This is a genomic window from Vagococcus changpingensis (assembly GCF_058211775.1).
The window spans coordinates 299,452-530,137 of sequence record NZ_JBYVZB010000001.1 but is presented as its reverse complement, the minus strand read 5'-3'; the positions used below and the strand labels follow the sequence as shown (position 1 = coordinate 530,137).

The 230,686-nt window shown below is 34.5% G+C and carries 210 protein-coding genes, 9 pseudogenes and 1 riboswitch; of the genes and pseudogenes, 145 read left to right on the top strand and 74 right to left on the bottom strand.

All coding sequences use genetic code 11. The annotated features are described in order from the left end of the window. The first annotated feature begins 94 nt into the window (after window positions 1-94). From mnmA to AC37UB_RS02610, 4 genes are all read left to right on the top strand, one after another. Window positions 95-1,222, top strand: coding sequence for a tRNA 2-thiouridine(34) synthase MnmA (gene mnmA / locus AC37UB_RS02625; RefSeq protein ID WP_242093558.1), 1,128 nt, complete (start codon window positions 95-97; stop codon window positions 1,220-1,222). 55 nt (window positions 1,223-1,277) lie between these two features. Further along, window positions 1,278-1,450, top strand: a riboswitch (M-box (ykoK) riboswitch). Between the two features lie 383 nt (window positions 1,451-1,833). Beyond that, a complete protein-coding gene (gene mgtA, locus AC37UB_RS02620; protein ID WP_490685375.1) occupies window positions 1,834-4,476 on the top strand; it encodes a magnesium-translocating P-type ATPase in 2,643 nt (880 codons plus the stop codon). 137 nt (window positions 4,477-4,613) lie between these two features. Then, window positions 4,614-5,000, top strand: a complete 387-nt coding sequence (locus AC37UB_RS02615; protein WP_117972854.1) for a DUF1033 family protein — start codon at window positions 4,614-4,616, stop codon at window positions 4,998-5,000. Then, on the top strand, window positions 4,921-6,996 hold the full coding sequence (locus AC37UB_RS02610) for a DNA topoisomerase 3 (protein ID WP_241699075.1): 2,076 nt from the start codon (window positions 4,921-4,923) through the stop codon (window positions 6,994-6,996). The genes AC37UB_RS02615 and AC37UB_RS02610 overlap by 80 nt, the downstream gene beginning before the upstream one ends. 49 nt (window positions 6,997-7,045) lie before the next feature. Here the strand turns inward: AC37UB_RS02610 and AC37UB_RS02605 are convergent, their stop codons facing one another. The 3 genes from AC37UB_RS02605 to AC37UB_RS02595 form a co-directional block, all read right to left on the bottom strand. Beyond that, window positions 7,046-7,783 (bottom strand): amino acid ABC transporter ATP-binding protein, encoded by a 738-nt coding sequence (locus AC37UB_RS02605; RefSeq protein WP_117972852.1) that lies wholly within the window; start codon window positions 7,781-7,783, stop codon window positions 7,046-7,048. Further along, on the bottom strand, window positions 7,784-9,229 hold the full coding sequence (locus tag AC37UB_RS02600; RefSeq protein ID WP_241699074.1) for an amino acid ABC transporter substrate-binding protein/permease: 1,446 nt from the start codon (window positions 9,227-9,229) through the stop codon (window positions 7,784-7,786). It abuts the gene before it with no gap. A 292-nt stretch (window positions 9,230-9,521) separates the two neighbouring features. Next, window positions 9,522-9,890, bottom strand: coding sequence for a YccF domain-containing protein (locus tag AC37UB_RS02595; RefSeq protein WP_117972850.1), 369 nt, complete (start codon window positions 9,888-9,890; stop codon window positions 9,522-9,524). A 135-nt stretch (window positions 9,891-10,025) separates the two neighbouring features. Here AC37UB_RS02595 and AC37UB_RS02590 point away from each other — a divergent pair, with 135 nt between their 5' ends. The 3 genes from AC37UB_RS02590 (at window position 10,026) to AC37UB_RS02580 (ending at window position 11,740) form a co-directional block, all read left to right on the top strand. After that, window positions 10,026-10,718: a putative ABC transporter permease gene (locus AC37UB_RS02590; RefSeq protein WP_117973187.1), complete on the top strand. Its 693-nt coding sequence runs from the start codon at window positions 10,026-10,028 to the stop codon at window positions 10,716-10,718. Between the two features lie 79 nt (window positions 10,719-10,797). Then, window positions 10,798-11,262 carry a YehS family protein gene (locus AC37UB_RS02585; protein WP_242093556.1) on the top strand — a complete coding sequence of 155 codons (465 nt, stop codon included), beginning with the start codon at window positions 10,798-10,800 and terminating at the stop codon, window positions 11,260-11,262. 22 nt (window positions 11,263-11,284) lie between these two features. After that, on the top strand, window positions 11,285-11,740 hold the full coding sequence (locus tag AC37UB_RS02580) for a YaiI/YqxD family protein (protein ID WP_241699073.1): 456 nt from the start codon (window positions 11,285-11,287) through the stop codon (window positions 11,738-11,740). Between the two features lie 22 nt (window positions 11,741-11,762). Here the strand turns inward: AC37UB_RS02580 and AC37UB_RS02575 are convergent, their stop codons facing one another. Beyond that, the gene (locus AC37UB_RS02575) at window positions 11,763-12,476 is read right to left on the bottom strand and encodes a GntR family transcriptional regulator (RefSeq protein WP_241699072.1); all 714 of its coding nucleotides are present in this window, start codon (window positions 12,474-12,476) and stop codon (window positions 11,763-11,765) included. A 143-nt stretch (window positions 12,477-12,619) separates the two neighbouring features. On the opposite strand from AC37UB_RS02575, the gene AC37UB_RS02570 reads away from it, so the two are divergent. The 12 genes from AC37UB_RS02570 (at window position 12,620) to AC37UB_RS02515 (ending at window position 26,923) form a co-directional block, all read left to right on the top strand. Beyond that, window positions 12,620-14,488, top strand: a complete 1,869-nt coding sequence (locus AC37UB_RS02570; RefSeq protein WP_490685297.1) for a beta-glucoside-specific PTS transporter subunit IIABC — start codon at window positions 12,620-12,622, stop codon at window positions 14,486-14,488. Between the two features lie 11 nt (window positions 14,489-14,499). Continuing rightward, window positions 14,500-15,930 (top strand): 6-phospho-beta-glucosidase BglA, encoded by a 1,431-nt coding sequence (gene bglA, locus AC37UB_RS02565; RefSeq protein WP_241699070.1) that lies wholly within the window; start codon window positions 14,500-14,502, stop codon window positions 15,928-15,930. 118 nt (window positions 15,931-16,048) lie between these two features. Further along, the gene (locus tag AC37UB_RS02560) at window positions 16,049-16,339 is read left to right on the top strand and encodes a SemiSWEET family transporter (RefSeq protein WP_117972846.1); all 291 of its coding nucleotides are present in this window, start codon (window positions 16,049-16,051) and stop codon (window positions 16,337-16,339) included. A 119-nt stretch (window positions 16,340-16,458) separates the two neighbouring features. Further along, the gene (locus AC37UB_RS02555) at window positions 16,459-17,103 is read left to right on the top strand and encodes a trimeric intracellular cation channel family protein (RefSeq protein ID WP_117972845.1); all 645 of its coding nucleotides are present in this window, start codon (window positions 16,459-16,461) and stop codon (window positions 17,101-17,103) included. Between the two features lie 140 nt (window positions 17,104-17,243). Then, a complete protein-coding gene (locus AC37UB_RS02550) occupies window positions 17,244-18,785 on the top strand; it encodes an ABC-F family ATP-binding cassette domain-containing protein (protein ID WP_241699069.1) in 1,542 nt (513 codons plus the stop codon). A 283-nt stretch (window positions 18,786-19,068) separates the two neighbouring features. After that, window positions 19,069-19,893, top strand: coding sequence for a phosphate acyltransferase (locus AC37UB_RS02545; RefSeq protein WP_490685296.1), 825 nt, complete (start codon window positions 19,069-19,071; stop codon window positions 19,891-19,893). Window positions 19,894-19,908: 15 nt separating this feature from the next. After that, entirely contained in the window at window positions 19,909-20,979 is a 1,071-nt protein-coding gene (gene buk / locus AC37UB_RS02540; protein WP_490685295.1) for a butyrate kinase, read from the top strand. A gap of 21 nt (window positions 20,980-21,000) precedes the next feature. Further along, window positions 21,001-22,413, top strand: a complete 1,413-nt coding sequence (gene lpdA, locus AC37UB_RS02535; RefSeq protein WP_490685294.1) for a dihydrolipoyl dehydrogenase — start codon at window positions 21,001-21,003, stop codon at window positions 22,411-22,413. An 18-nt stretch (window positions 22,414-22,431) separates the two neighbouring features. Beyond that, window positions 22,432-23,418 carry a thiamine pyrophosphate-dependent dehydrogenase E1 component subunit alpha gene (locus AC37UB_RS02530; protein ID WP_117972841.1) on the top strand — a complete coding sequence of 329 codons (987 nt, stop codon included), beginning with the start codon at window positions 22,432-22,434 and terminating at the stop codon, window positions 23,416-23,418. A 29-nt stretch (window positions 23,419-23,447) separates the two neighbouring features. Beyond that, window positions 23,448-24,434: an alpha-ketoacid dehydrogenase subunit beta gene (locus tag AC37UB_RS02525; RefSeq protein ID WP_117973184.1), complete on the top strand. Its 987-nt coding sequence runs from the start codon at window positions 23,448-23,450 to the stop codon at window positions 24,432-24,434. Between the two features lie 21 nt (window positions 24,435-24,455). Then, on the top strand, window positions 24,456-25,736 hold the full coding sequence (locus AC37UB_RS02520) for a dihydrolipoamide acetyltransferase family protein (RefSeq protein WP_117972840.1): 1,281 nt from the start codon (window positions 24,456-24,458) through the stop codon (window positions 25,734-25,736). Between the two features lie 137 nt (window positions 25,737-25,873). Further along, a complete protein-coding gene (locus tag AC37UB_RS02515) occupies window positions 25,874-26,923 on the top strand; it encodes a PTS sugar transporter subunit IIC (protein ID WP_117972839.1) in 1,050 nt (349 codons plus the stop codon). Here the strand turns inward: AC37UB_RS02515 and AC37UB_RS02510 are convergent. Further along, entirely contained in the window at window positions 26,920-27,810 is an 891-nt protein-coding gene (locus AC37UB_RS02510; RefSeq protein WP_117972838.1) for a LysR family transcriptional regulator, read from the bottom strand. The genes AC37UB_RS02515 and AC37UB_RS02510 overlap by 4 nt on opposite strands. Before the next feature lie 157 nt (window positions 27,811-27,967). Between AC37UB_RS02510 and AC37UB_RS02505 the strand changes: the two genes are divergently transcribed. Beyond that, complete coding sequence (locus AC37UB_RS02505; RefSeq protein ID WP_241699067.1) at window positions 27,968-28,909, top strand: 2-dehydropantoate 2-reductase; 942 nt, start codon at window positions 27,968-27,970, stop codon at window positions 28,907-28,909. A 168-nt stretch (window positions 28,910-29,077) separates the two neighbouring features. Continuing rightward, window positions 29,078-31,912, top strand: a complete 2,835-nt coding sequence (locus tag AC37UB_RS02500; protein WP_490685293.1) for an endo-beta-N-acetylglucosaminidase — start codon at window positions 29,078-29,080, stop codon at window positions 31,910-31,912. Window positions 31,913-31,950: 38 nt separating this feature from the next. Here AC37UB_RS02500 and AC37UB_RS02495 read toward each other — a convergent pair whose 3' ends face one another. Beyond that, window positions 31,951-32,511 (bottom strand): GNAT family N-acetyltransferase, encoded by a 561-nt coding sequence (locus tag AC37UB_RS02495; protein WP_241699065.1) that lies wholly within the window; start codon window positions 32,509-32,511, stop codon window positions 31,951-31,953. A 320-nt stretch (window positions 32,512-32,831) separates the two neighbouring features. Here AC37UB_RS02495 and AC37UB_RS02490 point away from each other — a divergent pair, with 320 nt between their 5' ends. The 3 genes from AC37UB_RS02490 to AC37UB_RS02480 all read left to right on the top strand — a co-directional run bounded on the left by AC37UB_RS02490 (window position 32,832) and on the right by AC37UB_RS02480 (window position 36,730). Next, complete coding sequence (locus tag AC37UB_RS02490; protein WP_117972835.1) at window positions 32,832-35,159, top strand: WxL domain-containing protein; 2,328 nt, start codon at window positions 32,832-32,834, stop codon at window positions 35,157-35,159. Window positions 35,160-35,234: 75 nt separating this feature from the next. Beyond that, window positions 35,235-36,290: a WxLIP family cell surface protein gene (locus AC37UB_RS02485; RefSeq protein ID WP_241699063.1), complete on the top strand. Its 1,056-nt coding sequence runs from the start codon at window positions 35,235-35,237 to the stop codon at window positions 36,288-36,290. A gap of 77 nt (window positions 36,291-36,367) precedes the next feature. Further along, window positions 36,368-36,730, top strand: coding sequence for a TIGR02328 family protein (locus AC37UB_RS02480; RefSeq protein WP_241699062.1), 363 nt, complete (start codon window positions 36,368-36,370; stop codon window positions 36,728-36,730). Between the two features lie 40 nt (window positions 36,731-36,770). Here AC37UB_RS02480 and AC37UB_RS02475 read toward each other — a convergent pair whose 3' ends face one another. Then, window positions 36,771-37,922 (bottom strand): FtsW/RodA/SpoVE family cell cycle protein, encoded by a 1,152-nt coding sequence (locus tag AC37UB_RS02475; RefSeq protein WP_117972832.1) that lies wholly within the window; start codon window positions 37,920-37,922, stop codon window positions 36,771-36,773. Window positions 37,923-38,170: 248 nt separating this feature from the next. On the opposite strand from AC37UB_RS02475, the gene trxB reads away from it, so the two are divergent. After that, window positions 38,171-39,088 carry a thioredoxin-disulfide reductase gene (gene trxB, locus AC37UB_RS02470; protein WP_117972831.1) on the top strand — a complete coding sequence of 306 codons (918 nt, stop codon included), beginning with the start codon at window positions 38,171-38,173 and terminating at the stop codon, window positions 39,086-39,088. A gap of 237 nt (window positions 39,089-39,325) precedes the next feature. Then, window positions 39,326-40,327 carry a catabolite control protein A gene (ccpA, locus tag AC37UB_RS02465; RefSeq protein ID WP_117972830.1) on the top strand — a complete coding sequence of 334 codons (1,002 nt, stop codon included), beginning with the start codon at window positions 39,326-39,328 and terminating at the stop codon, window positions 40,325-40,327. Between the two features lie 35 nt (window positions 40,328-40,362). Here ccpA and trhA read toward each other — a convergent pair whose 3' ends face one another. Further along, on the bottom strand, window positions 40,363-41,007 hold the full coding sequence (trhA, locus tag AC37UB_RS02460) for a PAQR family membrane homeostasis protein TrhA (RefSeq protein ID WP_117972829.1): 645 nt from the start codon (window positions 41,005-41,007) through the stop codon (window positions 40,363-40,365). A 117-nt stretch (window positions 41,008-41,124) separates the two neighbouring features. On the opposite strand from trhA, the gene AC37UB_RS02455 reads away from it, so the two are divergent. The 16 genes from AC37UB_RS02455 to AC37UB_RS02380 all read left to right on the top strand — a co-directional run bounded on the left by AC37UB_RS02455 (window position 41,125) and on the right by AC37UB_RS02380 (window position 56,702). Further along, a complete protein-coding gene (locus AC37UB_RS02455) occupies window positions 41,125-41,967 on the top strand; it encodes a DegV family protein (protein WP_117972828.1) in 843 nt (280 codons plus the stop codon). A gap of 54 nt (window positions 41,968-42,021) precedes the next feature. Continuing rightward, a complete protein-coding gene (locus AC37UB_RS02450; protein ID WP_242093547.1) occupies window positions 42,022-42,891 on the top strand; it encodes an SGNH/GDSL hydrolase family protein in 870 nt (289 codons plus the stop codon). 12 nt (window positions 42,892-42,903) lie between these two features. Beyond that, the gene (locus AC37UB_RS02445; RefSeq protein WP_242093545.1) at window positions 42,904-43,539 is read left to right on the top strand and encodes a YpmS family protein; all 636 of its coding nucleotides are present in this window, start codon (window positions 42,904-42,906) and stop codon (window positions 43,537-43,539) included. 13 nt (window positions 43,540-43,552) lie between these two features. Further along, entirely contained in the window at window positions 43,553-43,768 is a 216-nt protein-coding gene (locus AC37UB_RS02440) for a YozE family protein (RefSeq protein ID WP_241699059.1), read from the top strand. An 18-nt stretch (window positions 43,769-43,786) separates the two neighbouring features. Continuing rightward, on the top strand, window positions 43,787-45,220 hold the full coding sequence (locus AC37UB_RS02435; RefSeq protein WP_490685292.1) for a S41 family peptidase: 1,434 nt from the start codon (window positions 43,787-43,789) through the stop codon (window positions 45,218-45,220). Window positions 45,221-45,320: 100 nt separating this feature from the next. Next, complete coding sequence (gene lepB, locus AC37UB_RS02430; RefSeq protein WP_242093540.1) at window positions 45,321-45,866, top strand: signal peptidase I; 546 nt, start codon at window positions 45,321-45,323, stop codon at window positions 45,864-45,866. A gap of 12 nt (window positions 45,867-45,878) precedes the next feature. Continuing rightward, window positions 45,879-46,730 carry a ribosome biogenesis GTPase YlqF gene (ylqF, locus tag AC37UB_RS02425; protein WP_490685291.1) on the top strand — a complete coding sequence of 284 codons (852 nt, stop codon included), beginning with the start codon at window positions 45,879-45,881 and terminating at the stop codon, window positions 46,728-46,730. Then, window positions 46,723-47,490 (top strand): ribonuclease HII, encoded by a 768-nt coding sequence (rnhB, locus tag AC37UB_RS02420; protein ID WP_490685290.1) that lies wholly within the window; start codon window positions 46,723-46,725, stop codon window positions 47,488-47,490. Before ylqF ends, rnhB begins: the two co-directional genes overlap by 8 nt. Before the next feature lie 51 nt (window positions 47,491-47,541). Next, window positions 47,542-48,399, top strand: coding sequence for a DNA-processing protein DprA (gene dprA / locus AC37UB_RS02415; RefSeq protein WP_242093535.1), 858 nt, complete (start codon window positions 47,542-47,544; stop codon window positions 48,397-48,399). A gap of 100 nt (window positions 48,400-48,499) precedes the next feature. Continuing rightward, window positions 48,500-50,581 carry a type I DNA topoisomerase gene (gene topA, locus AC37UB_RS02410; protein ID WP_117972820.1) on the top strand — a complete coding sequence of 694 codons (2,082 nt, stop codon included), beginning with the start codon at window positions 48,500-48,502 and terminating at the stop codon, window positions 50,579-50,581. 95 nt (window positions 50,582-50,676) lie between these two features. Further along, window positions 50,677-51,993 (top strand): methylenetetrahydrofolate--tRNA-(uracil(54)-C(5))-methyltransferase (FADH(2)-oxidizing) TrmFO, encoded by a 1,317-nt coding sequence (gene trmFO / locus AC37UB_RS02405; RefSeq protein ID WP_490685289.1) that lies wholly within the window; start codon window positions 50,677-50,679, stop codon window positions 51,991-51,993. Window positions 51,994-52,144: 151 nt separating this feature from the next. Next, on the top strand, window positions 52,145-53,023 hold the full coding sequence (gene xerC, locus AC37UB_RS02400; RefSeq protein ID WP_490685288.1) for a tyrosine recombinase XerC: 879 nt from the start codon (window positions 52,145-52,147) through the stop codon (window positions 53,021-53,023). A gap of 21 nt (window positions 53,024-53,044) precedes the next feature. Continuing rightward, entirely contained in the window at window positions 53,045-53,593 is a 549-nt protein-coding gene (hslV, locus tag AC37UB_RS02395; RefSeq protein ID WP_257699946.1) for an ATP-dependent protease subunit HslV, read from the top strand. A gap of 12 nt (window positions 53,594-53,605) precedes the next feature. After that, a complete protein-coding gene (gene hslU / locus AC37UB_RS02390; protein ID WP_490685287.1) occupies window positions 53,606-55,003 on the top strand; it encodes an ATP-dependent protease ATPase subunit HslU in 1,398 nt (465 codons plus the stop codon). A 21-nt stretch (window positions 55,004-55,024) separates the two neighbouring features. Further along, window positions 55,025-55,819 carry a GTP-sensing pleiotropic transcriptional regulator CodY gene (gene codY / locus AC37UB_RS02385; protein ID WP_117972815.1) on the top strand — a complete coding sequence of 265 codons (795 nt, stop codon included), beginning with the start codon at window positions 55,025-55,027 and terminating at the stop codon, window positions 55,817-55,819. A gap of 10 nt (window positions 55,820-55,829) precedes the next feature. After that, complete coding sequence (locus tag AC37UB_RS02380) at window positions 55,830-56,702, top strand: aldose 1-epimerase family protein (RefSeq protein ID WP_117972814.1); 873 nt, start codon at window positions 55,830-55,832, stop codon at window positions 56,700-56,702. Window positions 56,703-57,630: 928 nt separating this feature from the next. Here the strand turns inward: AC37UB_RS02380 and AC37UB_RS02375 are convergent. After that, window positions 57,631-58,464, bottom strand: coding sequence for a pyruvate, water dikinase regulatory protein (locus tag AC37UB_RS02375; RefSeq protein WP_241699051.1), 834 nt, complete (start codon window positions 58,462-58,464; stop codon window positions 57,631-57,633). Between the two features lie 125 nt (window positions 58,465-58,589). Here AC37UB_RS02375 and AC37UB_RS02370 point away from each other — a divergent pair, with 125 nt between their 5' ends. From AC37UB_RS02370 to glyS, 11 genes are all read left to right on the top strand, one after another. Next, the gene (locus tag AC37UB_RS02370; protein WP_117973181.1) at window positions 58,590-58,985 is read left to right on the top strand and encodes a Fur family transcriptional regulator; all 396 of its coding nucleotides are present in this window, start codon (window positions 58,590-58,592) and stop codon (window positions 58,983-58,985) included. Window positions 58,986-59,101: 116 nt separating this feature from the next. Next, on the top strand, window positions 59,102-59,278 hold the full coding sequence (rpsU, locus tag AC37UB_RS02365) for a 30S ribosomal protein S21 (RefSeq protein ID WP_071456767.1): 177 nt from the start codon (window positions 59,102-59,104) through the stop codon (window positions 59,276-59,278). Window positions 59,279-59,301: 23 nt separating this feature from the next. Beyond that, window positions 59,302-59,745, top strand: coding sequence for a GatB/YqeY domain-containing protein (locus AC37UB_RS02360; protein ID WP_490685286.1), 444 nt, complete (start codon window positions 59,302-59,304; stop codon window positions 59,743-59,745). A 196-nt stretch (window positions 59,746-59,941) separates the two neighbouring features. Further along, complete coding sequence (locus tag AC37UB_RS02355) at window positions 59,942-60,895, top strand: PhoH family protein (protein WP_490685285.1); 954 nt, start codon at window positions 59,942-59,944, stop codon at window positions 60,893-60,895. Window positions 60,896-60,923: 28 nt separating this feature from the next. After that, on the top strand, window positions 60,924-63,095 hold the full coding sequence (locus tag AC37UB_RS02350) for an HD family phosphohydrolase (protein ID WP_117972811.1): 2,172 nt from the start codon (window positions 60,924-60,926) through the stop codon (window positions 63,093-63,095). A gap of 2 nt (window positions 63,096-63,097) precedes the next feature. Beyond that, window positions 63,098-63,574: an rRNA maturation RNase YbeY gene (gene ybeY / locus AC37UB_RS02345; RefSeq protein WP_079344672.1), complete on the top strand. Its 477-nt coding sequence runs from the start codon at window positions 63,098-63,100 to the stop codon at window positions 63,572-63,574. Then, complete coding sequence (locus tag AC37UB_RS02340; RefSeq protein WP_242094600.1) at window positions 63,558-63,956, top strand: diacylglycerol kinase family protein; 399 nt, start codon at window positions 63,558-63,560, stop codon at window positions 63,954-63,956. The genes ybeY and AC37UB_RS02340 overlap by 17 nt, the downstream gene beginning before the upstream one ends. Window positions 63,957-63,971: 15 nt before the next feature. Further along, window positions 63,972-64,877: a GTPase Era gene (gene era, locus AC37UB_RS02335; protein ID WP_117972809.1), complete on the top strand. Its 906-nt coding sequence runs from the start codon at window positions 63,972-63,974 to the stop codon at window positions 64,875-64,877. A gap of 45 nt (window positions 64,878-64,922) precedes the next feature. Continuing rightward, window positions 64,923-65,726 carry a DNA repair protein RecO gene (recO, locus tag AC37UB_RS02330; RefSeq protein WP_490685284.1) on the top strand — a complete coding sequence of 268 codons (804 nt, stop codon included), beginning with the start codon at window positions 64,923-64,925 and terminating at the stop codon, window positions 65,724-65,726. A 243-nt stretch (window positions 65,727-65,969) separates the two neighbouring features. Then, window positions 65,970-66,875, top strand: coding sequence for a glycine--tRNA ligase subunit alpha (glyQ, locus tag AC37UB_RS02325; RefSeq protein ID WP_071456933.1), 906 nt, complete (start codon window positions 65,970-65,972; stop codon window positions 66,873-66,875). Further along, window positions 66,868-68,943: a glycine--tRNA ligase subunit beta gene (gene glyS / locus AC37UB_RS02320; protein WP_490685283.1), complete on the top strand. Its 2,076-nt coding sequence runs from the start codon at window positions 66,868-66,870 to the stop codon at window positions 68,941-68,943. The genes glyQ and glyS overlap by 8 nt, the downstream gene beginning before the upstream one ends. Window positions 68,944-68,989: 46 nt before the next feature. On the opposite strand, the gene AC37UB_RS02315 is transcribed toward glyS, so the two are convergent. Further along, window positions 68,990-71,305, bottom strand: coding sequence for a transglycosylase domain-containing protein (locus AC37UB_RS02315; protein ID WP_490685374.1), 2,316 nt, complete (start codon window positions 71,303-71,305; stop codon window positions 68,990-68,992). A 214-nt stretch (window positions 71,306-71,519) separates the two neighbouring features. Between AC37UB_RS02315 and tyrS the strand changes: the two genes are divergently transcribed. From tyrS to AC37UB_RS02270, 9 genes are all read left to right on the top strand, one after another. Next, window positions 71,520-72,782 carry a tyrosine--tRNA ligase gene (tyrS, locus tag AC37UB_RS02310; RefSeq protein ID WP_117972806.1) on the top strand — a complete coding sequence of 421 codons (1,263 nt, stop codon included), beginning with the start codon at window positions 71,520-71,522 and terminating at the stop codon, window positions 72,780-72,782. 323 nt (window positions 72,783-73,105) lie between these two features. Then, a complete protein-coding gene (locus tag AC37UB_RS02305) occupies window positions 73,106-73,837 on the top strand; it encodes an amino acid ABC transporter ATP-binding protein (protein WP_117972805.1) in 732 nt (243 codons plus the stop codon). A gap of 11 nt (window positions 73,838-73,848) precedes the next feature. Further along, window positions 73,849-74,643, top strand: coding sequence for a transporter substrate-binding domain-containing protein (locus AC37UB_RS02300; RefSeq protein WP_490685282.1), 795 nt, complete (start codon window positions 73,849-73,851; stop codon window positions 74,641-74,643). A gap of 20 nt (window positions 74,644-74,663) precedes the next feature. Beyond that, window positions 74,664-75,308, top strand: a complete 645-nt coding sequence (locus AC37UB_RS02295; RefSeq protein WP_071456928.1) for an amino acid ABC transporter permease — start codon at window positions 74,664-74,666, stop codon at window positions 75,306-75,308. A gap of 16 nt (window positions 75,309-75,324) precedes the next feature. Then, window positions 75,325-75,978 (top strand): amino acid ABC transporter permease, encoded by a 654-nt coding sequence (locus tag AC37UB_RS02290; protein ID WP_079344656.1) that lies wholly within the window; start codon window positions 75,325-75,327, stop codon window positions 75,976-75,978. Window positions 75,979-76,082: 104 nt separating this feature from the next. Beyond that, complete coding sequence (locus tag AC37UB_RS02285; protein ID WP_117972803.1) at window positions 76,083-76,982, top strand: deoxyribonuclease IV; 900 nt, start codon at window positions 76,083-76,085, stop codon at window positions 76,980-76,982. 90 nt (window positions 76,983-77,072) lie between these two features. Next, window positions 77,073-77,303 carry a YneF family protein gene (locus tag AC37UB_RS02280; protein ID WP_071456925.1) on the top strand — a complete coding sequence of 77 codons (231 nt, stop codon included), beginning with the start codon at window positions 77,073-77,075 and terminating at the stop codon, window positions 77,301-77,303. 85 nt (window positions 77,304-77,388) lie between these two features. Continuing rightward, window positions 77,389-79,140, top strand: coding sequence for an ABC transporter ATP-binding protein (locus tag AC37UB_RS02275; protein ID WP_242093519.1), 1,752 nt, complete (start codon window positions 77,389-77,391; stop codon window positions 79,138-79,140). Next, window positions 79,140-80,921, top strand: a complete 1,782-nt coding sequence (locus AC37UB_RS02270) for an ABC transporter ATP-binding protein (protein ID WP_242093517.1) — start codon at window positions 79,140-79,142, stop codon at window positions 80,919-80,921. Before AC37UB_RS02275 ends, AC37UB_RS02270 begins: the two co-directional genes overlap by 1 nt. An 83-nt stretch (window positions 80,922-81,004) precedes the next feature. Here the strand turns inward: AC37UB_RS02270 and AC37UB_RS02265 are convergent, their stop codons facing one another. Continuing rightward, window positions 81,005-81,331, bottom strand: coding sequence for an inorganic pyrophosphatase (locus AC37UB_RS02265; RefSeq protein WP_199500893.1), 327 nt, complete (start codon window positions 81,329-81,331; stop codon window positions 81,005-81,007). A 133-nt stretch (window positions 81,332-81,464) separates the two neighbouring features. On the opposite strand from AC37UB_RS02265, the gene pcrA reads away from it, so the two are divergent. From pcrA to glmS, 46 genes and pseudogenes are all read left to right on the top strand, one after another. Continuing rightward, a complete protein-coding gene (pcrA, locus tag AC37UB_RS02260; protein ID WP_490685281.1) occupies window positions 81,465-83,708 on the top strand; it encodes a DNA helicase PcrA in 2,244 nt (747 codons plus the stop codon). A 6-nt stretch (window positions 83,709-83,714) separates the two neighbouring features. Continuing rightward, window positions 83,715-85,745: an NAD-dependent DNA ligase LigA gene (ligA, locus tag AC37UB_RS02255; RefSeq protein ID WP_490685280.1), complete on the top strand. Its 2,031-nt coding sequence runs from the start codon at window positions 83,715-83,717 to the stop codon at window positions 85,743-85,745. A gap of 13 nt (window positions 85,746-85,758) precedes the next feature. Continuing rightward, window positions 85,759-86,064 (top strand): Asp-tRNA(Asn)/Glu-tRNA(Gln) amidotransferase subunit GatC, encoded by a 306-nt coding sequence (gene gatC, locus AC37UB_RS02250; RefSeq protein WP_241699043.1) that lies wholly within the window; start codon window positions 85,759-85,761, stop codon window positions 86,062-86,064. After that, window positions 86,064-87,533: an Asp-tRNA(Asn)/Glu-tRNA(Gln) amidotransferase subunit GatA gene (gene gatA, locus AC37UB_RS02245; RefSeq protein ID WP_241699042.1), complete on the top strand. Its 1,470-nt coding sequence runs from the start codon at window positions 86,064-86,066 to the stop codon at window positions 87,531-87,533. The genes gatC and gatA overlap by 1 nt, the downstream gene beginning before the upstream one ends. Beyond that, window positions 87,533-88,963, top strand: a complete 1,431-nt coding sequence (gene gatB, locus AC37UB_RS02240; protein WP_117972795.1) for an Asp-tRNA(Asn)/Glu-tRNA(Gln) amidotransferase subunit GatB — start codon at window positions 87,533-87,535, stop codon at window positions 88,961-88,963. Before gatA ends, gatB begins: the two co-directional genes overlap by 1 nt. Before the next feature lie 33 nt (window positions 88,964-88,996). Continuing rightward, window positions 88,997-90,022 (top strand): diacylglycerol kinase, encoded by a 1,026-nt coding sequence (locus AC37UB_RS02235; protein WP_117972794.1) that lies wholly within the window; start codon window positions 88,997-88,999, stop codon window positions 90,020-90,022. A 33-nt stretch (window positions 90,023-90,055) separates the two neighbouring features. Then, on the top strand, window positions 90,056-91,441 hold the full coding sequence (gene rlmD / locus AC37UB_RS02230) for a 23S rRNA (uracil(1939)-C(5))-methyltransferase RlmD (RefSeq protein WP_490685279.1): 1,386 nt from the start codon (window positions 90,056-90,058) through the stop codon (window positions 91,439-91,441). 321 nt (window positions 91,442-91,762) lie between these two features. Next, window positions 91,763-91,954 (top strand): helix-turn-helix domain-containing protein, encoded by a 192-nt coding sequence (locus tag AC37UB_RS02225; protein ID WP_489533478.1) that lies wholly within the window; start codon window positions 91,763-91,765, stop codon window positions 91,952-91,954. Beyond that, the gene (locus AC37UB_RS02220; RefSeq protein WP_490685278.1) at window positions 91,947-93,449 is read left to right on the top strand and encodes an Eco57I restriction-modification methylase domain-containing protein; all 1,503 of its coding nucleotides are present in this window, start codon (window positions 91,947-91,949) and stop codon (window positions 93,447-93,449) included. The genes AC37UB_RS02225 and AC37UB_RS02220 overlap by 8 nt, the downstream gene beginning before the upstream one ends. Beyond that, entirely contained in the window at window positions 93,439-94,524 is a 1,086-nt protein-coding gene (locus tag AC37UB_RS02215) for a DNA cytosine methyltransferase (RefSeq protein ID WP_490685277.1), read from the top strand. Before AC37UB_RS02220 ends, AC37UB_RS02215 begins: the two co-directional genes overlap by 11 nt. Before the next feature lie 11 nt (window positions 94,525-94,535). Beyond that, window positions 94,536-97,088, top strand: a complete 2,553-nt coding sequence (locus AC37UB_RS02210; RefSeq protein WP_490685276.1) for a BpuSI family type II restriction endonuclease — start codon at window positions 94,536-94,538, stop codon at window positions 97,086-97,088. Window positions 97,089-97,168: 80 nt separating this feature from the next. Further along, window positions 97,169-98,626, top strand: a complete 1,458-nt coding sequence (locus AC37UB_RS02205; protein WP_490685275.1) for a HamA C-terminal domain-containing protein — start codon at window positions 97,169-97,171, stop codon at window positions 98,624-98,626. 4 nt (window positions 98,627-98,630) lie between these two features. Further along, complete coding sequence (locus tag AC37UB_RS02200; protein WP_490685274.1) at window positions 98,631-101,246, top strand: DEAD/DEAH box helicase; 2,616 nt, start codon at window positions 98,631-98,633, stop codon at window positions 101,244-101,246. A 183-nt stretch (window positions 101,247-101,429) separates the two neighbouring features. Beyond that, window positions 101,430-101,570 carry a hypothetical protein gene (locus AC37UB_RS02195; RefSeq protein ID WP_490685273.1) on the top strand — a complete coding sequence of 47 codons (141 nt, stop codon included), beginning with the start codon at window positions 101,430-101,432 and terminating at the stop codon, window positions 101,568-101,570. A gap of 301 nt (window positions 101,571-101,871) precedes the next feature. Further along, window positions 101,872-102,414, top strand: coding sequence for an RNA polymerase sigma factor (locus tag AC37UB_RS02190; RefSeq protein ID WP_490685272.1), 543 nt, complete (start codon window positions 101,872-101,874; stop codon window positions 102,412-102,414). A 64-nt stretch (window positions 102,415-102,478) separates the two neighbouring features. Then, a complete protein-coding gene (locus AC37UB_RS02185) occupies window positions 102,479-103,258 on the top strand; it encodes a phage antirepressor KilAC domain-containing protein (RefSeq protein WP_490685271.1) in 780 nt (259 codons plus the stop codon). A 1-nt stretch (window position 103,259) separates the two neighbouring features. Beyond that, a complete protein-coding gene (locus AC37UB_RS02180; RefSeq protein ID WP_490685270.1) occupies window positions 103,260-103,694 on the top strand; it encodes a DUF7768 domain-containing protein in 435 nt (144 codons plus the stop codon). After that, window positions 103,691-106,048 carry a virulence-associated E family protein gene (locus tag AC37UB_RS02175; RefSeq protein WP_490685269.1) on the top strand — a complete coding sequence of 786 codons (2,358 nt, stop codon included), beginning with the start codon at window positions 103,691-103,693 and terminating at the stop codon, window positions 106,046-106,048. Before AC37UB_RS02180 ends, AC37UB_RS02175 begins: the two co-directional genes overlap by 4 nt. Window positions 106,049-106,272: 224 nt before the next feature. After that, window positions 106,273-106,554: a VRR-NUC domain-containing protein gene (locus AC37UB_RS02170; RefSeq protein WP_490685268.1), complete on the top strand. Its 282-nt coding sequence runs from the start codon at window positions 106,273-106,275 to the stop codon at window positions 106,552-106,554. Continuing rightward, window positions 106,535-107,887 (top strand): SNF2-related protein, encoded by a 1,353-nt coding sequence (locus AC37UB_RS02165; RefSeq protein WP_392888948.1) that lies wholly within the window; start codon window positions 106,535-106,537, stop codon window positions 107,885-107,887. Before AC37UB_RS02170 ends, AC37UB_RS02165 begins: the two co-directional genes overlap by 20 nt. Next, window positions 107,884-108,105 (top strand): hypothetical protein, encoded by a 222-nt coding sequence (locus AC37UB_RS02160; RefSeq protein ID WP_490685267.1) that lies wholly within the window; start codon window positions 107,884-107,886, stop codon window positions 108,103-108,105. The genes AC37UB_RS02165 and AC37UB_RS02160 overlap by 4 nt, the downstream gene beginning before the upstream one ends. After that, a complete protein-coding gene (locus AC37UB_RS02155) occupies window positions 108,105-108,557 on the top strand; it encodes a DUF1492 domain-containing protein (protein WP_275142454.1) in 453 nt (150 codons plus the stop codon). The genes AC37UB_RS02160 and AC37UB_RS02155 overlap by 1 nt, the downstream gene beginning before the upstream one ends. A gap of 94 nt (window positions 108,558-108,651) precedes the next feature. Continuing rightward, window positions 108,652-109,035: an HNH endonuclease gene (locus AC37UB_RS02150; RefSeq protein WP_330583662.1), complete on the top strand. Its 384-nt coding sequence runs from the start codon at window positions 108,652-108,654 to the stop codon at window positions 109,033-109,035. A 118-nt stretch (window positions 109,036-109,153) separates the two neighbouring features. Continuing rightward, window positions 109,154-109,693 (top strand): P27 family phage terminase small subunit, encoded by a 540-nt coding sequence (locus AC37UB_RS02145; RefSeq protein WP_490685266.1) that lies wholly within the window; start codon window positions 109,154-109,156, stop codon window positions 109,691-109,693. A gap of 3 nt (window positions 109,694-109,696) precedes the next feature. Next, window positions 109,697-110,860, top strand: coding sequence for a methionine adenosyltransferase (metK, locus tag AC37UB_RS02140; RefSeq protein WP_490685265.1), 1,164 nt, complete (start codon window positions 109,697-109,699; stop codon window positions 110,858-110,860). Beyond that, window positions 110,850-110,972: pseudogene (locus tag AC37UB_RS02135) on the top strand (DNA modification methylase); the annotation flags it as partial. The gene metK and the pseudogene AC37UB_RS02135, both read left to right, overlap by 11 nt. Next, window positions 110,971-111,339 (top strand): 1,4-beta-N-acetylmuramidase, encoded by a 369-nt coding sequence (locus tag AC37UB_RS02130; protein WP_490685264.1) that lies wholly within the window; start codon window positions 110,971-110,973, stop codon window positions 111,337-111,339. The pseudogene AC37UB_RS02135 and the gene AC37UB_RS02130, both read left to right, overlap by 2 nt. Window positions 111,340-111,478: 139 nt before the next feature. Then, on the top strand, window positions 111,479-111,697 hold the full coding sequence (locus AC37UB_RS02125; RefSeq protein WP_061106172.1) for a hypothetical protein: 219 nt from the start codon (window positions 111,479-111,481) through the stop codon (window positions 111,695-111,697). Then, complete coding sequence (locus AC37UB_RS02120) at window positions 111,672-111,989, top strand: rRNA biogenesis protein rrp5 (protein WP_490685263.1); 318 nt, start codon at window positions 111,672-111,674, stop codon at window positions 111,987-111,989. Before AC37UB_RS02125 ends, AC37UB_RS02120 begins: the two co-directional genes overlap by 26 nt. Beyond that, complete coding sequence (locus tag AC37UB_RS02115; RefSeq protein WP_490685262.1) at window positions 111,982-113,118, top strand: DUF2800 domain-containing protein; 1,137 nt, start codon at window positions 111,982-111,984, stop codon at window positions 113,116-113,118. Before AC37UB_RS02120 ends, AC37UB_RS02115 begins: the two co-directional genes overlap by 8 nt. 5 nt (window positions 113,119-113,123) lie before the next feature. Next, on the top strand, window positions 113,124-113,675 hold the full coding sequence (locus AC37UB_RS02110; RefSeq protein ID WP_101355256.1) for a DUF2815 family protein: 552 nt from the start codon (window positions 113,124-113,126) through the stop codon (window positions 113,673-113,675). A 73-nt stretch (window positions 113,676-113,748) separates the two neighbouring features. Beyond that, window positions 113,749-115,689: a DNA polymerase gene (locus AC37UB_RS02105; protein ID WP_490685261.1), complete on the top strand. Its 1,941-nt coding sequence runs from the start codon at window positions 113,749-113,751 to the stop codon at window positions 115,687-115,689. Between the two features lie 55 nt (window positions 115,690-115,744). Further along, a complete protein-coding gene (locus AC37UB_RS02100) occupies window positions 115,745-115,960 on the top strand; it encodes an SHOCT domain-containing protein (RefSeq protein WP_046391880.1) in 216 nt (71 codons plus the stop codon). 61 nt (window positions 115,961-116,021) lie between these two features. Further along, window positions 116,022-117,584, top strand: a complete 1,563-nt coding sequence (locus AC37UB_RS02095; protein WP_046391879.1) for a recombinase family protein — start codon at window positions 116,022-116,024, stop codon at window positions 117,582-117,584. Next, window positions 117,585-118,001, top strand: coding sequence for a recombinase (locus AC37UB_RS02090; protein WP_046391878.1), 417 nt, complete (start codon window positions 117,585-117,587; stop codon window positions 117,999-118,001). Between the two features lie 19 nt (window positions 118,002-118,020). After that, on the top strand, window positions 118,021-119,565 hold the full coding sequence (locus AC37UB_RS02085) for a recombinase family protein (RefSeq protein ID WP_046391942.1): 1,545 nt from the start codon (window positions 118,021-118,023) through the stop codon (window positions 119,563-119,565). Between the two features lie 142 nt (window positions 119,566-119,707). After that, a complete protein-coding gene (locus tag AC37UB_RS02080; protein ID WP_002303393.1) occupies window positions 119,708-119,932 on the top strand; it encodes a helix-turn-helix domain-containing protein in 225 nt (74 codons plus the stop codon). 14 nt (window positions 119,933-119,946) lie between these two features. Beyond that, window positions 119,947-120,786 carry a nucleotidyltransferase domain-containing protein gene (locus AC37UB_RS02075; protein WP_420021747.1) on the top strand — a complete coding sequence of 280 codons (840 nt, stop codon included), beginning with the start codon at window positions 119,947-119,949 and terminating at the stop codon, window positions 120,784-120,786. After that, window positions 120,783-121,421 (top strand): Vat family streptogramin A O-acetyltransferase, encoded by a 639-nt coding sequence (locus AC37UB_RS02070; protein ID WP_420021746.1) that lies wholly within the window; start codon window positions 120,783-120,785, stop codon window positions 121,419-121,421. Before AC37UB_RS02075 ends, AC37UB_RS02070 begins: the two co-directional genes overlap by 4 nt. Before the next feature lie 166 nt (window positions 121,422-121,587). Further along, window positions 121,588-122,082, top strand: coding sequence for a nucleotidyltransferase domain-containing protein (locus AC37UB_RS02065; RefSeq protein WP_285215429.1), 495 nt, complete (start codon window positions 121,588-121,590; stop codon window positions 122,080-122,082). A gap of 208 nt (window positions 122,083-122,290) precedes the next feature. After that, window positions 122,291-123,187, top strand: coding sequence for an AraC family transcriptional regulator (locus AC37UB_RS02060; RefSeq protein ID WP_490685260.1), 897 nt, complete (start codon window positions 122,291-122,293; stop codon window positions 123,185-123,187). Window positions 123,188-123,620: 433 nt separating this feature from the next. Next, window positions 123,621-125,057 (top strand): NCS2 family permease, encoded by a 1,437-nt coding sequence (locus tag AC37UB_RS02055; RefSeq protein WP_241699040.1) that lies wholly within the window; start codon window positions 123,621-123,623, stop codon window positions 125,055-125,057. A gap of 215 nt (window positions 125,058-125,272) precedes the next feature. Then, window positions 125,273-126,172: a diadenylate cyclase CdaA gene (gene cdaA, locus AC37UB_RS02050; protein ID WP_241699039.1), complete on the top strand. Its 900-nt coding sequence runs from the start codon at window positions 125,273-125,275 to the stop codon at window positions 126,170-126,172. Beyond that, on the top strand, window positions 126,162-127,145 hold the full coding sequence (locus tag AC37UB_RS02045) for a CdaR family protein (protein ID WP_241699038.1): 984 nt from the start codon (window positions 126,162-126,164) through the stop codon (window positions 127,143-127,145). The genes cdaA and AC37UB_RS02045 overlap by 11 nt, the downstream gene beginning before the upstream one ends. A 41-nt stretch (window positions 127,146-127,186) precedes the next feature. Further along, window positions 127,187-128,542: a phosphoglucosamine mutase gene (glmM, locus tag AC37UB_RS02040; protein ID WP_241699037.1), complete on the top strand. Its 1,356-nt coding sequence runs from the start codon at window positions 127,187-127,189 to the stop codon at window positions 128,540-128,542. Between the two features lie 342 nt (window positions 128,543-128,884). After that, window positions 128,885-130,693, top strand: a complete 1,809-nt coding sequence (gene glmS, locus AC37UB_RS02035; RefSeq protein WP_241699036.1) for a glutamine--fructose-6-phosphate transaminase (isomerizing) — start codon at window positions 128,885-128,887, stop codon at window positions 130,691-130,693. A gap of 397 nt (window positions 130,694-131,090) precedes the next feature. Here glmS and AC37UB_RS02030 read toward each other — a convergent pair whose 3' ends face one another. Next, window positions 131,091-133,190: a Na+/H+ antiporter gene (locus AC37UB_RS02030; protein ID WP_490685259.1), complete on the bottom strand. Its 2,100-nt coding sequence runs from the start codon at window positions 133,188-133,190 to the stop codon at window positions 131,091-131,093. Window positions 133,191-133,375: 185 nt separating this feature from the next. Between AC37UB_RS02030 and AC37UB_RS02025 the strand changes: the two genes are divergently transcribed. Together AC37UB_RS02025 and AC37UB_RS02020 are read left to right on the top strand one after the other, a co-directional pair. Continuing rightward, window positions 133,376-134,128, top strand: a complete 753-nt coding sequence (locus AC37UB_RS02025) for an ABC transporter ATP-binding protein (protein WP_241699219.1) — start codon at window positions 133,376-133,378, stop codon at window positions 134,126-134,128. Further along, on the top strand, window positions 134,118-135,992 hold the full coding sequence (locus tag AC37UB_RS02020) for an ABC transporter permease (RefSeq protein WP_490685258.1): 1,875 nt from the start codon (window positions 134,118-134,120) through the stop codon (window positions 135,990-135,992). The genes AC37UB_RS02025 and AC37UB_RS02020 overlap by 11 nt, the downstream gene beginning before the upstream one ends. 249 nt (window positions 135,993-136,241) lie before the next feature. Here AC37UB_RS02020 and AC37UB_RS02015 read toward each other — a convergent pair. The 3 genes and pseudogenes from AC37UB_RS02015 to AC37UB_RS02005 form a co-directional block, all read right to left on the bottom strand. After that, window positions 136,242-136,784, bottom strand: a pseudogene (locus AC37UB_RS02015) (tyrosine-type recombinase/integrase). Window positions 136,785-137,198: 414 nt separating this feature from the next. Next, complete coding sequence (locus AC37UB_RS02010; protein ID WP_490685257.1) at window positions 137,199-137,495, bottom strand: DUF4298 domain-containing protein; 297 nt, start codon at window positions 137,493-137,495, stop codon at window positions 137,199-137,201. Window positions 137,496-137,795: 300 nt separating this feature from the next. After that, window positions 137,796-138,056 (bottom strand): DUF3102 domain-containing protein, encoded by a 261-nt coding sequence (locus AC37UB_RS02005; protein WP_490685373.1) that lies wholly within the window; start codon window positions 138,054-138,056, stop codon window positions 137,796-137,798. 286 nt (window positions 138,057-138,342) lie between these two features. Between AC37UB_RS02005 and AC37UB_RS02000 the strand changes: the two genes are divergently transcribed. From AC37UB_RS02000 to AC37UB_RS01990, 3 genes and pseudogenes are all read left to right on the top strand, one after another. Beyond that, window positions 138,343-138,933, top strand: a complete 591-nt coding sequence (locus AC37UB_RS02000; RefSeq protein ID WP_490685256.1) for a TetR/AcrR family transcriptional regulator — start codon at window positions 138,343-138,345, stop codon at window positions 138,931-138,933. 264 nt (window positions 138,934-139,197) lie between these two features. Further along, window positions 139,198-139,821 (top strand): annotated as a pseudogene (locus AC37UB_RS01995) (cysteine hydrolase family protein). A 137-nt stretch (window positions 139,822-139,958) separates the two neighbouring features. Then, window positions 139,959-141,307 (top strand): annotated as a pseudogene (locus AC37UB_RS01990) (FAD-dependent oxidoreductase). 579 nt (window positions 141,308-141,886) lie between these two features. On the opposite strand, the pseudogene AC37UB_RS01985 reads toward AC37UB_RS01990, so the two are convergent. The 4 genes and pseudogenes from AC37UB_RS01985 to proC all read right to left on the bottom strand — a co-directional run bounded on the left by AC37UB_RS01985 (window position 141,887) and on the right by proC (window position 144,122). After that, window positions 141,887-142,298, bottom strand: a pseudogene (locus AC37UB_RS01985) (helix-turn-helix domain-containing protein). 98 nt (window positions 142,299-142,396) lie between these two features. Further along, a pseudogene (locus AC37UB_RS01980) lies at window positions 142,397-143,071 on the bottom strand (transposase); the annotation flags it as partial. Window positions 143,072-143,074: 3 nt separating this feature from the next. After that, window positions 143,075-143,212, bottom strand: a pseudogene (locus AC37UB_RS01975) (transposase); the annotation flags it as partial. Between the two features lie 124 nt (window positions 143,213-143,336). After that, window positions 143,337-144,122, bottom strand: coding sequence for a pyrroline-5-carboxylate reductase (gene proC, locus AC37UB_RS01970; protein ID WP_490685255.1), 786 nt, complete (start codon window positions 144,120-144,122; stop codon window positions 143,337-143,339). Between the two features lie 132 nt (window positions 144,123-144,254). Between proC and AC37UB_RS01965 the strand changes: the two genes are divergently transcribed. The 3 genes from AC37UB_RS01965 to thrS all read left to right on the top strand — a co-directional run bounded on the left by AC37UB_RS01965 (window position 144,255) and on the right by thrS (window position 148,883). Further along, window positions 144,255-145,007, top strand: a complete 753-nt coding sequence (locus tag AC37UB_RS01965; RefSeq protein WP_117972368.1) for an ABC transporter ATP-binding protein — start codon at window positions 144,255-144,257, stop codon at window positions 145,005-145,007. Next, window positions 144,988-146,628: a hypothetical protein gene (locus AC37UB_RS01960; RefSeq protein ID WP_147340773.1), complete on the top strand. Its 1,641-nt coding sequence runs from the start codon at window positions 144,988-144,990 to the stop codon at window positions 146,626-146,628. The genes AC37UB_RS01965 and AC37UB_RS01960 overlap by 20 nt, the downstream gene beginning before the upstream one ends. A 320-nt stretch (window positions 146,629-146,948) precedes the next feature. Beyond that, window positions 146,949-148,883: a threonine--tRNA ligase gene (thrS, locus tag AC37UB_RS01955; RefSeq protein WP_490685254.1), complete on the top strand. Its 1,935-nt coding sequence runs from the start codon at window positions 146,949-146,951 to the stop codon at window positions 148,881-148,883. A gap of 40 nt (window positions 148,884-148,923) precedes the next feature. Here thrS and AC37UB_RS01950 read toward each other — a convergent pair whose 3' ends face one another. Further along, window positions 148,924-150,057 carry a trans-sulfuration enzyme family protein gene (locus AC37UB_RS01950; protein WP_242093501.1) on the bottom strand — a complete coding sequence of 378 codons (1,134 nt, stop codon included), beginning with the start codon at window positions 150,055-150,057 and terminating at the stop codon, window positions 148,924-148,926. Window positions 150,058-150,694: 637 nt separating this feature from the next. Between AC37UB_RS01950 and AC37UB_RS01945 the strand changes: the two genes are divergently transcribed. From AC37UB_RS01945 to AC37UB_RS01875, 15 genes are all read left to right on the top strand, one after another. Then, window positions 150,695-152,113 (top strand): cation:dicarboxylate symporter family transporter, encoded by a 1,419-nt coding sequence (locus tag AC37UB_RS01945; protein WP_241699029.1) that lies wholly within the window; start codon window positions 150,695-150,697, stop codon window positions 152,111-152,113. A 115-nt stretch (window positions 152,114-152,228) separates the two neighbouring features. Then, window positions 152,229-153,134 (top strand): RluA family pseudouridine synthase, encoded by a 906-nt coding sequence (locus tag AC37UB_RS01940; protein WP_241699028.1) that lies wholly within the window; start codon window positions 152,229-152,231, stop codon window positions 153,132-153,134. 199 nt (window positions 153,135-153,333) lie between these two features. Further along, complete coding sequence (pyrR, locus tag AC37UB_RS01935) at window positions 153,334-153,873, top strand: bifunctional pyr operon transcriptional regulator/uracil phosphoribosyltransferase PyrR (protein ID WP_071456897.1); 540 nt, start codon at window positions 153,334-153,336, stop codon at window positions 153,871-153,873. A 137-nt stretch (window positions 153,874-154,010) separates the two neighbouring features. Then, a complete protein-coding gene (locus AC37UB_RS01930; RefSeq protein WP_241699027.1) occupies window positions 154,011-155,303 on the top strand; it encodes a solute carrier family 23 protein in 1,293 nt (430 codons plus the stop codon). A 15-nt stretch (window positions 155,304-155,318) separates the two neighbouring features. Further along, complete coding sequence (locus AC37UB_RS01925; RefSeq protein WP_118249605.1) at window positions 155,319-156,245, top strand: aspartate carbamoyltransferase catalytic subunit; 927 nt, start codon at window positions 155,319-155,321, stop codon at window positions 156,243-156,245. A 10-nt stretch (window positions 156,246-156,255) separates the two neighbouring features. Next, on the top strand, window positions 156,256-157,539 hold the full coding sequence (pyrC, locus tag AC37UB_RS01920) for a dihydroorotase (RefSeq protein ID WP_490685253.1): 1,284 nt from the start codon (window positions 156,256-156,258) through the stop codon (window positions 157,537-157,539). A gap of 4 nt (window positions 157,540-157,543) precedes the next feature. After that, window positions 157,544-158,626 carry a carbamoyl phosphate synthase small subunit gene (locus AC37UB_RS01915; protein ID WP_490685252.1) on the top strand — a complete coding sequence of 361 codons (1,083 nt, stop codon included), beginning with the start codon at window positions 157,544-157,546 and terminating at the stop codon, window positions 158,624-158,626. Further along, window positions 158,619-161,798, top strand: a complete 3,180-nt coding sequence (gene carB / locus AC37UB_RS01910; protein ID WP_490685251.1) for a carbamoyl-phosphate synthase large subunit — start codon at window positions 158,619-158,621, stop codon at window positions 161,796-161,798. Before AC37UB_RS01915 ends, carB begins: the two co-directional genes overlap by 8 nt. 15 nt (window positions 161,799-161,813) lie before the next feature. Next, complete coding sequence (locus AC37UB_RS01905) at window positions 161,814-162,593, top strand: dihydroorotate dehydrogenase electron transfer subunit (RefSeq protein WP_490685250.1); 780 nt, start codon at window positions 161,814-161,816, stop codon at window positions 162,591-162,593. Continuing rightward, window positions 162,590-163,510 carry a dihydroorotate dehydrogenase gene (locus AC37UB_RS01900; RefSeq protein WP_242093485.1) on the top strand — a complete coding sequence of 307 codons (921 nt, stop codon included), beginning with the start codon at window positions 162,590-162,592 and terminating at the stop codon, window positions 163,508-163,510. The genes AC37UB_RS01905 and AC37UB_RS01900 overlap by 4 nt, the downstream gene beginning before the upstream one ends. After that, a complete protein-coding gene (pyrF, locus tag AC37UB_RS01895; protein ID WP_490685249.1) occupies window positions 163,507-164,232 on the top strand; it encodes an orotidine-5'-phosphate decarboxylase in 726 nt (241 codons plus the stop codon). The genes AC37UB_RS01900 and pyrF overlap by 4 nt, the downstream gene beginning before the upstream one ends. Further along, window positions 164,229-164,849: an orotate phosphoribosyltransferase gene (gene pyrE, locus AC37UB_RS01890; protein WP_117972354.1), complete on the top strand. Its 621-nt coding sequence runs from the start codon at window positions 164,229-164,231 to the stop codon at window positions 164,847-164,849. The genes pyrF and pyrE overlap by 4 nt, the downstream gene beginning before the upstream one ends. A gap of 106 nt (window positions 164,850-164,955) precedes the next feature. Next, a complete protein-coding gene (locus AC37UB_RS01885; RefSeq protein ID WP_117972353.1) occupies window positions 164,956-165,363 on the top strand; it encodes a phosphate-starvation-inducible PsiE family protein in 408 nt (135 codons plus the stop codon). A 23-nt stretch (window positions 165,364-165,386) separates the two neighbouring features. Continuing rightward, on the top strand, window positions 165,387-166,013 hold the full coding sequence (locus AC37UB_RS01880; RefSeq protein ID WP_490685248.1) for a YfbR-like 5'-deoxynucleotidase: 627 nt from the start codon (window positions 165,387-165,389) through the stop codon (window positions 166,011-166,013). 112 nt (window positions 166,014-166,125) lie between these two features. Then, window positions 166,126-166,413: a helix-turn-helix domain-containing protein gene (locus AC37UB_RS01875; protein WP_490685247.1), complete on the top strand. Its 288-nt coding sequence runs from the start codon at window positions 166,126-166,128 to the stop codon at window positions 166,411-166,413. Window positions 166,414-166,444: 31 nt separating this feature from the next. Here AC37UB_RS01875 and AC37UB_RS01870 read toward each other — a convergent pair whose 3' ends face one another. The 3 genes from AC37UB_RS01870 to AC37UB_RS01860 form a co-directional block, all read right to left on the bottom strand. After that, entirely contained in the window at window positions 166,445-167,647 is a 1,203-nt protein-coding gene (locus AC37UB_RS01870; RefSeq protein ID WP_490685246.1) for a sialidase family protein, read from the bottom strand. 7 nt (window positions 167,648-167,654) lie between these two features. Continuing rightward, window positions 167,655-169,355 (bottom strand): Rqc2 family fibronectin-binding protein, encoded by a 1,701-nt coding sequence (locus AC37UB_RS01865; protein WP_490685245.1) that lies wholly within the window; start codon window positions 169,353-169,355, stop codon window positions 167,655-167,657. A 68-nt stretch (window positions 169,356-169,423) separates the two neighbouring features. Further along, entirely contained in the window at window positions 169,424-170,974 is a 1,551-nt protein-coding gene (locus AC37UB_RS01860; protein WP_490685244.1) for a cell division site-positioning protein MapZ family protein, read from the bottom strand. A 174-nt stretch (window positions 170,975-171,148) separates the two neighbouring features. On the opposite strand from AC37UB_RS01860, the gene AC37UB_RS01855 reads away from it, so the two are divergent. From AC37UB_RS01855 to AC37UB_RS01835, 5 genes and pseudogenes are all read left to right on the top strand, one after another. Further along, complete coding sequence (locus AC37UB_RS01855; RefSeq protein ID WP_117972347.1) at window positions 171,149-171,814, top strand: hypothetical protein; 666 nt, start codon at window positions 171,149-171,151, stop codon at window positions 171,812-171,814. A 323-nt stretch (window positions 171,815-172,137) separates the two neighbouring features. Beyond that, window positions 172,138-173,127, top strand: coding sequence for a tryptophan ABC transporter substrate-binding protein (gene trpX / locus AC37UB_RS01850; RefSeq protein ID WP_490685243.1), 990 nt, complete (start codon window positions 172,138-172,140; stop codon window positions 173,125-173,127). Then, complete coding sequence (locus AC37UB_RS01845; protein ID WP_117972345.1) at window positions 173,124-174,005, top strand: ABC transporter permease; 882 nt, start codon at window positions 173,124-173,126, stop codon at window positions 174,003-174,005. Before trpX ends, AC37UB_RS01845 begins: the two co-directional genes overlap by 4 nt. Further along, window positions 173,998-174,747, top strand: coding sequence for an ABC transporter ATP-binding protein (locus AC37UB_RS01840; RefSeq protein ID WP_241699015.1), 750 nt, complete (start codon window positions 173,998-174,000; stop codon window positions 174,745-174,747). Before AC37UB_RS01845 ends, AC37UB_RS01840 begins: the two co-directional genes overlap by 8 nt. Before the next feature lie 101 nt (window positions 174,748-174,848). Then, window positions 174,849-175,067: pseudogene (locus tag AC37UB_RS01835) on the top strand (exonuclease domain-containing protein); the annotation flags it as partial. A gap of 25 nt (window positions 175,068-175,092) precedes the next feature. On the opposite strand, the gene AC37UB_RS01830 reads toward AC37UB_RS01835, so the two are convergent. Next, window positions 175,093-175,530: a hypothetical protein gene (locus AC37UB_RS01830; protein WP_117972343.1), complete on the bottom strand. Its 438-nt coding sequence runs from the start codon at window positions 175,528-175,530 to the stop codon at window positions 175,093-175,095. 196 nt (window positions 175,531-175,726) lie between these two features. On the opposite strand from AC37UB_RS01830, the gene AC37UB_RS01825 reads away from it, so the two are divergent. After that, entirely contained in the window at window positions 175,727-177,241 is a 1,515-nt protein-coding gene (locus tag AC37UB_RS01825; protein ID WP_490685242.1) for a UDP-N-acetylmuramoyl-L-alanyl-D-glutamate--L-lysine ligase, read from the top strand. A gap of 203 nt (window positions 177,242-177,444) precedes the next feature. Then, window positions 177,445-179,034: a bifunctional aspartate transaminase/aspartate 4-decarboxylase gene (locus AC37UB_RS01820; protein ID WP_490685241.1), complete on the top strand. Its 1,590-nt coding sequence runs from the start codon at window positions 177,445-177,447 to the stop codon at window positions 179,032-179,034. Window positions 179,035-179,066: 32 nt separating this feature from the next. Here the strand turns inward: AC37UB_RS01820 and AC37UB_RS01815 are convergent, their stop codons facing one another. The 17 genes and pseudogenes from AC37UB_RS01815 to AC37UB_RS01735 form a co-directional block, all read right to left on the bottom strand. After that, window positions 179,067-180,242, bottom strand: coding sequence for a DUF998 domain-containing protein (locus AC37UB_RS01815; protein ID WP_117972340.1), 1,176 nt, complete (start codon window positions 180,240-180,242; stop codon window positions 179,067-179,069). Window positions 180,243-180,361: 119 nt separating this feature from the next. After that, window positions 180,362-181,441, bottom strand: a complete 1,080-nt coding sequence (gene xerS / locus AC37UB_RS01810; RefSeq protein WP_117972339.1) for a tyrosine recombinase XerS — start codon at window positions 181,439-181,441, stop codon at window positions 180,362-180,364. 885 nt (window positions 181,442-182,326) lie between these two features. Next, window positions 182,327-182,686: an NAD(P)H-dependent oxidoreductase gene (locus AC37UB_RS01805; protein WP_241699012.1), complete on the bottom strand. Its 360-nt coding sequence runs from the start codon at window positions 182,684-182,686 to the stop codon at window positions 182,327-182,329. A 525-nt stretch (window positions 182,687-183,211) separates the two neighbouring features. Continuing rightward, window positions 183,212-183,457: a GlsB/YeaQ/YmgE family stress response membrane protein gene (locus AC37UB_RS01800; RefSeq protein WP_071456869.1), complete on the bottom strand. Its 246-nt coding sequence runs from the start codon at window positions 183,455-183,457 to the stop codon at window positions 183,212-183,214. 28 nt (window positions 183,458-183,485) lie between these two features. Then, entirely contained in the window at window positions 183,486-184,016 is a 531-nt protein-coding gene (locus AC37UB_RS01795) for an Asp23/Gls24 family envelope stress response protein (RefSeq protein WP_117972337.1), read from the bottom strand. Between the two features lie 34 nt (window positions 184,017-184,050). Continuing rightward, window positions 184,051-184,227, bottom strand: a complete 177-nt coding sequence (locus tag AC37UB_RS01790) for a DUF2273 domain-containing protein (RefSeq protein ID WP_071456867.1) — start codon at window positions 184,225-184,227, stop codon at window positions 184,051-184,053. Window positions 184,228-184,240: 13 nt separating this feature from the next. Next, complete coding sequence (gene amaP, locus AC37UB_RS01785; RefSeq protein ID WP_117972336.1) at window positions 184,241-184,801, bottom strand: alkaline shock response membrane anchor protein AmaP; 561 nt, start codon at window positions 184,799-184,801, stop codon at window positions 184,241-184,243. A 293-nt stretch (window positions 184,802-185,094) separates the two neighbouring features. Then, window positions 185,095-185,677 (bottom strand): annotated as a pseudogene (locus tag AC37UB_RS01780) (ABC transporter ATP-binding protein); the annotation flags it as partial. 5 nt (window positions 185,678-185,682) lie between these two features. Next, on the bottom strand, window positions 185,683-186,510 hold the full coding sequence (gene pheA, locus AC37UB_RS01775; RefSeq protein WP_490685240.1) for a prephenate dehydratase: 828 nt from the start codon (window positions 186,508-186,510) through the stop codon (window positions 185,683-185,685). Continuing rightward, the gene (locus AC37UB_RS01770) at window positions 186,511-187,014 is read right to left on the bottom strand and encodes a shikimate kinase (protein ID WP_490685239.1); all 504 of its coding nucleotides are present in this window, start codon (window positions 187,012-187,014) and stop codon (window positions 186,511-186,513) included. A gap of 1 nt (window position 187,015) precedes the next feature. Next, window positions 187,016-188,299 (bottom strand): 3-phosphoshikimate 1-carboxyvinyltransferase, encoded by a 1,284-nt coding sequence (aroA, locus tag AC37UB_RS01765; RefSeq protein ID WP_490685238.1) that lies wholly within the window; start codon window positions 188,297-188,299, stop codon window positions 187,016-187,018. Window positions 188,300-188,313: 14 nt separating this feature from the next. Then, window positions 188,314-189,405 (bottom strand): prephenate dehydrogenase, encoded by a 1,092-nt coding sequence (locus AC37UB_RS01760; protein WP_490685237.1) that lies wholly within the window; start codon window positions 189,403-189,405, stop codon window positions 188,314-188,316. A 17-nt stretch (window positions 189,406-189,422) separates the two neighbouring features. Next, on the bottom strand, window positions 189,423-190,589 hold the full coding sequence (gene aroC / locus AC37UB_RS01755) for a chorismate synthase (RefSeq protein WP_490685236.1): 1,167 nt from the start codon (window positions 190,587-190,589) through the stop codon (window positions 189,423-189,425). Next, window positions 190,589-191,656: a 3-dehydroquinate synthase gene (gene aroB / locus AC37UB_RS01750; RefSeq protein WP_490685235.1), complete on the bottom strand. Its 1,068-nt coding sequence runs from the start codon at window positions 191,654-191,656 to the stop codon at window positions 190,589-190,591. Before aroB ends, aroC begins: the two co-directional genes overlap by 1 nt. A gap of 18 nt (window positions 191,657-191,674) precedes the next feature. Further along, entirely contained in the window at window positions 191,675-192,694 is a 1,020-nt protein-coding gene (gene aroF / locus AC37UB_RS01745; protein WP_490685234.1) for a 3-deoxy-7-phosphoheptulonate synthase, read from the bottom strand. Between the two features lie 17 nt (window positions 192,695-192,711). After that, window positions 192,712-193,578, bottom strand: coding sequence for a shikimate dehydrogenase (locus tag AC37UB_RS01740; RefSeq protein ID WP_490685233.1), 867 nt, complete (start codon window positions 193,576-193,578; stop codon window positions 192,712-192,714). A 397-nt stretch (window positions 193,579-193,975) separates the two neighbouring features. Beyond that, window positions 193,976-194,500, bottom strand: coding sequence for a GNAT family N-acetyltransferase (locus AC37UB_RS01735; RefSeq protein WP_158559356.1), 525 nt, complete (start codon window positions 194,498-194,500; stop codon window positions 193,976-193,978). A gap of 250 nt (window positions 194,501-194,750) precedes the next feature. Here AC37UB_RS01735 and AC37UB_RS01730 point away from each other — a divergent pair, with 250 nt between their 5' ends. Beyond that, complete coding sequence (locus AC37UB_RS01730) at window positions 194,751-195,305, top strand: tyrosine-type recombinase/integrase (protein WP_117972326.1); 555 nt, start codon at window positions 194,751-194,753, stop codon at window positions 195,303-195,305. A 196-nt stretch (window positions 195,306-195,501) separates the two neighbouring features. Here AC37UB_RS01730 and AC37UB_RS01725 read toward each other — a convergent pair whose 3' ends face one another. From AC37UB_RS01725 to AC37UB_RS01700, 6 genes are all read right to left on the bottom strand, one after another. After that, window positions 195,502-195,654, bottom strand: coding sequence for a VOC family protein (locus tag AC37UB_RS01725; RefSeq protein WP_370448223.1), 153 nt, complete (start codon window positions 195,652-195,654; stop codon window positions 195,502-195,504). A 77-nt stretch (window positions 195,655-195,731) separates the two neighbouring features. Further along, window positions 195,732-196,718 carry a choloylglycine hydrolase family protein gene (locus AC37UB_RS01720; RefSeq protein WP_071456854.1) on the bottom strand — a complete coding sequence of 329 codons (987 nt, stop codon included), beginning with the start codon at window positions 196,716-196,718 and terminating at the stop codon, window positions 195,732-195,734. Window positions 196,719-197,141: 423 nt separating this feature from the next. Continuing rightward, on the bottom strand, window positions 197,142-197,294 hold the full coding sequence (locus AC37UB_RS01715) for a hypothetical protein (RefSeq protein WP_157093635.1): 153 nt from the start codon (window positions 197,292-197,294) through the stop codon (window positions 197,142-197,144). A gap of 164 nt (window positions 197,295-197,458) precedes the next feature. After that, window positions 197,459-199,567 (bottom strand): heavy metal translocating P-type ATPase, encoded by a 2,109-nt coding sequence (locus AC37UB_RS01710; protein ID WP_371821049.1) that lies wholly within the window; start codon window positions 199,565-199,567, stop codon window positions 197,459-197,461. Window positions 199,568-199,865: 298 nt separating this feature from the next. Continuing rightward, window positions 199,866-200,285: a hypothetical protein gene (locus AC37UB_RS01705; protein ID WP_242094572.1), complete on the bottom strand. Its 420-nt coding sequence runs from the start codon at window positions 200,283-200,285 to the stop codon at window positions 199,866-199,868. Window positions 200,286-200,453: 168 nt separating this feature from the next. Next, entirely contained in the window at window positions 200,454-200,663 is a 210-nt protein-coding gene (locus AC37UB_RS01700) for an NAD-binding protein (protein ID WP_371821055.1), read from the bottom strand. On the opposite strand from AC37UB_RS01700, the gene AC37UB_RS01695 reads away from it, so the two are divergent. The 3 genes from AC37UB_RS01695 to AC37UB_RS01685 all read left to right on the top strand — a co-directional run bounded on the left by AC37UB_RS01695 (window position 200,599) and on the right by AC37UB_RS01685 (window position 202,322). Beyond that, window positions 200,599-200,793 carry a hypothetical protein gene (locus tag AC37UB_RS01695; RefSeq protein ID WP_242094570.1) on the top strand — a complete coding sequence of 65 codons (195 nt, stop codon included), beginning with the start codon at window positions 200,599-200,601 and terminating at the stop codon, window positions 200,791-200,793. The two genes, AC37UB_RS01700 and AC37UB_RS01695, sit on opposite strands and share 65 nt — an antisense overlap. Before the next feature lie 141 nt (window positions 200,794-200,934). Then, complete coding sequence (locus AC37UB_RS01690; protein ID WP_241699005.1) at window positions 200,935-201,456, top strand: hypothetical protein; 522 nt, start codon at window positions 200,935-200,937, stop codon at window positions 201,454-201,456. Between the two features lie 401 nt (window positions 201,457-201,857). Then, window positions 201,858-202,322: a hypothetical protein gene (locus AC37UB_RS01685; RefSeq protein WP_242094568.1), complete on the top strand. Its 465-nt coding sequence runs from the start codon at window positions 201,858-201,860 to the stop codon at window positions 202,320-202,322. Window positions 202,323-202,531: 209 nt separating this feature from the next. Here AC37UB_RS01685 and lepA read toward each other — a convergent pair whose 3' ends face one another. Beyond that, window positions 202,532-204,370 (bottom strand): translation elongation factor 4, encoded by a 1,839-nt coding sequence (gene lepA, locus AC37UB_RS01680; RefSeq protein WP_117972320.1) that lies wholly within the window; start codon window positions 204,368-204,370, stop codon window positions 202,532-202,534. A 121-nt stretch (window positions 204,371-204,491) separates the two neighbouring features. Here lepA and AC37UB_RS01675 point away from each other — a divergent pair, with 121 nt between their 5' ends. Continuing rightward, window positions 204,492-205,715, top strand: a complete 1,224-nt coding sequence (locus AC37UB_RS01675) for a GNAT family N-acetyltransferase (protein ID WP_490685232.1) — start codon at window positions 204,492-204,494, stop codon at window positions 205,713-205,715. 63 nt (window positions 205,716-205,778) lie between these two features. On the opposite strand, the gene AC37UB_RS01670 is transcribed toward AC37UB_RS01675, so the two are convergent. The 12 genes from AC37UB_RS01670 to AC37UB_RS01615 all read right to left on the bottom strand — a co-directional run bounded on the left by AC37UB_RS01670 (window position 205,779) and on the right by AC37UB_RS01615 (window position 214,772). After that, on the bottom strand, window positions 205,779-206,174 hold the full coding sequence (locus tag AC37UB_RS01670) for a DUF805 domain-containing protein (protein ID WP_490685231.1): 396 nt from the start codon (window positions 206,172-206,174) through the stop codon (window positions 205,779-205,781). A 57-nt stretch (window positions 206,175-206,231) separates the two neighbouring features. Then, window positions 206,232-207,356, bottom strand: coding sequence for a GTPase (locus tag AC37UB_RS01665; RefSeq protein ID WP_490685230.1), 1,125 nt, complete (start codon window positions 207,354-207,356; stop codon window positions 206,232-206,234). Between the two features lie 45 nt (window positions 207,357-207,401). Next, window positions 207,402-207,632 carry a hypothetical protein gene (locus tag AC37UB_RS01660; protein WP_490685229.1) on the bottom strand — a complete coding sequence of 77 codons (231 nt, stop codon included), beginning with the start codon at window positions 207,630-207,632 and terminating at the stop codon, window positions 207,402-207,404. Between the two features lie 84 nt (window positions 207,633-207,716). Beyond that, window positions 207,717-207,845, bottom strand: a complete 129-nt coding sequence (locus AC37UB_RS01655; RefSeq protein WP_490685228.1) for a hypothetical protein — start codon at window positions 207,843-207,845, stop codon at window positions 207,717-207,719. A gap of 567 nt (window positions 207,846-208,412) precedes the next feature. Beyond that, entirely contained in the window at window positions 208,413-208,739 is a 327-nt protein-coding gene (locus tag AC37UB_RS01650) for a type II toxin-antitoxin system PemK/MazF family toxin (RefSeq protein ID WP_490685227.1), read from the bottom strand. After that, entirely contained in the window at window positions 208,740-208,973 is a 234-nt protein-coding gene (locus tag AC37UB_RS01645) for an AbrB/MazE/SpoVT family DNA-binding domain-containing protein (protein ID WP_241698993.1), read from the bottom strand. Between the two features lie 149 nt (window positions 208,974-209,122). Continuing rightward, entirely contained in the window at window positions 209,123-210,667 is a 1,545-nt protein-coding gene (locus tag AC37UB_RS01640; RefSeq protein ID WP_490685226.1) for a bifunctional metallophosphatase/5'-nucleotidase, read from the bottom strand. Next, on the bottom strand, window positions 210,660-211,469 hold the full coding sequence (phnE, locus tag AC37UB_RS01635; protein WP_117972310.1) for a phosphonate ABC transporter, permease protein PhnE: 810 nt from the start codon (window positions 211,467-211,469) through the stop codon (window positions 210,660-210,662). Before phnE (AC37UB_RS01635) ends, AC37UB_RS01640 begins: the two co-directional genes overlap by 8 nt. Window positions 211,470-211,484: 15 nt before the next feature. Further along, complete coding sequence (gene phnE / locus AC37UB_RS01630) at window positions 211,485-212,285, bottom strand: phosphonate ABC transporter, permease protein PhnE (RefSeq protein WP_117972309.1); 801 nt, start codon at window positions 212,283-212,285, stop codon at window positions 211,485-211,487. A gap of 2 nt (window positions 212,286-212,287) precedes the next feature. After that, window positions 212,288-213,037 (bottom strand): phosphonate ABC transporter ATP-binding protein, encoded by a 750-nt coding sequence (gene phnC / locus AC37UB_RS01625; protein ID WP_117972308.1) that lies wholly within the window; start codon window positions 213,035-213,037, stop codon window positions 212,288-212,290. Window positions 213,038-213,113: 76 nt separating this feature from the next. Beyond that, window positions 213,114-214,169 carry a phosphate/phosphite/phosphonate ABC transporter substrate-binding protein gene (locus AC37UB_RS01620; protein ID WP_118249643.1) on the bottom strand — a complete coding sequence of 352 codons (1,056 nt, stop codon included), beginning with the start codon at window positions 214,167-214,169 and terminating at the stop codon, window positions 213,114-213,116. A 186-nt stretch (window positions 214,170-214,355) separates the two neighbouring features. Next, the gene (locus tag AC37UB_RS01615) at window positions 214,356-214,772 is read right to left on the bottom strand and encodes a CoA-binding protein (RefSeq protein ID WP_490685225.1); all 417 of its coding nucleotides are present in this window, start codon (window positions 214,770-214,772) and stop codon (window positions 214,356-214,358) included. 131 nt (window positions 214,773-214,903) lie between these two features. Between AC37UB_RS01615 and plsY the strand changes: the two genes are divergently transcribed. Continuing rightward, window positions 214,904-215,536 (top strand): glycerol-3-phosphate 1-O-acyltransferase PlsY, encoded by a 633-nt coding sequence (gene plsY, locus AC37UB_RS01610; RefSeq protein WP_490685224.1) that lies wholly within the window; start codon window positions 214,904-214,906, stop codon window positions 215,534-215,536. Between the two features lie 46 nt (window positions 215,537-215,582). Here plsY and rpmF read toward each other — a convergent pair whose 3' ends face one another. The 5 genes from rpmF to nrdR all read right to left on the bottom strand — a co-directional run bounded on the left by rpmF (window position 215,583) and on the right by nrdR (window position 219,287). Next, window positions 215,583-215,762, bottom strand: coding sequence for a 50S ribosomal protein L32 (gene rpmF, locus AC37UB_RS01605; RefSeq protein ID WP_071456833.1), 180 nt, complete (start codon window positions 215,760-215,762; stop codon window positions 215,583-215,585). 58 nt (window positions 215,763-215,820) lie between these two features. Then, on the bottom strand, window positions 215,821-216,378 hold the full coding sequence (locus tag AC37UB_RS01600) for a YceD family protein (protein WP_117972304.1): 558 nt from the start codon (window positions 216,376-216,378) through the stop codon (window positions 215,821-215,823). Between the two features lie 86 nt (window positions 216,379-216,464). Then, on the bottom strand, window positions 216,465-217,397 hold the full coding sequence (dnaI, locus tag AC37UB_RS01595) for a primosomal protein DnaI (protein ID WP_117972303.1): 933 nt from the start codon (window positions 217,395-217,397) through the stop codon (window positions 216,465-216,467). Beyond that, the gene (locus AC37UB_RS01590) at window positions 217,394-218,800 is read right to left on the bottom strand and encodes a replication initiation and membrane attachment family protein (RefSeq protein ID WP_117972302.1); all 1,407 of its coding nucleotides are present in this window, start codon (window positions 218,798-218,800) and stop codon (window positions 217,394-217,396) included. The genes dnaI and AC37UB_RS01590 overlap by 4 nt, the downstream gene beginning before the upstream one ends. 22 nt (window positions 218,801-218,822) lie before the next feature. After that, on the bottom strand, window positions 218,823-219,287 hold the full coding sequence (gene nrdR / locus AC37UB_RS01585) for a transcriptional regulator NrdR (RefSeq protein WP_117972301.1): 465 nt from the start codon (window positions 219,285-219,287) through the stop codon (window positions 218,823-218,825). 307 nt (window positions 219,288-219,594) lie between these two features. On the opposite strand from nrdR, the gene AC37UB_RS01580 reads away from it, so the two are divergent. After that, a complete protein-coding gene (locus tag AC37UB_RS01580; protein ID WP_117972300.1) occupies window positions 219,595-221,211 on the top strand; it encodes an MFS transporter in 1,617 nt (538 codons plus the stop codon). Between the two features lie 40 nt (window positions 221,212-221,251). Here the strand turns inward: AC37UB_RS01580 and coaE are convergent, their stop codons facing one another. The 9 genes from coaE to AC37UB_RS01535 all read right to left on the bottom strand — a co-directional run bounded on the left by coaE (window position 221,252) and on the right by AC37UB_RS01535 (window position 230,631). Continuing rightward, window positions 221,252-221,845 carry a dephospho-CoA kinase gene (gene coaE / locus AC37UB_RS01575; RefSeq protein ID WP_490685223.1) on the bottom strand — a complete coding sequence of 198 codons (594 nt, stop codon included), beginning with the start codon at window positions 221,843-221,845 and terminating at the stop codon, window positions 221,252-221,254. 13 nt (window positions 221,846-221,858) lie between these two features. Beyond that, window positions 221,859-222,689, bottom strand: a complete 831-nt coding sequence (mutM, locus tag AC37UB_RS01570) for a DNA-formamidopyrimidine glycosylase (RefSeq protein WP_117972298.1) — start codon at window positions 222,687-222,689, stop codon at window positions 221,859-221,861. An 18-nt stretch (window positions 222,690-222,707) separates the two neighbouring features. Then, a complete protein-coding gene (gene polA, locus AC37UB_RS01565) occupies window positions 222,708-225,359 on the bottom strand; it encodes a DNA polymerase I (protein ID WP_117972297.1) in 2,652 nt (883 codons plus the stop codon). A gap of 262 nt (window positions 225,360-225,621) precedes the next feature. After that, on the bottom strand, window positions 225,622-226,698 hold the full coding sequence (locus tag AC37UB_RS01560) for a DUF5808 domain-containing protein (RefSeq protein ID WP_117972296.1): 1,077 nt from the start codon (window positions 226,696-226,698) through the stop codon (window positions 225,622-225,624). Next, window positions 226,682-227,071 (bottom strand): GntR family transcriptional regulator, encoded by a 390-nt coding sequence (locus AC37UB_RS01555; RefSeq protein WP_257700228.1) that lies wholly within the window; start codon window positions 227,069-227,071, stop codon window positions 226,682-226,684. The genes AC37UB_RS01560 and AC37UB_RS01555 overlap by 17 nt, the downstream gene beginning before the upstream one ends. Window positions 227,072-227,187: 116 nt before the next feature. Further along, entirely contained in the window at window positions 227,188-227,877 is a 690-nt protein-coding gene (locus AC37UB_RS01550) for a Bax inhibitor-1/YccA family protein (protein ID WP_490685222.1), read from the bottom strand. Continuing rightward, window positions 227,852-228,331 (bottom strand): MaoC family dehydratase, encoded by a 480-nt coding sequence (locus AC37UB_RS01545; RefSeq protein WP_490685372.1) that lies wholly within the window; start codon window positions 228,329-228,331, stop codon window positions 227,852-227,854. Before AC37UB_RS01545 ends, AC37UB_RS01550 begins: the two co-directional genes overlap by 26 nt. 48 nt (window positions 228,332-228,379) lie before the next feature. Next, window positions 228,380-229,717 (bottom strand): UDP-N-acetylmuramate--L-alanine ligase, encoded by a 1,338-nt coding sequence (murC, locus tag AC37UB_RS01540; protein ID WP_490685221.1) that lies wholly within the window; start codon window positions 229,715-229,717, stop codon window positions 228,380-228,382. 116 nt (window positions 229,718-229,833) lie between these two features. Continuing rightward, on the bottom strand, window positions 229,834-230,631 hold the full coding sequence (locus tag AC37UB_RS01535) for a hypothetical protein (protein ID WP_490685220.1): 798 nt from the start codon (window positions 230,629-230,631) through the stop codon (window positions 229,834-229,836). Between the last annotated feature and the right edge of the window lie 55 nt (window positions 230,632-230,686).

The window sequence follows — 230,686 nt, the reverse complement described above, 5'->3', positions numbered from 1 at the left end:
AAGCAAAAACGCTATAATGTAATAACTGAAAAAATACGACCTTCAAATCGTAGTAGATTTTCAGAATCTATAAAAAGAAATGATGGTGATGAGTTTGACAGATAACAGTCAAATTAAAGTAGTAGTCGGTATGAGCGGTGGCGTGGATTCATCTGTAACTGCCCTAATACTAAAAGAACAAGGCTATGATGTAGTTGGAGTCTTTATGAAAAACTGGGACGATACGGATGAAAATGGTATCTGTACCGCAACAGAGGATTATAAAGATGTGGCGAAAGTAGCGAATCAAATAGGTATCCCGTATTATTCTGTGAATTTTGAAAAAGAATATTGGGACCGTGTATTTGAATACTTTTTAGCTGAATATAAACGTGGAAGAACACCAAATCCTGATGTCATGTGTAACAAAGAAATTAAATTTAAAGCCTTTCTAGATTATGCCATGCAACTTGGTGCTGATTACGTGGCGACAGGTCATTATGCCCAAGTGGTTCGCGATGAAGACGGAACATCTCACATGTTACGTGGGGTAGACCAAAATAAAGATCAAACGTACTTTTTAAGTCAACTTTCTCAAGAACAATTATCTAAAACAATGTTTCCACTTGGACATATGGAGAAAAAAGAAGTTCGTGAGATTGCCGAAAAAGCTGGACTGGCAACTGCTAAAAAGAAGGATTCAACAGGTGTTTGTTTTATTGGTGAAAAGAATTTTAAAGAATTTCTTGGAAAATATTTACCAGCGCAACCTGGAAAAATGATCACGTTAGATGGTGATATTAAAGGCGATCATGCTGGTTTAATGTATTATACCATTGGTCAAAGACAAGGATTAGGAATCGGTGGTGGTCAAGGTGAATCAAGCGAACCGTGGTTTGTTGTGGGAAAAGACTTATCAACAAATACCTTATATGTAGGACAAGGATTTCATCATGAAAACTTGTATTCAACACACCTGGAAGCAAGTGACGTTCATTTCACTATTGATACACCAAAACCAACAGAGTTTACCTGTACAGCTAAATTTAGATATAGACAACAAGATATTGGTGTCCGTGTGGTATTATCAGAGGATCAAACACAAGCAACTGTTTATTTTGATGAACCAGTGAGAGCAATTACCCCAGGGCAAGCCGTTGTTTTTTATGACGGCATGGAATGTTTAGGTGGCGGATTAATCGATGCGGCATTTTATGAAGATAAACAACGTCAGTACATTTAATTAAAAAAGGTGTTGACAGAATGTTTTTAATACGATATAGTTCTGTGTGTAAGAAAAATAGATTAGTTAGGTGAGGCTCCTATACAAACATAGGCTACTGCCCAAAAATGTCGAGAGACGCCAATGGGTATAACAGAGATGATCGATATAAGGTTTTCTTTAACGTAGCTAAAGTTCTTGGTAACTTTTACGTTGTATAGTGCTAAAACTCAACGATTGGATCTCACAAATTTATTTAATGTGTCTTTACGCCTTTCGTCGAGTTTTTGGACGGAAGGTTTTTTTGCGTTTTCTAATCAATCAAAGGAGGGATAATTGTTTTTTAAAACTATTATTCTTATAAAAATAGCAAACAAAGGAGATGGAAACACATGGAAGATAGTAGTCACGGTCGAAGTTATAAGGGTCATGAAGAGTGGGAAATAAAAAAAGTTTATTATTGTCTATCTGTTTCTACCTCAGAGAGATAAGTTGATAGCTTGTAACCACTTCTCAAAAGGACCCAATAATAAGGAGGAATACACATGATACATACAAATTTGAGTGGCATACTCTTTTTTATGGTCGGGTGTTTCTTATGGACACAACAAGTGGGAAAGAAGGTTACAACAATGGAAAAAAAAGAAGTAGCAAACTACAAATTTTTTGCACAAACTAGTATTGATAAATTATTTTCAACATTTAAAACAAGCCTTAGTGGAATAAATAATAACGAAGCAGAAGTATTAAGGGGTGAGTATGGTGAAAATGTTATTTCACATAAAAAGAAAACACCATTTATTGTAGAAGTATTAAAAGCATATTTTACACCGTTTACGACAGTACTATTAGCTTTAGCTATTATTTCGTTTATTACAGATTATGTGATTGTTCCAGCTGATGACAAAGATTTAACTGGCGTATTGATTATTGTAGCAATGGTGTTGTTAAGTGGCACAATGACACTTATTCAATCAGTCAAATCAAATAATGCGGCTGAGAAATTAAGTAATATGGTAAAAGTCACAGCGACAGTTCTTAGAAAAGGTGAGGAAGTTGAGTTACCTATTGAAGAAATTGTGTGTGGCGACATTATTAAATTATCAGCAGGAGATATGTTACCAGCAGACGTTAGATTGATTCGTACAAAAGACTTGTTCGTCTCACAAGCTGCTATGACTGGTGAAAGTTATCCTGTTGAAAAAAAAGACACATTTACTATGAGAAACAAAGACACAGAAACAGATTATGAAAATATTGCATTTATGGGAAGTAATGTTGTGAGTGGTAGTGCCATTGGATTAGTCATAGCAGTTGGAAATGGCACATTATTTGGTCAAATCGCGAAAGATGTGTCCGAAAAACACACGATTACTAGTTTTGATGTGGGGATTTCAAAAACATCTTGGTTATTAATTCGTTTCATGTTGGTCATGGCACCAACTGTATTCCTGATTAACGGTTTAACAAAAGGTGACTGGTTAGAAGCATTTCTATTTGGTTTATCAGTAGCAGTAGGATTAACACCTGAAATGCTACCAATGATTGTGACAACGAACCTTGTAAAAGGTGCGTCAACAATGGCGAAAAAAGGCACTATCATTAAAAATTTAAACTCTATTCAAAACTTTGGTGCAATTGATGTATTGTGTACGGATAAAACAGGAACCTTGACACAAGACAAGATCATTTTAGAGTATCATTTAGATGTTGATGGAAAAGAAGACGACAGAGTATTAAGACATGCATTCTTTAACAGTTATTATCAAACAGGTTTAAAAAACTTAATGGATAAAGCCATTATAGAATCAGCTGAAGAAGAGTTAAATATGAATGTCAATGCGTATAAAAAAGTTGATGAAATTCCATTTGATTTCCAACGTCGTCGTATGAGTGTGGTAATTGAAGATGCGTTTGGAAAAACTCAAATGATTACAAAAGGTGCCGTTGAAGAAATGCTTGACGTATCAAGCTATGTTGACTACCGCGGCAGTGTGGTTCCCTTAACAGAAGACATTAAATCAACTATTTTAAAAACAGTGGATGAACTAAATGAAGATGGATTACGTGTGATTGCGGTTGCTCAAAAAACAAATCCAAGTGTGGTGGGTGAGTTTTCTGTTAAGGACGAAAGCGACATGGTATTAATTGGCTATTTAGCATTCCTCGATCCACCAAAAGAAACAACGAAAGACGCTTTAAAAGCATTAAAAGAGCATGGTGTTGGTGTTAAAGTATTAACAGGGGACAATGCTTTAGTCACTAAATCTGTGTGTAAACAAGTCGGATTAGAAGATGAAGAGTTAATTACAGGGTCTGAAATTTCTCGTATGAATGATGTTGAATTAAAAGTTATTGCAGAAAAATACAATATTTTTGTTAAATTAACACCGTCTCAAAAAACACGCTTAGTAAAAGTATTACGAGATGCAGGTCACACTGTTGGCTTCATGGGTGATGGTATTAATGATGCACCTGCTATGAAAGAAGCTGATGTGGGTATTTCAGTAGATACAGCGGTTGATATTGCTAAAGAAAGTGCGGATGTTATTCTATTAGAAAAAGACTTAATGGTGTTAGAACGAGGTATTTTAGCAGGACGTACAACGTTTGGTAACATTATGAAATATGTCAAAATGACAGCAAGCTCAAACTTCGGAAATATGTTCTCAGTTGTTGTGGCAAGTATCTTCTTACCGTTTTTACCAATGTTGCCAATTCAATTGTTATTCTTGAATTTAATTTACGATATTTCTTGTATGTCAATTCCATGGGATAATATGGATGCAGATTATTTAGAAGAACCCAAAAAATGGGATGCAAGCCGTATTGGGTCATTTATGAAGTGGCTTGGACCTACAAGTTCAGTGTTTGATATTACAACGTATGCTTTAATGTATTTTGTCATTTGTCCAGCAGTGGTTGGTGGGTCATATCACACATTAGGAGCTGAACAACAAGCATTGTTTATTGCTGTATTCCATGCCGGTTGGTTTGTTGAATCATTATGGTCTCAAACATTAGTTATTCATACATTAAGAACACCAAAATTACCATTTATTCAAAGTAGAGCATCATTTATTTTAACAACGATTACGTCTATTGGTATTGCAATTGGTTCATTCTTACCATTTACAGCGTTTGGTCAAGATTTAGGATTAATGCCATTACCAGGGCAATACTGGATTTATTTAGCGCTGACTATCGTTGCTTATCTAATGCTTGTAATGATTGTTAAAAAAATCTATGTAAACCGTTTTGGTGAGTTATTATAATAGAAATTTAAAAAGAAACGAGTGATAACTTGTTTCTTTTTTTTTAACACGATAAAATAGATAAGTCGTAAGATTTGTCAATTTGGATATTTTCACATAGTCTATAAGTAAAGTGTAAAAGAAGGGTGGACAGGTAGATGTATCAAGTTATTCAGACTTATAGTGAAGATGAACCTTGGTGGTTTTTTGAAGAATGGGAAAAAAATATAAAATCAGAAGAGGCTTTTGATAAATTTCATGATGCGGAAAAAGCATTTATGAAACAATATGATCAATTAAAACAAGACTACGAAGAAGTAAAATGCAAAGATCCTTATTTAGTCGCTTTTTGGAACGATGAAGAATACGTATATTGTGAAGACTGTGATGAAGATTTACAAGCATACAGAGGATTAATGCTGGTAAGTGAGTACAAAAAATTAGATTTAGGAGATAATGACTCAGATGAAGCAACTGGTAATAGCAGAAAAACCAAGTGTTGCCAGAGATTTAGCCAAAGTGCTAGGGGCAACCAAGAAAACTAAAAATTATATCGAGGGAGATAGATATATCGTAACTTGGGCTTTAGGTCATTTACTTGGCTTAAAAATGCCTGAAGATTATAACAAAGACTGGGCAGAGTGGAACATGAATACCTTACCAATGATTCCTGAACGAGTAGGGATAAAACCACTACCTAAAACACGTCCGCAATTAAAAGCTATTAGTCAATTAGCTAATCGCAAAGATGTATCTGAAGCCATTATCGCAACTGATGCAGGACGAGAAGGAGAGCTAGTTGCACGCTGGATTTTACAATATGTCAAGTTCAAAAAGCCAGTGAAACGTTTATGGATTTCTTCCCAAACAGATAAAGCCATTAAACAAGGATTTAAACAATTAAGACCGAGTAAGGAGTATGACAATTTATACTACTCAGCTGTGGCTCGTGCCGAGGCTGATTGGTTGGTTGGGTTAAATGTGACACGAGCGTTAACTGTAAAATACAAAGATAGTTTATCAGCAGGACGTGTTCAAACACCGACTCTTGCGATGGTTAGACAACAAGAAGAAGTCATTGAGAAATTTAGACCGGAAACCTATTTTACGCTAGATGCTGAATATGATGGTGTGGTAGGACATTTGCAATTAAAAAATCCTAGACAGTATAAAGAGAGACAAGCATTAGAAGATTTAGTCGCATCATTTGATGGAAAATCGTTAATGGTTGAAGAGATTCAAGTGAATGAAAAAACAGAGTATGCACCACTTCCTTATGATTTAACAGAAATTCAGCGTGAAGCAAATCAACGTTACCAATATTCTGCTAAAAAAACGTTATCGATTATTCAACGACTTTATGAAACTCATAAAGTGGTTACTTATCCAAGAACAGATTCAAAACATTTAACGACTGATATGAAATCAACGATGAAAGAACGTTTGATTGCAGTGACACAAATGTCACCAGAACTAGTAAAACGTTTGGTTAAAGATGGAGCAGTAGTAAAACAGCAAAACGTATTCCAAAATGCAAAAGTGACCGATCATCATGGTTTGATTCCAACTGAACAATCAGCTCGACTTGAAAAATTAGATAATGATGAAATGAAAATCTATCGCATGATTGTGGACCGTTTCTTAGGCTTATTTTTACCGCCATATAAAGTATCAATTGAAACGATTACAGCTAAAGTAGACCAATCAATCTTTGTTTTTAAACAACAACGTGTTCTTGAAACGGGGTGGAAACAAGTTGAACAAACAACCAAACAATCGGTTGTCTTTAAAAAAGGAACGGCAATCAAAGCTGTTTATAAGATTAATAAACAACTGACAACTCCACCAAACCCATTATCAGAGGGAACGTTGCTTGGAAAGATGGAAAAACATAATTTAGGAACACCTGCAACACGTGCCGAAATTATTGAAAAATTAATTAGTTCAGATTTAATTGAACGCCAAACTCATCGCTTAGTCGTCACAGCAAAAGGAAAACAATTATTACAGTTGGTTAATCCATCCCTTGTAACGCCAGAGTTAACACAAAAATGGGAACTATCTTTAGAAAAAATAGCGAATGGCCAATTAAAACATCAATCTTTTATTAAAGACATTGAAAAAGAAACCACTCGTTTAGTTAAAGAAATTAAAATGAGTGAAGAAAAGTATGTCGATCATTCATTAACCAATAAAACTTGTCCTGATTGTGGTAGCCAATTAAAAGAAAAGAATACAAGAGATGGCAAAATCTATGTATGTAGCAGTGAGACTTGTCGTTACAAACGACGTAAAGATCCAAAAGTATCCAATAAGCGTTGCCCGCAATGTAAAAAGAAAATGATGATATTAGAAAATAAAAATGGTTCATATTTCAAGTGCGGTGGCTGTCAATACACAGAAAAAATGCAAAGTGGCTCAAAAGGTAAGAAAAAAATCTCGAAACATGAAGAGCGAAAATTGATTAAAAAATATAATCAAGCAGAAGAGATGGAAAGCCCACTTGCGGCAGCTTTAAAAGCAGCAATGAAAGAAGACTAATAAAAAAGGAATGACACAAGGTTTATCACCTTACTGTCATTCCTTTTTATTATATGTTTAATACTTTATTTAAGAAGTCTTTTGTACGGTCATGTTGAGGATTTTCAAAGACTTGTTCAGGTGAACCATCCTCTAAGAAATTACCCCCATCAATAAACATCACACGATTTGCCACTTCTTTAGCAAATCCCATCTCATGAGTGACAATTACCATTGTCATACCTTGCTCAGCTAAATCTTTCATAACATTTAGCACATCTCCTACCATTTCAGGGTCAAGTGCTGAGGTTGGCTCATCAAAGAGCATAATATCTGGATTCATGGCTAATGCTCTGGCAATGGCGACACGCTGTTTTTGTCCTCCTGATAAAGAGTCTGGGTAGCTATCTTTTTTATCAGCTAAGCCAACTGATTCAAGTAAACTAATTGCTTTTTCATTTGCTTCAGCTTTAGATAATTTACCTAGGTCAACAGGAGCTAATGTTATATTTTCTAAAATAGTTAAATGAGGAAAAAGATTAAAGTGTTGGAAAACCATCCCAATATGTTGACGGACTTTATTGATATTAGTATTTTTATCCGTTAGATTTGTACCGTCAACAATAATATTTCCACTCGTAATTTCTTCTAATTGATTTAAGCAACGAAGAAATGTGCTTTTCCCAGAACCTGATGGGCCAATGATACAGACCACATCGCCTTTTTTGATAGAAACATTAATATCGTTTAATACAGTGTGTTCATCATATTTTTTTACTAAATGCTCAACTAATATTTTTTCAGCCAATTAGTTCACCTTCTTTTCTAAAACTTTTGCTAATTTTGTTAATGCTGTAATCAAAATCAAATAAATCAATGCGATAGTAAAGTAAACCATTGTACTTTGTAAATTCCTTGCTACGATAATCTTTCCAGCTTGTAATAATTCGATTAATCCAATGGCAGATAAAATTGTGGTATCTTTTAAAGAAATAACAAATTGATTAACAAATGATGGAATCATAATTTTAATTGCTTGTGGTAGGATAATTTTTTGCATTGCACGGTGGTAAGAAAGCCCTAGACTTCGAGAGGCTTCCATTTGACCGACAGGTACGGCATTAATACCTCCTCGGACAATTTCAGATAGATAAGCACTGGAGTTAAGAGTTAAGGTAATGATACCAGCTAAAAAGACAGGAATATTAAAACCTAGTATACCTGGCATACCAAAGTAAATAAAGAAAGCTAGTACCATCAATGGGATACCACGAATAATATCCACGTAGATTGTTGCAATGATTCGGAGTGCTTTAGAAGGAGAGACACTAAATAATCCAATAATAATCCCAATAATTAAAGCTAAAATAAATGAGATTAAAGTTAATTTAATGGTCATCCATAATCCGTTTAATAAGCTTTTCCAGTTATTTTTAATCATGCCAGCAAAACTTGTTTCATCTACTGCAGTTTCTTCAGTACTTGTATCTTTACCTGATGAAATGTATTTGTTGATAATTTTATCGTACTCACCAGACGTTTTTAGATTTTTTAAACCTGTATTGAATTTTTCTAATAATTCTTGATTTTGTCCTTTTTTAACAGCGAATCCATAAGCACTACCTGTTTCTTTTTCGCCAACTAATTCTAATGCTTGCCCATTTGTAATGGCATATCCAAGAACAGGATAATCATCAAAAATTGCGACTGTTTCACCGTTTTCTAGTGATTTATAAAGTCCGGTAGCATCATCAAAATTTTTAATCGTGTAGCCATATTTTTTTTGGTTTTTTTCTAAGAAAGCAGCACTTTCAGTACCCACTTTTGCAGCGACCGTCTTTCCTTTTAAATCATCATAACGTTTGATAGAGGTATTTCCTTTTTTAACAGCCATTGAAATGCCACTGTCAAAATAAGGATCTGAGAAATCAAATGATTTTTTTCTCTCGTCTGTGATACTCATACCAGCTACCATACCATCGACTTGTTTCGATTGAACAGCTTGTACCGCACTATCAAATCCTAGAGGTTTTAAATCTACTTTAAATCCTTGATCTTTTGCGATAGCATTTATTAAATCAACATCAATTCCTATGTAAGTTCCACTAGAGTTTTGATACTCAAAAGGAGCAAACGTTAAGTCAGTCCCAATTGTATAAGTTTTTTCTTCTGCTTTTACGTTAACTCCGAAAGCTAGGATAATTATTGAAGTTAATAAAGCAATGAATGAAAATAAAGAATATTTATTTTTCATGAAGGTTCTCCTTTTTTTTCTGTTTTTTTCATTATAGTTTAAAAAAATAGAAAAACACAAGCTTTATGTTAGATTATCTTACATAAAGCTTGTGCTTTTTACCAAAAATATTAAAAAACGGTTTAGTTTTTTAACTATCATTCTTTGTTTTCAGTTGGACTTAAATTCTCATGGCATTTTAATAGCCGACTAAACTAATGTGGTTTAGCAAATCCAACTTCAAGGATTGCATGTAGCAGGTATGTTGTTCATAGAAGTAATCATTAAGAGTAAATGTTATAGCAGATAGTTGTTATCTTTTATAAACAACTTGTGCACCAAAAGGCATCAAGGCTAGTCTGGCTAATTTAAATGATTGTTTACCAAAAGGAATTCCGATAATAGTAATGCAGAGAAGAATGCCACTTATAGCATGCATCATAGCTAAAGGAACTCCGGAAATAAGTAACCAAAAGATATCGACAACAATGGATAGACCACTGCCTATATAGATAACTTTCTTATCAAAAGGCCAAAAGGAAAGTCCAGCTATTTTAAAACATTGGAGGCCGATAGGGATGCCAATAATGGTTATACACCAAATACAACCGGTTAAAAGCCATGAAAAGCCCCCAATAAATCCTCCAAAAATAAACCAAATAATATTCCCAAAAAATGTCATAATAAGTCTTCTTTCTATGTTAAATTCTATTAATAAAAGCATTTATTCTATCATCATGGTAGAATGTAGTTAATTGATTATAACATAGACATATAATGTATACAAAAAGGGGAGATGATAGTGGAAAATATCTTTATGACATTTATAACCTATTCCATTGTAGGATGGCTGTGGGAAAGTGTTTATTGTTCGTTAAAAGCGCGACATTTTGTATATCGAGGCTTCTTATTAGGCCCATATTGTCCTGTTTATGGGTTTGGTGTGACAGCTGTTTTATTACTTGTCCCAGACAAATCAGGTACACTTTTAAATCTTTATTTTAATTCTGTTGTGATTGTGACTATTATTGAATTTATAACAAGTTGGTTACTAGAAAAATTATTTAATATGTCATTGTGGGATTATAAAAATGTTCCCTTTAATATTGAAGGACGAGTAGCTGTCCCAGTCTCAATGTTCTGGGGAGTGGGATGTTTATTCCTAATTAAAGTGATTAATCCAGTCATACAAGATGGCATTACAAACTTTATAAATGCCACTAACAATATTGGTCCCATTATTTTATTTGTTTTATTTACGGTAGATGTTATCTCAACATTAATTTTTACAGCGACTACCAAAAAAGAAGTTGCTTCATCAATTGATACGAGTGATAAGGAAAATGCTGGTATTAAAGAATATCGTTTAAAACACTTATTTGAAAACAAAGAATCAGACCATAATAGATTGAAAGTTTTACAAGACTTGAAAAATAAACCACTAAAATTAAAACATCACAATCTAAATCGTTTGCTTAAAAACTATCCGAATTTAAAATTAAAAAAATAGGGTTAGGCCTATTTTTTTTGCTGCTCATAAATGAATTGGCTATGTTATAATGGTTCTATTACATAAAAAGAGGTATGGTATGAATAACAATGATCGGTTAACGCGTTTAAGATACGCACTTGATATTAAAGATAATGATATGGTCGAGCTTTTTTCTTTAGGTGGCGTGACTGTTACAAAAGAAGAGTATTTATCAATGTTAAATAAAATTGATGACGACTTGTATGAAAATATGTTAGAAGATGAAATGTTTGAGAGATTTTTAAATGGCATGATTATTTCACAGCGTGGGAAAAAAGATGATGACCAGGTAGTCTATGAATTGCATGAAGGAAACGCAAATAATGTTTTTTTAAAGAAAATAAAAATTGCATTATCTCTTACAACTGATGATATGCTTCATTATTTAGATGAGGCAGGGGCAAGTGTTTCTAAAAGTGAATTAAGTGCTTTTTTAAGAAAAGAAGGACATCGAAATTACAAAGTATGTGGAGACAACTACACAAGACATTTTTTAAAAGGCTTAATGACTGATTATAGATAATGATTATTTTAGGAGGTGACTTATGCGTTTTGTCATTGATGGGGATGGGTCTCCGGTAAAAAATGAAGTGATCCAATTAGGAGAAACGTATCAAATTCCTGTTGTTATCGTGACAAGTATTGATCACTACACAAATAAAATTTATCCAGACTTTATTGAGTTTATTTACGTAGATAAAGGAAGTGACAGTGCTGATTATCGTATCGTAAAAGAAGTAGAGGATCATGATATTATTATTACTCAAGATTATGGTTTGGCTTCTCTTTTACTAACAAAACCAGTGCGAGTATTTCATCATAGCGGACAAGAGTATACAACACGCACGATTGATACGTTACTTAATCAACGTTTTATAGGTAGTCAAATGCGTAAGGCAGGAAAGAAAACAAAAGGTCCTAAAGCATTTACCCAAAAAGATAAAGAGATATTTATTGGGAAAATATTGGATATTATTAAGATAAAAAATAACCTTGGCTAAAAAGTTAAGGTTATTTTTTATTTTATGAATATATTTTTGTACTTTGTAAAAAGAATTGAGAATTAACATAATGGTAGATTGTTTTAGAAAAATCAAAAGCCTCTCCAGATGATAAGTAAAATAACTCATCAATTAATAATCCTGGATCCCCCTCATTTAATTCTAATAAGTCACTTTCATCTTTATTTAATTTTATGACATGGATATATTTATCAGAGAAGCTAATATTCAATTTCAAAGCTGTTTTACAGTAATCAAAAATAGAATGCTCTGCTATTTCAACATTTAAGTAAGGGATGATCGCTTTATTGTAATAGGATTCTTCTATACAGAGAACTTGAGAATTAATATATCGTATTCTTTTAACATAATAGACATTCTCTTTATCATCTAAACTTAAATGCTCCCTAACTTCCAATGGTGGAATTAATTCACTAAGTTCTAATACTTTAGACGTAATATCAAATTCACCTAAATCAGCTGTAAATCCTTGATTTTCACTGAAATTAATATAACCTTTTCTTTTTTTTCTCCTAACAAATACACCACTACCTTGTATTTGGTAGATAATTCCTCGTTTTTCTAATAAATCCAATGCTTTAACAATAGTACTTTTACTGACGTGATAAGTCTCTATCAATTCTTTAAAGTTTGGTAACCTACTACCATGGTTTAAGTTATTTTCAACAATTGATTCCTCAATTAATAATGCAATTTTTTCGTATTTTAACATCATAATAATTCCCTCATTTATATCCCTAAAGTTTTGTTACGATAGTTTTCTTTATTTTATCACAAAAAAATAAAAAAGATAGGTATTGACAAATTGTGCATGCACAATTATTATTTGTATATAAAATTTAGAGAGGAAGGCGAATCATGAGTAAAGTGAGAGACTATTCAAAGTTGGCACAAGATATTGTTGAAATACTTGGTAAAGATAATATTTCAAATGCTACACGTTGTGCAACAAGATTAAGATTGGTGTTAAAAGATATTCCAACTGATGCAAAAGAAAAAATTTCAACACTACCTGGTGTTATATCTGTCGTCATAAATAATGGACAATTTCAAATAGTGATTGGTCCACACGTAGGGGAAGTGTATGATGCGTTTACTGAATTAGTAAATGTTGATACAACTGAGGAAGAACCAAAAGGAAGTATTCTAAATCGTATTATTGCTACAATGTCTGCTGTATTTGCACCATTTGTTTATATTCTTGCAGCCGCAGGTATTTTGCAAGGAGCACTTATCTTAATTAATTTAGCTTACCCGGCCTTTGCATCAACTGATACTTATCGTGTTTTTAGTTTCATTTCTTGGGCACCGTTTACATTCTTGCCTATTTTTATCGCAATTACGGCATCCAAGCATTTTAAAGTAAATACATATATTGCTGTCGCGATATCAATGGCACTTGTGTCACCTGATTGGACAACAATGGCATCAGAAATTGCTTCAGGAAAGCATTTAACATTTTTTAACATTCCATTAAGTGAAACAGTCTATACATCATCAGTTTTACCGCCACTTATTATGGTTTGGTTGTTGTCTTATTTAGAAAAATTTGTAGAAAAAAGATTGCCTGGAGTGGTTAAGCCATTACTTACTCCATTGATTTGTATGGTTATCATGGTTCCTGTGACTATTTTAGTATTTGGTCCGGCATCAGCTTTCCTTGCAAACGGTATCGCAAATGGTTATAACAGTCTAGTACAAGTTGCACCACCTCTAGCAGGTGCATTAATTGGTGGATTCTGGCAAGTAGTTGTTATTTTTGGGGTTCATTGGGGAATTACTCCTGTTGTTATGGCGAACTTTGATATGTATGGAAGAGATTCATTCCAAGCATTTCAAACCATTGCAGTGGTAGCACAAGTAGGAGCAGTTTTAGGAGTGTTCTTGAAAACTAGAAACAAAGAACTTAAAGGGGTGTCGTTATCAGCCTTTATTACTGGTTTGTTTGGTATAACAGAGCCAGCTATTTACGGGGTAACACTTCGATTTAAAAAACCATTTATTTTTGGCTGTATATCTGGAGCAATCGGTGCGATAGTTGCTAGTTTCTTCAATCCATACTATTTTGCTTACGCTGGGTTACCAAGTTTATTAACAGTTGTTAATGGAATTAATAGTGAGTTTCCAACTTCATTCATCGGAATCGTCATTGGATGTCTGATTGCACTTGTTGGTTCAGCTGCATTAGTAATGATTTTCGGGTTTGGTGAAACAAATGAAACAGATAAAGAGTTAAGCGAAGACATTGAAGGAAAAGTGAGAAAAGAGACAATAGTTAATTATGATATGCCAACACCAATTATTGGAGAAGTCATGGCTTTAACTGATGTACCAGACGAAGTATTTGCTAGCGGTGCGATGGGGTCTGGAGTTGCCGTTAAGCCAACTGATAATAAAGTTTATGCCCCATTTGATGGTGTTGTAACGATGGTAATTGATTCAAAACATGCCATTGGTTTAACGAGCGATACTGGAATCGAATTATTGGTTCATGTTGGATTGGATACAGTTAAATTGGAAGGAAAACCATTTAAATGTCATGTTGTTCAAGGTCAATCTGTTAAAAAAGGTGACCTGTTATTAGAATTTAATGCAGAAGAAATCGAAGAAGCGGGTTATTCATTAATTACGCCAGTTATTATTACGAATTCTTTTGAATTTAAATCTATTCAAACAGAGGAAAATAATATAGTCAATGTAAACGATAGTCTTTTAAAATTTAATTAGAGGTGATAAAAATGGATAAAAACTTTTTATGGGGTGGCGCATTAGCTGCTCATCAATTCGAAGGCGGATGGAATCAAGATGGAAAAGGTCCAAGTGTTATTGATGTTATGACAGCAGGCGCACATGGTGTACCAAGAGAAATTACAGAAACAATTGAGGTAGATAAATTCTATCCAAACCATGAAGCAATTGATTTTTACAATAGGTATAAAGAAGACGTAGCATTGTTTGCTGAAATGGGATTAAAGTGTTTAAGAACATCCATTGCGTGGTCACGTATCTTTCCAAATGGAGATGAAGATACACCAAATGAAGCTGGGTTACAATTTTATGATGATTTATTTGACGAGTTATTAAAAAATGGTATCGAGCCAGTTATTACATTATCTCATTTTGAAATGCCGTTGCATTTGGCTAAAGAGTATGGCGGGTTTAGAAATCGTAAAGTGATCGACTTTTTTGAAAAATTTGCGATTACATGTTTTGAGCGTTATAAGAATAAAGTAAAATACTGGATGACTTTTAATGAAATCAATAACCAAATGGATACTAATAACCCTATCTTTTTATGGACGAACTCTGGTGTAACGGTTGAAGAAGGAGAAAATGCGAAAGAAGTCATGTATCAAGTTGCTCATAACGAATTAGTTGCTAGTGCTAAAGCAGTTATTGCTGGTAAAAAAATAAATCCTAATTTTGAAATAGGTTGCATGGTCTCTCATGTTCCAATTTATCCCTATTCATGTAATCCAGCTGATATTATGGCAGCTGAAGAAGCGATGCGTCAACGATTCTTTTTTGCTGATGTTCATGTACGTGGCTACTATCCAAGTTATGCCATGAAAGAATTTGAACGTGAAGGATATAATCTGGATATTCGCCCAGAAGATTTAGAAATATTAGCTAAGGGAACAGTTGATTATGTTGGTTTAAGTTATTATATGTCAACAGTTGTTAAAGCTGATGTGAATAACGATAACTTAGGTAATGTGGTGAATGGTGGATTACCAAATAGTGTAGAAAATCCATATATCGAAACAAGTGATTGGGGATGGGCAATTGATCCTGAAGGCTTGCGTTATGGATTGAATCGCTTGTATGATCGCTACCAAATCCCATTATTTATCGTAGAGAATGGGTTTGGCGCAATTGATGAACTAACTGAAACAAATGAAGTTCACGATCAAAATAGAATTGATTACTTAGTGAAACATATTGAAGCTATTAAAACAGCGATTGATTATGATGGCGTAGCAATCATGGGTTATACACCTTGGGGGATTATTGATTTAGTATCCTTCACAACTGGTGAGATGAAAAAACGCTACGGAATGATTTATGTTGACCGTGATAATGAAGGAAATGGTTCGATGAATCGTTATAAAAAAGATTCGTTTGATTGGTATAAAAAAGTGATTGAAACAAATGGAGAAGAGCTTTAAATATATAAAACTATTAGTCTGTACTGGCTAATAGTTTTTTTAATAGCTATTAATTAACCTATTTTTTAAAGTGTGTTATCCTACTATATAAGAAGAGCTTCGTATAGGAGGAAAAAACATGGGAGACAATAAATCTGCCAAAACAAATCAGTCTGAAACCACATTTATTAAGTATATCAGTTGGATTGCAACCATTACAGCAATTCTAATGTATGTATCGTACATTCCACAAATAAGTAATAATTTAGCTGGAGATAAAGGTAGTCCTGTTCAACCCTTAGTTGCAGCAATTAACTGCTCACTTTGGGTGATGTACGGATTTAAAAAAATGCCACGAGATTGGCCGATTGTACTAGCAAATTTTCCGGGAGTCATTTTTGGGATAATTACTTTTTTAACTGCTTTGTAGTAAAAAATGATTATTAAACCAAAAAATTTGAAAATTGACGTAAATTTGCCTTGAAATAGTTATAATATGGAAGAGTTTATGACTTAAGTAGTATTATATTGTTTCAGGGGGTTGGATCAATGGATATTTTAGAGATTACAAGTATCATTGGGACGATTGCTTTTTCGTTTTCTGGAGCACTTGTTGCTATAGAAGAAAAATATGATTTATTAGGGATTGCAGTATTAGGATTTGTCACGGCATTTGGTGGCGGTGCTTTAAGAAATTTGATTTTAGGATTATCAATGGATATTTTTTGGAGTCAGACAACACTGTTTTATGTGTCATTTGCAACAATTGGCATTGTTTATTTATTTCCGAAAAGGCTATCATCAATGAAAATGTTAGAACTTATTTCTGATGCAATCGGGCTAGCGGCATTTAGTATTCAAGGGGCTTTGTATGGATTAGGAATTAATGGTCATATAGGTCCTGTTATTATGGCGGCGTTATTGACAGGTACAGGAGGAGGATTAATACGAGATCTTCTTGCCGGAAAAAAACCAAGTGTCTTATGTGCTGAAATATATGGTAGCTGGTCGATTTTAATAGCAATCGCTCTTTATGTTTATCGTCCAACGCACTCATTAGTATATCTTTTTATCATTGTGGTAACAGTGTTACTAAGAGTTGTTGGGTTAACATATGATTGGAATTTACCGAAGTCTAAATTTAATAAACATGATGATGACAATAGCCACCCAACTCTAAAAATTGACTTATAAAACGTTGCGTGATATATTTTACAGATAATATAGACTAAAGACGTTATATAGAATCATTAAGTGTTAAGTTGAAAACAATTGATTGATTTTTCAATTGTTTTCTTTTTTTATGATGATTTTAGTAAAAAGGAGAGTCAAAAGTGAGTATTTTAGAGATTGATGACTTAAAGTATGAATTACCAGATAAGATGCTTTATGAAAATGGATCACTTCGTTTAAATAAGGGTGAACATCTTGGTTTAACAGGAAAAAATGGGGCAGGAAAATCAACTTTATTAAAAATGATTCAGGGTGAGATTATGCCTGATGAAGGTCGAATTGTTTGGCAAAACAACATCACGATTTCTTATTTGGAGCAACAATTAACCTATAGTGAAGGTGACACAATGTTTGATTATTTAAAGCAAGCATTTAGTCATTTATATAAAATGAGTGATGACATCCAAGAGATGTATGAAGAATATGCCACAACGTATGATGATGAGTTGCTTGAAACAATTGGGAAAAAACAAGAAAAACTTGAAGCCAGTGACTTTTATTCAATAGAAACACAAATCGAACAAGTTGCAAATGGACTAGGATTGACTGCAATTGGTTTAGATAAAGAAGTGGCTAAGTTAAGTGGTGGACAACGTTCGAAAGTTAGTTTGGCAAAATTATTACTAGAAAAAGCAGACGTCTTTTTACTAGATGAGCCGACAAACTACCTAGATGTTTCACATATTGACTGGCTATCAGATTATTTAAATCAATTAGATAGTACCTATATCGTAATTTCTCATGATAGAGACTTTTTAAACAAAGTAACGACATGTATTTGTGATATTGATTACCATACGTTGACGAAATACAATGGTAATCTAGAAGCTGCAATGAAACAAAAACAAGCAAAAGCAGAACAACATCAAAGAGATTATGAAAAACAACAAAAAGAAATTGATAAATTGGAAGCTTATGTAAGAAAGTACAAAGCCGGAAGTCGTTCGAATATGGCCAAAAGTCGTGAGAAACAATTAAATAAAATTGATAGACTAGCTGCGCCACCAAGTGGTAAACCAGGTAAATTTGAATTTCCGTATGAAATGAGTCATAGTCATTTAGTTCTTGAAACAAATGATTTATCAGTAGGATATGAGTTTCCTTTATTAGAAGACATTAATTTCAGACTTCATAAGGGTGAGAAAATTGCAATTAAAGGATTTAATGGGATTGGTAAATCAACCTTATTAAAAACGTTAATCGGTGAGATAGATAAGCTATCGGGAACGATTGAAATTAGTCGTGACGTGAAGATTAATTACTTTTCACAAGATTTAAATTGGGAACACCCAAACCAGTCAGCAATTGATTGGTTACAAGTTGTTCATCCAAAACTATCTAATAAAGAAGTGCGTAGAGTTCTTTCTAAAAGTGGCATTAATGATGATAACATGAGTAAACCGTTATCCCAACTTAGTGGGGGAGAGCAGTGTAAAGTGAAATTGTGTCATTTGACTTTAATTAAGAGTAACTTATTAGTACTTGATGAACCAACAAACCATTTGGATCAACAAAGCAAAGATGCATTAAAAGAAACACTGAATCAATTTGAAGGAACTGTGTTACTTGTTTCTCACGAAATGGACTTTTTGGAAGACTTAGTAGATCAAGTTTATGATGTTGCGTTAGGAAAAATGATGTAAAACGTAAGACCTCGAGAAATCGAGGTCTTTTTTTAATGAACAAAATTGTATTTTATTCTAATATCTTTACGGTTTTTGTGTTATACGAGTGAAATAATTAATTAATATTACATGAGAATATGATTAGTTTGTGGAATAATGAGTTTACGAATGTTGTATTAACAAAGTTTATAGAACCTATAAATAAAACCAATAGTAAGATAAAAAACAACAAATTGTATGCGTTTACATTAATTGGTACAGTATGAGTGTAGTCACAAAGAAACAAATGAGGTGGATAAAAATGATAACAGTATCAATCGCTGGAGGTTCTCAACCAGAGATTTTAACGTTGGTAAACGAAGCGAAAAATCGTTTTAAAGAAAGTCTGAATTTTGTTGTATTTGACCAAACAGAAGATATAGGAAATTCAGATACGTGGGAATATGTCCACTGTAAAGACGAGGCTGAAATAGTTCAAAAGGCAGTGCAATATGTAGCTGATGGACATGCTCAAATTCTCCTCAAAGGTATTATTCAAACACATACATTATTAAAAGAATTACTAAAAAAAGAGTATGGCTTAAAAACGAAATCTGTTTTATCACACGTTGCCATGGTAACAGTTCCTTCCAAAGATAAAACATTTCTGTTAACTGATTGTGCGATGAATATCACGCCAGACACTCAAACAATGATTGAAATTGTTGAAAATGTTAAATCTGTTGCGCACAAAATTGGATTAGATCATCCGAAAATCGCGTTACTAAGTGCGGCGGAAAATTACAATCCCAAAATGCCATCATCAGTATTAGCGACTGAAGTAACAGAAGCATTTAAAGATGAAAAAAATGCCGCAATATTTGGACCAATTTCATTTGACTTAGCAATGTCTAAAGAAGCAGTTGAGCACAAACGATTCGTTGGACCAATTATGGGGAATGCTGATGTATTGGTTGTGCCACAAATAGATACAGGAAATAGTTTGTATAAATCACTGACACTATTTGCTGATGCTACAGTCGGTGGAACAATCGTTGGGACAAAAGTTCCAGTGGTATTGACTTCAAGAAGTGATACAACCGCAAGTAAACTTGACTCTTTAGAGTTTGCCATGAAACAAATTTAGAAAAGAGGTTTTTTGATGGAACATATATTAGTTATTAATCCTGGCTCGACATCGACTAAGTTAGCTATTTTTTCAAATCATGAACAAATTGCAGAAGAAACGATTCGCCATACAGTAGAAGAAATTTCGCAGTTTGAAAATGTGATTAGTCAAACGGATTTTAGAGCAGAATTAATAAAAGAATTTATCACAAAACAACAAGTAGAAGACAGTTTAGTTGCTGTAGTTGGTCGTGGTGGGTTATTAAAACCAATACCAGGTGGCACATATAAAGTAAACGAGGCTCTACTAAGTGACTTGATAGCTGAAAAATATAACACACATGCGTCTAACTTAGGGGCTATCTTAGCCAATGAGTTTGCAAAAGAATACGACATTCCAGCATTTATCGTAGACTCAGTAGTAGTCGACGAAATGGAACCGATTGCAAAAGTATCTGGGCTAAAAGGAATTAATCGTAGAAGTGTTACACATGCACTTAATCAAAAAGCTGTTGCACGTGTGACAGCAGAAGAATTAGGTAAAGAATATGAAACCTCATCTATGATTGTCGCTCATTTAGGCGGTGGGATTAGTGTTGGTGCTCATAAAAATGGGAAGATGATAGATGCTGTAAATGGTTTAGATGGTGAAGGTCCTTTTTCACCAGAAAGAAGTGGCGAATTACCACTAGTTGATTTTGCGAATCTGATTATTGAAGAAAATCTAACGTTAGCTGATGTGAAAAAAATCATAGCAGGTAATAGTGGGCTGAAATCATATCTTGGGGAAACTGATTTAAGAGAAGTCGAAAAACGTATTAAAGCTGGCGATACTGAAGCAGCATTTTACGAAGAAGCCATGTCTTATCAAGTAGCTAAAAGTATTGCGGAAATGTCTGTTGTACTAAAAGGTAAAGTAGATAGCATCATCTTAACAGGTGGTGCCGTTTATTCTGAATCAATTCGTAAGCAAATTACTTCGCGAGTTGAATGGATTGCACCAGTTAAAGCTTTCCCAGGTGAAATGGAAATGCAAGCGCTATACGAAGGAGCATGGCGCGTACTAAAAGGAAAAGAAGAAGCAAAAGATTACGCTTTAGTGTAACAAATAGAAGGAGTGAAAAAGATGGCAGAACAAACAGACTTACTAATTTTAGGTGGCGGAACTGGTGGTTATGTTGCTGCAATTAGAGCAGCGCAAAAAGGATTGGATGTCACGATTGTTGAAAAAAGTAAATTAGGTGGAACATGTCTACATAAAGGATGTATCCCAACAAAAGCATTATTAAGAAGTGCAGAAGTATTTGACACAATCAAAGATGCACAGGAGTTTGGTATTGAGAATGTAAAAGACTTTTCTGTCGACTTTAAAAAAGTACAAGAAAGAAAACAAGGAATCATTAATCAACTTCACCAAGGTGTTGAAGGATTAATGAAAAAAAATAAAATTCGAGTTCTTGAAGGTGAAGGGGCAATTTTAGGGCCATCTATCTTCTCACCAGTTTCTGGAGCGGTTGCCGTAACATTTAATGATAAATCAAAAGAAGAAGAAATCATCGTCCCTAAGAATGTGATTATCGCGACAGGTTCATCACCGAAAACATTACCTAATTTGCCATTAGATGAAGAATTCATTCTTTCATCAGACGGAATGTTAGAAATTGAAACATTGCCTAAATCAATTGCGATTGTTGGTGGTGGAGTAATTGGTGTTGAATGGGCGTCTCTATTAAATAGTTTAGGCGTTGAAGTAACCATTATTGAATTCTTAGATCGCTTGTTAATTAATGAAAGCCCAACCATTTCAAAAGAATTGAAGAAAAGCCTAGAAAAACGCGGTATTAAAGTACTTCTAAGTAGCAAAGTATCTAAAGCAGATATCAAAGGTAAAGAAGTTGTGGTCGATATAGAAGGCCAAGATAGTTTAACAGTTGATAAAGTTATGGTTGCTATCGGACGCAAGCCGAATGTAAATGGTATTGGGTTACAAAACACATCAGTTAAGTTTGATGATAAAGGCATTCGAGTGAATGAGTTCTACCAAACAACTGAAGATCATATTTACGCAGTAGGAGATTGTATTGATACGCTTCAATTAGCACACGTTGCGATGAAAGAAGGAGAAATTGCAGTTAGTCACCTACTAGAAGAAGACGTTGACACAATCAACTACACGAATGTTCCACGTTGTGTTTATACAAATCCAGAAATCGCAAGTGTTGGATACTCAAAAGATAATGTACCAGAAGGTGTGAAAGCAAAAGTTGGAACATTTAGTTTTGCTGGAAACGGAAAAGCACTTGTTTATGGCGGTGAAGGTGGATTTGTTGAAGTGTTAAGAGATGAAGAAACGGATGATTTATTAGGTGTATCCATTATCGGTCCACATGCAACAGATTTAATTTCTGAAGCAAGTACTTCTATTTATTTAGATGCAACACCAATTGAATTAGGGGAGGCGGTTCATCCACATCCAACATTGTCAGAAGCAATTCAAGAAGCAGCACTCGATACATATAAAAAAGCAATTCATAAATAAAGGAAAGGTTGATGAAAAATGAAAACGTTAAAAAAATCAGGTTTAAGTAAAGAAGAAATTATACAAGCTTATTACGAGGTTAAAAGAGGTCGTCGTTTAGATGAACGTTTATGGCAATTAACTCGTATTGGTAAAACGTCATTTAACATTTCAGGACAAGGAGCAGAAGTTGCTCAAGTTGCAATGGCTATGGCTTTTGAACATGATAAAGATATTTTCTTACCATATTACCGTGATATGACTGCTTGTTTAGTATGGGGGATGACTTCTAAAGACATTATCTTAGGTTCATTTGGTAAAGATGCAGACCCTTCTTCACATGGTCGTCAAATGCCTAACCACTATGGTTCAAAAGAACATAACATTGTATCATTTGCTTCTACTGTAAGTACACAAATGCCTTTAGCAACTGGTGTAGCATATGCAGCACAATTAGAAGGAAAAGACTATATTGCTTTAACAACAACAGGTGAAGGTTCAGCCAACCAAGGTGAAGTACAAGAAGCAATGAACTTTGCTGGAGTTAAGAAATTACCAGTTATCTTCGTGGTAGAAAATAATAACTATGCGATTAGTGTTCCGATTGAAGAGCAATATGCTAACGAGAACATGTCTGACCGTGCTCATGGCTATGGATTTGAAGGAATCACTGTTGATGGAAATGACTTTACAGAAGTTTACTTAACATTTAAAAAAGCAGTTAAAGATGCTCGTAGTGGTAAAGGACCAAAATTAATCGAATTGAAAGTATACCGTTTAACTTCTCACTCTGCAGATGATGATCAAACGATTTACCGTTCTAAAGAAGACATCGAAAAAATGAAAGAAAGTGACCCAATTGATGTATTTGAAAAACAATTAATCGACGAAGGTTACTTAACTCAAGCAGAGATGGACAAAATGGATGAAGAAATTCGCGCTGAAATCGACAAAGCAACTGACGAAGCAGAAGCAATGTCAGATCCAGCTCCAGAATCATTATTAGATGAAGTATACGCGAAATAATTTTAGGAAAAAGAGAGGAATGAATGACAATGGCTGAAATGACATATTTAGAGGCAATTAATTTAGGAATATCTGAAGAAATGGCTCGTGACGAAAAAGTTGTAATCTTTGGTGAAGACGTAGGTGGAGATAAGGGTGGCGTGTTTGGTGTAACAAAAGGTTTAGCAGCCAAATATGGAGATAATCGCTGTTTTAACACACCATTAACTGAAGGATTGATTGGTGGATTAGCTGTTGGTTTAGGTGTTATGGGATACCGTGCAATTGGAGAATTCCAATTTGCTGACTACATTTTACCAGCGACAAACCAAATTCTATCTGAAGCTAGAACAATGCGTTACCGTACTAAAGGTGATTGGACAGCGCCAATTGTTTACCGTACGCCTTATGGTGGTGGAGTTCGTGGTGGATTATATCACTCTCAATCAACTGAAAAAATCTTTGCTGGTCAACCAGGATTACGCGTGGTTACACCGTCAAATCCATATGATGCTAAAGGAATGATTAAAGCAGCGATTCGTTCAGACGATCCAATTATCTTCTACGAACATAAGCGTCTATATCGTTTGTTAAAAGCTGATGTTCCAACTGCTGATTACATTGTGCCAATAGACAAGGCAAACGTTGTTCGTGAAGGTAGCGACATTACAGTAATTAGTTATGGAATGATGTTACAATACGCTATTTCTGCAGCTGAAAAACTTGCTAAAGAAGGCATTGATGCAGAAATTGTTGACGTTCGTTCATTGTATCCATTAGATAGAGAAACACTAGTTAACGCGGCTAAGAAAACTGGAAAAGTTTTGTTAGTAACAGAAGACAACAAAGAAGGAAGTATTATGAGTGAAATCGCAGCAATGATTTCTGAAGATGCGTTATTTGATTTAGATGCACCAATCAAACGTTTAGCTGGTCCTGATGCACCAAGTATGGGATATGCTTTAACATTAGAACGTGAATTCTTAGTAAATGAAGACCAAGTAATCGAAGCAATGAGAGAATTGGCAGAGTATTAAAAATTTAGGAGGAAGTTAGTTATGGCTATTAAAGAAATTAAAATGCCCAATTTAGGGGAAAGTGTTACGGAAGCAAGTGTTGTTTCATGGATTGTTAAACCAGGTGACACAGTAAAAAGATATGATCCATTAATGGAAGTTGTATCAGATAAAGTAACGACTGAAATTCCTTCAGACTTTGCTGGTGTTGTGAAAGAAACATTAGTTGAACTAGATGTAGATGTTCCAATCGGTACCTCTTTAATGACGCTTGAAGTTGAAGGCGAAGAGGATTCAACACAAGAAGTTGAAGAAATGAAAGAGGAAGTAAAAGAAGAAGTAATCGCATCTTCACCTGCTCCAAAAGCGAAAAAATCTGTTAATAAAGCAGCAGGACGTTTCTCTCCAGCAGTGGTTCGTTTAGCGCAAGAAAAAGGTATCGATTTAAATGATGTTGAAGGTACTGGAAAAGATGGACGTATCACTCGTAAAGATATTATGAACTTTGATCCAGCTAAAGTAGTTAAATCAGAGCCAGTTGTTGAAGAAACAGTTATTAAAGTTGAAGAAACAACAACAGCACCAAAATCAGAAACAGCATCACCAGTTGCAACATCAACTGCTTCTCAAGACGTTGTACCGGCTGATGGTGTAAGAAAAGCAATCGCTAAGAAAATGGTACAAAGTGTTAATGAAATTCCTCATGCTTGGATCATGGTCGAAGCTGATGTAACAAACATTGTTAATTTACGTAACAAAACAAAAGATGAGTTCAAGAAAAATGAAGGGATGTCTTTAAGCTTCTTCCCATTCTTTGCTAAAGCTGTTGTACAAGCAATGAAGAAAAATCCAAAAATCAACACATCTTGGGATAATGGAAACATTGTTTACCATAAAGACATTAACTTATCAATTGCTGTGACAACTGACGAGCATTTATATGTTCCAGTAATTCACAATGCTGATAATTTATCTCTAGCTGGTATTGCCAAAGAAATTAACCGTCTAGCAACTGATGTAAGAGATGGCAAATTGCAAGGAAAAGATATGCAAGGTGGCACATTTACATTGAACAATACTGGTACTTTAGGATCAGTTCAATCAATGGGAATCATCAATCACCCACAAGCAGCTATCTTACAAGTTGAATCAATTAATAAACGTATTGTTCCAACTAAAGATGGTGGATTCAAAACAGCAGATATGGTTAACCTATGTCTGTCAATCGACCACAGAATTTTAGATGGACAACAAGCAGGTCAATTCTTAAGAGATGTGAAAGAAAACCTAGCTAACTTCTCATCTGAATCTGATATCTACTAAAAAACTATCATTATCTATTAAACTGTCATGTAAAGAATTAGATTTCTCAATTTACTTTGGGAAATCTCCTTCTTTCTTTAAGTAAGTGCAATCATTCTCAAACTAATTTAAAAATAATATTAATAGGAGTTTTTGATATGACAAAAGCAGAAGAAACAAAATTATCCCCACGCCTATTTCTTAATAAGGTTTTAGCAGGTACAGCTCAAGGTACGATTATTGCCTTGATTCCAAACGCGGTACTAGGAGCAATTTTAAAATATTTCTCACAATATGACATTATACAAATGATTATCCATGCAGGACTTATTTTCCAATTAGCGACACCACTGATTATTGGTGCGTTAATTGCTCATCAATTTGGTCTTAGTCCGGCAAAAATGATGATAGCAGGTGGTGCAGCATTTGCTGGATCAGGTGTGATTAAATTTAATACTGAAGTGAGTTCGTATGTTGGAGCTGGAACAGGTGACATCATTAATATTATGATTACAGCTTCTGTCGCTGTTTTAATGATGCTATATATTGGAAGTAAATTTGGTTCTGTTGAAATTATTGCGATGCCTATTGTTGTAGGGATTGGTGCAGGTTTAATTGGGATGTTAACTTATCCATTCGTGACACAAATCACTGTAGCAATTGGAAAATTAATTAATAACTTTACTGATTTCCAACCAATTGTGATGAGTATTTTAATCGCGTGTTCTTTTGCCGCACTGATTATTTCACCAATCACAACAGTCGGAATTGGTTTAGCCATTGGATTAAACGGCGTATCAGCCGGTGCAGCCGCTATGGGAATAGCAGCTACAACGATTGTATTAGTTATCAACTCATGGAAGATTAATGAGTCAGGTGTGACATTAGCTATTGCATTAGGCGGAATGAAAATGATGATGCCTAACCTATTTAAATACCCAATCATATTAGTGCCAGTGTTATTTACAGCGGTGATTTCAGCAATCCCAGTTGCATTATTAAATGTATCTGGTACACCACAATCAGCTGGTTTTGGTTTAGTTGGTCTTGTTGGACCACTAGCATCACTTGATTCAGGGTTAAACATATTCCTATTAATTATTTGCTGGTTCTTAGTTCCAATTGCTGCTGGATTGTTATCTAAATTTATCTTTGAAAAAGTTTTAAAACTTTATGATAGCAAAGTAGTCTTTGCTTACCAAGGTTAGTTTTGCTTAATTGCTTGTATGAAGTCTTCTATATCAGAAGTGATATTAAAGTCTTTTCTTAAAGCAATACCAATTGGAAAATGAGCATATCTATCTTTAAGAGGAATCCACTTAACATTGTCACTTTTTCCAACAATTTCATATTCAATTGGTAACAAGCAGATGGAGTCGTTTTTTTGCAAACTATGAATTAAAACTTGCAGATCATCATTTTGCAAAATAATATTAGGCTCGTATCCAAAGAAACGACTTCTTTCTAGTAGTAAACGGCCAATCATATACTTCGTTGATAGAGATGAAAAACGTTGGCCTTTTAAGTCATTGAACGTCAATTCATGTTTCTTAGATAATGGATTATTTTCAGGAACAACGACATAAACGTTATAACCTTTTGTTGTTGTTTCTAATGGCTCTATATTTATTTGTTCTGGATGATTATTTGGAAAAGAGATTAAACCAATATCAATTTCCTTATTTTTAAGTTTAGTTTGTAATTCAGGTGATCCATCTTGAACGATATTTAAATCTATGTATGGATGCGTTTGCAAAAATGTTGAAATTTCTTTCATAAACTGTACAGAGAATAGGGTCGTTAAACCAATCTTGATTCGTTTTTTTTCAGTTCGATCATTCATTTGATGAATGTCTTCAATCAATTGGTCGAACTGTTCAACGATATCAACCCCTTTTTTATATAAGTAAGCCCCAGAAGTTGTTAATTGGAATGGTTCATCAGTATGAACAAATAATGATGTATTTAATTCGCTTTCAAGCTTTTTTATAGAAAGTGACAAAGTTGGTTGTGTGACAAATAAGTTTCTTGCAGCACTAGATAGGTTTCTAGTTTGAGTAATTTCAATAAAATATTTTAATTGTTGAATATTCATAATATTATGGACCTCTTTTCAAAATAACGTTCATATTTTTAAATATACGTTTATTATATTAAATATATAATATAATACAATACATTTGTAAACGATTTATACTTATAATAACATAAAGATTGAAAAATATTAATAAGAATAATTGGAGGAATTATAGATGAATATAGTTATTGCAGGTGCTGGAGCAATGGGTAGCCGTTTTGGTATTATGTTAAAACAAGCAGGAGAAAATGTTATTTTAGTTGATGGTTGGCAACAACACATTGACGAGATTAACCAAAATGGATTAAAAGCCAATTTTAATGGAGAAGAAATAACAGAATTTATCCCAGCTTATAATCAAAATGACTTGTCAGAGGTTGAATTTTCAGCTGATTTAGTTATTTTATTTACTAAAGCAATGCAACTAGATAACATGCTTCAATCACTTGATAATATGTTAGGTAAAGATACCATCGTGTTATGCCTGTTAAATGGTATTGGGCATGAAGATGTGATTAAAAAATATGTAGATTATGACAATATTTTGCTTGGAAATACAATGTGGACAGCTGGTATGGAAGGACCAGGTAAAGTGACTTTATTTGGTAACGGAAGTATTGATCTACAAAATTTGGGTGAAGGTAAAGAAGATGTGGCACAAAAAGTAGCTGACGTGTTAACGAATGCAGATCTAAATGCTAGAGTATCTCAAGATATTTTAACGTCAATTTATCGAAAAGCATGTGTAAATGGTACGATGAATGGGCTTTGTACTATTTTAGATTCTAATATGGCAGATTTTGGTGATACATCAAGTGCTAATACAATCATTAAAAAAATTGTTTCTGAATTTTTAGCGGTTGCTCGTGTTGAAAATGTTTTTTTAGATGAAGAAGCTGTTATTGAACAAATTAATGGTTGTTTTAATAGAGAGACAATTGGTTTACACCATCCTTCAATGTATCAAGATTTAGTTATTAATAATCGTTTAACAGAAATTGATTACATCAATGGTGCAATTGTTCGTAAAGGAAAAGAATATGGTATAGAAACACCTTATTGTGAATTTTTAACTTTATTAATTCATTCCAAAGAAGAAATTGTTGGAGCAAAATAAAAAACATCACAGTTTGAATTTTATGTGAACATATAAAATTTAAACTGTGTTTTTTTGTTGAATATTATATAGTTTGTTTAGTCAAACCTTTAGTTTGTTCATTAAAACTTCTTTATGTAAGCGTTATTATATTAGTGGAATAAAATTATAATATTCGGGGGAAAAATAATGCATAAAAAAAGAATGACACACTCATCAATGATTATTATGTTAATGTCGACAGGTTTAGTGGTTTCAGGATGTTCTAATAGTAAATCAGCCAATGACTTTGTCTATTCAGAAACACCATCAAGCAAAATAGATCGTGGGATGGATAATCAACCAGAATCTTCTTATTGGTTCCCGGAAGATTTTTTAGCGTGGGATGTTACTAAAGATTCAGATGCAAAATATAATGTCAGTAATATTCCGTTAGCAAAACGAGTAGATAAAAAAGAATTAACACCATCTAATGATATTCAGGATAAACAAACGAAAGTGGTTGCTTTATCGATTATGAATAGCAGTACAAGTGGTAACGCCCCGTTTGGTATTAATACATTTGATGCCAATGTTTTTTCTTATTGGCAATACATTGATCAGTTGGTTTATTGGGGTGGTTCTGCAGGGGAAGGAATTATTGTTCCACCTAGTCCAGATGTGATTGATGCCTCTCATAAAAATGGCGTGCCGGTTTTAGGAACAATCTTTTTCCCACAAACAGAGCATGGAGGAAAAATTGAATGGCTAGATGAATTTTTACAAAAAGATAATAAAGGTCATTTTCCTGCAGTTGATAAAATGATTGAGGTTGCAGAAACATATGGATTTGATGGCTGGTTTATCAATCAAGAAACAGATAATCTTGTGACTAGTTTTGATGATGTAAAAGATGGAAAAGAAACAGAGAAGACGACAGAAGATGGTTTAACAAAAGAACATGCTACTTTAATGATGGAGTTAATCAAAGAATTTAAAGAAACAGCACCAGAAACATTAGATATTATGTGGTATGATTCGATGACATCTGAAGGCAAAATGGATTGGCAAAATGCTTTAACAGATGAAAATAAATCGTATCTTGTTGATAGTCAGATGAATCCGTTATCTGATTCCATGTTTTTAAATTTCTGGTGGAATACGGAAAAATTTGCCAAAGATAATTTATTAAAAGAATCGAATATTAAAGCACAAAAAGAAGGGATTGATCCTTATTCACTTTATGCAGGGATTGATGTTCAGGAAAATGGTTACTCAACACCTGTTAAGTGGGATTTATTTATGAATGAAAAAGGGAAACCTTATACATCGTTAGGTCTTTATGTTCCAAGTTGGACGTACGCTTCAACAGATAACCCTGATGATTTCCAAATGAAAGAGAATATTTTTTGGGTAAATTCCCAATCAGATCCAAGACAAGCCGTATTACCAAAAGAGGGCGAATGGCCTGGTATTTCGACATTTTCTATCGAGCAAACAGCGATTACTAGTGTGCCATTTAAAACGAATTTTAATCTAGGAAATGGTTATAATTATTTCATTGATGGGGAAAAAGTCTCTAGTAGAAATTGGAACAATCGAAGTTTACAAGATATCATGCCAACATATCGTTGGGAAATTGATCATGGCAAAGGAAATGAAGGGAGCATGTCGATTGACTATGCCGATGCTTATAACGGAGGGAATTCACTAAAATATCGTGGAAACATGAAGAAAAATGCCACCAATACGATTCATTTATATCGAACAGATATGACCATAGATAAAAATACGAAGATATCTACAACGGCTAAAGCCAATGAAGAAACAGAATTAAATCTGGTTGCAACATTAAAAAATGGTAAAAAACAAGTTCTTAGTCCAAATGGAGCAATTAAGGAAGATTGGACACGAGTGACTTATGACACAGATAAACTAGTTGGAAAAACGATTACTGATATCTCTTATGAGTGGAAAACAACATCAGATGCACCTGATTATGAGTTTAAGTTGGGTGAATTGGCTATGTTACCAAAAGAAGAAAAATCAGTGATGGATGTTAAAAAGTTAACAATAGAAGACGCCATATTTGATGAAGAAGAAAGCAATTTTGCTGGTGTGCGCTTAACGTGGGAATCAGATAAAACAGATGGTCTAAGTCACTATGATATTTATCAAGTGAACGATGATAAGTCTCGCTCCTTTATTGGTGCAACACTATCAACTACTCACTATATCAATGCATTAGAAAGAGTAGGAGAATCGAATAAGACAACCCTTGAAGTTGTGCCAGTTGATGTATTTGGTAAAAGAGGAAAACAGACAGAAACAATCGTTTTGGAATGGCCTGATAATAGTTTGCCAAAAGCCGACTTTACAGCATCACAAACATTAATTGCACCAGGTAAAGAAGTAACATTTATTAATCAATCAACAGATAATGCTGATGAACTTATTTGGGAATTTGAGGGTGGTGACATAAAATCTAGTACTAAAGAAAATCCAGTTGTAACCTTTGAGAAAGAAGGAAGTTATAAAGTTAAATTAACAGCTAAAAATAAATCTGGTGAGTCAGTGATGGAACAAGAAAAATTCATTGTTGTGAGCGAAGAAATCAAAGATGAACTTGAAAAGTTATCGACAAAAGACAGTCAAGTTGAAGCATCATCATTTATCAATGATGGTGAAGCCCCACAATTTGTTTTAGACGGTAATTTAGAGACAAAATGGTGTGCAGTTGGCTCAGCACCACATGATATTACAATTGATTTAGGTGCTGTTAAAACAGTAAGCCAAGTAAACATGTTCCATGCAGAAGCAGGTGGAGAAAGTCCAGATATGAACTCAAAAGCTTATAAAATCGAAGTGAGTGAAGATGGAAAAGAGTTCAAACAAGTTAAGCGTGTTATTAGTAATGCTGCTGCTGAAACAACAGATACCTTTGCACCAGTTAAAGCACAGTATGTTCGAATTACACTTGATAAACCAAGTCAAGGTGCCGATTCAGCTGTCAGAATTTATGGTATTGATATTTTGGGTATGTAAGAGTAAACACAAAAAAAGATTAACCTTTAATGAAAGGGTTAATCTTTTTTTGCTTTTTGATATTCAGATTTTAGTAAACTATATCGGTTTAAATTGACGAAATGATGTTGCCTATAAATATCTTCTCTATCCACTCCATCAAAATGAAAACCTGATTTTTTAGCTACTTGGTTGCTTGCTATATTAGTCTCTTCAGCAACTATAACCAATTTATTTAATTTTAAGTTATTAAAAGCAATGTCAGTTAGACATTTGACACATTCTGTCATGATATTTTTCCCATTGTAATCATAATCCAGCCAGTAGCCAATTTCAGCCTTTTTATGAGTTGTATTGATATTGTGGAGGTCAATACATCCAATAATTTTTGTATTATCCAAAATAAATAAAACAACCTCTTTTTGTTCAGCTTCTTGCTTAATTGAGCGAGCGATGAAATGTTCACTATCTTTTACGACATTAGTGAAAGCAACAAAATCGAGAAATGTTTCTAAATGTTCTTTATTTTTTCTAACAAGAAGAAAAAATTCTTCAGCCATATGGCATTCAGGTTTAACTAAAGCAATCGTCGAATTGACAGGTAATTTAAAATATAGCAAACACATCACGTCCTAACATTTCTTTAAAGTATATCATAAAAATAAAAAACAATGAATATTATTTTTATAGCATGTTAAATAAAAAAGCATTAGTTATTTTTAAAGGTTTTTTACTGATATAAGTAACATATACTTTAATAATAGAATAACTATTATGTATATAGCGCTATCAATCCAGAATGTTCGTTTTATAACCGAACCTTTTAAGGTATAAATGAGTTATTTGTTAAAGTTTACGTTTTTTTTACATAAACTTTACAATTCAAATCTATACTTTAATTAATCAGTAAAATAACTGATGAAGAAAAGGAGAGAAAAAAATGAGAAAGTCTAGGTTCACCTCGCGTTTGTTGGTAGTGTTGGCGAGCACAATGCTATTTTCTGTTTCAGTTGGAGCTGAAACAGCACTGGATAAAGCGCCAGAAATTAACGCTTCAAGTGTGACGAATAATAATAAAAAAGTATTATTTGATAACACACATGGCCAAACAGCAGGAGCTGCTGACTGGGTTATAGATGGAGCATTTTCAGATTTTGCAAACGCTTTATCGGAAAAAGGGTATTTTGTGAAAGAATTAAGGAAAACACCCCCCATTACGCTCTCAGATTTAGAAGAGTATGATGTATTTGTTTTACCCGAAGCAAATATTCCTTACAAAATTGGTGAACAACAAGCTATAGCTGATTATGTTAGCCAAGGTGGAGCTGTCTTTTATATAGCTGATCATTATAACGCTGATCGCAATAAAAACCGTATTGATTCAAGCGAAGCATTTAATGGGTATCGACGTGGTGCTTATCAAGATATGACAAAAGACATGACAACTGAAGAAAAAAACTCAGATGCTATGAAAGATGTTAAAAGCAGTGATTGGCTAAGTGACACATTTGGTATTCGTTTTAGATACAATGCACTTGATAATATTAATAATAAAACACAAGAATGGATTATTGAGGATGCATTTGGTATTACAGAAGGCGTAAAAAAAGTAGGCCTCCATGCTGGAAGTACTTTAGCAATCACTGATAATACTCGTGCTAAGGGTTTGATTTATCCACCTAAAGGATTAACAAGTGCCAATAAATGGGGTCACGCTGTTGATGAAGGAGTTTATAATGGTGGTGGGATTGAAGAAGGACCTTATGTTGCCATTAGTAAACGTGATCATGGTAAAGCAGCCTTTTTAGGTGACACATCTTTAGTTGAAGATGCATCACCAAAATATTTAAGAGAAGAAAATGGAAAATCTAAAAAAACATATGATGGATTTAAAGAAGCTGATGATGAAAAGATTTTGATGCAATTAGTTGACTGGTTATCAGAAAAAGAAACCTATAAAACATTTACAGAAAGTGGTACTGTGCTATCAAGTATTACAAAAATTCATGATTATGAAGTACCAGAAAAGACAACTGAACCTCAAGATGAGCCGTGGGCAGCGCCACAAGCTAACTATAAATGGTTTGATTCTAAAACATTTGCACCAGGTAGTTTTGGTTCAGCTGAAAAAGCACAAGCACAACCATCAACTTCAGTTGTTTTTACTGATAAGCCAGTAGCAAATAAAATAAATAAAGCAACTATTAAGATGGAAGGGTTAAAACCAAATTCAGTCGTATCTGATTATCAATTTGGCGTCTACACCCCAACTGCTCAAAATGGATTTGAACTTGGAAATCAAGTGGCGAAAACAAAAGTTGCTGATAAAGCACTAAGCGAAAAAATAGGATATTCTGAAAAATTCTCTGTATCTGCTGATGATAAAGGTGCAGCAAGTATAGAAGTTGAGTATTTAGTTGAGTTTGAAGGAGAGTATAATTTCCGAGTGAAACTTGGCAAAAATAATGTGTTAACACAAGGCATCACTATTTCAAATGGCGCAACAGAAACACCGATACCTCAACCAGAAGAGGAGAATAAAACATTAGACTATAGTGTCATTGGGCAAATTCAGTTTAAAAAATCAGATGATGCAGTAAAACCAGTAGACCCTGAAAACCCAAATGAACCACAAACACCACTTAATCCTGATGGGACTGAAACTAAACCAGGTACTGGTGGATTATTATCGGTTGATTATGCGTCAAGTTTTTCTTTTGGACAACCAACGATTGAGCCAACGTTGAAAAACTATGGAGCATTTGCTCAACGATTTAAAGAAACGGATGCTTTACGTGGTAATTATGTTCAGGTAACAGATAAACGCGGAACACAATCAGGATGGGTATTACAGATTGTACAAGATAATCAGTTTAAATCATCAACCAATGATGAATTGACTGGAGCGAAATTAACATTAGGGAATGGTCAATTGAATTCACCTAATATGTTACAAGATGGTTATGATGTGAAAACAATGCCACAACATTTAGCGCATCCATTAAAAGCGACTGATGCTACTTTATCTGGAGGAATGGAATTAATTCCAGGACAAAGTCAAATTATTTTAAAAGCAAATAAAGGTCAAGGAATGGGGACGTGGGTATTGTCTTATGGTCAAAGTAAAGACAATAATATAGGTCAATTAAACGCAAATGATGCTAGTCAATCATCTGTTATTTTAACTGTTCCAAGTACGGCAAATCCAAAAGAAACAGTTTATCAATCAAATATTACTTATAAATTATCAATGGTTCCAACACCATAAGGTCAAATGTTAGTCGATAGACTAGAAAAACACTAGTCTGTCGATTTTTATGTTTATTAATTAAGGAGAATGAAGATGAAAAATGTACGAAAAATTGGTTATGTAATGGTATTATTTGTTTTGATAAATATGTCGTTTTCAATTGTAACATACGCCAATCAAGTTGGATTTTCAGTAGCACCAGTATTACCATCTAATCAGATTGATAAAGAAAGTGGGTATTTTCATATTCAATTAAAAGCAGGAAATAAGCAACAATTAAGCGTTGAATTGAAAAATCATACAGAAAAAGAAATGGTCTTAAAAACATCTGTTGCGAGTGCAACGACGAATATCAATGGTGTGATTGATTATAGTCCAACAAAAAATAAAGTTGACGAGACGTTACCGATAAATTTATCAAAGCAAATAACAGTAGATAAAATAATTACTTTATCCCCTAAAGAAGAAAAAATAGTGTCAGTTAAAGTGAGCATGCCAAATAAAGATATTCCAGGAGTTATAGCTAGTGGTATCTCTTTTGAAGAAGAGGGGAATGTTAAATCGAATCAATTATCTAGTCAAACAACGGTTAATAATAAGTTTTCTTATGTACTAGCGTTGTTGATGCAACAGTCAGCCAGTATTGAGACACAACCTGAGTTAAAGTTAGGGAAAGTTAAAGCGATGGAACTGAATACTAAAACAAGCGTATCGGCACCTATTAGAAACTTATCTTCAGCTTATTTAAATCAAGTAACGATTAAGAGTACGTTAACAAAAAAAGGAAGTAACGAGCCTTATTATGAATACAAAAAAGAGCAAATGCAGATTGCACCTAATTCAATTTTTGAGTTTCCGACTTTTTTAAATGGTAAGAAATTAGAAGATGGAGAGTATTTTTATAAAGCAGTGGTTAGTGGGATGACAGGAGAATTAAATAAAGAAGATCAGGAACGATTAGAGTGGGTATTAACAGATACAATAAACATTGATCAAAAACAAGCTAAGGAACTAAATGAATTAGATGATTTAGTAACAGATAAAACGGTTGGATTAAATAAATGGTTAGTTTTAGCAGTTAGTTTAAATGTCCTTCTAGTATTAGGGATTGTTAGTTACTTTTTGTTTGCAAAGAAAAGAAATAAGTAAATTAGACTAATTTTTTTGAAATTTAGTTATTTTATGGTAGGATACCAACAGTAAAATAATCTGATAGGAGAGTAAATATGAGATTATGGCATGAAGTATTAATACCTAAGTTACCAAGGCAACAACTACTAGGTCAGCATAGAGAGTGTTGTGCGCTAAGAGGTAAAGGGTGGGGAAAACCACATTCAACTGTTAATTATGTGTTTGATCATAGCCCGTATAAATTAGTGCAATACCATTGGTTGATTATGAACGAGATGGAAAACAGAGGTTATAAACCTGATACACTTTGGAAACATCCTTTGTATAGAGGGAAAGCAATTGATGCTTATACAAAGTTACCAGAAGTTCCAATAGAAACCCCAATTTATCCGGAGCACCATGATGACTACTTAAAAGAATGTTTAGATAATTTGGCTGAAAAAGACATTTATTTATAAAAAAACAATCAAATGCCGTCATGTGCATTTGATTGTTTTTTTATGCTTTAGAATCCATTCCAAAAATTAAACCAAGAGCTAACATTGTTGAGACCAAGGCTGTTCCTCCTTGACTTAAGAAGGGAAGAGGAATACCTGTTAATGGTAACAAACCTATTGAGGCTCCGATGTTTTCGAATGTTTGGAAAACCAACATAAAGACAATTCCTACACAAATATAAATATTAAAGGTAGAATTACTTTTAATGCCAGTATAGAAAATTTGGAAGAACAGATAAAAATAAAGTAAAATAACAGCCGTTGCGCCAGCAAAACCATATGCTTCACCCACGAAAGTGAAAATCATGTCAGACTCTCTAACTGGCACATAAACTTGTACCCCGGTTGTTCCAGTTCCAAATAATCCACCAGAACCAATAGCTAAGAGGCCTTGTACTTGCTGGTAAGCAATAGACGTTGCATACTCAAAAGGATTGACCCAAGCTCTAATACGGTTTAATTGGTATTCTTTAAAATGTAGCGAGGAAAGTATTGATTGACCAAAATCAGTAAACACCAAGAAAATGAGTGTTCCTCCTAAAACAGCAGCAATACCACCCAGAACAGCCACAATTCGCCAGTTAATACCCGATGCCACAATAAGTGCGCCAAGAACGCAAATGAAAACTAAACTTGTTCCAAAATCCTTTTGCACAAACATTAAAAAGAATAATGGAAGAGAATACAAGGCTAATTTTTTTACCATATCCAAATCAGTACGAATATCCTTTTCAGGGACTCTCTTATTGTATTTTACGAGTTCTTTAGATATAAAGAGAATGTAAGCTGTTTTAGCGATTTCTGATGGTTGGAATTGAAAGCCAAAAATGTCTAGCCAACGTTTTGTGTTGGTTAAATCATACATGTGAGGGTCGTAAAAGAAATACAAGGAACCCATAAGAAGTAGTGAGAACACATAAAACCATGGGACAGCTTTCCAAATGATATCACGTTTGATGTATTTTACCCCAAACATTAAAACGGTTCCTAGTCCAACAAACACCAGTTGTTTTAATGCTTGTTTAGTGGGATTATTTTGGTCATAATACGCTACCCAATACTGTAGCCAAATACTTAAAATAAGCATTAAAAATATTGGCAATAATAACGCGTAGTTAAAATTGTTTTGTTGTTGATATTCTTGTCGTTTCATGCCGTCATCTTATCCTTTATTTAGTTATATTAATTAAAAATTTTAAGTCCATACTTGTAATAAGCTACCACTTTTATTGATAATAGTATATAGTAATAATGAAATTAAATGAATTTTTAATCTTTTTTCCTACTTATGTTTAAATTTAGAAAGTTTAGTGTTGTTATGTTAAGTGTTAAGACGAATCAATAGACAATAAAAATAGAAAAGGTTAAAGTATGAGTAGAAAACTATAGGGGGTATTAATTATGTATGATGTAATTATTATAGGAGCAGGACCTGGAGGAATGACGTCGGCTTTATATGCTTCTCGTTCTGGCTTATCTGTATTAGTAATCGAACGAGGTGCACCAGGCGGACAGCTAATGAATACAGATGAGGTAGAAAATTATCCTGGATTTAATCTTATTTCCGGTCCTGATTTAGCACTTAAAATGTATGAAAATTCTACTAACTTTGGTGCAGAACATGTCTATGGAAATGTTGTTAGTATTGAAGACCATGGTGCTATTAAAAAAGTAGTGTGTGATGATGAAGAGTATGAAGGAAAAACGGTGATTATTGCTTCAGGAAGTGAACATCGTAAAATCAATATCCCTGGTGAAGAAGAGTACGCTGGACGTGGTGTATCTTATTGCGCAGTTTGTGATGGGGCATTCTTTAGAGACCGTCATTTAGTTGTGATTGGGGGAGGAGACTCAGCGATTGAAGAAGGCATGTACTTAACTCAGTTTGCAAGTAAAGTAACCATTGTTCATAGAAGAGATGAATTAAGAGCGCAAAAAATATTACAAGATCGTGCATTTAAAAATGAAAAAATTGAATTTATGTGGAATAAAGTTCCAATTGAGATAAACGGAAATGATATGAGTGTGCAATCAATTAAATTAGAGGATACTAAAACAGGTGAAGTAGAAGACTTATTAGCGGATGGTGTATTTATTTATATTGGATTAGATCCGTTGACTGATTTTGTTAAAGATTTAGGTATTACAAATGCTAATGGATGGATTGAAACAGACAATCATATGGCAACTAACATTCCAGGTATTTACGCAATTGGAGATGTTAGAGAAACTGTTTTGAGACAAATTGCGACAGCTGTTGGAGACGGTAGTATCGCGGGACAAGAAGTTTATAATTATTTAAGTAGCTTAGATGATTAATAGAACACATATTAAAAAATAATAGGTAAACCTTTTGGTGCAAAAAACTATCTTTATTTATTTTGCATTAAAAGGTTATTTATTTCTTTAAATAATGGTTTATATTCCTATAGTTTTTTTGTAAATTTCACACATTTTCATGAAAACATCTATAAAACGCTTGCAAAATCAATGCTTTTCTGATAATCTATGTGTGACTTACAGTTGACAGTACAATGAATTAAAGGAGAACATAATATGGAAAAACAGACTATTACAATTTATGATGTTGCAAGAGAAGCAGCGGTTTCTATGGCGACTGTATCACGTGTTGTTAATGGAAACCCAAACGTAAAGCCTGCAACTAGAAAAAAAGTATTAGAGGTAATCGAAAGATTGGATTATCGTCCTAATGCAGTGGCAAGAGGGTTAGCAAGTAAAAAAACAACAACAGTTGGAGTGATTATTCCAGATGTAAGTAATGCTTATTTTGCCTCATTAGCTCGAGGAATTGATGACGTGGCAACAATGTATAAATATAATATCATCTTAGCAAACTCTGATGGAAATGATGTAAAAGAAGTGAATGTATTAAATACATTACTTGCCAAACAAGTAGATGGTATCATCTTTATGGGACATCATTTAACTGAACAAATTAGAGGGGAGTTTTCTCGTTCTAAAACACCTGTTGTGTTAGCAGGATCAATCGATCCAGATAATCAAGTGGGTTCAGTAAACATTGATTATGAAGCAGCGACAAAAGATGCGACAAACCAATTGATTAAATCAGGAAATAAAAAAGTAGCATTTATTTCAGGTTCTTTATTAGATCCTATAAATGGTATTCAACGTTTGAAAGGTTATAAAGAGGCTCTAAAAGAAAATAATCTAGATTTTAATGAAGGATTAGTATTTGAAGCAGAATATAATTACAAAGCTGGTCTTGCTTTGTACGATCGTGTTATTAATAGTGGTGCCACAGCAGCAGTTGTCGCAGATGATGAGTTAGCCGTTGGGTTGTTAAATAGTCTAACTGATAATGGTGTAAAAGTACCGGAAGAGTTTGAAATTATTACAAGTAATAATTCATTATTTTCTGACATTGCACGCCCAAGTGTGACAAGTATTTCGCAACCATTATATGATATTGGAGCTGTATCAATGCGTTTGTTGACTAAACTAATGAATAAAGAAGAAATTGATGAAAAAGATATCGTCTTACCTTATGGATTGATAAAAAAACAATCAACAAAATAAAAAAAGTCATTGCTTGATTCAAGCAATGACTTTTTTTATGTATAAAGATAAACTGAAAAGAAAATAAAGACTGCCCCAGCTAATACAAATAAGTGCCAAATGACATGCATATATTTTAAATGTTGTCTACTATAGAAAAAAGTTCCAGCTGTATAAGATACCCCACCTAGTACTAATAAAAGTAAACCGTTAAAACCAAGCCCTTCGTATAATGGCTTTATCGCAATGACACATAACCAACCCATCAATATATAGAGAAAATAATCCGCTTTTCCTCTTTTTTGAAGAAAAATTGATTTATATACAATACCAGAAATAGCCAATAGCCAAATAATGATACACATGGTCCATCCTAATTTACCACCTATTGTAATTAAACTATATGGTGTGTAGCTACCTGCAATGAGTAAGTAAATAGAGCTGTGATCAAATACTTGGAATACTTTTTTGGCTTTAGTGAAAATTAAACTGTGAAATAGGGTTGAAAATAAAAACAAAAGAATCATTGATGCACCAAATATTGAGTAGGAAACAACACGAATAGGCGAATGTAATTGGGCCCCTTTAATAATAAGTAACACCAGACCGGCAATACTTAAACCCGTTCCAATACCATGAGTAACAGCATTAAAGACTTCATTTACAATAAGATATTTTTTTGAATAAGTTGGATTGTGCATGGTGTATACGTCCTTTCGTTTTTTAGTGAAAAATATTTTTTTTTCTGTTATACTAAATAAACAGAAAGATTAATTTAATTGTACATGAATATTGTTGGTTTTGAAAGAGGTTTGATGATGACAAAAATTAAAATAGTGACAGACTCATCTTGTATTATTCCAGAAGAGAGACTAAAACAGATTGATATACACACCATAAGTTTATCCATAATGATTGATGGTGTCATTTATGCCAATCAAAATGAGTTAGATCCTTTTGAGTTTATGACGATGATGTCTAATTCAAAAACATTACCAAAAACTAGTCAACCACCCATTGGGGAATTTGTAGAACTATATGACCAATTAGGTGAAGATGGTAGTAAAATTATTTCAATCCATTTAACAGAAAAACTAAGCGGGACTGTTAATACTGCTAGACAAGCCGCTCAATTATCAAAATCAAATGTGACAGTCATTGATAGTGATTATATTGATCAGGGCCTAGGATTCCAAGTCTACCAGGCGGCCAAAATGGCTAAAGAAGAAAAATATACGGTAGAAGAGATTATTTCAGCTGTTGAACATGTGAAAAATAATACTCAACTCTATATTGGAGTTGCTACTTTAGAAAACCTTGTTAAAGGTGGTCGAATCGGTAAATTAGTTGGTGCAGTTTCTGGTTTTTTTAATATGAAGTTATTAATGCAGTTAAAAAATGGAGAACTAGAGATGGTTACTAAAGGTCGAGGAAATAAAACATTTATTAAATGGGCTAAAGAGTTAGAAAAGAAACTTGCTCATTTATCAGTAGGCTACCTTGGTATGTCTGAAGCATCAGGTGCCGAAATTTGTGAAGAAATGAAAACTATTTTAAAAGGGGCGTTACCTGATTTAAACATACCGATTGTGCACACGACTCCTCTTGTAGCGACACATACAGGAAAAGGGGCATTTGCCGTAATGTTTTACACAGATTAAAAAAAATAAAGATAGCAGATCTAAACGGTCTGCTTTTTTAAATGAGGGGTTTTAATGAAAAAAATCACATATCACATGAAATATGTTTTATTCTTTACTGCAATAGTTATTATTTGTAGCATGATTGGTCTATTCTTTATTCCAAAAGCTGATAATATTCATTTGAGTGGCGAAACAAAATCATCGACAAATAAAATAGAAATGATTCGTTTAAGTGCTATTGGTGATTCACTGACTGAAGGGGTAGGTGACACAACCAATTCTGGTGGGTACTTACCATTATTACAAAAAGATTTGTCTGATACATATCCAGTTGATGTATTTCAAGCTGAAAATTTTGGTAAATCAGGTGATCGAAGTGATCAAATATTGAAGCGATTAAAGAAAAATGAAGATATGCAAAAGTCTGTGAAAAATGCCAATGCTATACTACTAACAGTTGGAGGAAATGATTTATTACAAGCTCTTCAACCAAAATTATTTAGTAAAGTGACTGTTAATAAAATGGATAGTTCTAAAGAAAAATATTATGATAGATTGGAAAAGCTGTATGCTGAAATAAGAGCATTAAATCCTGATGCTCCAATTTATCAGTTAGGGATATATAATCCATTTTATTTAAATTTTTCTGATATTACAGAATTACAAGAAATAGTAGACTATTGGAATAAAAGTTCACAAGAATTTGTTCAAAAACAATCCAATGCCTATTTTGTCCCAATTAACGATGATATTTACCAAGGTATTCCAGAAATTGCGAACACAGATGAGGAAAAAGAAACCATTAAATCTAGTAATAGTGCATCGATTAATGATCTGATTTCATCTGAAGATACCTTTCATCCGAATAATTTAGGGTATCAAATTATTGCTAATGCATTTGAACTTAAAATGGCATCGACAAAAGATAAATGGCTTAAGTAGGAGATGAATTTAATGAGTGATACAGAAAAAAATAATCAAGAGAAAAGAGACGTTAAACAGTTTTTTAAAAATCCTTGGAAAGTGGCTTTTATTACTTTAATCGCAATTCTTTTATCATTAGTGATTGTAGTGGGTTATCGTATTAGTACACCAAGAATGACATATGATTCTAAAAATGAGACAACTGTTGATTTAAAAGATCCTATTTTGGAAGTCTCCATGACAAAAGATCAAGCTAGTCGAGCCATTAATTATTATATTAAAGATTTATTTGATAGCTCAGGTGTTGACTATACATTCCATTTAGATAAAGATGCATTGATTGATGGGACATTTTCATTACTGGGACATGATACTCATTTCTATTTGTATTTTGAGCCGTTTGTGTTAGCTAATGGAGATGTCCAACTAAAGGCAAAGGATTTAACTGTTGGGACATTAAGTGTTCCAATACCTGCAATGATTAGCTATATTTCTCATTCGGTTGATTTTCCTAAGTGGATTGAAATTAATCCAGATGAACAGTACATTACAATTCATTTAAAACAAATGAAATTAGCCAATGGAATGCGTGTAAAAGCAGAACAAATTAATTTAGTGAATGATCAAATAAGATTTAACTTATATTTATCAGATAATAAGAAATAAAAGGAGTTCATTTATGAGTTTTTATCATTACATTCAAGGACACAGAGGAAAATTAGAACAAGATGCGATTTCAAAATTAGCAGAAGATATTTTTGATGACATCCAGTTTCCAAAACAAGAAACGGATTATCATACTATTTCTGATTATTTAGAAACCAATGCTTACTATGTTCCAAATATGGATGTATTTGATGAATTATGGGTGATGTATCAAGAAGCGTCTAGATAAAGGAAGTGTATGCATAATATGAAAGATAATAATACTAATAAAAAAACCGTTTCTTTGACCAAATATATTATAACGAGTGTCATTACCGCGATTTTGGCTATTGGGGGAACTGTTTTTATTTATGAATCTAAAGGCAGAGTTCAAACAGCTTCAACACAAGATGGTTTGGATAATATTGCGGATTTGGCAACTCTTATCCAACAAGGTTACATAAAAGATGTTGATTCTAAAAAGCTCTATGAAGGAGCTATGAAGGGCATGGTAGCAGCGATTGATGATCCGTATTCAACGTATTTTACGGCTGAAGAAGCAAAAGGTTTTGAAGAAGACATCAATGGAAATTTTGAAGGAATTGGAGCTGTGATGAGTATGACCAATGATCTCCCCACTGTTGCAGAACCTCCAATTAAAAATTCCCCAGCAGAAAAAGCTAAACTTCAAACAGGTGATGCTATTTTAAAGGTGGATGATAAAAGTATTGAAGGGAAAAGCTTGAGTGATGTAGTGAAATTGGTTCGTGGAGAAAAAGGAACAGATGTTAAATTAGAAATTAAACGTGGAGCGGAAACGTTTCCTGTAACTATTACAAGAGATGTTATTCCGGTTGAATCTGTTACTGGAAAAATAGATGAAAAAAATAAAGATATTGGGTATATTTCTATTAGTAGTTTTAGTTCAACTACATCAGAAGAGTTTAATAAAATGATAACGAAACTTCGAAAAGAAGGAGCTAAATCATTTGTTCTTGATGTTCGTGGAAACCCTGGTGGTATGCTAGATCAAGTTGAAAAAATTAGTAGTCGCTTTTTAAAAGATGGTCAAACGATTGTAAAATTTGAAAGTAAATTAGAAGATGATGAAGAACATAAAGCTAGTAAAAAACTTGATGGTGGCGACAAAATTACTGAGCCAACTGTTTTATTAGTGGATGAAAATAGTGCCAGTGCGTCTGAAATATTAGCAGGAGCATTTATTGATTCAGCCAACATTGATGTGGTTGGAACGAAAACATTTGGTAAAGGAACCGTTCAAACAGTTATTCCAATGAATGACGGTGCAGAAATAAAACTAACTATCAAAAAATGGTTAACGCCAAGTGGAAAATGGATTAATAAAAAAGGGGTTGAACCAACGATAAAAGTGGATAAACCATCTTATATTCAACATAAATTAATTGACACGACTCTTACTTATAAGCTAGGAGCAGTCAATGAGAATGTGAAAATAATTAATGAGTATTTAAAAGTATTAGGCTATGATGTCGATGATAGCGACACTTATAATGACAAAACAGAACAAGCTGTAAAAAATTTCCAAGAAAAAAACAAATTGGAAGTAACAGGTACAGCGGATGAAAAAACTGTTAAAGAGTTAGAAAAACAAATTGTTGAGTATTGGAAAAATCATGATGTTCAATATGAAAAAGCGATTGAAACGTTAAAAAAAGACTAGTGAAAACTAGTCTTTTTTTAAGGAAACAGGAAAGATAACGAATTTATGTGGTATTTTAAAGGATTTTTTTATATCATGGTATTTGGAGAGTAGGTGACGTATGGAGAAAAAGATTGTTGAAATACTGTGGCACTGGATTAAAATGTTTGTACTATGTACGGTGATTATTTTTATCATGCGAGCGTTTATATTTGTTCCATTAGAGGTGACAGGAAATTCTATGTCTCCTACGTTGAAAGAGCATGATTTTGTCGTAGTTGAAAACTTTTCTACAGTCAATCGCTTTGATATCATTGTGTTTCATGCTCCGGATGGTAATACTTATGTTAAACGTGTTATTGGATTACCAGGAGATCACATTGTCTATAAAAATGATAGTTTATACATTAACAATAAATTAGTGGAAGAAACATTTTTAAAAGATATTAAGAAAAAAAAGAATGAATATGTGTTAACATCAGATTTTGATTCAAAGGATTTAATCGGTACGAAAACAATCCCTAAAGATCAGTATTTTGTTATGGGGGATAACAGACGTGTCAGTAAAGATAGTCGCTCTTTTGGAACGATTTCTTCCTATTCAATCATAGGAAAGGCAAGATTAGTGTATTATCCAATTCAAGATATAAAAATAATTAAAGACTAAAGGAGTAATGGTATGACAATTCAATGGTTTCCAGGTCATATGGCAAAAGCAAGACGTGAGGTTGCAGAAAAGTTAAAATTAGTGGATATTGTTTTAGAGATAGTCGATGCAAGGCTGCCTATTTCAAGTCGAAATCCTATGTTGGATTCGTTAATCCAACAAAAGCCAAGATTGATGTTGTTGAATAAATCAGATTTAGCGGATGTAAAAGAAACACAAAGATGGCATGATTATTTTGCTTCTCATGGGATTCATTGTTTAGCTATTAATGCGAATCAAGGAAAAGGAATCAATAAAATTACACCAAAAGTTAAAGAAATTTTAGCAGAAAAAATTGCTAAACAAGCAGCTCGCGGGATGAAACCTAGACCAGTTCGCGCGATGTGCATTGGGATTCCTAATGTTGGTAAGTCAACGCTATTAAATCGCTTAGCGAATAAAAATATGGCGAAAACAGGTAATATGCCTGGAGTAACTAAAGGACAACAATGGTTAAAAACTGGAAAAGATTTAGAGTTGTTAGATACCCCAGGAATTTTGTGGCCCAAATTTGAAGATAAAGAGATTGGAAAAAAATTAGCCTTAACAGGTGCCATCAAAGATGCTTTATTACATATGGACGATTTAGCATTATATGGCTTAGAATTTTTTAATGAATGTTATCCTGAACAATTACAAGAGCGATATAAATTAACGGATGAAGACATGACATTAAATCAAGTTGATAAATTAATGTTAATTACTAAAAAAAGAGGATTCCAAGAAGATTATGAGCGAGGTAGTGTCATGATCGTTCAAGAAATTCGAGATGGACGTTTGGGTAAGTACACACTAGATAGAGTTGAGGATATGCTTCATGAGTGAGACAATTCAATCCATTAAAGAAAAATTTTCTTTTGTTATCGATGAAAAGGATGACTTATTTGCTCAATATCAACAAGATGAGCGCAAAGGAGTTCAAAAAATTATTGATCAAACGAAAAAAAGGTTACAAAAGCAACAAGCATTAAAAGAACATTTTATTGCAATGACTCGTTATGAAAAAAAAGCAAGAGTACAAGGACATAATGTTATTGTCGGAATTGATGAAGTAGGACGTGGTCCTTTAGCTGGTCCAGTAGTTGCGGCGGCGGTTGTATTACCGGATGATTTTGATGGTATTGGTATTAATGATTCTAAGCAGTTATCTTTAAAAAAGCGTGAAGAATTTTTTGATAAAATTCAAGAACAAGCTGTGTCAATTGGTATAGGAATCATGAATGAAGAGGTCATTGATTCTGTCAATATATATGAAGCAACGAAATTAGCCATGATAGAAGCCGTCAATCAATTGACTGTCTCGCCAGATTGTTTGTTGATAGATGCTATGTCGTTACCACTTGATATTCCGCAAGAGAGTATTATTAAAGGAGATGCGAATAGTATTTCCATTGCTAGTGCAAGTATTATAGCAAAAGTAACAAGAGATCATCTAATGATGGATTATGATAAAGAGTATCCTGGTTACGGATTTGCAAAAAATGCTGGTTATGGGACGAAAGAGCATTTAGACCAATTAAACAAACAAGGCATTACTAAAATACATCGAAAATCATTTGAACCAATCAAAAGCATGATAAACTAAAATAACACTCTTTTGCGTATGTTGTTAAAAATAGCGCAAAGGAGTTTTTTTATGCATCAATTAGTTGTTTTTCGTTTAAAGCATACAAAAGGAATTGGAAATATCGGACGACTAAAGATATTAACTTATTTATTGGATAACCCACATGATTATTGTTTTGAGACCATGATCAAATTAGCCAATATCCCACCAAAATACCAACCAATCTTTGTGAAATCATTCAATGACAGTCAAAAAATAACTGAGGAAGACCTTTCTTTATTTCTAAAACAATATGGCATGATTACTTTTTTAGATAAAGACTATCCTGATTTATTATCACAAATTTATAATCCACCCATTGCTTTGTTTTACAAAGGTAGAAAAGAATTATTAAGTACACCAATGTTATCTATTATTGGATCTAGAGAGCAAACAGAATTTGGAAAAGAACTAATTGAAAAAATGATGCCGGATTTCATAGAGCAGTGTTTGACAATTGTGAGTGGATTAGCGAAAGGAAATGACACATTCGCTCATAAACTAGCCATTCGAAGACAAGGAAATACAATTGGGGTATTGGGCTTTGGATTAAATCGAGTGTACCCTAAAGAAAATCAGCGCTTGCAGGAGTATATGTATCAAAATCAATTGGTGATAACAGAGTATTTGCCTAATGAATCACCACTTCCTTATCACTTTCCAGAACGAAATCGAATCATCGCAGGTCTTTCATTGGGAACACTTGTGGTTGAGGCAAAAAAGAGAAGTGGTACGTTCATTACAGCTCAACTAGCATTAGAAGAAGGAAGAAGTGTTTTTGCTATTCCAAATAATCCATTGATAAAGGAATCAGAAGGTTGTTTGTTACTTATTAAAGATGGGGCAAACTGTGTTCAATCAAGTTCAGATATTTTAGAAGAATTATAGAAAACCTTGACAAATACGAAATCAATAGCTAATATGATAAACGATTGCCGAAGTGGTATATATAGAAGTATAAATTGTAAAAAAAGAGAGGAAGAGGGGCATGAGTTACAAATATTTAGTGATTGTGGAATCCCCTGCTAAAGCTAAAACAATCGAGAAATATCTCGGTAAAAACTATAAAGTCGTAGCAAGCGTTGGGCATATTAGAGACTTGCCTAAAAGTAAAATGGGTATTGATATTGAAAATAATTTTGAGCCTCACTATATAAATATTAGAGGAAAAGGCCCTGTCATTAGGGATTTAAAAAAACACGCCAAAAAAGCTGAAAAAGTTTATCTCGCAGCCGATCCGGACCGTGAAGGGGAAGCGATTGCGTGGCATTTAGCTCATATATTAGAGCTAGACTTAGAAGATAATAATCGAGTGGTGTTTAACGAGATTACCAAAGAAGCGGTAAAACAGGCGTTTAAAGAACCTAGAAAAATAAATATTGATTTAGTCGATGCACAACAAGCAAGACGTATTTTAGATAGACTGGTTGGGTATTCAATTAGTCCTTTATTATGGAAGAAAGTTAAAAAAGGATTAAGTGCTGGTCGTGTTCAGTCGGTTGCATTAAAAATGATTATCGACCGAGAAGAAGAGATTAGACAATTTAAACCAGAAGAGTATTGGAGTATTCTAGGAACATTCTTAAAAAATAAGGCAAAATTCTCAGCTAACTTTTATGGAGTAGATGGGAAAAAGGTGAAGTTGTCTAATGAGAACGATGTCAAACAGATCACGGAAAAATTAACTGGTCGTGATTATGATGTTGTTAAAGTGACGAAAAAAGAACGTAAAAGAAACCCTGCTAATCCATTTACAACAAGTAGTTTGCAACAAGAAGCTGCTCGTAAACTAAATTTCAGAACAAGAAAAACCATGATGGTAGCCCAACAGCTTTACGAGGGAATTAAACTTGGTAAAGGTCAAGGGACAGTTGGTTTAATAACATACATGAGAACAGACTCAACAAGACTGTCGGATACAGCTAAAAGTGAAGCATATGATTTTATTGTTGAGACATATGGACAAGAGTTTTTTGATTCCAAGAAAAAGCCAGCGAAAAGAGCAGAAGGCGCGCAAGACGCACATGAAGCCATTCGTCCATCAAGTGTGATGCGTACACCTGAATCAATTAAAGAATACTTGGATAAAGACCAGTTTAAATTGTATTCATTAATCTGGTCACGTATGGTAGCAAGTTTAATGTCACCAGCAGTTATGGATACGATGCGTGTTGATTTAACGCAAAATGGTGTCATTTTTGTAGCCAATGGTTCTAAAGTGAAATTCCCAGGATTTATGAAGGTTTATGTTGAGGGAAAAGATGAAGGGAAAGAAGAAAAAGATAATATCTTGCCTGATTTAGAGGTAGGCGACGTTGTTAAATCTGTTGATATCGAACCAAAACAACATTTTACTCAACCGCCAGCACGATACAGTGAAGCAACACTGGTTAAAACATTGGAAGAGCAAGGTGTGGGACGTCCATCAACATACGCACCAACGCTTGAAACGATTCAACGTCGTTATTACGTTAAATTAAATGCTAGACGTTTTGAGCCGACTGAACTTGGTGAAATTGTGAATACGATTATGTGTGAGTACTTCCCACAAATTGTTGATACAACCTTTACTGCTGAGATGGAAAAAGATTTGGATGCTATCGCAGAGCACCAAGAACAGTGGGTAGATGTTATTAGTCGATTCTATCATCCATTTTCAAAAGAATTATCAACAGCCGAAGAAAAAATGGAAAAAATTCAGATTAAAGATGAACCAGCAGGATTTGATTGTGAAGTATGTGGCTCGCCAATGGTGATTAAATTAGGTAAATATGGGAAATTTTATGCTTGTAGTAATTTCCCTGATTGTCGAAACACAAAAGCGATTGTGAAAAAAATCGGTGTAACGTGTCCAACCTGTAAAAAAGGTGATGTCATCGAGAAGAAAACGAAGAAAAATCGTATTTTTTATGGATGTGATCGATATCCTGAATGTGAATTCACCTCATGGGATAAACCAATTGGACGCGACTGTCCTAAGTGTAATCACTATCTTGTACAGAAAAAAGTTCGTGGTGGTATGCAGATTATTTGTAGTAACTGTGACTATCAAGAAGACGTGCAAAAATAAAGATAGGTTTCTTTTTATAAATTGTGTATAATGCATAGGAGGGCAAGAGAACTCACTCTTGTCCTTTACTTAATTACTGAGAAAGAGGTAACTAAATGACAGATAATAGAGTAACGGTTATTGGGGCAGGACTAGCTGGAAGTGAAGCAGCATGGCAAGCAGCAGAGTCAGGAGCTCAAGTTGATTTATATGAAATGAGAAAAATAAAAAAAACTCCAGCACATCACACGGATCAATTTGCTGAATTAGTTTGTACGAACTCCTTAAGAGCAAATGGTATTACAAATGCTGCTGGTTTATTAAAAGAAGAGATGAGACAATTTGGTTCAGTTATTATTGCAGCTGCAGATAAAACTCAAGTTCCTGCTGGTGGTGCGTTAGCTGTTGATAGAGAAAGTTTTTCTGAAGAAGTAACAAAACAAGTATCAAATCATCCAAACATTACTATTCATCATGAAGAAATCACTGAAATTCCAACTGAAGGTATTACAGTGATTGCGACTGGTCCTTTAACAAGTGAGCCTTTAGCTGAAAGTATCAAAGAGTTTACTGAGTCAGAAGGATTATATTTTTATGATGCAGCAGCACCAATCATAGAAAAATCATCTATTGATATGGATAAAGTGTATTTAAAATCTCGTTATGATAAAGGTGAAGCAGCTTACCTTAATTGTCCTATGACAAAAGAAGAGTTCTATGCATTTAGAGAAGCGCTTGTTAATGCAGAAGTAGCGCCTTTAAAATCATTTGAAAAAGAAAAATTTTTTGAAGGATGTATGCCAATTGAGGTTATGGCAAATCGTGGCGAAAAAACAATGACATTTGGTCCGTTGAAACCAGTTGGATTAGAAGATCCAAAAACAGGTAAACGTCCATATGCAGTTGTTCAACTTCGACAAGACAATGCAGCAGCGTCACTTTATAATATTGTTGGATTTCAAACGCATTTAAAATGGGGCGAACAAAAACGTATTATTCAAATGATTCCAGGATTAGAACATGCAGAAATCGTAAGATATGGTGTGATGCATCGAAATACGTTTATGAATTCACCTGAATTACTTGATCCAACTTACCAATCACGTAAGAAACCAACGTTATTCTTTGCTGGTCAAATGACTGGCGTAGAAGGTTATGTTGAAAGTGCAGCAAGTGGTATCTTAGCAGGACGAAATGCTGCAAGACTTGCCCAAGGTAAAGAACCAATCGTACTACCACAAGAAACAGCGATTGGTGGTATGGCACACTATATCACACATACATCTGATAAACATTTCCAACCAATGAATGTAAACTTTGGTTTATTCCCAGAGTTACCAGATAGAATTCGTGATAAAAAAGAACGTTACACACAAATTGCTAATAGAGCACTTGAAGCGACAAAAGAGTCGTTAACATTATTTGAGAAATAGTATGTCATTTGACATGCTATTTTTTTATGGTTTGTTTAAAAATTTGTATAAATTACTTAAAACATATAAATATATTGGTAAAAAAAAATTTTGTATGTTACATTAATTTTATAATTTGTAATGAAAGGGTTTGATTTCGATTGATCACTTAGTGTTATTTTTAAGATATTTAGTAGATGAGCGACATTATTCATTACAAACAAAACACGCCTATGAGGATGATGTCACACATTTTTTTAAGTTTTTGGAAGAAACAGGAAATTCTGACTATTTAAACATCACGTTTCAAGATGCTCGAGTGTATCTAGCTTATCTTCATGATAAAGAATATAGTCGTAATACAATTAGTCGGAAAATTTCGAGTCTTCGGTCATATTATCATTTCTTAATAAAAAATGAGTGGATGACAGACAATCCTTTTAGCTACATACAAATGAAAAAAAAGCAAAGTAAGTTACCAAGCTTTTTATATGAAAAAGAATTGGCTATCTTATTTGAATCGGTTTCTGGTGAAGCACCATTAGATAAACGTAATAGAGCGATTTTAGAGTTACTTTATGCTACAGGAATTAGGGTATCCGAGTGTGTGTCGATTGAATTACGTGATATAGATATGGAAAATTCAATTGTGTTAATAAATGGAAAAGGTGGCAAACAACGATATGTTCCTTTTGGGTCATTTTGCACGGATGCATTGATTGATTACATCTCAACAACTCGGGTAGAATTAATGACTAAATATCAATGTACTCATGAAAAGTTGTTTATTAATCATCATGGGCAAGTATTAACGGCAAAAGGTGTGCAGTATATATTGGATAAGCTAATTAAAAAAAGTAGTTTAACAACAAACATTCATCCACACATTTTTAGGCATACATTTGCCACACATTTATTAGATAATGGAGCTGATATGAGAACGGTCCAAGAGTTATTGGGTCATTCAAGTTTATCCTCCACACAGATATATACGCATGTGACGACCAGTGCGTTACAAAAGAATTATCGGAATTTTCATCCGAGAGCTTAATTTAGAATAGGAGAAAAAATTATGGGATATACAACATTTCATTCAACAACAATTTGTGCAGTAGAAAAAGACGGAAAATTTGCAATGGCTGGTGATGGCCAAGTAACAATGGGCGAATCAGTCGTGATGAAAGGGACTGCCAGAAAAGTTAGACGTATCTATAACGATGAAGTGGTCGTAGGATTTGCCGGTAGTGTGGCAGATGCGTTTAACCTTGAAGGAAAATTTGAAGAAAAATTAAATCAATATAAAGGGAATTTAATGCGTGCGGCTGTGGAACTTGCGATGCAGTGGCGCAGTGATCGTGCGATGCAAAAATTAGAAGCGATGCTAATCGTAATGAATGATAAAGAAATGCTAGTTGTTTCAGGTACTGGAGAAGTCATTGCACCAGATGATGGTATTTTAGCGATTGGGTCTGGTGGTAATTATGCTTTAGCAGCAGCTAGAGCGCTAAAACGAGATGGTCGCGATGATTTAACAGCAGGAGAAATTGCTAAAGCAGCTTTAAATGTCGCAGGAGATATTTGTGTTTACACAAACCACAACATTATTGTAGAAGAATTATAGGAGATGACGTTAATGAATACAGTAACAAAAACACCAAGACAAATTGTAGAAGAATTAGATCAATATATTATTGGACAAAATAAAGCGAAAAAATCTGTTGCAGTCGCTTTGCGCAATCGTTATCGTCGTATGCAATTAGATGACGTAATGCAACAAGATATCACGCCTAAAAATCTATTAATGATTGGACCAACTGGTGTTGGTAAAACAGAAATTGCCAGACGACTTGCTAAAATCGTGAATGCCCCTTTTGTCAAAGTTGAAGCGACAAAATTTACAGAGGTTGGTTATGTGGGTCGCGATGTTGAATCAATGGTTCGTGATTTGGTTGAAGCAAGTATTGCAATTGTGAAAAAAGATCAATATAGTCAAGTGTATTCAAAAGCAAAAAAAGCTGCTGAAGAACGCTTAGTTAAACTATTAGTTCCTGGTATAAAAAAAGAAAAGCGTCAATCAACGAATCAATTTGATATGATGATGCAAATGATGAATGGGTTCCAACAAAACAACGAAGAAGAAAAAGAAGAAGTGAACGATTCAATTCGTGTTAGCCGTGAAACGGTTCAATCTCAACTTGAAAAAGGTCAACTTGAAGATAGAGAAATCACGATTGAAGTGGAAGAGAAAAAACAAACGCCAACCATGAACAATGGATTAGAACAAATGGGTATTGATTTAGGCGATGCCCTCAATTCATTAACACCTAAGAAAAAAATCAAACGTACGGTAACTGTAAAAGAAGCACGTGAAATTTTAATTAATGAAGAATCTGAAAAACTTGTTAATAGTGCAGATATTCATAGTGAAGCGATTAAACTTGCGCAAAATAACGGGATTATTTTCATTGATGAGTTTGATAAAATTACCTCTAAATCTGAAAGTAATGGTCAAGTGTCTCGAGAAGGGGTTCAACGTGATATTTTACCAATTGTTGAAGGATCTATTGTCAATACGAAATATGGTACAATCGAAACAGATCATATTTTATTTATCGCATCAGGTGCGTTTCACCTAAGTAAACCAAGCGATTTGATACCTGAATTACAAGGTCGCTTCCCAATTCGTGTGGAACTAGATGATTTAACAGCAGAAGATTTTGTCCGCATCTTAACTGAACCAAACAACGCGTTGATCAAACAATATATCGCCTTACTTAAAACTGAAAATATTGATGTGACATTTACTAAAGAAGCAATTGAACGTTTATCTCATATTGCATATAACGTAAATAGTGAAACAGATAATATTGGAGCCAGACGTTTGCATACTATTTTAGAAAAATTATTAGAAGATTTATTATTTGAATCTCCTGATATGTCAATGGGTGAAATTACCATCACTGAACAATATGTTAATGAAAAACTCGGTGAAATATCTGAAGATGAAGATTTGAGTCGTTATATTTTATAAGAACTGCTTAGGAGTGGTGGTATGGATGATTTATTGCAAAAAACACGTATGATTAATGAATTATTACAAAAAGAAAATACCATTCAAGAAGAAAAAGAACTACCTTATTTACAAATGGCACAAGTATTATCGGATATTATGGAGTGTAATACTTATATTTTATCAAAAGATGGTGAATTATTAGGATATTCTGTGGTACATGATTTTAATAATGAACGAATTAATAAAATGATTAGTAAACATCAATTTCCTCATTCGTACACTACCTTATTAAAAGATATTCAACAAACAGTTGAAAATATTCCAATTGATGAAGAATTAACTATTTTTCCTTTTGAATTAAAGAAAGAATTAACCAACGCCTACACAACTCTTGTTCCAATATTTGGAGCAGGAGCTAGGCTTGGTACAATTCTTTTAGGTCGTGTAAATAAAAAATTCAATACAGAAGATTTTATCTTAGGAGAATATAGTGCAACGGTTGTTGGTATGCAACTACTTTATCAAAAATCTGGCGATATAGAAAAACAAATGCGTGAAACAAGTATGGTTCAAATGGCACTGAAGTCGTTGTCTTTTAGTGAATTAAAAGCCATAAAAGCAATATTCGAAGAACTAGATGGAGAAGAAGGGATTCTAACAACATCTAGTATTGCTGATAGGATAGGAATTACGCGTTCAGTTATTGTCAATGCCTTAAGAAAACTTGAATCGGCAGGTGTCATTGAAACTAGGTCTCTAGGGATGAAAGGGACATTTATTAAAATTGCGAATAAACAATTAATAGATCTACTTGATAAAGAAACGGTAGTATAGGAGGTTTGACATGACGTTAAATTTAGAATCAGATACAGCAAAAGTAACGATTAATGAACTTGGTGCTGAGCTATCCAGTTTTATTTTAAAAGAAACGTGTGTTGAATATATTTGGCAAGCGGATTCACATTTTTGGGGACGTCATGCACCAATTTTATTTCCGTTTGTTGGTAGATTGAAAAATGATAAGTACCTATACAAGGGGAAAGTCTATAAAATGACTCAACATGGATTTGCAAGAGATATGATGTTTGATGTAATTGAAAAGGATGATTCTTCTGCTATTTTGGAGTTAAAAAGCAGTCAGAAGACATTAGAAAAATACCCATTTGAGTTTCGTTTGTTAATAGGTTATAAATTAGAAAAAAATGAACTGATTATAAGTTATGACGTTTCAACGCTTTCTGACGAGATGTATTTTTCGATTGGTGGACATCCTGCTTTTAATGTTCCATTAATCAAAGGGACAAAAATGAACGATTATTATCTTCAGTTTGCTCCACTAAAATCTCGAACAAAAATACCATTAAAAGGATCATATATTGATACGTCTTGTAAGACATTAGCTCAAACAAATACACCTATTCAATTGAAACATGAGTTATTTAAAGAAGATGCTCAAATTTTAGAAACAAAGGGAAGAAATACTTTTTCTATTCTATCTGATAAGCATTCACATGGTGTGATAGTGAGTTATGAAGAGTTTCCGTTTGTGGGTTTTTGGAGTCCTAATACGGTTGAAGCACCGTTTGTTTGTATTGAACCTTGGTGTGGGATAGCTGATGATACTTCTAGCAACGGCAAAATAGAGGATAAAATTGGAATAAATAAACTGTTTAAAGGCGATATTTTTAGCAGAAGTTATTCTATAAATATTCAATAAAATAAAAAAACAAGGCGATCATATACCTAAGAAGACATGTGATTGCTTTGTTTTTAATTGTTAAAAACTTATATTATTCTATTCAAGTTATGTTGCTTCTAATAATTGTGTACCAACAATAGTATATCTTCTATCAATCTTGTCTTTAGTAATAACGATATAACCATTTCCATCAGTACCAGGACTCATTTGATGAGGTGCTTTAAAAGTACCATTTGAATCAATATTAGGATCAATTGATAAAACCTCAGGGATATCTAGTTTTTATCTATCACCTGCTGAGCATAAGATTTCGCATTTTTCAATGTTACTTCTTCATATGGAAGAATATCTAATTTTGCATAATACCATTGTATAAGTTTTTCATGGCTTTATATCTTAATTCGTTTACTTTATCCTCGTCAAGAGAGCCGTTCTCTAATAAATTACCATAATAATCATTAATCCCCATATAATAACTGATTATTCATCCTGAGTTAATCCTGAAAGATCCAGTGTTCTTTGGTTGATAGGAACGCTTCCGCATTATTTTATTCCTTTTGGATTGATTTGCATAGTATCTTCTATTTTAGCTACGTTAGCTTTTTCATCATCAATGGTTTCTTTTTCAGATGCTTCTTTTTGTGTTGATTCACGTTGGACTATTTCGTTATTGTTTTTTGTAATACTTTGTTGAGTAGTAATTTGTATGTTTTTTTACTAGGTGCTTTTTCTTTCGTGCTACAGCTATTTAAAATTAATAACGCTGGAATAATTATTAACCATATTTTTTACATTATGCCATCTCCTTTTTTAACGTTTTCATCGTACCCAAAAATGGCATTTTTAGAATGGAAATGTTATCTTTTTTACTATTATACTGGGTTTTATGTAAAAAGCCACTCAAACGAGTAGCTTTAACGGATTTCTATTTGGGAATGCTGTTTTATTATCCAAAATAACTAGTATCTTCAATATTTAATTCACTTAAAATGATAGAAGCTGTTTCCTCAATAGAAAGTTGAGCCACATTGATAACAAGGCATCCGAGTTTTTTATATAAATCATTGGCAAATTCTAACTCACGTTTAATCTTATCAATATCAGAATAAGCAGTATCTGGATTTAAGCCATAAGATTTCATTCGTTCTCGGCGAATGCGATTTAATACTTTTGGATTATTTGTCAAACCAACAATTTTTTTCGGGTCAACTTCCCAAAGTTGTTGTGGAATATGGGCTTCTGGTATTAGTGGTAAGTTGGCAACTTTTAAATTTTTATTGGCTAAAAATAAACTTAGTGGCGTTTTTGACGTACGTGAGACACCAAGGAGAAGAATATCAGCTTCTAAAAAACCTTTAGGGTTTTTACCATCATCATATTTAACGGCAAATTCCATCGCACTAATTCGCTCGAAGTAATTTTTACTTAAAAAATGCATTGCACCAGGCAAACGACTTGGTTCTAATCCCGTTCTATTGGATAGCTCATCAACTAGTCCAGATAATATATCTATGGTAAATAGATTATGCTCTTTTCCGTAGTTGTTGGCTATGTTAACTAAATCTTTTGAAACAAGTGTATGTAAGACAATAGCATTCACTGCTTTTGCTTCTTCGAGTGCTTGTATTAGCTCATTTTCATGATAGATGAAAGCTCTTTTGACAATTTGGATTTTTATTTGAGCATCTTCATATTGTGCCATAGAAGCTTGGGCTAGTTTAGAAGCTGTTTCGCCGGCTGAATCAGAAATAATAAAAATACTGATACGTTGGTCAGTCATAAAGGTTTCACATCCTTAATATTTTTACTTTATTTAAATTATAGCATATAATATAACATAAACGATGATTATTATGAAGAGAGGGAGAGATTTTGGAAAAAGAATTAGATTATGCAATAGCGACAATGAAAGACAATGGCTTAAAATATACAAAAAAACGTTCGGATATACTTTCTTTTTTAATTAATGAAAATCGTTATGTTGCAGCGTTAGATGTCTTTCACTTTATGAACAATAAATATCAAGGTGTTAGTTATGATACGATTTATCGGAATTTAAGAGATTTTGCAGAATTAAATATTTTAGAGGAAACAGAGTTACAAGGTGAAAAAAGATATCGATTCCATTGTGATGTTCATGGGGAACACCATCATCATCACTTTATTTGTACCTCTTGTGGTGCAACACGAGAGATTCATATGTGTCCAATGGATATGTTTCAAGAACAGCTACCAGGTTGCTTAATTGAAGGTCATCGTTTTGAAATATTAGGAAAATGCGAGAAATGTTTAAAAAATTAACAATAGGTAGTTGACGAGAAAAACTCAATTAGCTATAATATATTGTGAACAGTTTTTTGTTTAAGATTACTTTATATAAAAAACGGTTATCAAAAAGTTTGGAGGGAGGGATTTATATGTCAAAAACTGTTGTTCGTAAAAACGAATCATTAGATGACGCTCTTCGTCGCTTCAAACGTTCCGTTTCAAAAACTGGTACTTTACAGGAGTACCGCAAGCGTGAATACTACGAAAAACCAAGTGTTAAACGCAAGAAAAAGTCTGAAGCTGCAAGAAAACGTAAAAAATACTAGTTTTAATGAATGGATCTGATATTATGACTCTACTGAATAGGTTAAACAATGATATCAAAGTAGCGATGAAAGCAAAAGATAAAGAAACATTATCTGTTTTACGGATGATGAAATCTTCTATTCAAAATGAGGAAATCAAAAAGGGTGAATCATTATCACCTGATGAAGAATTAACTGTCTTATCTAGAGAGATGAAACAACGTAAAGATTCGTTACAGGAATTTAACCAAGCTGATCGTCAAGATTTAGCGGAAAAAGTTTCTGGTGAGATTAAAATCGTTGAGCGTTATATGCCTGAACGATTATCTGAAGATGAATTACGACACATTGTTCAATCGGCAATAGATGAAACAGGTGCATCATCAATGAATGATTTCGGAAAAGTAATGGGTGCTGTTATGCCTAAAACTAAAGGGAGAGCTGACGGTCAGAAAGTTAACTCTTTAGTAAAAGAAAGTTTAGCGTAGTCTATTATGGGTTCTTTATTAATTGTATATGAAAGATTTTTTAGAAGATAGTGGTGGTTATTACCTCTATCTTCTTTTTTATGCTATACTACAGACTTCTAAAGATGAAAAGATGTTTGAAAGCACCCTCGTTATTTTTTTTATTTAGAGAGTGTGGTATTATTTAGGTTATAAGAAGATGAAGGAGCTGTAGTGATTGACGTCAGAAACAACATTAGTATTTATGTTAGATAAGAACATTGAAAGCAATGATTTGTTTGGTACACATGATAAACATATTAAAATACTCGAGGAATATTTGAATGTATCAATTTCTTCAAGAGGAGAGGTTGTTCATTTATCAGGAAATGTTGAAAATGTCTCCATGGTTCAAGATATTTTAACTGCCATACAACAATTGATTCTAAGAGGACATAAAATTACAAGTAGTGATATGTTAACAGCTATTCAATTAGCGAAAAAAGGACAATTAGAGACATTCTTTAGTCTATACGAACACGCTTTATTAAAAGATAATAAAGGAAATGCCATTCGTGTAAAAAATGATGGTCAGAAAAAATACATTCAAGCCATTAAAAAAAATGATGTGACGTTTGGTATTGGTCCTGCTGGAACAGGAAAAACGTTTTTAGCAGTTGTAATGGCAGTGAGTTCCCTAAAAAAAGGTGAGGTAGAAAAAATTATTTTAACCCGTCCAGCTGTTGAAGCAGGTGAAAATCTAGGATTTTTACCTGGAGATTTACAAGAAAAGGTTAATCCATATTTGCGACCTGTTTATGATGCGCTGTATCAAGTTTTAGGTATGGAGCACACAGCCCGGTTAATGGATAGAGGTGTCATTGAAATCGCCCCTCTTGCCTATATGAGAGGAAGAACATTGGAAGAAGCTTTTGTGATATTAGATGAAGCTCAAAATACAACAAATGCACAAATGAAAATGTTTTTAACTCGTTTAGGAAACCATTCTAAGATGATTATAAATGGAGATAAAACGCAAATAGATTTACCTCGTGGGGTTGAAAGTGGGTTAATTCATGCTGAAAAAATTTTAAGAGGTATTAAACGAATTGCGTTTATAGAATTTTCAACACAAGATGTGGTGAGACATCCGGTGGTTGCTGATATCATTAAAGCATATGCAGATAACTAAAAGGAGAAAAAAGGAGTGAGTGAGGTAAATGAAAAAAATCCAACAGGTGCCTAAAGCACTTGGAAAATATTATACACCTCTAATTCTATTTTTAATGTCACTAATCATGTTTAGTTTGATGTTTGGTAGTGTAAGACAAAAACAAGTCACTTATAAAGTGGGCCAATTATCAAGTGAAACAATACGCGCTAATAAAACCATTGAAAATAAAGATGAAACAAAAGAAAAACAAAAGTTAGCAATGGAAAGTGTGACACCAGAGTATACTTACAATCCAGATGTTGAGACAAAGCAAATTGAATATGTTAAAACCATTTTTGATTTAGTAAATCAAGTCAATGAAACAGCTGAAAAACAATATAATGAAAAAAAGAGTAGTTCAAAGCCTACTGTAGAAGATAAATTACCTATGTTAAAATCTAATTTTGAAAAATATAGTCAAAATGATATTGCATTTTTTCAATCTTTTCCAGACACTTTTTACGAACAATTACTTGAGTTACCTCGTTCTGATTTAACTAAACTGGAAGAAACGTCTGAGAACACATTGAGAACAATTTTGGCTAAACATATTAGAAATTCTACGCTTCAAGGAGAAAAGCAAACGGCCAAAGAAATGGTTCAGTACGATGAGTTTAGTTCACAAGAAATTAATTTACTTGTGATGATTTTTGATAAAGCAATCGTAGTGAATGAAGTGGTAAACGATAAAGCAACAGAATCTATGAAAGAAAGTGCCAAAAATAATGTGCTTCCTGTGATGATTTATCAAGGTGAAATCATTGTCCGTGAAGGGGAACAAATTGATTCAAAAGCAATGGAGAAAATAAAGTTACTCGGCTTAACTAATCAATCTACGTCAACTTCGCCGTTGCTATCCATGTTACTCGTTATTTTGTTACAAGTCGTATTAATAGGGTATATTTTACGACATACTAATCAAGAAGTACGTGTTAAAAGTGTTACCTTATATGCTGTTGCTATTACAGTGAGTGTTTTATTTATGAAATTACTTTATTTATTCCAAAAAGATAATTTAAGTAATGTTTCTCTATTATTCCCAGCAGCATTTGGATCGGTTATTTTATATATGTTTTTAGATAAACGATGGGGATTGTTGATGGGTATGTTTCAAGCTATTTTTTCTATCTTTATTTTCTATAATTTAGCGGGAACCACATCACTATTAGTTATTTCACTTTTTTATATGTTTTCTGCATTTGTGTCAACTTTTTTAGTTAACGAACGAATAGGTGTACAATTAAAAGAAGCATTCTTTTTATTGATTATTATGCCAATTCTTTTTATGGCAGTATTAGTGATTTATCAAGGCTTTAATATTGGGGATAGTCGTTCTATTACAACGTTATTTATTTCAACAGGTAGTGGGCTATTTTCATTTATTTTATCTATTGGGTTATATCCATACATCGAACTATTGTTAACAGATGATAGTGTGATTGTATTAAATGAATTAAGTAACCCAAATCAACCTTTATTAAAACAATTGTTAGAAGAAGCTCCTGGAACGTACCATCATAGTATGATGGTGGCTAGTTTAAGTGCAAACGCCGTCGCTCAAATTGGAGGAAACTCGTTATTAACACGCGTGGCAAGTTACTATCATGACGTGGGTAAAATCAAACACGCAAACTTTTTCGTGGAAAATTTACCAGATGGGGCAGAAAATCCTCACAATTTCTTGTTACCATCAGATAGTAAAGAAATCATATTTAGTCACGTGACAGATGGTGTGAAGATTCTAGAAGAAGCGAATATGCCACAATTTGTCATTGATGTGTGTCAACAACATCATGGGACAACCTTGATGAAGTATTTCTTCATTAAAGAACAAGAACGAAATCCAGAGACAACTGAAGAGGCATTTAGATATCCTGGACCAAAACCTCAATCTCGTGAAGCTGGTGTGATTAATATTGCTGATAGTGCTGAAGCAGCTGTTCGTGCGATGGATCACCCAACGAATGAAAAAATCAAAGAATTTGTCCATAACTTAATTCAATCAAGATTAGAAGATGGGCAGTTAAATGAATCAGGTTTAACATTGGATGAGATTGCTATAATTGAAAAATCCTTAGTGGACGGGTTATGTTCAACATTCCATTCACGAATTAAATACCCGAAAATGAAATCAGAAGCAGAAAAAATGAAACAAGAACAAGAAGAAAGAAGGATTTAACAATGGATTTGGTACTCCTTGATAAAACGAACACACTAACAGACGAACAATTAAACTTGGTTTCAACGATTATAGATTTTGCAGCGAAACAAGAAGTCATTAATCTACCAGAAAATACGGAAATGTCAGTGACGTTTGTCGATGATGAAGAAATTCATCAAATCAACAAAGAGCATCGTCAAAAAGATCGTCCGACTGATGTAATCAGTTTTGCATTAGAAGAAGATGATTTATCAGGTTTTGAATTTGATTTAGAAGAACTTGGTTTACCAAGAAATATTGGGGACTTATTCATTTCTGTTGATCGAACGAAAGAACAAGCAGAAGAATATGCCCATTCATTTGATAGAGAACTTGGTTTTTTAACGATTCATGGATTTTTGCATCTTAATGGATATGACCATATGACACCAGAAGATGAGAAAGAGATGTTTGATTTACAAAGAAAGATTTTAGATGCGTATGGCTTGGAACGATAAACAAACTGAGAAAAATCGACATTTTATCCAGTCTTTAACTCATGCATTATATGGATTAAAGACTGTGATAAAAGAAGAAAGAAACATGAAGTATCATATGTTGTTAGGACTCAGTGCGGTTATACTAGGTGTTTTCTGTCACATTTCAATCGCTGAATGGCTATGGTTAATTTGTGCGATTGTGTTAGTATTGATGGCTGAAATGACCAATACAGCATTTGAAGTATTAGTTGATTTAGTAACAAATAAAACGTATCATCCTTTGGCGAAAAAAGTAAAAGACATGGCTGCCGGAATGGTGTTACTCAGTGCCTTTTTTGCTATATTTGTGGGGATGATCATCTTCCTACCTAAAATAATATCATTTTTAGTAGGTCGTTAAGAAAGGATAAATTGAATGTCAGAACAAAATTTTAAATCAGGATTTGTCGCAATTGTCGGAAGACCAAACGTCGGGAAATCAACCTTATTAAATCGTATTGTGGCACAAAAAATTGCCATTATGAGTAATAAAGCTCAAACAACACGAAATAAAATTCAAGGAATTTATACAACAAAAGAAGCACAAATTGTGTTTATTGATACGCCAGGAATTCATAAACCAAAAAATAAATTAGGCGACTTTATGGTTGAAACAGCCTATAGTGCGTTACGCGAAGTCGATGCCGTTATCTTTATGGTGAGTGCGGACATGCCAAGAGGTCGTGGTGATGACTTTATCATCGAACGATTGAAGAAAGCGCATGCTCCTGTATATCTAGTCATTAATAAAATTGATACCGTTCATCCAGATGAATTATTACCGATTATTGATGATTACCGTCAAGAGCTTGATTTTAAAGAAATTGTCCCAATCTCTGCCACGGAAGGAAATAATGTGGAACATTTATTAGAAACCTTGGTAAATGATATGCCAGAAGGGCCACAGTTTTTCCCAGATGATCAAGTCACTGACCATCCGGAGTATTTTATCGTGTCAGAACTTATTCGTGAGAAAGTCTTACAATTAACAGAACAAGAAGTTCCTCATTCTGTAGCGGTCGTAACAGAAAGCATGAAACGTGATGATCATGATAAAATTCATATTCAAGCCACAATCATAGTGGAACGCGATAGCCAAAAAGGTATTATCATTGGTAAAGGTGGTAAAATGCTTAAAAATATCGGAACGAAAAGTCGTAAAGATATTGAGAACCTTTTAGGTGATAAAGTCTTCTTAGAATTGTGGGTCAAAGTACAAAAAAATTGGCGTGATAAACGTCGTGATTTACAAAATTACGGATACAGAGAAACAGATTATTAAACATGGATTTTTCCATGTTTTTTATTCATTTAAGGAGGTGACAAATTGAGAGGACCACAAGAGGTTAATGGGATTGTTCTTTTTTCAAGAAATTATCGTGAGAGTGATAAACTTGTAAAGATTTTTACTGAATCAAGTGGCAAACGCATGTTTTTTGTGCGCCACGCAAATAAAAAGAATAGTCAAATCAATTCAGCCATCCAACCCTTTACTCAAGCCAATTACATTGGTGATTTAAAAGAAGAAGGTCTCTCTTTTTTAAACTCTGCCAAAGACATTCATCCTTTTTTTGCAATTCAACAGGATATTTTTTTATCAGCCTATGCTACATATATCCTTAATTTAAGTGATGCTGCCATTGACGATAATGTTTATGATCCGTTTTTATTTGGTTTTATCAAAGACTCACTAACCCTGATAGATGAGGGCTATGATGCCGAAATAATCACCAATATTTTTGAAATACAATTGCTTCAACGTTTTGGCATCCAACTTAATTTTTCAGCGTGTGCCATTTGTGGCAGCCAAGAGGAACCATTTGATTTTTCTGATAAATATCACGGGGTGTTGTGTCAAAAGCATTGGTCAATGGATGAGCGAAGGTTTCACTACTCACCAAGAGCATTGCATTTTATTCGATTATTTAATCACATTAGTTTTGAACAGATTAAAAGTATTAACTTATCTGACGAGACGAAACAATACATTAGACAAGTGATTGATTCCATCTATGAAGAATACGTTGGTTTGCAGTTAAAAAGTAAGAAATTTATAGATGACATGCAAAATTGGAAAGAAATGATTCCAAAAAGAGAAAACAAAATTGACAAACAAGACAATACCAATTAAAATAAAGACAACTTAGATAGGCACGTTGAAAGAACTAAGTAAAGTTGAGTGAGCTAATGAAAGCGAGTTTGGGAGAGTGTAAGCCAAATATTAGACATCATCTTGAAGGCATTCTGGAGTGTTTTAAAATGAAGTTGCCGTGAGAACGGAAGTAGGGTGGAACCGCGAATAGTCGTCCCTATGTTTGATATGTTTATCAAGCATAGGGACTTTTTATTATGTTAAAAAATAGGAGGAGAAACAATGAGTCAAAAATTAACCATACAAGAAATGATTTTAGCTCTACAAAATTATTGGTCAAATCAAGGCTGTATGTTAATGCAAGCATACGACACGGAAAAAGGGGCCGGAACAATGAGTCCATATACTTTTTTACGTGCGATTGGTCCAGAACCTTGGAACGCAGCATACGTTGAACCATCACGTCGTCCTGCAGACGGAAGATATGGAGATAACCCAAACCGTTTGTATCAACATCATCAATTCCAAGTCGTGATGAAACCTTCACCAGAAAACATCCAAGAATTATATTTAGATAGTTTGAAAGTATTGGGCATTGACCCATTACAACATGACATTCGTTTTGTTGAAGATAACTGGGAAAATCCTTCTATGGGTTGTGCTGGATTAGGTTGGGAAGTTTGGTTAGATGGAATGGAAATCACTCAGTTTACTTATTTCCAACAAGTGGGTGGATTAGAGTGTAAACCTGTTACATCAGAAATTACATATGGATTAGAACGTTTAGCTTCTTACATTCAAGAAGTTGAAAGTGTCTATGATTTAGAATGGACGAAAGGCGTTAAATACGGTGAGATTTTTGTGCAACCTGAATATGAGCATTCAGTGTATTCATTTGAACAAAGTGACCAAGAGTTATTATTAAACTTATTTAACAGTTATGAAAACGAAGCAAAACGTGCCATTGAATTAGGATTAATTCATCCTGCGTATGATTATGTATTAAAATGTAGTCACATGTTTAACTTACTTGATGCTAGAGGAGCCGTATCTGTTACAGAACGTGCGGGTTATTTAGCAAGAATTCGTAATATGGCTAGAGCGTTAGCTAAAGGGTTTGTTGAAGAACGTGAGAAATTAGGTTTCCCATTATTAAAAGAATCAGTGGAGGAGGATATTCATGAGTAAACAATTTTTATTAGAAGTCGGGTTGGAAGAAGTACCAGCTCATTTAGTCACTCCAACATCAAAACAATTTGCTAAAAAAGCAGCAGATTACTTGAATGAACATCGTGTGTCATTTGATAATATCGAAGTATTTTCTACACCAAGACGTTTTGCTATTCGTGTAAATGGATTAGCTGATAAACAAGAAAACATAGAAGAAAAAGCAAAAGGACCAGCAAAAAAAATCGCACAAGATGCGGACGGTCATTGGACAAAAGCAGCGATTGGTTTTGCTAAAGGTCAAGGGGCAACAACTGATGATTTATATTTTGAAACAATTAAAGATGTTGAGTATGTCTTTGTTGATAAATTTATTGAAGGCCAACCTGTTGAAACGATTTTGCCAGGCTTAACAGATGTCGTAGCTCATTTAACGTTTCCAATCAGCATGACATGGGGAGAAGGAAACTACCGCTTTATCCGTCCAGTACATTGGTTAGTGGCGTTACTTGAAGATAAAATTATCCCTATGTCATTGTTTGGTATTAACAGCTCAAACACATCTCGTGGACATCGTTTCTTAGGAAAAGTGGCGACAATTAATCACTCATCTAATTACGAAACAGCTTTGGAAGAACAGTTTGTGATTGTTAATCCAGTGATTCGCCAAGGCAAAATTAGTAAACAAATCAATGAGATAGAAGAAGCCAATCAATGGACAATTCCTCAAGATGCCGATTTATTAGAAGAAGTCGTTAACCTTGTTGAATACCCAACTGTTTTTGTTGGAAACTTTGAGAAAAACTACTTATCATTACCTTCAGAAGTGTTAATTACGTCGATGAAAGAACACCAACGTTATTTTGAAGTCCTAGATTCAGAAGGAAACTTACTAAATCATTTTGTCTCTGTACGAAATGGTAACTCTGACTATCTTGATAACGTTAGAAAAGGAAATGAAAAAGTTCTTCAAGCTCGTTTGGAAGATGCGGAATTTTTCTATGAAGAAGATTTGAAATCATCTATTGCTGATTATGTCGAAAAACTAAAATCAGTCACATTCCATGAAAAAATTGGGTCAATGTATGAAAAAATGCAACGTGTTTCCGTTATTTCAGAATTAATCGGAACATCAGTTGGTCTATCTGACACAGAGATGAAAGAGTTAGAACGTGCTGCCCAAATTTATAAGTTTGATTTGGTAACATTAATGGTAGATGAGTTCCCAGAGTTACAAGGATTAATCGGGGAAAAATATGCCACATTAAAAGGTGAAAGCGTTGAGGTGGCTCAAGCTATTCGTGAACACTACTTACCAAAATCAAGCGATGGTGAGTTGCCTGAAAGTAATGTAGGAGCTGTTTTGGCGATTGCAGATAAATCAGATACATTATTATCTTTCTTTGCTGTGGGCTTAATGCCTAAAGGCTCAAATGACCCATATGCGTTACGAAGACAAGCTTATGGTATTATTCGTATTATTGAGTCTAAAGGATGGGATTTCCCAATCATTCGTTTGCAACAACAAATGAAAGAACTAATTAATGAAGATATTGAAAGATTTGGATTAAGTATTGAGGCAGATGAAGAAGTTTTAACAGAGTTTATCAAAGGTCGTATGAAACAATGGTTTAGTGGTAAACAAATTCGTCACGATATTATTGAGGCCGTCTTAGAAAGTCGACAAGAAAACTTGCATACGATGTTTGAAACAGCAGATATTTTAGTGAGTCAAGCATCGGAAAGTGATTTTAGACCAACAATCGAATCTTTAACACGTGTTATTAATTTGTCTAATAAAGCAGAAGATAAAGAAGTAGGAAAGGTAAATCCAGAATTATTTGAAAATGATTCTGAGAAAAAACTTTATGAAGCAATTATGTCGGTTTCAGAAAAAGTGGGTGATTTGACACTTAATGAATTGTATGAAGAACTGCGTCATTTAAACCCATTGATTGAATCATATTTTGAAGATACAATGGTTATGGTTGATGATCAAGCAATAAGAGAAAATCGTTTAAATCAATTAAAAATGATAGCAAATATTGCATTATCCTTTGCAAGTTTAGATCGTTTAATTGTTAAATAAAAAAAGTGGCTACTTGATTTAATCAGTAGCCACTTTTTCTATGTTATTAATTTCTTCTATTAGTTGTTGCTCTAGGTGTACTAAATGATTTCCATGCATTTTTATAATTATCATCGGTTCCACCAATACCAAATTTGAAAGTACTATCTTTAGGGCCATCAGTTGCATAAAAGCTTTCTACTTCTTTTGCTCCTTTTAAGTTGATTTGTTGATTATCTACTTTGACGGTGGCTACCTTTTCTCCTGTAAATTCGACGACCTTTTCTTTTTTTACAGAAGGGTCTAAGGTGAATTTTTCATTCACTTTAAATATATCAGAATTTCTTTGATACACATAATTTGTCATATAAGACCAATAAATCATATTTTGTTTGTTCCACGTTGAGCTCATTTGAGTGTTGTCATCGTAACCAATCCAGCTACTCATCGTCACTCCCGGAGTAGAAGCGGTAAACCAATAATCTTTTTCTAATTCTGATGTCCCGGTTTTTCCAACCCAGTCAGCTCTAGCAAGTGTTGGGTTAACAGATTGAAGGGACTCCTGGGCTGCTTGACCTGTTCCACTTTTTAGAACATCTCGCATCATGTCATTCATGATAGATGCTGTAGCAGGTTTAAAGACTTGGGTTGGATCAGATTTATGTTCATAAATGACCTCACCTTCTTCATTTGTGATTTTATCAATGGAGAAGCCTTTATTATAAACTCCTTTATTAGCTAAAGTAGCATAAGCTTCTGTTTCCTCTAAGACCGTCATACCATAATCAGTTGCGCCAAGAGGGATTGATTCACGGTAGTACTCATCGGGATTAAGTCCTATATTCATTTTATCAAAATATTGTTTAGGATCTATACTTTGAAGCATATCATTGTATAAATTAACCACCGGAATATTCAGTGACCATTTTAGTGATTCTCTTACAGATTTAAAGGAGTTACTCCCTTTATCAGAATAGTTTTTTACTTCTTGTCCATTTTTGTATTTTAATGGATAATCAGATAATTTTGATTCTGAACCAATGATACCATTATCGATTGCTGGAGCGTAAGCTAAAATAGGTTTCATAGTAGAGCCAGGTGAACGTCTAGTTTGAAAAGCATGATTATTTTGATTTTGGCTATAATTTCTACCACCAATAAAACCGTAGATACGGCCAGTTTGATTATCCATTAAGACACTTCCTGTTTCCAGTAATTTTCCACTGCCATCATCTAATACATAGCCATAATTATTTACCGCTTCTTGCATGGCATCATATGTTGTTTTATCAATCGTTGAATGAATCGTATAACCAGAACGTGCAATATCTTTTTTGACTCTTTCGAAATATTGATCAAATAGTTGTTTTGAATTATTGATATCATCTTCTGTGTGTCCATCAGCTTCATAGTAACTTGGCATTAAAACACGCGTTGCTTCATCATATAGATAGGTATATAAAAAGCCATTCTCAGTATCCGATTTAGGAGAAGGTGCAATGAAATCTTGTTTCAAATCATAACTTTTTGCTGCTTCATATTCGTCCTTAGTGATTATTTTTTCACGATACATATTAAAGAGAACGTCATCTTTTCTATTAAGTCCAGCACTTAAGTCATCTTTCAATTGTGCATCGTTTGTGTATGGAGAGTATTCTATTGGGCTTTGTGGTAGACCAGCTAAAAAAGCAGCTTGTGGTAAAGTAACCTCACTAGCGTGAACGCCAAATATTCCTAAAGCGGCTTCTTCAATACCTGCAATATTTTCACCATGATTATTTCGTCCAAAAGGAGAAACATTCAGGTAAGCACTTAAAATATCATCTTTTGACATGATTTTTTCAGTTCGAAGAGCAAGCATTATTTCTGAAGCTTTTCTTTTATAAGATGTTTCATTTGTTAAAACTTGTTGTTTGACTAATTGTTGTGTAATGGTTGAACCACCAGACTTACTTCCAATGCCAATGATATCAGACAAAGTTGCTCTAGCAACCGCTTTTGGTACAATTCCTTTGTGTTCAAAAAAGTTTTCGTCCTCAGTAGTAACCAACGCTTCCTTTATAAAATTTGAAATTTTATTTGATGAAATATTTGTACGAATTAAGTCTGATTTTATTACTGAAACTAAAGAACCATCTGCATAAGTTATGTTAGACTGTTGATCTAAATCTGAAATTTTTTTGACAAGATCTTCTTTTTCAGGTACATCAACGGTTTTAACTAAAGAAGCAAAATAGCCAATGCCTGTTCCAATACCTAATGCAGCTAAAGATAAGCCTACAATAATTAATAGAATAAATAACGATCGAAATACACGATAAGTGACATTAATGACAAATAGCCAATCACGTTTTTTATCAGGATCAGGGGTTTGAGTTTCCACTTCTTCTGGAGTATCTAAGGGAGTATCAAACTTATTGTCCTCGTTCAATTTATCACCTCATTCTTTTTATGTGCTCAATTATATCATTTTACAATTAATCATTATACTTAGTCAAATTGTTTTGGTGTTCTGATATAAAAATCACATTTTAATCTTTCTTTTAGATTATGAATAGGTTAAGATTAAAGATGAATAAAATTAAGGAGGAACTAATATGACAACGAATTTTTTATCAGAATTAAAGGATCGTGGTCTCGTCTATCAAATGACTGACGAACAAGCATTAGAAGAATTATTGAATGAAGAGTCTGTTAAGTTGTATATTGGTTTTGATCCGACAGCAGATAGTTTACACATCGGTCATTTATTACCAGTATTAACCTTAAAACGATTTCAAGAACAAGGACACGTGCCAGTAGCACTTGTTGGTGGGGGAACTGGTATGATTGGTGACCCATCATTTAAAGATGCAGAACGTAGTTTAAATTCTACTGAAATTGTTGAATCATGGGCCAATAGTCTTAAAAATCAATTGTCTCGTTTTATTGATTTTGATGATAAAACAAATCCAGCCATTTTAGCGAATAATGCTGATTGGTTGACTAGTATGACACTGATTGACTTTTTAAGAGATGTAGGTAAAAACTTTACAATCAATTATATGATGAGTAAAGAAAGTGTGAAGCGTCGTATTGAAACAGGTATTTCTTATACTGAATTTGCTTATCAATTATTACAAGCTTATGACTTTCTAAAACTATATGAAACAGAAGGAGTAAAACTTCAATTAGGTGGAAGTGATCAGTGGGGAAATATCACTTCAGGTATTGAGTTATTACGACGTGAAAAAGAAGTACAAGGTTATGGCTTAACGATGCCACTAATTAAAAAAGCAGATGGTACAAAATTTGGTAAAACAGAAGGAAATGCTGTTTGGTTAGATGCTGATAAAACATCTCCGTATGAATTCTACCAATTTTGGTTAAACACTGATGACCGTGATGCGGTTCAATTCTTAAAATACTTTACGTTTTTATCACTAGATGAAATTGTTGAGATTGAAAAAGAATTTAATGACGCACCTCATGAAAGAGCTGCACAAAAAGCATTGGCTAAAGAAGTCACAACACTGGTTCATGGTGAAAAATCTTACGAACAAGCTGTGAGAATTTCTAAAGCATTGTTTAGTGGTGACATCAAAGAATTAACTGGCGAAGAAATTAAACAAGGGTTTAAAGATGTTCCTAGTTATGAAGTATCAGCTAATGATGATTTAAATCTTGTTGAGTTATTAGTGAACGCTGGTATTGAGTCATCTAAACGTCAAGCACGTGAGGATGTCAAAAATGGAGCTATCTACATTAACGGAGATAGAATCCAAGAGTTAGAATATGTCTTATCTGATAAAGATAAAATAGAAAATGAATTTATTGTTATTCGACGTGGAAAGAAAAAATATTTCTTATTGAAGTTTTAAAAAGTTGTTAATAGTTAGCTAAACCTAAGAAAAAATGATGATTATCATCATTTTTTCTTAGGTTTTTTAATTTCTTTAAATAAAGATAATTTCAAATAATATTATTCAATAAAGTTGATTAAATTAATTTTATTGTTCTAAAATAGAATAAATGATAAATTTAATAGTATTTATATTCTTTTTTTTTTTTGAAAACTTCATTATAGAAAACTTTACAATTATAAACTTTACAGTATATAATGAATTCTTAATAGAATAATATTAATTTTTGATGAGAAAAGTTAGCGGTTTATCATCACATTATAAGAGAGGGGTTTTTAGCAATGATTACATTTAAAAATGTAGAAAAATACTATGGAGAGTTTCATGCATTAAAAGATATCAATCTAACAATTGAAACTGGTGAGGTGGTTGTTGTATTAGGTCCTTCTGGATCAGGTAAGAGTACTATGCTACGTTGTATCAATGCATTGGAAGACATATCAACTGGTGAATTAATAGTAGATGGAACTAATATTTTTGATCCAAAAACGAATTTAAATGACGTCAGAAAAAATCTAGGGATGGTATTCCAACAATTTAACTTATATGCCAATATGAGCGTGTTAGAAAACGTTACGTTAGCACCAATAAAAGTATTGGGTCTAGATAAGCAAGCAGCAAATGAACGTGCTGAGCGTTTATTAGAAAGAGTTGGCATGTTAGATAAAAAAGAGTCGTATCCCTCACAATTGTCAGGAGGTCAACAACAACGTGTGGCTATTGCAAGAAGCTTAGCTATGACACCTGATTATATGTTATTTGATGAACCAACGTCAGCACTTGACCCAGAGATGGTTGGAGAAGTATTGGACGTTATGAAGTCTCTAGCAAAAGAGTCTGGTATGACGATGGTTGTGGTAACTCATGAGATGGGATTTGCCAGAGAAGTAGCGGATAGAGTCATTTTTATGGCTGATGGAGAAGTACTAGAAGATCGCGAATCAGAAGCCTTTTTTGATGATCCACAAGATGAAAGAGCGAAACAATTTTTAAGTAAAATTATTAGTCACTAGGAGGGAGCAATATGAAAAAAGTTTATCGTGGTTTATTGATGTTAATGATGCTTTCTTTCGTTTTTTTACTTGGAGCTTGTGGGGCAAAAAGTATTTCTGAATCAAATGTGTTAGATACAATCAAAGAGAAAGATAAAATGATTTGGGGAGTCAAGTATGACACCAAGTTATTTGGTTTGATGAATATAGAAAAAAGAGAAGTAGAAGGATTTGATATTGATATCGCAAAAGAAATCACTAAACGTTTGTTAGGTGATGAAAAGAAAGTAGAATTTGTTGAGGTTACATCAAAAACAAGAATACCTCTTTTAAAAAATGGAAACATTGATGCGATTATTGCCACTATGACCATTAGTGACGAGCGTAAAAAACAAGTGGATTTCTCAGATGTTTATTTTGATGCGGGGCAGTCACTTTTAGTTAAAAAAGGTAGCGACATAAAAAGTATTGATGATTTAAAAGCAGGAAAAATAGTTTTAGCCGTAAAAGGATCTACTTCAGCTGTAAACGTGAGGAAAAAAGCCCCTGATGTGACAGTTTTAGAATTAGAAAACTATGCTGAAGCGTTTACGGCTCTTCAATCCGGACAAGGTGATGCGATGACAACAGATAATAGCATCCTTTTAGGTGTGGTATCTGAAAACCCTGATTATGAATTAGTTGGTGGTAATTTTACTGAGGAACCATATGGTATTGCGTTTAATAAAGGGCAAACAGACTTAGTAAATGAAGTCAATCGATTGTTATCAGACATGAAAAAAGATGGCACCTATGACAAGATATATAAAAAATGGATTAAAGACTAAAAGATAAAGGAGTTGAGACTATGTTAGAAATTTGGAATACTTATCATCAAGATATTTTATCTGGACTAAAAGTAACATTGACAGCCAGTTTGATTGCGTTAATTGGTAGTTTGATTATTGGAACAATAACAGCCATGATGCAAGTAGCCACAAAAAAATGGATTCGACGAATTGGCAATATCTACGTTAATTTTTTCCGTAATATTCCTTTATTAATTGTGGTAATGTTTTTCTTTGTTGTATTACCGTTGTATGGATTTAAATTTAATGGAATCACATCAGGTACCATTGGCTTAACATTATATACATCAGCTTTTATTGCGGATACGGTTCGATCAGGTATTGAAGCTGTATCAACGGGTCAAAAGGAAGCAGGAATGTCTTCAGGCTTAAATTATTTCCAAATTATGTACTATATCGTGTTACCTCAAGCATTTAAAGTGGCGTTGCCTTCATTAGGAAATCAATTTATCAATTTAGTTAAAAATTCGTCTATTTTGGCTATGGTTACAGGAGCAGATCTTATGTATACCGGCGACTTGATTGCCAGTGAAACGTTTAATACGTTAGGAACGTATACATTAATTGGCCTCATTTATCTACTGATGACGATGCCGTTGTCGTATTTGATGCGATATATTGAAACACGCGTTGCAACAAATTAAGAAAGGAGTGAAAGAAATGAATTTTGCTCAAGCTTTGACATTACCTAATTTACGTTTTATTTTTGATGGGTTATTAGTAACTCTCGAGGTAGCGGTTATTTCGATTATTTTTAGTTTTATCATTGGTGGGATTTTAGGTGTTATCCGATTTTTACGTATACCATACTTATCCAAAATAGTTGGACTGATTATTGATATCATCAGAAATTTACCATTACTTTTAATTATATTCTTTACTTATTTTGCGTTGCCTCAAATTGGTATACAGTTTAGTATTTTTTGGTCAGCAGTTGTGGCATTGACGATTTTTGAATCAGCAATGCTATCTGAAATTATTCGAGGTGGGATTGAAGCTGTACCTAAAGGACAAATGGAAGCGGGTCGTTCAACTGGTCTTAATATTGCTCAAACAATGTATTATATTGTATTACCACAGGGGATTAAATTGATGGTTCCTCCGCTTGTTAGCCAGTTTGTTTCGTTAATTCGTGATACATCGTTAGCAGTTGTGATTTCTTTACCAGAGTTGACACACAATTCTAAAATTATTTATGCCCAATACCCTAGTACAGTATTGGTGATGTTCATCATCATGACAGTGTGTTATTTTGCCATTTGCTACTCACTATCGCTTTTTGCGAAACGATTTGAATTAAATTATCAAAAATAATCGAACGAATTTGTTCGGTTATTTTTTTAGGCAATAATCTTGTAGTCAATTCGATAAAACGCTACAATCTATAAAGTAAGTTAATAGAAATGAGGAATTATTTTATGTTATTAGGGTCTCATGTTAGTATGAGTGGAAAAGATATGCTGTTAGGGTCAGCAAAACAATCAGCAGAATATGGTGCATCAACTTTTATGATTTATACAGGTGCACCACAAAATACACGAAGAAAACCGATTGAAGAGTTAAATATTGAAGCAGGTCGAGAATTTATGCGTCAACATGATTTAGACATTAATAAAATAGTGGTACACGCTCCTTATATCATCAATCTTGGTAACACAACGAAACCACAAAACTTTGGGTTTGCCATTGACTTTTTACGTCAAGAAATTGAACGTGTGTCAGCTATTGGTGCAACACAAATAACAATGCATCCTGGTGCCCATGTTGGAGCGGGAGTTGATGCGGGGGTTAACCAAATTATTAAAGGATTAAATGAAGTGTTAACAAGTGATCAAACACCACAGATTGCGCTAGAAACGATGGCAGGAAAAGGAACAGAAATCGGTCGTTCATTTGAGGAAATCGCACGAATTATTGACGGGGTCACACATAACGATAAATTATCTGTGACGTTAGATACATGCCACATTAACGATGCTGGGTACAATGTTCGTGAAGATTTTGATGGTGTGTTAGAAGAGTTTGATAAAATCATTGGTTTGGACAGATTAAAAGTCATTCATGTCAATGATTCTAAAAACGATCAAGGCTCACATAAAGACCGTCATGCGAATATTGGCTTTGGGACAATTGGGTTTGATGCATTAAATTATGTGGTTCATCACGACCAATTAAAAGAGTTACCGAAAATTTTAGAAACACCTTTTGTAGGTGAAGATAAAAAAACAGCCAAAGCACCATACTATCATGAGATTAAAATGTTGAAAAAAGGAGAATTTAATCCTAATTTGTTAATAGATATTGAAAATAATGCCTAAATTTGTTAAAAGAGTCTTTTCATTGACGTTATTTTCTAGTACAATTGATTATTGTGGAGTAGATTAATTGGAGGAAGGAGCGTCGAAAAGATGAATACTGGATTAGCTATTTTATTCATTATTATTGCCCTAATTTTAGGAGCAGTCGGTGGATTCTTTTTAGCAAAGAAAACATTTGAAGATCAATTACAGAAAAATCCTCCCGTTAATGAGGATATGTTGCGTATGATGATGTCACAGATGGGTCAAAAACCGTCAGAGAAGAAAATACGTCAAATGATGCAAAACATGACAGCTCAAAACAACAAGAAGAAAAAATAGTTGTTTTGTTTTGGAATGAATAAAAAACATAAAAAACGGGTGCTTTTTCGCACCTGTTTTTTTATGGTCAAAAGGAGTGAACAACTTGAGCGTTTTTAAAAAATTAGCTTGGTTTTTCAAAGAAGAAAAGAAAAACTACATTATCGGTGTAGGGGCATTAATTTTAGTTGCTATTATTCAGTTATTACCGCCGAGAGTGATTGGGATTGTCGTGGACTCTATTGCTGATAAAACATTAACCGTTCAAAAATTAATGTTTTGGGTTGGATTATTAGTATTAGCAGCTATCGTGGTGTATTTATTGCGTTATGTGTGGCGAACACACATCTGGGGTGGTGCAGCTAGATTAGAAAAACGTATGAGAAAAAGGTTGTTCCATCATTTTACTCAGATGGACCAAACGTTTTATCAACGGTATCGTACAGGAGATTTAATGGCACATGCCACAAATGACTTAAACGCCATCCAAAACGTGGCTGGTGGAGGGATTTTAACCTTTGCTGATGCGTTTATTACAGGAGCTATAACGGTGATTGCGATGATTATTTTCATTGATTGGCGTTTAACATTACTAGCGTTACTACCGTTTCCACTGCTTGCTGTGTTATCTAGTAAACTTGGAGACAAGTTACACGCAGCGTTTAAAGAGTCACAAGATGCGTTTTCAAGATTAAATGATAAAACGCAAGAAACAATTACCGGGATAAAAGTGATTAAAACTTTTGGACAAGAAAAAGAAGAAATAGAAGATTTTAAAGAAAAAGTGGATTACTCTGTTAGAAAAAATAATCGCGTCAACTTTTTAGATGCATTATTTGATCCACTGATTACAATTATTATTGGGTTAAGTTACATTATTTCAATTTCGCTAGGTGGCTACTTAGTTAAAACTGGAAGTATTTCAATTGGACAATTAATCTCATTTTTTAACTATATTGGGATGTTGGTTTGGCCAATGTTCGCAATCGGGCGTTTCTTTAACATTTTGCAACGAGGGAATGCAAGTTATGACCGTGTTAATGAATTATTAAGTGAAAAGTCAGCGATTATAGAAATGAAAACAGGTGTATCTCAGCCAGCAAAAGGAGATATCCATTATCACGTAGACAAATTTAATTACCCAGGTGATGAGGTAACAGCATTAGAACATATAGATTTTACCTTACATGAGGGAGATACTCTTGGAATAGTTGGTAAAACTGGAGCAGGGAAAACAACATTACTAAAACTGTTAATGCGTGAATACGATGATTATGATGGTGAGATATTATTTGGTGGTAACAAATTACAACATTATACATTGGATGCACTACTTCATTCGATTGGTTATGTGCCGCAAGATCATTTTCTGTTTTCGATGACAGTAAGAGATAATATTCGATTTGGTCGCCCAAAAGCATCACAAGAATTAGTCGAAACGATTGCTAAACAAGCAGCAGTACATGATGATATTATGGGATTTAGTCATGGCTATGACACAATGGTTGGAGAACGTGGTGTCTCTCTTTCAGGTGGTCAAAAACAACGTATCTCGATTGCACGAGCCCTATTAACAGAACCAGAATTATTAATTCTAGATGATGCGTTATCTGCTGTTGATGCTAAAACAGAGGAATTAATATTATCTAGTTTGAAAGAAACAAGACAAAATAAAACCACGATTATCACGACTCATAGATTAAGTAGTGTAAAACATGCAAAAGAAATCATTGTGATCGATGAAGGAAAAATCATCGAACGAGGCACCCATAACGAGTTGATTGCGTTAAATGGTTGGTATAAGAAAATGTATGACCATCAACAACTTGAACAAAAAATTGAAGAGGGGCTAAACTAATGGAAGAACAACAATCAGCATGGTCGAAGTCGTTTACGATGAAAGAGCAAAAAGAAATCGTTAAGCGTTTGATAACTTTTGCTAAACCGTTTAGAAAATACTTTGTCGGCTCATTAGTATTTGCCGTGTTACTTGCGGTCGTTAATATTATTTTGCCGAAAATTTTGCAAGTGTTTATGGATAATCATCTAACAGATACTAGCGTGACGACACAGACGATTTTATATTTTGCTGCCCTTTATGGTTTAGGAACGTTATTTAAAGCTATTGTATGGTTTGGGCAATGGATTTTATATTACAAAGGGTCATTGCAAACATACCAATCTATCCGTGTTAAATTATTCTCCAAACTACAAATGATGGGCATGAGATACTTTGACCAGACACCTGCGGGATCAATTGTTTCTCGTGTGACGAATGACACTGAAACGTTATTTGATTTTTGGTTAGTTTTCTTGATGGTTTTATCTGCGTTATTTGGTATCGTGGCGTCATTTATTGCCATGGCAACGATTAATGTGCAATTAATGTTTGCTTGTTTGATCTTTTTCCCGATATTACTGGTGATTATCTGGTATTATCAAAAATTTAGTTCAAAGATTTACCGCAACATGCGTGAGCGATTAAGTCAATTAAATACAAAATTAAATGAATCCATCTCAGGTATGCAAATTGTGCAATACTTTAGACAAGAAGAACGTCTTGAAGAAGAATTTGAAGAAAATAATAATGACTACTTAAAAACAAAGTATGCCATGATTCGAACTAATTCATTACTTCTTGCACCAATTATCAACTTACTTTTTGCTTTAGCAACCGCGATGATTTTAGGGTTCTTTGGGTTTAAATCATTGAATTCATTAGTTGAAGTTGGGATGATTTATGCGTTTATTTCATACGTACAACAGTTTTTTAATCCAATGACACAGATGATGGATTTTTTAAGTACATTTCAAGATGGTCTTGTCGCTGGAAGTCGAATTATGCGTATTTTAGATCATGAAGAATTAGTGCCACAACAAAATGAAGGAGCTAATGCAACCATCACAAACGCTAAAATCGAGTTCAGAGATGTTAGTTTTTCTTATGATGGAACACATAATGTATTAAATAACATTAGCTTTGTCGCCAATCCAGGTGAAACAGTGGCGTTAGTTGGTCATACTGGAAGTGGTAAAAGTTCCATTATCAATGTGTTGATGCGATTTTATGAGTTTTATGATGGTGATATTTTAATTGATGATGTGAATATCAAAGATTATCCAATGGAAGAATTACGTGAGAAAATGGGATTAGTCTTACAAGATGCGTTTATGTTTTATGGTGACATTTCAAGCAATATTAGATTGTTAAATAACGCTATTACAGATGAGCAGATTGTTAATGCGGCAAAATTTGTTCAAGCGGATAAATTTATTGAAACATTACCTAAAAAGTATCATGCACCTGTTTTGGAAGGTGGATCAAGTTTTTCAAGTGGCCAACGTCAGTTGATTTCATTTGCCAGAACAATCGTCACTGATCCGAAAATTCTAGTATTAGATGAGGCAACTGCTAATATTGATACCGAAACCGAAACGCTGATTCAAGAAGGATTAGAGAAAATGCGTAAAGGTCGTACGACGATTGCCATTGCACATAGATTATCTACTATTAAAGATGCCAATCTTATTTTAGTTCTTGAGAAAGGTCATATTGTTGAAAAAGGAACTCATGATGAGTTAATTGATGAAGAAGGGTTATACTACGATATGTATCGTTTGCAAAACAATCAAATATAATATAATAAAGAAGAATCAAAAAAACAGACTCAGAAAATAATTTTTTTCCCGAGTCTGTTTTTTTGATTTGTTAACATGACAGGCTAGTCAACAAGATACACAGAAGAATCGAAATATTGTTCGATGAATTCAATTTGGTCATATATTTCTTCTGCTGTATAGGTTTCACCTGAAGATGAGATAACCCATTTGGTTTCAACATCGTCATGTCGTTTGACAATGGCGATGAGGACACCATCAAATGACTCAATAGGTGTTTGAACAGTTCGTGATAAAATATAGGCACCTTGTTCTTTCCCGTTTCCTGTTATGATGTTTTTGACATAGCCATAGTTGATTGGATAAACAGTTCCAAATTCATTTTGATACCCAAGAGGTCTGTCTATCGTGACGTTTATTAAACGAGTCATAAATAACCTCCTTTTTCTTAAATTGTAATCCATATTTTAGGATTAAGCAATTCAAAAAGAAAAATAGAAAGAAATTATTCTAAGAATTTGCTATAATAGAAAAGGATTTGATCAGAAAGGGTGTTCGTACCAAATGACGCAAAAACATAATTTATTGGCAGGTCTAAATGACAAACAACAAGCTGCCGTTCAAACGACACAAGGGCCTTTACTTATTATGGCTGGTGCAGGTAGTGGGAAAACAAGAGTCTTAACTCACCGTGTCGCTTATTTAATCGATGAAAAAGGGGTTAATCCTTGGAATATTTTAGCTATTACCTTTACCAATAAAGCAGCCAAAGAGATGAAGGAACGTGTGGTGTCGATTCTTGGAACAGTTGGTGAAGACGTGTGGGTCTCAACTTTCCACTCAATGTGCGTCAAAATGTTACGACGTGACGCTGATTTAATTGGCTACAATCGTCAATTTACCATACTTGATGCTAGTGACCAACAGACATTGATTAAACGGATTTTAAAAGAGGAAAATATTGATCCTAAAAAACATGATCCACGCAGTATTTTATCGCAAATTAGTCAGGCAAAAAATGAGTTATTAACGCCTGAATTATATGAAGAGCGCTACAATGGTTATTTTGAGCAGATTGTGGCAATATGCTATAAGAGATACCAAAAAGAACTTCGCAACAATCAATCAATGGATTTTGATGATTTGATTATGTTAACAATTCGTTTATTTAAGGAAAGTCCTGAAACCTTGTCTTATTATCAAAATAAATTCCAATACATTCACGTTGATGAGTACCAAGACACAAACCATGCTCAATACACATTGGTTAACTTACTGGCGAAACGTTTTAATAATTTATGTGTTGTGGGGGATGCGGATCAAAGTATTTATGGTTGGCGTGGAGCTGATATGCAAAATATTTTAGATTTTGAATCAGATTATCCTGATGCTAAAACAATTTTGCTGGAACAAAACTATCGTTCAACCAAACATATTTTACAAGCGGCAAATAGTGTGATTAACCACAACCAAAACCGTAAGAAAAAAGAATTATGGACAGATAATCAATCAGGCGAAAAAATTGTGTATTATCGTGCTAACTCTGAACGAGAAGAAGTGCAATACATTGTGACTACCATTCAACAATTGAAACAACAAGAACAACGCTCATATGGTGATTTTTGTGTGTTATATCGGACGAATGCCATGTCCCGTGTGATTGAAGATACGTTTTTAAAAGCAAATATCCCTTATAAAATGGTTGGCGGGCATAAATTCTACGACCGTAAAGAAATCAAAGACATTTTAGGTTACTTAAAAGTGATTTCAAATGAAATGGATTCATTAAGTTTTGAGCGTGTGGTGAATAGTCCAAAACGAGGCATTGGACCAGGAACCATTGAAAAAATCAGAGAGTTTGCTGATATGCATGGTTGGTCGTTACTTCAAGCAACAGTTGATATTGATTTAACCCCGATTACTGGCAAAGCGAAAAAAGAGCTTGGTAATTTTGGGAAAATGATTATGCAATTAAGAAAGATGATTCCGTTTTTAACAATTACGGAATTAGTCGAACAAGTGTTAGATAAAAGTGGTTATCAAGAAGATTTGGTGAAACAAAATTCGCTTGAATCTCATTCACGTTTAGAAAACTTGGAAGAGTTCTTAACTGTAACCAAAGAATTTGACAAGCGTTATGAAGCGGGAAATTATGAAGACGAAAGTGAAAATGATGAAGATAAACTCGCGTTATTCTTAAATGATTTGGCACTTGTTTCTGATATTGATTCATTAGAAGACGACCAAGGTCAAGTTACCTTTATGACACTTCATGCGGCGAAAGGACTTGAGTTTCCTTATGTCTTTTTAGTTGGGATGGAAGAAAGTATTTTTCCACTATCTCGTGTGGTTTTAGAAAGTGATGAACTAGAGGAAGAACGTCGTTTAGCTTATGTGGGGATTACCCGGGCTGAAAAACAATTATTCTTAACGAACGCATCAAGTCGTATGTTGTATGGACGTACGCAATACAACCGTCCGTCACGTTTTTTAGAAGAAATTGACGATGACGTATTAGAAAAAGTTGGAGCAGTGCATAAAGTAGCTAGCCAAAAACCGATTGGTGAAAAATACCGTCGTGCAACGTATCAACAGCCAACGACAACAGCCGTTACGGCGAAAAAACAAACAGGTGGCGAAAAAGCACCATGGCAACCAGGTGATAAAGTCGAACACAAAGCGTGGGGTGTTGGAACGGTTGTTAAAGTGAGTGGAGACGCCAAAGATATGGAGTTAGATGTGGCATTTCCTTCTCAAGGGATTAAACGTTTATTGGCCGCTTTTGCACCTATTACAAAAGTAGATTAAAAAGAGGTGACCATTTTGGGTATTGATGAAGCAACAAAACGTGTGGGCGAGTTACGTCACACGTTAAATGAATGGGCACGCGCTTATTATGTGAAAGATGCGCCACTCGTTAGTGACCATGAATATGATAAGTTATACAAAGAATTAGTGAGTTTAGAAGGACAGTTTCCAAAACTTGTAACAAGTGATTCTATCACGCAACGAGTGGGCGGAAAATTACTAGACGGGTTTCAAAAAGTAGAGCACACGACACCAATGATGAGTTTAAGTAATGCCTTTAACGAGCAAGACTTACGTGATTTTGATAAACGCGTGAGAAAAGGCACGAGCAAACCCATTAGTTACATGGTAGAATTAAAGATTGACGGCCTGGCGATTAATTTAACTTATGACAATGGACAATTTGTTCAAGGTGCAACTCGTGGAGATGGTGTCGTAGGGGAGGATATTACGCAAAATTTGCGTACCGTTCACTCTATTCCACTATCACTGCAAACACCTGTGACACTGGACGTTCGTGGTGAGTGTTTTATGCCAAAAGAGTCGTTCGTTAGACTAAATGAGGAACGTGACAAAAACGGCGAAAGTGTGTTCGCGAATCCGCGTAATGCAGCAGCGGGGAGTTTACGTCAACTTGATTCATCTATCACAGCCAAACGTCAGTTAAGTACGTTTTTATATACAATTGCTAATCCTGAAGAATTAGGATTAACAACCCAAACAGACGCATTAGATTATCTAGATAGTTTAGGATTTAAAACGAATCATCAACGTGAACTTTGTGCCACGATTGATGACGTGTGGCAATACATTGTCGAATTTAGCGACAAACGTCACACGCTCGATTATGAAATTGATGGTATTGTGATTAAAGTCAATGATTTTGATGCACAAAATGAATTAGGTTATACAGTAAAAGCCCCTAAGTGGGCGATTGCGTATAAGTTTCCGGCTGAAGAAGTTCAAACAGTCTTACGAGACATCGAGTGGACAGTTGGACGAACGGGCGTTGTAACGCCAACTGCGGTGATGGATCCGGTGCAACTAGCTGGAACAACCGTTTCACGAGCTAGCTTACATAATTGTGATTTGATTGCTGAAAAAGACATTCGATTATTAGATACAGTCGTGATTTATAAAGCTGGAGATATAATTCCTGAGGTCACTCAAGTTGTGTTGGATAAGCGATCTGAAGACAGTCAGCCGTATGAGTTTCCAACACATTGTCCGACCTGTCATTCTGAATTGGAGCGTATTGAATCAGAAGTGGCATTAAGATGTTTAAATCCGGCTTGTCCAGCTCAAATTAAAGAAGGACTAAATCATTTTGTGTCACGTAATGCCATGAACATTGATGGATTAGGCCCTCGTGTGTTAGAACAAATGTATGAAAAAGAACTTGTCAAACAAGCAGCAGACTTGTACTATTTAACGCAAGAGCAATTATTAACGCTTGATAAAATCAAAGAAAAATCTGCTAATAATATTTTAGAGGCCATTGCAAGTAGCAAAGGCAATTCATTAGAGCGATTGTTGTTTGGTTTAGGAATTCAACATGTTGGATCAAAAGCTGCTAAAATTATTTCAAGTGAATTTGGTACGATTGATAAAATTATCGAAGCGGATAAAGAAAAGATTTTTGCGATTGACACGATTGGACCAGTGATGGCTGATAGTATTATCAAATATTTCTCGATTCCAGAAACATTGGAACAAATTGACAAACTAAAACAAGCTGGGGTGAATATGACGTATCTTGGTGTGACAAAAGAAGACATCACATCAATCGAGTCCCCATTTAAAGATAAAACGATTGTTTTAACTGGAAGTTTGACACAATTTAAACGAGCTGAAGCCAAACAAAAGATTGAGTCGTTAGGTGGAAAAGTGACGGGTAGTGTGTCGAAAAAAACGGATATGGTTGTTGCTGGAGAGGAAGCTGGTAGCAAGTTAACCAAAGCACAAGAATTAGGAATTGACGTTTGGAGTGAACAACAAATGGTTGATGCCATAAACGCGTCACATAAAACAGAGTAAAAGGAGAATTTTGATGACAATTTCAAAAGAAGAAGTACTACACGTAGCAAAATTATCGAAATTACGTTTTTCAGATAGTGAATTAGATGAGATGACAAAACATTTAGGGAAAGTCACTGACATGATGGCAAATTTAAGCCAAGTCGACACAACAGATGTACCATTTACTTCAAGTGTGACAGAAGAAACAAATGTCTTTAGAGAAGACATCGCCGTTAAAGGTGAAAGCCGTGACGAATTATTTAGCAATGTTCCTGAAACACAAGATGGTTACATTAAAGTGCCAGCAATTATGGATAACGGGGAGGCAGGAGCATAATGACTGAATTACAACAATTAACAGTAAAACAACTAAGTGAGGCGTTAAATAAAAAAGAATTAAGCTCACAAGAGGTTGTGAAAAGTGGTTTTGATTACATCAAAGAAACAGAGCCAACGATTGATGCCTTTATCACATTAAGTGAAGAAAAAGCATTAGCAGAAGCGAAAAAAATTGATGACTCACCACGTAGTGAATTAACACCTTTAGCTGGTATTCCAATTGGGATTAAAGATAATATCGTGACAAAAGACGTGTTAACAACCGCAGCAAGTAAAATGTTGTACAACTTTAACCCAATCTATTCTGCGACGGCAGTAGAAAAATTAGAATCAGCTGGACTTGTGTCTATGGGTAAATTAAACATGGACGAGTTTGCGATGGGTTCTTCAACTGAAACGTCGTACTTCAAGAAAACAAAAAATGCATGGGACCAAACAAAAGTACCTGGTGGCTCTTCAGGTGGGTCTGCTGCGAGTGTGGCAGCTGGACAAGTTCCTGCTTCTTTAGGTAGTGATACAGGTGGAAGTATCCGCCAACCAGCGTCATTTAACGGTATCGTGGGGATGAAACCAACTTATGGACGCGTTTCTCGTTATGGGTTAATTGCCTTTTCATCAAGTTTAGACCAAATTGGGCCAATGACTCGTACGGTGGAAGACAATGCCATGATTTTAAATGCGATTTCTGGACATGATGCAAAAGACAGTACAAGTTCTCGTCGTGACACACCAGATTTTACAAACTTAATTGGTCAAGACATCAAAGGAATGAAAATTGGTGTACCAAAAGAATTCATGGGTGAAGGGGTTCATCCTGATATTCGTCAAGCCGTAAAAGAAGCGGTGAAAACATTTGAAGCGCTTGGAGCAACAGTAGACGAAGTTAGTTTACCAAATGCGGTTTATGGCGTGGAAGTTTACTATATTATTGCCTCATCAGAAGCATCATCAAACTTACAACGTTTTGATGGTATTCGCTATGGTTACCGTTCAGAAAATATTTCAAACTTAGAAGACGTATATGTTAACTCACGTTCTGAAGGATTTGGTTCAGAAGTGAAACGTCGTATTATGCTTGGAACATTCTCTCTAAGCGCCGGATTTTATGATGCATACTTTAGAAAAGCTGGACAAGTTCGTACCTTGATTGTCAATGACTTTAAAAAAGTCTTTGAAAACTACGACTTGATTTTAGGACCAGTATCACCAACTGTGGCATTTGAATTTGGTGCCGCTCAAGATGATCCAATCACAGCATATATGCGTGATATCTTAACCATTCCAGTTAACTTAGCTGGTTTACCAGGCATGAGTGTTCCTGGTGGATTTTCTGAAGGATTGCCAATTGGGATTCAATTAATCGGAAATCATTTTGATGAAGAAAAAATGTATCAAGCAGCGTATGCGTTTGAACAAGCAACTGATTTCCATAAAAAACAACCTGTTATTTTAGGAGGTAAAGCATAGTGAATTTTGAAACAGTCATTGGGTTAGAAGTCCATGTAGAATTAAAAACCGAATCAAAAATCTTTTCAACGTCTGCCGCTCACTTTGGTGCAGACCCAAATACCAATACAAACGTGATTGATTTTTCAATGCCAGGTGTTTTACCTGTTTTAAATAGAGGCGCACTTGAATATGGTATGAAAGCAGCTTTAGCACTTAACTGTAAAATCAACCATCACACAAATTTTGATAGAAAAAACTATTTTTATCCAGATAATCCAAAAGCTTACCAAATTTCTCAAGATGACAAACCAATTGGCTATGATGGTTGGGTTGAAATCGAAGTAGAAGGTAAAAAGAAAAAAATCCGTATTGAACGCGTGCATTTAGAAGAAGATGCGGGTAAAAATATTCATGGTACTGATGGTTATTCATACGTCGATTTAAATCGTCAAGGCACACCACTTATTGAGATTGTATCTGAAGCAGATATGCGTTCACCTGAAGAAGCTTATGCTTATTTAGAAGCCATCCGTTCAATCATCCAATTTACTGGTGTCAGTGATGTGAAAATGGAAGAAGGGTCAATGCGTTGTGATGCCAATATTTCTCTAAGACCTTATGGACAAGAAAAATTTGGAACAAAAGCAGAACTTAAAAACTTGAACTCACTAAACTACGTGAAACAAGGACTTGCTTTTGAGGAACAACGTCAAGCAAAAGTGTTAATGTCAGGTGGCATTATCCAACAAGAAACACGTCGCTATGATGAATCAACTAAATCAACTATCTTGATGCGTGTTAAAGAAGGGGCAAGTGATTACCGTTACTTCCCAGAACCAGATATTCCATCAATTGACATTAGTGAAGAATGGGTGGAAGAAATCAGAGCATCATTACCAGAAATGCCAACAGCTAGACGTATTCGTTATGTGAGTGAACTTGGTTTACCTGAATATGATGCAATGGTATTGACTCTATCTAGTGATATGTCTGACTTCTTTGATGCCACAGTGAATAACGGAGCAGATGCCAAACAAGCCTCTAACTGGTTAATGGGTGAAGTATCAGCTTACTTAAATAGCGAGCGCTTAGAGTTACTTGAAACAAAACTAACACCAGAAAATCTTGCTGGGATGATTAATTTAATCGCAGACGGCACAATTAGTTCTAAAATTGCGAAAAAAGTGTTTAAAGAATTAATCGAAAATGGTGGAAACGCAAAAGAAGTCGTAGAAGCAAAAGGATTAGTCCAATTATCTGATCCAGCTCAATTATTGCCAATGATTAATGAGGTATTAGACAAAAATGAACAGTCAATCGAAGACTTTAAAAATGGAAAAGATCGTGCCGTTGGGTTCTTAGTTGGCCAAATTATGAAAGCAACAAAAGGAAAAGCAAATCCAGGAGTCGTGAACAAATTACTAAAAGAGGAATTATTGAAACGTTAAATTGACAACGTTCGATATGAAGGAGCAAGTTAAATGAGAGCAAGATTAATTTATAATCCAACATCTGGAAAAGAGTTGTTAAAACGAAATTTAGCGGATATTTTAATGGTGATTGAAAAAGCTGGATATGAAGCCAGTGCCTTTGCGACGACACCGGAGCCTTTTTCTGCCAAAAAAGAAGCAGCAAGAGCCGCGAATGCTGGTTTTGATTTGATTATCGCAGCAGGTGGTGATGGCACGATTAATGAAGTGATTAATGGTATTGCTCCACTAGAAAAACGCCCTAAATTAGCAGTTATTCCTGGTGGAACAACCAATGATTTTGCTCGAGCGTTGCAAATTCCGCGTGATAATGTGGTGAAAGCAGCAGAAGTGATTTTAAAAAATCAAACCATTAGATCAGATATTGGAAAAGCTGGGAACACATATTTTATGAATATCGCAGCAGGTGGTTACTTAACTGAATTGACCTATGAAGTACCATCTCATCTGAAAAGTGTTTTTGGTTATCTTGCCTATTTAGCAAAAGGAGCAGAGATGTTGCCACGAGTGAAAACAATCAAGATGCGTCTGAAATATGACGATGGTGAATTTGATGGCAAAGCATCCATGTTTTTCTTAGGGCTAACCAATTCAGTTGGTGGCTTTGAACAAATTGTTCCCGACGCTCAGTTAGATGATGGGAAATTTTCACTGATAATCGTGAAAACAGCCAATGTATTAGAAATCATGCATTTGGTTGCTTTGATGTTAAACGGTGGAAAACACATTGACGATCCTAGAATAGAATACATTAAAACGTCAAGGTTACACGCTGAAGCCTTTGATGATGATTACCGTATGATGATTAATTTAGATGGGGAATATGGTGGAGATGCCCCAATGGAATTTATAAATTACAAACAACACATAGAAATTTATGCTAATTTGGATGAAATACCTGAATCGGCTATTTCAATTGATGAAGAAGAGGCGTCTGATCGATTTATCGAAGAAGTCGAACAACTCACTCAAGAAGATATTAATGAAGACGGTACTATTTTTGGCAATAAAGAGTAGTACGTGCACTGTTTAAAAGAGAAAGAGGATTTTATGAAAAAACAAAAAATAGAAGCACCAGTGAAAAAAAATGAGCGTTTAGTTGTTGATATCGTCGATATGACCTATGACGGACGTGGAGTAGCAAAAGTGGATGGTTTCCCCATTTTTGTTGAAGCAGGGATTACGGGTGAGCGGGTAAAAATTCATGTAATGAAAGTCATGAAAAAATTTGCCTTCGCAAAAATTATGACATGGGAAACGACAAGTGAAAACCGATTTGAAGCGGTGGAAAAAGATTTAATTCGTACAGGGATCGCCCCACTACATCATATGAGCTATGATGCGCAACTTGATTTCAAGAAAAATCAAGTGACTCAAGCGATGAAACGAATTGGTGGTTTTGATGAATTAAACGTTGCGGACGTTTTAGGTATGGAACACCCCTTTGCTTATCGTAATAAAGCACAAATTCCAGTTCGTATGATTGGTGCTGACATTGAACTTGGTTTCTTTAGAAAAAATAGTCATGACTTAATTGTGGTAGAAGACTTTTTAATTCAAGATAAAATGATTGATGAGATTTTATTATTCTTGAAAGAAAGACTTAGAAAATATTCAATCAAACCATATGATGAAAGCCAACATTCAGGACATCTTAAAAGCATCGTGATTCGCAAAGGTCACTATTCAAATGAAGTGATGGTTACTTTTGTGACACGTAAAAAGAAAATTTTCTACTTACATGATATTGTGACTGAACTGGTGGAGGCATATCCAAACGTGGTATCTGTGATGCAAAACATCCAACCAAACGTGACAAACAAAGTCTTAGACGAACGTTTGAATGTCTTATACGGTAAAGATAGCATTAGTGATGAGTTATTAGGTAAGACGTACCATATCTCAGCGCAGTCGTTCTACCAAGTAAACACTGAACAAGCTGAAAATCTTTATAAAAAAGCCATTGAGTTAGCTGATTTGAAAGAAGATGATGTGGTTCTTGATGCGTATTGTGGTATTGGAACTATTGGCTTGAGTATGGCTAACAAAGTGAAGAAAGTGTACGGCGTGGAAATCGTGCCAGAAGCGATTGAAGATGCGATTCATAACGCTGAAATCAATAACATTACAAATGTTGAATTTAAAGCCGGATCAGCTGATAAAGTTCTAAAAAATTGGACAGCAGATGGTATTAAATTTGATGTGATTGTCGTTGACCCACCAAGAAAAGGGTTAACAGAAGGCTTTATCAAACAATCAGTTGAATTACAACCAGAAAAAATTGTTTATATTTCATGTGATCCAAGTACGATGGCACGTGATATGAAACTGTTTGCTGGTTTAGGCTATACAAGTGATACTGTTTATCCAGTCGATATGTTCCCACAAACGACACATGTTGAGACGGTGGCATTGATGTCAAGGGCAAATAAGTAAGGGTGTAATAAGATAAGTAAATAAAGGCTTTCCGTGGTTTGAGGTCTGGTTTTAAGCCGGAAGGATAATCACGGATTTTTGCTTTGAGGGAAGTTATCCAAAAAAGTGAATTAGAAAAAACATCAGTAGATATTATTCTTGAATTAGTGAGTTGATAAGATAATTAACAAAATAATGATGAGTTGACAAGATGTATGTTAGTTTCTAATTGATAATAAATAACAGCAAACAATATAAAACATATTGAAAACCGCTAGAAACTATGCTAGGATATATAATAAGATGCTATCAAACTATACTAACTGATTTCGAGGTGATGAAATGATAGAGCAGAATGAGAAGTGGATAAATATTGATGAGGCTGCTGAGTATTTAGGTGTTAAGCCAGGAACCTTACGTAATTGGATTCGCAAAGGCAAAGGACTACCCGCACATAAAATCGGAAAACAATGGAAATTCAAGTGTACGGAGCTAGATACTTGGGTGAAGAGTGGTAAGAGTGCTATTGAGTAAGACTGAAGAAAGAGAGGCAACATATAAAATGGATTTAGGCCAAGTATTTACAAATAATATTGTAGCAAAATATATGGCGTCTCTATTTAATTTAGATAAGAATGACTCTATTCTTGATCCTTGTTTTGGAGATGGCGCATTTCTGAAGGCCTGTATGTATCAAGGATATAATAATATTAGCGGATATGAATTGGATGAGAATCTTTTTAATGAGGTACGAACTATATATCCTGCACTTAATTTATTTAATGAAGATTTTTTAAGTATAAACAGTGATATGAAATTCGATGGAGTAATTATGAATCCTCCCTACATAAGGCAAGAAAAAATAGATGATTTAAAGCAATATGGAATCACAAAGGAAAGACTACGGGAAAATAGGATTTATGAAACTCTACCTAAGACAGCTAATCTTTATATGTATTTCATACTTAAATCAATTGAATTATTGAAAAATAATGGTCAGTTGGTAGTCATCTTTCCGAGTAGTTGGTTAAAAACTCGAAGTGGTAAAGGTTTTGAAAAAACTCTCTACTCACAATGTACTATGAAACAACAGATACATGTTTCCGGAGAGGTCTTTGAAAAGGAAGCGTTAGTAGATGTTGTGATTTTGCATTTGTTGAAGGGTAAGGCTTCAGTTGAACCCCAGTTTAGAAAATTAGAAATAAGAAGTGGTGAGCTTATTGATAAGAAACTTCTACCTCTTGAAAAGAACGATTTGAATTTCAGTACAGGTTTCTCGAAGTACGCACAAGTAAGACGCGGATTGACAACTGGCTTTAATGCCATGTTTATTAATCCTGATCTAAAAGACAATGTATCTAAAGAAAAGCTTGTACCTATTATCTCCTCCCCTAAATCTATCAAAGGGTTTAGTACTGAAACTGCCGAGGTAGATATGTTGCTTTCATTATCCATAGATGACAAATTGAATGATGAAGTTAACGATTATCTTACTAACTGGAAAGAATCAATCTTAGAAGAAGCCTCGCCAAAAACTTTATATAAAAAAATACAACAGGGTTCTCCTTGGTATACTATAAAGCCAATAGATAGTAAAGGAATTTTATTCAGTTATTTTGTACGAAATGATATGAAGTTTATTGACAACGAAAAAGGAACATTAGTAAGAGATAATTTTTATGTTATTTATCCTAAAATTGATAAAACGCTATTGTTCGGTTTGCTTAACAATTACTATACATATTTTCAACTTGAGAAATCAGGTAAGAAGTACGGTGCAGGATTATTAAAATTACAGCGTTATGATATAGAGGATTTAATATTTCCTGATATCTCATTGATTTCTCAGCATGATAAAGAGGAAATATGTAAGCTATCTGAAAAGTTGTTATTCAGAAATGATATTTCTTATGTTAGAAAGATTACATCAATTATTTCTTCTTACTCAACTATGAGCTATGAAGAAATAACTGATCAGTTTACTGAACTGAAAAAACACAGACTGGAGGGATATACTAATGGCAATTAGCGTCGCAAGTCTATTTTCTGGAGGTGGAGGGTTAGACCTTGGGTTTAAAAAAGCAGGGTTTAATATTCTATGGGCCATAGACAATAATAAAAACGCGGTATCGACTTACAAAGCAAATATCGGGAACCACATTATTTGTGATGACATAAATGCCATTGACTTGGTAACTATACCACATGTTGATGTTGTTATAGGTGGGCCACCTTGTCAATCATTTTCTCTTGCCGGTAAAAGGGATGTTGAAGATGAGAGGGGCCAATTAGTTTGGAGATATATTCAAATTATTAAGCACATAGAACCAAAAGCGTTTGTCTTTGAAAATGTAACGGGTCTTCTTTCCGCTAAAAACGCTAAGGGAGAAAAGGTTATTGAACTCTTAAAAAGTGCTTTTATTGAAATAGGCTATTTAATTTCTACTAAGGTAGTGAATGCAGCTGATTACGGGATTCCTCAAAAAAGGAAAAGGGTTATTATTGTTGGATTGAGGAACGGAGAATCTTTTGAATTTCCTGCTGCAACGCATTGTGAAGATGGCTCTAATCTAAAACGCTATGTAAGTGTGGAGGAAGCGCTTGGAGACTTACCTTTAGCTGTAAGTGATGAAAAAGAGACTGCAAAATATTTGATTGAACCCCAAAGTGAATATCAAAAAATCATGAGAGGTAAAGGTGAAATTACAGAACATCTCATTCCTCAAATGAGTGAGCTCGATAAATATATCATTTCGCATGTTAAGCCTGGTGGAAATTATATGGATGTTCCTCCAGACGTGAATTCTGCAAGAATCAGGAGACTACAGAGAGATGGTGGACACACAACTTGTTACGGTCGTCTAAGGCCAGATGCACCATCGTATACAATTAACACATACTTTAACAGGCCGAATGTTGGGTGCAATATACACTATTCTGCAGACCGTCTAATAACTGTTAGAGAAGCACTGAGATTACAATCCTTTCCCGATTCATATAAATTAGTATCATCAAGCAAGCAAGGTAAAAATCTTATTGTAGGAAATGCTGTGCCACCAATATTGGCGGAAATTATTGCTAAAAAATTAAAAGAATACATTTAGGAGGAGAGCTTATGTGGATTTCATATTCTGATTCAGAAGTTAATAAATTTCATCCTGTGTGTGAGAGAGCATTGAATCGTGCTCTTCTCTTACTTGAAAAAGGTAGCGAATATAGAGTTTTGCATCATCAATACACAGGCTCGCTAGAGATGGATTACGTTATACAAAACATCATTACCGGAAAATATCTCTGTGTTGTTGAGGTTAAAAGAACCCCTTCTGATATCCATAGTGCGAGATATCAGTTCCAAGCCATGTCATATGTACAAATGAATGCTAACGAATCGGAAAAACCCTTCTATATCCTTACTAATTTAGAATATGCTTTTGCTTTCAGATATGATTCAAATAGGCCTCGTGTTTTTCAGCAAATGCTAAAGCCAGGGCTTTCGAACATAGGCAGTTTTGTTGACGATGATGAAGAAACATTTGCTAATAAATTGGCGGAATATTTTAAAGAGAGGATCAATGAATATTGTAACAACTCTTATGAATATCTGGTGACTTTAGAAGAATTTGCTGAACACATGGAACGCCTTAAAGGACAGCCGAAAAGGTGGAAAAGCCACTTGGCTGTATTACTATATGAATATATTCGAGGGGCATTTACATTTTTAAACAGAAATGATTTGCCAGATATAAGGGTATTTAACAATAATATTGCACGTATTTGTAATGAGGCGGCTAGAGTAAATTTTAAAGATATTTTTGATTACACTGAAGATAAGTTTGAAAATGAAACTAATGTGGATAACTCTTCTTTAATTAATCTATATGATTTCGGCAACCAAAATGTTTCTGGAGATTCAGTTTCTGGTATTTTACATCAGATAGTTTCTGCAGGTCATGAACATGAAGGAGAGGTTCCGACTGATTTGGAATTAGGGAGAATCGTTGCTGAATTAGCAAAATATATTAATGGTAATTTAAATGCTGATGACCTGCTATGCGATCCTGCTGCTGGCAGCGGTAACTTAGTTAGTGCAGCAGTAGAGACGCTAAACTTAAGACCAACACAGATACTTGTGAATGACTGGAATCCAAGACTTTTAGAATTATTATCTTTGAGACTAGGATTAAATTTCGCAAGAACTGTTTCTCGTGATAATTCCCCTAAATTACATAATAGTAATATTGTTGATTTGGATAATAGTTTTTTTGAGAATGTAAAAATTATTGTAATGAATCCTCCTTTTGTGGCTGGAATTAATTGTGTAGAGAGAAAACAAGAAATTTATAGAAAAATATACTCTTTGACGGGAGAAAATTCTAATACAAATATTGGTCAAATGCCTTTGGAAGCTCCCTTCCTTGAGTTAATAACTCACTTAATTAGACCAGGAACAACAATTGCCTGTGTGTTTCCAAAAACTCATCTAATGGCTCGAGGTAATGAAGCCCAGCTAATTAGGAGGTTAATTCTTAATAATTTGGGCTTAAGAGTAGTTTTTACATACCCAGGCAATGAAATATTTGATGAAGTTGTTAAGGATACCTGTGTTCTAGTCGGTAAAGCAATGCAACCTAGTGATTCAATAGAAGTAATTTCTAGTTATGAGAAGATACCAGATTTAGATACACATCGTTTTTCACAATCCATATCAAATGAATTCACAGTTGACTTTACATCAATGATGCCTGGTGTTGTAGCAAAAAAAGTAACAATTGATGAATTGAGAAATAGCATTACAGATGGTTGGCGTTCTTTGAATAGTGAAATGGTTGATGCAATTTCTTTTGTTAAGGCAAATTTCGAGACTGCTCCATTAATGAGAACTTTAGGGGAGTATGATTTTATAGTTAGGCCAAAACGTGGTAATGCAGGGAATAACGGTGGCAGCGATATCATGTTTTTTAAATCAAGAGAAGATTTGTATAGCCAATTTGAAAATAGAGGTATAGTTCTTAAAGCTGGATTGAGAAATGCGAGATTAGATACCCTTGATATCGGTGAGGGTGATTCAGTATTTTTGGACGTGGCATCAAACGATGAACAAATAATAGACGAAATTATAGATTCTTATATTCAATTACCTGCTCGTGGGGGTAGACAACAAAGACAAGAGAAAACACATCAAGAGTGGAAACGAATTCTACAGAGAGAAAGTCGAAATGGGTTCAGTCAAAATTCTGTTCTTGTTCCTCGCGCCATTAGAACGTCAGGTAGAGCATATTTATCTACAAATCCGGTATTTGTTTCAACTAATTTTGTTGTATATACAATGTCAACTTATGAAGAAGCATTGCTGCTGTCTACTTGGATGACAACCATTTTTTATCAGTTGATTTGTGAAGTAACATCTAAAGACCAAGAAGGAATGAGGAAGATGGAGGTTGCTGATATTAATACAACTTTTATTCCTCAACTTGATATGGTTTCTTTAAATACTCGGAATCGTATAAATGAAATAAAAGATGAAATTGTATTTCTTAATTTAAAGAATCCCGAAATTAGAGATGTCGATAAAATATGGGCTGAAGAACTGTTTGGCGATGAGGCTAACGGAATTTTAGAAACAGCACAAAGTTTATTATGTTTCTTGGCACACAGAAGGAATTCATAAAGGTATAAATGGTGGTTATACGGCTGGCTGGATTATATTAGAATTATAAAATATATTTTTAATTAATAGGAGGTATCGCAATGAAACGATTATGTTTTGGTACACTCATGCACATATTGTATCAAGCTCGTAACCAAAAAATTACGAATGATTTGTTGTGCGATGCCATCTTTTCTTCTTATTCTCAAACAACAAATTCTTATGATAGTTCCATGCCTGGACACCTCAAAAGTGGCCGGAATAATGTACCACCAGATGTGATTACCGCTGCCAGAGATACATCATTTGAAGATGCAGAAAGAGCATTTCAAGATAAAGTAGTTAAGTTAATAAAAGATAGTAAGCGTGAATCGGTAGTTCGTGCTATTAAAGTTATTTTGCGTGAGGACACAACGATTCAAGATCACTCTGTAATTGGATATGTTAAAGGTTATGAAAAGCTTAATATCACAAATAACTCTACATTTAGCTTATCGGCTCTTTTGGCCTCGGTGTTTTATTATGCAATAATTGAAGTAAAGAACCAAGATTGTCAAGCTGGAATAAAGGAGATCGATAAAAAGTTTGTTGAGTCTTTTGACCTATCTGATGAGCAGATTTATTTTGAAAGTGCAAAAGCTGAATCTCAAATCCCTTTACATAAGACTTTACATGACCCTACTTTTGACCGAGTATTTGAAAAAGTGTCCTCTATAAATATATTTGGTTTATCTAATCCGTCCAATGTACATATATACGGTGTTGACGCTAATAATTGCAAGTTTAAGTTTAGGGCGCTAAAGGAATATCTTGTGGATAACATAGGAAACTATGTCTTTTCTAGAGCGAAAACAAACAGACTTATTACTTCAAAGAAAAGTTATGCTATAGGTTCACAAGCTTTAATTAAATTTATGCAAGCTTATGGAGCCTCTGCAGAAACGGTCCTAGGAGAAATGCTTCTTTATGTATTTATGGAACAAGAGCTAAATGCACCTAAAATAATGAGCAAAATCGAAATAAATGATCTGGGTAGAAGCATCGAAAGTAAAAGTGATGGGGTTCACCTACTTGCTATAAATGATAATGGCCAGCTATTCCATCAGCTTGTCTTTGGAGCATCAGATGTTCATGGAGATTTAGCCATAGCGATTGACCGTGCATTCGATAAGATTATTGAGATTGAAAGTAACAGTGACACTGAATTAAAGATGGTGGAGAACACCACGCATGGAAGTATCTATGATTCTGATACAACAAATTATATGGTTAATCTTCTGATACCTAATAAAGCTAGTGTAGCAAAACCAGATATGGCCTTTGGTGTTTTCCTTGGTTATACACTTTCGTTAGGCTACACAGAAACTAATAATAACAAGTATCGTATTGCAGTCAAAGAACAGATGAAGAGAGATATTTCTGCTCTAAAGCCGTATATTGAACAGAAAATTTTTGATAACGGTATGAGTGGGTATAATTTTTATTTTTACGTTGTGCCCTTTAATGATGCTCCATTAGAGAAGAGCAGTATCATATCGGAAATGCTTGATGGGAGGTAGGAGGATGCAAACACCAAGAAATCAGACTCTTGCCGAAGCACTGTATAGAGATATTGACAAGAATGATTATTTGAAAGAAATATACGAATCATTGCTTTATGATTATTCAATCAATCTGTTTAAGTTAAGAAAACAGCAAAAAGAAATAAATATAAAAGATGCATTAAGATTTGCAGATTTGTTAGCAAAATCCACCCTTCCAGATAAACGTGATGAACATCGCTTGTGGGGTCAGGAACTCGTGATTTTGTTAAGTATTGTTTATCCAGAGGATTCAGCAGTAAAGTATTACCTCGGTTCTGTTCTTTCGACAGTTGGTAATTATCGTGGCTTGAAATCCACTTATATTGAGGAATTTCAAACTTCTAATGTGTTTGATGGTTTGTATTTTGAGTATGATAAATCTAGGTTACAAATACCAGGTGAAGAGGGAAGTTATTTTTTTCATGATCAGAAAGATGTATATGATGGATTAAATTATAAGTACTTTAGCTATTCTGGACCTACCTCAATGGGTAAATCATTTGTCGTACAAACATATATTAAACAACAAATAGAAAATGGTTCAACCAAGAATTTCGCTATTCTTGTACCCACTAAAGCTTTGATAAACGAAGTCAGAAGTGAAATAATTGGAAGTCTTCAAGAAAAGCTAAAAGATACAAATTATCGTGTTGTCAGTGCATCTGGAGATATTGTATTACAACAAGAACACAGCTTCATTTTTGTTATGACTCCTGAACGTCTACTGCATATGATGATAGGCAAGCCACAGATAAAAATAGATTTCCTATTTGTAGATGAGGCTCACAAAATATCTGATAGAGGAGGGCGAAGCACATATTACTATAAAGTGATTGCACAGCTATCTAAGATGAAGGAAATGCCAACAGTAATTTTTGCGTCTCCAAATATTCCAAACCCTGAGGTATACCTCAGTTTGATACCAAAAATTAATATAGATGAAGTGAAAAAACTAGCATCAAAATATACACCAGTATGCCAGTTTAAATATTTTCTGGATTTATGCGAAGGTCAAGCCTACTTTCATAATGATTATTCTAAATCATTATCATTGATAGGAGATATACCACAAGAAGATGAGCTGAGTGATATTGTTAATCGAGTTGGATCCACACAACAAAACATTATCTATTGCAATTCGAGACAAAAAGTTGTCGATTATGCTGTACAGTATGCAACCAAACTTCCTATTAAAGATGATGAAAAGCTTATCTCATTAGCTAATGATATCCGTACTGAGGTCCATAGTGATTGTTATCTTGCTGATTTAATACAACGAGGCGTAGCATATCATGTCGGATACCTCCCTACCAACATCCGATTAAGAATAGAGAAGAGTTTTGTTGATGGTATTCTAAGAACAATATTCTGTACTAGCACACTTGTTGAAGGAGTAAATCTACCAGCAGACAATTTATTTATTACAAGCTATAGAAACGGAAATTCTAATATGGATGAGGTGGAATTTAGAAACTTAGTAGGACGTGTTGGGCGCATAAAATATAATTTATATGGAAATGTGTTCTTGATTCGCATGGAGAACAGACTTAAAACTCAGAATTATATTGATTTACTTCAAAACGATGTTCCAAAACAAGAGATTTCCATTAACTTAATAGATAACAAAAAATATTTAAGCTTGGTAGTTGATGATTTAGCTCGTGGTGATATGGAATTGACTAAGGTTCGTGAAGCAGCTACAGAAAAGGACTTTGATGCTCTACGTAAATTTGCAATGATTTTTACCAAAGATATTGCAGAGGATAATATTACACCTATACGAGAAGCTTTTTCATCGCTATTAGATGAAGAAAGTGAATATAAAATAAAAGAAAACTTTCCTGTCGAAAAGACAAGTGACGATATCAATTTTTCATACGACCAAATTATCAATTTAAGAGAGCTTGTTGAAAGTGGACAAGAATATCCAAAATTAACAGGAGAAAATGATGAGGTTGATTTTGAAGAATTAGTCGATTTCCTTATGAAACTTCGAAAGGTTTTCAAATGGGATATTTATGAAAAACGTACGATAGGAAAATCAGGTACCTATAGAGAGGACTCTGTTGTCAGGTGGTATGCAGTTATCCTATTAAGATGGATTAGGGGCAATGGCCTTAGTCAGATTATATACCATGCACTTAAGTATAAAGAGAAAAATCCAAATTCAGGTGTATGGGTTGGCAATATGAAAATGGCTGATGTTTATAATAAGAACTCCAAATCCCACAAAAACTATATTATTGCTGAAACACTTGGTGTAATTGAAAATGTCCTTTTATTTAGTATCTCAAATTATTTTAGGAAATTTTCCCTGGAATATAAGGATGTACATCAAGTAGATCATTTCCAAAATGATTGGTATGAATATGTGGAATACGGTACAACAAATCCTTTGACTATTTTTCTTCAACAAAGTGGTTTTTCACGAGAATCTTCAAAATATATAGAAGAACCAACTAATCAGAATAAATATTTAATAGAAGTTGATGGTGAAATAAAAATTCACCGTTCGATACTGACATGTGGTAATATCGGTGTAGAAACTGAATCACACGATATACAATTTAATATGCCTGAACTATTTATAGACTAGTTATAAGCATTAACTAGGCCTCCTGCAGAAATGCAGGGGGCTATTTTTTTGTCTTTTTTTAATTCCCATATGTTATCCATATTCCATCCCTACTGTATCCATATTTTAAGGATTAGTAATCAGTGATAATAGAAGTATCAAAGGATTATCTTTGAAATTCATTAGATGTAGGAGGTGAACATAATGCGAAAAAACTCAAAGCAAACATCAAAAAGAGTTGCATCAAAGGCAAGCAAAATCCTTAGTGATGGACGCTACAGTAAGAAATCCAAGTCTGTGGCTGGTAGTGCTTTAAGTCAAACAAGACCAAAGAAGAAAAAGTAATTTTTACAACAAATGATAGGTAGCGACAGATTTGAATAATCAGCCTACCTATCCTCCCCAAGGAGAAATCTATCCGGAGCGGTTATCGCTCGACAAAATCAATCTCAAAGTCCTAGTGCGCATACGGACGGCGGGATGCATAAGAGTTCAGAACACAGTAATAAAGACTGTGTTTGGAATGAAGATGCACCCACCGTTATTTCGTGTGCCCTTTTTTAGGACAAGCGGAGTCTGTGGTCATCTTCACCACAGGCTCTTTTTGTATTCCGCCGCCCAATGACTAGGCGGAAAGGAATACTTTATGAAGATTCGAGTTTTATATGAAGACAACATCAAAAACGGTCACAAGAACTACACCACAATTGAAATTCCAGATGGAGATTACAGCGTCATGCTGGATATCGACTATGAGCAACGTCTTGCAGAAGCAAAGCCTGAAAAGAAGGCAGAGGTGAAACGCTGCGAGACTCTACAAGAAATGTTCGATCTCATGAACAACAAGGAATACAACCACTGGCGTCGCTACCATAGGCATCTTGGTAACCCAAAGACACCTTATCGAAAAGATGATGAAGTTGAAATAGATGTCATGGATACTTTCTCTGACAACTCTCAGGAGATAGAACGCAATCACCAAGATGAGTATGAGTCTGTCTGCCAATGGATACGTACTGCTCTTGGTAAAAAGCAGGACTGGGCAGATATGTTCATTGCAGTACGTATTGACGGCATATCGATTCGAGAATATGCCAGTTCCATCGGAGTCAACGAAAACAACATTACTCAGAAATTGAAGCGAGCCACAAAGAAATTAGAACAAGAATATAAAAACCGTCAGATTTGATCTTCTCCCAAGGCTACTAGGTAGGAGGTCAAGACCTCCAAAAAAACACAAGGAGGTAATTCGAATGGAATTACAAGTTTACAAAAATGCAGAGTTTGGCTCTGTACGTACTACAACGATTGGCGGTCAACCTTATTTTGTCGGTAAGGATGTAGCTGGTATTCTTGGTTACTCAAATACTCGCAAAGCTTTAATTGAACATGTTGACGAAGAGGACAAGGGGGTAACGAAATGTGACACCCTCGGCGGAAAACAAGATTTGATTATCATCAATGAATCCGGTCTTTATAGCCTCATCCTCTCAAGCAAGATGCCAAATGCTAAAAAGTTTAAGCGATGGGTGACAAACGAAGTCCTCCCTGCCATTCGCAAACATGGATTTTATGCAACAGACGATTTAATCGCCAATCCAGACCTTGCCATCGCAGCATTTACCGCATTAAAAGAAGAACGTGAGAAGAATAAGGAACTCATGGCAGTAGTTGCGGTTGGTCAACAGCAGATAGCGGAAATGAAACCAAAAGCTACTTACTACGATGTAGTTCTCAAATGCAGGGATGCAGTCAATATCTCTGTTATTGCCAAAGATTACGGCTGGAGTGCTATGCGTATGAATGAGTACCTTCATGAGAAAGGGATTCAATTCAAGCAAGGAGATATTTGGCTTCTTTATCAAAAGCATGCTCCAAACGGCTACACCAAAACCAATACCCACATCTATGAAGATAGCAAAGGTATCCAACATACGAAAGTGCATACCAAGTGGACACAAAAAGGCAGACTTTTTATCTATGAACAGCTAAAGGCGGATGGTATTTATCCGCAGATTGAGATGGAGGTGTGATATGGGAATCAATAAATTCAATGCTGAAGGATATTATGACCCAACTCCCCATAAAGCACTTAGCAATATCACCCGTGAGGAAAAGGCAGCCGCAAAAGCTGCCTTTAAGCCCCTTGTCTATATTTGCTCTCCATTCAGTGGTGATATTGAAAACAACAATAAGCGCACACGTGCGTTTTGCCGCTTTGCTTTAGACAGCGGGAATATTCCTCTAGCTCCACACCTTATGTTTCCACAGTTCATGAATGACGATGATGAGAAAGAACGTGACCTAGCTATTTTTATGGACATCATCTTGATGGGCAAGTGCCAGGAAGTGTGGGTGCTCGGTGATGTTATTTCAAGGGGAATGTCCATTGAAATTGAAAAGGCTAAGAAACGCAGACAACTGGTTAGGTATTTTAATAAGGATTTCAAGGAGGTAGAGACTCTATGAAAATAGCATACGGCAACAGCCGAATGGATAAGAAATGGAAAAATACAGATGTAAGTTGGGAGGATTTTTGCTCCCGAGTTAAAACTACACAACGTACCACTGAAACCGTAGAAGAATATCGAAAAATGAGAAAAGGCGGTCAAGATTCAATTAAAGACGTAGGTGGTTTTGTCGGTGGTCATTTAAAGGATGGCAGACGTAAAAAGGGCAATGTACTGACACGCTCTATGTTAACCCTTGATATGGATTATGGAACAAGTGGTATTTGGGAAGAAATCTCTACCTTCTTCCCTTATCAATGTTGTATCTATTCTACTCATAAGCATACTCCAGAAAATCCAAGACTAAGACTTATCATCCCTCTTCTTCGTGATGTGGGAGAAGAAGAGTATGCAGCGGTCAGTCGCATGGTAGCAAAAGACGTGGGCATTGACCTTTTTGATGATACAACCTATGAACCGGAAAGACTTATGTACTGGCCATCTACTTCAAGAAACGGTGTGTTTGTATATGAAGAAAAAGATGGCTCACTCCTTGACCCGGATACATTTCTTAATAAATATGATGATTGGCGAGATACCAGTACCTGGCCCGTATCTTCAAGGCAGTCAGAAGTATTTGACCGTTCACTAAAAGAACAAGCCGATCCACTTTCAAAGGATGGTGTTATCGGCACTTTTTGCCGTACTTATTCCATCAGTACTGCAATCGATAAGTTCCTAAAGGATGTATATGAGCCATCAGTAATGACTGGTAGGTACGATTATATACCCGCTGACTCAAGCGCTGGTGTCATTCTCTATGATGACAAGTTTGCTTACTCTCACCACGCAACAGATCCTGCAAGTGGAAAGTTACTCAATGCCTTTGACCTTGTTCGGATTCATAAGTTTGGCAATTTAGATGATAGGGCCACGGAAAATACACCTCCGAGTAAACTTCCATCCTTTATCAATATGTGTGAGTTTGCTATTAAAGATGATGAAGTTAAGGTGCAGTTTACGAAAGAGCGAATGGAGCAGGCAACAATCGAATTCAATGAGGATACCTGGCAGACAGCGCTTGAACTTGATAAGCAAGGAAAGATTAAAGACACATTGGATAATATCGTTCTCATCATCCGTAACGATTCAGAACTAGAATCTATTGCTTTTAATAAGCATCGTGATGGAATCGATGCAAGAGACGGACTGCCGTGGGAACAGATGAAGGGTGGCTGGAATGATTCAGATAATGCGGCCCTTAAAGTTTATCTATCTAATAAATACGGCATCTACTCCCCAACCAAAACAAAGGACGCCATACTAGCAGTCGCAGCAGAGCGTTCCTATCATCCTATAAAAGAATACCTGGATCATCTACCAGAGTGGGATGGAACTGATCGCGTTGAGACCTTATTGATTGATTATTTTAATGCAACAGATAATTCCTATACCAGAGCTGTTACCAGAAAGATGATGGTGGCAGCCGTCACTAGAATTTATCAGCCTGGTACGAAGTTTGACAGTGTCTTAATTCTTAATGGACCACAAGGAATCGGTAAGTCTACTTTCTTTGCAAAGCTTGCCGGCGATTGGTTTTCCGACAGTTTGACCCTCACGGATATGAAAGACAAAGCAGGACCGGAGAAACTGCAAGGGTATTGGATATTAGAACTGGGTGAATTAGCAGGCATGCGAAAAACCGATGTGGAGGTTGTGAAATCCTTTATTTCAAGATCCGATGATAAATACCGTGCCAGTTATGGGGTGAATGTGGAAAGCCATCCTCGTCAATGTATCATTGTCGGCTCTACCAATGCAGAAAGTGGATTTTTGCGAGACATCACGGGTAACCGAAGATTCTGGCCAGTGCGTATTAGTGGTGATGGTAAAAGAAAAGCATGGCAGATGTCCGTATATGATGTAGAGCAGATTTGGGCAGAAACTTTGGTGCTTTATGCCAAAGGTGAAAAGCTCTATTTAGAAGGCAGCGATGTAGAGTTAGCAACGAATGAGCAGGCAGATGCCATGGAGAGTGATGAGCGAGAAGGCCTTGTTCGCACCTACCTCGATACGCTTTTACCCGATGATTGGAATGCCCTGTCCTTATATGAACGAAGAAATTATCTAAACGGTAGTGAATTTGGTGGGGAATCCCGTGTTGGCACGGTAGAACGCACCCTTGTTTGTAATATGGAAATTTGGTGTGAATGCTTTGGGAGGGATGCCTCTGCCATGAAACCTGCGGACTCCTATGCCATTGCAGGCATTATGAAAAAGATTAATGGGTGGAACAAGTACCAAGGGAACAAGAATGGAACAAGTAATTTTCCCATTTACGGTAGACAACGTTGTTACGAGAAGAATGAGTAAGGTCGTTCCTTGTTCCTTAGTTGTTCCTTATGCTTGTTCTCTTAAAAAACCAGTCATTACCGACATTTTGGTTTTACTGGAATGAGTGGAACAAGAGTTTTACTACTTAGTAATAAATTAATAAATAGTAGTAGTAAGGCATCGTGAGCGTGTGTATGCGCGCGTATAGGAAAAAACGTTAAAAGTTGTGCTTGTTGTTCCTAATCAATTTATGGAGGTCATTTATGCAAGAAAAATATATAGAACAAAAACTGGTAGCGACAGTAAAAAGCATGGGAGGTATTGCCCCGAAATTTGTGAGTCCTGGAATAGATGGAATGCCTGATCGCATTGTACTACTTCCCATGGGAAGAATCGCCTTTGTCGAATGTAAGGCGACAGGAAAAAAGATGCGACCTTTACAAAATAAAAGAAAGAAGCAATTAGAGGCATTAGGCTTTTTGGCCTATTGCCTGGATGATATAGAACAGATTGGAGGGATACTTAGTGAAATACAAGCCACATGAATACCAAAGCTATGCCACTGAATTCATTTTATCCCATCCCATATCGGCTGTATTTCTTGAAATGGGTTTAGGTAAAAGTGTGATTACCTTATCCGCCATATTTGATTTGTGTTTAGATAGCTTTCTCGTTTGCAAGGTGTTAGTGATTGCACCTTTAAGAGTAGCAAGGGATACATGGCCTGCCGAAATCAATAAGTGGGATCACTTAAAAGGACTCTCTTACTCGGTGGCAGTGGGAACAGAAAAAGAAAGAATCGATGCCCTCAAGAAACAATCAACGCTATACATCATTAACCGTGAGAACGTGGATTGGTTGGTTCATAAAAGTGGTATTCCTTTTCATTTTGATATGGTGGTCATTGATGAGCTGTCATCATTTAAGTCTTATGGAGCAAAGCGGTTTAAGAGTCTACTTAAAGTAAGACCCTCTGTAAAAAGAATAGTCGGCCTTACCGGAACTCCCTCCAGTAATGGATTGATGGATTTATGGGCTGAATTTCGAATTCTTGATTTGGGTCAAAGGCTTGGACGCTACATTAGTCATTACCGAAATACCTATTTTAAGCCAGATAAAAGAAACGCACAGATTATATTTTCATATAAACCACTACCCGGTGCGGAAGAGGAAATCTACAAACAAATATCAGACATCACCATTTCTATGAAATCTACTGATTATCTCAAGATGCCTGAATATGTCAGCAATGAAGTATTTGTCACTTTAAGTGATAAGGAATGGAAGGTTTACTCAGATTTCAAGGAAGACATGGTGGCTAACTTAGGTGATGAAGATATTGATGCGGTTAATGCGGCAGTCCTTTCTGGAAAACTGCTACAGATGGCAAATGGTGCAGTATACGATAGCGAGAATAAGGCTCATGTGATTCATGACAAAAAGCTAGATGCCTTGGAAGATTTAATCGAAGGAGCTAATGGGAAACCGGTCCTTGTTGCTTATTGGTATAAGCATGATTTAGAACGAATTAAAGATCGATTTCCGGTCAGACAAATTCAGTCATCGAAGGATATTGAGGATTGGAATAATAGCAAGATACCCATTGCTGTTATTCATCCAGCCAGTGCAGGTCATGGTCTTAATCTTCAAAGCGGCGGCTCGACTCTGATCTGGTTTGGTCTGACCTGGTCACTAGAGCTGTATCAGCAAACTAATGCAAGACTTTATAGGCAGGGTCAAAGGGATACAGTTATTGTCCACCACATCATCACCAAAAACACCATCGATGAAGACGTGCTGCTTGCACTCACAAAAAAGGAGAAAACTCAAGATGCCTTGATTGATGCGGTAAAGGCGAATTTAGAGGTGATGCGATGACAGAACCTTATCAAGATTTAGCCAATGCCATTATTTTGATGGCTGTTAAAGATTATAGAGATGCTTTAAAGAAACTAATAAAACGGCCTAGATATGGACCGGCACAAGATTTGAAAAACGAGGTGGAGAGGTTCTTCCGCTCTGATTGGTATAGAGAACTTACCTCTGTTGATGGGAACGTCCTAATCAAAAAGCTACAAGCGGAGGTGAGCGAGTAATGAAAGCAAAAGAATATTTACATCAAGCCTACAGGCTAGATAAACGAATCCAATCCAACATTGAGGAAATGGAAAGGCTAAGGGAGCTATCGACCAGTGTTTCCTCCCCTGGTTGGGGTGAGAGAATACAAACCCAGCGGCATACCGATGCTTTGTTTGTCAGATACCTGGAGCGAATTGAAGAACTTCAAATCAAGATTAATGATGAGGTGGATCATCTTGTAGCACTTAAAGCAGAGATTCGAGATGTGATTAATAAAGTAACGGATATCGATGAACGCATGGTGTTACGTTACCGCTACGTTCATAACTTTACCTGGGAGCAAATCGGTGATGAGCTGAATGCTGATAAGAGTACCATTCGCAGATGGCATGGCAATGCCTTAAATCACGTTGTCGTACCTGAAAATCCAATTGTTATTCAAATGTTGAACAGCAATGAGCACTTTTGAGCAGAGATAAGCACCTCATCTTCATGTTACATTATAATCAGCAAGATAGAATACTTACCAAGCCTTGTGGGATGCGCCCTGCAGGGCTTTTTCTATGCCCAGAAAGCGAGGTGATATGATGCCAAGAAAACCAAAACGACCATGCAGTACACCAGGCTGTCCCAACTTAACCGATGGCCAGTACTGTGAAGACCATCGAGTAGAAGAGCGTAGGCGCTATGACAAGTACCAACGGTCAAGTGATGTTAATAAAAAGTATGGCAGAGCCTGGAAAAGAATCCGTGACAGATATGCACGAGAACATCCCCTGTGTGAGATGTGTAAAGAGGATGGAAGACTAACTCCCACTGATGAAGTGCATCACATCCTCCCTGTCTCTCAAGGTGGTACACACGATAGAAGTAATTTGATGTCCTTATGTAAATCCTGTCACAACAAGATTCATTTAGAACTCGGTGATCGACAGATTCGTAGCTGAGCCAAGGGGGAGGTCAAATCTCTAGACCTCTTATGGCGGACAACGGCCTGGGGTCTTGTGTGTAAAAATCAGAAATCAAAGGGGGTATTAAAGACTTTTAGGAAAGTGGGGTGAAAACATGGCAAAGGATGGTACAGCAAGAGGCGGTCAGCGTGTTGGTTCAGGAAGAAAGTCAAAGGCTTTAACAGATAAAATTGCTGACGGCAGATTAAATGGAGCCATGGTACTTCCAGAGCCAACAGAAATGGAAGGTGCCGATGTTCCAGCTGTAAAGGATTATCTAAAGGCTGCTCAGAAAAATGGCAAAGACTTCTGTGCAGAAGATATTTATATCGAAACTTACAAATGGCTAAAAGACCGTAGCTGTGAAATGTTAGTAAACAACCAGCTTATTGAGCAGTATGCCATGAGCGTTTCTCGTTGGATTCAGTGCGAGGAGTGTATTTCAGAATACGGATTTCTTGCCAAGCACCCAACTACATCAGCCGCCATTGCATCACCTTATGTTGCTATGAGTCGTGAATACATGAAGCAGGTCAATCAGTGTTGGTATCAAATTTACCAGATTGTAAAAGAAAACTGCTCTGTGGAGTTTGGTGGAAGAAGTCCGCAAGACGATTTAATGGAGCGGTTATTATCTGCTCGGAAAGGAAAATAGAAAATGAAAAAATATAGAACGTGTGAAAGTGTATGTAAGGGCCACCCTGATAAACTATGTGACCTTATATCAGATAGCATTTTAGATGCTTGTTTGAGAAAAGATAAATCTTCTCGGGTGGCTTGTGAAGTAATGGCAACCAAAGGACACATCATAGTTGCCGGTGAGATTACCTGTTCAAAAAAGATTGATATTAGGCGAGTGGTTCGAAATGTTCTAACAGAAGTAGGCTACAATCCGAGAAAATTCCTTGTCTTTGTCTATGTGCATCAACAAAGTAAAGATATCGCAAGCGGTGTGGATAGAGCTTTGGAATCTCGTGAAGGCGATACTTCATGGTATTCCATGTTAGGTGCTGGTGACCAAGGTACAGTCTATGGCTATGCCACTAATGAAACCAGTGAGAAGTTACCTCTCCCCTTAGTTTTATCCCATGCTATCTGCGAAAAGCTGGATAAGGTAATGAAGAATGGTGTGATTAAGGATATAGGTCCAGATGGCAAGGCGCAAGTAACGGTGGAATATGAAGATGATAAACCAAAACGAATCAAGGCCATTGTTGTCTCTGTTCAACACGGTGCAAATAAGGATTTAGATATTTTAAGAAACGAAGTCATCTCTCAGGTGCTTTGGCCTGTCTTTGAAAAATACCCCTTTGATGATGAAACAGAAATACTCATCAATCCAAGTGGGAGATTTGTAGAAGGTGGTCCCGCTGCAGATACAGGTCTAACAGGAAGAAAAATAATGGTAGACACTTACGGTGGTCTTGCTGCTCACGGCGGGGGTGCTTTCTCAGGCAAGGATCCAACAAAAGTAGATCGCAGTGGTGCCTATATGGCAAGAGCTATCGCAAAGAACGTTGTTAGATGTGGATTTGCCGAGCACTGTCAGGTCGCTATCTCTTATGCCATTGGAAAAGCAGATCCAGTTGCTATTGAGATTGATACCTTTGGAACAGGTAAAGTTGACGAGGATATTCTTTGCTCTGCTGTTTTGGATGTATTCAATCTTAGACCTGCAGCCATTATTGAAAAGCTAAGGTTGACGGATGTACTTTATGCAGATACAGCTACCTACGGTCATTTCAGATATGCATTAAATTCATGGGAGTTTTTGGACTGCTATAAAGAATTGAGGGAGGCGGTAGATAAATATGTTAATTGAAAAAAAGAATGTCAAAGACCTTCTTCCTGCCCAGTATAACCCTCGTAAAGATTTAAAACCTGGGGATGCAGAGTACGAAAAACTAAAACGTTCCATTGAGCAATTTGGATATGAACTATGCCTATAAAGATTACAAAGCGATTATCCAAAGTGCAGGGCTTAATCATCTTGGTAAAGAAGAAAATGCACCTGCTCCTACAGAAAAGAAATCGATCGAGACGCTGGCCAAGGAAGTCATTCAAGGCTTGTGGGGTAATGGTGAAGAACGAAAGAAACGCTTAACGGATGCAGGCTATGATTATGTGGCAGTGCAATCAAAGGTCAATGAAATGCTATCTAGTAAAAAGTCTATTGATGCCATCGCAAAGGAAGTCATTCGTGGCGATTGGGGTAACGGACAAGATCGAAAAAACAAACTAACAAATGCCGGTTATGACTACATTTCGGTACAAAAAAGGGTCAATGAACTCTTGAAATAAGAACTAGTAAGATTGCCTATCAAGGAGTGTTTCTCTTTGGTAGGCATTCTTTTTTTCTAAACCGTCAGATTCTATCACCTCCCGTGGCTACTAGGTAGAGGGCAAGAAATAAATCGCCCTTTGGAAAGAGGTGATGGATATGAAACACAATCTAAAAATCAGTGTTTCAAAGAAACCACAGACAGGCGGACTTGTTACCTACCGTAATGTGTCCGTAAGGGAACGAATTCTTCGCTTTCTTTTAGGGAGTAAACAGCGTGTAACGATTGTGATCCCTGGAGACAGCATCGAGGAACTCTCTATCTGTGAAATGACGAAAGGAGGAACTGACCTTGAGCAAAATAAAGCTACTGCTTGAAGTGGTCAATGATATGCGAAGTCTTGCTGACAGCATACAGGCAGTTTGCGAAGCGATGACAGAAGGAGATCCTGCTCTAGGTGCAAAAGCTGCCACTGAACAAGAACCAGTAAAAGAGCCGGATATCCCACTGGAAAAAGTACGTATGGTACTTGCTGAAAAGAGCCAGATTGGGTTTACTGCCGAAGTGCGAGGACTCATTCAGAAGTATGGTGCAGACAAGTTAAGTGCTGTTGATAAGGCGTATTATTCTGACATCTTGAAAGATGCGGAGGGTCTTGGGAATGGGTAATCATGCTATATTATCTGCATCCTCATCCCACAGGTGGCTCAACTGCCTACCCTCTGCAAGACTTGAACTGGAGTTTGAAGACCAAAGTGGTGAGGCAGCAAAAGAAGGCACAGCGGCTCATGACCTGTGTGAACACAAACTAAAAAAGGCACTTCATATGAGAAGTCAGCGACCTATCTCTGAGTATAACTCTGATGAGATGGAGGAATGTACAGATGCTTACGTTGACTTCGTTATGGAGCAGGTGGAACTTGCAAGAAAGTCTTGCACAGATCCTATCGTTCTTATTGAACAACGTCTTGACTTCTCTTGTTATGTTCCAGATGGTTTTGGGACAGGAGACTGTGTAATCATTTCAGATGACAGACTTCACATCGTAGACTTTAAATATGGACTGGGTGTGCTAGTTGATGCAGTGGACAATCCACAGATGAAACTCTATGCCCTCGGAGCACTTGGAATCTATGATTACTTGTACGATATCAAAGAAGTGTCCATGACGATCTTTCAGCCTAGAAGAGAGAATGTCAGCACCTGGACAATACCGGTGGAAGAACTAAAAGACTGGGCTGAAGAGGAACTAAAGCCCAGAGCTGACAAAGCCTTCAACGGTGAGGGTGAATACATCCCCGGTCCATGGTGTACCTTCTGTAAAGCAGCAAACAGATGTCGTGCTAGAGCCGAAGAAAAGCTGAAACTTGCAGAGAAAGAATTCAAGCTGCCGCCGTTACTGACGGACACAGAAATAGAAGAAATCTTACTTGTTCTTCCCGACCTTACCAAATGGGCAAATGAAATAACAGCCTATGCCACTGATGCCGCCGTTAATCACGGTAAAGAGTGGAATGGTTTTAAAGTTGTGGAAGGTCGCTCGGTTCGTAAGTATAAAGATGAAGAAGCCATCGCAGAAAAAGCTGTAGCAGGTGGATATAAGGATATTTACAGAAAGAGCCTTATTCCGATGACAGAGATGCAAAAACTGATGGGCAAATCCAAATTTGAGGAACTCCTCGGTGACCTCATTTACAAACCACCGGGTAAGCCGACTCTTGTTCCAAACTCAGATAAAAGACCGGCGATTAACGTAGTAAATGCTAAAAACGAATTTAACGAAATTATGGAGGATTAAATATTATGGCAAATATACAAAACAAAACAAAAGTTATCACAGGTGTAAACTCAAGATTTTCTTACTTCCACGGCTGGGAGCCAGTATCCATCAATGGTGGTGCAGAAAAATACAGCGTATCCGTACTTATTCCAAAGGATGACAAGGAAACCATTAATGCTATCCATGCAGCAGTTGATGCTGCCATAGAGGAAGGTATCGCAAAGTTTGGTGGTAAGAAACCAAATAAGGCAGCCATTAAACTACCGCTGCGTGATGGTGATGTAGAGCGTGATGATGAGGCTTATAAAGGCCATTACTTCATCAATGCGAATAGCAAGACAGCGCCACAGATTGTAGACAAAAGTGTTAAGCCGATACTGGATCGTAGCGAGGTATACAGCGGTTGTTATGGTAGGGTTTCTCTTAACTTCTATGCTTTCAACTCAAATGGTAATAAAGGTGTAGCTTGTGGTCTTGGTAACATTCAAAAAATTAGAGACGGAGAACCTCTAGGCGGTAAGACTTCTGCAGTAGATGATTTTACGACTCTTGTCGATGATGACTTCCTTGCCTAAAAGGAATAGAAAACTTGATGGTGGTGGAGGTCTTACCTCTGCCACCTTTTTTCATTTAGGAAAGGTGGTAGCTATGAAGAACTTAGAAATTGATATAGAAACCTATTCTTCTACCAATCTACAAAAAAGTGGTGTTTATCGTTACGTAGAAGCAGATGATTTTGAGGTGATGCTGTTTGGTTATGCGGTTGACGGTGATGAAGTTAAGGTCATCGATTTGATGAATGGAGAAAAGATTCCAAAAGAAATCCTAGATGCCTTAACCGATGAAACCATTACGAAGTGGGCATTTAATGCTCAGTTTGAGCGAGTATGCCTTTCACGTTATTTGGGCTATCCCACTGGGACTTATCTAAATCCTTCCTCATGGAAATGTTCCATGGTTTGGTCTGCCTATATGGGTTTACCTCTTTCTTTAGAAGGTGTAGGTGCAGTGCTAGGACTTGAAAAGCAAAAGCTGACGGAGGGTAAAGACCTGATACGATATTTTTGTCTTCCATGTACTCCAACAAAAATAAATGGTGGTAGAACCCGTAACCTACCCACTGATGAAATCGATAAATGGCAGCAGTTTAAGGCATATAACAAGCGTGATGTGGAGGCAGAAATACAGATACAACAAAGATTGATCAAGTTTCCAGTACCAGAGGACATCTGGGATGAGTATCATCTCGACCAAGAAATCAACGATCGAGGCATAAAGGTGGATATGGATTTTGTTAAGCAGGCCATCGCCATGGATGAGATTTCTCGCAACAAACTGATGTCCGATATGAAGGAAATCACAGAACTTGATAACCCTAACTCCGTACAACAGATGAAAGATTGGCTTTCTGAAAACGGTCTAGAGATGGAGACTCTCGGTAAAAAAGCTGTCGCTGAGAAACTTAAGGAAACCGATGGTGAACTAAATGAAGTTCTTTCACTTCGTCAGCAACTGGCAAAATCCTCAGTAAAGAAATATACAGCAATGGAAAATGCGGTCTGTAGTGATTCAAGAGCTAGAGGTATGTTTCAGTTTTATGGAGCTAACAGAACAGGACGCTTTGCCGGAAGGCTTGTGCAATTACAAAACCTCCCTCAAAACCATATGCCAGACTTAAAAGAGGCGCGAAATATTGTTAGAAATGGTGATGTTGAAACACTAGAACTGCTCTATGAAGATATACCTGATACCCTTTCACAACTGATTCGTACAGCCTTTGTACCTAGAGTGGGTCATAAGTTTATTGTGGCTGACTTCTCAGCCATTGAGGCTCGTGTGCTTTCATGGCTTGCAGGCGAAACGTGGCGAACAAAGGTATTTGCTAGTGGTGGCGATATCTACTGTGCATCTGCCTCCCAGATGTTCAGTGTTCCCGTTGAAAAGCATGGTGTGAACGGTCACTTGAGACAGAAGGGTAAAATCGCTGAATTGGCACTTGGCTATGGTGGTTCTGTTGGTGCGCTAAAAGCCATGGGTGCATTAGAGATGGGGCTTGAAGAGGAAGAATTAAAACCGCTTGTGAATGCCTGGAGAATGTCTAATCCCAACATCACACAGTTCTGGTGGGATGTAGATCGAGCGGCTAAACAATGCGTAAAGGAAAATAAATCACAAGAAACCCATAACATTGAGTTTCATTGTTTTAGTGGCATGCTTTTTATCGTTCTTCCCTCTGGCAGAAGGCTTGCCTATGTAAAACCTCGAATTGGTGAGAATCAGTTTGGTGGTGAGTCTGTGACCTATGAAGGGGTAGGTGGAACAAAGAAATGGGAGCGTCTTGAAAGTTACGGTCCTAAGTTTGTAGAGAATATTGTTCAAGCCATCTCCCGTGATATTTTAATGTATTCAATGAAGATGCTTAGTACTTATTGTATTGTGGCTCATGTCCATGATGAAGTAATTATTGATGCCAATCCTCAAATATCTGTTACTGAAGTATGTAAACAAATGAGTCAAGTGCCACCTTGGGCAAAAGGGCTGCTCCTTGACGCCGATGGTTATGAATGTGACTTTTATCAAAAAGATTAAAGAAATCATCAGATTTCACCTCCTGTCGTGGCTACTAGGTAGGAGGTGTTTTTCTATGAACATTTTTGAAGTAAAAGATGGTTGTCCGTTAAAGGGCAAGACCGAGCAGATGACAGAGGAAGAACTGCAAAAGGAATATGATTTTCACATAGCAGAGAGTATTGTCGCAAACCTATATAAAGAAGGCAAAATCACAGCGGATGAATTAAACAAAATATCAGCCTTGAACAGGCAGAAATTCTCTCCCCGTTTAGCCGAGATTATGTCCTGAAAAGCTTGCTATTAATAGCTTTTAGAGTGATGTATGTAATGGGCGAAAGCGAGGTGAGATGATGAAAAAGATAACAAAAATAGATGAACTGCCCAAGGGACAACTACCTAATACGAAACTTAGGGTTGCCGCCTATGCTAGAGTCTCAACCGATAGTGATGAACAGCTTGAAAGCCTTAAAGCACAGCGTGAACACTATGAGCGATATATTAAGTCTAACCCAGAATGGGAGTTTGCTGGTCTTTATTATGACGAAGGAATCTCTGGCACCAAGATGGAGAAACGGACTGAACTGCTCCGTATGATACGAGATTGTAAGCAAGGTCGGATTGATTTTATTATCACCAAATCAATCAGCCGCTTTGCTCGTAATACAGTAGATTGTCTAGAGTTAGTAAGAAAACTGATTGATATCGGTGTTTATATTTATTTTGAAAAAGAGAATCTAAACACGGGTGATATGGAAAGTGAACTGATGCTTTCTATTCTTTCAGGATTTGCCGCAGAAGAGTCTGCATCTATTTCACAAAACTCAACCTGGTCCATTCAAAAGAGATTTCAAAACGGCAGTTATGTAGGTACTCCACCCTATGGATATACCAATATAGATAGTGAAATGGTAATCGTCCCAGAAGAAGCAGAAATCATCAAACGTATTTTTGCAGAGTGCCTTTCAGGGAAAGGTGGAGGTACTATAGCAAGAGGTTTGAACAAAGACAAAATCCCAACAAGACGAGGTAATCACTGGAGTGCAGGCACGGTGATAGACATGCTTCGAAACGAAAAATATATGGGTGATGTCCTACTACAAAAGACTTACACCGATAGTAACTACAATCGCCATCCAAATACAGGCGAAAAAGACCAGTATTACTACAAGGATAATCATGAACCTATTATTAGTAGAGAAGACTTTGCTAAGGCACAAGATCTCATTGATGAAAGAGCCAAGATGAAGTGTAAGGGCGTGAAAAAGAACGTTTATCTTAATCGATATGCTTTAAGTGGCAAGATCGTCTGTGGAGAGTGTGGTCGCAATTTTAGGAGAAAGACAAACTACTCAGCTGGTAGGAGTTACATTGCTTGGAGTTGCATCGGTCATATCGAAGACAAAGAGAGTTGCTCCATGTTGTTCTTGCGAGATGGGGAAATCAAAGCCACATTTACAACCATGATGAATAAGCTTGCTTTCAGTAACAAGCTAATCCTAGAGCCACTTTTCAAATCAATTAGCCAAATCGATGAAGAAAGCGACCGTGAAAGAATGGACGCTATTGATAAGCGAATGGAGCAACTCATGGAAGAACGCAACACCCTTATTACACTGATGGCCAAAGGTTTCCTTGAGCCAGCTCTTTTTAATCAGGAACGAAATGTTTTAGATAGTGAGATGAAAAATCTTTCAACTGAAAAAACAAACCTTGTATCAAATTCCGCGAGTGGGATTTTACGAGCAAACGAGATAAAGGACCTCATTGATTACGTGTCAGCAGATAATTTTAATGGTGACTACACGGAAGAACTATTTGAAGAATTTGTAGAGAACATCATTGTAAATTCCAGGGATGAGCTGACATTCAATTTGAAATGCGGTCTTTCCCTGAAAGAAAAGGTGGTGAGATAAATGGCATATATTCCATATGGATACAAAATTCAAGATGGAGTGGTTACTGTCGATGAAAAGGCAGCAGGTCAAGTAAAGGTATTCTTTGAGAAATACATATCAGGACTATCCCTTACAGTGGCTGGCGAACAGGCAGGTATTGATAAGACACACTCTGTGATGGGTCGCATTTTGAAAAACGTCAACTACCTTGGAAATGATACGTATCCAGCAATTATTGACAAAGAGATATTTGATAAAGCTGAAGAAGTTAGAGATAAGCGTGCAAAGGATTTAGGACGAGTGGTAGAGCTTGCCGCTTTCACCTCTCCCCCTCCCAAAGAACGATTTAAAATGAGAAAGGCAGATAATAAGATGCCAGTTGATCCTTTTGAACGAGCAGAATACTTATATAGTCTGATAGAAAGCGAGGAATAAAGTGACAGAGAAAAATATAATGGTTATTCCTGCTCGTAAAAGAGTAGGAAGTACAGCCGCAAAAGAAAAGATAAAGAAACTTCGTGTTGCTGCCTATTGCCGTGTTTCTACAGAAACAGAAGAACAAAATTCTAGCTATGAGGTTCAGGTCGCACACTATACAGAGTTTATAAAGAAAAATAATGAATGGGAGTTTGCTGGCATCTTTGCAGATGATGGTATCTCTGGTACGAACACTAAAAAGCGTGACGAATTTAATCGCATGATTGCAGAGTGTATGGACGGTAACATCGACATGGTTATTACAAAATCCATCAGCCGATTTGCGCGTAACACCCTAGACTGCCTTCAATACATTAGACAGCTCAAGGATAAGAACATATCCGTCTATTTTGAAAAAGAGAACATCAACACCATGGATGCCAAGGGTGAGGTGCTACTTACCATTATGGCATCTCTAGCACAACAGGAAAGCCAGAGCCTTTCACAAAACGTTAAGCTTGGCCTACAGTACCGATACCAACAAGGAAAGGTGCAGGTCAACCATAAGCGATTTATGGGCTACACGAAAGATGAAGATGGAAATTTAATTATTGTCCCCGAAGAAGCTGAGATTATCAAACGCATCTACCGAGAATACCTTGAAGGTCAGAGTCTAGTGGGTATTGGTCGAGGTCTTGAAAAAGATAGTATTTTTACAGCAGCGGGAAAACCAAGATGGCGACCGGAAACAGTTAAAAAAATCCTCCAAAACGAAAAATACATCGGAGATGCCCTTCTGCAAAAGACTGTCACAGTAGATTTTCTGACCAAGAAACGAGTGAAAAATGAAGGTCATGTTCCACAGTATTATGTTGAAAATAGCCATGAAGCGATTATTCCCAAAGAATTATACTTGCAGGTGCAGGAGGAAATTCATCGAAGAAGCAACATCTACACAGGAGAAGGTAAGAACAAACGAATTTATAGTAGTAAGTACGCATTAAGTGCCATCACCTTCTGTGGAGATTGTGGCGATATTTATAGGAGAACCTATTGGAATATTCATGGCAGAAAAGAATTTGTCTGGCGATGTGTGACTAGAATCGAGCAGGGTCCTGAAGTCTGTAAGAACCGAACCGTAAAAGAAGATGAACTTTATGGTGCAGTAATGACTGCGATTAATAAGCTACTTGCAGGTGGGAACAATATGATAAAGACTCTGGAAGAGAATATTCATGCTGTGATTGGTGAAACGACAGAATACCAAATTTCAGAGATTAACAACTTACTGGAGGAAAAGCAAAAAGAACTCATCAAGCTGGCCAATAAAGGTAAAGATTATGAACATCTAGCAGATGAGATTGATGAGCTGAGAGACAAGCGACAGATCCTTTTAGTAGAAGATGCCTCCCTCAGTGGCGAGAACGAGCGAATCAATGAGCTGATTGAATTTATCCGCAAGAACAAATTCCGCACCTTAGAATATGATGATAAGCTTGTAAGGAAAATAATCCAGAACGTTACTGTGTATGAAGACCACTTCGTCATAGCCTTCAAATCTGGCTTCGAAATGGAAATATGAAAACCAGAAGTAAATAGCCCATGACTCTACAGTAGAGTTGTGGGTTTTCTTTTGCTTGCTGATTATAATAATATTTTAATAACTATTGTGTTTATCAACCAAATGGTTTATAATATTCTTAGCGTAAACTTGGAGGTGCTGTATGACTACGGCAGAAATGATTAAAGAACTGTGTGAGCAAATGAATATAAGTGTTTCCGAACTTGCTAGACGTATTGGCCAGACTCCACAGAATTTCAATAAAAAATTACAACGAGAAACAGTAACCTTGGATGAGTTGAAGGCCATTGCTGATGTGCTAGGTGTCAAGTTTGTGCAGGCATTTATTTTACCAGATGGAGATGAAATAAAAATATCTAACGAATAAAGGAGGATGTTTATATGGTAGGTAATGTTATTCAAATAGTAACAGAGAAATTATCATCTTTGCCTTTTATAGAAGGCATTGTATTAGGGGGCTCACGTGCAAGAGGCACCCATACAGAAAATTCTGATATAGATATCGGAATCTATTACAATTCAGACTCATTTGACCTGACAGCGATTTATCAAATTGCTACAGAGTTGGATGATGAGAATAGAAGCAACCTTATTGTACCTCCCGGAGCATGGGGTGATTGGATTAATGGCGGCGGATGGTTAGTCATAAACGGATATCATGTGGACTTAATTTTACGTGATATTAAACGGGTGGTACAAATAATCAAAGATACGGAGCAAGGAATTGCTACTGCTAATTATCAGACGGGGCATCCCCATGGATATATAAGTGCTATGTATCGAGGAGAATTAGCGATTAGCAAAATACTATATGCTAATGATGAAAACTTTTATGAGTTTAAAAAGCAAGCAGAACGTTATCCAACCGCTTTGCAGAAAGGATTAACTGAATTTTTTATGTTTGAGGCAGGTTTCTCTTTAATGTTTGCTGAGAACAATATAGATAAAGACGATGTATCCTATGTTTGCGGGCATTGCTTTCGAAGCATATCTTCCCTTAATCAAGTCTTATTTGCAGTAAATAAAGAATACTGTATAAATGAAAAAAAGGCTGTTAAGATGATCGAGGATTTTAAGATCAAGCCAAGCGATTACAAGGAAAGGGTCGATAAGGTTATTTCCTTAATATCAACTAATGTAGATTGTACAAGAAAAGGAATAGAGATTCTTCAAAGACTAGTAAATGAGGTTGAATACCTGAAAGGAGCCCATATTCAATGACGGGGCCAGATAAGAAAAAGCTTTATCCGAATGAAAATATAAAGACGGTTTGCTATATAAGTAATCTACCTAAAAGACCAAATGTTGAGATTGGCGAATATACCTATTATAGCGATAATAAAAAGTCTCCAGAGAAATTTTATGATAATATAGAGCATCACTACGAATTTCTTGGAGATAAACTCATTATAGGCAAGTTCTGTGCAATTGCAGCGGGTGTTAAGTTTATCATGAATGGTGCAAATCATAGAATGGATGGAATTACAACCTATCCCTTTAATATCTTTGGCTGTGGTTGGGAGAAGGTAACTCCAACAATAGAGCAGTTACCATTCAAGGGTGATACAGTGATTGGAAATGATGTATGGATTGGACAGAATGTTACCATTATGCCGGGTATTAAAATTGGTGATGGTGCGATTATTGCTGCTAACTCAACAGTAGTAAAAAGTATTGAACCATACACAATATATGGTGGGAATCCAGCTAAATTTATCAAAAAACGATTTAGTGATGAAAAGGTTGAATTCTTGCTAAAGCTCCAATGGTGGAACTGGGGCGAAGAGGAAATATTTAATAATCTTGAAATGTTAACATCCGAAGAAGGGCTAGAGCAATTAATGAAAAATCATTAGACACGGGGCATTTCTACCACGGTACAAAAGGGGACTTAAATCTGGGGGGTTGCTGGAGCCTCGATTTAGTTCTAATTATGGCGAGCAAAAAAAGGCAAACTTCATCTTTAGCATAATAGCTTCGAGATTTATCGCTTATAAATTTTAATTTGAACGGAGGGGTTGCATGGTAAATAAAACAGATGCCATTGAGATAATAACATATGCTGAGGAAAATAAAATTAACATTTGGATAGATGGCGGTTGGGGAGTAGATGCATTATTAGAAGAAGAAACAAGAGTACACAACGATATTGATTTATTTGTGGAAGAAAGTAATGGAAGAAAGTTTATTGAAATATTAAAAGAAAAAGGTTTTGCTGAGGTTACCGAAGCATATACCACCACATCCCACACGGTTTGGAAGGATAGTAAAGGCAGGATAATTGATCTTCATATATTTAAATTCAACGAACAAGGATACATTGTTTTTGAAGGGGAAGCATATCCTCCAGAAGTGTTTAGCGGCATTGGGAAAATAGGCGATAAAACGGTAAGATGTATTGATGCTGAAAATCAAATATTATTTCACTTGGGCTATGAGTATGATGAAAATGATGTGCATGATGTAAAACTATTGTGTGAGAGATTTAATATTCCTGTTCCGAGTGAATACAAGTAACCAAGAGATTCTAATTTAAATAAGCAAAAATTTAAGTAACAAAGGAAAGCATGTGGTCTTCCCAACTAATGGAAAACATGCAATTGAAAAGTTAAGCATGTATTAGATTTCGTTTCTTAAGTCTCATAAGAGAATATTTTAAATAATATCCGACTATACTGTGCACAGATTGTCGGATTGGTAAGCACATCCTTTGATAATATTGACGATGAAAGGAGGTTGTTTGATGGATTCGTTAAGTAGTATGAATAATGCAATGGTATACATTGAAGAGCACTTAACTGAGGATATTGATTATAGTGAAGTCTCTAAAATTGCTTACTGTTCAGAGTATCATTTTAAGCGGATGTTTTCTTTTTTATCAGGTATAAGCTTATCAGAATATATTCGGAGAAGAAGATTAACGCTGGCAGCACTTGATTTGAAAGATAAGGATTTGAGAATAATTGATGTAGCCGTAAAATATGGCTATAATTCAGCTGATTCATTCTCCCGAGCTTTTCATTCTATGCATGGTATTTTACCTTCTGATGCTAGAAGTGAGAATACACAATTAAAAGCCTATCCAAGAATGACCTTTCAATTATCAATTAAAGGAGGATGCGAAATGAACTATCGTATTGTTGAAAAAGAGGCATTTAAGTTAGTCGGATTTAAGAAGAGAGTTCCAGTTATTTTTAAAGGTGTTAATCCAGAGATTGCAAAAATGACTGAACTTTTAACCCCGGAGGTTATTAAACAATTAAAAGCAATTTCAAATGTAGAACCAACTGGTATTATTAGTGCTTCCACTAATTTCTCGGAAGGAAGAATGGAAGAAAGAGGAGAACTAGATCATTACATCGGAGTAGCAACTTCAAGTGATGAAACAGCAGAACTTGATGTATTAAAAATAGAAGCCAGTACCTGGGCAGTTTTCGAATCCATTGGACCCTTCCCGGAAACACTTCAAAATGTATGGGGAAGGATATACTCAGAGTGGTTTCCGTCTTCAGGGTATGAGGCAGTTGAAGGTCCTGAAATTTTGTGGAACGAGAGTCCAAACACTGGAAATCCAAAGTATCGAAGCGAAATCTGGATTCCAGTAAAGAAAAAAGACTATTAATTACATCAATGTTCATGGTTGAGGGTACTCCTTAGTTAGAGTGCCCTTTTCTTTAACAAAGAGGTAGAGAAAGTCGATATGTTCTCACATACGAAAGCCATTAGTTGATATGTTCCCTCAAAGAGAACTTTAAATAAAAATATTTAGCTTACTATTTCTTGACAGCTATCCCCTCATCTCGAAACATATTGAGTGTGTGACAGTGTTAAAGAGAAAATCATAACGAAAAAAGACAAGTAAAAAACTTTACTTGTCTTTTTGTATGTTATAAAAAATATAAATTACTATTAAAATAGATAAAACACGAACATTTCAAACAAAAAAACAACAAAATATAAATAAATGATTGCTATTTTTTAATAGTCACTTTATAATCAATTTTGTTAAAGATATTGACGAACAAAATATATAATGGAAGGTGTAATGTTAGGGAATGGAAAAGTTTTTTAAGTTAAAAGAAAATAATACGACTGTTTCAACAGAAATTATGGCAGGAGTTACAACATTTTTTGCCATGAGTTATATCTTATTTGTGAATCCAACTATTTTATCATTATCAGGAATGCCATTTCAAGCAGTTTTTTTAGCAACTATTATCGCATCCGCAATAGGAACGCTAATAATGGGCTTGTTTGCAAATGTTCCATATGCCCAAGCCCCAGGTATGGGATTAAATGCTTTTTTTACCTTTACAGTTGTGATGGGATTAGGTTATTCATGGGAACAAGGTTTAGCAATGGTTTTCTTATGTGGTATGATTAATATCATTATTACAATTACAAAATTAAGAAAATTAATTATTCAATCAATACCTGAAAGTTTACAACATGCTATTGGTGGAGGAATAGGAATTTTTATTGCATATGTTGGAATTAAAAATGCAGGATTTTTACACTTTACATCAGATGAGAGCGCAATTGTTTCATCAGTTGTTGATGGTGATAAAGCAACAAATGTTGTATCGAATGGGGGAATTGTTCCAGCGTTAGCGAATTTTAATAATCCTGCTATCATATTAGCCTTAATTGGATTAATTATTACAACTATTTTAGTGATAAAAAATGTAAAAGGTGCTATCTTAATAGGTATTGTTATTACAACAATTATGTCAATTCCAATGGGTGTAGTTGATTTAAGTACGATTAATTTTCAACAAAATTCTTTAGTAAACTCAATTAAAGAATTAGGTACAACATTTGGTGCAGCGTTTGGTCCAAATGGTATGCCATCACTGTTTTCTGATGCATCAAAAATTCCACAAGTATTATTAACGGTCTTAGCTTTTAGTTTGTCTGATATTTTTGATACTATTGGCACCTTTATAGGAACTGGTCGTCGTACTGGTATTTTTTCTAAGGAAGAAGAAGAGTCCGTTATGACTAGTCGAGGGATTCATTCAAAAATGGATAAAGCATTGTTTGCAGATGCTATTGCTACAACTGCAGGTGCTATTGTAGGAACAAGTAACGTGACAACCTATGTTGAGAGTGCAGCAGGCATTGGTGCAGGTGGTAGAACGGGGTTAACATCTGTCGTTGTTGCAGCAATGTTCTTATTGAGTAGCTTTTTATCCCCAGTTGTAGGAGCTGTTCCAACACAAGCAACTGCGCCGGCATTAATTTTGGTTGGCGTGATGATGATGTCATCATTTAAAGAAATTGAGTGGACCAATTTAGAAGATGCCATTCCAGCCTTCTTTACTTCAATTTTTATGGGACTAGCTTATAGTATTTCTTATGGTATTGCTGCTGGCTTTATATTTTTTGTGTTGATCAAAGTAGTTAAAGGAAAAGTAAAAGAGATTTCTCCAGTTTTATGGATCGTTACTGGACTATTTATTATTAACTTTATTGTTTTAGCAACATTATAATAAGTATTAAATAAAAAGAATAAAACGTATCTGATTAATAATTATGTCAGGTGCGTTTTTTTATGTAAAAAATGTATTAAATGGTTAAAAAAATAATTTCTAGGTTTTCAGATTATAAACCTATGTTATAATAAGAAAAGTATCATAAAGCAAGTATTTGGGGGGATTATTAATAGTGTAAATACTTATAAAAAAAATGAAGGGGGAGGAGCAAGATGATATTAACTGGAACGAGCTTGTTCAGACCTGAGATTTGGCAAAATTTACTCAACAAGTATTTAACTTTGAGTGTTTTGATCCATGTAGTAGATATATTAGTCGTTTGGTATGTTGTTTACAAGTTTTTAATGCTATTAAATGACACAAAGGCTATCCAAGTTTTTAAGGGGATCGCAGTGATTATCATTGTAAGAATCGTTAGTGATTTTTTAGGTTTAAATACTGTTTCATGGCTAATGAATCAGGTGATCACTTATGGTGTTGTCGCAGCAATTGTTATTTTTCAACCAGAAGTTAGACGAGGGCTAGAACATCTTGGTAGAGGAGCTGCCTTAACACATTCTAGCAGACAAAAAAACATGCAACAGTCTTTTATAACAGCTTTAGATGAAGCACTACAGTATATGTCTAAACGGAAAATTGGTGCGTTGATTACTATTCAACGAAATGATAATTTAATCGATATTATTGAAAGTGGTATTCCACTTGATGCAGATATTTCTAGTCAGTTATTAATTAATATTTTTATTCCAAATACTCCATTACATGATGGTGCAGTGATTATTAAAGACAATAAAATAGCATCCGCTTCAAGTTATTTACCTCTGTCTGAGAGTAATAAAATTCCAAAAGAGTTTGGAACAAGACATCGTGCTGCAATTGGTGTCAGTGAAACATCAGATGCCTTAACACTTGTTGTATCAGAAGAAACAGGAGAGGTTAGTATTACACACAATAAAATATTTCTACCTGGACTTCAACGTGAAGCGTATCTGGAAGTGTTAAAACAAGAATTATCTGATTTTAGTGAAGAAGAGTCACAATCAGGTATTGCGTTGTTTATTGAAGACGTAAAAAAAAGCTTTAAAAAAGGAGGCAAAAAAGATGAAAAATGATAGTAGATCACCTTGGTTTATTCGAATTTTATCTCTCTTTTTTGCTATTCTATTATATTATAATGCTAATTCGTTTGTTATTTCGAATAAATCCGTTACAGGAACGATGAAAGAATTGCAAGCAACAGCTGAAAATGTACCTGTCAATGTAACGTATAATCAAGATAAATACTTTATTTCTGGTTACCAAGAAACCGTTTCTGTTGATTTAACAAGTAATAATAAAATTTTACTTGATAAAGAATCCAATGCTGAGACACGAGGATTTTCAGTTGTCATGGACTTAACTAAATATAATGTAGGAACACATGAGGTACCTTTAGAGGTAGTTGGGTTGCCTAATTCTGTTAAGGGAACTATTAAGCCAAGCAAACTATCAGTAACGATCGAAAATAAGGATAGTAATACATTCAAAGTGGAACCGGCAATTGATAATAAAATTTATCAAGAGGGTTACTCAACAAATGAAGCAACAATTGACCCGATGACTGTAAAAGTAAGTGGTTCAGAAGCATCTGTCAAAGAAGTAGACAGAGTGATTGCAGGTGTGAGTGATAAAACAAATGTGACAAGCAATTTTTCTGAAAGAGTCAAACCTTATGCAGTCAATAAATCTGGCGAGCCCCTTGATGTAAAAATTGAACCTGAAACAGTTAGTGTGAATGTAAAAGTAACGGTCCCAAGCAAACGAGTAAAAGTTACACCTGTTCAGTCAGGAACGATACCTAAAGGGATAAAAGATTTTACCTTTACTATTAAAGATGACATGGTTGATATTGAAGGGCCTAAAGAAGTACTAGATGAAATAAACGGTATTGAATTAAAAATTGATACAAGTAATATTAAAGAAACGGTAACTAGCTCATATGCTGTTGTTGTTCCAAATGGAGTGAAAGTTATTCCAGAAACTGTCTCAGTGACAGTTAAACCAAATGAAGTAAAAACATCAACGAGTGATAGTTCGAGTAAATAAAATAAAAGAATAAATTGTAAATTGAGTTAGGAGATAAAAAAATGGGTAAATATTTTGGAACTGATGGTGTTAGAGGAATAGCCAATAAAGAATTGACACCAGAGTTAGCATTTAAAATCGGACGTTGTGGAGGACATGTTTTATGTCAGCACAGCCATTTGACAGAAGGAAAACCACAGGTATTAGTAGGCAGAGATACGCGAATTTCTGGTCAATTATTAGAACAAGCATTAATTTCTGGATTGTTATCAGTTGGAATCGAAGTATTGCAACTTGGCGTTATTTCAACTCCTGGTGTGGCTTATTTAACAAGAACACAAAAAGCAGCTGCTGGTGTTATGATTTCAGCATCACATAATCCTGCTGAAGATAATGGGATTAAATTCTTTGGTCCTGATGGCTTCAAATTATCTGATGAAGAGGAAGAGGAGATTGAGGTATTATTAGATGCGGAAACAGATTTATTGCCTCGTCCATCAGCTTTAGGGCTAGGAACATTGAATATCTACCGTGAGGGTTCTCAAAAATATATTGAATTCTTGAAAAAAACGGTATCTGAATCGTTGAATGGATTAACTGTTTGTCTAGATGGAGCAAACGGTGCAACTAGTCCATTGATTAATCAATTATTTGCTGATTTAGATACTGATTTCTATACAATGGGAGTAAGACCAGATGGATTAAATATTAATGACGGTGTAGGATCGACTCATCCTGAAGAATTAACTAAATTTGTTGTTGAAAAAGAAGCAGACTTAGGCTTGGCATTTGATGGTGATGGTGATCGCGTAATAGCAGTTGATGAAAATGGTCAAATTGTTGATGGAGATAAAATTTTATATATTTGCGGAAAATATCTTGCATCAAACGATGAATTGAATAAAAATACGATTGTTGCAACAGTTATGAGTAACTTAGGTTTCCATAAAGCTGTTGAAGAAGCTGGCTTAGCAGCTGTAACAACTCAAGTAGGAGATCGTTATGTTGTAGAAGAAATGAGAAAGTCTGGTTACAATCTTGGTGGAGAACAATCTGGACATATTGTTTTCTTACAACATAATACAACTGGTGATGGTTTATTATCTGGTATTCAACTAATGCAAGTGATGAAATCTTCCGGTAAAAAATTATCTGAATTAGTAGCGGATATTGAAGAATATCCCCAAAAATTGGTTAATATTAAAGTATCAGATAAATATGGTGCAATGGATGTTCCGGCGATTAAAGCAGTAATTGAAGAAGTAGAAGGAGAAATGGACGGCGATGGTCGTGTCTTAGTAAGACCTTCAGGAACTGAACCGCTATTACGTGTGATGGCCGAAGCACCAACAGAAGAAAAAGTAAATTATTATGTAGAAAAAATTGCGAATGTCGTGATTCAAGAAATAGGAATTTAAGGTTTGCAAAAAATGATGTTATTCAGGGATGATAACATCATTTTTTTGTCTATACCAAAATGACATAAAAAGAAAGATAAATTTATTTTAATGTTGACTGAAAGTTTATTAAAGGTTATTATAATCTTGTTTCTATTTTTTATTACTATTTAAGGTATCTATACCAATTTAGCGCCAGACCTTTTTAGGTGACGAGGAATGAGTTTATCGAAAATTCGGCGGGTGGCTCATAGGGTTTGCACTCTTAGGATAAAGACAAAATAGCAAGGGAACTTGTTTGACAAAACTTTATTCATGCAAAAAAATAGAAACAACTATTTTAAAAGAAAGTTGGAAATATGAATGTGTGGAATAGTTGGAGTAATCGGAAACAACCAAGCGAAAGATATCTTGTTAACAGGATTAGAAAAATTAGAATATAGAGGCTATGATTCAGCAGGAATTATGGTAGCGGATGATACAGAAGCTTACCTTGTTAAAGCACCAGGTCGTGTGAGTGAATTAAAAGCTTTGGCTAATAACATTCCTGAAGGCCATATTGGAATTGGTCATACACGTTGGGCAACGCATGGTGTACCAAATACAGAAAATGCACACCCACATCAATCAACAAGTGGAAAATTCTGTTTAGTACATAATGGCGTGATTGAAAATTATTTAGAGTTAAAAAATGATTATTTAACTGATATCGCCTTAAAAGGGGATACAGATAGTGAGATTGTCGTTGAATTGGTTGATTATTTTTATCGTCAAGGTAAAACGCCTTTTGAAGCATTTAAAGCAGCTTTAGACAAAGTAGAAGGTTCTTATGCGATTGCATTAATGGACGTAGAAGATAGCAACACACTATACCTTGCGAAAAATAAAAGCCCATTACTAATCGGACTTGGCGAAAATTGCCATTATGTTGGTAGTGATGCAATGGCCATGATTAATGAAACAAATGAATTTGTTGAAATTAAAGATGGTGAACGCATTATTTTAACACCAGGTGAGTTGACTATTTTTGATAGAGAGTCAAATAAATTATCACGTGAGTCTTTTGTGGCTGATATTGATGCAACAGACACTGAAAAAGGTTTATACCCTCATTACATGTTAAAAGAAATTGATGAGCAACCAAGTGTGATGAGAAAATTAATTTCTGAATATTTAACAGAAGATGGCAAGACAACAATTGATGAAGATATTATCTCTCATATGGCATCAAGTGATCGTATCTATATCGTTGGATGCGGTACAAGTTGGCATGCCGGTTTAGTTGGTAAAAAAATCATTGAAGAGTTAACGCATATTCCAGTTGAAGTACATTTAGCTAGTGAGATGGGCTATGATATGCCAATTTTATCAGAGAAGCCTTTCTTCATTTTCTTAACGCAAAGTGGTGAAACAGCTGATAGTCGTCAAGTATTGGTTAAAGTAAATGAATTGAATTTACCATCACTGACTATTACGAACGTAAAAGGTTCTACACTATCACGTGAAGCGACCTACACGTTATTATTACATGCCGGTCCAGAAATTGCCGTAGCATCAACAAAAGCTTATACGTCTCAAATTGCAGTTATGGCTTATTTAGCACAATCTATTGGATTAAAAAAAGGATTAGAAAAAGCGTCATCAATTGATTTAGCTCATGAGATGGCAATTATCGCCTCTGTAATGGATTCAATGATTAGTGAAAAAGAATTAATAGCTGGTCTTAGCGAGTCGCTCTTAGGAACAACACGCAATGCCTTCTTTATTGGTCGTGGACTAGATTATGCCGTATCGATGGAAGCAGCGCTTAAATTAAAAGAAATTTCTTATATTCAAGCAGAAGGATTTGCTGCTGGGGAATTAAAACATGGAACCATTGCCTTGATTGAAGAAGGCACACCAGTCATTTCGATTATCACAGATGAAAAAACAGCCAGTCATACACGCGGAAACGCAAAAGAAGTGGAAAGTCGTGGGGCAAATGTTTTAACAATCTCACTTGAAAATGTCGCACATGAAGGCGACGAACTCGTGTTGTTGCCAGTACATGAACTACTAACACCACTAGTTAGTGTGGTGCCGTTACAATTATTAGCATATTATGCCAGTTTGCAAAGAGGATTAGATGTTGATAAACCACGTAACTTAGCAAAAAGTGTGACAGTAGAATAAACAATTAAAACCAATTTTCTTAAGTGAAGGTTGGTTTTTTTGTATAATATTTAAAAAGAGTGGAGTGGTTAAAAATTAAATTTGCTCAATTACTTCAGTTGTGACTCATAAAGAGTCGTTTAAAGAAAATATTTTATATCATTTTGATAAGAAAATCGAAAAATTATTTAAAAATGTTGTTATATCAGTAGATAAAAAATGAAAAAGTCACTATTAGTGGAAAAGATATCATAAAAAAATTTACTATATCTGATTTAAATGACAAATGATTGGTTGACGATTTAGGCAATGAATATGAACTAGCTTATACTATAGATAACACAATAATCAAAAGATATTTTTACATAACAAAAAGTCGAAAATTGAATTAATTTTCGACTTTTTGTTATGTTTTAATTTAATCTTCAATATTTGTTTGTAGAAAGGATGTTTCATTGTAATTAATTCCTTGGCGTAGTTGATTTGCCATAGTATTAGAAATTCGCCCTTGTTCAAGAAGCTTTTGAATCATACCTCTTTCTTCATCAAGAGCCCTTAAAAAATAATCTCTGTATATCTCTTGATAAGATGATTCTTGAATAAGATGATAATGCTGAATGCGATGTATCTTACTTGTATATTCCATCATAAGTTGGTTTAAAATATTATATTTTACTGTAAAATATTTGTCTGCTTTATCTAAATTATTTTGACAATCATTTAACATATCAAAAGTTGCTTCAGAACTTTTAACTTCTAATAAAGTAATTTTTTTAATATTATCTAATTGAGATTTTTCAGGTTGTCGTTTTAAAAAAGTTTGATATACAAGTCTTTTGATTTTTTTCTGAGCTTTATATAAAGAGCGTTGTACGATGATTTTAACATTACTTGAATGGGCACGTTGTTTGTATTCAAGCATTTTTAAATAATTTTGTTCAATTTTTTTAGGTAATGCTAATTGAGGTAATATCTCCATTACTTTATTTGTTTCAAAATCTGCTGCTTGGCATCTATAATCTGATTCTAATTCATAATAAACAGTGTTAGATGTGTGATTATCATCTAAGTATAAGAAACGTAATTGCTTATCAAAATCTTGTAAAATATCATTAATAATTAATTGATTTTCATTATTTAGCTCTTGTTGCAAGGATTGAATGGCTCGCTTAGTCATCAATTTTCTAGCTTCTATTTCAGGTAGTTGAGATGAATTATTTGAGTCATCAATAGGTTCTTGTGTTCCTTCATCCCCAGCCAAAATCAATCGCTTTTTCTGTTTTGTGAAAATAGGCAATGTAATCACAGCAACTAGTAAACTTGCTAAAATAACGCCACTAGCTAAAAAGATAATCAGATATCGTTCTTGGAATACAGCACCATCTGGTAAAAAGAATGGAATAGATAAAACCATCGCCATAGTGACAGCTCCCCTAACACCAGTTAATCCCGTTAAAATAGCAATAGAAAATTTGGGCTTTAGTTGGATGTTATCTTTTGCTTTAAAGTAATGATACCACATGTAAGCATACGTCCATAATGTTCTTATTATCATCAGTATAAGCCACACGATGATAACATAAAGGATTAACAGAGCATTATTAATAGTAGGATTAATAATGGCTCCACGCATAGCATAAGGAAGAGTTGTACCTAATACGACAAAAACAATGCCATTTAGCAAGTAAATAATAATATCCCATAATTTATTGGTTACAATTTTTATCTCAGAAAATTGTCCTCTAAATAATGGCTCTTGCTGAATGGCCATAACACCTGAAACGACTACTGCAATAACTCCTGATGCCCGAACGATTTCTGCCATAATAAAAATAACAAAAGGCGTCATTACTTGAAGAGACGAATGTAAAATGACATCTTGAATGCCCTGCCTTAACAAACTCCTTTGAATCAAATAAATTAGTCGACTGATGATATAGCCAGTCAGTATACCGATTAAAGTCATATAAATAAAGTCACCAGAGGCTTGTCTTAATGAGAAAGTGCCAGTTAGAAAGGCCGCTAGTGCATATTTAAATGCGATTAATCCACTAGCATCATTAATCAAACTCTCCCCACTGATTAACGTTAAAATTCGTTTAGGAAGTTTTACTTGTTCAGCGATACCTTGAACTGCTACTGGATCGGTTGGTGATAATACAGCTGCCAAAGCAAAGGCTAATGGCAAGCTGACTTGTGGGATAAATAAATTAATTAATAGTCCTCCTGCAATTGTAGTAAGAAAGACAAGGAAAATAGCATTAGCAAAAATTGGAGCTCGTAGTTCCCATAATTCTTTCTTTGGAAAATGCTTGGCATCATTGTATAAAAGTGGTGCTACAAATAACAACATAAACCAATCAGTTTGTAATTCTATATCTAAATGTAAAAATAATGCGGCAATAACACCAACGGCTATTTCAATTAATGCGGTAGGAACTGCCACAAGATAGTGACTGATAATATTAGATAGAATAACGAGTATAATCAGTAAAATAGTGGTTTCTAATACTGCCATAGCTTCACCTCCATTTTTTGTATATAATAAGTATAGCAAAAATCTGTATGAATAATAGCCTTTTCTAATAAAACAGTGTTAAAATTATTATGTGTTAACAATCTTGGGATATTGTTCGTTTTAATATAAACGTTAACATGTTATTCTATAATGAGGGGATTGTGAGAACGAAAGTGGGTAAAAAGATGTTAGAAATAAATAACGTAACAAAAACGTTTGGTACAGGAGATTCATTATTTCAAGCACTAAAGGGAGTGAGCCTCAGTGTAAAAGAGGGTGAATTTGTTGGCATTATGGGTCCTTCTGGAAGTGGTAAATCAACTCTTCTAAATCTCGTTGGTACAATAGATCAGCCTTCATCAGGAAACATCACAATTGATGGTGAACGAGCGTCGAATTTAAATCAAGAGGATTTAGCAAAATTTAGACGAAATCAATTAGGGTTTGTATTTCAAGGATTTAACTTGATACCCACCTTAACCGTAGCAGAAAATATTGTGCTACCATTGACACTAGATGGTGAAAAAGTTAGTGTTATGACAAAAAAATTAAATGATATCTCTGAAGTATTAGGTATTGAATCATTGTTAAACAAACGAATTAGTAATATTTCTGGTGGACAAGCACAACGTGTTGCTATTGCACGTTCAATGATTCATGAACCAAAGTTATTACTAGCAGATGAACCAACTGGAAATTTAGACACGAAATCATCAAAAGACGTTATGAGATTATTATCAGAGTTAAATACTAGACTTAATTCTACGATTTTAATGGTGACGCATGATGTTCTTGCTGCAAGTTATTGTCAGCGTATTGTGTTTATTAAAGATGGTGAATTAAGCGATGAAATTAGTCGACATAGTTCTCAAAGTGAGTTTTATGATGATATTCTATTTAGTTTGAGGCAGTTGGAAGGTGAAGTATATGACTTTTAAGGAATTTATTTATAAAAATACTATTCGAAATAAACCATTATATCTAGCCTATTTTTTAAGCACGTTAACAACTGTCATGACGTTTTTAACTTTTTTAACTTTCTCTAATCATCCATCTCTTGGTGAATCATCTATGCATCCGTTTGTTATAGTGGGCATGAATCTATCGTCAAGTATTATTTATATTTTTTCATTTTTTTACGTGTTATATTCTATGGACATCTTTCTCCAATCACGTAAGAAAGAGTTTGGTTTGTTGTTAATCCAAGGGATGTCTCCAAAACAGTTAAGAAAGATGATTTTTCAAGAAAATACTATAGTGGGATTTTTTGCCACAGTTATTGGTATTCTAGCTGGCTTAATATTTTCACAAGTGCTATTATTTTTGAGTAAAAAGATATTAATGGTTCAATTAGCTTTTTATTTTCCATTAAAGTCAATTGTGATAACGTTTGTCGCGTTTACTATTCTATTCTTTTTGAGTTCTTTCTTTATTCAATTTAAGATTCCTAAAATGGACATTCAAGAATTGATTAAAAGTGAAGATTTAGGAAAAGAGGAAATCAAATCATCCAAGATAAAATCGATTTTTGCCTTATTATTTATTGGAATGGGGTATGCGATTGCTTTGTACGCTCAAGGTATGCAGGTTTTTGTGGCTATGATACCTGTTGTATTGATGGTAATTATTGGGACTTATTTTTTGTTTAATCAGTTAAGTATTCTCGTTGTTACACAACTACAAAAAAATAAACAACGGTTTTGGAAAAAAACGAATATGCTAGTCTATTCAGATTTGGGCTTTCGGATGAAGGATAATGCACGGTCATTTTTTTTGGTAGCAATCATCACAACTGTTGTGTTCGCTGCTATTGGCTCTTTAGCAGGGTTAAAAGAAATGACAGTTGCTTCTGTCAATGCGATGACTTATGACTTTTATTTATCAGACTCTGATGGTAATCAAGAAAGATTAGTTAATAATTTAGGGGCAGTTCAAAGTGAAATGGATAATCAAGACTTAAATATGACAGAACTTCGTATGAAAGTGGTCTATGTTCCAGAATCTAAACATCAAAATGGGTACAGAGTCATTAGTACAAATGGGTATAATAACATTGCAAAATATACTAAAAATAAAAAAATATTGGATACTAATCAGTCTTATCGATTAAATATTGATAGTAACCTATTATCAGGACAACCTCAAACAAGCTACTTAAAAGAGTTACCATTACCTGATGGGACAAGTGTACCTGTGAATAATTTTGAGGTGGAAAAAGTGGTTATTCCTGGTTTTCAAAATGTGTATGTAGTACCTAAAACAGTTTATAGTCAATTTGCTAAAAAATATGGGATTCAGCAAGAAATTGGATGGATGGGCAATCCGAAAGATCACGATCAACAGTTAAAGGTTGCGACACACTTAAAAGAAATTGAAGGTCTTCAAAGTAAGCCATTAATTATTGAATCCATTACAGAAACTTATACACCTGTATTATTTGTTGGCTTTTTTATTGGTACTATTTTCTTTGTGTCTGCTGGTAGTTTTTTATATTTTAGGTTATATAGTGATATGGCAGTAGATATTCAAAAATTTAAAATAGTTTATAAATTAGGACTTAGTCGCAAAGAAATCAAGAAGACTGTTTATAGACAAGTTGGTATTTTATTTTTTACTCCAATTATAGTGTCTTCTGTTCATGGATTAGTAGCGTTAAAAGCAATGTATGCTTTATTTAATCAAAGATTACAAATGATGGCATTTATGATTATAGGTCTATTTTTAGTTATACAAATTATTTATTATTTAATCGCAAGTCATTTTTATTTTAGAAAATTATATCAAGAGGTCACTATAGAATAGAAAACAGAGTAATTGGTTTGTCTTCACTCTGAGACGATTTTCTTCTTCCAAAATCGTCTCTTTTTTTCTAAAACCATGGATAAACGAACAAAAAATCTCTCGTATTTTGTTTGTTCATCCACTAAAAATATGCGAACAGTATTGCTTCATTCAATCCTGTTCTTACAAGTCAAAAGCATCGAATCGTCCTCGTACGATTCAACAAAAAAAGTAGTCGTTTTTGGACGACTACTAAGTTCTAAACATTCATTACCCAAAATCAATTTGGTCTAACGTCGTTTCTCGACTAGCTTGATCTAATCCAAGATACGTTAAGGTCATAGCATCACTTGAATGGTTTAATAAATGCATCACTAAACCAATATTATAGTTTGACTACGTATAGCCCCGATAGGCGCCTGTTTTACGCATGGTATGCGTTCCTAGATAGTTAATTCCTAAAAGATCACCAACTCGTGCCATAATCTTATAAAACTGTTTCTCAGTAATAGGACGATCAGGACGAGAAGTTGAAGGAAATAACCACTCTGAATTCATATTTTGTTGGATGAGCCATGCATGATAAAGCGTTAAATCTTGTTGGACAGGTTTTAAATATAACGTATTTCCCTTACCTGTTTTTTGATCATGAATAAATGCAGTTTGTTTGACTGTTCCATCAAGATTAAAGACATCTGTTTTTCTTAATTTCATGACGTCACTCACACGTAGCAAGGGTGCTTTCCCAGCTTGGAAAATTGTACAGTTGCGACGACCAGCACGAAAACTATCAAGTAGTGTATCCTGCACCATTTTTAAGATATTTGAATCTTTGATATAAAGATAAAGAACGCTCCATTGATTTCAGTTTTAAAAATCGATTAGAAGAAAAACTAAGTGATTACGTCGTAATTTTAGAAGCTGGAAAATTGACAACAATGGGAATTATTAATGCTCATAAAGAATTAGCTATAATTGGAAGTGACGTTAAAGACTGGTCTACTTACTCTTCCAGTAATTACCTGAAATAAAATTCAAAATAATTTGTAGAATTAAACCTAGCATTTAAACAGTGTAAATTTATAGTAAACTTCATTGATATATAAGCGTTTGTGATAATTTGGTTTACAGTTAGATGAAAATAAAACAAAATCAAAACTATATAAAAAGTCACTAAAAATGAGTTCAGCAGGCAGGAAATGGCACCTTAAGTGGTGCTTATTTTTTTTAAAAATTTTTGTACATTTTTGAAGTTAGGTCAAGTAATACTCCAAGAAGTTCATTATGATCACCAATCATATCAAATAATTGGTCTTCTGATAAAACACCACATTTTACTGGGATCTTTTCAATTTCCATATATTCAAACCATTTTTCACTACCATAAAAATTTTTTAATTCAATATAATTATTGTAAATTGAGTTAAATTTTTCAACACTATCCATTAAATTAGTTAAGACTGGCATAAAAGTGTCATATTTGTTTTCCATTTGTTGAATCAGCTCTATATCTTTGTTATCCATTTGAGAATCCTCACTTTTTTAGCAATTATCTCAAAAAGCAATTTTTAATGCAATCATTAGTATTTAATAAAGTTATATTTAATGTTGAGATTGCCATTCTAAGCACGTCTAGATCACTGGAATGAGTGATTGCGCTTGATATTGTGCCAATTGGAAGAGATTCAAAAAATTGTATTTGTGATCTTCGTTTTGCGAAGAATCAACCGACGTCGGTTGATATTGGTGTTATCTTAAATTAGAGTATGTATTCTATTTTTGATATGTTGGTATGTACAAACATTTGGATATTTCGAAACGTTACTAAATTTGTGTACGTTCACAAATTGGAAGTCGATTTCTATTATCTGACAACGTTATCATATTTGACTGTTGTCCAACGATTGGACAAGTATATAGCGCTCTATTACTTAAATGTTGCCAATTGTCAACATTTGGAAGCTCCTTAGCAACTTTCATAAATCTATGGGCTTCGGATCTTTCAATATTTATTTTTTTGAGCCAATTTATAAAATCACCATGTGCCAAATCATTTTCTTTAACATGATTTAACCTGCGACCAATTTCCCAAATTGATTGCCTTTAAAATGATTCATTACTCTGTCCCCTCTGTTTTTTTTCTCAATTTTACACTAAAATAGATTTTTTGGAAAACTTTGCAACAGAACCAAAATGATAAGGTTCAACAACAAAATCATTTTTTATACTAGGACACAGTTAATGATATGTTTTGTACTATTCGGTACAGAATGTTTGTGTTTCAAAAAAGAAGATGTTAATATAATTATACCAGGTGGTACAAAACAATGTTGTTAGATACAATCTAATCTAACCATTTGTTTCTAAAAATATGGAGGTGTACAACTTGAGAAATACGAAAGAAAAGATATTGACGGCTACAGAACAGCTTATATATAAAAAAGGTTATATAGGGACTTCTATTAATGATATTTTAGATGAAACTGCGACAGGCAAAGGGCAATTCTATTATTACTTTGATTCAAAAAAAGAAGCTAGCCTAGCAGTCATCGATAATCATGTTAAAATTTGGCAAAAACATTTGCTAAATGGAATCCTATCGAGAGATGAAAGTCCACTGACAAACTTGAAAGAGATGCTGGATTGGATTTACAGTGATCATGCGCAAAAAAAAATATACTACGGCTGTCCTGTAGGTAATCTCGTTATTGAACTTTCCACCCTAGATGAGGATTTTAGAAAACCTCTTGAACAACTATTTTCAGATTTACAAAAAAAAATTGCAGAAAATCTATCAGCTTTAACAGGACTGCCGGTGAAACAAAATCTTCCTGCAGCACATGCAATTATTGCTCAAATTCAAGGAAGTCTTCTACTCTTGAAAGTGACTCAAGATTTAAATGTTCTGGAATCAAATTTTGATTTATTAAAAACTAGTTTTGAAAAAGTGGGAGAAAAATAATGAAAAAATTGGATATGATAGTTATCGGATCAGGTCCTGCCCCGCCTACTACTGTGATACGACGTAAATCTTTATGTCAGCAGTTGAATCTAAAGAAAAAGTCAAGATTTTGCAGGTCGATGCGATTCGGAGAGGATATCCCATTGCCGATGTTTAAAAAAGATGGAAAAGTTGTCAAACATTCATAGACGTTCGTGGTAAGGGAATACTTAAGCAACTCATTACAGAATTATCATAAAAATTTTATATTTAAAGGAGAACAAAATATTCAATAACAAAAATACAGCATTCGTCGTTACAGACCCACAAGTCGAATTCCTCAAACCAAAAGGTGCAGGATATGGTCTAACAAAAGATATCCTCAGAAAATATCATACCACTGAGAATCTTACAGAACTCTTCAAACATGCTAAAGCAAAAGGCTATAAAATCTTTATTTCACCACATTACTTTTACGACCATGACCAAAACTGGTAATTTGGTGGTCAAGGCGAACAAATGATGTTGAATAACAAAATGTTCCATCGTGAACACCAGTATCAAGAAACAGTGAAAGGTTCAGGAGCAGACTTCGTGGAGGAACTCAAACCTTACTTGGATGAAAATACTATCATCACAAGCCTCCACAAAATCTTCGGTCCCGAATCAAATGACTTGGTGCTTCAACTCCGTAAAAACGGCATTGATACTGTTATCTTGGCTGGAATGAACGCAAATCTCTGTGTGGATTCACACTTGCGTGAACTTGTAGAATCAGGTTTTCACGTTCACGTTGCAGCTGACGCAACAGGAGCACCTGGTCAAGAAGCCTATGATGCAGCAATAACAAATTTTGGATTTGTTGCAGATCGCACCATGAGTACAGCAACAGTTCTTGAAGAGCTTTGAAGCAATAGGTAAACAGGCAAATTAAATGAAAGTAATATTTGATGAACTAGCTACTGAAAAAATTAAAAGCTTCGGTGATGTGGTAAATCTATCGTGGATAATTAGTTAGTTTAAAACTAAAATTTGGAGGTTTTTAAATGAAAAAAATAGACGTAAAAAATATCGTTGTTGGTTTTGGTAAAGGTGGAAAGACCTTGGCCAAATTCCTTGCTGGAAAAGGAGAAAGTGTCGTCGTTATTGAACAATCACCTCGAATGTATGGTGGGACTTGTATCAACATCGGCTGTATTCCATCAAAATCTTTGATTGTCAACGGTGAAAAAGGTTTGAAATTCACAGAAGCTGCAGAAAAAAAGCGATGCTTACAGGTAATTTGAATCTAAAAAATTATCACATGATTGCAGATGAAGCAACAGCTGAAGTTATTGATGGCAAAGCAAAATTTGTCTCTGATCACGAAATCGAAGTGAAGGATGCTGAGGGTGAAGTCATTGCACAACTAATTGGCGAACGTATCTTTATCAATACTGGCGCGACACCTGTCTTGCCACCAATTTCCGGACTTGTGGACAGTAGAAATGTTGTGACTTCAACCGAATTAATGGATTTGAAGCAGCTTCCTGAACATTTGACGATTATTGGTTCTGGTTATATTGGTCTTGAATTTGCTTCAATGTTTGCAAGTTACGGATCAAAAGTAACAGTTCTTGATATTTTCGATAACTTCCTTCCTCGTGATGATGAAGATATTTCGAAGTTGGTTCGTTCCGACCTTGAATCTAGGGGGATTATCTTTAAGCTTGGCGTGAAGATTGATGCTATTACTGACAATAGCGTTGAAATAATAAATAAAGAAGGCAAAAAAGTTTCAATCTTATCAGATAAAATTTTGGTTGCAACAGGTCGCAAACCCAATACTGCTGGACTTGGACTTGAAAACACTAATATTCAACTTGGTCAACGTGGAGAAATTGTGGTCAACGATAAACTTGAAACCACTGTTCAAAATGTATGGGCACTTGGGGATGTGCATGGCGGTTTACAATTTACTTACACTTCCCTTGATGATTTCCGTATTGTAAGTAATAACCTTTATGGAGATGGTAAGTGGAGTCTGTCCGACCGAAAAAATGTACCAACCTCTGTTTTTATCACACCTGCCTTGTCTAAAGTTGGCCTTAATGAAAAAGATGCTGAAGCAGCGGGCATCGATTACCGTCTCTTCAAACTTGCTGCGACATCCATTCCAAAATCAGCTGTCTTGAATCAGTCTAAAGGCTTACTCAAAGCTTTGGTTGATCCAGAGACAGACAAAATTCTTGGTGTTACAATTTACGCAGAAGAATCTTATGAAACAATTAATCTCATAAGTCTTGCGATTGAAGTAGGCTTGCCTTACACAGTATTGCGTGACAAAATTTACACTCATCCAACCATGACTGAAGCATTAAATGATTTGTTTGCCGCTAAAAATGAAATAAAATAAAATAGTCAAATTTGATGGAAATCGAGTATGAGTTACTGACATACTACCAATAACTTTTTATATCTTGATAATTAAAACGAAGGTTTTTAATAGTTATTTTAAGTCAATTTAATGAATGCCCGATTAGCCTTGAAAAGTTGAGCAATATGAGCAGATTATGACAGTTTTATGAGAAGGTGAGAGTGTTTATCTTTCTTAATTAAACGAGATGACAAAAAACGAAGTTGTGATAAAATAAGGGTAAAGAAAAAGGACTTGCGCTAACAAGTCCTAGTGTAGCCGATTAAAAGTCGGTGGCAGTATAATGTTCTAAGAACCGTTAACTTACCAAAGTCAGACGGTTCTTATTTTTTTGTGACTTTTTCAATCAATAAAACGATAAATGTAAGCAAACCAACGAAAAAGCACTGAAAAAGCACTAAAGAAATTAAAAAATGAATTTTTCACTCCCTTTAATGCTTGAATAGTCCTATAAGCTCATATGTTGCCTTTTAAGCCCTTTTAAATGGCTTTGAGTAGAATTATGCCACTTAAATAATAAAAAGTCTAAAATCTCATTTTATAGGCTTTTTATCATTTTCAAAATTGATACCATTTTTTAGAACTTTGATTATTCGCCTGTTCCTGTCCTTTTATTTTATCATTTAAGACTTCTATTTGCTTTTTAAGGGCTTTAAAGCTATCATTCTCTGCCTTGTATTCTTCCAGCAATTTTTTATCTTTTAGGGCTAAACGTTGTTGCTGATCTAGCAGATTTTGCATTTGTGCAATTTGAATGTTTTTATTTTCTATTTGTTTATCTTTAACTGCTAATTGTTTATCCCTATTTTTCTTAACTTCTTCAATTTCATTTAACAAATATTGATTAATATTCGGTTCTTTTTGTTTGTCGGTTTTTGTTTGTCAATGATTTTATATGATATTGAATAGCTTGTTTGGAAACACCTAACTCATCCGCCAGCTCTTTAATCGTTTTCAATCCTTCACTCATTGTTTTTACCTTGTATCTTTTTAGGCACACCAATTGTAAAAGCATCAAATAATAATAAAATAACTGCAAATATCCAAACTATATTATTCAATATAGTTTCAGAGTGAAGACAATCCAATGATTAATGTAGGTAAATAATTAAAAATAGACAAAAAAATAGAGCCCTCTAGGTCTCTTAATTTAAGCACTTTTGCTAATTTTTTTATATTAAGACATGCGAAAGTAAGCCCAATTTTCATGTGCATTTTTTCTTTTCCTGTTCCAAATAACCTCTCAATCGTCTGTTTACGATTATTATAGATAGATTTCATTCCAATGGAATGACGTATGTCTTCACATCGTTCCATATCATCTTCCCATAAATGACGTTGAACTTGCTTTCTCTTATCCTTTGACTGCGTACATTTATTTATTAAAGAACATGTCATACAATCATGAGGGTTACTTTTATATTCTCGATAACCATCTCGATTAGTTGTCGTATAAGTTAATGTTTTCATATTGGGACAAATATATTGATTATAGTATTCGTCATAAACATAATCATATTTTTTGAAAAAACCTTTCTTGGTCATGGGTCTCTTGTATGGAAAAATAGATGTTAAGTTATCTTGAAATAACAAATGGGCAATACCTGGTGTCTTGTAGCCTGCATCCATCACTAATTTATTCAGAGTGAAATGACTTTTTAATTTATTGTAAATAGAGATAAAAGTACGACTATCATGTTGATTACCTGGATGCGTTGTATATCCTAAAACCCATCCGTGTCGTCCATTAGACTGATCATATTTATCCTCAACAAGTTGATAAATAAAACTAAAATCGACGTATTTATCAATATCTCTTAAAAAATGTTCCTGTGAAACTAAGTCTTCTAATGAATAAAAACCTATTTGATTACGTTTACTCATATCTTGTTTTTTCAACATTAATAGTCACTCCTTTCTTCTATCTTAACAAAAAAAGATAAAGTATCGAAATTTATCAATACTTTGTCTACAGTCTGAAGCAACTATGATAAGTGGATGCTTTTTTCTATTTGTAACTTTGCATGATGGTATCAATACCAGAGATGGTGGCATACCTAAATCCTTCTTTTTCTAAAGCAGTGATACCTTTAATAGTTGTACCGCCAGGAGAGGTTACACCATCTTTTAATTCACCAGGGTGTTTGTTAGAGTCTAGTAGTAAATTAGCTGATCCACTTACCATCTTGGCAGCAACAGTATAAGCTAATTTTCTGTCCATACCATGTAATACTGCCGCATCTCCTAGAGCTTCCATAAAGACGTCAACAAATGCTGGTCCGCATCCTGCCAATGTACCAAAAATATCAATCTTATCTTCAGAAATTTCTTCTACCGTTCCCAAAAGACTTAAACAATCATGGATTGCGATTTTATCAAGATTACTTATTGACTGTGAGTAAGCAATACCAGTAATACCTTGATTGATTTGTACAGGTGTATTGGGGATAGCTTGAGCGATAGGGTAAGTTCCACCTAAAGCTTCCTGCATTAAGGAAATAGGGACACCAGCTGATACTGAAATAATAGGAAGGTCTTTGTTTAAATGATTTTTTAATTCGTTTATGACTGGAAGAATAATAGGTGTTTTAACGGCTAAAAAAATCATATCCACTTGGTCAAAATCTTCTAAATTATCAGTTAGGTTAAAAGGAATATTTTGTTGTAGTTTTTTTGCTGTGTCCCCTTTACCCCCTTTTACAAGAATATCTGTTGGAGAAATATTATTTGAGCGAACCCACCCTTTAATCATAGCTCCTCCCATATGGCCGGCGCCAAATATACCGATCTTCATATATCATCCCATCTTTCTTTTAAATAGTTAACCAATTTAGTATAGAACGTAAAATTATTTGTGACAACTAATTTTATAGTATATCACTTTATGATATACTATAAGGACATTTAAACTAAAGGAGTGGGTTGAGTGGAGTTAATCATACAAGACGTAGTGAAAAAGTTTGATGATAAAGTGATTTTAGATGAAGCGAGTTTTCAATTTGAAAAAGGCAAAATATATGGATTATTAGGTCGAAATGGAGCGGGTAAAACGACACTTTTTAATTGTATATCAAAAGATTTATCCATTGACTCAGGGACGATTCAGTTGAAAGAGGACATGATAGAGCATGATTTTTCTGATCTAGAAGTTGGGTTAGTTCATGCTACCCCAACTCTACCAGATTTTATGACAGGTTATGAATTCATTAAGTTTTTTATTGATATGAATAAAGAAAAAATGCCCAACGTCCGCACACCAGATGAGTATTTAGCAAAAGTTGGGATAAAAAAAGAGGATCGCCATCGGTTACTGAAAGACTACTCGCATGGGATGAAAAATAAAGTTCAGATGATTGCTACGATGATGGTGCAACCACCTGTCTTATTATTGGATGAACCATTGACGAGTTTTGATGTGGTTGCAGCTCATGAAATGAAAGAATTGATTTTATCAATAAAAAAAGATTCCGTTGTGATATTCTCCACTCATATTTTACAGTTAGCACAAGATTTATGTGATGAGATTGTGGTGCTTCATAAAGGTAAATTAACAGGGTTTGATCCAACTAAAATTCATACGAATAGTTTTGAAGCGGATATTGTTGCCATGTTATCTGATGAAGAGGGTAAATCTCAAGATGCAGTGGTTGAGGTGATAGGTGAGTCAGATGATAAGTAATGTTAGGTCAACCCTCACAGAATATATTTTATTGCAGTTATTTAAAGGGACTATCTTTATTAATGGTTTGTTTTATTTTATTGGTAGAATTCCTTTTATTGGTAAAATTGTTCCTGTTAGAATGGTTTATGCGGATTATCCCTTAAAGAAAGTATTCACCTATATTAAGTTTGCTATTTCAACAGCAATTAAAGTCATAATAGGTATCATTCCTTTCTTTGTCAGTTCATTTTTAGCTAATGTTGTATTTAAAGAGAGTCAGTTATCAAGTTTTGATATTTGGTTAGTTGTCTTTGCGTTTTATTTGCCAATATTTGGCTCATTATTTAGTGTTCCTGATAAAAAAGATGTGTTGTTTATCACTAATTTTCGAATTAATAAATCTTCTCATTTGAAAAGAATGACTCTGTTGGAACTATGCTTTGATTTAATCATCGTCACCATTGCGTTGATTGTTATGAGTCTGTTTAATAGCTTACCGGTTATTTTAACCACATTATTAGGGAGTAGTGCTTATGTGTTTTTTAGTATGATTTGGCTAAGAATAGATTTACCACTGACACTACAAAAATATCCATGGATAAAAAAAGTTGCGATATTGGTAGTGATGTTGGCATTAGTTATTGGATTTTGTTTCACCATGTTATCTTCTTTTATGAGTTTTTTATTTTCTAATCTATTGGTAATAATAGGACTCATTATTTTTAACTTTCTGGCGAGTTGGTTAGTGGCCAAGAATTATTTATCTTATCCTCGTTTTTCATTAGTAGCCGATAAAAAAGTTAGCTCATCAATGTATGCCTTTGAAGCCGATGATAAAGAATTGAAAAATAAAACTACAAACTTTACTGAAGGCGTAGGCTTAACAAAAAAAATGAGCATTGATGAACAGGCGAACTTCGATGATTTGTCAGGAAGTGCTTACTTAAATGCATTATTTTTTAGTCGATTTAAAAAAGGACTGGGTAAGGGATTGCTGATTAAAGTAATCAGTATTAGTGTATTAGGCTTAGCTTTAGTAGTAGCCAGTCAGTTTTTTCCATTAATGTCTGGTGTCGGTGAGTTAGAAGAATTTATGTATCGCCTTGTCCCATCACTCTTTTTTGTTTTATATTTAACGTCAGTTGGTAAAAGTGTGGTACAAAGTTTATTTATGAATTGTGATATCTCCATGTTGACGTTTCCTTTTTATCGAACAAAAGAAGCAATAATTAGTGGATTTCTCGCTAGGTTTAAAAAAATCCTGTTTTACAATAGTATCGTGAACGGTGTTTTATTAGTTTGGTTAATCTTATTTAATTTACTAGTTGTTGGGCTTAATTCCATCCATTTGATTGGGCTTGCTCTTTTAGTCATCATAAGTTTAACGTTACTTTTTTCGTTTCACGAATTATTTGTTTATTATATCCTTCAACCCTTTACAAGTGATTTTCAAGTAATCAATCCTATTTATAAAGTAGTGAATGGTGTCTTTTATTTGTTTGCCTATATAAATTTACAACTTAAAACAACAGGACTTTACTATGCATTAGGATTGTCTATTGTGTCGTTATTGTATGTTGCTATTGGGCTAATTGTGATAAAAAAAGTCGCACCCAAAACGTTTAAATTAAAAAATTAAATGTTTGTACTTGTTTTATATTTATAAAGGTGTTATAAATATAACTGTAGATAAATAAAAGATAATTGTTGAGAAAGACACCGATATGTGAGGGCTATCTGACAGGGAGGAAAACATAATTGAGAGTTTTCCAGATAAGTGCACGTGTTGACCACTTTCGAAAGTCGAGTTGAAACTTGACCGGTCGTACCGTTAACACGCTCGAGGAGACATAGATTTATGTCTTAAATATTAGGTGGAACCACGATGATTCGTCCTAGTAGGTCAATATGACTTACTAGGGCTTTTTTTTATTTAAACAATTAAAAGGAGACGATAGTATGATTAAGATTACTTTTCCAGATGGCGCTGTCAAAGAATTTGAGAGTGGCTCATCAACATTAGATATTGCAAAAAGCATTAGCAATTCTCTAGCAAAAAAAGCTTTAGCAGGTAAATTAAATGGCGAATTGATTGATTTAGAGCGACCAATCGAAGTGGATGGATCAATTGAAATCGTGACACCAGATCATGAAGAGGCGTTAGGAATTTTACGTCACTCAACAGCTCATTTGATGGCAAATGCGATGAAACGTTTATACCCAAATATTCATTTTGGTGTTGGACCAGCGATTGAAAATGGATTTTACTATGACACTGATAATGGTGAAGAGGTTATCTCTGAAGAAAACTTAGAAGCGATTGAAAAAGAGATGATGGCGATTGTAAAAGAAAATAACCCAATCGTTCGCAAAGAAATTTCTCGTGCCGATGCTTTAGAGTTGTTTAAGGAAGATCCATATAAAGTGGAATTAATTACTGACCTACCAGAAGATGAAGTGATTACTGTTTATGAGCAAGGTGATTTTGTTGATTTATGTCGCGGGGTTCATGTGCCATCTACTGGACGCATCCAAATCTTTAAATTATTGTCAGTTGCCGGAGCATACTGGAGAGGAAACTCTGATAACCACATGATGCAACGTGTATACGGAACTGCATTCTTTGATAAAAAAGCATTAAAAGAATACATCAAAATGCGTGAAGAAGCGAAAGAGCGTGACCATAGAAAACTTGGTAAAGAATTAGACTTATTTATGTTAAGTCCTGAAGTTGGTTCTGGTTTACCATTCTGGTTACCAAAAGGTGCGACAATTCGCCGTACAATCGAACGCTACATTACGGATAAAGAAATCAGCTTAGGGTACCAACACGTTTACACACCCATTATGGCAAACGTTGAATTTTACAAAACTTCTGGTCACTGGGATCATTACCATGAAGACATGTTCCCACCAATGGACATGGGAGATGGCGAAATGTTAGTATTACGTCCAATGAACTGTCCACATCATATGATGGTTTATAAAAACGATGTTCATAGTTACCGTGAATTGCCAATTCGTATCGCTGAACTTGGTATGATGCACCGTTATGAAAAATCAGGTGCGTTATCAGGATTACAACGTGTTCGTGAAATGACATTAAATGATGGTCATACATTTGTTCGTCCAGATCAAATCAAAGATGAATTCAAACGTACATTAGAATTAATGGTTGCCGTATATGAAGATTTCAATATTACAGATTATCGTTTCCGTTTAAGTTACAGAGACCCAGAAAACACTGAAAAATACTTTAATGATGATGAAATGTGGGAAAAAGCTCAAACAATGCTGAAAGAAGCCATTGATGAATTAGGGTTAGAATACTTTGAAGCAGAAGGCGAAGCAGCATTCTATGGCCCTAAACTTGACGTGCAAGTAAAAACTGCCTTAGGAATGGAAGAAACATTATCAACTATCCAATTAGACTTCTTATTACCTGAACGTTTTGACTTAACTTATGTTGGAAAAGATGGCGAAAACACTCATCGTCCAGTCGTTATTCATCGTGGTATCGTGTCTACGATGGAACGTTTTGTGGCTTACTTAACTGAAGTGTATAAAGGCGCATTCCCAACTTGGTTAGCACCAGTGCAAGGAACAATCATCCCAGTTAACTTAGACTTACATAGTGACTATGCCTTTGAAATCAAAGAGCAATTAAATAGTTTAGGCTTACGTTTTGAAGTGGACGATCGTAATGAAAAAATGGGTTACAAGATTCGTGAATCTCAAACTCAAAAAATTCCATATCAAATTGTTGTGGGAGATAAAGAGTTAGACAACGGTGAAGTAAATGTCCGTAAATACGGAAGCAAAGAAACTGAGACAGTGAAATTACCATTATTTGTTGAATCAGTGGTTGCTGAAGTGAAAAACTACAGTAAATAGTACAAAAAAAGACCAAGTCGATTGTGGCTTGGTCTTTTGCTTATTTCAGTGCATTTTCTAAATCATTAATCAAATCGTCGCAATCCTCAATACCACAAGATAGACGAATTAACGTTGAGGTAACACCCATTTTGATGCGTTCTTCTTCAGGCATACAGGCATGTGACATGGTCCATGGATAAGATAAAATCGACTCAACACCGCCAAGACTGACAGCCACAATAGGGATTTGACATTTATTAAAGAAATCAGCGACTTTATCTTCACAACTTAACTCAAAACTTAAAACAGCACCACCAGATTGTGTTTGTGATTGATGAATGTCTGATTGAGGATGAGTTGCTAGTCCAGGGTAATAGACAGATTTTATTTCATCGTGATTTGATAAAAAGTCTGCGATTTTAGCTGCATTTTTAACAGATTGTTTCATGCGAAGACCCATTGTTTTAACCCCTCTAAGTAATAACCACGCATCTTCAACGCTTAAAATACTTCCTAATGCTTTTTGATGTTTTTTGAGCGTTGAGTAGAGTTTTTCATCATTTGTCGCAATGAGTCCGGCTAAAATATCACTATGGCCATTAATAAATTTTGTGGCACTGTGAATGACAATATCGACCCCAAAATCGAGTGGTTGTTGGTGAATAGGTGTCATAAATGTGTTGTCACAAGCAGTTAAAATTTGATGTTTTTTTGCTAAATGACAGACAGATTTTAAATCTGTAATCGTTAACAATGGATTTGATGGTGTTTCTAAATAAAATAACTTGGTATTTGGTTGGATGGCATTTTCCCATGCTGAAACATCGGATTCATCAACGAACGTATGTTTCACGCCGAAACGTGTTAGAAATTCCGTCACAATCTGATAAGTACCCCCATAAATGTTTTTTCCAAGGATAAGATGGTCTCCTTGAGATAACATAAATAAAACAGAATTGATAGCTGCCATACCTGAAGAAAAAGCTAGGCCGAATTTGGCATTTTCAAGTGAAGCAATGCATTCTTCAACAGCTGTGATGGTTGGGTTACCAAACCGAGTGTAGTTGTATCCAGTATGATGGAAGACATCATCTTGATGGAACGTGGATGTTTGGTATTTTGGAATAGAGGCTGATCCAGTTTCTTTGTCGATAACGGAATAACCATGTAGTAATTTTGTATTGATGTTCATAAAATCCCCTCCAATTTTATATAAGTTAATTTTATTCTGTTAATACCTTGAACGTAACACTCACATGTATGCGCTGTCAATTAAATTTTAAGTAAAATTTCGTATTAAAAAACGTTCATATGAATAACATTTCAAATAAATCATCATTTTTGAGAGCAAATTTTTTAAAATGATAGATAATTTGTGTATAATGACAACTATAAATTAGGAATGGAGGTTAAATGATGTGGACATTACTTGAATCTATTGTTCTTTATTATATATCGTGAATTAAACGTTGAATTTTTACATCAGGTTAAATTCTGATAAATGTTTAAGTTAAATAAATGAGTTCAGATATGATTGAAGGATAAACAGTGTAAGTATGGAAAATGATTTGTGAGATTATAAGGTATAGAGTAGGGCTTTATGTAATCGTACAATTGACATGTTTTTTTATTTAGAGTATTTTAATTGATTTATTGATATCATAACAAACATTTGTAAAATCCACTTTTTAAAGTAGTATATTCTCAAAAAGATTTTGTTAAAAGTTGAAATGATTCTTATTAAATAATTTTTCTGAAAATATTTTGAAACAAATGAGTTTAAAAAATGATTCTATCAGTGTAGACTGGTAAAAAAGGAGATGATATTCATGATAGATGTTCCATTTTTCTCACAATTTCTTAAAGTGAGTAATTTTTACACGTTGATTGCTATTGTATTGTTAGGTGCGGCAATGGTGTGCTTAAAAATGCTTAAAGACAAAAAAGTAAGTTTTTCTAAACGCATGATTATCGCTTTGATCATTGGTCTAGTACTAGGGATTGGTATTGATATGATCAGTAACAAAAATGGTATTTACATTGATCATGCTAGAGGAGAAATATCTGCATGGTTTGGACTTATTGGGACAGGGTTTTTAAAACTAGTTCAGTTACTTGCTATTCCTGTCGTCTTTTTATCTATTATTAAAGTTGTTGTGGATGTACGAGGTGATCGTATTCGAAGTTTAACAGGTCGCACATTCATTACATTATTAAGCACAACAGCTATTTCTGCGATTGTTGGTATTTTAGTTGTTAAGCTATTTAATTTAAATGCGACTAGTTTTGCTGGAGACTTAACGGAACAAAAGACAGAATTTATGAATAATATTGCCTCACAAAGTTTTCCTGAATTCTTTTTAAATTTAATTCCTAATAATATTATTAGTGTAATGGGAAACAATGGGAGTATCGTATCGGTTGTTATTATTGCAGCGATGTTTGCCAGTGCAATTCGTTTCTTAAAGGTTAAAAAACCGACTGAAGTAGCTCCTTTTGTGACATTTTTAGATTCGCTACGTATTACAGTTAATTCTGTTTTGACAAACGTTATTAAATTAATGCCATATGGTGTGGTAGCTCTTGTAAGTAACACTATTATTTCAAATGGTATCCAATCTGTTGTTAGTATGCTAGGATTTATAGCGGCACTTTATACAGGAGTTATCATTATGTTATTGGTATATGTTGTTATTTTAAGTTTTATGGGTGTCAATCCAGTTATGTTCTACAAGAAAGCTTTTAATACATTGTTATTTGCTTTTTCTTCTCGTTCAAGCGTAGGAACATTACCTTATACTTTGCAAACACTTGAAAAAGACATGGGTGTATCAGGTGAAACATCAAACTTTGTTGCAACACTTGGAACAACAATTGGGATGAATGGATGTGCCGGAGTATTCCCTGCCATGCTTGGAACATTAGTTGCTGGAGCAGCGGGAGCTACTATGGACTTTTCATTCTTTGTGCTTGTTGTGGTTGTTGTGACAGTAGGTTCAATCGGTATTGCCGGTGTACCAGGAACAGCAACCGTTGCTGCTACTGTTACATTAAATGGATTAGGTTATGGTTCTGCTATTTCAAGTATTGGGGCTATATTTGGTATTGACCCAATTGTTGATATGGGGCGTACCATGTTAAACGTTGCCGGAAGTATGGTATCTGCGGTAGTCGTAGATAAATGGGAAGGCACGTTTGATAAAGATCAGTTCAATATGCCATCAAATCATACACAAATTAATGAATAATAAAAAGAGACGTTTATCGTCTCTTTTTTGTTTATCTAAAATCATGATTGTATTAGTGAATAGCGACCAGTTTTATGATAAACTAAGTGAGCAAGTTAAATGAAGGAGATAATCAATGACACAATTACATTATGTAGTAGAAGATAAAAAAGGAAGAATTGATAAAGTATTAGCAGAAGTTTTTTCAGATTATTCACGCTCTCAAATTCAGAGTTGGTTAAAAGAAGAGGCAGTGAATGTTAATGGAGAGATTGTTAAAGCAAATTATAAAGTGAAACAAAACGATCGTGTTGATATTACGGTACCAGAAGCAAAAGAATTAACCTTAGAACCACAAGATATTCCATTAGAAATTGTTTATGAAGATGATGATGTGATTGTGGTAAATAAACCTCAAGGAATGGTAGTCCATCCATCTATGGGTCATCCTGATGGAACGCTTGTTAATGCATTATTATTCCACGCAGGATCACTTTCAAGTATTAATGATGTGATCCGTCCGGGGATTGTTCACCGAATTGACAAGGATACATCTGGACTATTGATGGTGGCAAAAAATGATGCGGCACATATTGCGCTTCAGGATGAGTTAAAAGAACGTAAAACATTAAGAAAATATGTGGCGTTAGTTCATGGTGTCATTCCACATGAAAAAGGAAAAATCGAAGCACCAATAGGTAGAAGTAAAGACAACCGTCAAAAACAAGCGATCGTAGCAGATGGTAAAGAAGCAGTGACTCATTTTACCGTATTAGAACGATTTTTAGATTATACATTAATTGAATGTGTCCTTGAAACTGGTCGAACACATCAAATTCGGGTGCACATGGATTATATCGGTTATCCAATTGTTGGCGATCCACTATATGGTCCTAAGAAAACGATAAAAGGAAATGGGCAGTTTTTACACGCTAAAACATTAGCCTTTACGCATCCAACAACAGGAGAGCTGATGACCTTTGATTCTGAGTTACCAGAAATATTTACAAAAACATTGAAGGAAATCGAAAATAATGATTGATATTTACATATGAGTGCGTTATACTCAGTACAACAAAACAGAACAGTCCTTTAAGAGTAGTCCAGAGAGGCTAAGAAGGAGCGTGTAATATGTATTGATAAGGGACATTGTATCCTTATATCACTATGACTAAACACAACCCTCTTATTCTTTGATGGATGAGAGGGTTTTTTGTTTAAAAAATTTAGGGGGAACTTTAATGACTGAAAAAGTAGTAGTGGATGACATGACAATGAAACGAGCATTGACACGTATTACTTATGAAATTATTGAACGACACAAAGGCATTGATGATATCGTGTTGATTGGGATCAAAACACGCGGCATTTATCTAGCTAATCGAATTGCTGAGAGATTAAAACAATTAGAAGGAAAAGACATTCCTGTTGGCGAGCTAGATATTACATTATACAGAGATGATAATCATGTCAATGAACACGACACACCTGAAGTACATGCATCAAATATTCCCTTTTCAATAGAAGATAAAGAAGTCATTTTAGTCGATGACGTTATTTTTACAGGTAGAACGATTCGTGCAGCACTAGACGCTATCATGGATATTGGTCGTCCTGAAAAGATTTCATTAGCCGTATTAGTTGATAGAGGACATAGAGAATTACCAATTCGAGCTGATTACGTTGGCAAAAATATTCCAACGTCAAAAACAGAACAAATTATTGTATCTGTGGAAGAATATGATGGTAAAGATGAGATCAAAATTAAACAACTTAATTAAATAAGCTTTTTAATCGAGTACAGAGAGACTAGGAAAAGCAATAACAATTGGTGGAAAAAGTCAAACACCAACTTGTTTTCGCGCGCCTCGTTTCTAAAACTGAAACGAGGATTTTTTATTATAAAGGAGACTGTCAAATGAAAGAAAACTATAGAAACCCAGATGTTGTATTGGACATACATGATAAACCGAAGGGAATTAAATGGTTAGGGCTTAGCTTACAACATTTATTTACCATGTTTGGTGCCACAGTACTAGTGCCAATATTAGTTGGTATTAACCCAGGAATTGCCCTATTTAGTTCAGGACTTGGAACGATTGTGTATCTCATCGTAACAAAAGGAAAAATACCAGCTTACTTAGGAAGTAGTTTTGCGTTTATTGCAGCGATGCAAATGTTAATGAAAGATGATGGTTATCCGGCAGTTGCCTTAGGAGCTATCACAACGGGGATTGTCTACTTAATTGTTTCAGTCATTGTGAAGCGATCGGGATCAGCTTGGTTAGATAAATTGCTTCCAGCGATTGTGGTTGGACCAGTTGTCATGGTAATCGGCCTTGGGTTAGCTGGAAATGCAGCAAGTCAAGCGATGTATGCAGTAGGAGCAAATGGCGAACAAGTTTACAGTGTGAAATACATTGTAGTTGCCTTGATTACCATGTCACTAACGATTTTCTTTAACATGTATCTTAAAGGGTTTATGGGACTTATTCCAATATTACTAGGAATTGTGTGTGGTTACTTTATCGCACTTGCAGTTGGAATTGTCGATGTTGAGCCAATTAGACAAGCAGCATGGTTTGCTTTACCTGACTTTCAAGCACCGTTTGTGACTTACACACCGAAATTTTACTTAACCGCGATTGTGACCATGGCCCCTATCGCATTTGTGACGATGACAGAACACATTGGTCACTTGATGGTGTTAAATAAATTAACAAAACGAGATTTCTTCAAAGAGCCTGGTCTAGATAAAACACTTAAAGGTGATGGATTAGCACAAATCGTCGCTGGTTTAGTTGGCGGTCCTCCTGTTACAAGTTATGGTGAGAATATTGGGGTTCTTGCGATTACTCGTGTACACAGTGTGTTTGTCATCGGAGGGGCAGCAGCTCTTGCAATGGGATTAAGTTTTGTCGGAAAATTAACCGCGATTATTCAAAGTATTCCCAACCCAGTTATTGCAGGAATTAGTTTTATCCTATTCGGAGTGATTGCTTCAAGCGGATTGAAAATCTTGATTGATAATAAAATTGATTTTAACTTAAAACGCAACTTGTTGATTGCCTCAGTTATCTTAGTAGTGGGAATCGGCGGATTAACATTCCAAGTTGGAGCAGTAGCGGTTTCTGGTATGGCTCTGGCAACATTGTTTGGAATTATACTGAACTTGATTTTACCTGAAAAAGCGAAAAGCGAATTAGAATAAAAAGGAGAGGCTCAAATGATTATTACATCGGAGAGAATTAGTTTAAAACATTTACTAACGGCAGAATCATTAAGTGACCAAGAAGTGATGGGATTAATTAAACGTGCACAGCAGTTTAAACACGGAGAGAAATCTCAATTACCCAATCAACAATATTTTGTTGCTAATCTATTCTTTGAAAACAGTACAAGAACACATAAAAGTTTTGAAGTCGCAGAGAAAAAAATGGGCATCGATGTAATAGAATTTGATGCAAAAACAAGTTCAGTATCAAAAGGCGAATCGTTATATGACACTGTGTTGACGATGTCAGCAATCGGTGTGCATGCGTGTGTGATTCGTCACTGGGAAGAAGATTATTACAATGAATTAATTCAAAGTAAGACAATTACGACATCCATCATTAATGGAGGAGACGGTAGTGGCAATCACCCAACACAGTGTTTACTTGATTTATTGACTATATATGAAGAATTCGGACATTTTGACAATTTAAATATTGCGATATGTGGCGATTTAACGCATTCTCGTGTGGCCAACTCAAACATGAAGATGTTAAAACGTCTGGGAGCCAATCTTTATTTCTGTGGACCAGAAGAATGGTACAACAAGAAATATGAAGCATACGGGACTTACTTACCAATAGATGATGTATTAGATAAAGTAGACGTGATGATGATGTTACGTGTGCAACACGAGCGTCACGATGAAGGGGAAAGTTTTTCAAAAGAAGAGTATCACCAACAACATGGTTTAACAAATAAACGTGCAACAAAAATGAAAGAAAAAGCGATTATCATGCACCCCGCTCCGGTCAATCGTGATGTCGAGCTAGCTGATGAGTTAGTCGAAGGGTACCAATCACGCATCACGCAACAGATGACCAATGGTGTATTTATGAGAATGGCAATATTAGAAGCCATTTTACAAGGAAAATCTTAGGAGGATGAACATGAAAACATTAATTAAAAATGGCCGAGTGGTTACAAGTAGAAATCAGTTAATTCCTATCGATGTATGGATTGAAGAAGGGAAAATCAAAGGGCTTGGTCAGTTTACTGAAACAGCAGAGAGTTTTGAACAAGTTATTGATGCAAAAAACGGATTGATAACACCAGGATTAGTTGATGTTCATGTGCATTTTAGAGAGCCTGGATTTGAATACAAAGAAACAATCGAAACAGGTAGTCGTTCAGCGGCTAAAGGTGGGTTCACCACAGTGTGTGCCATGTCAAACCTTAATCCAGTGCCAGATACACCAGAGCGTTTGACAGACATGTATCAACGTATTGAAAAAGATAGCATGGTAAACATCTTACAATATGCACCTATTACAAAAGAATTAAACACAGAAAAGTTAGTTGACTTTGCTGGATTAAAAAAAGCTGGTGCATTTGCTTTTACAAATGATGGTGTGGGTGTGCAAACTGCTGGAGTCATGTATGAAGCAATGAAAGAAGCAGCAGCACTTGATATGGCGATTGTGGCCCACACTGAAGATGAGAGTTTATTATTTGGTGGCGTGATGCATTTAGGTGAGAAATCAAAAGAGTTAGGCTTACCTGGTATTATGAGTGCGACTGAATCATCACAAATTGCTAGGGACGTGTTATTAGCAAAAGAAACAGGTGTTCATTATCATGTTTGTCATGTTTCAACCAAAGAAAGTGTTGAAGTCATCAGACAAGCGAAAAAACATGGTATTCATGTGACGTGTGAAGTGTGTCCGCACCATTTAATCATGACAGATTGTGATATCACACATGATCATGGTTACTTTAAAATGAATCCGCCACTAAGAGCGACTGATGATCAACAAGCATTAATCGATGGATTACTGGATGGAACGATTGATTGTATCGCTACAGACCATGCCCCACATAGCCACGAAGAAAAAAATCAAAGCATGATTGACTCACCATTTGGAATCGTGGGCAGTGAAATAGCCTTTGCTTTAATGTACACGCACTTTGTTAAAACAAATCGTTTTACACTAGAGCAAGTGGTGTATTGGATGACAGAAGCACCATCAAAACTATTTAATTTAGAAACAGGCTCATTAAATATTGGGGCAGATGCGGATATTGCCATCTTTGACTTAGATGAAGAAGTGGTCATACCTGAAGAGTTTGTTTCAAAATCACATAATACGCCATTTAGTGGAGAAAAAGTTGTTGGAGACACATTATATACCTTTGTAAAAGGGAAATTGGTTTGGAATAAAAAGGAGGCGTAAGTAAATGAAGCGATTGTTAATCTTAGAAGATGGAACGTGTTATGAAGGAGAAGGATTTGGTGCGCCAAATTCTGCTACTGGTGAGTTAGTATTTACAACAGGAATGAGTGGATACCAAGAGATGATGACGGATCCAAGTTTTAAAGGGCAAATATTATTATTCACTTATCCAACAATTGGAAATTATGGAATAAATCGTGATGATTTTGAATCTATGTCTCCAGCTTGTTCTGCTGTTGTGGTCAGAGATGTCGCTAGAGTAGCATCAAACTGGCGCTCACAAGCAACATTAGATGAATTCTTGAAACGAAAAGGTGTTCCAGGAATCAGCGGGATTGACACTCGTGCGTTAACGAAAAAAATTCGTGAAAAAGGGGCAATGAAGGCAAGCATTATAGATGTTGTGTCTGACATAAACCATGCTTACGACCAATTAAGAGCGACTGTTTTACCGTCAACACAAGTCCAAGCTGTTTCAACTACTAAACCTTATAGCATTCCAGGAACGGGTGCAAACGTGGTGATTATTGATTTTGGCATGAAGCAAAGTATATTAAGAGAATTAATCAAATGCGATTGTCATATTACAGTTGTTCCTTATGACACAACTGCAAAAGAGATTTTATCTTATCGACCTGATGGCGTGATGCTATCAAATGGACCAGGAAATCCAAAAGATTTACCACTCGCGTTAAAAACGATTTTAAAAATTCAAGGTGTGGTCCCAATTTTTGGTATTTGTTTAGGTCATCAACTTCTAAGTTTAGCAAATGGTGCTGATACGTATAAAATGCGTTTTGGACATCGTGGCGGAAATCATGCTGTCAGAGAGATTGCCTCTGACTCAGTGTACTTCACCTCTCAAAATCACGGGTATGCCGTGTCACTTGATAGTTTAGATACAACAGAATTAATGTTAACTCACGTTGATATTAATGACGGATCAGTTGAAGGAGTTAAACATAAAAATCATCCAGCCTTTTCAGTGCAATTTCATCCAGATGCTGCACCTGGGCCACATGACGCAGTATCAATTTTTGATGAATTTATTGAATTAATGGAAAACTGGGGGAATCAAGATGCCTAAAAGAGATGATATTAAAAAAATACTAGTGATTGGTTCAGGACCAATCGTAATCGGACAAGCTGCTGAATTTGATTATGCCGGAACACAAGCGTGTCTTGCGTTAAAAGAAGAAGGTTATGAAGTCGTTTTAATCAACTCCAATCCAGCGACCATTATGACGGATAAAGGCATTGCTGATAAAGTGTATATCGAGCCTATCACATTAGAATTTGTCACAAAGGTATTAAGAAAAGAACGCCCAGATGCTATCCTTCCGACACTTGGAGGTCAAACAGGATTAAATATGGCGATTGAGTTAAATGACAAAGGGATTTTAGAAGAATTAGGGATTGAACTCTTGGGAACTAAAATCAGTGCCATTGACCAGGCAGAAGATAGAGATTTATTTAAACAATTAATGGAAGAGTTAAATGAGCCAATTCCTGAAAGTGTGATTGTTCATACAGTAGAAGAAGCGGTAGAATTTGGTAAGAAAATTGGCTATCCTCTAATTGTTCGTCCAGCTTTCACATTAGGTGGAACAGGTGGAGGAATGTGTGAAGATGAAGAGTCATTAATTGCGATTACAAAAAATGGTATCAGCCTTTCTCCCGTTGACCAATGTTTAATCGAAAAAAGTATTGCAGGCTACAAAGAAATCGAATTTGAAGTGATGCGAGATAAAAATAATCAAGCGATTGTGGTGTGTCACATGGAAAACTTCGACCCAGTCGGAATTCATACTGGAGACTCAATCGTGTTTGCCCCTTGCCAAACATTATCTGATGTTGAAGTTCAGCTATTAAGAGATGCGTCACTAAAAATTATTAAAGCCCTTGAAATTGAAGGTGGATGTAACGTTCAGTTAGCCTTAAACCCAGATAGTTATGACTATTATGTCATTGAGGTAAATCCTCGAGTGAGTCGCTCGTCAGCTTTAGCAAGTAAAGCAACAGGATTCCCGATTGCAAAAATTGCAGCGAAAATAGCGGTAGGTTTAACACTTGATGAAATGAAAAATCCAGTAACACAAACAACGTACGCGATGTTTGAACCAGCATTAGATTACGTCGTATCAAAAATTCCACGTTGGGCATTTGATAAGTTTGAACATGGAGATAGATTATTAAGTACCCAAATGAAAGCAACTGGAGAAGTTATGGCGCTAGGTCGTACGATTGAAGAATCATTATTAAAAGCGGTGAGATCTTTAGAGATTGGGTTACATCATATCGACTCAGAAGAATCAAAAAACCTGTCAGATGATGAGTTAATCAAACAAATGGTTGAAGCAAAAGATGACCGTTTATTCAGAGTCGCAGAAGGTATTAGACGAGGCATGACGATTCAAGATATTGCTCAGTTTACAAAAATTAACATTTTCTTCTTAGATAAAATCAAACGAATCATTGAATTAGAAGATGCATTGTCAAACAACCCAAACGATATCGAGGTATTAAAAGAAGCAAAACGTTATGGTATTGCAGATGTTGTGATAGCCAGATTATGGAATATGACAGCAGAAGACGTAAAAAATATCAGAACTGAGAATAAGATTTTACCAGTTTATAAAATGGTGGACACATGTGCTGGAGAATTTGCTTCAGAAACCCCATATTTCTATAGTACATATGAAGAAGAAAACGAAAGCGAAAGAACAGATAAAGAATCAGTGATTGTACTTGGATCTGGTCCAATTCGTATCGGTCAAGGGGTAGAATTTGATTATGCGACAGTTCACTCGGTTAAAGCCATTCAGGAACAGGGCTATGAAGCGATTATTATCAATAGCAATCCAGAAACTGTATCAACTGACTTCTCAATTTCAGATAAACTATACTTTGAGCCATTAACATTAGAAGATGTGCTTAACATCGTAGAGTTAGAACAACCTAAAGGCGTTATCGTTCAGTTTGGTGGTCAAACAGCGATTAACTTAGCAGAAGGTTTAACAAAACATGATATTCCAATCATCGGAACAACGTTAGAAGATTTAGATAGAGCAGAAAATCGTGATAAGTTTGAACAGGCGTTACAAGAACTTGGCATCCCTCAACCAGAAGGAGCAACGGCAACTAATGAAGCTGACGCGATAAACATTGCGGAAAGAATTGGCTATCCTGTATTAGTTAGACCAAGTTATGTTTTAGGAGGTCGTGCGATGGAGATTGTCTGGAGCACAAAAGACTTAAAACGTTACATGGTTGAAGCCGTAAAAGCATCACCAGAGCACCCAATTTTAATCGACCGATATGTTGTTGGAACAGAGTGTGAAGTTGATGCAATTTGTGATGGGGAAGATGTCTTAATCCCTGGTATTATGGAACATATTGAACGTGCTGGTGTCCATTCAGGAGATTCAATGGCAGTTTACCCACCACAAACAATTAGTCAAATAGTGATTGATAAAATTGTTGACTACACCCAAAAATTAGCCAAAGGGTTAAACTGTAAAGGCATTATGAATATCCAGTTTATCTCCCAAGGAGAAGACGTCTTCGTGATTGAAGTAAATCCTCGTGCTAGCCGAACAGTTCCTTTCTTGAGTAAAGTAACAGATATCCCAATGGCCAAACTTGCGACACAATTAATTTTAGGTCATACATTGAAAGAGTTTGGTTATGAACCAGGATTATATAAAGAAAGCCCAATGGTTCATGTGAAAGCACCAGTATTCTCATTTGCAAAACTTCATGAAGTGGATACACAATTAGGGCCAGAAATGAAATCAACTGGTGAAGTCATGGGAACAGATCGTACAATGGAAAAAGCTCTTTACAAAGCATTTGAAGCAAGTGGCATGCATTTACCTGATTATGGAAATGTCCTATTTACTATATCAGATGATTTTAAAGAAGAAGCTCTAGCGTTAGCCAAACGATTCTCAGATATTGGGTATGGCATGTTAGCAACTGAAGGAACAAGTAAGTATTTAACAGATCAAGGTCTAATTGTTGAGACAGTCGCTAAAATTGCTGAAACCAATCAATTTAATGTCATTGATAGCGTTCGCTCAAATAGAGTGAACCTAGTCATCAATACAACAGGAAATAACGTAACAGAAACATCAGATGGTTTTAGAATCAGACGTTCGGCGGTAGAAAATGGTGTGCCACTTATGACGTCTCTTGATACAGCAGAAGCGATTCTTAGAGTATTGGAAGCAAGAAGTTTTACCGCATTATCACTATAATAAAGGAGACTGGATATGAAACAAGAGATGATGGAGATTGTCAATCAAGTTGAATTAGCACCACGTATATTCGAAATGACGTTAAGAGGAGACTTAACGCAAGAGATGGTAACACCAGGTCAATTTATTCATATTCGTGTTCCGAGAGAAGATTTACTCTTAAGACGCCCAATAAGTTTGGCGGAAGTAAATCATGGCGATAAAACGTGCAAAATCATTTACCGTATTGAAGGTGATGGGACAAAAGCGTTTAGTGAGTCTCAAGTTGGCGATAAACTAGATTGTTTAGGACCTTTAGGTAATGGATTTGATATAGAGATGGTAGAAAAAGATGATGTTGTTTATGTAATCGGTGGAGGGATTGGTGTTCCTCCTCTTTATGAGTTAGGACGTCAACTAAAAGAAAAAGGGGCAACTATCTATTTCTTAAATGGTTTTACGTCAAAAGATGTGATGTATTATGAAGAAGAATTTAGTGCATTAGGTCAGTTACACATTGCAACAGATGATGGCTCATATGGTGTAAAAGGTCATGTTGGGATGTTGATTGACGAAGTTAAAGCTGTAACGGGCGAACCTAAAGCAATTTTTGCTTGTGGTGCATCAGGGTTACTAAGAGCAGTTGAAACGACTTTTATAGATCACCCTCATGTGTATCTATCTATGGAAGAGAGAATGGCTTGTGGTGTGGGAGCATGTTATGCCTGTGTCTGTCAGTCTAAGAAAGATCCTAAGGTTAATAAAAAAGTCTGTGATGAAGGGCCAATATTTAAAGCAGGAGAAGTGATAATATGAGTCGTTTAAGTGTGAGTATCCCAGGATTAGAATTAAAAAATCCAATTATGCCGGCTAGTGGTTGTTTTGGTTTTGGTGATGAATATGCTAAGTATTATGATTTAAGTAAACTTGGTGCGATTATGGTAAAAGCCACAACAGCTGACATGCGTTATGGTAATCCCACACCACGCGTCGCTGAAACACCAAGTGGCATGTTAAATGCTATTGGATTGCAAAATCCGGGATTAGAAACCGTTATGGCAAATCAATTGCCTTCTCTTGAAAAATACGATGTTCCAATTATCGCAAACGTCGCTGGTTCAACGGTAGATGATTACAAACGAGTATGCGAAAGAATTGGGGACGCGCCAAACGTTAAAGCGATCGAGCTTAACATTTCATGTCCTAACGTAAAAGACGGTGGGATTGCGTTTGGAACAAGTGCTGATGTGGCAGCGGAGTTAACAGCAGAAGCAAAGTCAGTAGCTAATGTGCCTGTTTACATCAAGTTATCACCAAACGTGACAAGTATTGTACCCATTGCAAAAGCAGTAGAAGAGGCTGGAGCAGATGGAATTACGATGATTAATACATTAGTTGGTATGCGTATAGACTTAAAAACAAGAAAATCTGTATTAGCTAATGGAACTGGCGGATTATCAGGTCCAGGGATTAAACCAGTGGCGATTCGCATGATTCATGAAGTATCTCACGCAGTCGACATTCCGATTATTGGAATGGGTGGTGTGTCTACAGTAGATGATGTGATTGAAATGTACTTAGCTGGAGCAAGTGCTGTCGCTGTTGGAACAATGAATTTCACTGACCCGTATATTTGTCCAAAGTTAATTGATGAATTGCCAAGCAAGATGGACGAATTAGGGATTGAGTCGATTGAACAATTAATAAAAGAAGTGAAAGAGGCTAGACAATGAGAGAAAAACGACCAGTCATTGCACTAGATTTACCGAGTAAAAAAGACATGGAATTATTTTTAAGTCATTTTCCAAAAGAAGAATCACTTTATCTGAAAGTAGGAATGGAAATATTTTATCAAGAAGGGCCAAGTATTGTAACGTGGTTGATTGATAATGGACATGATGTGTTTCTTGATTTAAAACTTCATGATATTCCCAATACAGTCTATTCTGCTATGAAGGGCATTGCTAAGTTAGGGGTGGCATTAACCAATGTCCATGCTGCTGGTGGTAAAGAGATGATGGAGATGGCCTACAAAGGATTACAAGAGGGAACACCAAAAAACAAGTCTGTGCCCAAGTTAATCGCTGTCACTCAACTAACCTCAACTAGTGATGAACAAGTCAAACAAGAACAACTTATTTCAGTTGGACTAAATGAAAGTGTCAGACACTATGCTGTATTGACTCAATCATCAGGACTTGATGGTGTAGTGTGTTCAGCTCATGAAGCCAAAGACATTAAACAACATACCAGTGAGTCATTTGTTTGTTTAACACCAGGAATTAGATTGAAAAGTAATGACGTTGGTGACCAAAAGCGTGTGATGACACCAAGCAAAGCCAGAGAAAATGGTTCAACTTTTATTGTCGTAGGAAGACCAATTACAAAAGCAGAAGATCCTTATGCTGCCTATCTAGAAATCAAAAACGAGTGGAATGGAGAGAATCATAAATGAAACAAATCGCAAAAGAATTATTATCCATTAAAGCAGTATCGTTAAGTCCAAATGAGCCGTTTACATGGGCGAGTGGGATTAAAAGTCCAATCTATTGTGACAATCGTTTAACGATGAGCTACCCTGATGTGCGTAGATTGGTCGCTAAAGGATTAGCGAACTTAATTAAAGAAAACTACCCGAGTGTTGAAGTGATCGCTGGAACAGCCACTGCAGGGATCCCACATGCTGCATGGGTTGCCGAAGAACTTGGCTTACCAATGGTTTACATCCGTGGAAAATCTAAAGATCACGGCAAGAAAAATCAAATCGAAGGACGTATTGATAATGGTGCTAAAATGGTTATTATTGAGGATTTGATTTCAACAGGTGGTAGCGTGATTGATGCCGCTCAAGCAGCTAAACGTGAAGGGGCAGACGTGTTGGGTGTTGCTGCCATTTTTACGTATCAATTACCAAGTGGTGTAGAAAATTTCAAAGCAGCAGGCATTCCATTTGATACATTAACGAATTATGATGAATTAATCGACGTTGCGATAGAAAATGACTACATTTCACAAGATGATCGCTTGTTATTACAAGAGTGGAAAAAAGATCCTTCTGCTTGGTTAAACTAAAAAAATGACCTACGATCATGTCGTAGGTTTTTTTGTAACGTTTTATGGTTGCATTATTAAATACTTTATTATTTAATAAAGGTATTCATTCAATTTAGGAGGAGTTATGGAAGAAAAATTAATGCGTTTATTAAGCTTGATAATGAATATCTTTCTATCCATTTTAGCCCTGTTAATTGTTATTTATATGGGATTTGATTTGGTAAATATTGTTAAACTAATTTTTATTCATGGTGATGTAGGAACGATTGATTCGATTGCCGATTATATTTTAGGTTTCTTTATGTTATTTGAATTTATTATTATGACACTGCAATATATTGATGATGCTCATAATGTTCCTATTAAATATTTAGTATTAATTAGTATCACAGCTATTTTGCGTCAGTTATTAGTTGTACACAATAACGGTGGTCAGACATTACTTTTAACAATTGCGATATTAATATTGACATTAACATTGTATTTATTAGAGTTAATTAAAGCAAAAGAAAAAATTAGAAAAAATAAATAAGTTTAAAGAGGATGGTGTTTTTTATGGGATTAAATGATTTTATTTTGGGATTAAACAACTTAGAAACGATTGTTCGTGCACCAGGGTCGTTTAAATTCACACCGCATACAGTTGCAGCGCATTCCTATCGAGTTTCATCTATCGCTCAAGTATTAGGTGATATTGAAGAGCATCACGGTGTAAAAATTAATTGGAAAAGTCTTTATGAGAAGGCATTAAATCATGATTATACAGAGCGATTTATTGGAGATATCAAAACGCCGGTTAAATATGCTAGCAAAGAACTACGAGGAATGCTACAAACAGTAGAAGAAAAAATGACTGAGGAATTTATTTCCCAAGAAATACCAAAAGAATTTCAAGACATTTATCGAAGACGTTTATTTGAAGGAAAAGATGATACGATAGAAGGTGAAATTTTATCTATTGCAGATAAAGTTGATTTATTGTATGAATCTTTTGAAGAAATTGTTAAAAATAATCCTGAAACTGTATATAGAGAAATGTTTTTAGAAGCAATTCAAACCATTCAGAAGTATAAACATCGTCCATCAGTTATTTATTTCTTTGAGGAAATTTTTCCTGAATTATTAGATAAGTCATTTTATGGAAAAGATGATTTTATTGAACAAGTGAATCAATACTTATAGAAAATAGGAAAAAATGCTAATTATCATTAGGATAATTAGCATTTTTTTATTATAATAAAATTAAACTATTATCGCAAACAAGATATAAACAATAAAAGGAGATTTTGATACCATGACAACTAATACCTTTGTATATCCGCACCCTATTAATACATTCATTATTAATCATTTAAATTATACCGTACAAGAATTTTGTGAACAGTTTCAATACCCACAATCAACCGTCGCGACTTGGGTGAGTAGAGAGAGACGCATTGAATCGTTACCAGTATCTTTTATCTATTCATTATCTTTAGCAACTAGTAAATCAATGGATTGGGTATATGGGAAGTTACTAAAATTACAAGATGAATATGATGATCATAAAGAGAAATTTAAACGAACAAAAAAACATATATAAAAACGAGTAGTTTTCTACTCGTTTTTACAATTTATTTTATTTTTCCTTCATAATCAGAAAGGTTTAATCCTTTTAAATGATTAATATCTGTTCCGGTTGAAATACCAACACCTCGTGTTTCGTCATATCCGATTCCACTATAGAAAATATGATATTGGCTTCCTTCTTTTAGCATTGCACTTCTATATAAGCCTTTGCCATCGAATCCTACACGTTTTCCTGAAGGGAATATAATAGGTTTTAAGGTATCCCATTTTTTATTATCTGATGATTTAGAGTAGTATAGGTTCATAACATGACGATCGGATAATTTATAGTCACCATTTGATTTAAAGCCAACCACAATCATTTCATAGCCTAAATCAGTTTTTTGTACATCTAAATGCCAATGATGCATATTATCTTCTTCATAAGGAACATTTACTTCAATAGGTTTACTCCACTTTTTACCATCCACACTATTTCTAGTCCAAATCTTATATCCGTGAGCGACATACCAAACTTTATATCCATTTTCATCTTTAATAAATACTGGTGATATCCAGTCTTCACCAGGTTTTGTTCCATTAAATACCACTTCTTTTGGTGTCCATTTTTTTCCATCTGTTGAGGTTCGTTTGTAAATAATTGATTTTTTATTAATGTCATCAACATAGCGCCAAAAAACTTCTAGACGATTATCTTCCTTGTTATAAATGATATGAGTATCAGAATCGTATTGCATGGGTGTATTATTCTCATTGAATTTTTCACTTTTGGGTTCGTCCAAAGGATTTGCTTCATTTGGAATCCAGGAAACTAAATCATTTGATTTAAATACATGTGGGTTTTCATAAATTGCTTTCCCTTTTGGATAAGGGGTAACAGCCATCCAGTATTTATAACCGTCCAAAGGTTCGTCAAGAGCGACAACGGAAGGGTGTGTAGCATCTATACTTCCATAAACAGAAGGCAAAGTTAATCGTTCTGTCGCATTTGCTTCAGTTTTAATTTTTTGTCCATTGTATGTAACAACATGACTGTGATTAATCGTTCCTTTTTTTAATTGAACATATTGTTTTGCTGGAATATAAGCCAATACACCTCCACCTATGATTAACATAATCATTAAAATATTTAATTTTTTATTTTTTAATTCTTTTTTGAAGAGATAGCGGTAAATGAAATAAGATATAGCAAATACAGCTAAACCTATTCCAACAACACCTAATAGAACCGTTCTAAAACGTAACATAAAATCATTAACACTCCTTTATTTTTTTAATTTCATTAATTTCTGGGGTAACAAATAATGTTTTTTGATTGTCATAAATAACAAAGCCAGGTTTAGCACCATTTGGTTTTTTCACATGTTTCACGGCAACATAATCAACAGGAACGGAAGCCGAAAGACGATATTTAGAATAGTAAGCTGCAAGCAAGGCTGCTTCTAAAAGCGTTTGATCACTTGGATCATTATTTTTTATAATGACATGAGAGCCAGGAATATCCTTAGTGTGTAGCCAAATATCATTTTTATTGGCAGTTTTCAGTGTTAACTGATCATTTTGAATATTATTTTTCCCGACATAAATTATATCGCCATCACTTGATATAAATTGCAATGGTTTAGAGGGTTTATTTTTTTGTTTTTTCTTATCTTTTGTTTTATTTTTAATGTATTTTCCAGCAATCAACTCATCTCTGATTAGTTGTACATCACTAGGTGAGGCAATACCTAATTGTGCTAAAACTGACTCTAAGTAGAGTAATTCATATTTTGTAATATTTAGCTGTTCTTTTACCACCGCCACACCATTTTTAAGCTTTTGATAACGTTGGAAGTACTTTTGTGCATTTTGGTTTGGTGTAAGAGCTTCATTTAAACTAATTTTAATTGGTTCATCATTATCATAATAATTTGGTAGCTCAACACTGGTAGCGCCACGTTTTACTTCATGTAAGAATGTCGTGAGAAGCTCTCCTTTGACACGGTAAATCTCTGCATTATCAGCATCCACAAGTTGTTTTTCTAGAATTTTGGTTTTCTTTTTTAATTTATTAATATCGTTTGTCACTTTTTTGATTAGCTCACCAGCTTGTTGTTTTACCCGGTCTTTCTCGACTTTGCCTTCATAAAAAGCATCTAGCATGTCACTAAGTGTATCAAACTGTGATAAATTTTCATCAAAAGTTTGATAGGGGATAGGGGCAAAACGTTCTTTTTGATTCACTAACCCAATTGTTGGATTTAAATGATTGGTCATTTCATTAAAAAAGTTTTTCCAAGTTGTCACTTTATCAGTGTCACTTTTTATTAAGCGATAAACTAGCTCATTGGCAGTATCTTTAGAGAATCCTTCAAATTGTTGCTGAATGGCTTGTGGCGTTAAATCAGCCATACTATTTAACTCTTTGAACAACTCTTCATTATTTACTGTCCAAGGATTTTGTGTGTTTTTTAGTGGTGGATTAATGTAGTCAGCTCCTGGTAAAAGTAAACGATAACTATTTTGACTCATTCCGACATGTTTGATCGTATCAATAATTTTTTGTGTATCTTTATTTAATAAGATAATGTTACTGTGTCTACCCATTAATTCTACAATTAAGACAATACTCTCCAAATCACCTAAATCATTCCGACTTTCAAAAGAAAAGGAAATAATTCGATCATTATTTGTTTGTTTAATTTCTTGTAAAATACTTCCCTCAAGATACTTTCTAAGTGTCATACAAAAGTTTGGAGGGGTAGTAGGATTTTTATACTTGATATTCGTTAGTTGAATACGAGCATAATTTGGATTTGCTGATAATAAAAGTGTGTGATTTTTGGAATGGTTTCTAAAAACCAACATCAATTCATTATCATAGGGTTGATGAACTTTTGATAGTCTTCCATTGGTTAATGTATCTGATAATTCGTTTACCATTAAATGAGTCAATATACCGTCAAATGACATGGTAAAACCTCCTTTTAAAAAATAAATAAGGAGAAACAACAGTTAATATGTTATTTCTCCTTTCACGTTTAATTTGGTCCGTTTCCTTTAAACCAACCAGTTTTATCATTAATTGTTACAACATATATAGGGAATTCTTCTGGTTTACTATTTGGAAATAGTTTTGAGTTCTTTGTAGCATATAAATCATAGAATCCAACACCATTTTCAATAAATTTAGGGACAAGTGTGTAACCACCATCCACAACATACCCTCGACTAATTACTTCAGAAATGACTTTTTCTTGTACACCAGCATTCCATGACCAAGCTGGATTTGATAAATCAATTGTAGAATCTTGTCTCGTTCCCCAACGGCCACCATTGGTTGATGGGGTAAATGAATTTCCATTTTGGGTGTTATTATTGTCGTTTGTTTGCGCTTGTTGATTATTTTTTTCAGCTTCTTCTTTAGCGGCTTCTGCTTGTTTTGCTTCTTCTTCTTGACGTTTTTCTTCAGCTTGTTTTTCTTGCTCGTCGATTACTTTACTGACTTTATCTAATGTAGCTTGATAGTTAGATTTTAAGCTAGGATCTTTGATATTAGCTAATTGTTTCACAGCTTCATTATACACTTGTTTACTTGGTTCACTAACTACTTTATCATCTCTGTATAGTTTTTCAAGTGTCGATTTAAATGTTTTAATGGCAGATTTTTGATCTGTCGCATCCTTAATGGCTTCATTATATAATTTGTCAAAACCATTTTTTTCAGGATCAATTGCTTCAAGCGTTAGTTTTGTATCATCTTTTACATAGGCATCAGTCAGTAATTGATTGCCTTCAATAATAGGTGTTTTAAAGGCATCATTAATGGCAGTTAAACGAGTGAATGTCTTAATAGCTTGCTGTAAGCGTTCATTTAATTTATCATATTGCTCATTACCCTTTATCTCGTTTACTTTATCTTCGGCATTTTTTATATCTGATTGGGTAATACCTTTTTTCAAAAAGATATCTCCTTGATTTTTCATGAATAAATTATCTATAGCCTCTTCAGCACTAGTTGTCAACTTTAATGTTGTTTCTAATTCATGCTGTTTTTTTTGTGAGTTATAGACATACCCACCACCAAAGACAATGAGTAAAATGATAATTCCTACTAAAATTTTTGTTTTGTTATTCTTAGTAGGAGGAGTATGATTAGATTGTTTCGTATCAGATATTAGTGATGTAGACTTAGTTAATTCTTTTTCTTCTTTAGTATTATCTACTTCTTTATCTTCTTCCTCTTGGGGGCTGTGTATTACGGTCTTATTAATAGATTTATCCATTTTTTCATCTGAGACAGTCTGTTTATCTTCTGTAATAGGGCTTTGTTTTGTCTCGTCTTCATCCATGACTTTCTCATCATTAGTTTGATTAGATAGTGTTCGATGTTTAAACGTTGGGACTGATTGGTTAAATGAGTCGTCAGTTGTCTTTTTGTTTAAGTCAGATTGACTCTCATTTTTTAGTGTATCTTTAGATATATTATGTTGCTTATCAATCGGAATAAATAAATCACAGTTAGGACAATAGGTTTCTCCTGCTTTAAATATATGACCACAATTTGGACATTTTTTTACTTCATTGGTCAAAAGAAATCGCTCCTTATTATTTTGAATAATTATATTAACCTATATATTATAAACCATTCAGTATAAAATTAGTAGTCAAAAAGAAGAATCCATTGCTAATCTTTCAATATCGACTATTCTCAAAGAAACTTTTTTACGTTATAATGTTCCTAGAATAAATAAGGTGGGGAGTTAATGACGGAATTTAAACGGCAAGTAAAAAAACTTTTTCATTCCCTAAAAAAAGTCAATTGGCTAGATATGATTAAGTCAAATAAACGTTTTGTTATCATTATTAGTTTAATAACACTTCTTTTTGTTGTTATGTCAGTATTTGTTTCGGCTGTTAGACCAACTATAAGGGAAAAGCAACTTCATGCTATTTCGGAGTTACAATCTGATAACAAACAAGTTATTCCAACTAAAGAGACAGATATTCAGACTGTTTTATCAGATAAAGAGTCCCATATTGTTGCTGTAATTGATGCCAAAGGGAATCCAAGTTTATCGACAGTGGAAAAATTATTGACACAGAAAACGCCATTGGAGACAATCGATTGGAAAATAAATTATATCCAACCAATTTATAATTTTACAGATATTGCGAAACAATATAAATTAACAGCGAAAAATAATTTTATCGTCATAGAAGATGGCAAAGAAAAAGGAAGATATTCTTTTGATAAACTAACGGGAGGGCTTGAGGTCCTAGACGAAAAATTAATCGCCATTATTGAGCCAAAAATTGCTCGAAAAAAACCTAAACGCATAAAAGTAGCTAAAAAAGTGGATGATAGTTTAACTAATTCTACAACTGATAGCAGTGCTCGCAAGAAAACGAAAGAAATTATTTTTGAATAATTGATTGACAGGTGTCCGTTTTAGCGATATTATAATAACAAATTTAAAACGAAATGAGGAAATGGCCATGAAAAAACAAGATAATAGTCAAACATTCTTTTTACATAATATATCATGGCAAACTTGGCGTAGATAGTTGTATTTGTACGGGTGTATAGATACAGCTTTTAGAGATTTTCTAAAGAGGTATCTATGCTAAGGAATAATCAGACAGATCCTATCGCATAGAAATCATATCTATGCGGTTTTTTTGTGGGAAAAACAAAGACAATAAACCGTTTCATTAGGGTTTATTGTCTTTTTTATTTCGAGGAGGAAAAAATATGAAAAATAAACGATTAAAATATTCAGTCTATCTTTTAGTATTCATTTTAGTAGGGTCATTTGTAATGGGGATGAAAAAGCAAGAGACAAACACAGTGAAACCCATTCCTAAAGTTGGCGTCTTGCAATTTGTTAGTCATCCATCTCTTGATTTAATCTATAAAGGATTTGTTGAAGAACTTGAAAGACAAGGTTATAAAGACAAAGAAACGATTAATATCGATTTTCAAAATGGTCAAGCGGATCAAAGTAAATTATCAAGTATGAGTCAGCAGCTAATTGGTAAAAAACCCGATGTGTTAGTAGGAATTGCTACACCAGCTGCTCAAGCATTAGCTAATCAGACAAAAGATATCCCCATTATTTTAGGGGCAATTAGTGATCCAAAAGCGGCTGGATTAGTTGAAAGTAATAATAAACCTGGCGGCAACATAACAGGAGTCAGTGATCAATCACCTGTTGAGGCACAATTGAAATTAATGAAACAACTGATGCCTAATATCAAAACAGTTGGTGTTATTTATTCATCAGCTGAAGATAATTCTTTATCACAGGTTAATCGTTTTAAAGAGATAGCAGAAAAAGAGGGAATAGAGGTTAAAACGTATGCAGTTCCTTCTACCAACGAAATCTCTCAAATGGCTCACGTTATGACAGGTGAGGTAGAGGCTATTTATACCCCAACAGACAATACAATTGCTAATGGGTTCCAAACAATTGTTTCAATCGCAGATGAAGCAAATATTCCGATATTCCCATCTGTGGATACAATGGTAGAAGAAGGCGGTGTCGCTACTATAGGCATTAATCAGTATGACTTAGGTGTTCAAACAGCTAAAATGGTGGTTGGTACTTTAACAGGAAAAATAATACCAAGTGATACACCTATTTATACCTTTAATACAGGCGACTTAGTTATTAACGAAGAAAAAGCACAAAAATTAGGGATAACTATTCCAAAAGAGTTAAAAGAGGAGGCTAAAAAATGATTGCATCAACAATAGGACAAGGAATATTATGGTCAGTACTGGGCCTAGGCATTTATTTAACATATAGAATATTGGATTTTCCAGATTTAACAACAGAAGGGAGTTTCCCTCTTGGAGGTGCTGTTTGTGTTACAGCTATTACCAATGGTGTATCACCTGTTATAGCCACATTGTTAGGAGTTATGGCAGGTATGTTAGCAGGCTTAACGACAGGATTACTCTATACTAAGGGAAAGATTCCAGTCATTCTTTCAGGAATACTAGTAATGAGTGCACTCAATTCAGTGATGTTGTTTGTCATGAAATCACCTAACTTGTCACTGCTTAATAAACCAAAAATCTTTTCATTACTAAACTTTGCCCATTTGCCGGCTAATTTTGATGTTATACTGATTGGGTTACTAGTTGTAATCATCGTGATATTTTGTTTATTGTCATTTTTAAATACCGATTTAGGACAAGCTTACATTGCAACTGGTGATAATGAAGTTATGGCAAAATCATTAGGTATTCATACAGATAAAATGAAAATTCTGGGACTTGTTGTGTCAAATGGGCTAATTGGATTATCAGGGGCTTTAATAGCACAAAGTGATGGTTATGCTGATATTAATAAAGGGATTGGTGTTATTGTCATTGGCTTAGCGTCTATCATTTTAGGAGAGCTATTATTTGGAGAACTGACCATGTTAGAACGATTCATTGCAATTGTAGTGGGAAGTATTATCTATCAATTATTGATACTGGCTGTAATTAAATTAAGTTTTGATACAACTTACTTGAAATTCTATTCTTCTGTTATTCTAGGTATTTGCTTAATTATTCCAGAATTAAGCAAGAAATTTAGTGAGAAAAAAGGGGGAAGTATCAATGAATAATGCATTAGATATTATCAATGGTGTTAAAACTATTTCAAGTGGACGTCATATTATGGATCGTTTAAATCTCTCAATACCTCATGGTGAATTTGTGACTATTTTGGGAGGAAATGGAGCAGGTAAGTCAACTCTATTTAATGTCATCTCTGGTCAGTTATTTTTAACCAGTGGTAGAGTAGAACTCAATGGTGAAGATGTGACGAATCAAAGTGAAGAAAATAGAGCAAAGTATATTGCGCGCGTTTTTCAAGACCCTAAATTAGGTACTGCCCCAAGAATGACTGTTTCAGAGAACTTATTATTGGCTCAACTCAGAGGAAAAAAAAGAGGGCTTAAAAAACGCCAATTAGCACAACAAAAAGAATTTTTCTTTGAACAATGCCAAAAAATAGGAAATGGGTTAGAACATCATTTAGATACACCAACTGGTAATCTATCAGGTGGTCAAAGGCAAGCACTTAGTTTATTGATGGCAACAATTCAAAAACCCGATTTATTATTATTGGATGAACATACAGCCGCTCTTGATCCTAAAACAAGTCGGCAATTAATGGATTTAACGGAAAAGACCATCTCAGAAAATAAATTAACGTGTCTAATGATTACACACCGTATGGAAGATGCATTGAAATACGGCAATCGATTAATTGTGTTAGATTCAGGGCAAGTTCAAAAAGACATAGATGAAACACAAAAAAAACAATTAGGATTAGCTGATTTACTAACTTTTTTCAACTTATAACCAAACTAAACCTCCTGGAAACTTGAATTGGGAGGTTTTATTTAATCTAACTTTTTTTATTTTAAAAGGATGTCTAGATTAGTATGGCTTAGATCAACCATCAACCATATTATGTGTCGTTATGTACAGTTCGAACAAGTAAAACGCTATTTCCAGAATTTGAAAACCATAAATTAAATACTGTTAGTAAAAAGTTAGGCATCTCTTTAGACAATCACCATAACGCATTAGACGATAGTCTAGCTTGTGCGAATATTTTGTTATACCAAGCTAATCATTTTGGTTTAGAGTCACTAAAAAAGCTAGTTAAAGTCATTTAATCGATTAACTAGCTTTTCTTATTTATTATTGTTTAGGAATAAGTTTAATGATCATATCCGTATTATCAACGCTATCAGTTGGGGTTAAGATAATATCTTTTCCTTCATGAGACATTGTATAAATTCCTTTTATGTCTAGCTGAGTATTTTTAAAAGTGATCTTGTCTCCATCAATTGTGTATCGTGATTCGATTTCTGTATTGTTTGATAGTTCTTTGGCAAACTTTTTTGCAAGGTCATCTCCAACGTAATCTTTATCTTTTTTATTAAAAGATTTGCTATCAATTTTAGATAATAACTTATCATGATCAAATCTTACCAATAAAGGTGGGAATTGCTCTTCTGATTCTCTAATTAGGGTCCAATCATGATTGGTGAGTTCTTGTTTGTAATTAGAATTTGTACAGGCAGTTAATGAAAATGTTGCGATAATAAAGAATAGTAACGATTTGACATATTTCATAATAATTCCTCCAAAGTGTGATAAAAAAACAATTTTTATATTACTACTATAGCATAAAAGGTCGTGAAACTGGTAATAGTTCTTTCTTTTGATAAAATATTATTTTAATTTTTTTGTGTATAACATCTAATAAGGACGATTGTTAAAAGAGTATGATATAATATCAATAAATTATAATTAGTAAGGCGTGGTTTTTTTGACGATTTCATTGCACCAAGTAGAAGGATTATTAAAAGAAAATAAGTTATTAAAAGAATTTATATATAACAATGAGTGGCACTATAATCTTCCCGTTGAGGATAAAACCCTCACTCATTTATCATATGATTCAAGGGATGTATCAAGTGAGACGTTATTTTTTTGTAAAGGAGCTAGTTTTAAAGCAGAGTATTTAATGGCTGCTATGTCTCAAGGGTTATCTGTTTATGTATCAGAGATACCTTTTGAGGTGAATGGTGGCTTAGGAATCATTGTGACAGACATTAGAAAAGCAATGGCTTTGATTAGTATGGCTTTTTATGATAACCCTCAAACGAAATTAAAAGTGGTCGCTTTTACAGGAACAAAAGGAAAAACAACTTCAGCATATTTTTTAAAATATATATTGGATGAATTTAACCAACATAAAACAGCAATGTTTTCTACGATGAATTCCACACTAGATGGAAAGACTTATTTTAAGTCTCATTTAACAACCCCCGAGTCAATGGATTTATATCGTATGATGGCACAAGCAGTTGATAATAAGATGACACATTTAGTAATGGAAGTATCTTCACAGGCATATAAGTTAAATCGTGTCTATAAACTAATGTTTGATGTTGGGATTTTCCTTAATATTTCGCCAGATCATATTAGCCCAATAGAGCACCCAACGTTTGATGATTATTATTATTGTAAGAGACAATTAATTCAACATTCAAAACATTTTATTGTAAACAAAGAAACAAAAGATGTGGCGTTAATTTTAGAAGAAGCACAAGATAGAAACATCCCAACCCTTACTTATAGTTCGCATGATAAATCTGCAACTTATTACTGGGAAAAGGGAGAAAATGCCTCAAGTTTTAGTGTTGAGGCACAGGAAGATGTGCTTGATTTGTGTGATCATTACGAATTAAGTTTAATGGGGGACTTTAATAAGGACAATGCTTTAGCTAGTTTGATGGCTGCTAGATTATTAGGAGTTGATATTGACAGTTGTAAAAAAGGGTTAGAACAAGCCATTGTGCCTGGTCGAATGGAAAAACTCATTCAAAAAAATGGCTCTACTGTTTATATTGATTATGCTCATAATAAAGTGAGTTTAACGAGTTTATTAGGATTTGCTAAAAATGAACATCAAGATGGGAAAATTATTACTGTGATTGGTAGTACGGGAGATAAGGCAACGTCTCGAAGAAAAGACTTTGGTGATGTATTAAATGAGTATACTGATATTGTGTTTCTCACATCTGATGATCCTGGATACGAGGATCCTGTCATGATTATTAATGAAATTAGTCAATATATTACAAACAAAGATGTTATTCAACATATTGTAATAGATAGAGAAGAAGCGATTAAACAAGCATTAGATTTAGCTACGAGCCATGATACTGTTATATTAGCAGGAAAAGGTCGAGATTTATATCAAAAGATACAAGGAAGAGATGTCCCGTATTTGGGAGATTATACCATTGCTGAAAACCACATCTTAAAGAAACCATAATAATATTATGCGAACCAAAAGACTTAGAAATTTATCTAAGTCTTTTTTTATATTCAAAATCGATATGATAATTTTATGAAACATATGATATTTTATTGAATATGATACTTTATAAATGAAATTAATTCATTGAAATGTTATACTATAACACATTATTTAACAATAAAAATACTTGTTTTTAATTAGTGGAGGTTGATAACAAGATGAATACTTCTGATGAAGAAAAAATAGAGACACTGGGTGCCTTTGAAATTAGTGAAAAGATGGTTGAGTTAGCAAAGATTAATGCAAAAGGGAATCCTTATTTAAATGCTGGGCGTGGCAATCCCAATTGGATTAATAAGAAAGCACGTTTAGCATTCTCTAGATTAGTAGAATTTGGTATTGAAGAATCTGAGCGGACGATTTCCGATGGTGATTTAGTTGGTTACACAGAGTTAGAGGGACTATCTAAACGTTTAGTACAATTTTTATCCCCTCAAACTAATGAAACAGATCAATTCTTAGTCCTTTGTTTAGACTATTTGAAGAACAAATTAGGATTGACTCTTGATGATGTAGTGAAAGAATTTGTTGATGGTGTCTTGGGAAATTTATACCCGTCACCAAATCGTGTGTTAAAATATACTGAAATGATATTAAATCAATACTTGCAAAGTGTTTTATATAATGGAGTAGACTTAGCAAATGATACCACTCTTTTTCCTACAGAAGGAGGGAGTGCTGCCATTGTTTATACGTTTAATTCTTTAAAAGAAAACAAGTTAATCAAACCTGGTGATAAAATTGCAATTAATACCCCAATTTTTACTCCCTATTTACAAATTCCTGTGTTAAATGATTATGAACTAGTTGAGTTAGATTTAAGTTCTAAAGAGGAATATAATTGGGAAATAGATCCAGCGACTATTGATAAACTAAATGATCCAGAGCTAAAAGCTTTTTTCCTAGTTAATCCAAGTAATCCTGGATCAAAAGCACTAGATGATACAGCATTAAAAGAAATAAAAAAAGCAGTGATGAATAACCCTGATTTAATGATTATTACGGATGATGTCTATGGCACGTTTGTTAATGATTTTCAAACAGTCTATTCTGTTGTTCCTTTTAATACATTATTAGTGTACTCTTACTCAAAATTATTTGGTGCAACAGGGTGGCGACTAGGTATCATTGGATTACATAAAGAAAATGTCTTTGATAAGTTAATTAAAGAGTTGCCTAAGGAAGAACAAGATAAATTAAATAAACGTTATCATCTTGTCGTATTAGATACTGAAGAAATGAGTTTTATTGATCGAATGGTAGCAGATAGCCGGTCGATTGGGTTATATCATATTGCAGGATTATCAACACCATCGCAAATTATGGAAGCTTTATTTAGTTTAACTCATTTAGTTGTATCAGACATAAGTGATGATTATATCGAGGCTTCAAAAAAATTAGTAAATGAACGTTACGAAAAATTACATGCTGCTTTAAATTATGCTAAAGATGACAGTGCCAAAAATGCTAAGTATTATTCAATGATTAATATTTATCATTTGGCAGAAGAAAAATATGGGGCTGAGTTTAGTCATTATTTAAAAACTCATTATGAACAAATTGATTTTTTAATTAATCTTGCGCAAAAAAATGGAATTGTTTTGATGGATGGCGTTGGATTTGGAGCTAATCCGGGTGACTTACGTGTATCTGAAGCAAATTTACCAACCAAAGACTATCAAACAATTGGACAACAGATGCTAGAATTATTAAATGAGTACTATCAAGCATTTAAAAAACAATCATAAAGAGATGTGAAGGCACCCCCCTTCACATCTCTTTATTTAGTAATCTCTTCTAATTTAACTAAAATCACATCATTTTCATAAGCACATAGTCGATTAATATGTTGTAATAATAATAAAATCCAACTAAAAGCTAATCCAAACGCAATAATTTCAAAAACAGTAAGTGATAAATAACCAATCGTTTCAAATAGAAAATTTGCTACTAATAAAATGATAGCTATTCCATAGGAGACAATCAAAAATTCTTTTGTGACTTTGGGTAAAAGCCATTTTATCCCTATAATAAGAAGGATGATAATAAATACTAAAAGGTTAGCAGCATGATTGTGTAATTCATGCCAGACGCCTTCATTATTAGGAAAGAAGCCAACACCACCTAATGAAAGAGAAAGTAATATCATCAAAATACGTAAAATAGTAATACCTCTTCCATGATAGCCATGATTTTTTAAGTTAACGAACAAATAATCAACTAAAGCAATCATTAGTAAAGAAGCTAAAATAAGCGTTAAATTAAATGGCCAACTCCTTATCGCTTCATTTGTTCCAAGGTAACTAAAGTTATGTTGCCACCACTTGCTTTGACTATTTGTTAACATAGCAAAAAAAACACCCCCAATAATCACTGCTATTAATAAAGACACAATCATTGATGAAGTAAATATGTTAGCAGAATAAATCATAAAATAATTAATAATACAGGCAAACATAAAAAAGATAGCTATTGCAGTAAATTCATCAAAGCTAGCTCCAACAAATAGTTTACTAATCATCCAAAAGAATGAAGACAACAAGAGGGCTAATGTCACAGTAAATGAAAAAATAATAGTAGGGACATTTCGCCAATAGATATCCAATGTTGATTTGTTTTTAGGATTTCGTTTTCCTTTAATAAAAAAGTAAGAAAAAGAACACATACCACTAATTAATCCTAAATAAATTAAATGGCTAGCAATAGAAAAATTACCAGTTAAAGGAATTTGTTCAAGAGATTTTTGGTAAATAGAATAACAAAATATTAGTGTCATCACAATAGATGGATAAATGAAATACTTAAGTGAAATTGCTTCATTATTTTTAACAATCATTGGTTTTTCAAGAATGAGACGATTATCTTCCTTTCTAACTTGTAAAACTTTATCGCTTTCTAACTTATTTTCATCAATAAACGAGGCTGGTATGTCAATTCGATATTTTTTTTGAGACATAATGCAACTCCTTAGTCATATTTCGATTTATAAAAATAATTATAACAAAAATACGTCATAATGATGAGACCATTTAATCATAATTTAGATACAAAAAGCCATTCAAAGAATGAATGACTTTAATTAGTCCATAAATCATTAATTGCTTCTCTTTTTTCTTCATCAACTAAATGAGTGTATAGAGCAGTAGCACTCGTTCCTGTCTGTCCTAGTTGGTGAGAGACGGTCAGTAAACTATTTGTTTTTTTATAGAGTTGTGTTCCTACCGTATGTCGTAATTTATGTGGTGTAATACGTGTTTTAAAAGCACTACTATATTTTGCCACTAATTTTTCAACAGTTGATTGATCGATTTGTTGTGCTTTTCCTCGATAGAGTGAAAGAAATAAACTTTTTTGAGTTCTTTCTGGATGATAGAGAGTGTGGCGTTCTTTAGCGTACTCACTAATGTATTCCATAAAAACAGAAGAAATCATTGTGGTGTCTTTAAATCCGCCTTTACGAATAACAGTCGCTTCCATATTAGAGATATCCAAATCTGACACATTCATATTGACTAATTCAGATAGACGAATTCCAGTACCTAAAAATAGAGCAATAATCGCCAAATCACGTGTTTTATTTCGTTTAAACGCATACTTTGCTTGATGACTAGTTAATAAATTTTCGTAAGACGTATCAATAAACTCAATAAATTCTAGAGATTCATCACCTATTAAAATTTTCTTTTCGATTGCTCGTGATCTATCTTGAAGTGTTCGTCCAGTTTTAACATTATCTATTTTTAACATAATATTTTGTTGTATATATGGTTTTCCATCTTGATTTTCTGTTTGAGTTGCTAAAAATTGAAATAATGATTTTAACGCTGTAATGGAGCGCTGAATACTTACATGACTTCTTAGCCTTCCGTCTGAGCTTGTTCCAAGACGTGGTGATGAAAGAAGGTAGCCTTTATATAATTCGACATCTTCATATGTTAAATGATTCATTTCTTCAAGTGTGATACTAGCAGTATCTGAAAAAATAAGAGACTCATGTTTTAACCAGTCAAAAAAGCGACGAAATTCTTTAGAATATTCATATAGAGTGGTGACAGAATAGGGAACAATGCTTTTTTTTTGTACATATTCATGAACAAAGAAGGGAAGAGTCTGTAATTCCAATTCTAATCGATTGATATTTTTTTCTTGAGACATAAGATAACCTCCAAACGTATGTTTGTATATATAATATCCTTTATTTTTAAATAAGTCAATGAAACTAATGATATATTGTTATTTTAAAATAATAATATATTTTACCTTTCTTGAAAGATGATACTTTCAAGAAAGGTAAAAAAGTATCTATGAATCTTTAAAATGTTTGATAGAGTTCTATTTACTTAGGTTAAATCAATATTATATAAGTTATTTAGCTGATTAATAAGAGTATTAATCAGCTTTATTATTATAGTAAATATATAAGATATTTGTTATTTAATAGTAATTAGATAACCAATTAAACTATATAAATAATCATGAATTATGAATACTTAATATTTTTAACTATCATATAATATAAATAAACTTCATCATGTAGTCATGTTAATATAATAATACTAGAAGTCATATTAAGTTATATAGGTTTTATTTAGTTAAATAAACTTATATATGGTTAATTAATTGAATGACTCATGCTGATGATGTGTTTTATGAATAACATGGTATATCTGGTAGATTTTAATCCCTAAAACAACTTCGTTTAATATATATTATGTAAACCAAATTGATAAAATAATTATTCATGAAAATTTAGTACCTAGTCTATTATTGTTGAATCTGATTTCATGTTGTTATGTTGATAATGAAAAAGCTCTCAGTTTTATAAGTTTCTGAGAGCTTTTTATAATTTTAAATTTTCTGGCTGTAAATTTAAAACTATATTATACCCAAACATTATTTGGCAGGATTAGATTCTGAAACATCTTCGAATCTATATCTACTTTTTTCTTAATATGGAATTAAATGTTCTAGACAAGTTAAAACGATTCCTATTCTTTTATTAAATAAAGAATAGAGTATTTTTTATATATTTTTTCATAATCAAATGCTTTTTTTCATTAGATTATCAAAGTAAGTAGATTGTGATTCATTTTCAATATATTCACCTAAACTGTTCCAAATGTAATTAACTTCAGAGTCTTTGACACCTGCATAATCTGCTATTCCTATATTAAGTTTATGTTCAATATTTAGGTCATATCCTCTTTTTTTATACTTCTTGCGAGTATTTCCAGCTATAGGAACCCATCTAATTTTATTGATCGGTAATTTATTGCCGTTTCCATATGAAAAACCATAATTGAATACTCTATCTATACATCCTTTTAACATAGCTAGTAAACTGTGCCAATAAATCGAAAATACAAATATTATGGTATCAACTTTTTTAATGCGCTCCATTTCTTCTAAAACTATTTCAAAATATCCTGGCTTTACATCAAATGATGTGGATGAGTACAATATAGTGATTTTAAGTATCAGAAGCCAATTGGTTTTCGTTGCTTATTTGTTTGTCTTTAAAATTTAGTTAAATTCTATATTTATAGTTTTGAAATTTTTATAGCTATAGCTATTCGGTTAATTAATTTTATATTATTAATAGAGCTCTCTAATAGGCCGCTAGATTAAGAGAATCTGAAGGTATTTTTTATTCTAGGTAGGTGTTTTTTTATGTTTTGACAGACGTAACAATTTGGTCGGAAATTAAATCATTACTTAACATTTGATAAATTTTATGCTAATGAGAGAGAAAAATATAAGAATAATTAAGATATGTGCTTATGTGTATCCAAAAAAATGTTCTCTTAAGCTAAATTTTACTTAAGAGAACATTTTTTATTTATGTAGTATAAAAATTGTAGGATATTTTAATTAGTTTTATTATTTATTTAATTTATCTTTTGCTTCATCTTTGTATTTATTTTGTTAGCTATTTTTACCAGTAAATAATGACACGACAGCCACAACAATAACTGCTCCAATGATTGATGGAATAATAGCCATTCCGGCTAAAGATGGTCCAAATGAACCAAATAAAGATTGGCCAACTGAAGAACCAATTAAACCAGCAATAATATTAGCAATCCATCCCATAGATTTTCCTTTACTTGTTATAGCACCTGCTATAGCTCCGATAACTCCACCTACTATTAATGACCAAATGAATCCCATATATATCACTCCTCATCTAAAAATATTATTATTCTACTCTGGGCTCAGTTGCTTCTTTTACTTTTGTTGCTCCTTTAGAAGACACTTTTTTGACTTTGTTAGTTTGATCAGAAACAAAGTCTGAAACTTCACTTGTAGCGTCACTCACCTTATCCTGAACAGTAACGCTATCTTCTTCGTATTGTTCTTTTGTTTTAATATCTACGACATTAACATTTACTTCTATAACTTCTAGACTCGTCATATGCTTTACTTCTTTTTCAATCACTCGTTTGATGTCTTCGTATATTTTTGAAATATCTACACCATATTCTGCAACGATATCTAAATCAACAGCAACTTCTTTTTTTCCTACTTCAACATCAATTCCTGAAGTTACATCATTATTATTAACAATCTTATCTGCTAAATTTGAAAAAAATCCACCATTAATTGTTAATAAACCAGGAATAGTTTCCAATGAAATACCAACAATTTTTTGAATAACTTTGTCTTCAAATGTTAATTCACCTTTTAACTCTGATTTTTTTACTTCTACTTGTGTTCCTTTGTTTTCCATGATTGATTCCTCCAATTTATTTATTGTTATTTTTTTATTTCTTCAAAAAATTATTTCTTTGAAGGTAATAACCGATACAAGCACCTAGTAACGTTAAAATAATAAGGATAATTGTTTTAAAAAATCCTAAACTAAAAAATGATATAGCTAAGCCTAGGCCAATGAGAGCTCCCAAAATAGGAAACCTATATTTTTTTATAAAATCTTCCATTTTCTTATCCTCCTTAAATAACACGTGGATTACTAGCTTTTTTATTTGAAACTTGTTTTATTTCAACTGATACTTGTTTAGGATCATCGATCCCTAGAAAGATTGAAAATTCCTGTCTTATACGATGAGATAATTCGCTTGTTTTATCAACTAGATTAGAGTTAATATTAGAACAGTTACATGATATAAAAATTTTAATCTTCTTCTTTTTCATTGTGACAGACACTTTAGGATTTTTTAACCAAGGCTCTTGAGTCAAAATAGTAGATACAAATTGTTCAACAGCATTTTTCTTAATAGAAAGACTGCCTTTAGATTTAGAAAAATAGACTTCTGTTTTATTCCTAGGATATAAGAGAATAAAACAGAATAAAATGATTAAGAATATGATCACCAGAATGCTTCCCCAAAATAGATAAAATGGAATATAAGAACCCACAAAAGGATAATTTTCCATTTGAATAAGCTTAAAAGAAAGATTTGCTAAGTATTGATTTTGTATAACATTAGTAAATAAAAGTGGGATTAATAATAATATACTTATCAAAATAAACACTTTTTTGTAAATGTTCATATCAGAACTCCTTTCTAACTATTTATAGTAATATTGTATTTTATATACAATCTAAAGTCAAAAATAAAGCGTTATCTCAACTAAAAAATACATAAAAAGAATATTAAATGTATCTGTGAACGTATAATTTTTTGATATATGATATATATTTGTTTTATTTTAAATATATATCTTAGTTTAGTTTAATATATCTTATGTAAACCAAATCAAAATAATTTTTTATCGACAAGATAATACACCACTCTTCCTAATGACAACAAAATAAAAAGCTCTAAAGTAATTACTTTAGAGCTTTTTGGTATAATGGTTAGTCGATTATCTGGTAATTTAATAACCGCAACAGAATTGTCATAAAATCGTGTTAACAAATCAGGCGTTAAGACGTCTGATTTTAATCCTTTTGCAAATATTTCTCCATCTTTAATTAATAATATATGATCAAAACTTGCTGGAATTTCTTCTATATAATGAGTAACAAAGATTAATCCTTTCGGTTGTTTTTCTTGTGCAATGCTATCAATTTATTCTAACATGGATTGTCTTGCAAACAAATCAAGTCCATTACAAGGTTCGTCAAATATCAGTAGCTCAGGTTTAGCCATCAAAGCTCTTGCAATCAAAACAATCTGAGCTGACCCACCCTATTTTTTTCTTTAAATCAGGGATGGAAGTCTTTCCAAATGTTTCACCCAGAACGGTTAACTTTCCACTTGGAGGCCAATCATATCCTGTAATTAGTTTGAGTAGTGTTGTTTTACCTGAACCGTTTAACCCTAAAATTGCCCAATTTTCATGGTCATTCATTTGCCAGTTTATATGCTGTAATATTGGTTGCTTATCTCTTATAAACGACACGTTCTCGCAATTAATTAACACTCACTTCACTCCTTTATGACGATGGGATAATAACCTAACTGCTGATATTTAGCACCTAATAATGTGATTTCTTCAAGCGCATATTCAACTAGCTTGATATTGTCATGAATTGGTACATCTATAATAAAGTAATACTCACCTAACTCAGTTTTTAGTGGTCTAGATTCTATTTTACTTAAATCAATTTCACGCCAAGCAAACGCTGAAAGGACTTTGTGTAAGATTCCTGGCGCATTTTTAGGTAATGTCATAAATAGCGTCATTTTTTGCGGTTGGTACTCATCTTGTCTAAACGGCTCTTTACCTAATAACCAAAAACGTGTTTGATTAAATCGATTGTCTTGAATGTCTGATGATAAAATTTCTAACCCATACTCTCTTGCTGCTTCTTTTGAGGCTATTGCTGCAACTGATTCAGACGGGTGTTCAGCTACATATTCTGCCGCAAATGTGGTTGATGGAACTTGTTCTATCAAGACATCTGGGTAATATGTTTCTAAAAATTGTTGTGATTGTGCGAGAGCTTGTGGGTGTGACAAGATTTTTTTAGGAATGATCGTCAAATCATTCACTAATAAGTTTTGTTGGATTGGTAAAATGATTTCACGACAAACAGTGATATCTTTTTCTTGAAAAAGCCCGTCCATACTTGTGTGAACAGACCCTTCCAATGAGTTTTCAATCGGCACAACAGCATAATCAACTTGATTCTTCTTCAAGGCATTTAAGCAATTTGTAATGCTTGCATAAGGTTGTAATGATGAATCATCAAAATAATATGATGCTGCTTTGTATGTAAACGAGTTTTTTGGTCCTAAATAACCAACTTCCATTTAATCACCTACTAATTCTAAAATAACATCAGCGATTTCTTCCGGTGTTTTATTCGTGGTATCAACAATATGATCAGCAATTTCTTCGTAAATGGGAATTCGAGGTAAAAAGATATCTTTCACCTCTTCTATTGTTTTATTATGCAACAACGGACGATAATTTGTCGTATCTTGATCGATTCGACGTAATAATTCCTCTAAATCAGTTTGTAAATAAACGACTGTAGCCTGTTCTTTTAATAACGCTTGATTTTCTTTTTTTAAAATTACCCCACCACCTGGCGATAAAATACCAGGTATGTTTAAAAAGTCCTTTAACATAGTAGTTTCAAGTTCTCTAAAGGCTTCTTCTCCATGCTCATCAAAATATTCAGATATCGGCATCCCAATTTTATCGACAATACACTGATCTAAATCAATTTGCTTGGTTGCTGTTTTATTTGCTAATACATTACCAACTGTGGTTTTGCCTGCTCCCATGAAGCCTATTAAAACGAGCGTCATTTTAATAATCACCTCTTGAAAGTCGTGTGACATCCTCAAAAAAGACTGGATAAGATACTGAAACAGCTTCTGATTTTTCCATCACAACGTCTTCATCAGTTAGTAACGCAGCGATTTGAAGCATCATCCCGATACGATGATCCCCTCGACTTGATACGTTTCCACCGTGCAATTGACATGGGCCATTGATGATTAACCCATCTTCTGTTGGCGTAATATCTGCACCAAGTTTTCTTAATTCTTCAGCTGTTGCGTCAATACGATTGGTTTCTTTTACTTTTAGTTCTTCAGCATTTTTAATGACTGTTTGACCATTTGCTTGTGTTGCAAGCAAAGCAATAATTGGAATTTCATCAATCAAACGAGGTATAATATCCCCACTAATTGTAGTAGAAGTTAAACTACTTGTTTTAACAGTGAGGGTGGCTGATTGATTCGCATGATCTTCTTCACTAATCACCACATCGGCATTCATCTCTTCTAAAACATCTAGAATCCCTGTTCTGGTTGGGTTAATTCCCACGTTTTTGAGCACGATTGCACTATTCGGGACAATAGCTCCGGCAACTAAAAAGAACGCCGCAGATGAAATGTCGCCAGGCACAGTAACATTTTGTCCAACTAATCGTTGTGGACCTGTCATACGAATGTTTTTTCCATCTGTTGTGATAGTCCCACCAAATTGTCGAATCATCTCTTCAGTATGATTTCTAGTGGGTTCTTTTTCGATAATGGTTGTCTCACCATCAGCTTGCAAGGCTGCAAACAAGATAGCAGATTTCACTTGAGCACTTGCTACTGGCATGTGATAAGTGATGGGTGTTAGTTGATTATTTGCTGAAATGTGAATAGGAGGATATTCACTATTATCATGCCCTGATAGATTAGCATTCATTTGATTAAGTGGTAACATGACGCGATTCATTGGGCGTTTGTTTAGGTACTTATCACCAAATAAAACCGTGTCGAATGACTGCTTCGCCAAAATCCCCATCATTAAACGAATTGTGGTACCAGAATTACCTAAATCAAGTGCTGTAGCTGGTTTTTTTAGACCATCAAAGCCTACACCTGTTACACGAATGGTTTCGCCATCATCTGTGATTGGCACACCCAAACTTTTAAACGCGTTAAGTGTACTCAAACAGTCTTCTCCTCGTAAGAAGTTTTTGATGGTTGTGGTACCTTCTGAAATCGCACCAAACATAATGCTTCGATGTGAAATAGATTTATCAGCAGGAACGTGTATGGTTCCATTTAATGGACTAGCTGAGATTAATTTCATAGTGTCATTTCCTCCTATTGTGTTCGACAGACATAATCCGTGTATGTTGCAATGCACTCTTTTGCTTGCAATAAATCATGGTCATTTTTAAAACTAACCTGCAACACGCCGATAATATCTTCTCTTGTTTCTAATATTTTTAAGTTGATGATTGAGATATTGGCTTCTCCTAAAAGCCCCGTTACTTCAGCAATAATCCCGGGTTTGTCTGGCACGTCTACAAACAAATCATAAAATGCCGGGATTGACCCTTTTTGGTGGATTGGAAGCTGATCACGGGTTTCTTTTGCCCGTTCAAAAAAATCATAAATAGCATCAGAGTCTTTACTTAATAACCACTGTTTAACTTGACTCATTTGCTTTTGCCAATCATCAAGCTCTTGTACAAGTGTGGTGCGATTACTCATTAAGATATCCGTCCACATTTTCGGGTCAGATGAGGCAATCCTAGTAATATCACGAAATCCTCCAGCTGCTAATTGTTTGGCTCTTGGGTGTTCTTGATGAAAGGCATCGGATTGATTGACTAAACCTGATGCGATAATATGTGGCAAATGAGATAGCATTGCTGTAATCTCATCGTGCTCATCAGATGTTAGTTCCACGTATTTGGCATGAGTTCCGCTGTATAGTTGTGTTAACTCCTCTACACGGTTTATGTGTCGATCGTTCGTTATAATAAAATAAGCATTTTCAAATAAGTTCTCATCAGCGGCTGTGACACCAGACTTGTGTGAACCCGCCATTGGGTGAGCACCGATAAAGTCAAACGGCATCTCTTTAGCTTGTTGCATAATGTCTTTTTTGGTACTACCTGTGTCACTTACTAAGAGGTTTTCTTTTAATGAAAGTAAGGCTAGTTGATTTAAATAATCGATTGAAATTGACACAGGTGTGGCTAAAATAATGACATCTGATATTTCGGCACCCTCTTCAAATGAATGAGGAATCTCGTCGACAATGCCAATTTTTTTAGCAATTCGTTTTGTGCTATCAGAATAATCCCAGCCAATAATTTGAGCATTGGGATGGTCAATTTTTATACATTTAGCCAAGGAAGAACCGATTAGTCCTAGACCAACAATCATGATGGTTTTTCCAGTCATACACATCCTCCTAGCGACTAAAAGTTTTTAGTGTACTCTCTATATTCTTTTACTGATTGAACGAGTTCTTCAAACGAATCACTCTCAAATTTTTCAAGAATGTCATTGGCTACAACAGTGGCTACGACATTTTCAGCTACCACACTTGCTGCAGGTACTGCTGTACTATCAGAGCGTTCGATACTGGCTTTGTATGGCTCTTTTGTGTCGATATCAACACTTTGCAGAGGTTTATATAAAGTCGGAATAGGTTTCATAACCCCACGGACAACAATCGGCTCGCCGTTTGTCATACCGCCTTCAAAACCACCCAAGTTATTGCTTCGTCTTGTGTAACCATTCTTTTCATCCCAAAGAATTTCATCCATGACTTGAGAGCCAGGTAACACACCTGCTTCAAAGCCAACACCAAATTCAGCCCCTTTAAAGGCATTGATACTCACAACAGCTTGAGCGATTTTCGCATCTAGTTTTCGATCCCATTGGACATAACTTCCTAATCCTGCAGGAACTCCACCAACTAATACTTCAACGACACCACCAATTGTGTCACCTTTTTTCTTTGTTTCATCAATTAAATCACGAATGTCTTGTTCAACCGTGGCATCTACCACACGTACATCTGATTGTTCTGACATTTCACGAATTTCTGAGACAGTTAATCCATCTGGCACTGTTGCTTTAATACCACCAAGCATGGTGACGTGACCAGCAACGTCAATGTCTAATTCTGAAAGGATTTTTTTAGCGATTGCACCAATTGCCACTCGCATTGTTGTTTCACGTGCAGACGAGCGCTCTAAGACGTTTCTTAAATCATCGAAGTGGTATTTCATGCCACCAACTAAGTCAGCATGTCCTGGTCTAGGTCTAGCGACACGACGTATTTTTTTTTGTTTTTCAGGCACGTCTTCAATCCCCATAACTTTTGTCCAGTTCTTCCAGTCTTTGTTTTCAACGACTAGTGTAATAGGAGAACCTAATGTTTTTCCGTGACGTAAACCTGACGTGATTCTAACACGGTCTGTTTCAATCAGCATACGCCCACCACGACCGTATCCTGTTTGACGTCTAATTAATTCTTTGTTTATGTCATCTGCAGTTAAAGGTAATCCTGCAGGAAGTCCTTCAATAATTGCTGTTAGTTCAGGACCATGAGATTCACCGGCTGTAATATATCTCACTATACTTCCTCCTCAATAATGTAATCTTTCATTTGTTCAATCGGTATATCTACGATTTTGGCTTGGCCAATTTGTTTTAATAATATAATTTTTAGTGTGTTCCCACGTGCTTTTTTATCATGCGTAATGGCTTCAAAAATTGTCCCACGATTTAACGCGATACGTGTTGGTAAATGAAATTTCGTCAACATGGTAATTAACTCTTCGGTAATCCCTCTAGGTGATTGGTTAAACGATTCGGCACGAGTCGAAATCATGACCATACCTAAGCTAACCCCTTCACCATGACTAATCACACCATAACCAGATGTTTTTTCAATCGCATGACCAATTGTATGTCCAAAGTTAAGTGTTAGTCGACTACCATGATCAAATTCATCTTCTTCCACAACATGACGTTTTACTTCTAAAGACGCATGAATGACTTCTTCTGCATGATTGAGTAAATCTTCTTCATTTTTTAGTGTTCCTAAATAATCCCAAAGCTGTTTATCTGCAATGGCAGCTGATTTGATGATTTCCGCGATACCTTCTCTGACACGTCTCATTTCCAACGTCTTTAACACATTTGGGTCGATTAAGACACCATCAGGTTGAGCGAACGTTCCGACAAGGTTTTTCGCTTTTTTAGTATTAACAGCAGTCTTACCACCAATACTAGAATCAACTTGTGCTAGTAAGGTCGTTGGAATTTGCAAGAAATGAATTCCTCTCATATAGGTTGAGGCAACAAACCCTGCTAAATCCCCAATGACACCTCCACCTAAGGCAATGACACCATCACTACGTGTAAAGCCGTTATCAGCTAGCGCATCATATAAAAGTGTCGCTTTTTCTAGTGATTTACTTTCTTCGCCTGGTGGGACAACAAGCATGGTAATGTCGAAGCCGTGGTCAACTAAATTATCAGCCACATCCTCACCATAAAGCTCTGCGACAGTTTCATCTGTGATAATCGCTACTCGTTGTGGTCGCCAAATATTCGCCACCCATTGCCCACAAGATTTTAAAAGACCTCGTTGAACCTCAATTTTATAATGGTGATTTGGTAAATTTACTTCAATCATGCAAAAGACTCCTTTAGTTTATAGTGATTTAATTTCTTCCATTGCTTTAACTAATACATTGACTTCGTCCATCATTCGTAAGTAAGTTTTTTCATTTAATGATTGTTGTCCGTCTGACCAAGCATTTGCTGGATCTGGATGAATTTCAACAATCATGCCATCAGCTCCTGCAGCGACACTAGCTCTTGCCATCGGTGTCACTAAATCCCATACACCAGTACCATGACTAGGGTCAGCAATAATAGGGAAGTGGCTTAATTTTTTTATAAGAGGAATGGCACTTAAATCAAACGTGTTTCGTGTTGCTGTTTCGTAAGTACGGATACCACGCTCGATAAAGATAACATCACTTTTTCCAGCAACAGCAATGTACTCTGCAGCATTTAACCACTCATCAATCGTTCCAGCAATCCCACGTTTTAAGCCAATTGGTTTACCAGTCTGTCCCACAGCGCTAAGTAATTTGTAGTTTTGCATGTTTCTAGCACCAATTTGCAAAATATCAGCGTATTCAGCAACCATATCAATATGAGCTTCATCCATCACTTCTGTAATAACTTTCATATCAAACTCATCAGCTGCTTGTCTAATGTATTTTAATCCTTCTTCTTCCAAACCTTGGAAAGCGTATGGAGAAGTACGAGGTTTGAACGCGCCACCACGTAAGATAGAGGCACCACCAGCTTTTGCGATACGAGCAGTTTCACGAATTTGGTCTAATCCTTCGATTGAACATGGACCAGCCATTGTAACGAAACTTCCATCACCAATTTTTAACCCATCAACATCAACTACTGTGTTATCTGGATGAAATTCACGAGAAGTTAGTTTATATGTGTTGGTAATACGAACAGTTTTATCTACCCCATCATAACTGTTGAACGCAATATCTTGAATATTTCGTGTATCACCTTTAATTCCTAAAATGACTTGTTCTTCACCAGTGTTGACTTGAACTTCTAAATCACTTTCTTCAATTCTTTTTACGACTTGATTAATTTGTTCACTTGTTGCACCTAATTTCATAATAACGATCATGAGATTTCCTTCTTTCTTTATGCTTTTTCTATTATGTGTTTTACTTTTTCAATAGGCATATCTTGGTTTGTCCATAGATTAAATGCCTTTGCTCCTTGATACAATAACATATCAAGCCCATTAATGGTTTGGCAGCCTTTTTGTTCCGCTTGTCTTAATAGTTTAGTTTTTCTCGGGTTATAAATCACGTCGTAGACAACCAAGTCTTTTCGTAATAGTGACTCATCCTCAATTAAGGACTCATCATTAATCATGCCAACACTGGTTGAGTTAACGAGTATATGTGATCTAGTAATGGCTTCTTTTAAAGTCTGTGAATCAAATAAATCCGTCAGCGTTATCTTACAGTCTACTATATTAGATAATTCCAGAATCTTTTTTTTCATTTCATCAAACCGATTACCCAGTCGACTAAAAATGTGAATGTCACTAAAACCATCGAGTGCTGCTTGGACTAAAATAGCTGTTGCTGCGCCACCTGCTCCTAAAATCGTCATCGTTTGATTTTTAATAGGAATTTGATTAACACGCAAACTTTCCATAAAACCAAATCCATCTGTATTATGTCCTATTAACTTACCACCTTTATGAACAATTGTATTAATAGCGCCTATCAAAGTCGCTTCTGTAGACAATTCATCCATGAGTGGTAGAGCGTTAACTTTATGTGGCATTGATAAGTTAACTCCCATCATATTTAATGTACGAATCGAGTTAATTGCTGCGTCAAGTTGGTCTGGTTTAATATCAAATGCTAGATAAACAGCATTGATACCGAGTTCTTCAAATGATGTGGTATGCAATATTGGAGATAAACTATGCTTTGCGGGACTAGCGAAAAATCCTGCTAATCTAGTGTGCCCATTCACTTCAATACATGACATGTTTTTAAATTCCTCCTAATAAAAAAGATGCTCACGTAGACTTAAAAAATTCTACAGTGAACATCCTTATACTTAATATACAGTATATGTAAAACACCACCATAGATTTTTTAAGATCTATGTGGGTTTTGAAATCAATCTAAATTTCCTTAGCCATCATAGATACAAACTTGGGTTGTTTGTATCCACACCTTGATGAACACAAACCTATCTAAAATAGCTAAAGTAGTAATTATTCAGTTGTGGACTTTTTATTATATGAGTTGTTTTCATGATATTTCCACTCCAAACTGATGTAAGATTGAGTTAAGTATAGTAGTTAAATGAGAGGTTGTCAATAAAATAATTAACATAACATTTGATGTATGCTATCTTTTTTAAAAACACACTATTTGGTTTACATAATATAATTATTGTTATCCAAATGAATGAGATAGTGTTCTACTTTGGATTGGTTTATCACTATAGTGTATTGGTAGATACCTTGGTTGTTTTCAATCACTTTTTTAGATGCAATGTTAGTTTCTTTACAAGTTAGCAGTACTTTTTTTAATTCTAACATATGTGCCTTTTTTAGCGTTTCTTTAAGTAATAATGTTCCATAACCTTTTCCTTGATAAGCAGGTGAAATGCTATAACTAATGTGTCCACCTTCTTTTTGTAGATAAGGAGTTAGATGATGTTTGACATCAGAGATGCCAACCATTTCACCTAAGTGATTGATGAGTGCATAGTGTGTTGTTTGAACCGATTGTTTGTAATCTTTTGTTTTTAAAATTGCGACATCTCGTAACCATTGATTGATGTTTTTTGATCGTTGTAATTGATTGGCACCGTGTATAATGTTCTGGGTTTGATTGAATGACTCTTTAAAGTGTTTAATGGTTGGAATATCTATTTGTTCGATTGGTATTAACTTCATCATTTCCTCCTAATTCCCAAATAATGATTTTAAGCAATTGTCCATCTTTAAAAATTTAAAGTGCTTAGAATCGTCCTGTGGTAAACACGAAAATTAATTAATTTTTATTTGAGTTCACTATATTATGTAAAATCATGAACTTAAGTATTGATTTATCAAGTGTTTAAAATTCTATATTATTAAGTTCATTATTATGTTATTATATAATAAAAATAGTGAACTGTAAATTTTAGAGAAAAGAGTGGTAAAAATGTCGTATAATGTTCAACCATTACGTAGTCAAACTGAGATAGATGATTTTTTATTTTGGCTTAGAAGAACAAACTATCCAGAACGCGATACCTTTCTATTTATTTTTGGGATTAACAATGGATTAAGGATGTCGGATATTGTGAAACTAAAAGTAAGAGATATCAAATATGAAAAGCGTCCGATCATTGTTGAAAGAAAAACTGGGAAACGAAAAGTATTGTATCTTGATAATTTACAAGATGCCATTGCAGAGTACATTAAAGGAAAAGACGATGATGAGTGGTTGTTTCCAAGTCGTCAACAAGGTGGACACTTGAAAGTAAACACGGTGTATAAACAGTATCAAAAAATCGCCGATAATTTAGGAAGAAAAGATATTGGCACTCACTCTCTTAGAAAAACATTTGGTTATCATTATTACCGAAAAACACGAGATATTGCAACATTAATGGAAATATTTAATCATAGTTCTGAAAAAGTGACGAAACGATATATTGGCATAACAACAGATGAGATTGGCAATACGTTAGCAGATTTCAGATTAGGAATATAAAAAAAGGCTGACCCAAAAGTGATTTTTTCTATTTTAGAACTTTTTAGTCAGCCTTTTTTTAACCTGTAATGTCAATTTGATTGTTTTCTGGATCTAAAATGACAGCCGTCCCCTATTATTAGCGTACCGCTTAATACCTTGTATCCATTTGTGACGTTAAGATGTCTACTTTATCAGATCTTGTCATTACTTCTAATCATGCACCTGTTTCAAATAAGAGAAAATAAGTTGCTAATCCTGTCTTTGGGTTATGATATTTTTCGTTTGCTGTGGCATTAACATAGCTTTCATAGAACGCTTTCATTGTTTCTACATCATTAACATACCTTGCCGCATGCTCTAAATACATGGTTCATCTTCCTCCTCTTTCTTAATTGATTTCGTTGCATAATAAAAAGAGCGTTATTTTTAAACGCTCTTTCGTCTTTAGTTTAATTTTGTGATAGAAAAATCTTGTGATACTGAAAATACAGTAGCGTCATCTTTTGAGCACAAATCTTCCGTTAGTTCTACTGAAAATACTTCCTGTGTATAGTATGGATTAAAGTAATAAGTGGCACTATTTAAGTTAAATGCCGCACGATATTGCGTATAATCATAGTGACCATCGTCTTCAATGTTTACTCCTTTAGGAATGGTCACAGTGTTTAAAATGTGAAAGATGCTATTTAGAGCTTGAGATTCATTTTTTCCTTTTTCTGCGTATGTTTTCATATAAGTTGCACGCACAAACCGCTCTGGTGATGTTAACCCACCTGGTAAACCATATGTTCCTGATCCTTGTCCAAAAGGTTTAATGGTATAGTCTTCAAATTTTTTTGGTTGATAATTTGTTGGTTTGATAAATAAGTAATTATTTAAATTCGTTAAATGCCATTCAAGTGTTGGACTATTTGTCATGACTCCAACTGGATTATCTTTGATGGTTAGCGTCTCATTATTTGTTTCTATCACAACGCATTTTCCGGTTTTATCTGACACGATAAAATGTAGTGGTGACATAACAGATAATAAGGGGTTGCTTACTCCAATCATCTCTACTTGCTTTATGACTTCTTTTAATTCATCAATGCTTGCAACATGCCCAAGTACCCATGTTAAAAATTCGTCTTGAGTTAAATTAATTTTCCCTTCAACTGGACTGGTTTGATAAGATGCTTCATTAAGATAATAAAGCTCTGCAATAGCAAGTCCTTTTTCATTCACCCCATCAGCAAACATGTAATCACGACCGATTTTTTGCCCTGTCCCAACAAAAGCATAGGTTGTTTTTGAAGTACCTTCAAAATGAAAGGTTGATGCATAATTTCTTGGTATAACGATCGGTAATCCATTTAATTCAAATCCAAAATCCATGGTACGAGCCAAAAAGTTTATTTTATCTTCTGATTGTAATGTTATACTTGTGCACATTCTGTATTCCTCCTAGTATATTTCAATTCGTTTATAATAACTTAAAACATTTAATAATTTATGGTAATTATATGATGATTTTATTGATTAAACGTCATTTTTATATGATAATTACGATAAATTTAATGGGTAATGCAAGCGAATGAGTCATAACTAAGTACAACAATTTAATAAATGACGTTTATCATTGGTACTTCAGGCTATTTGGTGCAGATATGGACTTAAAAATATGGATTTCTTAGGGTTAAGCTAGCTAAATCATTGTGACAGTATCAGCTAAATTCAACAAACTTTAGGGCTAGTAATATGTAATATTGTAAAAATAAAACGTATGAGATTGTAAGTTTCTTCTTTTAAGGATAAATAATGAAGAAAGTGTAGCAGTAAGGATACCAAATTTTCCACCACTAGGTCCAATGTCGATTACCCAATCACTTGTAAGTTGTGTTCAATCACAATCACAGTGTGACCATCTCTTACTAGTGATTTCAGTAAATCTATCAAAAAATCAACATCTGACATGTGAAGTCCATTAATTGGTTCATCTAGAACAATTAGATTATTTGATTTATTCAAAGTTGTTACTAGTTTTAATAATTTATCTAAAATAGCTGATGTTTCAAAAATTGGTTTACTAAAATTGTGAGATTTAATTGGTCAGACGTCGATGACTTGCGACTTCTGATACTATAATAAAAAAGATTGGGTTTCTGTTATTGAATACCCAATCTTTTTCTTAATTATTCTTTTCCAATCCGTAACGTTAAAGCATTGATAGCGACAATAACCGTACTCAATGACATCAAAATAGCACCGACAGCTGGGTTTAGTAAAATGCCTATTGGAGCAAGGACTCCAGCAGCTAATGGAATAGCCGCAATATTATAACCTGCTCCCCACCATAAATTTTGAATCATTTTACGTCGAGTGTACTTAGCCAAGTTAAGTAATTTTAATACGTCTTCAGGATTACTATTAGTTAAAACAATATCGGCTGAATCAATAGCTACGTCAGTTCCAGCACCAATAGCCACACCAACTGTTGCACTAATCAAACTAGGAGCATCATTCACTCCGTCGCCTACCATCATCACGTTATCACCTTTATTAACGTATTCTTTCACAATTTTTTCTTTATCACCTGGCAATAACTCACTATAATAATGATCAAGTCCAAGATATTTAGCAACTGTTTCAGCTGCTTGTTGATTATCACCAGTTAACATAACAGGTGTGATACCTTGCTCTTTTAATTTAGCAATAAACTCTTTAGATTCAGGCTTAATGGTATCACCAAGAGCAATCATGGCAATAAGTGAACCATCATATATTAGGAAACTCAATGTATTTCCTTGTTCTTGGTACTCTTTTTTTATTGAAGGATTAAATTGAGTAGACACATCTGTTAATCCTTTTTCATTTACTATTTTTGCTGTTTTTCCATTGACTACAGCTGTAACTCCAACACCAGAAATAGCTTGAGTATCTGATGAATCATAAGGCGTCAATTGTTTTTGATTAATATAATCCATGATACCTGTAGCGATAGGGTGGTTAGCATTTTTTTCTAGCGCCCCTATAATTTTTAATGCCTCGTTTTCAGATAGCTGATCAGAAATCATGTTAAAACCAGTTACAGCAAACTGCCCTTGAGTTAAGGTGCCTGTTTTATCTAAGAAAACATAGTCAATATGGTTAGTTGCTTCAAGTGCTTTTTTATTTTTTAATAATAAACCATTTTGAGCAGCAAGAGAAGTTGAACGAGCAATAACCAAAGGAATGGCTAAACCAAGTGCATGTGGGCAGGCAATAACTAAAACTGTTACCATACGCTCAAATGCTATCCCAACATCTTTACTAATGATAAGCCAAATGATAAAACTAATGATTCCACTACCTAATGCCACATAAAACAACCATTTAGCTACCTTATCTGATAAAGATTCTAGTGGAATTTTTTCGTTTTGAGCTTGTTGTACCATGTCCATTACTTTTGAAATATAGCCGGATTTTCCAGTGCCAGTCACTTTTATTTCAATTGTTCCATTTCCATTAATGGTCCCGCCGATTACTTTGTCATCGATGTTTTTTACAATACCTTGTGATTCACCTGTAATCATAAATTCGTTGACCATGGTATTCCCCTTAATAACCGTTCCATCTGCTGGAATTTTATCCCCACTGCGTACAATCAATTGGTCATTAATATGAACATCAGATAAAGAGACTTGTTCTTCTTTTCCTGATTGTGTGATTCTTGTGACATTATCTGGTAATAATGCCGCAATTTTTTTTAATGAGTTGCTGGCGTTACTTACTGCATTCATTTCAATCCAATGACCGAGTAGCATAACGACAATTAACGTCGCAAGCTCCCAGAAAAAGTTCATGACATGAGTAGTTGGATTAACAAGATTCATGATAAACCCATATAAACTATAAAAATAAGAAACCGATATCCCCATGGCGATGAGTGTCATCATTGCTGGTTGCTTTTGACTTAATTCCATACGTGCTCCACTTAAAAATGGTTGGCCACCGTAGAAAAATAAGATAGTTGATAAAACCATGACAATCCACTCAGAACCAGTAAAGCTAATTTGAATTGGAAGTGTCATTCCCATCATAGGTGATAATAATATAATAGGGATAGCTAAAATAAGAGAAACAAAAAATTTCTTTTTAAAATTTCCCATATGCATGGAGTGATCCATACCTGCCATTTGATGATCACTCATATCCATCTTAGAATGATCCATTGACATATGTGACATATCGTGATCAGTATGCTTCATAGAATCATGTCGCATATCATGCATATTATGATTATTATTTTGATTGTTAGACATGATAAAACCTCCTTTTGGTACTAGGATACCACTAAATGGTATTTTATGTTAATTAAAAAGGATTGATATGACTAAACTATTTTTTATGTTAATTTATATTAAACTAGTTAAAAATTAATTGAAACGATTTTTTACAATGAATGATAAATGATTTTTGCATCAGTTATATTAAATGGCTTCGTATCATAGTCACCATAATAACCCAATACAATTGCTGTCAACCCCATTAAGGTCATTAAGTATCTCATAACAGTCTATCTTGTTGGAGGATGACTTCCTATGGGACAAAGGATAAACTTTAATTTTTTGTTTGTCTATCTTTATATAGTGAAAATAGTTCACTAATCAATAATACCAATGCCCATGCTAAAGTAGCTAAGCTAAAAAGAAACAACAGAAAATAGGGATCAATTAAGAAATTTAGTAGCTTCACTTTCATAAGTCCATTGTAAGTTGCAACAAAAGTAGCGCCTCCAAGTACAAAATAAGTGAGAGACTGATAAAAAGGGAAGCTTGTTTTTCGTGATAAATACCTAATTAATTCTTTTGCCCCTAAAAGTAGTCCTCCCATAATGAAGACCATTCCTACTAGATAAAGCCACAGATACCAATTAGGTTGACCATCAACTGGTTTGACATGTAATGATTTTTCGAAAAAATTAGTAGACAAGACGGTTCCTGTAATCAACGTCACCATCACCCTTATTATTTTTTTCATTCTAACACCTCTTTTTTAGTTTGATTAAACGTATCATAACTTTATAAAATGAACAATAAAAATAGGCAATCACTCATGATGGAATTGCCTAAAAATAAAGTTATTTTAATTTTTTAATGCTTGCAATTTTTTGATGTATAAGCATTTGAATCTACTAGAATCCCTGTTTTATCTAATTGAAGAGTATGATGATATTCGTTCAATTTCATCATTAAAGAAAAAAGACACACCACGTTTTTTATTTATTTCAATCAATTCACTGACGAATTCCTGATCAAAATTTTTCAAAACTAATTCATCATGCTGCAACACGGTGACGTCGCATCCAAATGCTTTAGCAATTGTCGTAAAAGCAAAAGAGATAATCCCAGCACCAATAAATAACGCTTTTTTAGGTAACTCTTCTTGTATTAAAAAATCTGAACTATCAGATAAATATTCCTATCCCTTCACAAAGAAAGAGTTTAAATCGATGATTATAGAAAAAAATAAAACAATAAAACAATAAAACAATTCTCAATAATATTTACCTATAATTATTTAACATAATAAAATAGTTAATCTAATAAAAAACAGATAATGTAAACATTGACATCATACTTAATGATATAATGATAATCTAACTAGTCATATCATATTGGAGGATAACATGAAAGATAAACGAGATATTGTGATTGTCATTTTAGTGGTGATTATTTTTGCTGGTGGTGGGTATTTTTTAGGAACACAAAATAGAGAAAAAAGTGACACAACAAAGGAAAGGTCTTCTTTTTCGTCAACATTAAACAGTAGTACCCTTTCATCAATAAAGGAAACAGCTGTTAGTACCAACGTTTCTTCTATTACCTATGAGTCACAACACTCCGAGGACTCAATGAGTCAAAAAGATATTGCCTTAAACAAAATGATTTCTTTACAGGGTAAATGGGCAGTACCATCAACAGATAGTTTTCTAATGATTCATGAAGATGGTTCTTGGTCAGCAACAACCGCGGGGCTAAGTGAGCCAAGACAATTAGATGTGAAAATTGATTCCTATAATGCGATGAGTGATACTTTATATATCACAATCGGGGGTGAAGCTGCTCAGATACATGTCATCACAAATGAAAAAATGATAATTGACTATAATGATGGCACATCACCCAGAGAGTACCACTTAGTTAACTAAAAACACCTTCCCTTTTGACATAAGACCAAAAGGAAAGGTGTTTTTTGATAAAACTTTTTATCTGTCAAATTCAAATAATGTTTCGATTGGAACATCTAAGACTCTTGAAATATTAACAGCGAGTTCAAGAGATGGGTTGTACTTTGCTTGTTCAAGTCTAGAATTGGGAAAGTTATTACTACTAATTAAATAAATCAGATTATGTAACGCTTATAGTACAATAAGTTACTCTTCAAGAGTTATTTTAAAAACATCTTCTATACTAATTTTATTTACTATAAACTTAGTCTTTTTATAAAGATATATGGCTTCGACTTTTCGTTACTGTATTAATGTTAGTGGAAATTAGATTTATCCTTTACTACAAATTTGGTATGCTTTTCTAAAAGGATGTGATTTAATTGTGGTCCAGTTATATAATTCCGTTTTTAACGATACTTTTTTCATATTTTCTGGGTTTATTTTCTAATAAAGCAACAAAAAAAGATGAGGTTGACTTAAAACGATATGAAACATTTTATGTGCCTTTTATGAGTAAAACTATGCATTTAAGTTATTCTAAACAGAAGCATAGTAAACTTCCTCTACATATTCGACAAGAATTCACCAAATTAATTATGGAAAACATTCAATATCTAGGGAAAGATTCTAGCGAAATCATTCCAGAATATTATTATTTAAGTGCTGAAATAATTACACTTGAATTTGATAAAAGTTTACATGATATAGAATCTGACTTTGAAAGAGTGTACCAAAATCTGGAGGTAGCAATTCTACAAGAAGCAGAATCGTTATCAAAATCTTTAAAATACCCTAATCTTGCCAGAGTTATTTTAAATGACATAAAATCAAAAAGTAAGAACTAAGGTTTTTACTAGTTCTTTTTATTTTCCCTATACCATTAATTAACTAATGTTTATACATATTCTCATATAATCAAGAAAATTTAAAAAATAAACAATTAATAAATTAGAAACTACAAAAAAATTCCAACAACCTGCTAACATTTTATATTGATAGTCAGTAAGTTGTTGGAAAATATTACTATACAGTTGATACCTAATCTAATAAGCTACTATTTCTTCTTCGGCTCGTCATCGTCCATTTTAAGAACGGCCATGAAGGCTTCTTGTGGGACTTCAACTGATCCGATTTGTTTCATCCGTTTTTTACCTTCTTTTTGTTTTTCCAGTAATTTACGTTTACGAGAGACGTCCCCACCATAACATTTCGCCAATACGTTTTTACGTAAGGCTTTAATATCGGTACGAGAAACAATCTTCGCACCAATTGCGGCTTGGATAGGCACCTCAAATTGTTGTCTTGGAATTAATTTACGTAGTTTTTCAACGATGGCTTTCCCACGTTCGTACGCAAAGTCTTTATGCACGATAAAGCTCAAGGCATCAACTTTTTCAGCATTTAGTAAAATATCCATTTTAACTAAGTTACTTGTGCGGTAGCCGATTAACTCATAATCAAGTGACGCATAGCCTTTTGTCCCTGATTTTAATTTGTCAAAGAAGTCAAAGACAATCTCAGATAATGGAATATTGTAGACGATATTTACACGGTAATCATCTAAATAATCCATCGTCACAAACTCACCACGTTTACGTTGAGAAATGTCCATGACAGCCCCAACATAATCATTTGGTACCATGATTTGTGCTTTAACATAAGGCTCTTCCACACTATCAATCACGCCCGGCTCTGGGAATTCTGCCGGGTTGTCAACGACAACTTGTGACCCATCAGTTAAATTGACATGATAAATTACAGATGGTGCGGTTGTAATCAAGTCTAAATTAAATTCACGCTCTAAACGCTCTTGGATAACGTCCATATGTAGTAGTCCTAAGAACCCACAACGGAATCCAAACCCTAATGCTTGAGATGTTTCTGGCTCAAAATCAAGAGCAGAGTCATTTAATTGCAAACGTTCAAGTGCTTCACGTAAATCGTTGTATTTTGATGTATCAATTGGATATAATCCACAATACACCATTGGGTTCATCTTACGGTAACCATCTAATGGCTCGCTTGCTGGATTATCAGCTAATGTAATGGTGTCCCCTACTTGTGTATCTTGGATATTTTTAATACTTGCGGTTAGATAACCAACGTCACCTACCATTAAGAAGTCTCTTGGAACAGCTTTTGGAGAAAAGATTCCTACTTCACTTACTTCATACTGAACACCGTTATTCATTAATTGAATGGTATCCCCTGGTTTTACGACCCCATCAAAGACACGGATATTTAAAACAACTCCACGATAAGAGTCATAAACCGAGTCAAAGATTAATGCTTTTAGAGGCGCGTTTAAATCACCATCAGGAGCAGGAACGTATTCGACTATTTGTTCTAAAATATCTTCAATTCCAATTCCAGCTTTGGCACTGGCTAGTACGGCTTCACTCGCGTCAATCCCAATCACGTCTTCGATTTCTTTTCTAACACGCTCAGGATCTGCTGCAGGTAAATCTATTTTATTAATAACTGGTAAAATTTCTAAATCATTATCAACGGCTAAATACACATTGGCTAACGTTTGAGCTTCAATCCCTTGAGCTGCATCTACCACAAGTACAGCCCCTTCACAAGCGGCTAAGCTGCGTGACACTTCATAAGTAAAATCGACATGCCCAGGTGTATCTATTAGGTGAAAAATATATTCTTTTCCATCTTTCGCATTATAAGTTAACTCAACGGCATTTAATTTGATTGTAATACCGCGTTCTCTTTCTAAGTCCATTGAATCAAGTAACTGCTCTTGCATTTCACGGTCAGAAACGGTTTCGGTCTGTTGTAAAATACGGTCAGCAAGCGTTGATTTTCCATGGTCAATATGTGCTATGATGGAGAAATTCCGAATAGATTCTTGTCTTTTTTTCATTTCATCAAAATTCATCGTTATCTCCTACTTTCTATTAATCAGCATTTTCAATTATACCAATCTTTTGAGTGTTTTTAAAGTATTTTCAATATATGTTTGATATAATAAACATTATCAAACAATAGGAGAAAGATAAATGGAATCAAAAGATGCACACGAGAATTTAACCTTAAAAAAGGTCGAACTAAAATATTTGAAACAATTTAATGAGTTACTTCGTTATGTCTTTCAAGTTACTGACTCTGATATTGAGGAGAGTGGATATGAAGATGAATCTGAAATTATTCGTGCCAAACGTCCTGTCTTACGTGAAGCAGATGTTTATGGTTGGTTTACTCAAGATGATGAGTTAATTTCTCAATTAGCTATCTATCCTTGTGAGATTAACATTCATGACACTGTCTATGAAATGGCTGGTTTAACTGGTGTTGGAACGTACCCAGAATACACCAACATGGGATTAATGAGTGAGTTAATTAAATTAGGTTTAGTTAAAATGCGTGATAATAATCAATGGATTTCTTATCTCTACCCTTATAATATCCCTTATTACCGTCGTAAGGGCTGGGAAATTATGTCCGATAAAATATCATTTGAAATAAAGGACACACAACTTCCAAAACCCGTTGACGTGCCTGGTTATGTTGAACGCGAGGATATTGACCATGAAGATGTTTATAAAGTCTATAACGCATTTGCTGAACAAAACCATGGGGCAATGATTCGTTCTGATTTAAACTGGGAAGAATATTGGCGTTGGGAAAATGAAGAAGAACGAACAGCCGCTATTTATTATAGTGCAGATGGCGAGCCTTGTGGAGTTTGTTTTTACTGGATAGCTGAAGAAGTGTTTCATATCAAAGAGATGTTTTATTTAAACCAAGAAGCTAGAAAAGGGCTTTGGAATTTTGTGTCTGCCCATTTTTCAATGATCGACCGTGTTGTTGGTGCTACCTATAAAAATGAGCCAATTGCCTTTTTATTTGAAGACAGTGAAATAAAAGAATCCATTGAGCCTTACTTTATGGCACGCATTGTAGATGTTGAGCAATTCATCAAACAATACCCGTTTATCACTACGGGTAAACCATTCCACTTTGTTGTGACTGATCCTATTGCTGAGTGGAATAATAACCACTTTAGTTTAATGTGGGATGAGGATAATCATTTGACTGTAACAAATGAAGCTATTGGAAATCCTGTTTATGTTGATATTCAGACGCTCACTGCTCTTCTAATGAGTTATAAACGTCCATCATATCTTTATCGTATTGAACGATTAAAAACGGATAAAGAAACACTTAGAACGCTTGAGAGAATCATTCCTGATCAAGAAGCATACTTTAGTGATTATTTCTGATAACGTGTTTGATTTCATAAAAAAGGACTTAGCAAGAATTCATGTCTTGTTAAGTCCTTTTTCCTATATATCAGATTGATTAACTGGCCATCTAGTTTGTTGTTTGCTTGGTAAAATTAATGTAATGAAGATAATAATATTACCAATAAGAGGTAAAAGATAAAATAAAATCCACCAGTTGCTATGATCGCGATCATGCAATCTTCTTGCACGAACAGTAAAATTTGCTAACCAAATTAAAATAGTTAGCACAACAAAAATAATCGTTACCGAATTCCACTCTTTAATGACCCTTGAACCGTCAGACATAAAATCAATATACTTATAAGTTCCTGTTAAACTAGTATAGAGAGCTAAAACAAAATAATTGATCACTTGTGGCCACCAATATTGAGCTCTTGTAGATGAAGCATTCATAACTGTCATATTATTCCAATATTCTCTATAAGCGTTTATCATATAATCACCTCCTATTTTTTCATTGTAAAACAACTTAACAATTAGTCAAACATTATATTATTTTGGTAAATAATTTGGTAACAGCTTTAATAATAAGTCTGTTAAAGCATCAGGTGTCATAGTACTTAAATCAACTTGTCCTTTAATAACGAGTTCCATTAATTCTATATAGGCATACCCCAATGCACCAGTAATAACCATTCCGACACCACCAGATATAAGGCCTCCACCAAGTGTTCCAACACCTGGTACTAGTTTAGCAATATTACCAGCTAATGATTTTCCTGATATCATTGCAGCATAGACCCCTAACATACTAGTTAAAGCTGTTTCTATTTTTTGCTTATCAACTTCAATACCATAAATTGAGGTGATTTTGGTCATCATCGCTGTTTGTGATGTCATCATTATCGGAGCATCTGCCCCAGGTATGGGAGCAAATCCCGTTCCAAAATTAGCGGCCATAGTAGCGGTCACAACTTTAACAGCTTCATTATGTTTGACTTTGATAGAAGCTTCTTGTGAATGGATAAATGACGCTTGTAATCCTTCAGGTAACAGTTTAACAGTAGCATCGATTAATTCTTCAACCCCAAAGATATCTTGATATTCCGTTTGTTTTGCTAGCACTAATATAATATCAAAAGAAGAGTCGATTAATTTTTCTATTTCATTTTTTAAAAGAGTGGCTTCTTTTAGGTCAAAGCATTTTGTCAATACAATAATAACAGGTAACTTTTGATCAACTAACCACTTGATAAATGATATTTCAGCCTCTTCAATTCTAGCACCTGATCCAGAAATAACATACCACACAACATGGACATCATCGTCTGTTGTTTCAGTTGCTTGAACTTTTTTTATTAGTTGTTGGATAGGGTTTCGTTTGAATGATTTGATCACGCTTTTTATATCAAACCCCATCTTACTAATTTCAAATCCTACAGTATCATAAATTCTAACAGGAAAATTTTTCTGTTCAATCAAATGAATATCCTCTGTAACAGGTTTACCAACGCCCGTTTTTACTAAATCTTCACCAAATACCGTATTAATCAGTGTGGATTTACCAACGCCACTTTTTCCTGCAATCAAGAGATTAACCTTTTTTAGCTCTTTATTTTCTTTCTTAACATTATTAAATGTTTCTTCAACATATTTTTTATAATTCGCTTGATCCATGTTCTTTTACCTCCTGTTATAAAAATAATCTCATCTCTTTTATTATTATAGATTTTTCTTTTCATTTTCACTTGCTATATCTTTTTGTAAATCCTTAATAAAATCCTTTGTATCAATCATACTTGCCCTATTTTCAATCGTTGCACCTTTATTTATACCACCTAATCCTGTATTAACCATCTTTCCCCATCCTTTTAATGGGTCTTTTCCTTTTGCTCGTAATTTATCATTTTTTAAACGTAGTTTCTCTGATTTTAATAATTTTTTATCTGACATAATCAAACCATCATTTCTTTTTAATCATTATATCATAATTAAATATACCAATCTTTGTTTATTAAAGTCCATGATAGGACATTTCTATACATTTTGACTATCTCTGACAACCATTTTTCCCTCTACGTTTTCAATTATCCAGATATCTTTAAATGATACAGTCTGGATTTCACCACCTGGTAGCACGCCGTTTTCTTCAAAATAGTCTATCAACGTTTCCTCAAACACCCCTTTTTAAAGCAATATGTTGTGTGGCACGAGTTACTTTTACCTTATCTATCTGAATATTTGTGACGATATTTTGTTTATTTAACCGTTTATATTCTGCTAGTTTTTGCTGAAAATCTTCATATAATGTGACATCTCTTTGATCGTTTCCTTATGTCATATCGCCATAAGACCAAGCAAGTTGAATAGCTCTAAATAGTGATTTGTATTTCCATAATTATAAGTCGTCTACATCTATATAAGTATTTTCCTTTAAAGATGAGCTGCTAATAACGTATCAAACGTACTATCCTCAAATGATTCCCACGAAGCATGATTAATGTTAACCGTTAGTTGAACGAGTCCTTCTCCGTTTATCTCAATCCTCTCAAATCCTGGTCTATTTCTATTATGTCATGATGCAATGTTCCAATATAAGTTGACTGTTTCCTCTTACCAAATAAAAGGGTGATACCTTTTGCAATAGGTGGATGACGCACCTTACAATGACGTTACTTAAAACCTAATTTAAAAAAAGAAAAACCTACCTATAAAGATAAGTTTTCTTAGATGTTATATAAACATATCTATGACCTCGACAACCTCTAACCAGGTCAATATGTCACATTGCTCGATTTTTTCTAAATGACGTTTGGTAAAATCAATCGATCTCAACTGATGAGTCACAATCTCACCTTCTACTTGTTGTGGTTGCTTAATCGTCACATAGGTAGAAAAGTCTCTATTTGTTGACGTGATGGGGCACACCAAACAAAAACCCGTATGCTGATTAAACTCATCGCGACTCACAACTAAAGCTGGTCGACGTTTTTTAATTTCTTTACCTTTTGATGGATCAAAGTCCATCCAAACAATATCTTTCTGTTTTGGCGTATTCATTTAGTGTTCGTTCCCTTTAGACATCATAATATCCCACTCGGCATCTTCTTGTACCACAGAATCTCTAAATCCTGCCCAATCATCTGCATGTTTAAAAATGTCTTCTTTTTTAGGTTTTAAAATATAGGCCTCTCCAACTTTAGTAATAGTAAACGTATCTCCTACTTCTGGAGAAATATCTTTAGGAAAAATAGCACCAACAGAATTGCCAATTTTTCGAGCGACTGTTTCCATGATTTTCATCTCCTAATGGTTTGTTAAACTAAGTATAACTAAATTTAACAATCGTGTCAAAGATAAGTCATTAACACAAAAATACCGACTAGTGTTAGCTAGCCGGTAAAGATTTATCATTAAAATTTTAAGAATGATAAGGTTAAGTTTTATTTTTCTACTTTAAAATCAAATTCTGTTTTTGCTTGATAAGTTGGATGTGTTTGTAAAAAGTTGGAAATAAGCTCGGTCATATCAACTGTGACTTCTTTGATGATTTTTGACGCATCAAACATTGCGTAATTTCCGCCACCTACTGCACGATATTGATTAATGACAATATCTAGTGAATCATCCATCTTGATTGGTTTGCCTTTGTAACTCAGTTCAACAACACGTTGCCCTACAGGATTTGATACGATAACTTTATACCCAACACCACTATACATATCATAGTTGTAATGCTCGGTTTTAGGATATAAAAATTTGTCACTCACGACAATTTCGTCATCCTCATTAAGAGCAAAATACTCAGCACTTTGTTCAAGGGCATCTTTCAAATCTTGTCCTGAAACAGTAAGCACAGCTAAAGTATTTGGATAAATATAGTTTGTCACAATATCACGCATGGTCACATCAGACTGGAATCCTTTACTGTCATTATCAAACAGTGCTGTTCCAGAGATATCAACGCCAGTCGCATCCATCTGCACGTCTTGAATGAATTCAATGTAGGCATGCCCATTGATTCGAACACTCATCGGATCAGTAATCGTCATGTCTCCATCTATGTGTCCAAGTGGTTGATCCAACCAATCTTCGACAGTATCTAAGACTGGTTTAAATGTATCGATAATGTCTTTATCGGCATCATAGTCAGACATTGATAATAACTCAGCTGATGAGTCAGTCACTTGTTTATGATCATCTAATATCAAGGTCATTTTTCCAACATGCTTGGCTTTGTCCCCTGGTTGGGTAACAGGTGTGTCGTTGACTTTTTCTGCCATCACTCGGTGTTGATGACCAGTAACAAACGCATCAATTCCCTCAACTTGGGTCACGATATCATAGCCTTCGTTTTCCCCTGTTAAGTTTTCAGTTGCTTCACCAGTCTGCAAATCTTTTTCAAACCCACCATGATAACTCACAATGACAATATCAGCTTCTCCTTTAAGTTTCGGAACATATTTTTTTGCTGTTTCAAGTGCCGATAAAAAAGTTAAGCCTTTAATTGTTTCAGGTTGTTCCCAATTTGGAATATAGGGTGTTGTCAGTCCTAACACCGCAATTTTCAACCCATCTTTTTCAAGAATCACATAGGCCTGCCCTGTTAGTGGCTCATTTTTATCATTTAAAATATTCGCACAAACGATTGGGTAGTTCAGTTGACTCACTGTATCAAGTAAGTACTCAACCCCATAATTAAACTCATGGTTACCAAGAACACCCACATCATAGCCAACTGAATTCATGATATCAGCGACTTGTTTACTATTCTTTTGTTTCGACAGATAGTAACTCATCGGTGAGCCTTGTAAAAAGTCGCCATTGTCAATTAATACAACAGTCCCATCTTGTTTAGCCTGTTCATCTTTAATGGCTGTAACAGCTTTTGATAAACCAAATGACAAATCTTGATTGATGGCACGAAAATCTGTCGGGTATAAATAACCATGTGTATCACTGGTAGAAAGAATTGTTATCTTATCCATTGACCAATTTTCCTCTCAAATAATTTGATACGACTTCAACAATTAAGATTAACACGATTAATCCAATTAAAATTGAGCCAACTTGATTCCAACGATATGAGTTCATCGCAAAAATAAGCGGCGCTCCAATACCTCCAGCTCCTACTAAACCAAGAATAGTTGCATCACGTAAGTTCATATCAAAACGATAGATAGTAATTGAGGTAAAGTTAGCGATTAATTGTGGGATAATCCCAAAACGAATTTTTTCAAATGTTGTACAGCCAAATGAGTCCATTGATTCTAAAATACCTGTATCAATTTCTTCAATAACATCTACATATAATTTTGATACCATTCCAATGGAGGTAAGAGACATAGTCATCACACCGGCAAATGGACCAGGTCCAGTCACACGGATAAACATTAACCCATATACTAAAGCTGGAATCGTTCTAATGACAACTACAAAAGCTCTCATGAATAGATAAACTGGTTTTGGCATAATACTTGGTGCCATTAAAAAGGCAATCGGGATGGATAAAATCGCCCCGAAAATCGTTCCTAAAAAGGCAATACAGATTGTTTCAAATAATAAGTATGGCACACCTTGTTTTGTGCCATTAAATAATAGATTGGTATCTGGTTGAATAATCCCTTTGAGAATGTTTGCGGCAATTTTTCCACCGCCTTCGTCCATTGCATTAAAATTTAACGCTGACAATGACCAGATAAACGCCCCAAGCAAGACAGCTACTAAAATAACGTATTGCTTTGTCTTATTTGGTTCTTTGTTTAATTCAGTTAAAATACGTTGATTCATATATGCCTTCCTTTTCTATTGTAATTTTTTACGGAAATATTCACTGATTGTTTCGATGATTCCAACAGTGATAACTAAGACCACTAAAATCGTTCCAACGTTTCCATAATCGCGCCAACCCAACTGTTCGTTAAGCAAGATACCTAATCCACCAGCTCCAACATACCCTAGTATAGAAGCGTAACGTAAGTTTCCTTCAAAATTAAATAGAGATGTTGAAAGGTAAGATGGTAAAATGGCTGGTATCACACTATAACGAAAGGCTTGCAAACGAGTTAGTCCCATTGATTCTAGTGCTTCAAATGTCGACATATCCAGTGATTCGATTTGTTCGTACGTTAATTTACCAACATAAGAGATAGTAAAAATAAAAATAGCAACAGTTCCTGCCATTGTTCCTAAACCAAATACAAAGGTTGCGATTAATGCAATAACAATCGTTGGTAATGTTCGTAAGAAACTTAAAATCAATTTGAATAATGACGAAACAAAGCGGTTTTTTACAATATTATTAGAAGCCAATATAGCAAATGGAACAGCTAATAATGCCCCAATAAGTGACCCTAAGAGTGACATTTTAATCGTGTCAAACAGTGGTGTCCAAACTTTACTTAAAAAGTCCATTTTAGGTGGAAACATAGCTTTTAGCATCACAAAAAACTGATCGCCACGAGTTAGTAATTGCGTGAAGTTAAATTGTGTTACTTGTATAGAGATGTACATGAAAATAAGAACCAATAACACAATGAGCGGAGTGTAAGATGCTTTTTGAACGACTTGTTTTCCATTCGGCAAAGTGATCGTTTTTTTACGCATGGTTACTCTCCTTTCTTATCCCCATCATAAATGGTTGATAACACATCTTCTGTCACGTCTTTTGATGGACCATCATACACGATTTGTCCTTGTCTAATTCCAATCACTCGATCAGCATATTCTAATGCCAAATCAACATGGTGAATATTAATTAATACGGAAATATTTAAATCTTTGTTAATGCGTTTAAAATCATCCATGACCGTTTTTGCTGTGACAGGATCAAGAGCGGCAACTGGCTCATCGGCTAATATCACTTCAGGATGACTGGCGAGTGTTCTAGCTAAGGCCACACGTTGTTGTTGCCCACCAGATAGTTGATCCACTCTGACAAACGCTTTGTCTAAAATTCCAACGTTATCAAGAGACTCTAAAGCTGTCACTTTGACGTCTTCTGGAAAAATACCAAACACACGTCTCCACCAAGGAAGTTCTGGAACAGACGAAATCATGACATTTTTTAATACAGTTGCACGAGTAATCAAATTAAATGATTGGAAAATCATTCCAATTTGACGACGAAACGCTCTAATTTCTTTTCCTTTAATTTTGCCAACGTTTGTCTCATTAACCATCAATGTTCCTTCTGTAATGTCATGCATACGGTTGACGCAACGAATTAAGGTTGATTTACCTGCTCCTGATAGTCCGATGATTGCAACAAACTCACCTTGTTCAATTTCTAAATCAATATCTTTTAATCCCACATAACCATTTGGATAAACCATTTGGACATTATCAAACTTTATCATCTTAAAATCCTTTCTAAAAACAAACTGCCATCATCAAAAGAGATGATCGCAGTTTGACGTGTCGTTTTTCTTAAATTTATTTAGCGTCTTGAACTAATTTTTGTGCTTTTCGTTCATTATCATAGTCTTTAGGATTTGCTTCGACATAGCCTTCATGACTGTAGATACCGATAACTTTTTTACCTTCATCTGTTTTAGCGATGTTGATAAATGATTTTTGTAACGCTTTTTTCAAATCATCTGTCATTGTTTTTGAGTTTTTACTTACTGAGATAGTATCGTTATAAATTGCTGGTGTTACACCAATAACGTTTGTTTCATCCCAGATAGATTTGTCGCGGCCAAACTCTTTTTTCCAGTTTTCTTCATTGTCACGACGAGCATCAGCATAAGTTAATACCACATCAACTTGACCTGAAGCTAAACGAGCAAAGGCACTACCGTAAGAATCTGATTGAACGATATTTTTTAAATCAGTGATTTTTTTGTCGTAGTTTTCGTTTAACCATAGACTTGGGTAAATATATCCAGCTGGAGAAGATGAACTCATCACACTCCATGAAAGGTTATTTAAATCATCCCATGATACTTTTTCACCTTTATTTACTTTATCAGCAACTGCTTGGCCTTTTGAAGATGGTCCAGCAATCATTAACGCACGGTAAGAATCAACTTGTTTGTCAGTTGGCTCAGTTGGTTTATTTTCATTCCAAACTTTTGCTTCGTCTGAGTCGATTGACAATCCAGAACGTGTTGCAGTTAAGATAGGTTCTGCCCCTTGATCATATAATACATATGTACCACCTGGAATAAATCCAATGTCAAGTGTACCTGAATCTAGTGACTCACCAACAGCTTCAAAGTTAGTTCCAACAGTGATATCGATTTTTTTAACATCGTATCCTTGTTCTTTTAACTCTTTTTGCATTAATTCTTTCAGAGGTTCTGTTGCTGAAACAATTTCCTCTGGATCTCTTGATGGGACAAAACCAACTGATAATGTTTCAATGGTTTTGTCATCCTTACCTTTACTTGACTCGCTACCTTTATCTTTAGCAGAATCGCTACCACATGCGCCTAAAGTTGCTACCAATGCAACTAGACCTGTATACTTCACAACTTTTTTAAACAACACTTGTTCCTCCTTTTAATCGTCTGTATTCACATACTTGAACACTCTTAAATTATAGCATTTAACAATATAAAAGCAATTACATTTACAAAAAAATGTCTTAAAAACGAATATTTTATCTTACTTTTACATTAAATTAACGGTAAAGGAAGATTAAAAAAACAAGTGCAAAAATGCACTTGTTTTTTATTTTTGTAATTCGATTTTAATACAGCGATTCATGATAACATCTGTTATCCCGCTATCATATAAAAGGTCAGCTGCTTCATCATTTTCTATTCCTAGTTGTGCCCAAAAAACGGGTGCATCTGATTTTAAGAAATCTTTCGCCACATCAACTAATGCTGAACTTGGTCTAAAGACATCGACAATATCAATTGGTTGATCAACTGATTCAATAGAAGGATAGACTTTTTCACCTAAAATTGTTTTCCCTTCTTTCATTGGATTAACTGGAATAATCTTATATCCAGCATTTTGCATGACTTCTGCTACACGGTAACTTGTTTTTTCAGGATTATCACTTAGACCAACAACTGCGATAGTCTTTGCATTAGTTAAAATCTCTTTTACTTTTTTGTCGCCTAAATCTTTATATGCCATATTAATGACCTCCCTATTTTATAGGTCAATTATAACAAAATTTACCATTTACTTCCTTTAAAGTGCCTCTCTCAATTGTTCACCCGTATATTTCATGGTAAAATAATGACTGACCTTAAGGAGGATACAACGTGAAAACTATTTCGTTATTTATATTAGCCTACTTGTTAGGCTCGATACAATCAGGGGTTTGGATTGGCAAGATTTTTTATCATAAAGATATTAGAGAATTTGGTAGTGGTAATACTGGGACAACCAATACTTTCCGTGTATTAGGAAAACGAGCTGGAACAGCCGTATTATTTATGGATATCCTAAAAGGAACGGTAGCAACTTGTTTACCAATGTGGTTTGGTTTATCAATTGATCCATTGTGGTTTGGTGTCGCCGCGATATTGGGACATACTTTTCCAATATTTGGACACTTTAAAGGTGGTAAAGCTGTGGCGACAAGCGCTGGGATGTTACTAGCCTATTCACCGACTTTTTTCATCTATTCATCTAGTTTGTTTATCATCTTTTTATTTTTAACTAGTACAGTTAGTTTATCAAGCATGATTAGTGCGATTATTATTACCATTTCTACTATAGTATTACCAATTTACGCACCATTTATTTTAGCTAAACAAAACTGGTTATTAACCACACTTGCTGTGGCGATTACATTATTTATTATTATTCGTCACCGCGATAATATCAAGCGAATCAAAGCAGGGACAGAAAGCAAAGTAAATTTTGGTTTAAGAAAAACAAAAAACCGTTAGACTCCATGGTTAGTCTAACGGTTTTACATTTTCTATAAAAATGTAATTATGCTTCTTTAGTCATAACGTCTTTTCCATCATAATGACCACATGAAGGGCACACATGATGAGATTTTCTCATTTCACCACAGTTACTGCAAGCTGTTAAACCTGGTGCAGACAATTTGTAATGAGTACGACGTCTATTTTTACGAGCTTTTGACGTTTTTCTTTTTGGTACTGCCATTTAGATACACCTCCCTACTAACTTAAATACGTGACAAGTCACATATATTCCAATCCTACTACTCATCTTCCTTGAAAAAGTCAGATAATTTAGCAAGACGAGGATCAATGGTTGATGCTGCTTCAGTTTCGTGTTCTACCTTAATATCATCTTCTGAAACAACTTGCCAAAAGTCACCTTTTGGTAATTCTGTTGATTGCTTTTCTTCTTCTGTTAAGACTTGTAATGGTAAATTTAATAGGATAAAATCTTCAATTGCTTCTGTTAAATCAATCAAATCTTTTTCCAAAATAATTATCAAGTTTTTATCATCTTCTGGTACATCTTTCAATGCATCATACTGTTTTGGTGTCATGTATTCTTCATCAATCAGAAGATTTAATGGCAATGCCACAGGTTCTAACGAACGAGATGATGGAACAGTAAGAATGGTTTCCATCGTCATATGAGCATAATAACCTATCTCATCGACTTCTAAAAACCCATTGACTTTAATTGGAGAAATATCAATAATAGATGGTTCTCTTTTCTTTAAAGAGGCTGATAAATCAATTGTTTCTAAGAAATCAACTTGACTTCCTCTAAACTTATTTAATTCGGACAATGCCCACTTCATTCTATCACTCCTTAAGCAACAAAAATAATTATACTAGTCTGTAATTCCTTTGTCAATCAGTTTTTAATAACATCATAGGGTTTACTTTAATTATCCAATCGGCGGTTTTCACCAATCATGGTGATTTGCTTTGAAAGATACTTAATTCGCTCCATAATACGTTTTGCTTTCAATGGTTCATCGTCTCCCTTTTGTGAAAAACGAAGGTGTTCTTCCTCTAACTGTTTCATATCTAAGTTAGAAGAAAAAAAGGTTGGTAGTTTTTCTTGCATACGGTATTGTAAAATAACTCCCAATACATCATCTCGTATCCAGGCACTCATAGAATCAGCCCCGATATCATCCAGCATCAGGATGGGTGTTTTTTTTACGGTATCAATTTTTGATGCGACGCTGTCATCTTTAATGGATTGCTTCATCTCCACACAAAAGGTTGGAAAATGGATAATGGTCGTTCGAATCCCTTTTGTTGCTAATCCATTTGCAATAGCTCCTAACAAATAAGTCTTTCCTACGCCAAATGTACCATACAAGTATAGTCCTTGATGAAATTCTTTGGGGTTTTCATAGTAATCATTCATAAACATTATGGCTTCACTCAATGCTTCTTTTCTCTCAGCCGTAATATTAAACTGATCTAATGAGGCGTCTTTTATGTCTTTTGGCATAGAAATGGCTTGTACGCGATTGCGAATGGTCTCATACTCTTTTTTCTTCAATAGTTCTTCAGTCGGAACATAGGTAACATCAATAAAATGATGATTTAAAAATAGTTTTGGCTCGTATCCTGGGGCAATCATACTGGCGTCATTGGTAAGAAATTTTTCTTTTTCTTTGACAAACTCATATAGTTTAGCTGAACTTTTTAAAATATCATCATCGGTCAACTGATCACGATGCTCTGCAATAAACGTTTGAACATCTTGATCTTTTTGCACAATTTCCATTAGTTTAACTAGACGGTCTTGGATATTTTGGTTATTAACGGTTCGATTCAGTTGTTGATTAATATGTTTCATGATGACTCACCACCTTGATTAAATTTCTTTAATTGTTGCTCTAACAGAGATAATTCTTCTCCTGAAAGAGGCGTTTCTTTTCGACTGTCATCTGTCGCCCAGTCTGGTAATGTTTCTTTTCTCGTTGGTTTTGTCGAGTAGTTTCGACGATAATTCTTGCTTGTTGCTTTCTTAGTCGATTCTTGTTTGAAGTTTTTCACTTGTTTTAAAGCTTCAGATGCTTTAAACACTTTATTTTGTGCCCAATTATTCGCAATCGTATTCACCATATTTTGATTAAGTGATGGATTGTTTAACACGACCAATGAATAATGAATTAACATATTAATCACTTCATCCGGCAAGTTAGATTGAGCTTTTAAATTTTCAATCGTCCAACGTTCATTTTGCGCGACAAATCCATTTTTTTGTTCTTTAATGGCTTTTAAAAAAATAAGGGGGGCAATTCTTTCACACGATGTAATCACGGCAATCTCTTCTGGAGAAAATCCTTGATGTTTCAAATCATTTTTATGACGTTCAATTGCTTGATCTTGTTCTTTAAGCGTTAATGGTGTCACTTGATTGTTTTTTACATTCAATGCTGTCGATTTAGCTTGATGATATTTTTTATAAATATGACGTTTAAATTCTGTCACATCAATTTTGTTTGTGACATAGTCTAAACAATATTTGACATGACTCACCATCTCTAGTTCATTTATGCCATATAAGCCATGAATTGTGTAAACAAGTGGTTTAAATTCATTGGTTAAAAAGGTTTGATCAATGTTTAAACCAGACAAGTTATCTACGAAAAATTCCCAATCAAATGTTTCACTTTCTAGCGTGGGTTTAACAGATGTTGGCATTTGCTTCATGATTTGATTTGTTTGTTCAATTAATTTATTAGATGGGATTAATCGCTCAGAACTTAACTGGAACGTATCAGTATACTTATTCGTAATATCGCTATAATCTGATAAATCAGGTTGATCAGGTTGAAACATGTCAACTAATAATTGAAATCGTTGTTCTCCCACCCTGTCTAATAATAATAGACTCAAGACATCATCAGCTAAAAAAATATGCGGTGGTAAAACATTTGCTAATAGATAGATATAATGATACCCCTCATCTTTTTTTCTAACATAAGTTTTTAATAGACCTATAGCTTCTAACTTGATACGTGATTGATATAATTCCTGAAGCCCATTATTTATTATATCTTGTAACACAAAATGAGCGGTTGGTTTCTTAAATACCGATACATTGCTTAATAAGTTATGATATAGCATTAAAGCATTCCCACCAATGATTGGTTGATACAGTAGGTTCAAAACACGTGTATCTTCTCCATTTAACAGGCAATAACCATGAACTTCAAATGTATCTTTAGGCTTTAAATGGGTCTGTGTGTTCATCACCTAATACTCACTTCACTTTCTAATCATGTTTTTCTTTATCAATAATTTCTTGTAATTCTTTCAAAAAGACACTCATATCTTTAAACTGGCGATAGACACTGGCAAAACGAATATAGGCAATCTCATCAAGATTGACTAATTCTTCCATGACATATTCTCCAATTAGATTCGTCGATACTTCATTATCTCCTTTTTGTCGGACTCTATTTTCTATGCGCTCAACGACTTGTTCCATCTGATCCATTGACACTGGTCTTTTTTCAGCTGAACGGACCAAACCTCTTAGTATTTTTTCGCGATTAAACTCTTCTCTTGCCCCATTTTTCTTTATAACAAGTAAAGGAGCAACTTCAATACGCTCGAATGTGGTAAAACGAAAACCACACTTTTCACATTCTCTTCTACGACGAATAGCACGATTGTCATCTGCAGGACGACTATCTACTACTCGCGATCCATTATAGCTACATTTTGGACATTGCATTTTTTTCACCTCTTCATAAACTGTCTCAATAGACAAAATAGTAGCACTATTATAACATGTAACACCACTATTGGTATAGGCAAACTAGTTTAGACGGATTAAGCCATTATAACAAATTTTTCTCCATACTAAAAAACAAGAAATCTTTTCTAATTATTTTGTATTTAATAGTGACTATTTCCCTTTAAATAGTGACTATTTTATGACTATGTAAAAAATATGTGTTAATATCGCAAACTGTGTGACACATCGTCACTTTAGGTGTAATATAGAAACGTAAATAACTATATTAAGTGAGGTGTTCAATGTGGCAGATACTACAACTGCACAACAACAAACTGTCAAACATAAATGGTGGGCATTAGCCGTACTCGCTCTGTCTGTATCTCTAGTTGTAATAGATGGAACCATTGTTAATGTGTCTTTACCCGTCATTATGAAAGATTTAAAATTATCTTTTACAGATGCTGAATGGATTATTACGCTTTATTCTTTAATTTTCTCTTCTTTATTAATTACCATGGGACGCATTGCAGATAATTTTGGTCGAAAAAAAATGCTCATTACTGGAATCATTATTTTTTTAGTTGGCTCTATAATGGCTAGTTTTTCAAAAGATATTACCTTTATGTTAGCTGCTAGAACCATGCAAGGTATTGGAGGAGCTACGGTTTTACCAACTACCTTATCAGCTGTTAATGCACTGTTCTTTGGAAAAGATCGTATTGTCGCTTTTGCTGTATGGGGCTCAGTGATTTCTGGTATGGCAGCTATTGGACCATTGTTAGGTGGGTATTTTACCACTTATATGACATGGCACTGGATTTTCTGGATTAATTTACCAATTGGTTTATTTATTATTTTAGCGGCTTTAAAATTTTTACCTGAAACTTATGGTGAAAAGATGACGAATGGTTTTGATTTTATTGGCTTTATTTTATCAACTATTGGGTTAATTTTATTAGTATTTGGTATTATTGAAGGACGTAATTATGGTTGGTGGCACGTAAAAGGCGATCATCCCACTCTCTTTAACTTATCTATCATCCCAACCCTACTTGTTGTAGGAGCTATTTTCTTTGCTTTATTCTTAGTTTGGGAAGCACATTTAAGTAAAACAAATAAATCTCATTTACTTGATTTATCACTATTTAAATTCAAAAGTTTTTCATTGGGTAACACGATTGCAGGGATTGTGGCAATTGGGGAATCAGGTTTGTTATTCTTATTACCACTATTTTTACAAAATATTTTAACACTTAGTCCAATTAAATCAGGTGCTATTTTAGCGATGATGGGACTTGGTGCCTTTTTAGCTGGTGGAATGGCATCCTTTATTGTTGAAAAAACATCTGCTTCATTTGTTGTTTCTCTTGGATTATTCCTAGAAACACTTGGATTTTTCGGTTTCTTTAAAACCGTTGATCCAAATAATGGCTTAACTTGGATTATTGTTTGGTTAGTCGTATACGGTATCGGATTAGGTTTTGCATCTGCTCAATTAACGTCAATTGTATTAAAAGATGTGCCTCCTGCTCAATCTGGTCAAGGATCAAGTATCCAATCCACTGTTCGTCAAATTGGTTCTGCGCTAGGAATTGCGATTATCGGAACGGTATTTGGGTTACAACTACAACACGATATCCCAAATACACTAGACAATGTTGGATTGCCAACTCAAGTTCAACATTCACTTGAATCAAGTGTGATTGATAGTGCAGGATCATCTATTCGTGTGTTAAAACAATCAAATCCTGAAACATTGCATTTAACAAAATCAATTCAAGCTAATATTGTTACAAAATTAGATCACAACTTTACAAATAGTGTGGTTAAAACAATCGGTATTGCCTCCATTATTATGTTTATTAGTTTTATTTTAACGTTTGGTCTTTATAAACGAAAAGATAAAGCCACAAAATAAAAAACGAAACCACCTGAACGAAAACGCTCAGGTGGTTTTTTTATGAGAAGTGTGTTAGCCAATTATCGACTTGTTTTAATGTTTCTTCGATTGATCCACTATTGTCAATGACAACATCAGCTAATCGTTTCTTTTCTTCTAAATCCATTTGACTATTGATTCGGTTTAATGCATCTGCTTTGCTTAAGTGATCACGTGACATTAAACGAGTTAGTTGCACCTGTTTTGGAACATAACAAACCATGACACTATCTACCATCTCATCATATGCTCCTTCATAAAGAAGTGGAATATCAAGCACAATGAGAGGTGCTTTTCTCGACTGGAAATAAGTCACTTTCTCTAAAATATTTTGACGAATTTCTTTTGACAGTATGGTATTTAATTGTTCTCTTTTTTTTTCATCCTCAAAAATAATCGATCCTAATTTTTTTCGATTAAGTTTTCCATTAGACAACAGAATCTCTTCACCAAAATGAGCCACAATCTGATTTAACCCAGTTGTATTAGGCTCTACCACTTCTCTAGCAACGATGTCTGCATCAATCACTGGAATGTGTTTTGATTTGAAAAACTGACTAATGGTTGATTTTCCAGAAGCAATGCCACCAGTTAACCCTAATAAATAAGTCATCGTTGACTCCCCCCTAATCATGAGTGACTTGACAGATAGGACAAAAGTGCGTGCCACGTTGGGCGACCTTTATTTTTTCAATCGTATGACCACAGCGTTTGCAAAGTTCACCTTGTTTACCGTATGCCGATAAATACACTTGAAAATGGCCAGCATCTCCTAAGGCATTTTTATACGTTCTAATGGTGGTTCCACCAGCCTCTACAGCTGTCGCTAAGACATCAATAATAGATTGATGAAGTGTTTCAACTTCATTGTCCGTTAGTTTTGATGCTATCTGCTCTGGATGAATACACGATTGATACAATGCTTCGTCTACATAAATATTGCCTAACCCTGTGACAAGTGTTTGATCTAATAATAGTGGCTTAATAGCACGATGTTTTTTCTTTAATTGCTGTTTAAAAACCTCTAAATCAAAATCAGGTAAAATAGGTTCTGGACCAAGTTTTTTAATTCCTTTGTACTCTTCACCCAGTCCTTTAGGTTCTAATGATAAGCGACCAAATTTTCTAACATCTAAATAACGTAATTCTGTTCCATCAGTAAATTGAAAACGAACGTGCGTGTGTTTTTGAATCTCATCAGTTTGACTATGATATTCAAATTTTCCTTCCATTCGTAAATGACTAATCATATCATTTTGACTTAATTTAAAAATCAAAAATTTACCACGTCTGTCCACATCTAAAATCGTTTGACCAACTAATGTATGAATAAATTCGTCTACTTCAGGGGACTCAATAATTCTTCCCCAATCGACGATAACATTACTAATTTCTTTTCCCTTAACAAGTTGAACCAGTCCTTTTCTGACTGTTTCAACTTCTGGTAATTCAGGCATTCACTCTACCCCTTTATCTTATTTGGCATCATACCATGTGTCACCATAACTACTATCTGCTCTAAGTGGGACAGATAATTCAACGGCATGATTCATGGTTTCTTCGACTAATTGTTGCAAGACTGGAATTTCTTCCTCTGGTGCTTCAAATACTAACTCATCGTGTACTTGTAACAACATCGTTGCTTGCAGGTTTTCTTCTTTTAATCGTTTATGTATCTGAATCATCGCAATTTTTAAAATATCAGCAGCACTTCCTTGAATTGGCGTGTTAATCGCTGTTCTTTCAGCAAATGAGCGCAGATTAAAGTTTCTAGCATTGATATCTGGTAAATAACGGCGACGATGATACATCGTTTCAACATACCCCTTATCTTTTGCTTCTCGCACAATGTCTTCCATATATTTTTTAACACCTGGATACATTGTAAAGTAACGGTCGATGAACTCTTGCGCTTCTTTTCGTGTAATGCCTAAATTTTGTGATAAACCATAATCACTAATCCCATACACAATCCCAAAGTTAACGGCTTTTGCTTGGCGACGCATATTGCTATCTACGTCTTCAGCTTTTTCAATACCAAACACACGCATCGCTGTACTTGAATGAATATCCATTCCTTCAATAAACGCTTCTTTTAAATGTTCATCATCAGAAATAGCCGCTAACACACGCAACTCAATTTGAGAATAGTCGGATGCGAACAATTTCCATCCCTTTTGTCGTGGAACAAATGCTTGACGAATTTGACGTCCTTCTTCCAATCGAATTGGAATATTTTGCAAATTAGGGTCAACTGAGCTTAGTCGCCCTGTTTGAGTTAGTGTTTGAATGTATCTGGTATGGATTTTATTATCTTCAAAAATGACTTTTAATAATCCTTCCACGTACGTTGATTGAATTTTAGCTAACTGTCGATAAGACAAAATACTATCAATAATGGGTGACTCACCCTGTAATTTTTCTAATACGTCAACCGCTGTCGAATAACCGGTTTTTGTTTTCTTAATAACAGGCAATCCCATTTTTTCAAATAAAATCACACCCAATTGTTTTGGCGAGTTAATGTTAAACTCTTCGCCGGCAATACCGTAAATCGTTTGTTCAATCTCACTTAATCTCTCAGCAAATTCGCCTTTCATTTCTTGCAATCGACTCGCATTCACCGTAATGCCTTCTATTTCCATATCAGCTAAAATCAAGGCAATTGGTAATTCGATATTATAAAATAAATCAGCTTGGTTTTTATCTTCAAGATCGGTCATGATTGGCTCATACAATGAGTCTATTGCGATAACCTTACGAGCTAAATGCTCATATAACGTGTCAATGGATTCAGGTAACCCTTTCTTTGCTCCCTTACCATAAACCACTTCATCACGATCCACATCATAATAATCATAAAAATGAGCGATTTGAGCTAAGTCTTCACTATTATTCGTTGAATCAGCTAAATACGCAGCTAATAGCATATCAAATTTAACATTTTCAAGTTTAATGTGATAACGATTTAACGCTACATATTGTCTTTTTGCATCAAAAACTTTTTTCGTTTTTTCATTGTCTTGAAGCCATTGAACCAACAATGGATGCGAAAGTAAGTCCATATTATCTGTCACATAGACTTTTTCTTTGTTTCCAAAAGCAAACCCAACAATTGGGGAAGTATGATAATTTTCTCCTAACATCTCTGCATAAAACGTCATATCTGAAGTAAACATATCTTCCCTTAAATCTGACACAACCTCATAATGAATCGCGACTTTTTCAACTAAATCACTTTCTACATGACTGGTATCTAATTTTGCCAAGAATGAATTAAAATCCATTTCTTTATAAAAAGGAATCAACTTTTCTAAATCTTTCCCATTATAAACTAAATCATCTAGCGTCATATCGAGTGGAACATTTGTATCAATGGTGGCTAGTTTTTTACTTAATAAGGCAATGTCTTTTTCATTGATCAGATTTTCTTTCATTTTACTTTTTTTCATATCATCAATGTGTTCATAGATACCTTCAACTGTGCCATACTCTTTTAATAACTTGATAGCTGTTTTTTCACCAATTTTAGTGACACCAGGAATATTATCTGATTGATCTCCTGCTAGACCTTTCATGTCGACAATTTGTGACGGAGTTAATTCATATTTTTCCATAATATGCTCAGGTGTATAACTTTCGATTTCACTGACACCTTTCACCGTTACATCCACTTTCGTGTGCTCACTTGCTAGTTGAGTTAAATCTTTATCTCCAGATAACACCACAACATCTATTTCCTCCGAGGCATAGTTTGTCGCAAGTGTTCCAATGATATCATCTGCTTCATAATTATCTAGTTCAAAATGCTTCATCCCAAGACCTTCAATTAAATCTCGTAAATAAGGCATTTGTTCCTTAAATTCACTTGGTGTTTTTGCTCGTCCCGCTTTATAATCTTCGTAAAATGCATGTCTAAAGGTTGTTTTCCCTGCATCAAATGCTACTAATACATGAGTTGGTTCTTCTTTAGCTAATATATTTTCTAACATATTATTGACTGCATATAACGCATTTGTATGTAAACCATTGTTATTTTTGAAACGTTCAAGTGACTGATAGAGTGCATAGAATCCTCTAAACGCAATACTATTTCCATCGACTAATAATAATTTTTTCTTCGCCATTATGACACTCCATTTCTATTCTTCTGTTAATATTCTATCAAATTTTACATGCTATTGCGAAAGTTAAAAATCCTAAAGGGGTTTATTTTTGTCTAGCTGCATTATTCTTTTGAAAGATTATCTTGTTTGCGATAATAGTTTATGTAAATAAATCTTTATAATAACCAGTAAAATAAAAAAAAAATGATTTCTATTCATTGCCAGCCATACCAATAATAATTAATAAAAAAACACAAAACCCTTAGATTCTGTGTTTTGATCGTTAACTAATAAAAAACGACACGCCTAACATAAAAACAATCGGTATCACCACAAATGCGACTGCTTTCCAATTAGCCAGATTAATCGTCATGCCAATCCCCATTCGCTTTTCAACCCAAAAGGATGGATCCTCTCGATTATAATAAAACATCCCCCATTTCCAGTATTTATCATCATCATAGGCTTGTGGTATCACACTTGACGGATTTAATCTAGAACCACTTTGTCCATAAATCACCATTAAACTGATAATAGTGAGTAACATGAGTCCTAAAAGGATAATGAATATTTTAAACAGTGTCTTCTCAGTGAGCAGTGGTACCACACTGGTCATTTGGATACTAAATATCGTGATTTGGACTAATACCGCAATCACTACTCCTACATAAGAAGATATTTTTCTAAAAGACTGACTCCATTTAACTGATTGATTATTCATCACTCGTTGTTTGCCACGTTTATATGATTCATTGGTGATGCTTAATATAAATACCATGACTAATTGAATAATGGGTAAAGAATAAATATTAAACCATGTTTTATCAACTATTCTTGTAGGATTTCCTTGAAAATCCCATTGCATGATGATTTTATTAGGGATAATTGCTTGATGTTTGATCGTGATAATTATTTCGATTGCGATAATAATAAGTTGAATAGCAACTAATAACCACGTCGGAAAAATCGTCATAGTTTCTCGGTAATTTAAATCAAGCACCATTTTTTTGTTTGGTTGATAGCCTTCTTTAATTAGTTGGTTTTTATAACATGCTACTTGTCGATTCGCAATGAAATAGGCGACAATCCCAAATACCATTTGAAGAGAGATAAAGACCACCATTATAATGCTCAATGTTTCCTCTGATAGATTTAATCCTTTATCAAAAAAAATAAACAATAGTATCATCACTATGCTTAACAGCATATTTTGATTAAAATATCGTTTCTTTAACTGAATGATGTCATCGGTTTCTTTTGATAAAGTCACACCAAAAATAATCCCTCTTTGTGTTATGTAAGGTGTCATAGACATTGAAAACCCTAAAAATAAAAGTAACGCACTAATTATCCAAATCATTTATTTCACATCCTTCAAGTATATTTAATCTTTGCTCAATTAATGCCTCTATATCTAGATCAAAAATTAACCCATCAATAATAATTTCATCTAATTTTTGTTGAATTTGTTTTTTATTTTCTTCACTGGTTTGAATTGGTTTTTCACAACTCACTGTAAAGCCTTTTTTTTCTTGAACCAATACACCCTCTTCTACAAGTAATTTGTACGCTTTATTAATCGTATGCAAATTCACACCAATATCTCCAGCCAGCGATCTCACGCTTGGCATACTTTGCCCCTTCTTTAGATTCCCTAATACAATTGCTCGCTTTATTTGAAACATTAGCTGACTGTATATTGGTATAATGCTCTCTGTATCAATCTCTATCATGGTCTCACCTCTTTTTGTTATAGTTATAGTATAACGAAAATCGTTATATGTCAACTATAACAAAAAAGGTGTCAAAAAAAAGAAGCCCCTTTTTAAAAGGACTTCTCTTACTTGTATTAATCTCTACCGAAAATTCTTACTAACGCTAAGAATAAGTTGACGATATCAAGGTATAAGCTTAATGCACAATAAACAGCTAAACCTGATGCTGTTTTCATACCACTTTCTTGATAAATTACTTTAATTTTTTGATTATCATATGCAATTAATCCGGCAAAAATGACAACCATTGAATAAGAAATAAAATAATCAACTGGGGCACTTTTTAAGAAAAAGACGTTAATCAGTGTCGCAATAATCACACCAATCACTAAACTATATAAAGCATGACCTATGGCACTTAAATCTTTTTTGATAAACACACCAAGTAGTGACATCCCAACAAACATAATCGCTGTTGTAACAAACGCACGAACAATGGCTTGTTGATTGTACATCGCAAGCGTGACAGAAATGGTCACACCAGTTAAAGCGGAATAGGCGATAAACCCAATGAATGATTTAGCTGAATCATTAAACGCATTTTTTCCAAGGTAAACAACTAGTACAAGTTGTGCTATCCACATACCCCAAAATAGTAATGGATTACCAAAAATAACGGGTAAAACAGATTCAGCAAATACATTAAGCACTAAGTAAGAAATTAAGGCACTAATACCTAAGCCAACTCCTAAATAGCCATATACTTTACTATAAAATTTCGCTAAACCATTTGTATGTTCAATTGTTTGATGTTGTTGATTCATTGACATCTCTCACTTTCTCTTTTGTATTAAGTTCGACAATAACCACCGAATTTAAAAGACGTTCATCATCATAATCATACGCTTTAACAGAAAGTGTCATCGTTCTCTTCAACTCGTCAATGTTTATGATTTCAAAATGAAACGTCAATGTTTCACCGTGATACACATTTCGAAGTAAGTTAAATGTTAGATTTACAATATTCCATCCTGGACCTGGTAAATGTTTTGAGATATTACTTGAAATAATTCCCATTAACATGATACTTGGTACAATTGGCGCATCATTAATCGTTTCTTCTGCAAATTCTGTTTGAATAAATAAAGGATTCGCATCTTTGGTTAATCCTAGATAGAGTAAAATTTGGCTATCTTCTAAGGTTTCTGTGATGCTTAAAATCTCTCCTTCATTAAATTCCGTAATGGCTTTAATTTTATTTTTTGACGAATCGATGATTACCTCTCCCTTCCTTTTTATCTTATCATATCAGAAAACAATCACCAACTACATTGTATTTGGCCGAGTGTTTCCTAATAAACTTTCATACTCAACTTCAAATTTTTGTACGTCTCCTGCTCCCATAAAAATCACAACAGCCTCTTTGTAATCAAGTAGTGGTGACATATTTTCTAGTGTAATTAAATCGCCACCTTTTGAAATTTTAACGCCTAAATCTTCAATTTTTACTGAACCAATTTCTTCTCTTGCAGAACCAAAGATGTCACATAAATAAACTTGGTCAGCATGATCTAGTGATTCAGCAAATTCATCCAATAACGCAATGGTTCTAGTAAACGTATGTGGTTGGAAGACAGCAATAATTTCTTTTTCAGGATATTTTTGTCGCGCAGCATCAATCGTTACTTTGATTTCTGCTGGGTGGTGAGCATAATCATCTACAATAATCATATCAGAAACGCGTTTTTCACTAAAACGACGTTTCACGCCACCAAATGTTAACATCTCTTTGGCGACTAAACTCATATCAAATCCTTCTAGGTGAGAAATCGCAATCACACTTAAAGCATTTAAAATATTGTGCACGCCGTATGTTGGCACTTTAAATGAGCCAATCATATCTCCTTTATGGAGTACATCAAATGATGACCCTTCAGTTGTTCGCTCAATATTAACCGCTTGGAAATCATCTGTATCATTTAAACCATAATAGTAGATTGGCACATCTGTTTTCAAACGTCTTAAGTTTTTATCATCACCAAATGCGATGATTCCTTTTTTCACTTGATTAGCAAATGACTGGAATGCATCAAACACATCCTCAATGCCATGATAATAATCAGGGTGATCAAAATCAATGTTTGTCATAATCGCATAGTCAGGAGAATATGCTAAAAAGTGACGACGATATTCACATGCTTCAAAACAGAAGAATTTCGCTCCGGGCTCACCATGTCCAGTCCCATCTCCGATTAAGTAACTTGTTGGCTCAATTCCTGAAAAGACGTGAGACAACAATCCTGTAGTCGTTGTTTTTCCATGAGAACCCGTTACCGCAATGCTTGTAAAGTGCTTAATAAATTCTCCTAAAAATTTATGATAACGAATAACCGGTAATCCTTTTTTAAGTGCGGCTTTTATTTCAATATGACTGTCTGGAAACGCATTTCCAGCGATAATCACCATATCATCTTGTATATTCACTTCTTGAAATGGTTTAATTGGAATGTTAGCCAATTCTAATTCTCTTTGAGTAAAGATATATTTGTCAATATCAGATCCTTGTACTGTAAATCCTTTTTGATGCAAAATAAGAGCTAATGCACTCATTCCTGTTCCTTTAATTCCGACAAAGTGATACGTTTTATTTTTATTCAGTTCCATAGAAAAGCTCCTCTATTAATATAATAAATTATGACTATCCTGTATTATCTTACAATTAAGATAACAATTCAATAAAAAATACTTACAAGAATCCACTGATTCCAGTAAGTATTTCCCTAATCAAAATAAAAGTTATCTGAGTCTTGTCTTGATTCATCTTGCATAATACCAGACAATGATTTTTCTAATCGATTATTTTTTTTAGCTGATATTGGTGTGGTATCATCAACCATTTCTACTGGGTCTAATTCATCCATCATTAACAAATGGTCTTTAGCCGATTGTCTTAACTCTTTCATGACTTGTGTTGATTCAATCTCACTATTACTAGCTGGTTTATCATCAATCAATGATGCTGGAATATACTTAGGTTTGAATAAATCTTGTGGGTTTTCTCCAGGTAAGTGATAAGAAGAAGAAAATGGTTTACGATTATGATGTCGTTTACGGTATTTAGCTTGGCCATTTTGATCTGTCTCATATAACTTATTAGAAAAAGATGATTGTGGTGCTTTATATTCTTGTTCACTAGGCTCAGCAAAAACCTGATTAGTCATCTTCTTAATTTCAATATTGCTACTATTTAAGTTAACCGTCTTTTCTGCTGTTTTCTTTGGTGTCACCGTTTTAGAAGTCAAAGGTGCTTTAGCTTTTTTTACGTTAATTTTTTGTTGCACACTTCGATTCGGTTCAGCTCGTTCGATTTCCATCTCTGGCAAACCATCTTCCCCAAAATATTTTGGTTCAGAAACCATTTCGATAGGATCTAAGATAACTGTGTCATTTTCTTGACTACTCACAGTTCGTTTAGCATTATCACCCAACTGTTGTGATAGTCTATTTAATTTGACTCCTGTCTCATCATCATAAACAGGAAATCGAAAGTGTTTACGCTTATCAGAAAAATTCATCATTTATCATTCCTTTAATTTCACTTTATTTATTCTAACATACCTCTAGATAGAAAAC

Coding starts and splice junctions, on each gene's coding strand:
- mgtA (WP_490685375.1), top strand. CDS start 1,834: ATGGAAAAAAAAGAAGTAGCAAACTACAAATTTTTTGCACAAACTAGT.
- AC37UB_RS02615 (WP_117972854.1), top strand. CDS start 4,614: ATGTATCAAGTTATTCAGACTTATAGTGAAGATGAACCTTGGTGGTTT.
- AC37UB_RS02610 (WP_241699075.1), top strand. CDS start 4,921: ATGAAGCAACTGGTAATAGCAGAAAAACCAAGTGTTGCCAGAGATTTA.
- AC37UB_RS02600 (WP_241699074.1), bottom strand. CDS start 9,229: ATGAAAAATAAATATTCTTTATTTTCATTCATTGCTTTATTAACTTCA.
- AC37UB_RS02595 (WP_117972850.1), bottom strand. CDS start 9,890: ATGACATTTTTTGGGAATATTATTTGGTTTATTTTTGGAGGATTTATT.
- AC37UB_RS02590 (WP_117973187.1), top strand. CDS start 10,026: ATGACATTTATAACCTATTCCATTGTAGGATGGCTGTGGGAAAGTGTT.
- AC37UB_RS02585 (WP_242093556.1), top strand. CDS start 10,798: ATGAATAACAATGATCGGTTAACGCGTTTAAGATACGCACTTGATATT.
- AC37UB_RS02580 (WP_241699073.1), top strand. CDS start 11,285: ATGCGTTTTGTCATTGATGGGGATGGGTCTCCGGTAAAAAATGAAGTG.
- AC37UB_RS02575 (WP_241699072.1), bottom strand. CDS start 12,476: ATGATGTTAAAATACGAAAAAATTGCATTATTAATTGAGGAATCAATT.
- AC37UB_RS02570 (WP_490685297.1), top strand. CDS start 12,620: ATGAGTAAAGTGAGAGACTATTCAAAGTTGGCACAAGATATTGTTGAA.
- bglA (WP_241699070.1), top strand. CDS start 14,500: ATGGATAAAAACTTTTTATGGGGTGGCGCATTAGCTGCTCATCAATTC.
- AC37UB_RS02560 (WP_117972846.1), top strand. CDS start 16,049: ATGGGAGACAATAAATCTGCCAAAACAAATCAGTCTGAAACCACATTT.
- AC37UB_RS02555 (WP_117972845.1), top strand. CDS start 16,459: ATGGATATTTTAGAGATTACAAGTATCATTGGGACGATTGCTTTTTCG.
- AC37UB_RS02545 (WP_490685296.1), top strand. CDS start 19,069: ATGATAACAGTATCAATCGCTGGAGGTTCTCAACCAGAGATTTTAACG.
- buk (WP_490685295.1), top strand. CDS start 19,909: ATGGAACATATATTAGTTATTAATCCTGGCTCGACATCGACTAAGTTA.
- lpdA (WP_490685294.1), top strand. CDS start 21,001: ATGGCAGAACAAACAGACTTACTAATTTTAGGTGGCGGAACTGGTGGT.
- AC37UB_RS02530 (WP_117972841.1), top strand. CDS start 22,432: ATGAAAACGTTAAAAAAATCAGGTTTAAGTAAAGAAGAAATTATACAA.
- AC37UB_RS02525 (WP_117973184.1), top strand. CDS start 23,448: ATGGCTGAAATGACATATTTAGAGGCAATTAATTTAGGAATATCTGAA.
- AC37UB_RS02520 (WP_117972840.1), top strand. CDS start 24,456: ATGGCTATTAAAGAAATTAAAATGCCCAATTTAGGGGAAAGTGTTACG.
- AC37UB_RS02515 (WP_117972839.1), top strand. CDS start 25,874: ATGACAAAAGCAGAAGAAACAAAATTATCCCCACGCCTATTTCTTAAT.
- AC37UB_RS02510 (WP_117972838.1), bottom strand. CDS start 27,810: ATGAATATTCAACAATTAAAATATTTTATTGAAATTACTCAAACTAGA.
- AC37UB_RS02505 (WP_241699067.1), top strand. CDS start 27,968: ATGAATATAGTTATTGCAGGTGCTGGAGCAATGGGTAGCCGTTTTGGT.
- AC37UB_RS02500 (WP_490685293.1), top strand. CDS start 29,078: ATGCATAAAAAAAGAATGACACACTCATCAATGATTATTATGTTAATG.
- AC37UB_RS02490 (WP_117972835.1), top strand. CDS start 32,832: ATGAGAAAGTCTAGGTTCACCTCGCGTTTGTTGGTAGTGTTGGCGAGC.
- AC37UB_RS02485 (WP_241699063.1), top strand. CDS start 35,235: ATGAAAAATGTACGAAAAATTGGTTATGTAATGGTATTATTTGTTTTG.
- AC37UB_RS02480 (WP_241699062.1), top strand. CDS start 36,368: ATGAGATTATGGCATGAAGTATTAATACCTAAGTTACCAAGGCAACAA.
- AC37UB_RS02475 (WP_117972832.1), bottom strand. CDS start 37,922: ATGAAACGACAAGAATATCAACAACAAAACAATTTTAACTACGCGTTA.
- trxB (WP_117972831.1), top strand. CDS start 38,171: ATGTATGATGTAATTATTATAGGAGCAGGACCTGGAGGAATGACGTCG.
- ccpA (WP_117972830.1), top strand. CDS start 39,326: ATGGAAAAACAGACTATTACAATTTATGATGTTGCAAGAGAAGCAGCG.
- trhA (WP_117972829.1), bottom strand. CDS start 41,007: ATGCACAATCCAACTTATTCAAAAAAATATCTTATTGTAAATGAAGTC.
- AC37UB_RS02455 (WP_117972828.1), top strand. CDS start 41,125: ATGACAAAAATTAAAATAGTGACAGACTCATCTTGTATTATTCCAGAA.
- AC37UB_RS02450 (WP_242093547.1), top strand. CDS start 42,022: ATGAAAAAAATCACATATCACATGAAATATGTTTTATTCTTTACTGCA.
- AC37UB_RS02445 (WP_242093545.1), top strand. CDS start 42,904: ATGAGTGATACAGAAAAAAATAATCAAGAGAAAAGAGACGTTAAACAG.
- AC37UB_RS02440 (WP_241699059.1), top strand. CDS start 43,553: ATGAGTTTTTATCATTACATTCAAGGACACAGAGGAAAATTAGAACAA.
- AC37UB_RS02435 (WP_490685292.1), top strand. CDS start 43,787: ATGAAAGATAATAATACTAATAAAAAAACCGTTTCTTTGACCAAATAT.
- lepB (WP_242093540.1), top strand. CDS start 45,321: ATGGAGAAAAAGATTGTTGAAATACTGTGGCACTGGATTAAAATGTTT.
- ylqF (WP_490685291.1), top strand. CDS start 45,879: ATGACAATTCAATGGTTTCCAGGTCATATGGCAAAAGCAAGACGTGAG.
- rnhB (WP_490685290.1), top strand. CDS start 46,723: ATGAGTGAGACAATTCAATCCATTAAAGAAAAATTTTCTTTTGTTATC.
- dprA (WP_242093535.1), top strand. CDS start 47,542: ATGCATCAATTAGTTGTTTTTCGTTTAAAGCATACAAAAGGAATTGGA.
- topA (WP_117972820.1), top strand. CDS start 48,500: ATGAGTTACAAATATTTAGTGATTGTGGAATCCCCTGCTAAAGCTAAA.
- trmFO (WP_490685289.1), top strand. CDS start 50,677: ATGACAGATAATAGAGTAACGGTTATTGGGGCAGGACTAGCTGGAAGT.
- hslV (WP_257699946.1), top strand. CDS start 53,045: ATGGGATATACAACATTTCATTCAACAACAATTTGTGCAGTAGAAAAA.
- hslU (WP_490685287.1), top strand. CDS start 53,606: ATGAATACAGTAACAAAAACACCAAGACAAATTGTAGAAGAATTAGAT.
- codY (WP_117972815.1), top strand. CDS start 55,025: ATGGATGATTTATTGCAAAAAACACGTATGATTAATGAATTATTACAA.
- AC37UB_RS02380 (WP_117972814.1), top strand. CDS start 55,830: ATGACGTTAAATTTAGAATCAGATACAGCAAAAGTAACGATTAATGAA.
- AC37UB_RS02375 (WP_241699051.1), bottom strand. CDS start 58,464: ATGACTGACCAACGTATCAGTATTTTTATTATTTCTGATTCAGCCGGC.
- AC37UB_RS02370 (WP_117973181.1), top strand. CDS start 58,590: ATGAAAGACAATGGCTTAAAATATACAAAAAAACGTTCGGATATACTT.
- rpsU (WP_071456767.1), top strand. CDS start 59,102: ATGTCAAAAACTGTTGTTCGTAAAAACGAATCATTAGATGACGCTCTT.
- AC37UB_RS02360 (WP_490685286.1), top strand. CDS start 59,302: ATGACTCTACTGAATAGGTTAAACAATGATATCAAAGTAGCGATGAAA.
- AC37UB_RS02350 (WP_117972811.1), top strand. CDS start 60,924: ATGAAAAAAATCCAACAGGTGCCTAAAGCACTTGGAAAATATTATACA.
- ybeY (WP_079344672.1), top strand. CDS start 63,098: ATGGATTTGGTACTCCTTGATAAAACGAACACACTAACAGACGAACAA.
- AC37UB_RS02340 (WP_242094600.1), top strand. CDS start 63,558: ATGGCTTGGAACGATAAACAAACTGAGAAAAATCGACATTTTATCCAG.
- era (WP_117972809.1), top strand. CDS start 63,972: ATGTCAGAACAAAATTTTAAATCAGGATTTGTCGCAATTGTCGGAAGA.
- glyQ (WP_071456933.1), top strand. CDS start 65,970: ATGAGTCAAAAATTAACCATACAAGAAATGATTTTAGCTCTACAAAAT.
- glyS (WP_490685283.1), top strand. CDS start 66,868: ATGAGTAAACAATTTTTATTAGAAGTCGGGTTGGAAGAAGTACCAGCT.
- tyrS (WP_117972806.1), top strand. CDS start 71,520: ATGACAACGAATTTTTTATCAGAATTAAAGGATCGTGGTCTCGTCTAT.
- AC37UB_RS02305 (WP_117972805.1), top strand. CDS start 73,106: ATGATTACATTTAAAAATGTAGAAAAATACTATGGAGAGTTTCATGCA.
- AC37UB_RS02300 (WP_490685282.1), top strand. CDS start 73,849: ATGAAAAAAGTTTATCGTGGTTTATTGATGTTAATGATGCTTTCTTTC.
- AC37UB_RS02295 (WP_071456928.1), top strand. CDS start 74,664: ATGTTAGAAATTTGGAATACTTATCATCAAGATATTTTATCTGGACTA.
- AC37UB_RS02290 (WP_079344656.1), top strand. CDS start 75,325: ATGAATTTTGCTCAAGCTTTGACATTACCTAATTTACGTTTTATTTTT.
- AC37UB_RS02285 (WP_117972803.1), top strand. CDS start 76,083: ATGTTATTAGGGTCTCATGTTAGTATGAGTGGAAAAGATATGCTGTTA.
- AC37UB_RS02280 (WP_071456925.1), top strand. CDS start 77,073: ATGAATACTGGATTAGCTATTTTATTCATTATTATTGCCCTAATTTTA.
- AC37UB_RS02270 (WP_242093517.1), top strand. CDS start 79,140: ATGGAAGAACAACAATCAGCATGGTCGAAGTCGTTTACGATGAAAGAG.
- AC37UB_RS02265 (WP_199500893.1), bottom strand. CDS start 81,331: ATGACTCGTTTAATAAACGTCACGATAGACAGACCTCTTGGGTATCAA.
- pcrA (WP_490685281.1), top strand. CDS start 81,465: ATGACGCAAAAACATAATTTATTGGCAGGTCTAAATGACAAACAACAA.
- gatC (WP_241699043.1), top strand. CDS start 85,759: ATGACAATTTCAAAAGAAGAAGTACTACACGTAGCAAAATTATCGAAA.
- gatA (WP_241699042.1), top strand. CDS start 86,064: ATGACTGAATTACAACAATTAACAGTAAAACAACTAAGTGAGGCGTTA.
- AC37UB_RS02235 (WP_117972794.1), top strand. CDS start 88,997: ATGAGAGCAAGATTAATTTATAATCCAACATCTGGAAAAGAGTTGTTA.
- rlmD (WP_490685279.1), top strand. CDS start 90,056: ATGAAAAAACAAAAAATAGAAGCACCAGTGAAAAAAAATGAGCGTTTA.
- AC37UB_RS02225 (WP_489533478.1), top strand. CDS start 91,763: ATGATAGAGCAGAATGAGAAGTGGATAAATATTGATGAGGCTGCTGAG.
- AC37UB_RS02215 (WP_490685277.1), top strand. CDS start 93,439: ATGGCAATTAGCGTCGCAAGTCTATTTTCTGGAGGTGGAGGGTTAGAC.
- AC37UB_RS02210 (WP_490685276.1), top strand. CDS start 94,536: ATGTGGATTTCATATTCTGATTCAGAAGTTAATAAATTTCATCCTGTG.
- AC37UB_RS02205 (WP_490685275.1), top strand. CDS start 97,169: ATGAAACGATTATGTTTTGGTACACTCATGCACATATTGTATCAAGCT.
- AC37UB_RS02200 (WP_490685274.1), top strand. CDS start 98,631: ATGCAAACACCAAGAAATCAGACTCTTGCCGAAGCACTGTATAGAGAT.
- AC37UB_RS02195 (WP_490685273.1), top strand. CDS start 101,430: ATGCGAAAAAACTCAAAGCAAACATCAAAAAGAGTTGCATCAAAGGCA.
- AC37UB_RS02190 (WP_490685272.1), top strand. CDS start 101,872: ATGAAGATTCGAGTTTTATATGAAGACAACATCAAAAACGGTCACAAG.
- AC37UB_RS02185 (WP_490685271.1), top strand. CDS start 102,479: ATGGAATTACAAGTTTACAAAAATGCAGAGTTTGGCTCTGTACGTACT.
- AC37UB_RS02180 (WP_490685270.1), top strand. CDS start 103,260: ATGGGAATCAATAAATTCAATGCTGAAGGATATTATGACCCAACTCCC.
- AC37UB_RS02175 (WP_490685269.1), top strand. CDS start 103,691: ATGAAAATAGCATACGGCAACAGCCGAATGGATAAGAAATGGAAAAAT.
- AC37UB_RS02170 (WP_490685268.1), top strand. CDS start 106,273: ATGCAAGAAAAATATATAGAACAAAAACTGGTAGCGACAGTAAAAAGC.
- AC37UB_RS02160 (WP_490685267.1), top strand. CDS start 107,884: ATGACAGAACCTTATCAAGATTTAGCCAATGCCATTATTTTGATGGCT.
- AC37UB_RS02155 (WP_275142454.1), top strand. CDS start 108,105: ATGAAAGCAAAAGAATATTTACATCAAGCCTACAGGCTAGATAAACGA.
- AC37UB_RS02150 (WP_330583662.1), top strand. CDS start 108,652: ATGCCCAGAAAGCGAGGTGATATGATGCCAAGAAAACCAAAACGACCA.
- AC37UB_RS02145 (WP_490685266.1), top strand. CDS start 109,154: ATGGCAAAGGATGGTACAGCAAGAGGCGGTCAGCGTGTTGGTTCAGGA.
- metK (WP_490685265.1), top strand. CDS start 109,697: ATGAAAAAATATAGAACGTGTGAAAGTGTATGTAAGGGCCACCCTGAT.
- AC37UB_RS02130 (WP_490685264.1), top strand. CDS start 110,971: ATGAACTATGCCTATAAAGATTACAAAGCGATTATCCAAAGTGCAGGG.
- AC37UB_RS02125 (WP_061106172.1), top strand. CDS start 111,479: ATGAAACACAATCTAAAAATCAGTGTTTCAAAGAAACCACAGACAGGC.
- AC37UB_RS02115 (WP_490685262.1), top strand. CDS start 111,982: ATGGGTAATCATGCTATATTATCTGCATCCTCATCCCACAGGTGGCTC.
- AC37UB_RS02110 (WP_101355256.1), top strand. CDS start 113,124: ATGGCAAATATACAAAACAAAACAAAAGTTATCACAGGTGTAAACTCA.
- AC37UB_RS02105 (WP_490685261.1), top strand. CDS start 113,749: ATGAAGAACTTAGAAATTGATATAGAAACCTATTCTTCTACCAATCTA.
- AC37UB_RS02100 (WP_046391880.1), top strand. CDS start 115,745: ATGAACATTTTTGAAGTAAAAGATGGTTGTCCGTTAAAGGGCAAGACC.
- AC37UB_RS02095 (WP_046391879.1), top strand. CDS start 116,022: ATGAAAAAGATAACAAAAATAGATGAACTGCCCAAGGGACAACTACCT.
- AC37UB_RS02090 (WP_046391878.1), top strand. CDS start 117,585: ATGGCATATATTCCATATGGATACAAAATTCAAGATGGAGTGGTTACT.
- AC37UB_RS02085 (WP_046391942.1), top strand. CDS start 118,021: ATGGTTATTCCTGCTCGTAAAAGAGTAGGAAGTACAGCCGCAAAAGAA.
- AC37UB_RS02080 (WP_002303393.1), top strand. CDS start 119,708: ATGACTACGGCAGAAATGATTAAAGAACTGTGTGAGCAAATGAATATA.
- AC37UB_RS02075 (WP_420021747.1), top strand. CDS start 119,947: ATGGTAGGTAATGTTATTCAAATAGTAACAGAGAAATTATCATCTTTG.
- AC37UB_RS02070 (WP_420021746.1), top strand. CDS start 120,783: ATGACGGGGCCAGATAAGAAAAAGCTTTATCCGAATGAAAATATAAAG.
- AC37UB_RS02065 (WP_285215429.1), top strand. CDS start 121,588: ATGGTAAATAAAACAGATGCCATTGAGATAATAACATATGCTGAGGAA.
- AC37UB_RS02060 (WP_490685260.1), top strand. CDS start 122,291: ATGAAAGGAGGTTGTTTGATGGATTCGTTAAGTAGTATGAATAATGCA.
- AC37UB_RS02055 (WP_241699040.1), top strand. CDS start 123,621: ATGGAAAAGTTTTTTAAGTTAAAAGAAAATAATACGACTGTTTCAACA.
- cdaA (WP_241699039.1), top strand. CDS start 125,273: ATGATATTAACTGGAACGAGCTTGTTCAGACCTGAGATTTGGCAAAAT.
- AC37UB_RS02045 (WP_241699038.1), top strand. CDS start 126,162: ATGAAAAATGATAGTAGATCACCTTGGTTTATTCGAATTTTATCTCTC.
- glmM (WP_241699037.1), top strand. CDS start 127,187: ATGGGTAAATATTTTGGAACTGATGGTGTTAGAGGAATAGCCAATAAA.
- glmS (WP_241699036.1), top strand. CDS start 128,885: ATGTGTGGAATAGTTGGAGTAATCGGAAACAACCAAGCGAAAGATATC.
- AC37UB_RS02030 (WP_490685259.1), bottom strand. CDS start 133,190: ATGGCAGTATTAGAAACCACTATTTTACTGATTATACTCGTTATTCTA.
- AC37UB_RS02025 (WP_241699219.1), top strand. CDS start 133,376: ATGTTAGAAATAAATAACGTAACAAAAACGTTTGGTACAGGAGATTCA.
- AC37UB_RS02020 (WP_490685258.1), top strand. CDS start 134,118: ATGACTTTTAAGGAATTTATTTATAAAAATACTATTCGAAATAAACCA.
- AC37UB_RS02010 (WP_490685257.1), bottom strand. CDS start 137,495: ATGGATAACAAAGATATAGAGCTGATTCAACAAATGGAAAACAAATAT.
- AC37UB_RS02000 (WP_490685256.1), top strand. CDS start 138,343: ATGGAGGTGTACAACTTGAGAAATACGAAAGAAAAGATATTGACGGCT.
- proC (WP_490685255.1), bottom strand. CDS start 144,122: ATGAAGATCGGTATATTTGGCGCCGGCCATATGGGAGGAGCTATGATT.
- thrS (WP_490685254.1), top strand. CDS start 146,949: ATGATTAAGATTACTTTTCCAGATGGCGCTGTCAAAGAATTTGAGAGT.
- AC37UB_RS01950 (WP_242093501.1), bottom strand. CDS start 150,057: ATGAACATCAATACAAAATTACTACATGGTTATTCCGTTATCGACAAA.
- AC37UB_RS01945 (WP_241699029.1), top strand. CDS start 150,695: ATGATAGATGTTCCATTTTTCTCACAATTTCTTAAAGTGAGTAATTTT.
- AC37UB_RS01940 (WP_241699028.1), top strand. CDS start 152,229: ATGACACAATTACATTATGTAGTAGAAGATAAAAAAGGAAGAATTGAT.
- pyrR (WP_071456897.1), top strand. CDS start 153,334: ATGACTGAAAAAGTAGTAGTGGATGACATGACAATGAAACGAGCATTG.
- AC37UB_RS01930 (WP_241699027.1), top strand. CDS start 154,011: ATGAAAGAAAACTATAGAAACCCAGATGTTGTATTGGACATACATGAT.
- AC37UB_RS01925 (WP_118249605.1), top strand. CDS start 155,319: ATGATTATTACATCGGAGAGAATTAGTTTAAAACATTTACTAACGGCA.
- pyrC (WP_490685253.1), top strand. CDS start 156,256: ATGAAAACATTAATTAAAAATGGCCGAGTGGTTACAAGTAGAAATCAG.
- AC37UB_RS01915 (WP_490685252.1), top strand. CDS start 157,544: ATGAAGCGATTGTTAATCTTAGAAGATGGAACGTGTTATGAAGGAGAA.
- carB (WP_490685251.1), top strand. CDS start 158,619: ATGCCTAAAAGAGATGATATTAAAAAAATACTAGTGATTGGTTCAGGA.
- AC37UB_RS01905 (WP_490685250.1), top strand. CDS start 161,814: ATGAAACAAGAGATGATGGAGATTGTCAATCAAGTTGAATTAGCACCA.
- AC37UB_RS01900 (WP_242093485.1), top strand. CDS start 162,590: ATGAGTCGTTTAAGTGTGAGTATCCCAGGATTAGAATTAAAAAATCCA.
- pyrF (WP_490685249.1), top strand. CDS start 163,507: ATGAGAGAAAAACGACCAGTCATTGCACTAGATTTACCGAGTAAAAAA.
- pyrE (WP_117972354.1), top strand. CDS start 164,229: ATGAAACAAATCGCAAAAGAATTATTATCCATTAAAGCAGTATCGTTA.
- AC37UB_RS01885 (WP_117972353.1), top strand. CDS start 164,956: ATGGAAGAAAAATTAATGCGTTTATTAAGCTTGATAATGAATATCTTT.
- AC37UB_RS01880 (WP_490685248.1), top strand. CDS start 165,387: ATGGGATTAAATGATTTTATTTTGGGATTAAACAACTTAGAAACGATT.
- AC37UB_RS01875 (WP_490685247.1), top strand. CDS start 166,126: ATGACAACTAATACCTTTGTATATCCGCACCCTATTAATACATTCATT.
- AC37UB_RS01870 (WP_490685246.1), bottom strand. CDS start 167,647: ATGTTACGTTTTAGAACGGTTCTATTAGGTGTTGTTGGAATAGGTTTA.
- AC37UB_RS01865 (WP_490685245.1), bottom strand. CDS start 169,355: ATGTCATTTGACGGTATATTGACTCATTTAATGGTAAACGAATTATCA.
- AC37UB_RS01855 (WP_117972347.1), top strand. CDS start 171,149: ATGACGGAATTTAAACGGCAAGTAAAAAAACTTTTTCATTCCCTAAAA.
- trpX (WP_490685243.1), top strand. CDS start 172,138: ATGAAAAATAAACGATTAAAATATTCAGTCTATCTTTTAGTATTCATT.
- AC37UB_RS01845 (WP_117972345.1), top strand. CDS start 173,124: ATGATTGCATCAACAATAGGACAAGGAATATTATGGTCAGTACTGGGC.
- AC37UB_RS01840 (WP_241699015.1), top strand. CDS start 173,998: ATGAATAATGCATTAGATATTATCAATGGTGTTAAAACTATTTCAAGT.
- AC37UB_RS01830 (WP_117972343.1), bottom strand. CDS start 175,530: ATGAAATATGTCAAATCGTTACTATTCTTTATTATCGCAACATTTTCA.
- AC37UB_RS01820 (WP_490685241.1), top strand. CDS start 177,445: ATGAATACTTCTGATGAAGAAAAAATAGAGACACTGGGTGCCTTTGAA.
- AC37UB_RS01815 (WP_117972340.1), bottom strand. CDS start 180,242: ATGTCTCAAAAAAAATATCGAATTGACATACCAGCCTCGTTTATTGAT.
- xerS (WP_117972339.1), bottom strand. CDS start 181,441: ATGTCTCAAGAAAAAAATATCAATCGATTAGAATTGGAATTACAGACT.
- AC37UB_RS01805 (WP_241699012.1), bottom strand. CDS start 182,686: ATGGAGCGCATTAAAAAAGTTGATACCATAATATTTGTATTTTCGATT.
- AC37UB_RS01800 (WP_071456869.1), bottom strand. CDS start 183,457: ATGGGATTCATTTGGTCATTAATAGTAGGTGGAGTTATCGGAGCTATA.
- AC37UB_RS01795 (WP_117972337.1), bottom strand. CDS start 184,016: ATGGAAAACAAAGGAACACAAGTAGAAGTAAAAAAATCAGAGTTAAAA.
- AC37UB_RS01790 (WP_071456867.1), bottom strand. CDS start 184,227: ATGGAAGATTTTATAAAAAAATATAGGTTTCCTATTTTGGGAGCTCTC.
- amaP (WP_117972336.1), bottom strand. CDS start 184,801: ATGAACATTTACAAAAAAGTGTTTATTTTGATAAGTATATTATTATTA.
- pheA (WP_490685240.1), bottom strand. CDS start 186,510: ATGGAAGTTGGTTATTTAGGACCAAAAAACTCGTTTACATACAAAGCA.
- AC37UB_RS01770 (WP_490685239.1), bottom strand. CDS start 187,014: ATGACGCTCGTTTTAATAGGCTTCATGGGAGCAGGCAAAACCACAGTT.
- aroA (WP_490685238.1), bottom strand. CDS start 188,299: ATGAAATTAATCTCAGCTAGTCCATTAAATGGAACCATACACGTTCCT.
- AC37UB_RS01760 (WP_490685237.1), bottom strand. CDS start 189,405: ATGACTGGAAAAACCATCATGATTGTTGGTCTAGGACTAATCGGTTCT.
- aroB (WP_490685235.1), bottom strand. CDS start 191,656: ATGATTGAAGTAAATTTACCAAATCACCATTATAAAATTGAGGTTCAA.
- aroF (WP_490685234.1), bottom strand. CDS start 192,694: ATGATCGTTATTATGAAATTAGGTGCAACAAGTGAACAAATTAATCAA.
- AC37UB_RS01740 (WP_490685233.1), bottom strand. CDS start 193,578: ATGTCATGTATTGAAGTGAATGGGCACACTAGATTAGCAGGATTTTTC.
- AC37UB_RS01735 (WP_158559356.1), bottom strand. CDS start 194,500: ATGAAGTTAATACCAATCGAACAAATAGATATTCCAACCATTAAACAC.
- AC37UB_RS01730 (WP_117972326.1), top strand. CDS start 194,751: ATGTCGTATAATGTTCAACCATTACGTAGTCAAACTGAGATAGATGAT.
- AC37UB_RS01725 (WP_370448223.1), bottom strand. CDS start 195,654: ATGTATTTAGAGCATGCGGCAAGGTATGTTAATGATGTAGAAACAATG.
- AC37UB_RS01720 (WP_071456854.1), bottom strand. CDS start 196,718: ATGTGCACAAGTATAACATTACAATCAGAAGATAAAATAAACTTTTTG.
- AC37UB_RS01710 (WP_371821049.1), bottom strand. CDS start 199,567: ATGTCTAACAATCAAAATAATAATCATAATATGCATGATATGCGACAT.
- AC37UB_RS01705 (WP_242094572.1), bottom strand. CDS start 200,285: ATGAAAAAAATAATAAGGGTGATGGTGACGTTGATTACAGGAACCGTC.
- AC37UB_RS01690 (WP_241699005.1), top strand. CDS start 200,935: ATGAAAGATAAACGAGATATTGTGATTGTCATTTTAGTGGTGATTATT.
- lepA (WP_117972320.1), bottom strand. CDS start 204,370: ATGAATTTTGATGAAATGAAAAAAAGACAAGAATCTATTCGGAATTTC.
- AC37UB_RS01675 (WP_490685232.1), top strand. CDS start 204,492: ATGGAATCAAAAGATGCACACGAGAATTTAACCTTAAAAAAGGTCGAA.
- AC37UB_RS01670 (WP_490685231.1), bottom strand. CDS start 206,174: ATGATAAACGCTTATAGAGAATATTGGAATAATATGACAGTTATGAAT.
- AC37UB_RS01665 (WP_490685230.1), bottom strand. CDS start 207,356: ATGGATCAAGCGAATTATAAAAAATATGTTGAAGAAACATTTAATAAT.
- AC37UB_RS01660 (WP_490685229.1), bottom strand. CDS start 207,632: ATGTCAGATAAAAAATTATTAAAATCAGAGAAACTACGTTTAAAAAAT.
- AC37UB_RS01650 (WP_490685227.1), bottom strand. CDS start 208,739: ATGAATACGCCAAAACAGAAAGATATTGTTTGGATGGACTTTGATCCA.
- AC37UB_RS01645 (WP_241698993.1), bottom strand. CDS start 208,973: ATGGAAACAGTCGCTCGAAAAATTGGCAATTCTGTTGGTGCTATTTTT.
- AC37UB_RS01640 (WP_490685226.1), bottom strand. CDS start 210,667: ATGGATAAGATAACAATTCTTTCTACCAGTGATACACATGGTTATTTA.
- phnE (WP_117972310.1), bottom strand. CDS start 211,469: ATGAATCAACGTATTTTAACTGAATTAAACAAAGAACCAAATAAGACA.
- phnE (WP_117972309.1), bottom strand. CDS start 212,285: ATGCGTAAAAAAACGATCACTTTGCCGAATGGAAAACAAGTCGTTCAA.
- phnC (WP_117972308.1), bottom strand. CDS start 213,037: ATGATAAAGTTTGATAATGTCCAAATGGTTTATCCAAATGGTTATGTG.
- AC37UB_RS01615 (WP_490685225.1), bottom strand. CDS start 214,772: ATGGCATATAAAGATTTAGGCGACAAAAAAGTAAAAGAGATTTTAACT.
- rpmF (WP_071456833.1), bottom strand. CDS start 215,762: ATGGCAGTACCAAAAAGAAAAACGTCAAAAGCTCGTAAAAATAGACGT.
- AC37UB_RS01600 (WP_117972304.1), bottom strand. CDS start 216,378: ATGAAGTGGGCATTGTCCGAATTAAATAAGTTTAGAGGAAGTCAAGTT.
- dnaI (WP_117972303.1), bottom strand. CDS start 217,397: ATGAAACATATTAATCAACAACTGAATCGAACCGTTAATAACCAAAAT.
- AC37UB_RS01590 (WP_117972302.1), bottom strand. CDS start 218,800: ATGAACACACAGACCCATTTAAAGCCTAAAGATACATTTGAAGTTCAT.
- nrdR (WP_117972301.1), bottom strand. CDS start 219,287: ATGCAATGTCCAAAATGTAGCTATAATGGATCGCGAGTAGTAGATAGT.
- coaE (WP_490685223.1), bottom strand. CDS start 221,845: ATGACTTATTTATTAGGGTTAACTGGTGGCATTGCTTCTGGAAAATCA.
- mutM (WP_117972298.1), bottom strand. CDS start 222,689: ATGCCTGAATTACCAGAAGTTGAAACAGTCAGAAAAGGACTGGTTCAA.
- polA (WP_117972297.1), bottom strand. CDS start 225,359: ATGGCGAAGAAAAAATTATTATTAGTCGATGGAAATAGTATTGCGTTT.
- AC37UB_RS01560 (WP_117972296.1), bottom strand. CDS start 226,698: ATGATTTGGATAATTAGTGCGTTACTTTTATTTTTAGGGTTTTCAATG.
- AC37UB_RS01555 (WP_257700228.1), bottom strand. CDS start 227,071: ATGATAGAGATTGATACAGAGAGCATTATACCAATATACAGTCAGCTA.
- AC37UB_RS01550 (WP_490685222.1), bottom strand. CDS start 227,877: ATGAATCAACAACATCAAACAATTGAACATACAAATGGTTTAGCGAAA.
- murC (WP_490685221.1), bottom strand. CDS start 229,717: ATGGAACTGAATAAAAATAAAACGTATCACTTTGTCGGAATTAAAGGA.
- AC37UB_RS01535 (WP_490685220.1), bottom strand. CDS start 230,631: ATGATGAATTTTTCTGATAAGCGTAAACACTTTCGATTTCCTGTTTAT.